General features: G+C 70.2%; 203 protein-coding genes, 2 tRNA genes and 1 pseudogene (1 of these 206 cut by a window edge). 134 read left to right on the top strand and 72 right to left on the bottom strand.

The window, feature by feature from the left end; translation table 11 throughout:
• Positions 1–2,179: S41 family peptidase (locus K7472_RS07330; protein ID WP_222975307.1), on the top strand; the 2,179-nt coding region annotated here is incomplete at its 5' end.
• Positions 2,180–2,241: 62 nt separating this feature from the next.
• Here K7472_RS07330 and K7472_RS07335 read toward each other — a convergent pair.
• The 5 genes from K7472_RS07335 to K7472_RS07355 all read right to left on the bottom strand — a co-directional run bounded on the left by K7472_RS07335 (position 2,242) and on the right by K7472_RS07355 (position 8,734).
• Positions 2,242–4,308 carry an AfsR/SARP family transcriptional regulator gene (locus tag K7472_RS07335; RefSeq protein ID WP_222975309.1) on the bottom strand — a complete coding sequence of 689 codons (2,067 nt, stop codon included), beginning with the start codon at positions 4,306–4,308 and terminating at the stop codon, positions 2,242–2,244.
• 546 nt (positions 4,309–4,854) lie between these two features.
• Positions 4,855–5,199, bottom strand: a complete 345-nt coding sequence (locus tag K7472_RS07340) for a hypothetical protein (protein ID WP_222975311.1) — start codon at positions 5,197–5,199, stop codon at positions 4,855–4,857.
• An 87-nt stretch (positions 5,200–5,286) separates the two neighbouring features.
• Positions 5,287–6,186 carry an SDR family oxidoreductase gene (locus K7472_RS07345; protein WP_222975313.1) on the bottom strand — a complete coding sequence of 300 codons (900 nt, stop codon included), beginning with the start codon at positions 6,184–6,186 and terminating at the stop codon, positions 5,287–5,289.
• Positions 6,183–7,223, bottom strand: a complete 1,041-nt coding sequence (locus K7472_RS07350) for an alpha/beta fold hydrolase (protein WP_222975315.1) — start codon at positions 7,221–7,223, stop codon at positions 6,183–6,185. Before K7472_RS07350 ends, K7472_RS07345 begins: the two co-directional genes overlap by 4 nt.
• A complete protein-coding gene (locus K7472_RS07355) occupies positions 7,220–8,734 on the bottom strand; it encodes a flavin-containing monooxygenase (protein WP_222975317.1) in 1,515 nt (504 codons plus the stop codon). The genes K7472_RS07350 and K7472_RS07355 overlap by 4 nt, the downstream gene beginning before the upstream one ends.
• A gap of 186 nt (positions 8,735–8,920) precedes the next feature.
• Between K7472_RS07355 and K7472_RS07360 the strand changes: the two genes are divergently transcribed.
• The 3 genes from K7472_RS07360 to K7472_RS07370 are packed head-to-tail and all read left to right on the top strand — an operon-like array spanning position 8,921 to position 10,372.
• Complete coding sequence (locus K7472_RS07360; RefSeq protein ID WP_222975319.1) at positions 8,921–9,154, top strand: type II toxin-antitoxin system VapB family antitoxin; 234 nt, start codon at positions 8,921–8,923, stop codon at positions 9,152–9,154.
• On the top strand, positions 9,151–9,567 hold the full coding sequence (locus K7472_RS07365; protein ID WP_222975322.1) for a PIN domain-containing protein: 417 nt from the start codon (positions 9,151–9,153) through the stop codon (positions 9,565–9,567). The genes K7472_RS07360 and K7472_RS07365 overlap by 4 nt, the downstream gene beginning before the upstream one ends.
• Positions 9,568–9,619: 52 nt before the next feature.
• Positions 9,620–10,372 carry a MerR family transcriptional regulator gene (locus K7472_RS07370; protein WP_222976067.1) on the top strand — a complete coding sequence of 251 codons (753 nt, stop codon included), beginning with the start codon at positions 9,620–9,622 and terminating at the stop codon, positions 10,370–10,372.
• On the opposite strand, the gene K7472_RS07375 is transcribed toward K7472_RS07370, so the two are convergent.
• From K7472_RS07375 to K7472_RS07385, 3 genes are all read right to left on the bottom strand, one after another.
• On the bottom strand, positions 10,369–11,574 hold the full coding sequence (locus K7472_RS07375) for a glycosyltransferase 87 family protein (RefSeq protein ID WP_308013801.1): 1,206 nt from the start codon (positions 11,572–11,574) through the stop codon (positions 10,369–10,371). The genes K7472_RS07370 and K7472_RS07375 overlap by 4 nt on opposite strands.
• A 259-nt stretch (positions 11,575–11,833) precedes the next feature.
• Positions 11,834–13,030, bottom strand: coding sequence for a MarP family serine protease (locus K7472_RS07380; protein WP_222975324.1), 1,197 nt, complete (start codon positions 13,028–13,030; stop codon positions 11,834–11,836).
• Positions 13,031–13,170: 140 nt separating this feature from the next.
• Positions 13,171–14,016 carry an isocitrate lyase/PEP mutase family protein gene (locus tag K7472_RS07385; protein ID WP_222975326.1) on the bottom strand — a complete coding sequence of 282 codons (846 nt, stop codon included), beginning with the start codon at positions 14,014–14,016 and terminating at the stop codon, positions 13,171–13,173.
• A 162-nt stretch (positions 14,017–14,178) separates the two neighbouring features.
• Here K7472_RS07385 and trxA point away from each other — a divergent pair, with 162 nt between their 5' ends.
• Positions 14,179–14,586, top strand: a complete 408-nt coding sequence (gene trxA / locus K7472_RS07390) for a thioredoxin (RefSeq protein WP_222975328.1) — start codon at positions 14,179–14,181, stop codon at positions 14,584–14,586.
• Positions 14,587–14,656: 70 nt separating this feature from the next.
• Here trxA and K7472_RS07395 read toward each other — a convergent pair whose 3' ends face one another.
• Both K7472_RS07395 and K7472_RS07400 read right to left on the bottom strand, forming a co-directional pair.
• Complete coding sequence (locus K7472_RS07395) at positions 14,657–15,247, bottom strand: NADPH-dependent FMN reductase (RefSeq protein ID WP_222975329.1); 591 nt, start codon at positions 15,245–15,247, stop codon at positions 14,657–14,659.
• An 84-nt stretch (positions 15,248–15,331) separates the two neighbouring features.
• Positions 15,332–15,910: a TetR/AcrR family transcriptional regulator gene (locus K7472_RS07400; RefSeq protein WP_222975330.1), complete on the bottom strand. Its 579-nt coding sequence runs from the start codon at positions 15,908–15,910 to the stop codon at positions 15,332–15,334.
• Between the two features lie 367 nt (positions 15,911–16,277).
• Between K7472_RS07400 and K7472_RS07405 the strand changes: the two genes are divergently transcribed.
• Positions 16,278–17,204, top strand: a complete 927-nt coding sequence (locus K7472_RS07405) for a TetR family transcriptional regulator (RefSeq protein WP_222975332.1) — start codon at positions 16,278–16,280, stop codon at positions 17,202–17,204.
• A gap of 30 nt (positions 17,205–17,234) precedes the next feature.
• Here K7472_RS07405 and K7472_RS07410 read toward each other — a convergent pair whose 3' ends face one another.
• Entirely contained in the window at positions 17,235–18,101 is an 867-nt protein-coding gene (locus tag K7472_RS07410; RefSeq protein WP_222975334.1) for a ScbR family autoregulator-binding transcription factor, read from the bottom strand.
• A gap of 138 nt (positions 18,102–18,239) precedes the next feature.
• Here K7472_RS07410 and K7472_RS07415 point away from each other — a divergent pair, with 138 nt between their 5' ends.
• Both K7472_RS07415 and K7472_RS07420 read left to right on the top strand, forming a co-directional pair.
• Positions 18,240–19,238 carry a ScbA/BarX family gamma-butyrolactone biosynthesis protein gene (locus K7472_RS07415; RefSeq protein WP_222975336.1) on the top strand — a complete coding sequence of 333 codons (999 nt, stop codon included), beginning with the start codon at positions 18,240–18,242 and terminating at the stop codon, positions 19,236–19,238.
• 109 nt (positions 19,239–19,347) lie between these two features.
• Positions 19,348–20,385, top strand: a complete 1,038-nt coding sequence (locus K7472_RS07420) for an NAD-dependent epimerase/dehydratase family protein (RefSeq protein WP_222975338.1) — start codon at positions 19,348–19,350, stop codon at positions 20,383–20,385.
• Between the two features lie 69 nt (positions 20,386–20,454).
• Here K7472_RS07420 and K7472_RS07425 read toward each other — a convergent pair whose 3' ends face one another.
• Positions 20,455–20,838, bottom strand: a complete 384-nt coding sequence (locus K7472_RS07425; RefSeq protein ID WP_222975340.1) for a VOC family protein — start codon at positions 20,836–20,838, stop codon at positions 20,455–20,457.
• 135 nt (positions 20,839–20,973) lie between these two features.
• Here K7472_RS07425 and K7472_RS07430 point away from each other — a divergent pair, with 135 nt between their 5' ends.
• Both K7472_RS07430 and K7472_RS07435 read left to right on the top strand, forming a co-directional pair.
• Positions 20,974–21,480, top strand: a complete 507-nt coding sequence (locus K7472_RS07430) for a CGNR zinc finger domain-containing protein (protein WP_222975342.1) — start codon at positions 20,974–20,976, stop codon at positions 21,478–21,480.
• Positions 21,481–21,868: 388 nt separating this feature from the next.
• The gene (locus tag K7472_RS07435) at positions 21,869–24,433 is read left to right on the top strand and encodes a transglycosylase domain-containing protein (protein ID WP_252395266.1); all 2,565 of its coding nucleotides are present in this window, start codon (positions 21,869–21,871) and stop codon (positions 24,431–24,433) included.
• 145 nt (positions 24,434–24,578) lie between these two features.
• On the opposite strand, the gene K7472_RS07440 is transcribed toward K7472_RS07435, so the two are convergent.
• The 12 genes from K7472_RS07440 to galU all read right to left on the bottom strand — a co-directional run bounded on the left by K7472_RS07440 (position 24,579) and on the right by galU (position 39,645).
• Positions 24,579–25,526, bottom strand: a complete 948-nt coding sequence (locus tag K7472_RS07440; RefSeq protein ID WP_222975344.1) for an epimerase — start codon at positions 25,524–25,526, stop codon at positions 24,579–24,581.
• Positions 25,527–26,236: 710 nt separating this feature from the next.
• Positions 26,237–30,298 (bottom strand): golvesin C-terminal-like domain-containing protein, encoded by a 4,062-nt coding sequence (locus tag K7472_RS07445; protein ID WP_222975346.1) that lies wholly within the window; start codon positions 30,296–30,298, stop codon positions 26,237–26,239.
• Positions 30,299–31,128: 830 nt separating this feature from the next.
• Positions 31,129–31,410 carry a hypothetical protein gene (locus K7472_RS07450; protein WP_222975348.1) on the bottom strand — a complete coding sequence of 94 codons (282 nt, stop codon included), beginning with the start codon at positions 31,408–31,410 and terminating at the stop codon, positions 31,129–31,131.
• A 906-nt stretch (positions 31,411–32,316) separates the two neighbouring features.
• Entirely contained in the window at positions 32,317–32,766 is a 450-nt protein-coding gene (locus K7472_RS07455) for a hypothetical protein (RefSeq protein ID WP_222975350.1), read from the bottom strand.
• Positions 32,767–32,938: 172 nt separating this feature from the next.
• Positions 32,939–33,676 (bottom strand): hypothetical protein, encoded by a 738-nt coding sequence (locus tag K7472_RS07460; protein WP_222975351.1) that lies wholly within the window; start codon positions 33,674–33,676, stop codon positions 32,939–32,941.
• An 822-nt stretch (positions 33,677–34,498) separates the two neighbouring features.
• Positions 34,499–34,572 (bottom strand) — tRNA-Ala (locus tag K7472_RS07465).
• Between the two features lie 49 nt (positions 34,573–34,621).
• Entirely contained in the window at positions 34,622–35,515 is an 894-nt protein-coding gene (sepX, locus tag K7472_RS07470; protein ID WP_222975353.1) for a divisome protein SepX/GlpR, read from the bottom strand.
• Between the two features lie 145 nt (positions 35,516–35,660).
• Positions 35,661–36,212 carry a GNAT family N-acetyltransferase gene (locus K7472_RS07475; protein ID WP_372457938.1) on the bottom strand — a complete coding sequence of 184 codons (552 nt, stop codon included), beginning with the start codon at positions 36,210–36,212 and terminating at the stop codon, positions 35,661–35,663.
• 56 nt (positions 36,213–36,268) lie between these two features.
• On the bottom strand, positions 36,269–36,745 hold the full coding sequence (locus K7472_RS07480) for a MogA/MoaB family molybdenum cofactor biosynthesis protein (protein WP_308013826.1): 477 nt from the start codon (positions 36,743–36,745) through the stop codon (positions 36,269–36,271).
• A 113-nt stretch (positions 36,746–36,858) separates the two neighbouring features.
• Positions 36,859–37,380: a cyclic pyranopterin monophosphate synthase MoaC gene (gene moaC, locus K7472_RS07485; protein ID WP_222975358.1), complete on the bottom strand. Its 522-nt coding sequence runs from the start codon at positions 37,378–37,380 to the stop codon at positions 36,859–36,861.
• A 52-nt stretch (positions 37,381–37,432) separates the two neighbouring features.
• Positions 37,433–38,737, bottom strand: a complete 1,305-nt coding sequence (glp, locus tag K7472_RS07490; protein WP_222975360.1) for a molybdotransferase-like divisome protein Glp — start codon at positions 38,735–38,737, stop codon at positions 37,433–37,435.
• Positions 38,734–39,645, bottom strand: coding sequence for a UTP--glucose-1-phosphate uridylyltransferase GalU (gene galU / locus K7472_RS07495; RefSeq protein ID WP_222975362.1), 912 nt, complete (start codon positions 39,643–39,645; stop codon positions 38,734–38,736). Before galU ends, glp begins: the two co-directional genes overlap by 4 nt.
• Before the next feature lie 154 nt (positions 39,646–39,799).
• Here galU and K7472_RS07500 point away from each other — a divergent pair, with 154 nt between their 5' ends.
• Positions 39,800–40,408 carry a 5-formyltetrahydrofolate cyclo-ligase gene (locus tag K7472_RS07500; RefSeq protein ID WP_222976076.1) on the top strand — a complete coding sequence of 203 codons (609 nt, stop codon included), beginning with the start codon at positions 39,800–39,802 and terminating at the stop codon, positions 40,406–40,408.
• Here K7472_RS07500 and K7472_RS07505 read toward each other — a convergent pair.
• Positions 40,398–43,187, bottom strand: a complete 2,790-nt coding sequence (locus K7472_RS07505; protein WP_222975364.1) for a penicillin acylase family protein — start codon at positions 43,185–43,187, stop codon at positions 40,398–40,400. The two genes, K7472_RS07500 and K7472_RS07505, sit on opposite strands and share 11 nt — an antisense overlap.
• Before the next feature lie 252 nt (positions 43,188–43,439).
• On the opposite strand from K7472_RS07505, the gene K7472_RS07510 reads away from it, so the two are divergent.
• The 5 genes and pseudogenes from K7472_RS07510 to mscL all read left to right on the top strand — a co-directional run bounded on the left by K7472_RS07510 (position 43,440) and on the right by mscL (position 48,567).
• On the top strand, positions 43,440–45,035 hold the full coding sequence (locus K7472_RS07510; protein WP_252395298.1) for a potassium/proton antiporter: 1,596 nt from the start codon (positions 43,440–43,442) through the stop codon (positions 45,033–45,035).
• Positions 45,036–45,302: 267 nt separating this feature from the next.
• A pseudogene (locus tag K7472_RS07515) lies at positions 45,303–46,651 on the top strand (MFS transporter).
• A 42-nt stretch (positions 46,652–46,693) separates the two neighbouring features.
• Positions 46,694–47,020, top strand: a complete 327-nt coding sequence (locus tag K7472_RS07520; RefSeq protein ID WP_222975366.1) for an FmdB family zinc ribbon protein — start codon at positions 46,694–46,696, stop codon at positions 47,018–47,020.
• 128 nt (positions 47,021–47,148) lie between these two features.
• Positions 47,149–48,006, top strand: coding sequence for an S-methyl-5'-thioadenosine phosphorylase (locus K7472_RS07525; RefSeq protein ID WP_222975368.1), 858 nt, complete (start codon positions 47,149–47,151; stop codon positions 48,004–48,006).
• 93 nt (positions 48,007–48,099) lie between these two features.
• A complete protein-coding gene (mscL, locus tag K7472_RS07530; RefSeq protein ID WP_222976082.1) occupies positions 48,100–48,567 on the top strand; it encodes a large conductance mechanosensitive channel protein MscL in 468 nt (155 codons plus the stop codon).
• 40 nt (positions 48,568–48,607) lie between these two features.
• Here mscL and K7472_RS07535 read toward each other — a convergent pair whose 3' ends face one another.
• A complete protein-coding gene (locus tag K7472_RS07535) occupies positions 48,608–48,796 on the bottom strand; it encodes a hypothetical protein (protein WP_222975370.1) in 189 nt (62 codons plus the stop codon).
• Between the two features lie 223 nt (positions 48,797–49,019).
• Between K7472_RS07535 and K7472_RS07540 the strand changes: the two genes are divergently transcribed.
• Genes K7472_RS07540 through K7472_RS07560 form a run of 5 tightly spaced genes read left to right on the top strand, consistent with a single transcriptional unit; the run spans position 49,020 to position 53,082 of the window.
• Positions 49,020–49,334 carry a hypothetical protein gene (locus K7472_RS07540; RefSeq protein ID WP_222975372.1) on the top strand — a complete coding sequence of 105 codons (315 nt, stop codon included), beginning with the start codon at positions 49,020–49,022 and terminating at the stop codon, positions 49,332–49,334.
• Positions 49,331–50,749, top strand: a complete 1,419-nt coding sequence (locus K7472_RS07545; protein WP_222975374.1) for a putative T7SS-secreted protein — start codon at positions 49,331–49,333, stop codon at positions 50,747–50,749. Before K7472_RS07540 ends, K7472_RS07545 begins: the two co-directional genes overlap by 4 nt.
• A gap of 55 nt (positions 50,750–50,804) precedes the next feature.
• Entirely contained in the window at positions 50,805–51,821 is a 1,017-nt protein-coding gene (locus K7472_RS07550) for a glycosyltransferase family protein (RefSeq protein ID WP_222975376.1), read from the top strand.
• Positions 51,818–52,420, top strand: a complete 603-nt coding sequence (locus K7472_RS07555; RefSeq protein ID WP_222975378.1) for a hypothetical protein — start codon at positions 51,818–51,820, stop codon at positions 52,418–52,420. The genes K7472_RS07550 and K7472_RS07555 overlap by 4 nt, the downstream gene beginning before the upstream one ends.
• A complete protein-coding gene (locus K7472_RS07560; RefSeq protein ID WP_222975379.1) occupies positions 52,420–53,082 on the top strand; it encodes a hypothetical protein in 663 nt (220 codons plus the stop codon). Before K7472_RS07555 ends, K7472_RS07560 begins: the two co-directional genes overlap by 1 nt.
• A gap of 102 nt (positions 53,083–53,184) precedes the next feature.
• On the opposite strand, the gene K7472_RS07565 is transcribed toward K7472_RS07560, so the two are convergent.
• The gene (locus K7472_RS07565) at positions 53,185–54,165 is read right to left on the bottom strand and encodes a sigma-70 family RNA polymerase sigma factor (protein WP_222975381.1); all 981 of its coding nucleotides are present in this window, start codon (positions 54,163–54,165) and stop codon (positions 53,185–53,187) included.
• Between the two features lie 177 nt (positions 54,166–54,342).
• On the opposite strand from K7472_RS07565, the gene K7472_RS07570 reads away from it, so the two are divergent.
• Entirely contained in the window at positions 54,343–54,882 is a 540-nt protein-coding gene (locus K7472_RS07570) for a GNAT family N-acetyltransferase (protein ID WP_222975383.1), read from the top strand.
• 128 nt (positions 54,883–55,010) lie between these two features.
• Here K7472_RS07570 and K7472_RS07575 read toward each other — a convergent pair whose 3' ends face one another.
• From K7472_RS07575 to K7472_RS07595, 5 genes are all read right to left on the bottom strand, one after another.
• Positions 55,011–55,502: a MarR family winged helix-turn-helix transcriptional regulator gene (locus K7472_RS07575; protein WP_222975385.1), complete on the bottom strand. Its 492-nt coding sequence runs from the start codon at positions 55,500–55,502 to the stop codon at positions 55,011–55,013.
• A 153-nt stretch (positions 55,503–55,655) separates the two neighbouring features.
• The gene (locus K7472_RS07580; RefSeq protein WP_222975387.1) at positions 55,656–57,182 is read right to left on the bottom strand and encodes an MFS transporter; all 1,527 of its coding nucleotides are present in this window, start codon (positions 57,180–57,182) and stop codon (positions 55,656–55,658) included.
• 240 nt (positions 57,183–57,422) lie between these two features.
• Positions 57,423–58,031 carry a TetR/AcrR family transcriptional regulator gene (locus K7472_RS07585; protein ID WP_252395300.1) on the bottom strand — a complete coding sequence of 203 codons (609 nt, stop codon included), beginning with the start codon at positions 58,029–58,031 and terminating at the stop codon, positions 57,423–57,425.
• A 160-nt stretch (positions 58,032–58,191) separates the two neighbouring features.
• Entirely contained in the window at positions 58,192–59,301 is a 1,110-nt protein-coding gene (locus K7472_RS07590) for a YhgE/Pip domain-containing protein (protein ID WP_222976084.1), read from the bottom strand.
• Between the two features lie 10 nt (positions 59,302–59,311).
• The gene (locus tag K7472_RS07595) at positions 59,312–59,875 is read right to left on the bottom strand and encodes a DoxX family protein (RefSeq protein WP_222975391.1); all 564 of its coding nucleotides are present in this window, start codon (positions 59,873–59,875) and stop codon (positions 59,312–59,314) included.
• Between the two features lie 87 nt (positions 59,876–59,962).
• Between K7472_RS07595 and K7472_RS07600 the strand changes: the two genes are divergently transcribed.
• From K7472_RS07600 to K7472_RS07610, 3 genes are all read left to right on the top strand, one after another.
• Positions 59,963–61,741 (top strand): acyclic terpene utilization AtuA family protein, encoded by a 1,779-nt coding sequence (locus tag K7472_RS07600; protein WP_222975393.1) that lies wholly within the window; start codon positions 59,963–59,965, stop codon positions 61,739–61,741.
• Between the two features lie 150 nt (positions 61,742–61,891).
• Positions 61,892–62,065 (top strand): hypothetical protein, encoded by a 174-nt coding sequence (locus K7472_RS07605; protein ID WP_199239201.1) that lies wholly within the window; start codon positions 61,892–61,894, stop codon positions 62,063–62,065.
• A 197-nt stretch (positions 62,066–62,262) separates the two neighbouring features.
• Positions 62,263–63,633: an NAD(P)/FAD-dependent oxidoreductase gene (locus K7472_RS07610; protein ID WP_222976085.1), complete on the top strand. Its 1,371-nt coding sequence runs from the start codon at positions 62,263–62,265 to the stop codon at positions 63,631–63,633.
• Between the two features lie 98 nt (positions 63,634–63,731).
• Here the strand turns inward: K7472_RS07610 and K7472_RS07615 are convergent, their stop codons facing one another.
• The 3 genes from K7472_RS07615 to K7472_RS07625 form a co-directional block, all read right to left on the bottom strand.
• Positions 63,732–64,106, bottom strand: coding sequence for a DoxX family protein (locus K7472_RS07615; RefSeq protein WP_222975395.1), 375 nt, complete (start codon positions 64,104–64,106; stop codon positions 63,732–63,734).
• Between the two features lie 502 nt (positions 64,107–64,608).
• The gene (locus tag K7472_RS07620) at positions 64,609–65,814 is read right to left on the bottom strand and encodes an MFS transporter (RefSeq protein ID WP_222975397.1); all 1,206 of its coding nucleotides are present in this window, start codon (positions 65,812–65,814) and stop codon (positions 64,609–64,611) included.
• A gap of 377 nt (positions 65,815–66,191) precedes the next feature.
• Positions 66,192–67,028: a hypothetical protein gene (locus K7472_RS07625; protein ID WP_222975399.1), complete on the bottom strand. Its 837-nt coding sequence runs from the start codon at positions 67,026–67,028 to the stop codon at positions 66,192–66,194.
• Between the two features lie 181 nt (positions 67,029–67,209).
• On the opposite strand from K7472_RS07625, the gene K7472_RS07630 reads away from it, so the two are divergent.
• A complete protein-coding gene (locus tag K7472_RS07630; RefSeq protein WP_222975401.1) occupies positions 67,210–67,866 on the top strand; it encodes a thioesterase II family protein in 657 nt (218 codons plus the stop codon).
• A 22-nt stretch (positions 67,867–67,888) separates the two neighbouring features.
• Here K7472_RS07630 and K7472_RS07635 read toward each other — a convergent pair whose 3' ends face one another.
• From K7472_RS07635 to K7472_RS07655, 5 genes are all read right to left on the bottom strand, one after another.
• The gene (locus K7472_RS07635) at positions 67,889–68,149 is read right to left on the bottom strand and encodes an acyl carrier protein (RefSeq protein WP_222975403.1); all 261 of its coding nucleotides are present in this window, start codon (positions 68,147–68,149) and stop codon (positions 67,889–67,891) included.
• Positions 68,142–69,053 (bottom strand): TIGR03560 family F420-dependent LLM class oxidoreductase, encoded by a 912-nt coding sequence (locus tag K7472_RS07640; protein ID WP_222975405.1) that lies wholly within the window; start codon positions 69,051–69,053, stop codon positions 68,142–68,144. Before K7472_RS07640 ends, K7472_RS07635 begins: the two co-directional genes overlap by 8 nt.
• Before the next feature lie 59 nt (positions 69,054–69,112).
• A complete protein-coding gene (locus K7472_RS07645; protein ID WP_222975407.1) occupies positions 69,113–69,463 on the bottom strand; it encodes a PqqD family protein in 351 nt (116 codons plus the stop codon).
• A complete protein-coding gene (locus tag K7472_RS07650) occupies positions 69,460–71,826 on the bottom strand; it encodes a type I polyketide synthase (protein WP_222975409.1) in 2,367 nt (788 codons plus the stop codon). The genes K7472_RS07645 and K7472_RS07650 overlap by 4 nt, the downstream gene beginning before the upstream one ends.
• 248 nt (positions 71,827–72,074) lie before the next feature.
• Positions 72,075–73,934: an amino acid adenylation domain-containing protein gene (locus K7472_RS07655; RefSeq protein ID WP_222975411.1), complete on the bottom strand. Its 1,860-nt coding sequence runs from the start codon at positions 73,932–73,934 to the stop codon at positions 72,075–72,077.
• A 1,000-nt stretch (positions 73,935–74,934) separates the two neighbouring features.
• On the opposite strand from K7472_RS07655, the gene K7472_RS07660 reads away from it, so the two are divergent.
• The 17 genes from K7472_RS07660 to K7472_RS07740 all read left to right on the top strand — a co-directional run bounded on the left by K7472_RS07660 (position 74,935) and on the right by K7472_RS07740 (position 101,034).
• Positions 74,935–77,169 (top strand): FAD/NAD(P)-binding protein, encoded by a 2,235-nt coding sequence (locus tag K7472_RS07660; protein ID WP_308013802.1) that lies wholly within the window; start codon positions 74,935–74,937, stop codon positions 77,167–77,169.
• A gap of 54 nt (positions 77,170–77,223) precedes the next feature.
• Positions 77,224–79,050 (top strand): non-ribosomal peptide synthetase, encoded by a 1,827-nt coding sequence (locus tag K7472_RS07665; RefSeq protein WP_222975413.1) that lies wholly within the window; start codon positions 77,224–77,226, stop codon positions 79,048–79,050.
• 11 nt (positions 79,051–79,061) lie between these two features.
• A complete protein-coding gene (locus K7472_RS07670) occupies positions 79,062–83,648 on the top strand; it encodes a non-ribosomal peptide synthetase (RefSeq protein ID WP_222975415.1) in 4,587 nt (1,528 codons plus the stop codon).
• Positions 83,645–83,965 (top strand): acyl carrier protein, encoded by a 321-nt coding sequence (locus K7472_RS07675; RefSeq protein ID WP_222975417.1) that lies wholly within the window; start codon positions 83,645–83,647, stop codon positions 83,963–83,965. The genes K7472_RS07670 and K7472_RS07675 overlap by 4 nt, the downstream gene beginning before the upstream one ends.
• A complete protein-coding gene (locus tag K7472_RS07680; RefSeq protein ID WP_222975419.1) occupies positions 83,962–87,438 on the top strand; it encodes a thioester reductase domain-containing protein in 3,477 nt (1,158 codons plus the stop codon). Before K7472_RS07675 ends, K7472_RS07680 begins: the two co-directional genes overlap by 4 nt.
• Complete coding sequence (locus tag K7472_RS07685) at positions 87,434–88,300, top strand: 3-hydroxyacyl-CoA dehydrogenase family protein (protein WP_372457946.1); 867 nt, start codon at positions 87,434–87,436, stop codon at positions 88,298–88,300. The genes K7472_RS07680 and K7472_RS07685 overlap by 5 nt, the downstream gene beginning before the upstream one ends.
• Before the next feature lie 52 nt (positions 88,301–88,352).
• Entirely contained in the window at positions 88,353–88,643 is a 291-nt protein-coding gene (locus tag K7472_RS07690) for an acyl carrier protein (protein WP_222975421.1), read from the top strand.
• Positions 88,636–89,745, top strand: a complete 1,110-nt coding sequence (locus K7472_RS07695; protein WP_222975423.1) for an acyl-CoA dehydrogenase family protein — start codon at positions 88,636–88,638, stop codon at positions 89,743–89,745. Before K7472_RS07690 ends, K7472_RS07695 begins: the two co-directional genes overlap by 8 nt.
• The gene (locus K7472_RS07700; protein WP_222975425.1) at positions 89,742–90,728 is read left to right on the top strand and encodes a 3-oxoacyl-[acyl-carrier-protein] synthase III C-terminal domain-containing protein; all 987 of its coding nucleotides are present in this window, start codon (positions 89,742–89,744) and stop codon (positions 90,726–90,728) included. Before K7472_RS07695 ends, K7472_RS07700 begins: the two co-directional genes overlap by 4 nt.
• Complete coding sequence (locus tag K7472_RS33650; protein WP_372457939.1) at positions 90,701–92,794, top strand: HAD-IIIC family phosphatase; 2,094 nt, start codon at positions 90,701–90,703, stop codon at positions 92,792–92,794. The genes K7472_RS07700 and K7472_RS33650 overlap by 28 nt, the downstream gene beginning before the upstream one ends.
• Before the next feature lie 45 nt (positions 92,795–92,839).
• Positions 92,840–94,393, top strand: a complete 1,554-nt coding sequence (locus tag K7472_RS07710; protein ID WP_222975427.1) for an amino acid adenylation domain-containing protein — start codon at positions 92,840–92,842, stop codon at positions 94,391–94,393.
• On the top strand, positions 94,390–94,905 hold the full coding sequence (locus K7472_RS07715; protein ID WP_222975428.1) for a CYTH domain-containing protein: 516 nt from the start codon (positions 94,390–94,392) through the stop codon (positions 94,903–94,905). Before K7472_RS07710 ends, K7472_RS07715 begins: the two co-directional genes overlap by 4 nt.
• Positions 94,889–95,626, top strand: coding sequence for a tyrosine-protein phosphatase (locus K7472_RS07720; protein WP_222975430.1), 738 nt, complete (start codon positions 94,889–94,891; stop codon positions 95,624–95,626). Before K7472_RS07715 ends, K7472_RS07720 begins: the two co-directional genes overlap by 17 nt.
• A 2-nt stretch (positions 95,627–95,628) precedes the next feature.
• On the top strand, positions 95,629–98,244 hold the full coding sequence (pepN, locus tag K7472_RS07725; protein ID WP_222975432.1) for an aminopeptidase N: 2,616 nt from the start codon (positions 95,629–95,631) through the stop codon (positions 98,242–98,244).
• A gap of 26 nt (positions 98,245–98,270) precedes the next feature.
• Positions 98,271–99,212: a phosphoenolpyruvate carboxykinase (ATP) gene (locus K7472_RS07730; RefSeq protein ID WP_222975434.1), complete on the top strand. Its 942-nt coding sequence runs from the start codon at positions 98,271–98,273 to the stop codon at positions 99,210–99,212.
• Positions 99,213–99,260: 48 nt separating this feature from the next.
• Positions 99,261–100,211, top strand: a complete 951-nt coding sequence (locus tag K7472_RS07735) for a nucleoside-diphosphate kinase (RefSeq protein ID WP_222975437.1) — start codon at positions 99,261–99,263, stop codon at positions 100,209–100,211.
• 85 nt (positions 100,212–100,296) lie between these two features.
• Positions 100,297–101,034, top strand: coding sequence for a thioesterase II family protein (locus K7472_RS07740; RefSeq protein WP_252395269.1), 738 nt, complete (start codon positions 100,297–100,299; stop codon positions 101,032–101,034).
• 74 nt (positions 101,035–101,108) lie between these two features.
• Here the strand turns inward: K7472_RS07740 and K7472_RS07745 are convergent, their stop codons facing one another.
• From K7472_RS07745 to K7472_RS07760, 4 genes are all read right to left on the bottom strand, one after another.
• Complete coding sequence (locus tag K7472_RS07745) at positions 101,109–104,144, bottom strand: non-ribosomal peptide synthetase (RefSeq protein WP_222975441.1); 3,036 nt, start codon at positions 104,142–104,144, stop codon at positions 101,109–101,111.
• Between the two features lie 89 nt (positions 104,145–104,233).
• Complete coding sequence (locus tag K7472_RS07750; protein ID WP_222975443.1) at positions 104,234–105,058, bottom strand: alpha/beta fold hydrolase; 825 nt, start codon at positions 105,056–105,058, stop codon at positions 104,234–104,236.
• Positions 105,059–105,743: 685 nt separating this feature from the next.
• Positions 105,744–106,511, bottom strand: coding sequence for a transposase (locus tag K7472_RS07755; protein WP_222976091.1), 768 nt, complete (start codon positions 106,509–106,511; stop codon positions 105,744–105,746).
• 44 nt (positions 106,512–106,555) lie between these two features.
• On the bottom strand, positions 106,556–107,113 hold the full coding sequence (locus K7472_RS07760) for a hypothetical protein (RefSeq protein ID WP_222975445.1): 558 nt from the start codon (positions 107,111–107,113) through the stop codon (positions 106,556–106,558).
• Between the two features lie 1,442 nt (positions 107,114–108,555).
• On the opposite strand from K7472_RS07760, the gene K7472_RS07765 reads away from it, so the two are divergent.
• Positions 108,556–108,951: a hypothetical protein gene (locus K7472_RS07765; RefSeq protein ID WP_222975447.1), complete on the top strand. Its 396-nt coding sequence runs from the start codon at positions 108,556–108,558 to the stop codon at positions 108,949–108,951.
• 285 nt (positions 108,952–109,236) lie between these two features.
• A complete protein-coding gene (locus K7472_RS07770; protein ID WP_222975449.1) occupies positions 109,237–109,671 on the top strand; it encodes a helix-turn-helix domain-containing protein in 435 nt (144 codons plus the stop codon).
• Positions 109,672–110,143: 472 nt separating this feature from the next.
• On the opposite strand, the gene K7472_RS07775 is transcribed toward K7472_RS07770, so the two are convergent.
• On the bottom strand, positions 110,144–110,275 hold the full coding sequence (locus K7472_RS07775; protein WP_222975452.1) for a DUF6126 family protein: 132 nt from the start codon (positions 110,273–110,275) through the stop codon (positions 110,144–110,146).
• A gap of 133 nt (positions 110,276–110,408) precedes the next feature.
• Here K7472_RS07775 and K7472_RS07780 point away from each other — a divergent pair, with 133 nt between their 5' ends.
• Together K7472_RS07780 and K7472_RS07785 are read left to right on the top strand one after the other, a co-directional pair.
• Positions 110,409–110,750, top strand: a complete 342-nt coding sequence (locus K7472_RS07780; protein WP_222976094.1) for an ArsR/SmtB family transcription factor — start codon at positions 110,409–110,411, stop codon at positions 110,748–110,750.
• Positions 110,751–111,151: 401 nt separating this feature from the next.
• Positions 111,152–111,676: a hypothetical protein gene (locus tag K7472_RS07785; protein WP_222975454.1), complete on the top strand. Its 525-nt coding sequence runs from the start codon at positions 111,152–111,154 to the stop codon at positions 111,674–111,676.
• Between the two features lie 151 nt (positions 111,677–111,827).
• Here the strand turns inward: K7472_RS07785 and K7472_RS07790 are convergent, their stop codons facing one another.
• Both K7472_RS07790 and K7472_RS07795 read right to left on the bottom strand, forming a co-directional pair.
• Positions 111,828–112,301, bottom strand: coding sequence for a flavodoxin family protein (locus K7472_RS07790; protein WP_222975456.1), 474 nt, complete (start codon positions 112,299–112,301; stop codon positions 111,828–111,830).
• Positions 112,302–112,470: 169 nt separating this feature from the next.
• On the bottom strand, positions 112,471–113,217 hold the full coding sequence (locus K7472_RS07795; RefSeq protein WP_222975457.1) for a class I SAM-dependent methyltransferase: 747 nt from the start codon (positions 113,215–113,217) through the stop codon (positions 112,471–112,473).
• 236 nt (positions 113,218–113,453) lie between these two features.
• On the opposite strand from K7472_RS07795, the gene K7472_RS07800 reads away from it, so the two are divergent.
• Positions 113,454–114,026 (top strand): hypothetical protein, encoded by a 573-nt coding sequence (locus tag K7472_RS07800; RefSeq protein ID WP_222975459.1) that lies wholly within the window; start codon positions 113,454–113,456, stop codon positions 114,024–114,026.
• Positions 114,027–114,257: 231 nt separating this feature from the next.
• Positions 114,258–114,330, top strand: a tRNA-Arg gene (locus tag K7472_RS07805).
• 104 nt (positions 114,331–114,434) lie between these two features.
• Here K7472_RS07805 and K7472_RS07810 read toward each other — a convergent pair.
• A complete protein-coding gene (locus tag K7472_RS07810; protein ID WP_222975461.1) occupies positions 114,435–116,063 on the bottom strand; it encodes a site-specific integrase in 1,629 nt (542 codons plus the stop codon).
• 659 nt (positions 116,064–116,722) lie between these two features.
• Between K7472_RS07810 and K7472_RS07815 the strand changes: the two genes are divergently transcribed.
• Positions 116,723–117,688, top strand: a complete 966-nt coding sequence (locus tag K7472_RS07815; RefSeq protein ID WP_222975464.1) for a recombinase family protein — start codon at positions 116,723–116,725, stop codon at positions 117,686–117,688.
• Here the strand turns inward: K7472_RS07815 and K7472_RS07820 are convergent.
• The gene (locus K7472_RS07820) at positions 117,685–118,449 is read right to left on the bottom strand and encodes a hypothetical protein (protein WP_222975465.1); all 765 of its coding nucleotides are present in this window, start codon (positions 118,447–118,449) and stop codon (positions 117,685–117,687) included. The two genes, K7472_RS07815 and K7472_RS07820, sit on opposite strands and share 4 nt — an antisense overlap.
• Positions 118,446–119,006, bottom strand: coding sequence for a hypothetical protein (locus tag K7472_RS07825; RefSeq protein ID WP_222975467.1), 561 nt, complete (start codon positions 119,004–119,006; stop codon positions 118,446–118,448). The genes K7472_RS07820 and K7472_RS07825 overlap by 4 nt, the downstream gene beginning before the upstream one ends.
• Positions 119,007–119,239: 233 nt before the next feature.
• Between K7472_RS07825 and K7472_RS07830 the strand changes: the two genes are divergently transcribed.
• The 7 genes from K7472_RS07830 (at position 119,240) to K7472_RS07860 (ending at position 126,048) form a co-directional block, all read left to right on the top strand.
• The gene (locus K7472_RS07830) at positions 119,240–119,410 is read left to right on the top strand and encodes a hypothetical protein (RefSeq protein WP_222975469.1); all 171 of its coding nucleotides are present in this window, start codon (positions 119,240–119,242) and stop codon (positions 119,408–119,410) included.
• A gap of 415 nt (positions 119,411–119,825) precedes the next feature.
• On the top strand, positions 119,826–120,986 hold the full coding sequence (locus K7472_RS07835; RefSeq protein WP_222975471.1) for a ParB/RepB/Spo0J family partition protein: 1,161 nt from the start codon (positions 119,826–119,828) through the stop codon (positions 120,984–120,986).
• A 222-nt stretch (positions 120,987–121,208) separates the two neighbouring features.
• Positions 121,209–121,619 (top strand): DUF488 family protein, encoded by a 411-nt coding sequence (locus tag K7472_RS07840; RefSeq protein ID WP_222975473.1) that lies wholly within the window; start codon positions 121,209–121,211, stop codon positions 121,617–121,619.
• Between the two features lie 137 nt (positions 121,620–121,756).
• Positions 121,757–123,094, top strand: coding sequence for a putative antirestriction adenine methyltransferase (locus K7472_RS07845; RefSeq protein WP_222975475.1), 1,338 nt, complete (start codon positions 121,757–121,759; stop codon positions 123,092–123,094).
• Positions 123,095–123,096: 2 nt separating this feature from the next.
• Entirely contained in the window at positions 123,097–123,999 is a 903-nt protein-coding gene (locus tag K7472_RS07850) for a ParB/Srx family N-terminal domain-containing protein (protein WP_222975477.1), read from the top strand.
• A 151-nt stretch (positions 124,000–124,150) separates the two neighbouring features.
• A complete protein-coding gene (locus K7472_RS07855; RefSeq protein ID WP_222975479.1) occupies positions 124,151–124,558 on the top strand; it encodes a hypothetical protein in 408 nt (135 codons plus the stop codon).
• Positions 124,555–126,048: a terminase large subunit domain-containing protein gene (locus tag K7472_RS07860; RefSeq protein WP_222975481.1), complete on the top strand. Its 1,494-nt coding sequence runs from the start codon at positions 124,555–124,557 to the stop codon at positions 126,046–126,048. The genes K7472_RS07855 and K7472_RS07860 overlap by 4 nt, the downstream gene beginning before the upstream one ends.
• A 295-nt stretch (positions 126,049–126,343) precedes the next feature.
• Here K7472_RS07860 and K7472_RS07865 read toward each other — a convergent pair whose 3' ends face one another.
• Together K7472_RS07865 and K7472_RS07870 are read right to left on the bottom strand one after the other, a co-directional pair.
• Positions 126,344–128,074: an aldehyde dehydrogenase family protein gene (locus K7472_RS07865; RefSeq protein WP_222975483.1), complete on the bottom strand. Its 1,731-nt coding sequence runs from the start codon at positions 128,072–128,074 to the stop codon at positions 126,344–126,346.
• 35 nt (positions 128,075–128,109) lie between these two features.
• A complete protein-coding gene (locus K7472_RS07870) occupies positions 128,110–129,477 on the bottom strand; it encodes a flavin monoamine oxidase family protein (RefSeq protein ID WP_222975485.1) in 1,368 nt (455 codons plus the stop codon).
• 62 nt (positions 129,478–129,539) lie between these two features.
• Between K7472_RS07870 and K7472_RS33175 the strand changes: the two genes are divergently transcribed.
• The 10 genes from K7472_RS33175 to aspS all read left to right on the top strand — a co-directional run bounded on the left by K7472_RS33175 (position 129,540) and on the right by aspS (position 141,147).
• Positions 129,540–130,151, top strand: coding sequence for a TetR/AcrR family transcriptional regulator (locus K7472_RS33175; protein ID WP_222975487.1), 612 nt, complete (start codon positions 129,540–129,542; stop codon positions 130,149–130,151).
• A gap of 378 nt (positions 130,152–130,529) precedes the next feature.
• On the top strand, positions 130,530–132,290 hold the full coding sequence (locus K7472_RS07880) for a phage portal protein (protein WP_222975489.1): 1,761 nt from the start codon (positions 130,530–130,532) through the stop codon (positions 132,288–132,290).
• Positions 132,291–132,330: 40 nt separating this feature from the next.
• On the top strand, positions 132,331–133,011 hold the full coding sequence (locus K7472_RS07885; protein ID WP_222975491.1) for an ATP synthase subunit B family protein: 681 nt from the start codon (positions 132,331–132,333) through the stop codon (positions 133,009–133,011).
• Positions 133,012–133,128: 117 nt separating this feature from the next.
• Positions 133,129–133,545, top strand: coding sequence for a head decoration protein (locus K7472_RS07890; RefSeq protein ID WP_222975493.1), 417 nt, complete (start codon positions 133,129–133,131; stop codon positions 133,543–133,545).
• A gap of 15 nt (positions 133,546–133,560) precedes the next feature.
• Entirely contained in the window at positions 133,561–134,610 is a 1,050-nt protein-coding gene (locus K7472_RS07895; protein WP_222975495.1) for a major capsid protein, read from the top strand.
• A complete protein-coding gene (locus tag K7472_RS07900) occupies positions 134,610–134,831 on the top strand; it encodes a hypothetical protein (protein WP_222975497.1) in 222 nt (73 codons plus the stop codon). The genes K7472_RS07895 and K7472_RS07900 overlap by 1 nt, the downstream gene beginning before the upstream one ends.
• 101 nt (positions 134,832–134,932) lie before the next feature.
• Entirely contained in the window at positions 134,933–135,262 is a 330-nt protein-coding gene (locus tag K7472_RS07905; RefSeq protein WP_222975499.1) for a hypothetical protein, read from the top strand.
• A 250-nt stretch (positions 135,263–135,512) separates the two neighbouring features.
• Positions 135,513–138,182 carry an AAA family ATPase gene (locus tag K7472_RS07910; protein ID WP_308013803.1) on the top strand — a complete coding sequence of 890 codons (2,670 nt, stop codon included), beginning with the start codon at positions 135,513–135,515 and terminating at the stop codon, positions 138,180–138,182.
• 46 nt (positions 138,183–138,228) lie between these two features.
• A complete protein-coding gene (locus tag K7472_RS07915; RefSeq protein ID WP_222976096.1) occupies positions 138,229–138,609 on the top strand; it encodes a 6-pyruvoyl trahydropterin synthase family protein in 381 nt (126 codons plus the stop codon).
• A 1,260-nt stretch (positions 138,610–139,869) separates the two neighbouring features.
• The gene (gene aspS / locus K7472_RS07920; protein ID WP_222975503.1) at positions 139,870–141,147 is read left to right on the top strand and encodes an aspartate--tRNA(Asn) ligase; all 1,278 of its coding nucleotides are present in this window, start codon (positions 139,870–139,872) and stop codon (positions 141,145–141,147) included.
• A gap of 56 nt (positions 141,148–141,203) precedes the next feature.
• On the opposite strand, the gene K7472_RS07925 is transcribed toward aspS, so the two are convergent.
• Entirely contained in the window at positions 141,204–142,385 is a 1,182-nt protein-coding gene (locus K7472_RS07925; RefSeq protein ID WP_222975505.1) for a damage-control phosphatase ARMT1 family protein, read from the bottom strand.
• A gap of 3 nt (positions 142,386–142,388) precedes the next feature.
• Positions 142,389–145,856, bottom strand: a complete 3,468-nt coding sequence (locus K7472_RS07930) for a WD40 domain-containing protein (RefSeq protein ID WP_252395272.1) — start codon at positions 145,854–145,856, stop codon at positions 142,389–142,391.
• Positions 145,857–146,228: 372 nt separating this feature from the next.
• Here K7472_RS07930 and K7472_RS07935 point away from each other — a divergent pair, with 372 nt between their 5' ends.
• The 6 genes from K7472_RS07935 to K7472_RS07960 all read left to right on the top strand — a co-directional run bounded on the left by K7472_RS07935 (position 146,229) and on the right by K7472_RS07960 (position 151,893).
• On the top strand, positions 146,229–146,585 hold the full coding sequence (locus K7472_RS07935) for a hypothetical protein (protein ID WP_222975509.1): 357 nt from the start codon (positions 146,229–146,231) through the stop codon (positions 146,583–146,585).
• A gap of 5 nt (positions 146,586–146,590) precedes the next feature.
• Positions 146,591–147,892: a radical SAM protein gene (locus K7472_RS07940; RefSeq protein ID WP_222975511.1), complete on the top strand. Its 1,302-nt coding sequence runs from the start codon at positions 146,591–146,593 to the stop codon at positions 147,890–147,892.
• Positions 147,889–148,761 (top strand): radical SAM protein, encoded by an 873-nt coding sequence (locus tag K7472_RS07945; RefSeq protein WP_222975513.1) that lies wholly within the window; start codon positions 147,889–147,891, stop codon positions 148,759–148,761. Before K7472_RS07940 ends, K7472_RS07945 begins: the two co-directional genes overlap by 4 nt.
• Before the next feature lie 19 nt (positions 148,762–148,780).
• Complete coding sequence (locus K7472_RS07950; RefSeq protein ID WP_222975515.1) at positions 148,781–149,566, top strand: hypothetical protein; 786 nt, start codon at positions 148,781–148,783, stop codon at positions 149,564–149,566.
• A gap of 432 nt (positions 149,567–149,998) precedes the next feature.
• Positions 149,999–150,475 carry a hypothetical protein gene (locus K7472_RS07955; RefSeq protein WP_222975517.1) on the top strand — a complete coding sequence of 159 codons (477 nt, stop codon included), beginning with the start codon at positions 149,999–150,001 and terminating at the stop codon, positions 150,473–150,475.
• 467 nt (positions 150,476–150,942) lie between these two features.
• Positions 150,943–151,893 carry a hypothetical protein gene (locus K7472_RS07960; RefSeq protein ID WP_222975519.1) on the top strand — a complete coding sequence of 317 codons (951 nt, stop codon included), beginning with the start codon at positions 150,943–150,945 and terminating at the stop codon, positions 151,891–151,893.
• Here K7472_RS07960 and K7472_RS07965 read toward each other — a convergent pair whose 3' ends face one another.
• Positions 151,894–155,103 carry a hypothetical protein gene (locus K7472_RS07965; protein ID WP_222975521.1) on the bottom strand — a complete coding sequence of 1,070 codons (3,210 nt, stop codon included), beginning with the start codon at positions 155,101–155,103 and terminating at the stop codon, positions 151,894–151,896.
• Between the two features lie 342 nt (positions 155,104–155,445).
• Between K7472_RS07965 and K7472_RS07970 the strand changes: the two genes are divergently transcribed.
• The 12 genes from K7472_RS07970 to K7472_RS08025 all read left to right on the top strand — a co-directional run bounded on the left by K7472_RS07970 (position 155,446) and on the right by K7472_RS08025 (position 166,435).
• Entirely contained in the window at positions 155,446–155,814 is a 369-nt protein-coding gene (locus K7472_RS07970; protein ID WP_222975523.1) for a hypothetical protein, read from the top strand.
• Positions 155,804–156,235, top strand: coding sequence for a DUF6093 family protein (locus tag K7472_RS07975; RefSeq protein WP_222975525.1), 432 nt, complete (start codon positions 155,804–155,806; stop codon positions 156,233–156,235). Before K7472_RS07970 ends, K7472_RS07975 begins: the two co-directional genes overlap by 11 nt.
• A complete protein-coding gene (locus K7472_RS07980) occupies positions 156,235–156,660 on the top strand; it encodes an HK97 gp10 family phage protein (RefSeq protein WP_222975527.1) in 426 nt (141 codons plus the stop codon). The genes K7472_RS07975 and K7472_RS07980 overlap by 1 nt, the downstream gene beginning before the upstream one ends.
• Positions 156,657–157,106, top strand: coding sequence for a hypothetical protein (locus K7472_RS07985; RefSeq protein ID WP_222975529.1), 450 nt, complete (start codon positions 156,657–156,659; stop codon positions 157,104–157,106). Before K7472_RS07980 ends, K7472_RS07985 begins: the two co-directional genes overlap by 4 nt.
• 122 nt (positions 157,107–157,228) lie before the next feature.
• The gene (locus tag K7472_RS07990; protein WP_222975531.1) at positions 157,229–157,822 is read left to right on the top strand and encodes a phage tail tube protein; all 594 of its coding nucleotides are present in this window, start codon (positions 157,229–157,231) and stop codon (positions 157,820–157,822) included.
• Positions 157,823–157,825: 3 nt separating this feature from the next.
• The gene (locus K7472_RS07995) at positions 157,826–158,386 is read left to right on the top strand and encodes a hypothetical protein (protein WP_222975533.1); all 561 of its coding nucleotides are present in this window, start codon (positions 157,826–157,828) and stop codon (positions 158,384–158,386) included.
• Positions 158,341–158,727, top strand: coding sequence for a hypothetical protein (locus tag K7472_RS08000; protein WP_308013804.1), 387 nt, complete (start codon positions 158,341–158,343; stop codon positions 158,725–158,727). The genes K7472_RS07995 and K7472_RS08000 overlap by 46 nt, the downstream gene beginning before the upstream one ends.
• Before the next feature lie 36 nt (positions 158,728–158,763).
• A complete protein-coding gene (locus K7472_RS08005) occupies positions 158,764–163,023 on the top strand; it encodes a phage tail tape measure protein (protein WP_222975537.1) in 4,260 nt (1,419 codons plus the stop codon).
• Entirely contained in the window at positions 163,023–163,934 is a 912-nt protein-coding gene (locus K7472_RS08010; protein WP_222975539.1) for a phage distal tail protein, read from the top strand. Before K7472_RS08005 ends, K7472_RS08010 begins: the two co-directional genes overlap by 1 nt.
• A 14-nt stretch (positions 163,935–163,948) precedes the next feature.
• Positions 163,949–164,881, top strand: coding sequence for a hypothetical protein (locus tag K7472_RS08015; RefSeq protein ID WP_222975540.1), 933 nt, complete (start codon positions 163,949–163,951; stop codon positions 164,879–164,881).
• Between the two features lie 3 nt (positions 164,882–164,884).
• A complete protein-coding gene (locus K7472_RS08020; RefSeq protein ID WP_222975542.1) occupies positions 164,885–165,997 on the top strand; it encodes a hypothetical protein in 1,113 nt (370 codons plus the stop codon).
• Positions 165,998–166,435, top strand: coding sequence for a hypothetical protein (locus K7472_RS08025; RefSeq protein ID WP_222975544.1), 438 nt, complete (start codon positions 165,998–166,000; stop codon positions 166,433–166,435).
• 6 nt (positions 166,436–166,441) lie between these two features.
• On the opposite strand, the gene K7472_RS08030 is transcribed toward K7472_RS08025, so the two are convergent.
• Complete coding sequence (locus K7472_RS08030) at positions 166,442–167,239, bottom strand: Scr1 family TA system antitoxin-like transcriptional regulator (protein WP_222975546.1); 798 nt, start codon at positions 167,237–167,239, stop codon at positions 166,442–166,444.
• Between the two features lie 711 nt (positions 167,240–167,950).
• On the opposite strand from K7472_RS08030, the gene K7472_RS08035 reads away from it, so the two are divergent.
• From K7472_RS08035 to K7472_RS08045, 3 genes are all read left to right on the top strand, one after another.
• Positions 167,951–168,217 carry a hypothetical protein gene (locus tag K7472_RS08035; RefSeq protein ID WP_222975548.1) on the top strand — a complete coding sequence of 89 codons (267 nt, stop codon included), beginning with the start codon at positions 167,951–167,953 and terminating at the stop codon, positions 168,215–168,217.
• A gap of 145 nt (positions 168,218–168,362) precedes the next feature.
• Positions 168,363–168,869, top strand: coding sequence for a hypothetical protein (locus K7472_RS08040; RefSeq protein ID WP_222975550.1), 507 nt, complete (start codon positions 168,363–168,365; stop codon positions 168,867–168,869).
• A 188-nt stretch (positions 168,870–169,057) separates the two neighbouring features.
• Complete coding sequence (locus K7472_RS08045) at positions 169,058–169,876, top strand: SAM-dependent methyltransferase (protein WP_308013828.1); 819 nt, start codon at positions 169,058–169,060, stop codon at positions 169,874–169,876.
• Here K7472_RS08045 and K7472_RS08050 read toward each other — a convergent pair.
• Both K7472_RS08050 and K7472_RS08055 read right to left on the bottom strand, forming a co-directional pair.
• On the bottom strand, positions 169,873–170,712 hold the full coding sequence (locus tag K7472_RS08050; RefSeq protein WP_222975554.1) for a DUF5753 domain-containing protein: 840 nt from the start codon (positions 170,710–170,712) through the stop codon (positions 169,873–169,875). The two genes, K7472_RS08045 and K7472_RS08050, sit on opposite strands and share 4 nt — an antisense overlap.
• A 181-nt stretch (positions 170,713–170,893) precedes the next feature.
• Positions 170,894–171,127 (bottom strand): DUF397 domain-containing protein, encoded by a 234-nt coding sequence (locus K7472_RS08055; protein WP_222976098.1) that lies wholly within the window; start codon positions 171,125–171,127, stop codon positions 170,894–170,896.
• A 525-nt stretch (positions 171,128–171,652) separates the two neighbouring features.
• On the opposite strand from K7472_RS08055, the gene K7472_RS08060 reads away from it, so the two are divergent.
• Complete coding sequence (locus K7472_RS08060) at positions 171,653–172,906, top strand: peptidoglycan-binding protein (RefSeq protein ID WP_308013805.1); 1,254 nt, start codon at positions 171,653–171,655, stop codon at positions 172,904–172,906.
• Between the two features lie 34 nt (positions 172,907–172,940).
• Positions 172,941–173,186, top strand: coding sequence for a hypothetical protein (locus K7472_RS08065; RefSeq protein WP_222975558.1), 246 nt, complete (start codon positions 172,941–172,943; stop codon positions 173,184–173,186).
• Between the two features lie 11 nt (positions 173,187–173,197).
• On the opposite strand, the gene K7472_RS08070 is transcribed toward K7472_RS08065, so the two are convergent.
• On the bottom strand, positions 173,198–173,458 hold the full coding sequence (locus K7472_RS08070) for a DUF6087 family protein (protein ID WP_222975560.1): 261 nt from the start codon (positions 173,456–173,458) through the stop codon (positions 173,198–173,200).
• 347 nt (positions 173,459–173,805) lie between these two features.
• On the opposite strand from K7472_RS08070, the gene K7472_RS08075 reads away from it, so the two are divergent.
• The 26 genes from K7472_RS08075 (at position 173,806) to K7472_RS08200 (ending at position 193,380) form a co-directional block, all read left to right on the top strand.
• The gene (locus tag K7472_RS08075; protein ID WP_222975562.1) at positions 173,806–174,366 is read left to right on the top strand and encodes a hypothetical protein; all 561 of its coding nucleotides are present in this window, start codon (positions 173,806–173,808) and stop codon (positions 174,364–174,366) included.
• A gap of 97 nt (positions 174,367–174,463) precedes the next feature.
• Positions 174,464–174,688, top strand: coding sequence for a hypothetical protein (locus K7472_RS08080; protein ID WP_222975564.1), 225 nt, complete (start codon positions 174,464–174,466; stop codon positions 174,686–174,688).
• Between the two features lie 102 nt (positions 174,689–174,790).
• Positions 174,791–175,135 (top strand): hypothetical protein, encoded by a 345-nt coding sequence (locus K7472_RS08085; RefSeq protein WP_308013806.1) that lies wholly within the window; start codon positions 174,791–174,793, stop codon positions 175,133–175,135.
• 21 nt (positions 175,136–175,156) lie between these two features.
• Positions 175,157–176,122, top strand: a complete 966-nt coding sequence (locus K7472_RS08090; protein ID WP_222975566.1) for a recombinase RecT — start codon at positions 175,157–175,159, stop codon at positions 176,120–176,122.
• Between the two features lie 14 nt (positions 176,123–176,136).
• Positions 176,137–176,718 carry a hypothetical protein gene (locus K7472_RS08095; protein WP_222975567.1) on the top strand — a complete coding sequence of 194 codons (582 nt, stop codon included), beginning with the start codon at positions 176,137–176,139 and terminating at the stop codon, positions 176,716–176,718.
• Between the two features lie 72 nt (positions 176,719–176,790).
• Complete coding sequence (locus tag K7472_RS08100; protein ID WP_252395273.1) at positions 176,791–177,921, top strand: PD-(D/E)XK nuclease family protein; 1,131 nt, start codon at positions 176,791–176,793, stop codon at positions 177,919–177,921.
• A gap of 93 nt (positions 177,922–178,014) precedes the next feature.
• Positions 178,015–178,908 carry a helix-turn-helix domain-containing protein gene (locus K7472_RS08105; RefSeq protein ID WP_222975569.1) on the top strand — a complete coding sequence of 298 codons (894 nt, stop codon included), beginning with the start codon at positions 178,015–178,017 and terminating at the stop codon, positions 178,906–178,908.
• Between the two features lie 99 nt (positions 178,909–179,007).
• A complete protein-coding gene (locus K7472_RS08110; protein WP_222975571.1) occupies positions 179,008–179,292 on the top strand; it encodes a hypothetical protein in 285 nt (94 codons plus the stop codon).
• Positions 179,293–179,363: 71 nt separating this feature from the next.
• Positions 179,364–179,996 (top strand): hypothetical protein, encoded by a 633-nt coding sequence (locus K7472_RS08115; protein ID WP_222975573.1) that lies wholly within the window; start codon positions 179,364–179,366, stop codon positions 179,994–179,996.
• 161 nt (positions 179,997–180,157) lie between these two features.
• Positions 180,158–181,657, top strand: coding sequence for a DNA cytosine methyltransferase (locus tag K7472_RS33365; RefSeq protein WP_222975575.1), 1,500 nt, complete (start codon positions 180,158–180,160; stop codon positions 181,655–181,657).
• A 31-nt stretch (positions 181,658–181,688) separates the two neighbouring features.
• Complete coding sequence (locus K7472_RS08125) at positions 181,689–182,408, top strand: hypothetical protein (RefSeq protein WP_222975577.1); 720 nt, start codon at positions 181,689–181,691, stop codon at positions 182,406–182,408.
• Between the two features lie 6 nt (positions 182,409–182,414).
• Positions 182,415–182,846 (top strand): hypothetical protein, encoded by a 432-nt coding sequence (locus tag K7472_RS08130; RefSeq protein WP_222975579.1) that lies wholly within the window; start codon positions 182,415–182,417, stop codon positions 182,844–182,846.
• A gap of 11 nt (positions 182,847–182,857) precedes the next feature.
• Positions 182,858–183,676: a hypothetical protein gene (locus K7472_RS08135; RefSeq protein ID WP_222975581.1), complete on the top strand. Its 819-nt coding sequence runs from the start codon at positions 182,858–182,860 to the stop codon at positions 183,674–183,676.
• Positions 183,677–183,685: 9 nt separating this feature from the next.
• A complete protein-coding gene (locus tag K7472_RS08140) occupies positions 183,686–183,865 on the top strand; it encodes a hypothetical protein (protein WP_222975582.1) in 180 nt (59 codons plus the stop codon).
• Between the two features lie 68 nt (positions 183,866–183,933).
• Positions 183,934–184,425: a hypothetical protein gene (locus K7472_RS08145; RefSeq protein ID WP_222975583.1), complete on the top strand. Its 492-nt coding sequence runs from the start codon at positions 183,934–183,936 to the stop codon at positions 184,423–184,425.
• Positions 184,422–185,252 (top strand): phosphoadenosine phosphosulfate reductase domain-containing protein, encoded by an 831-nt coding sequence (locus K7472_RS08150; RefSeq protein ID WP_222975584.1) that lies wholly within the window; start codon positions 184,422–184,424, stop codon positions 185,250–185,252. The genes K7472_RS08145 and K7472_RS08150 overlap by 4 nt, the downstream gene beginning before the upstream one ends.
• Complete coding sequence (locus tag K7472_RS08155; RefSeq protein WP_308013807.1) at positions 185,249–185,875, top strand: hypothetical protein; 627 nt, start codon at positions 185,249–185,251, stop codon at positions 185,873–185,875. The genes K7472_RS08150 and K7472_RS08155 overlap by 4 nt, the downstream gene beginning before the upstream one ends.
• A 302-nt stretch (positions 185,876–186,177) precedes the next feature.
• Positions 186,178–186,804, top strand: coding sequence for a hypothetical protein (locus K7472_RS08160; RefSeq protein WP_222975586.1), 627 nt, complete (start codon positions 186,178–186,180; stop codon positions 186,802–186,804).
• 62 nt (positions 186,805–186,866) lie between these two features.
• A complete protein-coding gene (locus tag K7472_RS08165; RefSeq protein ID WP_222975588.1) occupies positions 186,867–187,166 on the top strand; it encodes a hypothetical protein in 300 nt (99 codons plus the stop codon).
• An 88-nt stretch (positions 187,167–187,254) separates the two neighbouring features.
• Entirely contained in the window at positions 187,255–188,271 is a 1,017-nt protein-coding gene (locus K7472_RS08170; protein WP_222975590.1) for an N-6 DNA methylase, read from the top strand.
• Entirely contained in the window at positions 188,268–188,795 is a 528-nt protein-coding gene (locus K7472_RS08175) for a hypothetical protein (protein ID WP_222975592.1), read from the top strand. Before K7472_RS08170 ends, K7472_RS08175 begins: the two co-directional genes overlap by 4 nt.
• Positions 188,792–190,438 (top strand): DUF4192 domain-containing protein, encoded by a 1,647-nt coding sequence (locus tag K7472_RS08180; protein WP_222975594.1) that lies wholly within the window; start codon positions 188,792–188,794, stop codon positions 190,436–190,438. The genes K7472_RS08175 and K7472_RS08180 overlap by 4 nt, the downstream gene beginning before the upstream one ends.
• Before the next feature lie 68 nt (positions 190,439–190,506).
• On the top strand, positions 190,507–191,091 hold the full coding sequence (locus tag K7472_RS08185; RefSeq protein WP_222975596.1) for a DUF6349 family protein: 585 nt from the start codon (positions 190,507–190,509) through the stop codon (positions 191,089–191,091).
• 5 nt (positions 191,092–191,096) lie between these two features.
• Positions 191,097–191,519, top strand: a complete 423-nt coding sequence (locus K7472_RS08190; protein WP_222975598.1) for a hypothetical protein — start codon at positions 191,097–191,099, stop codon at positions 191,517–191,519.
• Between the two features lie 624 nt (positions 191,520–192,143).
• The gene (locus K7472_RS08195; RefSeq protein ID WP_222975600.1) at positions 192,144–192,653 is read left to right on the top strand and encodes a hypothetical protein; all 510 of its coding nucleotides are present in this window, start codon (positions 192,144–192,146) and stop codon (positions 192,651–192,653) included.
• A 376-nt stretch (positions 192,654–193,029) separates the two neighbouring features.
• Positions 193,030–193,380 carry a carbonic anhydrase gene (locus K7472_RS08200; protein WP_222975602.1) on the top strand — a complete coding sequence of 117 codons (351 nt, stop codon included), beginning with the start codon at positions 193,030–193,032 and terminating at the stop codon, positions 193,378–193,380.
• A gap of 97 nt (positions 193,381–193,477) precedes the next feature.
• On the opposite strand, the gene K7472_RS08205 is transcribed toward K7472_RS08200, so the two are convergent.
• Positions 193,478–195,454, bottom strand: a complete 1,977-nt coding sequence (locus K7472_RS08205; protein WP_222975604.1) for a S53 family peptidase — start codon at positions 195,452–195,454, stop codon at positions 193,478–193,480.
• A gap of 590 nt (positions 195,455–196,044) precedes the next feature.
• On the opposite strand from K7472_RS08205, the gene K7472_RS08210 reads away from it, so the two are divergent.
• Complete coding sequence (locus K7472_RS08210; protein WP_222975606.1) at positions 196,045–196,377, top strand: putative quinol monooxygenase; 333 nt, start codon at positions 196,045–196,047, stop codon at positions 196,375–196,377.
• A gap of 63 nt (positions 196,378–196,440) precedes the next feature.
• Here K7472_RS08210 and K7472_RS08215 read toward each other — a convergent pair whose 3' ends face one another.
• Together K7472_RS08215 and K7472_RS08220 are read right to left on the bottom strand one after the other, a co-directional pair.
• Positions 196,441–197,226, bottom strand: a complete 786-nt coding sequence (locus K7472_RS08215; RefSeq protein ID WP_222975608.1) for a ferritin-like domain-containing protein — start codon at positions 197,224–197,226, stop codon at positions 196,441–196,443.
• A 197-nt stretch (positions 197,227–197,423) separates the two neighbouring features.
• The gene (locus tag K7472_RS08220; RefSeq protein ID WP_222975610.1) at positions 197,424–197,996 is read right to left on the bottom strand and encodes a TetR/AcrR family transcriptional regulator; all 573 of its coding nucleotides are present in this window, start codon (positions 197,994–197,996) and stop codon (positions 197,424–197,426) included.
• A 266-nt stretch (positions 197,997–198,262) separates the two neighbouring features.
• On the opposite strand from K7472_RS08220, the gene K7472_RS08225 reads away from it, so the two are divergent.
• The 7 genes from K7472_RS08225 to K7472_RS08255 all read left to right on the top strand — a co-directional run bounded on the left by K7472_RS08225 (position 198,263) and on the right by K7472_RS08255 (position 207,903).
• Positions 198,263–199,246, top strand: a complete 984-nt coding sequence (locus K7472_RS08225; protein ID WP_222975612.1) for an alpha/beta hydrolase — start codon at positions 198,263–198,265, stop codon at positions 199,244–199,246.
• 111 nt (positions 199,247–199,357) lie between these two features.
• Entirely contained in the window at positions 199,358–199,822 is a 465-nt protein-coding gene (locus K7472_RS08230; RefSeq protein WP_222975614.1) for a nuclear transport factor 2 family protein, read from the top strand.
• 183 nt (positions 199,823–200,005) lie between these two features.
• The gene (recQ, locus tag K7472_RS08235) at positions 200,006–202,138 is read left to right on the top strand and encodes a DNA helicase RecQ (protein ID WP_252395274.1); all 2,133 of its coding nucleotides are present in this window, start codon (positions 200,006–200,008) and stop codon (positions 202,136–202,138) included.
• Entirely contained in the window at positions 202,135–202,716 is a 582-nt protein-coding gene (locus K7472_RS08240) for a DNA-3-methyladenine glycosylase I (RefSeq protein WP_222975616.1), read from the top strand. Before recQ ends, K7472_RS08240 begins: the two co-directional genes overlap by 4 nt.
• A 304-nt stretch (positions 202,717–203,020) precedes the next feature.
• Entirely contained in the window at positions 203,021–205,342 is a 2,322-nt protein-coding gene (locus tag K7472_RS08245) for a heavy metal translocating P-type ATPase (protein ID WP_222975618.1), read from the top strand.
• A 59-nt stretch (positions 205,343–205,401) separates the two neighbouring features.
• Positions 205,402–207,060, top strand: a complete 1,659-nt coding sequence (pgi, locus tag K7472_RS08250; protein WP_222975621.1) for a glucose-6-phosphate isomerase — start codon at positions 205,402–205,404, stop codon at positions 207,058–207,060.
• A 120-nt stretch (positions 207,061–207,180) separates the two neighbouring features.
• Positions 207,181–207,903, top strand: coding sequence for a rhomboid-like protein (locus K7472_RS08255; protein WP_222975623.1), 723 nt, complete (start codon positions 207,181–207,183; stop codon positions 207,901–207,903).
• A 33-nt stretch (positions 207,904–207,936) separates the two neighbouring features.
• Here K7472_RS08255 and K7472_RS08260 read toward each other — a convergent pair whose 3' ends face one another.
• Positions 207,937–209,898: a D-alanyl-D-alanine carboxypeptidase gene (locus K7472_RS08260; RefSeq protein ID WP_308013808.1), complete on the bottom strand. Its 1,962-nt coding sequence runs from the start codon at positions 209,896–209,898 to the stop codon at positions 207,937–207,939.
• Between the two features lie 506 nt (positions 209,899–210,404).
• On the opposite strand from K7472_RS08260, the gene K7472_RS08265 reads away from it, so the two are divergent.
• The 4 genes from K7472_RS08265 (at position 210,405) to K7472_RS08280 (ending at position 213,834) form a co-directional block, all read left to right on the top strand.
• Complete coding sequence (locus tag K7472_RS08265) at positions 210,405–211,115, top strand: GOLPH3/VPS74 family protein (RefSeq protein ID WP_222975626.1); 711 nt, start codon at positions 210,405–210,407, stop codon at positions 211,113–211,115.
• 371 nt (positions 211,116–211,486) lie between these two features.
• A complete protein-coding gene (locus K7472_RS08270; RefSeq protein ID WP_222975628.1) occupies positions 211,487–212,344 on the top strand; it encodes a helix-turn-helix domain-containing protein in 858 nt (285 codons plus the stop codon).
• A gap of 168 nt (positions 212,345–212,512) precedes the next feature.
• Positions 212,513–212,731, top strand: coding sequence for a DUF397 domain-containing protein (locus tag K7472_RS08275; protein ID WP_222975630.1), 219 nt, complete (start codon positions 212,513–212,515; stop codon positions 212,729–212,731).
• Between the two features lie 209 nt (positions 212,732–212,940).
• Positions 212,941–213,834 (top strand): DUF72 domain-containing protein, encoded by an 894-nt coding sequence (locus K7472_RS08280; RefSeq protein WP_222975632.1) that lies wholly within the window; start codon positions 212,941–212,943, stop codon positions 213,832–213,834.
• A gap of 63 nt (positions 213,835–213,897) precedes the next feature.
• On the opposite strand, the gene K7472_RS08285 is transcribed toward K7472_RS08280, so the two are convergent.
• The 5 genes from K7472_RS08285 to K7472_RS08305 all read right to left on the bottom strand — a co-directional run bounded on the left by K7472_RS08285 (position 213,898) and on the right by K7472_RS08305 (position 220,531).
• Complete coding sequence (locus tag K7472_RS08285; RefSeq protein ID WP_222975633.1) at positions 213,898–214,986, bottom strand: ADP-ribosylglycohydrolase family protein; 1,089 nt, start codon at positions 214,984–214,986, stop codon at positions 213,898–213,900.
• A gap of 124 nt (positions 214,987–215,110) precedes the next feature.
• Positions 215,111–217,723, bottom strand: a complete 2,613-nt coding sequence (locus K7472_RS08290; RefSeq protein WP_222975635.1) for a bifunctional FO biosynthesis protein CofGH — start codon at positions 217,721–217,723, stop codon at positions 215,111–215,113.
• A 149-nt stretch (positions 217,724–217,872) separates the two neighbouring features.
• Entirely contained in the window at positions 217,873–218,694 is an 822-nt protein-coding gene (locus K7472_RS08295) for a TIGR03619 family F420-dependent LLM class oxidoreductase (RefSeq protein WP_222975637.1), read from the bottom strand.
• A 149-nt stretch (positions 218,695–218,843) separates the two neighbouring features.
• Positions 218,844–219,380: a GntR family transcriptional regulator gene (locus tag K7472_RS08300; protein WP_222975639.1), complete on the bottom strand. Its 537-nt coding sequence runs from the start codon at positions 219,378–219,380 to the stop codon at positions 218,844–218,846.
• 95 nt (positions 219,381–219,475) lie between these two features.
• Positions 219,476–220,531 carry an endonuclease/exonuclease/phosphatase family protein gene (locus tag K7472_RS08305; protein ID WP_222976108.1) on the bottom strand — a complete coding sequence of 352 codons (1,056 nt, stop codon included), beginning with the start codon at positions 220,529–220,531 and terminating at the stop codon, positions 219,476–219,478.
• 114 nt (positions 220,532–220,645) lie between these two features.
• Here K7472_RS08305 and K7472_RS08310 point away from each other — a divergent pair, with 114 nt between their 5' ends.
• Positions 220,646–221,356 carry a response regulator transcription factor gene (locus tag K7472_RS08310; protein WP_222975641.1) on the top strand — a complete coding sequence of 237 codons (711 nt, stop codon included), beginning with the start codon at positions 220,646–220,648 and terminating at the stop codon, positions 221,354–221,356.
• Positions 221,349–222,476, top strand: coding sequence for a sensor histidine kinase (locus K7472_RS08315; RefSeq protein WP_222975643.1), 1,128 nt, complete (start codon positions 221,349–221,351; stop codon positions 222,474–222,476). The genes K7472_RS08310 and K7472_RS08315 overlap by 8 nt, the downstream gene beginning before the upstream one ends.
• A gap of 74 nt (positions 222,477–222,550) precedes the next feature.
• Here K7472_RS08315 and K7472_RS08320 read toward each other — a convergent pair whose 3' ends face one another.
• Positions 222,551–223,501, bottom strand: a complete 951-nt coding sequence (locus tag K7472_RS08320; protein ID WP_222975645.1) for an RNA polymerase sigma-70 factor — start codon at positions 223,499–223,501, stop codon at positions 222,551–222,553.
• A 91-nt stretch (positions 223,502–223,592) separates the two neighbouring features.
• Between K7472_RS08320 and K7472_RS08325 the strand changes: the two genes are divergently transcribed.
• The gene (locus K7472_RS08325; RefSeq protein ID WP_372457940.1) at positions 223,593–225,038 is read left to right on the top strand and encodes a CehA/McbA family metallohydrolase; all 1,446 of its coding nucleotides are present in this window, start codon (positions 223,593–223,595) and stop codon (positions 225,036–225,038) included.
• Positions 225,035–225,658, top strand: coding sequence for a hypothetical protein (locus K7472_RS08330; protein WP_222975647.1), 624 nt, complete (start codon positions 225,035–225,037; stop codon positions 225,656–225,658). The genes K7472_RS08325 and K7472_RS08330 overlap by 4 nt, the downstream gene beginning before the upstream one ends.
• Before the next feature lie 97 nt (positions 225,659–225,755).
• On the opposite strand, the gene K7472_RS08335 is transcribed toward K7472_RS08330, so the two are convergent.
• Together K7472_RS08335 and K7472_RS08340 are read right to left on the bottom strand one after the other, a co-directional pair.
• Entirely contained in the window at positions 225,756–226,883 is a 1,128-nt protein-coding gene (locus K7472_RS08335) for an LLM class flavin-dependent oxidoreductase (protein WP_222975649.1), read from the bottom strand.
• Positions 226,884–227,014: 131 nt separating this feature from the next.
• Entirely contained in the window at positions 227,015–227,830 is an 816-nt protein-coding gene (locus tag K7472_RS08340; RefSeq protein ID WP_308013810.1) for an AraC family transcriptional regulator, read from the bottom strand.
• Positions 227,831–227,910: 80 nt separating this feature from the next.
• On the opposite strand from K7472_RS08340, the gene K7472_RS08345 reads away from it, so the two are divergent.
• Positions 227,911–228,525 (top strand): TIGR03086 family metal-binding protein, encoded by a 615-nt coding sequence (locus tag K7472_RS08345; RefSeq protein WP_222975651.1) that lies wholly within the window; start codon positions 227,911–227,913, stop codon positions 228,523–228,525.
• 177 nt (positions 228,526–228,702) lie between these two features.
• Here the strand turns inward: K7472_RS08345 and K7472_RS08350 are convergent, their stop codons facing one another.
• Positions 228,703–229,431, bottom strand: a complete 729-nt coding sequence (locus K7472_RS08350) for an AMP-binding protein (protein WP_308013811.1) — start codon at positions 229,429–229,431, stop codon at positions 228,703–228,705.
• A gap of 328 nt (positions 229,432–229,759) precedes the next feature.
• Between K7472_RS08350 and K7472_RS08355 the strand changes: the two genes are divergently transcribed.
• A protein-coding gene (locus tag K7472_RS08355; protein WP_222975656.1) for an AfsR/SARP family transcriptional regulator crosses the window boundary here: on the top strand, positions 229,760–230,686 show its start. 2,067 nt of this gene lie beyond the right edge of the window; the window shows 927 of its 2,994 coding nt (coding positions 1–927); it begins with the start codon at positions 229,760–229,762; its stop codon lies beyond the right edge, outside the window.

Below are 230,686 nucleotides of genomic sequence, written 5' to 3' on the forward strand. Positions count from 1 at the left end.
CCTCGGCCGCGTCCTCCAGCTCGTCGCCTCCCCCGACGGCACCACCCTCGCCGTCGCCTCGCACGACGGCCGCCTGCTGCTGGTCTCCACCGGCGAGGGCGAGGAGGCGGTCCCCACCGACGTGGACGACGACCTGCCGGACGGCACGGGGACACAGCCGGGCACCGTCCGCGAACTGATCCGTTCCGTCAACGGTCCCGTGCGCGACCTGGCGTTCTCGCCGGACTCCGCGTGGCTGGCGTGGTCGCACCCGGGCATCGGGCGCTCGCTGCGCATGATCCGCATCGCCCGGCCGGCCGACGGCACGGTCGTGGACGTCACGAACGGGCGCTTCGAGGACGAGCAGCCGGTCTTCACCCGCGACGGCCGCTACCTGGCGTTCCTGTCGTGGCGCGGCTTCGACCCGGTCTACGACGTGCACACCGGCGACCTGTCGTTCCCGCTGGGCTGCCGTCCGTACCTGGTGCCGCTGAACTCGGCGACGCCCTCCCCGTTCGCGCTGCCCGTCGAGGGACGTCCGGCGAGCGGCGGCCTGGACCCGGTGGGCGGTGGCGGGGAGGGCGCCCCGGTCGTGGTGGAGGCCGAGGGGCTGCCCAACCGCGTCACGCCGTTCCCGGTGCCCGCCTCGAAGTACTCCTCCCTCGCCCCGGTGCGCGGCGGGCTGGTGTGGCTGCGCTGGCCGATCTCGGGCGCGCTGGGCGAGACGTTCGCCAACCCGGCCGACCCCTCGCCGCGCCCGACGCTGGAGTTCTACGACCTGGCGAAGTCGCGCCGCTCGGAGCTGCTGCGGCACATGGACTGGTACGCGGTGAGCGGCGACGGCAGCAGGCTGGTGGTCTACGACGACGGCGACCTGGCCGTCGTCCCGGCCTACGAGCGCGGGGACGACGACTCGACCGTGCTGCTGGACATGCGCCGCATCCTGCACGAGGTCGATCCGGCCGCCGAGTGGCGGCAGGCGTACGCGGAGGCCGGGCGGATCATCCGGGACTACTTCTGGTCGCCGGACATGTGCGGCATCGACTGGGACGCGGTGCTGGAGCAGTACCGGCCGCTGGTCGAACGGGTCGCCTCGCCCGAGGAGTTCGCGGACCTGATGCGGGAGCTGCTGGGTGAGCTGGGCACCTCGCACGCGTACTGCACGGCGGCCCGGCGCAGCGAGGGACCGCCGCACTACCAGCGGCCGATCGGGCTGCTGGGCGTCAACTTCCGCCGGGAGAAGGACGGTTCGTGGGCGGTGGGCCGGATCCTGCCCGGTGAGTCGTCGGACTCCAAGGCGCGTTCCCCGCTGGCCGGGGCGGGGGTGCGCGAGGGCGCGGTGCTCACCCATGTGGACGGGCGCGCGGTGGACCCGGTGGCGGGTCCTTCGCCGCTGCTGGCCGGGGCGGGCGGCACCACGGTGGAGCTGACGTTCGCGCCGCCGGGCGAGGCGTCCCGGGCCGACGGGCACGCGCGGCGGGTGGCGGTGGCCCCGCTGATCGACGAGCGGCCGCTGCGCTACCAGGACTGGGTGGCCAAACGGCGTGCGGTGGTGCGGGAGCTGAGCGACGGGCGGTGCGGCTACCTGCACATCCCGGACATGGGCGGCTCCGGCTGGGCGCAGTTCAACCGCGACCTTCGGCTCGAAGTCGCGCGGCCCGCCCTGATCGTGGACGTGCGTGGCAACGCGGGCGGGCACATCAGCGAGCTGGTCGTGGAGAAGCTGACCCGGACCATCCTGGGCTGGGACCTGACCCGCAACGCCGAGCCGGTGAGCTACGCGGGCAACGCGCCGCGCGGCCCGGTGGTGGCGCTGGCGGACGAGGCGACCGCGTCGGACGGCGACATGATCACGGCCGCGTTCCGGCTGCTGGGCCTGGGCCCGGTCGTCGGTACGCGGACGTGGGGCGGGGTGGTCGGCATGACCGGGCGGCACCGGCTGATCGACGGCACGGTGATCACGGTGCCGATGAACGCGGCGTGGTTCGACGCGTACGGGTGGAGCGTGGAGAACGAGGGCGTGGCGCCCGACATCGACGCGCTGCGCACCCCCGTGGACTGGGCGGAAGGCCGCAGCCTCCAGCTCGCGGTGGCGGTGCGCACCGCGCTCGACCTCCTCGAACGTCATCCGGCCGCGTCGCCACCGGACCTGTCGGGCCGCCCGGACCGCAGCCGTCCACCCCTCCCACCCAGAAGCTGACGTGCCGTCATAGGTGACGCACCCTCCCACCCAGAAGTTGACGCCCCGTCATAGGCGCCGCGTCACGCCACCCCCTCGGGGAACACCAGCAGCGTGTCCCGCTCCACCCCCCGCCCCCACCGGGTCAGCGCCGTGAGGTTGTCCGCCTCGGACTCCAGCCACGCGCGGGCCTTCGCGGGTGTGCCGAACTCCCGCCGGGCGCGCCCGGGTTGCGGCATGCAGGCCCGTACCGCGGTCGCGGCGCGGGCCGCGTACCAGCCCAGCAGCCGGGCCCGCGCGGCATGCAGCGCGGCGGGGTCGTCCTCGGCGCGGGCGCGTTCCGCCGCGTAGCCCGCGAGCAGGCCGGGCAGCCGCAGCCGTCCCGGCTCGGGTTCCTCGGCGAGGTGGGCGGCGACCAGGTGGCCGGCGAGCGGCGCGACGTCCTGCGCCTGCTGTCCGGTCAGCGCCGCCGCGGCGTCCGGCGTGGCGTGCGGCAGGCCCGCGTCGCCCAGCAGCCGGAAGAGCCTGCGGGCGGCCGGGGGCAGCGCGCGGTAGGAGCGGTCGAAGGCGTCGCGCACGGCGGAGCCGCTGCCGCAGCCGAGGGAGAGCAGGTCGAGCCGGTCGCCGGTGCGCAGCCGGTCGGCGTACGCCTGGAGCGAGACCACCCGTGGCCCGGTGAGGTTGCCCGCGGCGGCGCACAGGGCGAGCGGTAAGTGGCCGCAGTGCCGGGCGAGTTCGGCCGCCGCGTCCGGCTCGGCGGCGACCCGGTCGGGGCCGAGTATCTGGCCGAGGAGTTCGACGGCGGCGGGGGTGGGCAGCGAGCCGAGGGTGAGCGGGTGCGCGCCGTGGAAGGCGGTCAGCTCGGGCAGTTCGGTGCGCGCGGTCACCAGCACCGCGCAGCCCGGCTCGCCCGGCAGCAGTGGCATCACCTGCGCCGGTTCGGCCGCGTCGTCCAGCACCAGCAGCACCCTGCGCCCCGCCAGCCGGGCCCGCAGCAGCGCGGAGCGCGCCTCGGTGCCGGGCGGGATGGCGTCGCAGGCGGCGCCGGTGGCGTGCAGGGCGTCGTGCAGCAGGCTCGCGGTGTCGCGCGGGGCGCCGTCCGGCCGGGCCAGCGGCAGGAAGATCTGGCCGTCGGGGTAGCGGGCCGCCGAGCGGTGCGCCACCCGCACCGCGAGCGCGGTCTTGCCGCAGCCGGGGGCGCCGCTGAGCACGACGACGGGCACGGTGCCGGCCGCGGGCTGGGTGCCCAGCAGCCGCACCGCCTCCTCTTCCTCCCCTTCGCGGCCCGCCAGCTCAGGTGGTCCGCCGGGGAGTTGGCGGGGCTCGGCCCAGGTGGTGTGCGGGGCGGGGCGCGGTCCCGGGATGCGTTCGCGCGGCGGCGGCCAGGCCATGTCCACGTCGTCCAGCAGCGCCTGGTGCAGCGTCCGCAGGTCGGGGCCCGGTTCGACGCCGAGTTCGCTGTAGAGGAGCTGGGCGATCTCCTGGTACGCGGTGAGCGCCTCGGCGCGCCGCCCGCACCGGTACAGCGCGGTGATCAGCTGGCACCAGGGGCGCTCGCGCAGCGGCCGGTCGGCGATCACCGGGCGGAGCATGGCCAGCGCGGAGGCGGGGGCGCCCTGGATGAGGTCCAGGTCGCACAGCCGCTCCACGACGTGCAGCCGTTCGTCCTCCAGCGCCGGTGCCTCGTCGCGTTGCAGCGTGTCGCACGGCACGTCCTGGAACGCGGCGCCGCGCCACAGGGTGAGGGACTCGGCGAAGTCCCGTTGCGCGCAGCGCAGTTCGCCGCGCGAGAGATACCTTTCGCCTGCCGCGGCCAGCGCCCGGAAGCGGGTCAGGTCCAGCGCGTCGTCCGGCACGTTCAGCGCGTAGCCGCACGGCCCGGTGCGGATCAGGTGGTCGGATCCGCAGGCCTCGCGCAGGATCCTGCGGAGCCTGGCGACGTAGGCCTGCACGGTGTTGCGCGCTCCGCCGGGGGCTTCCCCGTCCCACAGCCGCTTGATTAAACTCTCAACGGTCAACTCCTGGTTCGTCTGCAGCAGCATCAGGGCGAGCACCGAGCGCTGACGTCCGGCCCCGAGCGGGATCTGCCGCGTGGCGTGCCGGATCTCCAGCGGCCCGAGCAGGCCGAAGGTCACGTCGTCCGTCGTCATGTGAGTTCCCCACCGGATGAAGTCGACATCCGGCTCCATCCTGCCTTGCGGGGATGCGGTGAAAACCGCGTGTTTTGCGCCATGCGTGGTCCAGGATGCGATCGGGACACCGCACAGGCTTCAACGAACCCTCCCCGGGCGGACGCCCGTTCACCCCCCCGCGGGGCCCGCGCCGCGGCGCCTCCCGGCGACTACGCACCGTGTCACAGTGGCGTCAGCGAGCAGTCAGCGGCACGTCATGGCCGTAGGGCAGAGTGCGTGTCGCCGGGATTCCGTAGGGGACGAAGCCTCCCAGTTCCTACGGAAGTTGACGGACCGCCGGGTAGGTGAGTGGGCGGTCGCGTCACGTATCACACGCTGGGCCGGGGGCTGCCGGCCCGGTGTTCCGGCTGATTCCGGCAGGGCGGAATCAGGGAGAAGGGCGCGCCCGTGGGGGGACGCGCCCTTTTCCGTATGTCCGGGTGCCCCGGATGTTCGCGGGAAGTTCACCCGCGCGGTGCCGTCTCCGGCGACCGGGGCGGTCGCCGTCGTCGCGAGCGGCGGTCGTCAGCGGCGGCCGTCGTCGTCCAGACGGCTCTGCTCCAACGTGTCCTGCATGTCGTCCGGTTCGGCGTCACGCGGACGCGACGAGCGCTGCCGGTCGTCGCCGGTGCCACGACCGCGCGCCTTCCGGTCGCCCATGCCGCGGTCGTTCATGTCACGGTCGCCCATTCCACGGTCGTCGCCACCCATGCCGCGGTCGCCCATGCCACGGTCGTCGCGGCCCATGTCCGGGTCGTCCATGCCGCGGCCGCCCCTGTCGTCCATGTCGTCCTTGCCGCGCGAACGGCTCCGGTCGTCACGGTCGCGGCGGCTGGGATCGTCGTCACCGAACTTGTCTCGGATGCCCATGATCACTCCTAGGGGGGTGTGGGGGGATGGGCCTCCCTCAGAGAAACACGCCCTCCCACCCCCCGCATCTTGGAGCGTAACCATTCGTTACGGAGCGGAGTTCCCGCTGCTCAGGTCCTTGCGAGCGGTCTCGTCCGCGGCTCCTCCGGCGCCCACGAGGCCGCGTCGCCGGTCCGCCGTCGCCCGCAGGCGCGGCTCCGCGCGGCGCATCTCGCGCTGTCCCACGGTGCCCACCAGCGAGGGCAGGTAGCCGCGCACCGCCTGCATGCCGCGCAGCCACCACTGCGCGTAGACGTGCGCGGAGCGCCGGGCGACGCCGTCCGCGATGCGTTCGACGGCCGGGTCCAGCGGATAGGTGCGGTTGGTCGGCCACGGCAGCCGGGCCCGCAACTCCCGCAGCACGTCGTCCTGGTCGGCGCCGCGCACCATGTCGGTGTCGGTCCAGCTGAGGTAGCCCACGCCCACCTTGACGCCCTGGTAGCCGACTTCGGCGCGCAGGCTGTGCGCGAACGCCTCGACGCCCGCCTTGCTGGCGCAGTACGCGGCCATCATCGGCGCCGGGGTCAGCGCGGCGAGCGAGGCGATCTGGAGGTAGTAGCCGCGCGAGGCGACCAGTGCGGGCAGGAACGCGCGGGCGGTCGCCACGCTGCCCAGCAGGTTGACCTCGATGACGCGGTCGAAGGTGCGCGCCTCGGAGGCCAGGAACGGGCCGCCGGTGGCGATGCCCGCGTTGGCGACCACCACGTCCACCCGCCCGTACGCGGCGACCACCTCGTCGGCGACCCGGGCCATGGCGTCCCGGTCGGTGACGTCCGCCTCCCAGGAGCGGCCGCCCAACTCGGCCGCCACCTGGGCGAGTTCGTCGGGCTCCAGGCCGACCAGCGCCAACTGGGCGCCGCGTGCGCTCAGCTTGCGGGCCAGCAGGGCGCCGACGCCGCGCGCGGCCCCGGTGATCACCACGACCTGGCCGTGCAGGGGCTTGCTCATACCGTCCCGCCTTCCCGTGCGCTCTGTTCGGCCTTCGCCGGTTCGCTCGTGCCGGTCCCGGCGGCGGGGTCGCCGCCGGACGCCGTGTGGTCTCCCGCCAGGTGGTCGCGGACCAGGTCGCGGATGACGCCCGCCACCGCGTCCGGCGCCTCGATGGGCGTCATGTGGCCCAGCCCCGGCAGTTCGGTCAGTCCCAGCGGGACACGCAGCCGCTCCAGCATGCGGTGCGCGTGCGGCGGAGGCGTCAGCTTGTCGTCGGTGCCCACCAGAACGGCGGTGGGCACGGCGAGTTCGGCGAGCCCGGCGTCCAGGTCGAGCGCGGCCAGCACCCGCCCCCAGGCCGCGCGGGGCCTGCGACCGCAGGCGGTGACGATGCGGGTGGTGAACGCGACCTGCTCGGGCGTCGAACCGGCGCCCAGCACCCCGTACTTGAGGGCGGCGCGCAGCAGCGGACCGTTGGGGCCGAGCGGCGCGGAGGAGATCAGCAGTTGCCGGTGGAAGCGGTCGCGCAGCCGCCGGTCGCGCACGCGCGGCGGCAGCACCCGGGTCTGCGGCAGCAGCCGTGCGCTGCCGGTGCTGGCCAGCAGGACAGCGGCGGCGCGGGCGCGCACGGCGGGCCGTCCCGCCGACGCCATCAGCGTCATCCCGCCCATCGAGTGCCCGGCGAGCACCGCCCTGCGGCCGTCCGGCAGGGCGTCCTCCAGGACGGCGGTCAGGTCGTCGGCGAGCGCGTCGGTGCTGTAACGGGCCCGGCCGCGGGGGATCTCGCTGCGGCCGTGACCGCGCTGGTCGTAGACGATCACCCGTAGATCGGGGGCGAGTTCACGGACGACGGCGGCCCAGAAGAGGGTCGAGCAGGTCCAGCCGTGCGCCAGTACGACGGCGGGCGCGTCGGCGTCGCCGTGCTCCTCGTAGTACACGCGCGTGCCGTCGGCGGAGGTGACGTACGCGGTGCGGCGCGGCGTCGGCGGCAGGTAGCGCTCGCCCTGGCGCGGGTGCGGGACGCGGGCGGTGCCCGCGGAGGCGGCGGTGGTCACGCGGCCACCTCCGCGGACGCCTCGGAGCTGCCGGTGCGCTCGGTGCGCCCGCGCAGGACCTCGTACTCCTGCGGCTTCAGGCGCTGGGTGGCGCGGCGGAACTCGGCGGTGGTGCCGGGCCACAGCGTGGTGTTGCGGCCGGAGGCGTCCAGATACCAGCTGACGCAGCCGCCGGTGTTCCACACGGTGCGCTCCATGCGCCGTTGCAGCTCGGCGTTCCACGAACGCACCGCCTCGGGGCGGGCGTTGAGCGCGGCGGCGCCGGTGCGCTCCAGGGTGGCGAGGTAGTCGGCCAGGTAGTTGAGGGAGGACTCGATCATCAGGATCATCGAGCTGTTGCCGAGGCCGGTGTTGGGGCCGATGATCATCACGAGGTTGGGGAAGCCGTCGATGGTGGACCCGCGCAACGCGGCCATCCCGTCCTTCCAGTGCTCGGCGAGGGTGCGGCCGCCGACGCCGTGGATGCGGTCGCCGATGGGCATGTCGGTGACGTGGAAGCCGGTGCCGAAGACGATGGCGTCGACCTCGCGCTCGGTGCCGTCGGCGGTGACGATCGTGGAGCCGCGCACCTCGGTGAGGCCGGCGTCGACGACCTCGGTGTTGGGGGCGGCGAGCGCCGGATAGTAGTCGTTGGACAGCAGGATGCGCTTGCAGCCGATGGTGTAGTCGGGGGTCACCTTCGCGCGCAGCGCAGGGTCCTTGATGCCGCGGCGGATGTGGGCGCGGGCGATCTGCTCGGTGGCCTTCATCAGCTGCGGGCGGCGCACGAACGCGCCGACCTGGAACTCCCGGATCAGCCACAGCAGTCCGCGGCGCGCCTTGTGGCTGGCGGGCACCTTGGCGTGCAGCCACTTCTCGGCGGCGTTGATGCCCCGGTCCATGCGGGGCATCACCCACGGCGGGGTGCGCTGCACGACGGTGAGGCGGTCGACCCGGGGCTGGATGGCGGGCACGATCTGGATGGCGGAGGCGCCGGTGCCGACCATGGCGACGCGCTTGCCCTCCAGGTCGTAGTCGTGGTCCCAGCGCGAGGAGTGGAAGACCTTGCCGGGGAAGGTCTCCAGGCCCTTGATGTCGGGGATCCTGGGGTCGGACAGCGGTCCGGTGGCGGACACCACGACGTCGGCGGTCAGTTCGCCGCGCGCGGTGCGCAGCCGCCAGTGGCGGGCCTCCTCGTCCCAACGAGCCTCTTCCACCTCGGAGTTGAAGCGGATGTGCGGGCGCAGGCCGAAGATGTCGGTAACCCGCTCCAGGTAGGCGCGGATGTGCGGCTGGCCGGAGAAGGCGCGCGGCCAGTCGGGGTTGGGCGCGAAGGAGAACGAGTACAGGTGGGAGGGGACGTCGCAGGCGCACCCCGGGTAGCTGTTGTCCCGCCAGGTCCCGCCGACGGAGTCGGCGCGTTCCAGGATCACGAAATCGGTGACCCCTTCCCGCCGCAGCCGCACCCCGGCCCCCAGCCCGCCGAATCCCGTACCGATCACCGCCACCCGAAAGTGCTCGCGCGTCGCCATACCGCCGCCTCCCAGCGCTCCACCGAACCATGCCAGCAATCACTGGCACGGTTCGGACTGTAGAACACACCGGTTACCAGCGGTAGGGGTCGGCCCCGAAATTTGCCCGAGGACCCGAGGAGAGGTAGCCCGCAGCATATAGAATGCATGAGACGCTTATATGTCACACACATCCGAGGAGTGCCCATGAGTGTCACCTCTCTCGACCTGGACGACGAGGCCCTCGCCGAGGCCATGCGGCTGTCCGGACTGAGGACCAAGAAGGACGTGGTCAACGCCGCGCTGCGCGAGTACAGCGCCCGGCACCGCAGGATCGAGGCCCTGGAACGCTACGCGCAGGCGGCCGAGGGCTGGGACCACGAGGACTGGGAGCGCAGGCACGCGGCCGGTAAGGGCCCGACCGGGAGCGACGGTTCGTGATCCGTTACGTCATCGACTCGTCCGGCCTGTGGCGCGTCCTGCGGGACAAGGAGCTGCGCGCGGCCTGGAGCGAGGTGGTGGCCGTCGGCGCCGTCGGCTCGTGCCACCCCCAGCGCACCGAGTTCAAGGCTTCCGCGCGCGACCGCGAGGAGTTCGACGCCATGACCGACATGTTCGGCGAGCTGTACCCGGACGTCCCCGTGCCGAAGTCGGCCTGGCAGTGGGCGGAGTCCACGCAGTACCGGCTCACGCGCTCCGGCGCCCACCGCGCGCTGTCCGTCGTCGACCTGCTCGTGGCGGCCACCGCGGTCCACCACGGCCTGACCGTCCTGCACGACGACCGCGACTTCGCGACGCTCGCCCGCGCCCTGCCCGAGGTGCTCCAGCGCAACGTTCACGACCAGCCCTGGTGAGACGGACCGTAAGCTGACCTGCGTGGAGGAATCACCGCGGCGTGAGTACCGGATGGCGGAGCTGGCCAAGGAGGCCGGGATCACCGTGCGGACGCTGCGGTTCTACCGGGAGCGCAAGCTGCTTCCGCCGCCGCGCCGGGAAGGGCGGATCGCCTGGTACGGGGACGCGCACCTCGCGCGGCTGCGGACCATCGCCGCGCTGCTGGAACGCGGCCACACCCTCGGCGGCATCGCCGAGCTGATCGGCGCCTGGGAGTCCGGCCGCGACGTCGGCGAGCTGCTCGGCCTGGAGAGCGCCATCGCCACGCCCTGGTCCGAGGAGACCCCGGTCCGCCTCGCCCCCGAGGAACTCGCCGACTCCTTCGGCGCGGACGTCACCGCCGAGAACCTCGCCGCCGCCCTCGACATCGGCTACATCGCGGTGGACGGCGAGCACCCCGAGACCGTCGTGCACGTCAGCAGGCGGCTGCTGGACGCCTCCGCCGCGCTGGTACGCGAGGGCGTGCCGCTGTCGGAGGTGCTGGCCGCCGGGCGGGCGGTGCGCACCCACGTGGACGCGCTCGCCGACCTGTTCACCGTGCTCATCCGCGCCCACGTCATCGACCCGCACGCCCACGACCTCACCCCCGGCGAGGCGGCCCGGATGGCCGAGGCCCTGGACCGGCTGCGCCCGCTGGCGAAGAACGTGGTGGACGCCGAGCTGTCGATGGCCATGGACCGCAGGGTCCGCGCCGAACTCGACGCCTGGCTGAAGGAACGCGCGGAGGCGGGCGCCGCCTCGGACCCCGGCGCGGACGACGCCTAGGCGCTGGCCGGCAGTGCGGGACGGTTGGTCAGCGTGGACGGGTCGGGGCTCGGCGTCGTACCGCGCCACACGCCCCGGCACGCGGCGACCGTCGCCACCAGCAGCAGCCCGTCGCGCCCCAGCAGCAGCGCCACCCCCGCCGTGGTGGAGCCGGTCACCGCGTGGAAGTCCACCGGGAACTCCAGCACCGTCAGCGCGCACGCCGCCAGCACCAGCAGCACCGGCCGCCGCTGCGTCGTCGAGCGGCAGGTCAGGCACAGCGCGCCCAGCCCGACCAGCCAGATCATGTACTGCGGGCTGATCACCCGGCTGGTCACCACGAACACCAGCACCGCCGCGAACGCCGCGTCGTAGACCAGCGCGTCGTTGAAGGTCCGCGCCCGTACCCGCCACCACAGCAGCCAGCCGAGCCCCACCGCGCTCGCCGCCAGCGCGACGAGTCCCGCCAGCCCGACGTGCGGGCCGAGGAACTCGTAGCTGCCGTAGTGGTAGCGCACCACGCCGTGCCACCACCCCAGCCGCCGGGCGACCTGGAACGGCAGCGCGGCCACCGACTCGACCTCCACCCCGCGCCTGCTCTGCGTGCTCAGGAACGCGAACGAGTCCCGCGTCAGCAGATGGAATCCCGCCGCCACCGTCACCGCCGTGCCCGCCGCGACAGCCCACGCCCGCCGCGTCCCGCGTCCCGGCGTGACCCCGGCCAGCACCAGCACCGGCCAGACCTTCACCAGCGCGCCGATCCCGGCCAGCGCGCCCGCCAGCCGGGGGTGCCGGGCCACCGCCACCAGCGCCGCCACCGCGAGGGCGGTCACCATCACGTCGTAGCGGGCCAGCACGGTCGGGCCGAGCACCGCGATCCCGACGACCCACAGCCAGGGCCCGGCCGTCCGCCCCGGCCCGCCCTCCCGCGCGGCGCGCACCAGCAGGCCCAGCACGACCGCGTCCGCGGCGCACGCCAGCAGGAAGAAGGCGTGGGCGTAGGACAGGCAGGGCAGCAGCGCGGGCGCGAGGAAGGCACCGGCGGAGCCCGGCGGGTACTGCCAGGTGACGTCGTGGACGGGGAACGCGCCGGTGCGCAGCCGCTCGAACCACTGGTGGTAGGCGACCACGACGTCGGGCGTGACGTTCTGGCCGGGGAAGCGCCACCAGCCGAGCACCGCCGTCAGCAGCGCCGCCCGGGTCAGCGCCCAGCCCAGCAGCACCAGCGCCTCGGGCCCTACCCGGCGCCCCGCACCCCGCGTCCGCCCGCGGCCAGGGCGACCCGGTCCACCTGTCGATCCCAGCCACCACACCGTTCGGGCCTCCGCCAGCCGCCGTCCGCCTCGCTGCCGAACGTCAGAGTGCCCCGGCGGGCGCGCGTCACGGTGACGACACGGTGACCCGGCGTCAAGACGCAGCCGAACAGACCTGGGAAAGCCCCCGGTCGGCGCCGGGGCGGGACCCGCGCGCCGTCGCGCGCGGCTACAGCGCCGCGCGGTTGCCCGTGGAGACCTGCGCCGTCGCGTCCGCGCCCCGCCGGGCGTCGGCGGCCACCTGTCCGGCGGTGAGCGCGTAGCCGGTGCTCGCGTCGGAGGTGGACTTGGCGAAGACGACCCCGTAGACCCGCCCGTCGGTGGTCAGCAGCGGGCCGCCGGAGTTGCCGTGCCGCACGTCGGAACGCAGCTGGTAGATGTCGCGGGTGGTGGAGGAGTCGCCGTAGATGTCCTGCCCGGTGGCCGTGATCCGCCCGGCGACGGTGGCGGCGCGCAGGTCGAGGCCGCCGTTCTCCGGGTATCCGGCGACCACCGCGGGCGTGCCGCGCGAGGCGCTGCCCGCGAAGCTCAGCGTGGGCGCCGACAGCCCGGGCACGTCCAGCACGGCGACGTCGGTGTGCGGGTCGAACAGCACGACCTTCGCCGGGTACGGCCACCCGGTCCCGTCGATCTGCACGGTGGGGTGGGCGACACCCGCGACCACGTGGGCGTTGGTCATGATGTGCTGCGGCGCGTAGACGAAGCCGCTGCCCTCCTGGCCGCGCTCTCCCCCGTTGACGTCGGCGATGCCCTCCACCTTGACCACGCTGCGCTTGGCGGCCGTGGTCGCGGCGGGCGTCACGTCGTCGCCCGAGGGCGCCGGCACCCCGGCCGTCGGCTCGTTCTCGAACGGGTTGAAGACCTGCGGGAAGCCCGCCCCCGACAGCGCGTTCGTGGCCTGGCTGAACCACTCCGGCGTCTGCGCGGGCATCGCCCCGTCCACCGCGCCCAGCACGGCCGACCCGCGGATCTCCCGGCTGAGCGCCGGCATCGGGGCGGTCACCAGCACGGAGGCCATCAGCCACGCCACCGCCAGCAGCGACAGCGCGCCGGCCGCGGCGCCGCCGATCCCGTCCACCCAGCGCACCGGGCCCCACTCCAGGCCCTCGCGGACCTTCCAGGCCAGGTGCCCGGCGAGCGCGTGCCCGATGCCGGCCGGGACCAGCACGACCGCGGCGGCCACGAGGCCCGCGGTCACCGTGCCCGCGCTGAACGGCCGCAGGGCGAACGGCAGCAGCCACACGCCCAGCACCGCGCCGCCGAGGAACCCGGCGAGCAGGATGACGCTCGCGACCAGGCCGCGGCGGTATCCGGAGACGGCGTAGCCGATCGCGGCCAGCACGAGCAGCAGGTCGAGCAGGTTCATACGCTTCAGAACGCGATGCGGCGCCCGCCGGTTCCACCGGAGGGCGCCGTCGGCGCGACTGTGACCGATCAGGTACGAATACGAGACGTTGGCCGTACAACGGGCAAGTCAGGTCATATGACGCAAGGACCCGGCGCCGGTCAGCCCCGGTGGAACAGCTCGTTGAACGTCCCGTAGCCGATCTGGTCCTCGATCGCGCCGTACGTGCCGGACGCCAGCAGTTCGCTCGCCGCGCGTCCGGCCAGCGCGTACGCGGCCGCCGCGACGCCTCCGCCGACGCTGATCCGGGCGGCTCCCGCGCGCGCCAGCTCGGCCACCGGCGGCGCGCCGGGACCGGCGAGCAGCGCCAGCGGCGCGTCGATCCCCTTGGCCAGCGCGGCCACCGTCTCCAGGTCGCAGGTGCCCGGCACGAAGACGCCGTCCGCCCCGGCGGCGACGTAGGCGGCGGCGCGTTCCAATGTCGCCTCCAGGCGCCCGGCGGCCGGGCCGACCGCGCGCAGATACGTGTCGACGCGGGCGTTGACGTAGAGCGGTACGCCCGCGTCGTCGGCGGCGGCCCGGGCGGCGGCGAGGCGTTCCGCCTGCTCGGCCACCGGGCGCAGCGGCTCGGGGCCCGGGCCGGAGTCCTCCAGGTTGACGCCCACCACTCCGGCGTCCAGCGCCCGCGCGACGGTCCGTCCGACGCCCGCCGGATCCTCGCCGTAGCCGGTGACGAGGTCCGCGCTGACCGGCACGTCCACGGCGGCCACCACCCGTTCGCACAGCGCGAGCAGGGTGTCGAGTGGGAGGTCCTCGCCGTCCGGGGCGCCCAGCCCCCAGGCGACGCCGGAGCTGGTGGTGGCGATCGCGGGGGCGCCGGCCCGTTCGATCACCCGGGCACTGGCCGCGTCCCAGGCGTTGGGCAGCACCAGGGGGCCACCGTCGGTGTGCAGCTCACGGAAGCGGCGGGCGCGCTCCACGACGCGTTGCGTCTCGGCGTTCGTCATACCGGCAGTCCACCATCCGGCTCCGGCGTCCGTCTCCCGATTTCCGACGGCCCTGCCGGTTTCCCGCTCCGGCGCCACCACGGGGGGGAACACCCGGGCCACCGAGATCGTTGTACCAGCCTGTACGCGCGTCACGGCCGAACGGAAAGCGGGTGGACCGGCATGAGCACGGTCGAGCTGACCAAGGAGAACTTCAACGAGGTCGTGTCCTCGAACGACTTCGTGCTGATCGACTTCTGGGCCGAGTGGTGCGGCCCGTGCCGCTCCTTCGCCCCGGTCTACGACAAGGCGTCCGAACGCCACGACGACCTGGTCTTCGGCAAGGTGGACACCGAGGCGCAGCCGGAGCTCGCGGCCGCGTTCGGCATCAGCTCGATCCCGACGCTGATGGTGATCCGGGAGCGGATCGCGGTGTTCGGCGAGCCCGGCGCCCTGCCCGCGCCGGCCCTGGAGGACGTGATCGAGCAGGCCAGGGGGCTGGACATGGAGCAGGTCAGGGCCTCGGTGGCGGAGCAGGCGGCGGCGCGGACCGAGCAGTCCTCCGACACCGGCGAGCAGCCCGAAGGCTGACCGGCCCCCGCCCGGCCCACTACCGCCCGCGCGCCGGGCGGACACGCGTCAGCCCAGATGCGGGCACGCGTCAGCCCAGATAGGGCCGCTTCTCACGTGCCTCGCGCAGCGCCGTACCCCACCACTCCAGCTGGTCGAGCATCCCCTTGGCCGCCGCCCGCGCGCCCGCCCCGTCGCGCGGCTCGCCGTCGTCGGTGAAGACCGACGAGCCGCCGTGGAAGCTCACCGTGTCGCGCACCGAGACCGCGTGCAGTTCGGAGAAGACCTGCCGCAGGTGCTCGACCGCGCGCAGGCCGCCCGAGCGGCCGCCGTACGAGACGTAGCCGACCGGCTTGGCCTGCCACTGCTCGAAGTGCCAGTCGATCAGGCTCTTGAGGGCCGCGGGGAAGCTGTGGTTGTACTCCGGGGTGACGACCACGAAGACGTCGGCGGCGGCCAGACGCGGCGTCACCTCGGCGAGCGCGGCGGCCACTTCGGCCGTCGGCTTCGCCACCGGCCCGGGCAGGGCGAGCAGCGGGTGGTCGCCCAGGTCGATGACGTCGACCTCGAAGCGGCCCGGTTCGGCGGCGGTACGCGCGAACCAGCGGGCGGCGGTGGGCCCGAACCGTCCTTCGCGGACACTCCCGACGATGACGGTACAGCGCAAGGTTAGGTTAGGCATACCTAAGAACCTAGCCTGCCCCCTGGGGCGCCGGTCAAGCCCGGGCGGCGAGCAAGCCGAGTCCCCGTCGAGCCCGCGCCGCGGTCAAGCCCGGGCGGCCCGCTCGACCAGTTCGGCCGCCACCTCCAGCAACGCCCGCCGCTTCGCCTCCGCCGTCCCCGCCGTCTCGCGCATCGCGAAACCGCCGAAGTGCACGGTGAACAGTGCCCCGACACTGCGCGCCTGCGCGGTCAGGTCGGCCTCCGGGTCGATCACCAGGCCCCACAGCGCCCGCAGTTGCTCACGCATCCCCTGCCCGACCTTCAGCTCGCGCAGCGCCGCCTGGTTCTCGTACATGAAGTGGAACAGCGGCTCGGCCGTCGCCAGCGCCGCGCTGTAGCGGTCGAGGAGTTCGAGCTTGGTGGCGAGGGTGCGCGGCTGCTCCCGGCCCCACGCGATGACCTCGTCCAGCGGGCGCGCGTAGGACTCGACCAGCCCGCGCAGGATGTCCTCCTTGGTCTTGAAGTGGTAGTACAGCGCGGCCTTGGTGACGTCGAGCCGCTCGGCGATCTCCCGCAGCGAGGTGCCCTCGTACCCGCGTTCCACGAACAGCTCCAGGGCGACGTCCTGGATGCGCTGCCGGGTGTCGCCCCGGCGCGCGGTTGATGTGCCCTGTGTGCTCACGGTCGCTCTCCCGCACTCGTCCCCACGATGCCTGTATCGACCACTCTACTCAGCTAGCCGTGCGGCAAGTAAGTACAGGTGGGAGGCCCTCCCGCCGAGAGCGATGTCCGGCAAACCGGTTTGCCTGTTTGCCGGTCCGCACTCGAACGCCGCCCGAGCCATATCGGCCAGCGACGCGGTCAAATCCCCCTTCCAGGCAGCAGTGTTGGCCGGATCGCGCCACGGAGTGACCAAACCAACCCGACAGCACTGTTTGTTTTGACGGGAATCGGTGGCAGGATGGCCACGGAAACCGCACTGCCCACCCGTTACGTGCGACGCAGACGGGACGTGGGTCACCGATACGAGAAGGGACAGGTACCGGCCGATGCAGGTGCGCGCCGCACGAACCCGTCAGGCCCTCATCCACGCTGCCGCCGAGCTGATCGACGACCGGGGGATGAAGGGCACAGGCCTCCTCGACATCAGCCGGTCCGCCGGAGTGAGCAAGGGGGCCCTGTACTTCCACTTCGCCTCGAAGGACGACCTGATCGCCGCCGTGCGCCAGGAGGCCCGCGGCTCCGTCATGGCCCTGGCCGACGAATGCCTCGACGGCCGCACCTCCACGCTCGCCGGAGCGGCGCTGTTCACCACCGCCATGTCCCGGCACATGCGGGAGGACCCGGTGCTGCGCGCCGGACTGCGCCTGGAGGCCGAGGGCGCGGTGGGCGAGCGCCTCGGCGGTGACTCGCTGCGTCAGGGCTGGCTGACGGCGCTGCGCGAGCGGCTGGCCGCCGACGCCGACGCGGGCCGGCTGCGCGACGACGCGTGCGCCCGCAACACCGCCAATCTGCTGGCCGCGGTCACCGTCGGCCTGGAGGCGCTGGGCCGCGAGGACGAGACCTGGTGGGACCCGGGTGTCACCACCGGCATATGGGAACTGCTGCTGCGCCTGGCCGGACCGGGAGAGGCCGCCGAGGAGGACATGGCCGGGATCCTGTCCGAACTGCGGGCCATGGCCCATGGCGAGCGCGGCGCGGTGGACCCTGAGGACGCGCGGGAAGAGGTTCGGGACGGCGCCGCCGAGGGTGAAAGCGGTTGCGACGCGGACGCGTCCGGCCCGGACCACCCGAGTGATACCGCGCCGGGTGACGTGCGCCACGAGACCCTGACGGCGCCCGGCCGACCGGCGCCCTCCGGTGACGAGGCCGGGCTGCGCATGCCGCCCGCGGCCCCGGTGCCCACGATGCCGGCCGGCGGCGAACGCGTCGCGGCCCTGGCGGGGGCGTCCTCGTCCTCGTACGGCCGGGACTGAGCGTCGTACGAGCGGGTGGAGCCGCCGGGGTCAGCGCATCCCGGCGGCGGGCGCCGCGAGCGCCCCGGCCCGCACGGTCCGGTGACCGGCGCGCCGCCTGACCTCGTGGTTCGTGGCGGCGCCCTCGACGCCCTGGATCTCGTCACCGGTGGCGGAGCCGGTGACCCCGCCGCCGTAGGCGCTGTGCTCCCGCGCCGCGGCGTCGTCCGGGACCCCGCCCTCGTCGGCGTCGTCCCCCTCGTCCGAGTCGTCCTCCGCGGCCCGGGTGGTCTGCCGTTCCAGCACCAGCCGCCCGCGGCCGGGGTCCGCCGACAGGTGCGGCAGCAGCCCCGGGATCGCCAGCGAGGGCAGCAGGTACTTCCACAGCGTCGCGATCCGCTCGGGCAGGTCGAGCCGGTCCGGGTCGTATACCTGGGACAGCAGTTGGGTGCCGATGAACGCGCCCTGTATGAGCTGGGTGACCTCCTGAGGCTCCACGCTGGGCAGTAGCTCACCCTCGTCCCGGGCCCGCAGCAGCAGGTTCTCGATGACGTCGGCCGGGCCCCGGTACGCGGCGGACGACGCCTTGTAGGAGACCTGCTCGACGCTGAGCCGCACGGCCGCGCGCACCACGACGTCGCTGCGCAGCCGTTCGGCGAAGGCCAGGGAGACGTCGATCAGCGACTGGAGTCTGACCTTGTTCTCCGGTGGCACCAGGGCCTCGTTCTGGAGCTCCACGACGGCGTCGGCGATGGCTTCCTTCGACGGGAAATGGAAGTAGAGCGCGCCACGGGTCAGCCCGCTGCGGGCCAGAATCTCGGTGGTACTCGCCCCCTCGTACCCCAGTTCGTCGAAGACGGCGGCCGCCGCCTCCAGGATCGTGCGCCGGGTCCTGACCGCCCGCGCCTGCCGCGCCATGTGAGCTCCTGAACCTTTGATAACAAAACTGGCTCGTCTGTATCTTAACGAGGGCATCCGTCGCTGATCAGTGAGGAAACGGCACGGTCAGCAACGTGCTGGTTGTTTCTCACCCCCGCAGAGACAGGTAATCCGAGCATGCAGCCATCGGGCGTTACCGCAGTCGAGATACCTTCGCCGCGCGAGCCGCACGCGGACGATGCCGAGCCCCCCGCCGGAGGGCCACCGTCCGCTTATGCGGGCCCGGTACGGCTGACGACCACCGTCCCCCGACAATACGTGCACCGCGCGGCGGTCAGTGAAGTCCTTCTCACCGGATGGGAAACCGACGGCGACGCCGGTTTCCTGGTCACCGCGCAATGGCCGCGAGGTCACGCTCTTTTTCGGCCAAGGTTCGGTCAGCAGGATCCCTTGCTCATCGCCGAAACGATCCGGCAGGGCGGAATGCTGCTGAATCACGTCGCATTCGGCGTACCCCTCGGATACCAGTTCCTTTTGCACGATTTGACATACGCCTCCATGCCTGGCGCGCTCGCCGTGGAACCGGTACCGAGCGAGCTCACCGTTCGTTTCACCTATCGGGATGTGGTGCGTCGCGGCAAACAGTTGTCCTCCATGCGGTATCACGCCGAGCTGTGGATGGGCCGACGCCGGGTGGCGACTGGTACCACCAGCTTCAAGAGCACCTCACCCGCCGTCTACCAGCGAATACGCGGCGACCGCCCGGTCACGACCAGCGAGCCGCCGCCGCCCGGGGTGGACCCCGCCGTCGTCGGCAGGGTGGACCCGGCCGATGTCGTGCTGTCCGCGCGGGACGCGGGCACGTCGCACCGCTGGCAGGTGCGCGCCGACACCGAGCACCCGGTCTTCTTCGACCACCCCACCGACCACATCCCCGGCATGGTGCTGCTGGAGGCGGCCCGGCAGGCGACCCAGGCCGCGCTGTGGCCCGCGCCGGTGCAGGCGGCCGAGCTGACCATCGACTTCGCGCGGTACGCGGAACTGAACGCCCCCTGCTGGGTGGAGGCCGAGCCGGCCGGGACCGCCGCCGACGGCTCCGTCCCGGTCCTGGTCACCGGGCACCAGGAGGGGCAGACCGTCTTCACCGCCCGCGTCACCGCCCAGCCGCTCACCTGATCCGCCGGACCCGGACGACGGAGGCCGTACGACCTGGAGGACAGGCAGGCGTACGGTCCACGGGACAGGACCGACCGGCACACTCGCACGCTCATCAGAACGGGGACCCATGCCCGGCAGGACCACCGGCGGCACCGCGGACGCCGCCCAGCACGGCATCCGGCAGGCCTCCCCCGACCACGACCTCGACCTCGACGACGTCGCGATCACCGTCACCGGAGCGGGCGGCTTCATCGGCCGCCACGTCGCCCGGCTCGCCGCAGCCGGCGCACCGCGCCGCCTGCGCCTGCTGGCCCACCGCGCGCCCGTGACCGCCCACCCCACCGCAACCGCCGCCTCCGGCGACCACGCGGTCGTGCGCGGCGACCTCACCGACCCCGGGTCGTTGCGCGGGCTGTGCGACGGCACCGACGTGCTGATCCACTGCGCCTCCCTGGTCGGCGGCACCGCCGAGGAGTGCGAGGCGGTCAACGCCGAGGGGACCCGCGCCCTGCTGGCCGAGGCCGCGCGGGCGGACGTCGCCCGCGTCGTCTACCTCAGCACCGCTTCCGTCCACGGCCGCGGCCCCTTCCGCGCCGCCCGCCCCGGCGACCTGCCGTACGCACCGCAGTCCCCCACCTCCCGCAGCCGGGCCGAGGCGGAGCGGGCGGTACTGGACGCGGGCGGCTTCGTGCTGCGCCCGCACCTGGTGCTCGGCACCGGCGACCGCTGGGTCGTGCCGGGCCTGGCGACGCTCTCCCGCGCGCTCGGCGCCACCGTGGACGGCTGGCAGGCGCGGCTGTCGCTGGTCGAGGCCGGGGACCTGGCCCGCGCCCTGCTCGCCGTCGCCACCGCACCGGCCGAACGCCTGACGTCCCGCGTCTACTACGCCAACCACCCCGAGCCGGTCACCGTGGACGCGTTGCTGCGCGAGGTGGTGGCGGTGGCCGGCCAGGAGTGGCCGACGACCGACTTGCCGTACGCGCGAGCGCTGGAACGGCTCCGGGCGCGCGGCGGGGGCGCGCACCACCTGGACATGGTCGCGGTGGACCACTGGTTCGACAGCGAGCCGCTGTGGCGGGACACCGGCTGCGCCCCCGGCCCCGCGTTCCCGCAGGTCCTCGCGCCGCACGCGCGGTGGTACGCCGAGGCGCTGCGCCGCGCCTGAGGCCCGCGCGCCCCGCCCGCGCCGAGGTCTGCACCCGCGGACACCCATGTGTGCCTCCACGGCCCCCGTTCAGCAGGCGCAGAGGCAGAAGGGATGGCCCGCGGGGTCCGCGTAGACGCGGTAGGTGCGGGTGCCGTCGCCGCGGTCGAGCGGCTCGGCCCCGAGGTCGAGCACGCGCCGTTCGGCGGCGTCGAGGTCGTCGACGGTCAGGTCGAGGTGGAACTGCTGGGACGCCTCGGCGCTGGGCCAGGCCGGCGCGACCCAGCCCGGCGCGGCCTGGAACGCCAAGGTCGTCGCGCCGGGCACCAGGACGTCCACCCAGTCCTCCTCGGCCTTGACCGTGCCGCCCAGCACGGCCGCGTAGAAGCCGGCGAGCGCGAGGGGGTCGGGGCAGTCCAGCACGACCGATCCCAGGGTGGCGAGGGGCCGTTCGGTGCTCACGTCGTCGCTCATGAGTCCTCCCTTGGTGCGGCTGACACGGCTGGTACGGCTGACACGGCTCCGGGCTCCAGGCTCCGGGTTACCGCCATTTGCCCGTAACCGGTAACTGTTACTCCATGCTGGCCCATAGGAGGTAACGTCGCAACCATGAATGACCCGGCGGCCGCCCCCGGAGACCTCGCGTTCGTCGAGGCGCTGGTGAACACCCTCGACATCGAGGAGGGCACCGACGCCCTGGACACCGCGGAGGGCCGCGAGCCGTTCGGCCTGGCGGAACGTGACGCGCCCGCGGCGCGCGAGCTGCGGGAGGCGCTGCGCGGCACGCTGCTCGCCCACGCGGGACACCGTGAGGCGGACGGCGACCGGCTGGGCCCGCTGCTGGCCGGGGCACCGCTGGTGGTCGTCGTGGACCCGGCCGACGGTTCGGCGTCGCTGCGCCCGGCGGACCCCGCGTCGCTCACCGGCCGGGTCGCCGCCGCGATCGCGTCCTGCGGCGGGTCCTGGACGCGCCTGAAGGCGTGCGAGGCGGCGGACTGCCGGTGGGCTTACTACGACCGCAGTCCGGCGGGGCGTCGCCGCTGGTGCTCGATGGCGGTCTGCGGCAGCCGGGCGAAGATGCGCGCGTACCGCGACCGCCGCGGCGCGGCGAGTTGAGCGCCCGCACCGCGAACCCGCCCGTACCGCAGGCCAGTTCAGCCATGTATGCGCGTTTTCGTACGGTCCGTGATGTATGGGTGGTAGCTGCTCGTTCGCTCCCACGCCGGACGCGGGTTCGGGTAGGTTCCGGACGTTCGGCGGGGCGGAGCGAGCAAGGGGCGCACGGACCGCGTACAGCATGCGGGGCTAGAGTCCCTCTGCGAAGACCCGGAGGGAGACCGACATGCCGCCACCGCAGCAGCGCATCGAGCAGGCCCGTAGCGGGCCTTCCTGAGCACGCCCCCGGTGACGAGTCGACGTCGCGTACGAGACAGCCGGGAGTCCGCGCTGGTGTTCAGGGTGAACACGGCCGGGGCTTCCCGCTCGACCGAAGGTAGTACAGAACATGAGTGAGCGCCGCAGAAACGCCCCCCGCGGCAACGACCCGCGCGGCCCCGAGGGCGGACGCCACGGCGGGTACGCGGGTGACGGGCGCAGCAGCATGGGAGCGGAAGGCCCGAGGCCGACCCGCGCGGAGATGCGCAAGGCCGCGCAGGCCGCCAGCCGGCGCGGTGGGCGCCGCAAGGCGGGCGGTGGCGGCGGCAACGGCGGGGCGACCGGTCCGGGCCGGACGCCGCCGGGCAAGAAGCGTTTCATCGACTATCCGCGCTGGGGCAAGCAGGGCTTCCGGCGCTGGGTGCCCTCGTGGAAGCAGATGCTCGGCATGACGGTCACGTTCTTCGGCTGCCTGCTGGGCGCGTTCGGTATCGCCTACGTGATGGTGACCATCCCGCCGGTGAACCCGAGCACGCAGTTGCAGAACAACATCTTCGAGTGGTCGGACACCTCGCAGATGGCGAGCGTCGGCCAGGTCAACCGGCAGAACGTGGATCTGTCGCGGGTGCCGCAGAAAGTGCAGTGGGACTTCCTCGCGGCCGAGAACTCCACGTTCTACACCGACTCCGGTGTGGACATGAAGGGCATGGCGCGCGCGATCGTCGACATGGCCAAGGGCGGCGACGTGCAGTCCGGCTCGACGATCACCCAGCAGTTCGTGAAGAACGCGTACCTGAACCAGAACCAGACGGCGACCCGCAAGCTCAAGGAGATCATGATCTCCCTGAAGATCGGCGTCAGCCACAAGCTGACGAAGGACGACATCCTCCAGGGCTATCTGAACTCCAACTACTACGGTCGCGGCGCCTACGGCATCCAGGCCGCGGCGCAGGCGTACTACCGCGAGGACGTCTCGAAGCTCACCGTGAGCCAGGGCGCGTTCCTGACCGCCACGGTCAACGAGCCCAGCGTGATGATGAACGCGGACTCCGACCCGGCCGCGAAGGCCGCGGCGACGGCCCGCTGGAAGTACGTGATCCAGCGGATGCAGGCGATCGGCAAGATCTCGCCCTCCGAGGAACAGCAGATCCTGGCAGCCGGGTTCCCGACGCCGAAGCCCGCGCCGGTGGCCAACGGCATGAGCGGGCAGGTCGGTTACCTGGTGCAGCTGGCCGAGAGTTACGTGGAGCAGCACGCCCACATCACCGACCAGCAGTTCAACCAGGGCGGCTACACGATCCGCACGACCTTCGACAAGAAGAAGGTCAACGAACTGAGCGCCGCGGTCGCCGCGATGGAGAAGAAGAACCTCAACCCCAAGGCCCGTTCCGCCGACAAGGACGTCCAGGTGGGCGCGGCCTCGGTCGATCCCACCACCGGCGCGATCGAGGCGATCTACGGCGGCGCGGGGTACGACAAGGGGTACTACGTCGACAACGCCAACAGCACGGGTGTGCCGGTCGGTTCGACGTTCAAGCCGTTCGACCTGGCGGCGGCCATCGACCACGGCGCGGTGCTCTCACCGGGCGCGGCGCCCTCGCCGATCAGCCCGGACAGCAAGTTCCTGGGCAACGACGGCATCGAGATCAAGAACCAGCAGGGCCAGTACATCCAGGACGGCACCGACCCGACCGGCATGCTGCACCAGCACAACGACGTGGACAAGGCGTGGGGTTACATCACGTTGCGGGAGGCGATGGAGCAGTCCGTCAACACCCCCTACGTGCAGCTGGGCGAGTACACCGGGTACAACAACGTCGAGAACGAGGCGCTGGCGGCGGGCCTGCTGCGCTCCAGCCTCCAGTACGACACGGCGGGCTTCTACATCGGCACCTCGACGCCGTCGCCGATCCGCATGGCGGACGCGTACGCCACGTTCGACGACAACGGCATGCACCACGAGCCGTACTCGGTGACGTCGGTGACCTCGGCCGGGCAGCCGCTGCCGGGCTTCACGCCTCCGGCGGGCACGCAGGCGATGCCCGCGTCGACCGCGAGCAACGTCAGCGACGTCCTGCAGGACGTGGTGAAGTACGGCACGGGCACCAACGCGAAGGCGATCGGGCGCCCGGCGGCGGGCAAGACCGGTACGACGGACGACTACAAGTCGGCCTGGTTCATCGGCTACACGCCGCAGCTGTCGACGTCGATCGCGATGTTCAAGGAGAACCCGACCAGCGGCACGCTGCTGTCGATGGAGGGCGTGGGCGGCTACAGCAAGGTGTTCGGTGCGGACATGCCGACGCAGGTGTGGACGGACTACATGGGCGCGGCGCTGGACGGACAGCCGGTGGTGAACTTCCCGCCGGCGGCCCAACTGCCCAAGGGCTCCGACGAGAACGGCGCCCCGCTGCCGACGCCGAGCACCTCGATCACCCCGAGCAACACGCCGTCGGACACCCCGAACCCGAGCCACAGCAACCCCTCGCCGTCCACGACCCCGTGCAGCCAGCGACCCGGCGGTTGCAGCAGCCCGCCGCCGTCACACACCCCCGGTGGTGACAACGGCGGCTGGGGCATCCTGGGCGGCCAGGACGGCGGCGGAGGCCCGACCCCGTCCGGGTCGCAGTCCCCGGGCGGCGGCGCGGGAGGCGGCAAGGGCAACGGCCCCGGAGCCGGAGGCGGCACCGACTGACGCCGCGAGCGGGCCCCGGCCCCCGATCCGAACGACGGATCGGGGGCCGGGGTTTGTGAGAGTCCACGCCCTCGGCTGACAGGTGAAGTTGCGGGGCGTCGCGTGAACTGGGCGGTCAGTCCCCGTCCGATTGGAGAGGGACCTCTCAGCTCCGCCGCTGCCGGACGCGCCCTACGAGGTCGTCGGCAGCCTGGGGCCACTGTGGGTAGTCGAACGTGAACCCGGCCTCAAGCAGGCGGCCTGGCACGACTCGGCGGCTCTTCATCAGAAGTTCGGTATCGGATCGCAAGACGAAGGCGCCGAGCTCGGCCATCGAGCGCGTTGCCGGCAAGCCTATGGGAATACCCCAGGCGGTTCGTAGGTCACGCATGAAGGTGCGCTGCGGCAGGGGGCCCGGCGCAGCGAGGTTCACGGGCCCGGTGAGACCGTCGTTGTCGAGGAGGAACTGGACCGCGCGCGTGAAGTCGTGGTCGTGGATCCAGGAGATGAATTGGGCTCCGCCAGCGACGGGTCCGCCGAGCCCGAGTCGGGTGAGCCACAGCAGGTAGTCGAAGACCCCGGCCCGGTCGGGGCTCATCACCATCGCGGAACGCAGGGCCACCTTGCGTGTGTGGGGGGTGTGGGTCTGTTCTTGTTCTCGTTCCCAGTTCTTGGCGATCTCGACGCTATAGGCCCAGTAGTCCGGGACTCCCGGCTCTCTTCCGCCCAACATCCCGGTCGCTTCGTCGTTGGGTGCATCGAAGCAATGGGCGTAGATCGTGGCAGTGCTCATCTGCAGCCATACCCGTGGAGGCTGGTCGGCAGCAGCGATGGCGCGCCCCACGACGCTGGCGGAGTCGACACGTGAGTCCATCATGGCCTGCAGGTTGGCAGAAGTGTAGCGGCAGCTGACGCTACGTCCGGCGAGATTGATCACGGCATCGCTGCCATCGATCACTTCTGTCCAGGGCCCCAGCGTTCGGCCGTCCCAACGGATCTGAGTGCTGTCGATCGGGTTTCTGGACAGGACGACGACACGGTGACCGGCGGCGGTAAGTGCGCGGTTCAAAATCCGGCCCACCTGTCCGGTGCCACCCGGGAGCACTACCTTCATTATGGCACCTCGAGTGCAGCAAATACTTTATCACTGGGATGTTTTACTTCCGCGACAGCGGAGGCTTGCGCGGTGATCAATCCAGATGCACACTGCGGCCACGGTGGAGACTGCCGTGAGGAGGGCCGCAAAAGAGGTGATCGAGGTGGCCGCAGTGCTTCGGGCCCCGGGGAGCAGGCACAGGCACGCAATGCCGGCTGCCGCGCCAGTTCCCACCAGGGCTACGCCGAGCACGCCGCCCTGCCTACTAACCGATACCCCCATGATTGCGAGAGCGGAAATAGTTCCAACAATCATCACCATTGCCAGCCCAAGCGCGATGAATACAGGATAGAAGCTGAAGATCATAACGAACCCGGCAATGGGGAACGGAAGTGTCCAGGTCGCAGCGACTGTAGCCAGCAATACTCCGGCGCGCGTACCGGGACGCAGCTGGACATTTCGGGCAGTACGACGATTGGCTTTCCATGCGTAGACAGCGGGAATCACACAGAGCCCTCCCGCTATACCAATGCCCGGCAGGCCGGAGTAGGTGCTGATCCACGTGCTGAGAATGGCGAAGAGAGCACTCACGTTCGCTGCCGTGAGGACCGCAACACGCGGCTTGCCGCCTGGGGATGCTCGCACGCCTGGACCCGTCTTCCTCGGAGCGGAGTGGATGGCCGAAGGTGGGGCCGCACGGCGGCCCCACCCCGTTTCGCGATGTGGCGCTAGGACACGGGCGGCGGCGGGTACGCGTCACAGAAGGCCGCGTTGTCGGGATTCACGCCTGCCGAACTGTCCATCGTGATGGCCCACGGGTTGCCGCCGTTGCCACGTCCGGCTGACTGACACAGACCATAGCCGCCCTCGGTGAAGTTAGCATAGTCGCCCTTTTGGACCGGTCCGTCCGTCGCCTTCCCGTTTTCATCGACCAGCCGGTTGTCGAGGTAGAGGTACTCATCCGGCATGTGGCTGGCGTAGACGATTCCGTATTCTGGGTTGTCGTCGGTGTCGGGCGCCGATTGCGTGTTGTGCACGCTGCCATCGCCACAGAATGCCATGCTCACGTTCTGCCAGATAGGCGGAGCGATATTGAACAGGGAACCGTTATCAATTCCGACGGCCCGGAAGAACATACTATAGATGTCCCCGGCCGCTGTGGCCACCGCTTGCGGGATCTTTCCTGCCGAGGCCAGCGAGCTCAGGTTGTTCTTCCACGCAGCTACGTTCTTATCAGTGGATGACTGGGCATCGAGCATGCGATACCCGATGACACCACCGGAAATTATCTTCGTGTCCACGCATTTACCGGTCGAGTCAATCGACGCCGGACTTTCCTTGGGGGCGTACTCCTCACCGGGGGTGAACCCCGTCTCAACCGGCTGGTTCACAAATTCGCTGTGCCCGTACGTGTTGGCGTTCGTGGCACTGAAAGCCAGGTCTGGAACGGTCACGCCAAGGCCCGCGTAATCGTTTTCCGTAGCATTCATGAACGCGGTGACGAACGTGGGGAGCGTTGTGGTGCCGGAGCGGGCCGTGTACTCGGCATGCTCCGTCCCCGGGACCACCGTGCCGTCGGACGCGGAGACCCACGAAGTGTCGATCACAGTCTTGATCTTGTAACTGTGATCGTCGTCGAACGTGTGCGCCGTAATGGTCTTCGGCGGTGTGGCGATCGAGAAGCCCATCCAGTCGGCCTCGGAGGGGCTGTTGTTCGGATTGGTCCCGGCCGTCTCGACGTCGGAGCTCCACTTTTTCATGGCCGTGGACATGTCGCTGCTGATGCAGTTCGACCCGGTGGTTCCGCCAGCGCACAAGGGGGTGGCTGCCAGCGTGGAGCTCAGTGAGTTGGCCCAGTCGTACAGCGCCTGCCGGCCCCTGAGCGGGGTGTTGACTGCCCAGCTCGGCAGTGACGAGAGGTCGGTGTCGAGGTTGATGTCGCTGGGGAAGATCGCCGCCGCGGTGAAGGTGTGGTGCTGCCAGGTGCCGGTGACCGGGGTGAGCGCCAGGGCGTCGTAGGCGACGGTGGTGTCTCCCGAGGTCGGATCGGTTGTGATGTTGGTCAGCTGCACCTTGGCGTTAGAGGAAAGGTTGAAGTAGCCGACCGTGATCCAACCGCCGGTGACGCTGCTCTGGTCGACGGTTCGGGTGTAGACCGTGCCGTCAGCCGTGGTGATCTTGTAAGCAGCCGTCTTCGTCTTTTCGCCCAGGTACGGCATGTACGCCCGGATCTGGTACAGGTGCGCGGGGAGACTGTTCGGGGTCCAGGTGCCCGTGGTCTCGAGCAGGTTGCCCCAGTTGCCGTCCTGTCGCCCGTGCGAGAACCAGTAGTGACCGTCGAAGCCGCCACCGATCTGCTGGAGATCCTCACGCGCCTCATAGTGGCCGTCGGAGTCCTGGGGGAAGGTGAAGGCAAAGCTCCCTTGAGACTTGAACGTGTTCATCGGGCAGCGCGGCGTCGCAGTACCCGTGGGGACGTCGTCGATGACGACACTCCCGCTGGACAGTCCGCTGGTATCGCATGGGGGTGGAGACGGGTCGGCGCTACTGGGTTCCATGCGCAAGGTCACATAGCGGATACTCGCGTTGCCGCACGACGAAGCGCAATCCGGTTTCCAGGTGGCCGACTTGTTCCACCAGTGGGGGGTGTCACAGGAGGGATCGCCGGAGTGACCGGTCTCGCAGGTTGGTGGGCTGCTGATATCGCAGGCGTTACTCGAGTCGCAGAAGGTGTTCAGCGGAGGCTTGATCGCGCTGCGCTGGGCGTCAGTGGTCCACCACGCGGCGGCGTATCCGGCGGAGTTGAAGCCGGGGTCGCCCTTCTGCTGCTCGTTGCCGTTGTCGTCATAAGAGCGGCCGGTGTCGATCGGCCAGGCCGCCCAGCCCATCACCTTCTCTTCGTACGGCCAGTCTTGCGGGTGGGCGGCGTCGGAGTAGGTGTTGCCGTCGAGGAAGGGGTGACGGCTCGCCGGGTACAAGGGGTTGGCAGGGTTGTTGTACCAGCCGAGTCCCCAGTTGCTCGCGGCGCCGGGAGGGTTGAAGCCGCTGTTGTAGTCCCAGGCGGCGGCGAACCAGTTCTCGATCTTCGACGGGTCATCGTTGTTGATCTTCAGTGAAACGGTGGAGCTGTGCAGCTCGTTCCATTTCTCGGCGAGAAGCTGCGCCGCGTACGCGATGTTGACCGTGTAGTCAAGAGCCAGGGCCCGCTGCTGATCGGGGGCGAGTGCCGTTTCACCCGCCTTGGTGTGGCCCGCCATACGCATACCGTCGGTGACCTGTCCGATGCCGTAGCCGCAGTCGGATTTATCCCAATCGATCTTCCAGATGGCATCCGGATCATACCCGGCGGTGCCGGGGTAGATATTGGTGCCGTAGAAGTTGCCGATCAGCGGGTTACCGAGTTCGCCTGGCTCGGCGTGAGACGTGGCCTGCCACAGGTTCGATTCCTGTGTCAGGATGCCCAGCAGCACCTGAGAGGGAATGTTTCCGCCGCCATTGAGCTTCGGCAGAGGGAACATGCCCTGAGGGTTGACGGTGCCGAGTCCCTCAGCGGCACGCCAGCCGCTCTGCTGGATCCAGTTGGAGGTCAGGTCCCCTCGTACAGCCATGTCAACCGCCCATTCCACCTGGTTGGGGGTGGGCTGCAGGGCCATGGTGTTCGGGTCGTTGCGTGTGATGGAACAGTAACGGTCCGCGTCTACAGTCGAGTTGGCGTCAGAGGCAGCGGTGGCCGACAGTTCCGTCTTGGCCGCCCGCGGGCTTCCCCTCTTCGATGGTGCCGGGGAAGCGGGCAGGGATGGCGAGAGTGCGGCGCCCTGCACGGTGTCGAGCTGGTGGTCGGGCGACGCGTCCGCAGAGAAGCCGACCGCCTTCCCGCTGCTGGTCAGGGTCGCTTGGATCTGCACCCGCCCGTTGGCGGTGGCGGGGTCACCGATGTCGGCCAGGGGGTTCTGTGCATGCGTGCGCAAAGCGGGCGATATGGCCGCGTTGACGGCCAGGGCACCGTCGGTGGAAACATTCGACTCTGGCGCCGCCTTGAGGCGTTTGACCGCCGTGGGGAGCGCGGCAGTGCGCTTGGGGTTGCCGAGGAGGAAGACCTGACCGCCCACACCGTCGGCGAGGCCGATCTGCCCGATGGCGCCGGTGGCCAGCGTCACGGTGGCGTTGCTCGCCACCCGCCTGGCCTCCTGGGTCGTCTTCGTCTGGTCGAGGAAGTCGATGCCGCCGGACGCGTCCTCGCGGATGCTGTAAGGGGTCCCGGTGGCGGTGGCGATTGCGCTGCTCCTGCCACTGCGATCGATACGCACCACCTTGTTGCCGAAGGCTCCGACGATTCCGCCCCCGGCTGGTGTCGCGGAAGTGATCTCGCCATTCGCAGTGATGGTCGAGAGAGTTTTCCCGCTCGCGTCGATCGTCGCCAGCCGGGTCTGGTCACCCTTGATCTGCGTAATCGCCGCGGTGTGCGTCCTTGTGTCGCACGATGGATCGAAGTACGCCAGAGAGGCGTTGACGGCGAGCTTCTTCACGGTGCCGGTGTCGAGGTCGACGACTGCGGCGAAAGCGCCACGCTCCATCAGTTCCTGGTTGTCGGCGAACTGCCGCGGGGCGTAGACGACGACCGCGTGCGAGCGGTCGGGCAAGCAGTAGTTCCCCGTCCACAAGTCGCTGGCGAAACCCGGTTCCGACAGCGTGGTGACGGTGTGCCACTTGTACGCCTTGCTGCTGTCGGCGGCGAGAACGTGCACCCCGTCGATGTCCGGCGCAAGGGTGACGGCCCGGTCGGCTGACACCGTCCAGCCCCTCGTGAGTTCCTTGCCGGGGTCGGTGAGATGGTCCGGTGCCGTCGAGGACTGCGGAGTAGTAGCGTGAGGTAGTCCGAGGGGGGGTGTGGCACTGGCAGCGGGGGCCGTCAGCAGCCCCGCTGCCAGTATCGCGGCACAGGCAGCGGACGTATGTCTCCACCACCTGTCTCGTCTGAGAGACAAAACTGTCTTCCTGTTCTCCCGTTGCCCGGCATCAGCCGGAGGCATCTGTGATCACCCATGAGGCGAATCGCACCGTGGACAGCCAGAGAAACAACGACAGGTGGTGACCGCCGTCCCGGCGCCCGCGAAGGCAGTTGAAAGCCAGCCGTTTCGACGGGCCTGACCTCGATTTGACGGCCTCACAGCACTCGGACGGCCTCATGGCACGCACGGTGATTTTTTGCAACGATGGCTCAGCGCAAGCTCGATTCCCCCATGGAGCGCGAATCGCCTGCACTTGGTCAGAGCGTCAGGCAGCGCAGGGTGACCTTATTCCATCAGTAATGGACATGGCAAGCAACGAAAGAGGGCCGGCCGGAGACTAAGTAGATTCCGGCCGGACGGTTTTCTGGGGCATTGATCCTGAAGCCGCCGCGCGACGGGTTCTCATTGCAGGGCAACGACGTCAGCCCGGGTTTCGGACAGTTCATGAGCTGGATTTCAGGAAGACTTCTGAGTGGCCGTTACGGCATGGCTGGTTTCGCACTCGATGGGCGAGGCATGTCCGATGTGGCCCTGCGGTGGTCACCGGCTGAACCAGTCGACGCACCCGGCAAGGGGCGATCTCGATGTGGTGCATGGGCCCATGCACCGGATCAGGTCGGCCTTGAGCAGGCTCTCGCACTCTTCGGCGAGGGCGTTGTCGTACGAGTCGTCGCGGGAGCCGACTGATGCGCGGCGGCCTCGTCAAGGAGATATTCAGTGTAGAGGTGGGTCGGTACCGCGCACAGCGACGGAGTGGTGGAGCGGTCCGGCAGACTCCGGGACATCGCGCCGGCGTCGCCATACGGCGCATCCAGGGCATCGAGAACGAGGTCGATGCAGAGGCTGGTGCGTCCCTGGCAGTCGACGACCAGACGGAAGAACGCGTCGATCATGTACGCTGCGTACACTAGGCTGAAGAATGTGCGGATATAGGTGTCCGCCACCCACAACTGGCTTGGCCCGGGCACTGAGTTCACGTTTGACCACGTCGACAGGGCATCCGGTTCTCGGGGTGGGCCCCGGCTCCGCTGACGCCGTCAAAGCCGAGGGCTCCACAGTGCATCGGGCACGGTGTGGCGGCCCGTGCCTGGCAACGCTGCGTTGACCTCCCTGACCCTGTGGACACCGTAGTTGCCGAACATGGATCACATGTATCTCCTCGGTGCGATGCTGATTGCGCAAGCTGCAGGCGAAGGGAGTCGGCCGACTTCGGCGTAGTAGGCGCTCTGCGCGATCTCGGCGCTGACGCCTTGGAAGAGTTCGCAGACCAGCTGGATGCCGAACTCCTCTGGTTGATGTAGAGGCCTTCGACGCGGTGCGCGGACCAGGTACGCCGCGAAGAGAGCCGAGGCTGACTTCAGAATGGTGTCCGCCCGGCCGCAGCCCTTCAGTCCCCGTGTCAGCTCGGCGATCCGAGTGGCGACATGATGTACTGCCCTCCCACAACCCTCGTCATCCTCGGCCCATTTCACTCAGGTCTGCAAGGCGCCGAGGCTCAGCAAGAGCACCCGCCCTCGGTCCGATCCCGCAAATGGTCGCCGTAACCATCGTGGTGACCATGATCGGCTTGTGGGCTGTCGTGACTCTTCGGGTGGATGGCTTGAGCGGCGTCGGCCTCCATGCCGGTACCCGGGTGCAAGTCGCTCTCCCTAAAACGCCGCTGGAGGGGCGGGGCTGGACAGTCCTGACCCCGGTTCGGTCGAAAGGAATCGGAGTTCCGGACGAACGCGCCGGAGCCCTTCCCGGCCCGCGGCAACGCCGTCGGCGAGCACGGGGAAGCGGGAAGGGCTTCCGGGAAATCAGTCGTTTCCGAGGTACTTCGCAGATGCGTCGTTGTTCTTCAACTGGCTGGCGAGGTCGACGGCGGGGTCGCCGTCGTAAGAGTGGATGGTCTGGTAAGGGCCGCCGTACCAGGAGTTGTAGTAGACGCGGTACTCGCTGGTCTCGTCGGTCACCTCCATGGCACTGGCGTTGTTCTTGACGCTCTTGCCCTCGCCGGCGGTCCCGTAGGCCGTGTTGTTGAAGGTGTAGCCGGCGAAGTTGGGGATGCTGCCGCAGAAATCGGCCTCGGCACCGTAGCCGTAGGCCTTCGAGTCGTAGAACATGCTGAACATGCCGGCGGGCGGGTTGTCGCCGCAGTTGTAGCGGCTGTCTGCGTTCGCCGCAGGGGCGGACAGAGCGAGACCGGTCACCGAACCGGCGATGACGGCGACCCCGGTGAGGGCCGCGCGGAAGCGCGTGACGCGCATGGTGGTTCCTTTCCTTCTCGGGTGGGGACTCACACCGCGCCCGCGCAGGGCTGGTCCCCGGGCCCTGCGCGGGTTTCGGAATGGCGGAGCGCGAAGTCCGCCATGACACGCCGTCCCGACGGCCGGGGGCGGAGTGACGTGGGGTGTCGTGAACGACGGGTAACGGGCGGCGCTAGCCGACGTCGTGCTTCAGAACGGCCTGGGCGCGCTGGAGCGAGGCCTGTTCCGCCGAGTGGAGCCGGGTTAGTCCAGCACGGTGGGAAGCGATCGCCGAGTCCTGGATGCCGGTCTCAGTACGGAGCCAGATCGGCACGACATCCGCGCTCTCCTTGCAGCGGGCGTCCGCCGTCGCGGTGCGCTTCTCCGCCGATGTCGGCATCGCGGTGGCCCAGCGCGGGTCGTTCCCGGACGCGATCGGGGTCGGGTAGTGCTGTCCAGTCGCGGCCATACACCGCGACCAGGATCCGAAGGCCGCTTCCAAGGGGGAGCTTTTGAGTGACTGGGTGTAGGAGAGGCTGTCCAATTGCTCGGCCTCCTGCTCATCGACGCCCGGGCCCAGCTTGCGGTCAGCCTCGCCCGAACACCCCTGCGTTGGTACAGACTTACCGTGAAACGTGTACACCTGGCCGAGGAGGACCGTCTTCTGGTCGTCGTCAAGGGCCGAGGCGGGCGGCGGCAAGGCCGTTCCGGACGCGGGGTGGTAACCATAGCGCGCGGCGACAACGGGATCGGTGACCCCATAGCGGCGTGCCATATCAGCAGCGTCACCGTCTGGCGAGTCGGTGGTGACCAAGTGGGCACTGGGGTAGCGCAGGCCGAATCGGCGCATGCACTGCTGGATCAGGACGTCGCGTGCCTTGCCCAGTGTCGACTGCTGCGCGTTGTCGAGCAGGTAGCGCTCGACCGGCAAACGCCCGACAGGGGCTTGCGGGTGCGGTGCGCCCCCTGCCTGGACGTGGCGGTCGGCGCACCCTGCAAGGGCGAGCAGCGGCAGAAGCACCAACATCCCGACCGCGCGAGACCCACACTGCCACGCTGCGCGCGTGGCCGACGAGCGTGCGATGGCCCTGTGCTCCTCGGGGGCAGATTCGCGCCGCCCGCACTTGTCTGCTAATGCCACCCCAAGCCCTCCCCCGGAGCCCCTCCCCAGCCTGAACCCCCTGTCCGGCTGGCTCAGAGAACGTTACACGTCGATCCGACGTTCACGAGACACCCGGAATCACCGATTCATAACGGCGCGCAGTGGGCCTGTCCAACCAGTGTTGCCACTCGTGTGGTTGGGGAACACGCGGACAGCGGAGAGCCGACTGCCGGAGGTCAGCCTGAAGGTATCAAGCGCGGCCCTGCAGCGCCCGGTGCGGTGTTTGAGCCCGGTGCCGGTCGAGACCAGGCCCCTGACGAAACCGATCACCGACTGCTGTCGAACGGCTCATGCCGACCCACGGACCTGCCGCGCCGTAGGTCCTGGTTGCCCTCTGAGGGAGGCTTGTGAGATCCGCACCGCGCCATCACCTGCAACGGCCTCCCCGCCGGGGGTCGGCCCCGGGCTGACAGACCTTGTCCCCCTGTGACGCAGGCCCCGGTCCGCTCCGGCCGACCCGAAAAGAGGTGCGCCGGCCGACGCGAAATGGGGGTGCGGGTGGCGAAGCCCCCGCTCGCGGCGAAGCCGCCAAAAACGACACAGGCGACGCGGCCCGCGCTTTCCGCGAGCACACGCCGCCTATCGGCTGTGTGGACCTGAGGGGATTTGAACCCCTGACCCCCTCGATGCGAACGAGGTGCGCTACCGGACTGCGCTACAGGCCCTTGCAACGAGGAAAACTCTACCAGCTTCGGGCCGGTGGTCGTGACCAGGTCACTCGTTGGCCGCTCGGGGGCGGTCCGCGTACTGGTCGAAGAGCGGGGTGCGGTCGCGGCCGGGCCGGGGGCGGGGGCGGGGCGCCGCCTCGGGGGCCGGGGTGCGCGGGGCCACCGGGGCCGTGACGTACGTGGGCAGCGGGACCGGGACCGGCTCCCAGCTGTCGTCGGGGGCCGCCTGGGCGTGCTGCTGGTCGACCCACTCCGCGTGGTCCGTCTGCTCGACGACCGCGCTGTGCGCGGGAGTGGGCTCCGGCTGCGGGGCGGGGGACGACGGCTGCCTGAGCGCGGCGGGCTGCGGGCGGTCGCGCAGGCGGCGGGCGGCCTCGGCGGCGCGGCGCTGGTCCATGGTGAACTCGAAGCGCCGCCGCTCCGCCCGGCGCAGGTGCGCGATGTAGAAGGTGAGCAGGACCCCCGGGGCGGCCGGTGCCCACAGCCAGCCCAGGCCGCCCACCCCGGCGGCGATCGCGCCCGCGGTGAAGGCCAGGAACAGCATGATGGTGGTACGGCGGCGGCGGGCCATCACCCGGGCCCGGGCCGCCGTCATCGGCAGCCTGCGCTCCTTGGCGTCGGCCAGGGACACCGGGCCGGCCTCGGTCAACGGGACCGCCTTCGCCCGCACGTCGACATCGACATCGATTTCGGCACCGGCACCGGCACCGGCACCGACGTCGACGGCTTCCGCGTCGGGTTCGGCGTCGTCCTGCGGGCCGCGCGCTCGCGCGTACCGGCGCTCCATCGCGGCGCGTCCGGACAGCAGCCGGATGGCCGTGGAGAAGCGTTCCGTCGGGCGCGCCTCGTTCAGTTCGTCCTGCCTACGGAGCCACATCGGCACCAAGTAGGCAGCCCAGGCCCCGACGATGACTGCGTAGATGAGGCCGCTGCTGCTCACGACAACACGGTAGGGGCCTTCCGCGTGACCCAACAGCAATTTCACGCGGTGTGTCGCACGATCTGGCTGATAAGTCGAGCATTTTTTGTGATTGTTGCCCGGCACCGGCGCCGAATGCGGCCATTCAGAGCAGCTATTCGAACGTTTATTTTATTTCCGCGGAACGGTGCCACCGCTCCAGCAGTCCCCCGGTCATCTCCTCGGCCGTGAGCGCGTAGACCAGGTGGTCCCGCCAGGCGCCGTCGATGTGCAGATAGCGCGGGCGCAGGCCCTCCTCGCGGAAACCGAGCTTCTCCACCACGCGACGGCTCGGGCGGTTCTCCGGGCGGATGCACACCTCGAGCCGGTGCAGGCCCACCCGGCGGAAGCAGTGGTCCACCGCGAGCGCGACCGCGGTCGGCATGACGCCGCGGCCCGCCACCGCCTGGTCCACCCAGTAGCCGACGTGACCCGAGCACATCGAGCCCCAGGTGATGCCCGCGACCGTCAACTGGCCCACCAGGCGGCCCTGGTACTCGATGACGAACGGCAGCATGCGGCCCCGGTTGGCCTCCCGCCGCAGATGTCTGACCATCTGCCGGTACGTGGGCCGCTGGACGAAGTGGCCGGGCGGGGCGGGCGGGACGGTGGCCTCCCACGGGCGCAGCCACTCGCGGTTGCGGCGGTTGACCTCACGCCAGACGCGCTGGTCGCGCATCCTTATCGGGCGCAGCCGGACGTCGCCGTCCGTCAGTTCGATGGGCCAGGATCCGTTCAGCTCGGTCTCCCGGGGGAGGGGTGGTCGCCGCCGCGGATCTGCTCTACGGCGTGGCACAGCAGCGGGGCCAGGACGGCCAGCCCGTCCTTCACGCCTCCGGTGGACCCGGGCAGGTTCACCACCAGGGTGCTCCCGGCGAGGCCCGCGAGGCCACGGGAGAGCGCCGCGGTCGGCACCTTCTCCCGGCCGGCCGCCCGGATCGCCTCGGCGATGCCGGGGACCTCGCGGTCGATGACGGCCCGGGTCGCCTCCGGGGTGCGGTCGGTGGGCGACAGGCCGGTGCCGCCGGTCGTCACGACGACGTCGTACCCGGCGGCGACCGCCGCGCGCAGTTCCCGTTCGACGGGCGGGCCGTCCGGCACGACCCGGGGGCCGTCGGCCGCGAAGCCCAGCTCGCCGAGGGCGGCGGCGATCAGCGGGCCGCCGCGGTCCGGGTAGACGCCCGCGGACGCCCGGTTGGAGGCGGTCACCACGAGAGCGCGGTACGGCGACGGCTCCGCGGCCCCGGGTTCGTGCGCGCCGTCGGCCCCCCGCGCGCCCGCGCTGTCAGCCCTTCGCGCACCCGCGCCGTCGGCCCGGTGCGCGCTCACCGCGTCTCCCCCGCGCTCCCCGCGCCCGCCTCCCGTGTCCAGTCGCCCGACTTGCCGCCGGTCTTCGACTCCACACGGACGTCCGTGACGGTCGCCTTCTTGTCGACCGCCTTGACCATGTCGATCACGGTGAGCGCGGCGACGCTGACCGCGGTGAGCGCCTCCATCTCGACGCCGGTGCGGTCGGCCGTGCGCACGGTCGCGGCGATCTCGACGGCGTCGTCGGCCACGGACAGCTCCAGCGTGACGCCGGACAGCGCGATGGGGTGGCACAGCGGCACCAGGTCGGGGGTGCGCTTGGCGCCCATGATCCCGGCGATCCGCGCGGTGGCCAGCGCGTCCCCCTTCGGCACGCCCTCCCCGCGCAGCAGTTCCACCACGCGGGGCGAGACCAGGACCCGCCCGGTGGCGGTGGCGGTGCGGGCGGTGACGTCCTTGGCGGTCACGTCGACCATGCGGGCGGCACCGGCCTCGTCGAGGTGGGTCAGGTGTTCAGGTGGCGTCTGGGGGCTGTTCATCGTTCTCCCGGTGCGGTCCTGTGACCGCCACCGTACCCTCGGCCATCCCGCGTCACGTGAGCAGGACCACGTCGACGTCCGCGTCCGCGGCGACGTCCGTGACGTCCTCCGGCACCACGATCAGCGCGTTGGCCCGCGCCAGGGCCGCGATCAGGTGCGACCCCGAGCCGCCGACCGGCCGGACGGTGCCCTCCCCCGCCTCGTACCAGCCGCGCAGGAACTGCCGCCGTCCCTTGGGCGATCCGTCGATCGCGGCGGTGCAGCGGGCGGTCACCGTCGCGCGGTGCACCGGCTCCAGCCCCATCAGGGTGCGGATCGCGGGGCGCACGAACAGCTCGAAGGAGACGTAGGCGCTCACCGGGTTGCCGGGCAGCGCGAGCAACGGCACGTGCTCGGCGCCGATCAGTCCGAAGCCCTGCGGTTTGCCGGGCTGCATGGCGAGCTTGCGGAACTCCACGCCCCGGCCGCCGAGTCCGGCGCCCTCGCCGAGGGTCTCCTTGACGACGTCGTACGCGCCGACGCTGACGCCGCCGCTGGTGACGATGACGTCGGCGCGCACCAACTGGTCCTCCAGCGCGTCCCGCAGCGAGTCCGCGTCGTCGGCGACCGCGCCGACCCGGTAGGCGATGGCGCCCGCGTCGCGCGCGGCGGCGGCCAGCGCGTAGCTGTTGGAGTCGTGGATCTGGCCGTGGCCGAGGCTCTCGCCGGGCGCGATCAGCTCGCTGCCGGTGGAGATCACCACGACCCGCGGCCGCGGCCGCACCCGCACCCGGGCCCGGCCCACGGCCGCCAGCAGCGCGATCTGCGAGGGCCCGAGCCGGGTCCCGGCGGTCAGCGCCAGCTCGCCCGCCGGGGCGTCGCTGCCGCGGGCGCGCACGTGGGCGCCGGGCCCGGCGGGCCGGTGGACGCGGACCTGGCCGGTGGCGCCGGCGGGGTCGGCGCTGTGCGCGCGCATCCCGGAGGCGGGGCCGCCGCCGGTGCCGCCGTCGGTCCACTCGACGGGCACCACGGCGTCGGCGCCGGGCGGCAGCGGGGCGCCGGTCATGATGCGGGCGGCCTGGCCGGGGTGGACGGTGGGCGGCGTGCCGTCGCCCGCGGCCACGTCGCCGATGACCTTCAGCACCCGGGGCGAGGCGTCGTCGGCGCGGGCGACGTCGGCGGAGCGGACCGCGTAGCCGTCCATCGAGCTGTTGTCGAAGGGCGGCAGGGCGACGGGGACGGTCACGTCGTCCACCAGGACACAGCCCTGCGCGTCCAGCAGGTGCAGTTCGATGGGTTCCAACGGCGTCAACTGCCGCAGGACGTCGGCCAGATGCTCGTCCACCGACCACACCCGGTCGGCGTTGCCACTGCTCACGCTTGCATGTCCTCCGAGACGAAACGGCGGAGCCAGGCACGGAAGTCCGGCCCCAGGTCCTCACGTTCGCACGCGAGCCTGACGATCGCACGAAGATAGTCGCCCCGGTCGCCGGTGTCGTAGCGCCGCCCGTCGAAGAGCACGCCGTGCACCGGGCCGCCCGGTGTGTCGGCGCGGGCGAGTTCGCGCAGCGCGTCGGTGAGCTGGATCTCGCCGGAGCGCCCCGGCGGGGTCTGCTTGAGCACGTCGAAGACGGCCGGGTCGAGCACGTAGCGGCCGATGACCGCGTACGCGGAGGGCGCCTCGGCGGCGGTCGGCTTCTCGACGAGATCGGTGACGCGCACGATGTCGGACTCGTCGCCGGTCTTCTCCACGGCCGCGCAGCCGTAGAGGTGGATCTGCTCCGGCGGCACCTCCATCAGTGCCACGACGCTGCCGCCGTACCGTTCGCTGGTCTCGATCATGCGGGTCAGCAGCGGGTCGCGCGGGTCGATCAGGTCGTCGCCGAGCAGCACGGCGAACGGCTGGTCGGCGACGTGCGGCTCGGCGCACAGCACCGCGTGGCCCAGGCCCCTGGGGTCGCCCTGGCGCACGTAGTGCATGGTGGCCAGGTCGCTGGACTCGCGGACCCGGGCCAGTCGGGAGGCGTCGCCCTTGCGGGTCAGCGCCTCCTCCAGCTCGTAGTTGCGGTCGAAGTGGTCCTCCAGCGGGCGCTTGTTGCGACCGGTGACCATCAGGACGTCCGAGAGCCCGGCGGCGACGGCCTCCTCCACCACGTACTGGATGGCGGGCTTGTCGACGACGGGCAGCATCTCCTTCGGCGTGGCCTTGGTCGCCGGCAGGAACCTGGTGCCGAGACCCGCCGCGGGGATGACGGCCTTGGTGATACGGGGACGTACCTGAGTCATGGGCCGACCATAACCGCTGGGGATGTGCCGCAGATGAACGCGCGGGTATGAATAGCCTGTGCGTATTCGCAGGTCACCGTCGGTTGGCGGAACGCACGGGTGGAACGGGTGACGGATCGTGAACGACATCGGCGGCAGCGGCGGTATCGGTGGCATGGGCGGCTTCGACGACGCGGGCGGCAAGGCGCCGCTGCGCGCACGCCTGCTCGCGGCGCGCCGCGCCATGACGGCCGGGGAACGCGAGCGGGCCGCGCGGGCGCTGGCCCGGCACGCGGGGACGCTGCCCGAGCTGGCCGGGGCCGCCACGATCGCCGGGTACGTGTCGGTCGGCGGTGAGCCGGGGACGCGCGAGCTGCTGGAGACGCTGCGCGAGCACGGGGTGCGGGTGCTGCTGCCGGTGCTGTGCGACGACAACGACCTGGACTGGGCGCGCTACGAGGGCCCGGGGAGCCTGGTGGCCGGGCCGCGCGGGCTGCTGGAGCCGTCCGGGCCCCGGCTGGGGCGGGACGCGGTGCTGGCGGCGGGCACGGTGCTGCTGCCAGGCCTGGCGGTCGACGCCTCCGGCACCCGGCTGGGCCGCGGCGGCGGCAGCTACGACCGGGTGCTGGAGCGGCTGACGCGGGCCGGGGCGCGCCCGGTGCTGATGGTGCTGCTGTACGCGCACGAGGTGGTCGCGGCGGTCCCGAGGGAACCGCACGACCACCCCGTGCACGCGGTGCTCACCCCCGAGGGGGTCAGGCGCTTCGCGGCGCCTACGGCTTGAGCGTCAGGGTGTCCTTGGTCGCCGAGCCGACCGCGCTGGGCGAGAACGCCCACGGCAGCAGCTTGCCCTCGGCCCACAGCTTGGTCTGGTCCGAGTAGTGGGCGTCGTAGGCGTGCCCCGAGGCGCCGGTGAGGTTGATCCAGCGTGACTTGTCGAAGTCGGCGAGGTTGACCACCATCCGCATCGACGGCACCCAGGTGACGTCGTAGCCGGACGCGGCGTTCCAGCCGGTGGCGTCGACCGCCTCCTCGCCGCCCGCCAGGTCCCAAGGCCCGCGGTCGAGCAGCCACTTGACGATGTCGGGGCCGTCGGTGCCCAGCGTCTGGTTGCGCAGCGTCATCTGGTGCAGGCGGCTCCAGCTCCAGGTGTCGATGTCCTTGCCCAGCTTGGAGGTCAGCTCGTAGCGGGCGTCGTGCATCGCCTGGAGCAGCAGCTTGTCGCGGTTGTTCGACGCCGTTCCGGTGGGGGTGGACGTGGTGCCGAGCGGGGTGGGCGTCGCGGTGTTGATGGTCGACATGTTCCACCACGCGTTGTTGGCGTCGGGGAGGATGTTCCGTACCACCTCGAACCACCGGTCGCCGCCGTCCGGCTGGGCGTCGGTCGGGTCGGCGGTGCCGCACTCGGTGACGAGGGCCTGGGTGCCGTTGAGGTTGTCGACCGGTCCTGAGTTGTTGGCCGGTGGCACCCTCAGGCACTGGCCCTGGGGCCGCAGTTCCTTCGGCATCTTGTTGCCGAACGCGAGCTTGAGCAGGTTGCGCCAGACCGCGTTGAAGTACGCGGCCGCGGCCGAGTCGCCGTCCTGGTTGTAGTCCCAGCCCTGGAGCAGCTGTTGGGCCTCGCGCACATAAGGGTCGGTGACGTTCGCCTTCAGCAGGTAGGGCACGAGCAGCTGGGCGATCTCGCTGCTGTCGTCCATCTGCATGGACTGCATGTCGTCCATGGAGATCTTGCCGCCGCCCTGGAGCTTGGAGGCGATCAGGTCGTTGATCCGCTGGCTGCGGGTGCCGTACTCCCAGTCGTTCGTGATCAGGTACGGGTAGTCCTTGCCGACCACGGGCTGGTTGGCGGTGACGATGTAGCCCTGCTTGGGGTCCTCCTCCCAGGGCATCGCGGAGAACGGGATGGAGCGGCCGGTCCAGGTGTAGGCGGGGTCCCAGCCGGGCGCCGGGTAGGTGCCGTCGTCGCCCTTGGGGCGGATCGGGATCTGCCCGGGCGCCTGGTAGCCGATGTGGCCCTTGGTGTCGGCGTAGATGAGGTTCTGCGACGGCACGTCGAAGTCCCGTGCCGCGTCCCGGAACTGCTGGAAGTCGGTGGCCCGGTCGATCTCGAAGACCGCGTCCATGGTCTTGCCCGGGGTCAGCGCGGTCCACTTCAGGGCGACCGCGTAGCCGCCGGCCCGGTCGGGCGCCGAGTCGCCCACCGGTGCGGTCTTGCCGACGTCGGCGAGCTGGTCGCTGTAGTCGGACACCAGCGGGCCGTTGTTGGTGGTGCGCACCGTGATGGTGCGCGGCTTGCCGCCCGCGACGTCGATGGTCTCCTCGCGGGTGGTGAACGGGATCTGCCTGCCGTCGTACAGGTACGTGGTCGGGGTGACCTTCTCCAGGTACAGGTCGGTCACGTCGGCGCCCAGGTTGGTCATGCCCCAGGAGATGTCCTGGTTGTGGCCGATGACGACGCCGGGCATGCCGGAGAAGGTGTAGCCGGTGACGTCGTAGGGGCAGGCGGCGCTGACCGTGCGGCAGTGCAGGCCCATCTGGTACCACAACGACGGCATCTGCGGGGCGAGATGGGGGTCGTTGGCCAGCAGCGGCTTGCCGGTGGTCGTATACCTGCCGGACACCACCCAGGAGTTGGAGCCGATGCCGCTGCCGGACGGGCCGAGCAGGGCGGGCAGCTTGTTGACGGTGTCGGCGAGCTGGGCGAGCTGACCGCTGGTCTGCTCCAGCGCGGTCTGCGTCCCGGCGGGCGGCGTCGAGTCGGTGCTCGTACCCCCGGATGAGCCGGTGCCGGACGGCGGCACGAACTTCTGGCCGTCGTCGGTGACCGAACCGCCCTGGATGATCGGGCTGTTGCGGTCGTAGGGGTAGGACGGGTAGAGCTGCTGGATCTGCGCGGTGGTCAGGCGCGAGGTCATCAGCGCCCGGTCGATCTCGTCCTGCATGTTGCCGCGCAGGTCCCAGGCCATCGCCTTGAGCCAGGCGATGGAGTCCACCGGTGTCCACGGCTGCGGCTGGTAGTTGTTCTTCAGCCCGAGCACCGCGTACTCCACCGACAGCGCGGAGCCGTGGTGGCCGGCGAGGTAGGCGTTGACGCCCGCGGTGTAGGCCAGCAGGTACGACTTGGTGGACGCCGACAGCTGGGTGTCCCACTCCTGCTGGGCGACCTGCTGCCAGCCGAGGGTGCGGATGAAGGCGTCGTTGCTCACCTGGCTCGCGCCGAACATCTCGGACAGCTTGCCCTCGGTGAAGTGCCGCCGCACGTCCATCTCGTAGAAGCGGTCCTGCGCCTGCACGTAGCCCTGGGCCCGGAAGAGGTCCTGCGGGGTGTCGGCGTAGATCTGCGGGACGCCCTGGGCGTCGCGCATCACCTGCACCGGGCCGGACAGGCCCTTGAGCTGGAGGGATCCGGTGGTCTGCGGGAAGGAGGCGCGGACCGTACTGACGCTCCAGTACGAGCCGTAGCCGATCCCGGCCACGAGCAGCAGCACCAGCACGAGCACGAGCAGACGTGCGCGGCGCCCCTTCTTCTTCACCGGCGGGGCGGAGGTGTTGGCGGGCATCGCTGTCCTTCGCGGGGCAGGGTGGACCGAAGTACTGGCAGCCACCATATGGGGCCCGGCTGGGAGCGGGAGAACTCGGTCCCGTCCCGAGTCCCGCCCCGCGCCCCTTCCCGCTTCCCGTCCGCGTCACGTCCCGAGGGACGGACGCCCGCGAGCCGAATTGCCAAGGACAGGTAAAATGTTGAGGTAGGCAATCAACTGGCCGCCCGGCCCGCCCTGTTACGGCCCGCCCTGTCGTGGAAGGACCGCACCCTGTCTGTCGAGCACCTCAACGAAGTCCTGCTGGTCTCCGCTCTCGTCCTGCTCGTCGCCGTGGCGGCGGTACGGGTCTCCTCCCGCAGCGGTCTGCCGAGCCTGCTCATCTACCTCGGCCTCGGCGTCGCGATCGGGCAGGACGGCATCGGCCTCAGGTTCGACGACGCCGCGTTGACGCAGGTGCTCGGCTACGCGGCGCTGGTCGTGATCCTCGCCGAGGGCGGTCTCGGCACGAAGTGGCGGGAGATCAAGCCCGCGGTGCCCGCGGCGGCCGTGCTGTCGACCGCGGGCGTCGCCATCAGCGTGGGCGTCACCGCGTGCGCCGCGCACTTCCTGGTCGGCCTGGACTGGCGGCAGGCGTTCATCATCGGCGCGGTGGTCTCCTCCACGGACGCCGCCGCGGTCTTCTCGGTGCTGCGCAGGGTGCCGCTGCCGGCCCGGCTGACCGGTGTGCTGGAGGCCGAGTCGGGCTTCAACGACGCGCCCGTGGTCATCCTGGTCGTCGCCTTCTGCACCGCCGGGCCGGTCGAGCACTGGTACGTGCTGGTGGGCGAGATCGCCGCGGAGCTGGCCATCGGCGCGGCGGTCGGCATCGCCATAGGCAAGCTGGGGGCGCTCGCGCTGCGCCAGGTCGCGCTGCCCGCCTCCGGCCTGTACCCGATCGCGGTGATGGCGCTGGCGGTGCTGGCGTACGCGGGCGGGGCCATCGCGCACGGCAGCGGCTTCCTCGCGGTCTACCTGGCGGCACTGGTGCTGGGCAACGCGGCGCTGCCGCACCGGCCGGCCACCCGCGGGTTCGCCGAGGGCGTGGCGTGGCTGGCGCAGATCGGGATGTTCGTGCTGCTGGGCCTGCTGGTCAACCCGCGCGAGCTGGGCGAGGACATCGTGCCCGCCCTGGTGATCGGCGCGGCGCTGACCGTGGTGGCCCGGCCGGTGTCGGTGGTGGCCACGCTGACGCCGTTCCGCACGCCGTGGCGCGAACAGGCGCTGCTGTCGTGGGCCGGGCTGCGCGGCGCGGTGCCCATCGTGCTGGCGACCATCCCGATGGTGCACGACGTGCCGCACTCCCGGCAGATCTTCAACATCGTCTTCGTCCTGGTGGTCATCTACACGCTCGTACAGGGCCCGACGCTGCCGTGGCTGGCCCGGCGGCTGCGGCTGGGCGAACCGCAGGCCGCCTCCGACCTGGGCATAGAGTCCGCCCCGCTGGAACGGCTGCGCGGCCACCTGCTGTCGGTGTCGATACCCGAGCGCTCCCGGATGCACGGCGTGGAGGTGGCCGAGCTGCGGCTGCCCGCCGGCGCCGCGGTCACCCTCGTCGTACGGGACGGCCGGAGCTTCGTACCGGAGCCGGCGACCGTCCTGCGGCGCGGCGACGAACTGCTGGTCGTGGCGACCGACCCGGTGCGCGACCACGCCGAGCGCCGCCTGCGGGCGGTCGGCGCGGGCGGCAAGCTGGCGGGCTGGCTGGGCGCCACAGGGGAACCGGACAGCCGGGCCGCGGGCGGGTCCTCGCCGCTGGGCCGGGCGGGACGCGGCCGGGCCGGGCGGTCACCGAGGTCACACCGCATATCGCCGGGCGGACGCCGCTGAGACCGATATCATGGCGGGGTTGTGTAAACCCACCAACTCTGCCTGACGCAGAGCTGGCGCGACCGCACGGCGGCCGGTCCCCGCATCGTCTCCCAGGACGTGGACCCGGTATCTACCGCGGACCATGCGCGAGAGGACAGCTCTCGGCGCTCCCGGACACCGCCGGGAGGCGCTACCAGGCGGCGGAAAGGCCCGGCCGTGGGATCCACGGTCACGACGAAGTACACCGACCGGAACGGCTCCGGCACGACCACGGGCGCGACGGCGCTGTCCGCGCGGCCCAACGGCCCCGGCGCCGACGAGAGCACCGCGGAAGCCGGATACGGGCGGCTGCTGCGCACCCCGCACGCCCTGAGCTTCCTGCTGCCCGGCTTCGCGGCCCGGCAGCCGTTCGCCATGCTGACCATCGGCATCGTGCTGCTGGTCCAGCACACCACCGGCTCCTACGGCTCGGCCGGCACCGTCTCCGCGGTCACCGGCGTCGCCATGGCGCTGTGCGCCCCGCAGAGCGGCAAGCTGGCCGACCGCTTCGGGCAGACCGCGGTGCTGGTGCCCGGCGTGATCACGCACGCCGCCTCGGTGACCCTGCTGACCGTGCTGGCGCTGGGGCACGCCCCGCTGTGGGCGCTGCTGCTGGCCGCCGTCCCGGCCGGCGCCTCGGTGCCGCAGGTCGGCCCGATGGTCAGGGCCCGCTGGGGCGCCAAGCTGGAGGGCTCGCCGCTGATGGCGACGGCCGCCGCGTTCGAGTCGGTCACCGACGAGTTCACCTTCGTGATCGGCCCGGTGCTGGCGACCGCGCTGTGCACCTCCGTCCACCCGGCCGCCGGACTGCTGGCGGAGGCGGCGCTGACGCTGATCGGCGGCCTGCTGTTCGCCGCGCAGCGCCGTACCGCGCCGGTCCCGCAGCGCTCCGCCGGGCAGACCGGCGCCTCCGCGCACGGCTCGGCGCTCGCGGTGCCGGGCGTGCGCGTGCTGATCGCGGTCTTCCTGGGCATCGGCGCGGTCTTCGGCGGCATGCAGGTCTCGCTGACCGCGTTCACCGAGTCCATCGGGCGCCCCGGCATCAACGGGGTGCTCTACGGGATCTTCGCCGCGGGCAACATGCTCTCCGGCGTGGCCTGCGGCGCGATCCGCTTCAGGACCGCGCCCCGCAAGCGGCTGCTGATCGCCTACCCGCTGCTGACGCTGGCCTGCTCGGGCCTGTGGGCGGCGCACGCCGTGCCGCTGCTGGGGGCGATCGGGCTGCTGGTCGGGCTGTGCATCGCGCCCTCCCTGATCACCGGCTACACGCTGGTGGAGTCGCTGGTGGCGCCCGCCGCGCGCACCGAGGCGTTCACCTGGCTGACCGGGGCGGTCGCGCTGGGCCAGGCCGCGGCGGCCACCGTCGCCGGGCGGCTGGCGGACGGCTTCGGGGCGAGCACCGGGTTCCTGGTGCCGCTGGCGGGCACCGCGCTGGCGCTGGCCGTGCTGGCGGCGCTGCGCGGCCGCCTGATGCCGCGCGCGGCCTGACGGTCCGCCGAGGCCCCGCGGCCCGGCCCGGCCGCCGACCCGACGGTGGTCTCGGTCACCGTCCGCCCTCGGCAGTGGACTGGCGGGCCGGAATGCTGCACTATTGAGCGTCGTTAGCACTCATTGAGTGAGAGTGCCAGGAGGAGCAAGTGCCGACCTACCAGTACCAGTGCACCGAGTGCGGCGAAGGCCTCGAGGCGGTGCAGAAGTTCACCGACGACGCACTGACCGTGTGCCCGAACTGCGACGGGCGCCTGCGCAAGGTGTTCTCCGCGGTGGGCGTCGTCTTCAAGGGCTCCGGCTTCTACCGGACCGACAGCCGCGGCTCGTCGTCCAGCGGCAGCAGCCCGGCGAAGTCCTCCGGCTCGGGCTCGTCGGAGGGCAAGTCCTCGGAGAGCAAGTCCTCGGACAGCTCCTCCGCCAAGAGCGAGTCGAAGCCGGCCGCCCCGGCCTCCTCCGGCAGCTCGGCGGCCTGAGTCGGCTGCTGACCGGCCGCGCCGGACCGCACGCACGCGCACCCCGGGCCTTACGGCCTGGTGACGGACCCCGTGGGGCAGCCCCCGCGGGGTCCTCGGCGTGCCCGGGCCGCCGTTAGGGTGACGGCATGACGTCACGCAGCAGCGCTCAGGCCCCGCTGGCCGAGATCGCGGTCATCGGGGGCTCCGGCTTCTACTCCTTCCTCGACGACGTGACCGAGGTCGTCGTCGAGACGCCCTACGGCCCGCCCAGCGACTCGGTGTTCGTCGGCGAGGTCGCCGGGCGCCAGGTGGCCTTCCTGCCCCGGCACGGCCGCAAGCACCACCTGCCGCCGCACCGCATCAACTACCGCGCCAACCTCTGGGCGCTGCGTTCGCTCGGCGTCACCCAGGTCCTCGGGCCGTGCGCGGTCGGCGGCCTGCGGCCGGAGTTCGGGCCCGGCACGCTGCTCGTCCCCGACCAGCTGGTGGACCGCACCAAGCGCCGCGAGCAGACCTACTACGACGGCGAGGCGCTGGCGGACGGCACGGTGCCAGGCGTCGTGCACGTGGCCTTCGCCGACCCGTACTGCCCGGTCGGGCGCGCGGTAGCGGTGCGCACCGCGCGGGAGGGCGGCTGGGACGCGGTGGACGGCGGGACGCTGGTAGTGGTCGAGGGGCCGCGCTTCTCGACCCGCGCCGAGTCGGTGTGGCACGCGTCACAGGGATGGTCGGTGGTGGGCATGACCGGGCATCCGGAGGCGGTGCTCGCCCGCGAACTCGGCCTGTGCTATACGACGTTGACGCTGGTCACCGACCTCGACGCGGGTGCGGAGACCGGCGACGGGGTGTCCCACGAGGAAGTCCTGCGGGTGTTCGCGGACAACGTGGGGAGGCTGCGGACCGTACTGTTCGATGTGGTGGGTGCGCTTCCGCTCGCCGCCGACCGCGACTGTTTGTGCGCTCACGCGTTGGACGGTCTTGACACCGGTCTGCCCGTGGCCTGAGCCGCCGGGCGGCCGGCACCGACGACACCAGCGGACACAAGGGATTTCTCAGCAGTGAGTACGGAGAACGGAAACGGCAGGCGGCCCGGGCTGATGGCCGGGTTCAAGACGTTCCTGATGCGGGGCAACGTCGTGGACCTGGCGGTCGCGGTGGTGATCGGCGCCGCGTTCACCGGGGTGGTGAACTCCGTCGTCAAGGGGATCATCAACCCGGTGGTGGGCGCGTTCGGCACCACCGACCTGGACAACTACAAGTCCTGCCTGAAGGGCCCGTGCACCGCGGGACACGGCGTCACCCTGGCGTGGGGCTCGGTGCTCGGGTCGGCGCTCAACTTCCTGATCACCGCGGGCGTCGTGTACTTCATGATGGTCGCGCCGATGGCCCGCTTCCTCGCCATGCGGGCGGCGCGCAACGCCAAGGCGGAGCAGGAGGCGCAGGACACCAAGGCGACGGCCGAGGCCGAAGAGGTGGCGCTGCTGCGGGAGATCCGGGACGCGCTGGTCCACCAGCGCACCGGCCGGGAGACCCTGGTGGAGCCGCGCGGCGGCAGGGACATCTAGCGCCCGGTACGACGGCCCCGTGGCGCAACGGCGCCGGGGCTCACAGGTGGTGCGGCGGCTTCTCGTCCAGGAAACGGGCGAGGTCGGCCGCCGCGTCGCCGCTCGGCCGGTCGCCCCACACCCGGTCCGTCTCGTCGGCGGCGGGGCGGTCCAGCGGATCGTCGAAGACCAGCCCGGCGGGCTCGCCGGACGGCGGCGGGGTCGGCCGGTTCGCAGGGGTCGCGCTCATGCCCTCCAGGGTACGCAACGCGCCCCGCGCACCACCGCGGGAGCCGGGGGCCGCGCACCACCGCGGGAGCCGGAGGCGGCCACGGAACCCCGGGGCCGCTAAAACTTCCGTAAAGACACATCATCCTCACACCCGGCCCCGCCCCCCAGGTTGCCCAGCCCGGCGTCCGCTTGCCAGGATCGGGGGGCTTCACACGCTCGGCCGGACGACACACGGGGGACGCATGAGCGGTCACATCGCGGTCAACACCAACGAACTGCGCACGATGGGCAGGACGATGGCGACGCTGCGCTCGGACTTCGAGCACGGCAGCGACCTGATGAACTCCTTCAGCGGTTACATAGGCTCCGGCGAGCTCGCCGGGGCCCTCGGCGACTTCAGCACCGACTGGTCCAAGAAGCGCGACGAGCTGTGCAAGGGCCTGCAAGACCTCGGCGACTGCGTGACGAAGGCGGCCGAGACCTACGACGGCGTCGACGGCCACCTGGCGAGCGCGCTGCTCAAGGCCGAGGCGGGCAAGGGCGGAGCCGCGAAGTGAGCCACCACGACTTCTCCGGCATCGACTGGGACACCGTTCGCTACGACGACCCGCGGCTGGTGCCCGGCGACCCCTACGAGGTGGCGGTCCTCGGCAAGAAGATGCAGGACATCGCCTCCATGATCGAGACGCAGGCGGGCAACCTGCGCAATCTGGTGGACGGCACCGGCTGGGACTCCGACGCCGGACGCGCCTTCCAGAAGAAGGTCGGCGGCACGGCCGACCTGCTGGCCAAGTCCCAGAAGCGGTACGCGGCCGCCGCCTCCGCCCTGGGCAGCTCGACCTCGGGCAAGGGCTGGGCCGGTGAGCTGGAGCAGCTCCAGGCCGACGCCAAGAACATCCTGGGCAAGCTCAAGACCGCGTACGACGAGGACAACGCCAACCAGAAGAAGATCAGCAACGCGCCGTCCAGCACCAGCGCCTCGGACCTGAAGCAGCTGCACAGCAACAAGCAGCAGACCGAGGGCGACCTGACCACCTGGCAGAACAAGCTCGGCGGCGTCCTCGACTCGCGCGACACCCAGGCGCACAACGCCGCCCAGGCGATCCGCGACGCCATCGACCACGACGGCCTGAAGAACCCGCCGCACCACTGGTGGGACGGCTGGGAGAACCTGGTCGCCGACATCGGCCACTGGGCAGGCGTGGCCGCCGCGTTCCTGGGCGTCGCCGCGCTGCTGCTGTCGTGGGTGCCGGTGCTGGGCGAGGTGCTGGGCGCGCTCGCCGCGATCGCCTCGGTGGTGGCCCTGGTCTGCGACACGATCTCCGCCATCGACGGCAAGGGCACCTGGCTGGACGTGGCGATCGACGTGGTCGGCGTGCTGTCGTTCGGCGCCGGACGGGTGCTGGGCGAGGGTGCCAAGGCGGCCGAGGTCGCGGCGAAGGGCGCCGACACGCTGGAGGAGGCCAGGGGCGCGGTCGCCTCGCTGCGTTCGCTCGGGGTGAGCAGCGACGAGGCGTGGGACGTGGTGCGTTCCGCGAAGGGCAGCGACATCGACGAGGCCCTGGACGCGATCAGCGAGTCCGGCAAGAACCCGGTCAAGATGCTGCCCAGCCTCAAGTCCGTGGTGGGCAAGTCGCTCAACCCGAAGGTCTACATCAACGCCATCAAGGCCTCCAGCAAGGAATCGGCCGACGCGGCCGAGTACTTCAAGGGGCTCAACCCGATGCGCAGCCTGCCGGAGATCGGCAACTCGTCGTTCAAGACGGCGGCGCTCAAGGGCGGGCGCCTGTACTTCGCCAGCCAGGCGGGACCGCTGGCCGCGGGCTGGGGCAACCTGGCCTCCACCGACGAGCCGTCCAACTGGCTCACCGGGCCCGACCTGTTCAACAAGCTCCACATCAAGACCACACCCGGTCTGGGGGCGAACGGCGTTCCCGGTATCAACGGCCACCTGACCCCCCAGGGCGGCTGACCGGATCGCGCGACGATCGTGACCCGGCCCCCGGCATCCGAAGTGGAGCGCCACCGTGCGTGAGAAGACCCCTCCCCCCGCGATCGACGACCTCCTGGCAGCCGCGTCCGAGGACCACCTCAGGCTGCTGGAGTCCGGCGGCTACCCGGCCGAGCGGCTGCGGGAGATGGGGACCACCGAGGAAGGCGCCCGGCAGGCCCGGGCGCTGCTGACGTCGGTGCCCCCGGCCGACGAGACGGCGGCCGACGGGACCACGCTCGCGATGCTGGACGCGTTGTCGGAAGAGAACCGCAGGCGGCTGGTGGACGCCTCCGGGTTCGGCATGGACGCGCTGCGCAAGCTGGCCGCGAGCGGCAGCGGCGCCCGGTACGTGCGCAAGCTGCTGGCCGAGCACACGGACGTGCTGGACGTGCCGGGTGAGTCGCGCGGAGCGCGCAAGGCCCGGCGGCTGCGCTTCCTCACCGAGGGCACCCCGGACGGCCCGGGCCCCGGCGACGTCGTGTCCGGCTGGCTGATCATGCTCGCGGCCGGACTGGTCGGGCTCGTGCTGTGCGCGGTACTGACCGCGTGGATCGGCGCGTTGACGATCCTCGTCGCGGTGCTCTACTTCGCCGTCGTCCTGTCGTGGGCGGGCGGGAAGGTCCGTTCCTCACGGGGTTCGGGACCCGCCCTGGCGATGTTCACCATCACGTTCCTGGCCGTCGTCGCGATGGTGCCGTTCCGCGCCCAGGACTGGTACCTCGCCGCTCGCGGCGTGCAGGCGCAGGCCACCGTGGTCGCACCGAGGGCGACCTGGTCGCACGGTCACAAGGAGGAGTTCTGCCAGGTGCGGCTGCCGGACGGCCGGGTGCGCCAGACCGAGGGCAACGACAGCACCTGCACGACCGCGGTGGGCAGCACCGCGACCGTCGTCTACGACCCGTCCGACTGGTACGGTCCCCGCTTCGGGCCGTCGTCCGGCAACAACGTCGACATCAGCGGCGGTGTCGCCGTCGCCGCACTCGTGGCGCTCCTGGCAGCCCCGGTGTGGGCCGTCTCCGCCGCGCGCAAGAGGAAGACCACGTCCCTGTGATCACGCACGACTCCGCTCGACCCCCCGCCCCGCCCACCGACTTCCGGCTCGCCGTGCCCGAGGGCTGGGAGCGGATCGCCCTGGACCCGCAGCGCTGGCCGCACCGGATCGACAAGCTGGTCAACCGCGGCTTCCGGGGCACCGCGGGCACCCCGCAGCTGCGGATGAACGTGGCCGAGCGGCTGTGCGAGCAGGCGAGGGCCGCGCACGCGCGCGGTGGTGTCGAGATGTACCTGTCGATGCTCTCGGTGGACGGCATCCCGCTGTCCGCCGGGCTCGTCGTCACCCTGCTGCCCGCCCCGGCCGGCAGCGCCGACCTGGAGCGGCTCGGCATCGCGAAGGGCGCGGCGGGCGAGGACGTGCGGATGGTCGAACTTCCGCTCGCCGGGCCCGCGTTGCGCACGCGCTACCGCCGGGTGCCGGAAGCGGACGACCCGGACGGCAACACGCTCCCCGTCACCCACGTCGACTTCCAGGTCGCGGTGCCGGACACCGAGGGGCATCTGCTGCTGTCCTTCTCCACCCCGATGGAGCCGCTGGCCGACGCGCTGGTGAAGCTCTTCGACTCGATAGCGATGACCTTGCAATGGACGGACTGATGCCCGGCTCTCTCACCGTCTCGGTCGGCGTCCCGGGCGGCGCGGTCGAACTGCCGCTGACGCTGCCGACGGACGGACTCGCGGCCTGGGCCGAGGAGACCGCCCGCGACCGCCTCGGCCCCGAGGGCGAGCCGCGGACCGTCGCCGACCTGGCGAACGCGCTGCGCGAGGCGACCCTGGACGCGCGCCGACGCGGCCCGGTGACGGCGCTCTCGTTCTGCCCTCACCCCGAACTGGGCGAGACCGCGCGCATCGAGGTCTCCCTGATCGCGCCGGACGCCGAGCGACCCGAACTGACCGTCAAGGCGCTCGCGGACTTCCTCGCGACGCCGACGGAACGCTCGATGCACCCGGCCACGGTCGACTACGGCGACCTGCCGATCGGCCCGGCGGTGCGGGTACGGCACCAGTACGTCGGGGAGCGGCCCGCCACGCGGTACGCGGGGGACGACGAGGGCGTGGACGCCGCGGTGGAACCGGACGACGGCGACCCGGGTGAGGGCGTCATCGTGCAGACCGTGGCCTACGCGGCGCTGCCGCCGGGCAGCCGCAAAGCGGTGCTGCTGTTCGCCAGCTGGCAGGCGCTCGCGCTGGACGAGCGCCTCAGCGAGCTGGTGGACCGGCTGGCGACGACGCTGCGCCTGGAGCCCGCCGACGGCTGACCGCCCGGCGGGCACCGGCGCGGCACGGCGGCGCGGGCCTCACCCCGCCTCACAGGCGTCACGCCATCTCATAGGCACAGGCGTCACGCCGCCTCGTGGGCCTTACGCCGCCTCGTAGGCGAAGCCGGTGTCCTCGGCCATGCGCTTGAGCTCCAGCAGCGCGTGCTTCTCGATCTGGCGGATGCGCTCGCGGGTCAGGCCGTGCTGCTTGCCGACCTCGGTCAGGGTGCGCTCCTTGCCGTCCTCCATGCCGTAGCGGGCACGGATGATCGACGCGGTGCGGCCGTCGAGGCGGCCGATCAGCTCCTCCAGCTCCTCGCGGCGCAGCATCACCAGCACGGAGTCCTCCGGCGAGGCGGCCGAGGTGTCCTCGACCAGGTCGCCGAACTGCGTCTCGCCCTCGTCGTCCACCGACATGTTGAGGCTGACCGGGTCGCGGGCCCAGTCCAGCACGTCGGCGACGCGCTCCGGGGAGGCGCCCAGCTCCGCGGCGATCTCCGCGGGCTCCGGCTCACGGCCGTGTTCGCGGTTGAACTCCCGCTGCACCCGGCGGATGCGGCCCAGCTCCTCGACCAGGTGGACCGGCAGCCGGATGGTGCGCGACTGGTCGGCGATCGAGCGGGTGATGGCCTGACGAATCCACCAGGTCGCGTACGTCGAGAACTTGAAGCCCTTGCTGTAGTCGAACTTCTCGACCGCGCGGACCAGGCCCGCGTTGCCCTCCTGGATCAGGTCGAGCAGCGGCAGGCCGCTGCGCGGGTAGCGGCGGGCGACGGCGACGACCAGCCGCAGGTTGGAGCGGATGAAGACGTCCTTGGCCCGCGCCCCTGCCTCGGCTATCGCGCGCAGCTCCTCCTCGCTCGCGTCGTCCGCCGACTCGCCCGCGTCGAGCAGCTGCTCGGCGAAGACACCGGCCTCGACGGCCCGGGAGAGTTCCACTTCCTGCGCCGCGTCCAGGAGCGGGGTCCGCGCGATCTCGTCGAGGTACATGCCGACCAGATCGCGGTCGGCCACCTCACCGCCGGTGGCGCGAACACTGCTGGGCCCGTCGTTGCGACGGCGGGCGACGGCACGGGTTGCCATGCGTGCTCCCTTGCGTGGTTCGGTCGCGTACATCCCTTGTGGGTCCTCGGATCTCGGGTGCCCACTCAGTTGGAAACAACGACTGGAATCAGGACAGAATTCCCAAGTCGAGACCTGATTTTCCGGATCTTGCAGTATCCTCCGGCACCCAGCCCCGACGCCGCTTCCGGAGAATCGATGCCCGGCACCACGAATCCCCAGCTCAGGCCCGGTACGCCGGACGACCTGCCGCAGCTGACCGCGCTCTACAACCACTACGTCACTCAGACGCCCGTCACCTTCGACACGGTTGCCTTCTCCCCCGAACAGCGGCAGACATGGCTGTCGCACTACGCGGATCACGGTCCGCACCGGCTGTTGGTCGCGGAGGAGACCGGAGGGGAGGACGGCGGCGAGGGAGGCGGGCGTCTGCTGGGGTACGCGACCTCCAGCCCGTTCCGGCCCAAGCCCGCGTACGCGACGTCGGTCGAGACCACGGTCTACGTCGCCCCCGGCGCGGGCGGCCGGGGTGTCGGGACGCTGCTGTACGAGGGGCTGTTCGCCGCGCTGGCCGGGGAGGACGTGCACCGCGCCTACGCGGGCGTCACGCTGCCGAACGAGGCGTCGGTGCGGCTGCACGAGCGCTTCGGCTTCCGGCGCTGCGGGGTCTTCGGACAGACGGGCCGCAAGTTCGGCCGCTACTGGGACGTGGCCTTCTACGAGAAGCCGCTCGGCTGACCCGAAGCACGCGGAGCACGCCGAGCACGCGGACCGGTCGACGCGAGGCGGGCGGACGGAAACTGACCGGAATCAGCCCCCGCGGCACTGACCGGAACCAGCCCCTGCGGCAGCCCTTGCGGCCGCCCTCAGCGACGCCAGGGCAGGTCCGCGCCGCCCCGGGGAGCCAGGTTCTCCGCGACCGTGCGCATGATCTCGCCGAGGACTGCCGTCTGTTCCGGGGTGAGGCGGTCGAAGAGCGCGCCGCGCACCGCCTCGACGTGTCCGGGGGCCGCCTTCTCCAGCGCGCGGAAGCCCTCCTCGGTGAGGACCGCGACCTGGCCCCTGCGGTCGGTGGCGCAGTCCTCGCGGCGCACCCAGCCGTCCTCTTCCAGCCGCGCGACGGCGTGCGACAGACGGCTCCGGGTGATCTTGGACCGTTCGGCCAGCTCGGTCATCCGCATCCGGCGGCCGGGCGACTCCGACAGCCATACCAGCAGGCTGTAGTAGGTGTGCGGCATGCCGGCGTCGCGCTGGAGCTGGCGGTCGACGTGGTCGGACAGCAGCTGTGTCGCGGCCATGTAGGCCCGCCAGGTCCGCTGCTGCTCCGTGTCCAGCCAGCGCGGTTCGGTGGTCGCCATGTCTCCAGCGTACGACCGCTTGAAGCTTCAAAGACGCAGGTGGGCCCCGCTTCCCCGGTGAATCGGGGAGGCGGGGCCCGGTGGTCCGTACCTGTCCCGCGCGACCGGCCCGCCCCGGCGGGGGCGGACCGGCGCGCGATGACCGGAAACGGATCAGTGCGCGATGACCGGGATCGGCAGCTCCTCAGCGGCCTTGAGCGCCTCGTCACCACCGGAGGCGACGGGCGTGCCGCCCTGGTGGCCGGTGTTGATGAAGGTGAAGGCGATCGTCGAGGAGACCAGCAGGATCGCCACCGCCCACCAGATCGCGGAGGAGTAGCCGTGCACCATGGCCTGCAGCTTGACCTGCTGGACGGCGGCGGCGCCGCGGGCGCCCGCCAGGTGCGAGGCGGCGTACGCGGTGGTGGCGCTGGCCGCGATGGTGTTGAGCAGCGCGGTGCCGATCGAGCCGCCCACCTGCTGCGAGGTGTTGACCATCGCGGAGGCGACACCCGCGTCACGCGGCTCGACCCCGTAGGTGGCCAGGCTCATCGCCGGCATGAACGCGGTGCCCATGCCCAGGCCCAGCAGGATCTGGCCGGGCAGCACCAGGCTCGCGTAGGAGCTGGTGACCGAGATCTGGGTGAGGATCAGCATGCCGCCCGCGGCGACCAGGAAGCCCGGGCCCATCAGCCAGCGCGGCGCGACCCGGGTCATCAGTCGGGCGCCGATCTGGGTGGAGCCGGTGATCATGCCCGCGATCATCGGCAGGAACGCGAGTCCGGTCTTGACCGGGTCGTAGCCCTTGACCACCTGGAGGTAGTAGGTGAGGAAGAGGAACAGGCCGAACATGCCGATCACGGCGAGGCCGAGCGAGAGGTAGACACCGCCGCGGTTGCGGTTGGTGACCACGCGCAGCGGCAGCAGCGGCGCGGCCGTGCGGCCCTCGACGAGGGCGAACGCGGCGAGCAGCACGACCGAGGCGACGAACAGCGCGATGGTCGAGCCCGCGCTCCAGCCGTTGGTCTCGGCGCGGGTGAACCCGTAGACCAGGGAGACCAGGCCCGCGGTGGCCAGCAGGACACCGGGGATGTCGAGGCGGTTGCGGTTGCGGGCGCCCTCGGGCTCCCGGATCACCACGAGCGCTCCGGCCACCGCGATGATGGCGAACGCGACGTTGACGAAGAGGGTCCAGCGCCAGTTGAGGTGCTCGGTGAGCAGGCCGCCCAGGATCAGGCCGACCGCGCCGCCGCCACCGGCGATGGCGCCGTAGATGCCGAACGCCTTGGCGCGTTCCCTGGCCTCGGTGAACATCACCGACAGCAGCGACAGGGCGGACGGCGCGAGCAGCGCGCCGAAGGCGCCCTGCAGGGCGCGGGCGCCCAGCAGCATGCCGGTATCGACCGCGGCGCCGCCCAGCGCGGACGCGCCGGCGAAGCCGAGCAGGCCGATGACGAAGGTGCGCTTGCGGCCGACGAGGTCGGCGATACGGCCGCCGAAGAGCAGCAGGCCGCCGAACGCGAGCGTGTAAGCGGTGATCACCCATTGCCGGTTGCCGTCGGAGATGCCGAGGGCCTTCTGCGCCGAGGGGAGCGCGATGTTCACGATGGTCGCGTCGAGGACCACCATCAGCTGGGCGAGGGCGATGAATATGAGCGCTTTCCAGCGCCGGGGGTCGGGCAGGGTCAGGGAGCCTGGCATGGGTGGAACCACCTAAGTGCGGAGAAGTCGGAAGCCGACGTACGACATACGAAAGGGGCTGCGGCAGCGCGCGTGCTGCGGCATGGGACTCATCAGGTGCTGCGTGAACAACAGGTCGTGCGGGAACGGCGGGTCGTGCGGGGACGAATCAGGGCGTACGGCATCCCGGGCCCGGCGTCTGTGGCGGGCCGGTCGCGTCAGTCGGAACCGGGCGCGTGCGGCGCCCGCGTCATCGGCGGGTCAGGACGGCCGTCGTAGGGCCTCCAGCGTCGCGGCGCTCCCCGGCAGCACGGACGCGGCGGGGGCCCGCAGTCCGTCGAGGAACACCTGAAGGTGGCGGTGGACGAAGTGGTCGATGTCGACGCAGGCCGTGCCCGGCAGGGGCCGGGTCAGCTGGGAGAGCGCCAGCATCAGATCACCGGCGCCGACGTCGGGACGGACCTGGCCCGCGGCCTGCGCCCGGTCCACCAGCGCCTCGACGGCACGGGTCAACCGGTCGCGCACGGCGAGCAGTTCGGGTTCGTCGCGGTCGAACGCGCCGGACAACAGGGAACACAGCGCGCCGACGCGTTCGTCGGCGGCCTGGTGGGTGAAGTGCCGCAGCGCCTCGAAGGCGTCCGGCTCCTCGTCGAGCAGGCCCTCGGCCCGCGCGGCGACGCGGTCCATCACCGACAGCGTGACGGTGCGGATCAGGTCACGGCGGTCCGCGAAGTTGCGGTAGAGGGTGGCGTTGCCCACCCCGGCGCGCCGGGCGATCTCGTCCAGCGGCATGTCGGGACCGTGCTCGACCAGCGCCTCGCGGGCGGCGGTGACGATCCGCTCGCGGTTGCGCGACGCGTCCGCCCGCATCCGCGACGGCCTGGCCTTGACGGCGACGCTGTCCACGATGGCGCTCCTCTCCCATGAACCGTATGCGGTGCGATCCGGGGAACGCATCCCCATTTCGCTTACGTACGGTGTAAACGGGGAAGGCATCCCCGGATATTTCACGGGAAGGATGTGTCCTGCGTCACATTCGAGTGGGAGCCGAGGGCGCCGCGAAGAGCGGGTGCTTGCGCGCCGCGGGCAGCGACGCGAGGTAGCTGACCAGCACGCCGCCCGCCGCCCAGGCGGACAGCACCCACCAGGCGGTCGAGGTGCCGTAGCCGCCGAAGTAGGCGTAGTCGCGCACCAGCGTGGTCGCGGCGCCGGACGGCAGCGCCTGCCCGATCGCCCGCCAGAACGGCGGCAGCAGCGTCGAGGGGTAGACGCCGCCGGAGCTGGGGTTGCCGAAGACCACGAAGACCAGCAGCGACAGCCCGATGCCCAGCTGCCCCAGCAGCACCTGGAAGGCCATGCCGGTGGCCGCCGCCGCGAACGTGGTGAGCACCCCGATCCACCACAGCGCCACGAAGTGGCCGGTCAGCGCGGAGAACAGCGGATCGACGACGATCGCCCCGCCGAGCCCGGACAGCACCGAGATCACCGCGAGCGAGCCCAGCCGGATGCCGACCCGGTGCACGTTGGACGGCCGGGCGCCGAAGGACATCGCGAGCGCGGCCGAGGCCAGGTACCCGCCGATGATCAGGCCGACGACCAGGTAGAACGAGCTGAGGCCGCGGCCGTCCGCCGCGTTCGGCGGACGGATGTCGGTGACCGCGACGGTGCGCCGGTTGGCCTGGTCGGTCTTCTGGAGGATCTGCGTGACGGTCTGCGCGACCGAGGGGCCACCGGCGGAGGCCAGCAGCACGCGGTCGGTGGTGGCGCGCGGGTCGATGACGAACGCGGCGTCCACGTTGCGGTGCAGGATCATCTGGCGCGCCGCCCGCACGTCCGCCGCAGCCGTCGCCCGCACCGGCTCGCCCTGGAGCCCGTTGAGCCCGTTCACCACCTTGGTCTCGGCCCGCGCGGGCGCGACGACGGCGACCGGGATGCGCTGCGGGCTGGGCGAGTGGAAGGCGCCCAGGTAGGAGACGATGAACGCCATCTCGATGACGAAGATGCCGATCAGCAGCAGCGCGGCCCGCCCGCTGACGGCGTCCTTCAGCTCCCCGAGGAAGCCCCGGGAGGAGCCCCCTGAGTCACCGGACGCGCGGTCCTCGCCGCCGTCCGTGCCTTCGCCGCCCGCGCCGTCCGCCATGTGCGCCACGTCAGGACTCCGCGGTGTCGTCGCCGGAGCCGCCGGAGCCGCCGCCCCGCGCGTCGTCGCCGCCCGCCGCCAGCGCGGCCTGCCGCCTGCCGATGACCACCGAGGCCGCCGCCGCGCTGGCCGCGAACGCCGCCGCCGCGACCCACGGCCGGTCCAGCACGTGGCAGGTGGCGTGGTCGAGGGAGTAGCGGCCGGGCCCCGCGATGCCGAGGCCGGCCGCCACCGCGCCCACCAGGCCCGCCGACTCGAAGCCGCCGTTGGCCGCGAAGAAGCCGTTGGGCAGGTGGAAGGAGACCGCGGAGGCCATCGTCCCGGCCGCCGCCGCGCCCGCCGCGGGCGTCGCCAGGCCCAGCGCCAGCAGGGTGCCGCCGCCCGTCTCGCCGAGTCCCGCGGCGAGCGCGCTGGGGCGGCCCGGCGTGAAGCCCATCTGCTCCATGCCCTGGGCGGTGCCCTCGATGCCAGGGCCGCCGAACCAGCCGAAGAGCTTCTGCGTGCCGTGCGCGAACAGCACGCCGCCCACGGCCAGGCGCAGGGCGAGCAGTCCGAGGTCCTTGCGGTGCGACATGGCGGGTCCTTCCCCGAGTGAGGTTCGAAAGGGGCCAGTTGTTCCACTGTGCGCCTGCCCGGGCCGCCGCGCTCCTAGTGTTACGCCATGCTGCGTATCGCCAACTGCTCAGGCTTCTACGGAGACCGGCTCTCCGCCGCCCGCGAAATGGTCGAAGGCGGCCCCGTCGACGTGCTCACCGGCGACTACCTCGCCGAACTCACCATGCTCCTGCTGTGGAAGGCCAGGCAGCGCGACCCGGACGCCGGGTACGCGCTCTCCTTCCTCGCCCAGATGCGCGACGTCCTCGGCACCTGCCTGGAGCGGGGCATCAAGGTGGTGGTCAACGCGGGCGGGCTCAATCCCGCCGGTCTCGCCCACAGCTTGCGCGAACTGGCCTCGGCCGCCGGTCTCGCTCCCCGCGTCGCCCACCTGGAGGGCGACGACCTGATGCCCCGTCTGGCCGAGCTGCGCGCGGCCGGTGAGGACCTCGCGCACCTGGGCACCGGCCGCCCGCTGGCCGGCGCGGGCGTCGAGCCGGTGACCGCCAACGCCTACCTGGGCGCCTGGGGCATCACGACCGCGCTGCGCGCCGGGGCGGACGTGGTGATCTGCGGCCGGGTCACCGACGCCTCGCTGGTCGTCGGCCCGGCCGCGTGGGCGTACGACTGGGCGCTCGACGACTGGGACCGGCTGGCCGGCGCGGTGGCCGCGGGTCACGTCATCGAGTGCGGCGCCCAGGCCACCGGCGGCAACTTCAGCTTCTTCACCGAGATACCCGACCCCGTCCGGCCCGGCTTCCCCATCGCCGAGCTGCACGAGGACGGGACCAGCGTCATCACCAAGCACCCCGGCACCGGCGGCGCCGTCACCACGGAGACCGTCACCGCCCAGCTGCTCTACGAGATCGAGGGCCCGCAGTACCTCGGCCCCGACGTCGTCACCCGCTTCGACACCGTGGCCCTCACCCAGGAGGGCCCCGACCGGGTGCGGATCGCGGGGGCGACCGGCGAGCCGGCCCCGGAGCGGCTGAAGGTCTGCGTCAACTACCGCGGCGGCTACCGCAACAGCGCCACGTTCGCGCTGGAGGGGCTTGAAACGCGGGCCAAGGCGCGGTTCGCCGAGGCGTCGCTGCTGGACGCGGTGGGCGGCCGGGAGCGGTTCGCGGACTTCGACGCGCGGCTGTCGCCCGCGGGCGACCGGCTGACGGTGACCGTGAAGGACGCGGACCGGGACGCCGTGGGCCGGGCCTTCTTCGCAGCGGTCGCCGGGACCGGTCTGTCCGGCTACCCGGGCCTGCACCTGGAGCACGCCTCGCCGCGCGCCACGGAGTACGGCGTCCACTGGCCCGCGCTGGTCGCGGCGTCCGCCGTGCGGCCCGAGGTGGTGCTGGACGACGGCACCCGGCTCGCGGTGCCCGAGCCGCCGCGCGAGCCGTTCCGGCGCGACGGGCGGGTGTACGGGAGCGTGACGGCGCACGACGATCCGCTGGTCCGCGTCCCGCTCGGCACCCTCGCCGGGGCCCGCTCCGGCGACAAGGGCGGCGACGCCAACCTCGGGGTATGGGCGCGGAACGAGAAGACGTGGCGGTGGCTGGGCTGGTACCTGACCGTCGACCGGCTGCGGGAGCTGCTGCCGGAGACCGCCGGGCTCGACGTCGAGCGTCACTGGCTGCCGAACCTGCGGGCGGTCAACTTCGTGGTGCGCGGGCTGCTGGGCGACGGGGTCGCCGCCTCCACCCTGGCCGACCCGCAGGCCAAGGCGCTCGGCGAACGCCTGCGCGCGGTCCAGGTGGAGGTACCCGCGGGGCTGCTGGGGGCGGGCGCGAAGGTGAAGGACCACGCTTTGCCCACGGAAGGGCAAAGCGCCGGACAAGACCGCGCCTGATCGCTGTGGAACGGCCCACACCGCCCGGTTTCCCGGCCGTCCCGGCGCCCCCGCCTGCTTAGGGTGAACCCGCCCCGCCCGCCGCGAGCGGCCGGGGCGCACCAGGCATCGAGCGGTACGCGAATGGACAGCACGAGGGGAACCCGGACCGTGGACAACACCATCCTGCACAAGGCGATCTTCCTGCTGCGCGACTGCCACGAGTCCGAGCAGCAGGTCGTGGCCCGCCTCAAGGACTACTTCCCCGAGATGTCGCTGGGCGAGCGCGAGCGGTACACCAGTGAGGCGTGGGACATGGTGCACGGCAAGCACGCCGAGATCTGACGGCCGTAAGCCGGCACGCGTAACGGAACCGGTGGCGGGGCATACGTGCCCCACCACCGGTTTCTCGTTCTTCGTCGCACGGCTCGCGGCGTTCGGCGGGCGGACCGCCGATCGGCGCACAAAGATGGGCGGTGACCACACCGACGCGGGGCAGGCGCAAGCGCGAGACCAGCCAGGCCCGAGAAGGGACGGACACCGTGGCACGACCCAGGATTCTGGTAGTGGGCGCCGGCTTCGCCGGAGTCGAGTGCGTACGCCGGCTGGAGCGCAGGCTCTCGCCGGGCGAGGCCGACCTGGTGCTCGTCACGCCGTTCTCCTACCAGCTGTATCTGCCCCTGCTGCCACAGGTGGCCTCCGGCGTGCTCTCTCCGCAGTCGGTCGCGGTCTCGTTGCGGCGGAGCGGGAAGTTCCGCACCCAGATCATCCCGGGCGGGGCGATCGGCGTGGACACCAAGGCCAAGGTCTGCGTCATCCGCAAGATCAGCGGTGAGATCCTCGACGAGCCGTACGACTACATCGTGCTGGCCCCCGGCAGCATCACCCGCACCTTCGACATCCCCGGCCTGATCGAGAACGCGCGCGGCATGAAGACGCTGGCCGAGGCCGCGTACATCCGCGACCACGTCATCGCGCAGCTGGACCTTGCCGACGCCAGCCAGGACGAGGCCGAGCGCGCCTCGCGGCTGCAGTTCGTGGTGGTCGGCGGCGGCTACGCGGGCACCGAGACGGCCGCCTGCCTGCAACGGCTGACCAACCACGCGATCAAGAAGTACCCGCGGCTCGACCCCCGGCTGATCAAGTGGCACCTGATCGACATCGCGCCGAAACTCATGCCGGAGCTGGGCGACAAGCTGGGCGCCAGCGCGCTGGAGATCCTGCGCGCCCGCGGCATCGAGGTCTCCCTCGGGGTGTCCATCGCGGAGGCGGGGCCGGACAAGGTGACGTTCACCGACGGCCGGGTGCTGCCGTGCCGCACCCTGATCTGGACCGCGGGCGTCGCCGCGAGCCCGCTGGTGGGCACCCTCGGCGCCGAGACGGTGCGCGGGCGGCTCGCGGTCACCCCGGAGATGACGGTGCCCGGCACGGGCTACGACGGCGTCTTCGCGCTGGGCGACGCGGCCGCCGTGCCGGATCTGGTCAAGGGCGACGGGTCGGTCTGCCCGCCCACCGCCCAGCACTCCATGCGCCAGGGCCGCCGGGCCGCCGAGAACGTCATCGCCTCGCTGCGCGGCCGCCCCCTCCAGCCGTACGTCCACAAGGACCTGGGCCTGGTGGTGGACCTCGGCGGGCGCGACGCGGTCTCCAAGCCGCTCGGCATCGAACTGCGCGGGGTGCCCGCGCAGGCGGTGGCCCGCGGCTACCACTGGTCGGCACTGCGCACCGGCCCCGCCAAGACCCGCGTGATGGTCAGCTGGCTGCTGAACGCGTTCGCGGGCGACGACTTCGTGCGCACCGGCTTCCAGGCGCAGAAGCGGGCCTCGCTGGTCGACTTCGAGTACACGGACGTCTACCTGTCGCCGGAGCAGGTACGCAAGCACACCGCGTCGGTCGTCGCCCGGCAGGGCTGAGGCACAGGGCTCTCGGATGGTCAGCGGCGGGCGTCCGCCGCGACCTTCAGCGGCGGGCGTCTGTCGCGACGTTCAGGGGCGGGCGTCCGCCGCGACGTTCAGGGGCGGGCGTCCGCCGCGACCTTCAGGGCCCAGCCGACCAGCGGCGCCTGGAGCGGAAGCCGGGCGTAGGCGACGGCTTTCAGCGGGGCGGGCCGCTCCTTCCAGTCACGCGCCATCTTGACGTTGGCCGGGAAGACGGCGGTGAAGAACGCGGCGGCGGCGAGCCCGCCCAGACGCCGGGTGGCGGGCAGCGCGACGGCGGCGGCGAGCCCGAGTTCGGCGGCGCCACTGACGTACGTCCAGGTCCGGGCGCTGCCCGGCAGCGAACGGGGCACGATCGCGTCGAACTGCCGCGGTGCCGCGAAGTGGGCCACGCCCGCCGTGGCGAACAGTCCGGCGAGCAGTCGTGCGGAACGCGGCGCACGCGCCATCGTGGACCTCCGGTGAGTGGGGTGAGTGCGGGCGGGGTGCCCGCGACTGTGCCATGTTACCGGCGGTAGCCCCAGCCTGTTGCGGATCTGGTCCCCGGCGGGACCGGCCGACCCCGCCGACCGATCCGCCGCTCTCGCCGGGCGGCCTCTCCGGCTCACGGCCGCCGAGATCGCCCGGTCCCCCGTGTCGCCGTCACACGCCGCGCCAGTCGGCATCATGCCCACTGGCGCAGACGATGTCGGGGCCGTAGTCGCCGTGCCGAGGGCCACCATGGCAGCCGGTTTGCCCCGCTTCGCGAGAGGGCCGTTCATATGACGCGAGACATGCCCCCGAACGAAGGCCCTCAGACCTCTCGGAGGCAGAGCCCTCGGCAGGAAACGTAACGTTGCGCGTGACCGTGGCCATGGTGTTCTCCCGGTTCTCGATGACGGTGCCCAAGCGTGCGGACTTCGCCGGAATTCCCTCTGCGGGCTTCCGCACGGCGGACGCTACGGACCCGTGTCACTCGTTCGGTACAGCCTCCGTCGTGGCCAGGGTCTGCGGGCGCGAGCCGACGCGCTCCATGACCGCGCACACGAAGCCGGCCACCGCGACGACGAGGGCGAGGACGATCCAGCCCGGTTTGCCCCAGTCGACGCACATGGCGATGACGACGATCGGCGCCACAGCTTCGGAGAAGCCGTGCCCGAGACCGATCACGCCTTGGTACTGCCCCTGAGCCTCCGGCTTCGCGAGCGCGAACGAGAGCTCGAACGTGCCGGCGGCCTGCCACACTTCGGCGAGTGAGTGAATGATCACTCCAGCCAGAAGCAGGGCGACCGCCACCCAGGCGGCAGGGCCGGCGGCCACGGCCATGAGGATCCACGCGACGACGAACAACGGACCCGACAGGGCGAGCAGCCGCGCCGCCGAGCGGGGCCCGTCGATGGACTTCGTCGCCGGGATCTGGGCGGCGGCGACGATCGCCGCCTCGAAGAAGAGGACAATCGGCGCCATCCACCGGGGTGCCGCCGTGTGCAGGACGATCCACACCGGAAGAGCCTGGATCAGAACGAAGTACTGCAGACTGGCGACCGAGGAGGCCGCGGTCAGTCCCAGGTACCGCAGGTCGCGCAGAGCCACCCACCGAGGTGCCTTCTCCTCGGAGTCATCCTGCTTGACAGGCCGCGTCGGCGGTATGTGCGGCAGTCGCGCCAGGATTCCGGCGGCGATGAGGAAGGTGACGGTGTCGATGAGGATCATCGTCACGTACGCGGGGCGGGTGTCGATCGCGAGGACGACCGCGGCTCCGAGGGTGCCGATGGCGAGTCCGACATTGGTGACGGCACGCAGATACGTCCTCAACTGCGCGCCCTTGCCCTCTTCCGCGAGGGCGCCGATCATCGCGCCTCGTGCGCTGACCGTGCCCGCACGACCGACCGCGGCCAGGGCGGCCACGATCAGCAGTGGCCACAGGCGGTGCACGAGCAGTAGGCCGACACTCGCCACGGCTTCCAGCAGCATGGAAGCGATGACGACCTCACGCGAGCCACGACGGTCAGCCTGATCGCCGATCAGCACACCGGCTCCGAAACCGGCCAGCGACCCGACCGTGAGTCCGAGACCGGTCGCGGTCGGACTCAGCCCGGCGGACCTGATCAGGAAGATCGTGCCAGTCGACAGGAACATGCCCATACCGACCGTGTTGACGATGGTCGACAGCGCCAACAACCGCTGGCGGGGTTCCTGCGGACCGCGGACCGCGGACCGCAGTCTGCTCAGAGGAGTCGCGGCGGTCATGCGACCACCCCGGCGAGGCGCACGGCGCGGGTCGGCGGCTCGCTGCCGACCTCGTGGAGCGGCTGGGCGGTCCGAGCGGCGCACCACTCGAAGCGTCGCCGAGAATTCACGGTGTCTCCCCTTCCTCGACCCGCGGGACGCGGGACGAGATCAGCTGATGTGTAAAGGCGCGAAGCGGATATGAGGCCCACGCTCCGCGTGAAGCCGATCCGGCCGGGCCCTCCTGCGGGGACCCGGCGGATCGGCGGGCCTCGTGCCGGGCCGGATCACGGAGGAAGGCCTGCCGCCCCGTTGGGACCCGGCGCTCAGGGAGTGCTCAGGAAAGCGTCTTCGAGCCGTACGATGTGGGCCTGTGCCCACCGGGCGACACGCCGGGCGCAGTCGGCGTCCGTCTCTCCCGGACGCAGGCCGCCCAGGACCACGGTGCGGTATTCGTCGACCGAGATACCACACTGCGGAGTGCTTTCCAGACGGCGCAGCAGCCACTTCTTGCGTCGGCACAGCTGCCCGGAAAGTACCAGAGCGGCATCCGCCACAAATCCTGCCGCCAGCCCGGCGGAGACTCGCGCCGTCATGTAGTCCTTGGAGTCGAGCTGCCCCGCGACATCGGTGAGGCAGTTCTCCGCGTCAGCCTTGAGGAAACGAGCGAGTGACCGCCGATAGGACGAACCGTCCAGCAGCGCCTTCATTTCCTGGAAGAATTTTTCGTTCTTCAGCGGGATTCCGATGGACAGACGGTAGACGAAGTCCTGAAGGAAGTCCCCCATGGAGCAGAACTCGATCTCGTCGTCGAGGTAGGCCTTCAGCGCCGTGCCCAGCGTGTCCGTCGGCCAGACCTTCAGGTCGATACGGGCGTTGCCGTACACACCCATCCAGTTGTGCCAGCGGACACCGCTCGGGTCGGACCCCGGCCAGGTCTCCATGGTCTCGTCGACCGGCAGGTCGAGCTCGCGGTCGGAGAACACGTACAGGTCGATGTCACTGAACGTATTACCCCAGCCGGCCGCCGTGGATCCGGTCATACAGACGGCCTCGGCTTCGGTCAAGCCGGGGAAGTGCTTGAGAAGCCCCTCGAAGGAAAGGTCCGGCCGGTCCAGAACCGGCGGCTGTGCGGCGATCACCTGGATAGTGGGATTGAACATGGAGATCCTCCCGGATGGGTATGTTCGAGTAGATTCCGAGAATTCTGTGCAGTCCTTACGGTCCGCACATCGCTACTTTTTCATGCTAGGATCCGAGCCCATGGGGAATTCCATGGATATATCGAAGCAGTCGTCCGCTCTCGTTCCCTGGAGCACGGAATCGGGAAATAGCACAGTGCTCGTGTGCATTCCGTGGGCAGGTGCAGGAGCCACTCCGTTCCACGCCTGGGGACCGGTGATCGGCGACGCGGCCGCCGTGTACGGCGTACGACTCGCGGGGCGTGAGAGCCGGCAGGTGGAGCCTCCCGCGACGAGCCTGGCCGACGTGGTGACGGAGCTGGTCGAGGAGCTGAGCGCGCTCGGGGCTTCCCGTGTCGCGCTGTTCGGACAGTGTTCCGGGGCGCTGACAGCGTTCGAGGTGGCCCGAGCGTTGACGTCCCTGGGCTCCGGCCCTGAACTCGTCCAGCTGTTCGTGGCATCCCAACTGCCGCCCCGCGTGCTGGCGGACAGACGCCTCGATCCGAGCCAGGACCCCGCCCGCTACGTTCCCGAGCATCTCCGCGGAGAGCCGGAGCTGATGGAGGTGCTGCTGCCCATCCTGACCGCCGACATGGAACTGGTCGCGAAGTACGCCTACATGCCCGGTGCCCCCCTCGGCGTTCCCCTGACGGCCGTGTACGGGGAACTCGACGACGATCTCGATCGGACGGTCGTCGACGGTTGGAGACATGAGACCACCGGCGAGACTGTCGTTCACGAGATCGCGGGAGCCGACCATCTCTTCGGCGGGGCCGCGTGGCTGGATCTCGCGCGGTCGGTCCGCTCCCTGCTGTCGTAGCCGCCCGACAGCCGAACGCCGCTCATCCATCGCCGAGGAACACCGCGAGCTGCGCGGGGGTCGAGTGGGAGAAGAGATCGACGACCCGGACCCTTGGCCACCTCTGCCGCAGGACCTTGGCCACGCTGACCACCGTGGCCGAGGTCGCACCAAGGTCGAAGAACCCCGTGTGGGGGTCGAGCGATTCCACACCGAGGGCCTCCGCCCACACTGCGGTGATCACCGTCTCCGGGTCGCCGTCCAGACTGCCGATCGTCCCGGAACTCGCGCTCTGTTCAGGCATCCATGGCCTCCTTCAGCGTCGCGCCGACCCGGCGGACATGTTCCAGGTCCGCCGGGTCGAGCACGGTGACGATCAGGCCCTCGACTCCGGCTTCGCGGTACTCCATGACCCGACGCCGGACTTCGTCACGCGTCCCGCACAGCGCGAATCCACGCACCGCACTGGGCGCGAGGCCGAGCAACGGCCCCAACCGTGCCAGGGCGTTCTGGAGTTCGGCCTCGGATTCGGTAATGATCGCATGCCCCAACCAGGTCTTCGTGATCTCACCCGGGTCTCGGCCGACGGCCGCACATGCCTTTTCCAGCACCTGGATCTTGTGTCGCACGGTGGCCGGTCCACCGAAGAAGTTGCAGGCGTCCCCGAGGCGCGCGACCGTCGGGATGAGCACGCGCTCGCCGCCTCCGCCGATGAGAATGGGCGGGCCACTGGGGCTGAGCGGGCCCGGCACGTTGAGGGGCTCGTCGATGCGGTGGTAGGAGCCGGAGAACCGGGCGGCCTGCTCGGTGAACATGGCGCGGCAGATCTGAACCGCCTCCGCCAGCCGTGCCAGACGCTCCTTGGTCGGCTGGAAGTCCAGGCCATAGGCGCGGCATTCCTCTTCGTGCCATCCGGCGCCAATGCCCAGGATCGCGCGGCCCCCGCTGATGATGTCGATGGTGGTGACCATCTTGGCCAGCAGCGCGGGGTTCCGGAAGCCGTTGCAGGAAACGAGGGCACCGAGCCGCACGCTCGACGTGACGGCCGCCAGGGCCGCCAGCGTCGTGTACGCCTCGAGGATCGGCTCGTCCCGTTCGCCGACCGAGGCGATCTGGTGCACGTGATCCATCGTCCACAGGCTGTCGAAGCCTGAGGCTTCGGCAGCCCGCGCGACCTCGACGACACGCTCGAAGAGCTTGTTGTCCATAGTCCCGGGAAAGGAGTAGCCCGCGAGCTGCAGTCCGACCCGGGTCACCAAGGCGCCGCTCATCCGGCGACTGCCGACTGCGTGAGTATCTCGGCCTCGAAGGACGACGGCGTCTCGACCAGGCCGAGTTCGAGGAGCCGGCCGCACAACGTGCGGACAACCTCACGGACTTCGGCGACCGGAAGGCCGAGCTTCTCGGCGACGGCGGTGACCACCTCGCCGACGGTGCGACGTCCGTCGATCAGCAGCCACACGGTACGCCCGTCGCTGTCGAGTACGTAGCGGCCGATCAGGGTCTCGAGCAGCACGCCTCCCTCGGCTCGCTCGCTCAGGTGCTCTACCTGACAGGTCAGGCGGGCGGTTACGTCCAGCCGGCGGACCAGGACGTCGTCGTCGTGGACAGTGCTCATGAAGTTGCCTCCGTGGCCAGGGCCTTCTCGATGAAGGCCGCAGTGTCTGAAATGGTGGGAGCGATGAACGGCAGGTCGACCGGAAACTCGGTGCCCAGCTCCTCGTTCAACCGTGCGCCGATCTCCACCGCGTGCAGGGAGTCGCCCCCGAGGGCGTCCATGAAGTTCGCGTCGTGGTCGATGTGCTCAATACCGAGGACCTCGCGCCAGACCTTCTCCACATGTCCGGTGATGCTCAGCGCTCGGGGCCGGTCGACCGGTCGCGGCAATGCCTGGCCGGACGACTCCGGTTCGGCCTCAGGGCGCTCCAGCCAGAACCTGCGACGGGTGAACGGGTAGGTGGGCAGTGACATACGGCGCCGTGTCTCGCCGCCGTAGTACGCGGCCCAGTTGACCGAGACTCCCGCGCGCCATGCCGCGGCGGCCACGTCGGCCAGGTCGAAGGACGGACCGACCGTGATCTGGCCGACTCCCTCCCGCACGGCCCCTCCTTCCCCGGCGGTGCAAGCGTCGAGGGCCGCGGGAAGCGATGCCGGGTCGCCGCCGGCGGCCAGCCAGTCGGCCGCGGGGCGCACCCAAGCCGGTGCATCGATCCTTGAGAACGTCAGACCAAGGCGCAGGAGCATCCCGGCCACACCAAGTGCGGCGAGAGCCCCGGCCTTCTCCGGCGGCAGGTCCCCGATCTCCGCACGTCCCGTGAGTTCGCTCAGTACGGAGGCCATCAACCGCTCTGTCGCGACGAGTCGGTGTCCCAGTTCGGACAGCTGGTCCGGAGTTCCCTGGATGGACAACGACCACCGCGCGATCGGCCGGTCGGGTTCGCTCCCCGCTCGCAGGCATGTGACGGCTTCGGAGACGTCGCCGACCACGGCCGCCCATCGTCGGGGGAATCTGGCGCGCCCCACAGCGAGCGTGTAGGCGGCATCGGCCAAGGCCCCCGAGTCGAGCCCGGTCATGGAGTCGAGACGGTCCGCCAGTCGATGCCGCATGCGGTCGACTTCCTCGTCACTGCGGGCGGACAAGGCGAGGACCTGGCGCGGGCGTCCTGGCGCCGACGGCCGGGTCCCAGACGCGGACTCGACCACCACGTGGGCGTTGGAGCCGCCGAGGCCGAAGGAGCTGACACCCGCGATGCGCGCTCCGTCCCCGGACCAGGGGACCGTGTCGGAGCTGATGACGAAGGGACTTGAGGCGAGGTCGATCTCGGGGTTGGGCGAGCGGAAGTGCAGTGTGCCGGGCACGGTGGCCCGCTCGACAGCGAGGGTCGCCTTGATGAGTCCTGCGACACCCGCTGCCGCGTCCGTGTGGCCGATATTGGGCTTCACAGCACCGAGTTTGAGCGACCGGGCCGGCCGCCCGGGGGTCGCGAAGACCCTCTGGAGGGCCTCGAACTCGACAGGATCGCCGATGGCTGTGCCCGTCCCGTGGGCCTCGATGTATCCGACCTCGTCGGGGGTTACACCGGCCCGCGCGAGCGCGCTGCGGATCACCTGTTCCTGGCCGCCGATGTTGGGGACGGTGAATCCTCCACGGGATCCGCCGTCGTTGTTGACCGCCCAGCCTCGTACGACAGCCCGGCGGTGGTCACCGTCGGCCCGCGCGTCGGCGTCCCGCTTCAGCACGACGATCCCCGCCCCGGAGCCGGGAACGGTACCCGAGGCCGCGGCGTCGAACGTACGGCACCGCCCGTCAGCCGACAAGATCCCGCCGTCCGTGTACGTGTAGCCGTCGTCGTCCGGCATGAGCAGGCTGACACCGCCTGCCAGAGCGATGTCGCAATCCCCCGCAGCCAGTGCCGAGCAGGCGAGCGCGACTGCGCTCAGAGCGGTCGCACAGCCGGTCTGCACGGTGATGGCCGGGCCGGTGAATCCCAACTTGAACGCGAGCCGAGGCGCCAGGAAGTCCTTCTCGTTGGCCAGTGTGACACGCACGTCTCCCGTGCGTGCCGCCACGGCTTCTGACGGAGCGACGTGTTCACGGCGGTAGTGGTTCTCGCCCGAGCCGACGAACACACCGACAACCGCGTCCCGGTCACCGGCATAGCCTGCGTCTTCCAGCGCCTCGGCTGCCACTTCCAGCAACACCCGTTGCTGGGGGTCCATGATGAGGGCCTCTGTCGGTGGCACACGGAAGTAGTCGGCATCGAACCACTCGATGTCCCTGACCTTTGCCATCGCGCGGATGTGAGTACCGTCCCGCCCTTCCCCGCCCGCCCCGGACTCAGGGCCGTCCGGTCGGCTCACCGACTCGACGCCCTCGACAAGGTTCGTCCAGTACTGCTCGACGTTGTCCGCGCCGGCAAACCGCGCCGCCATGCCGACCACCGCGACAGGAGACAGTATTTGAGGTGGCGCTTGCTGCATCTGGAGAACTCCTGGTGAATCATCGAGGCTGACTGGCACTCAGTCCGCAATGGTGTCCGCGAAGAATATGGGTGAGGCATGCACCGACCGCCGGTGCATGAATTCATTGGCGGCTCGCGTCACACGTCCACAGTTCTGATCGCGCATCTTCGAGATCACAACTAGACTTTTTCCACAAGGGATTCGCGAGTGACCGGCCCACTACCGGGGCTGTCGCCACCTGCCATGTCACTGGTTGTGCGCTGAATTCACTCGACCACCGCGCCTGCCTGGCTGGAGGACTTCCGCACTCTCTCGACGAAGTCCGCGAGCCGCGGGGCTTGGAACAACGCGCGCACGCTCACGTCCGTGCCGACTTCCCGGCGCGTGCGAGTGACTACCTTGATCACCATCAACGAGTGTCCGCCGAGGGTGAAGAAGTCGTCCGCGGGACCGACCCGGGCCACGCCGAGTTCATCGGCCCAGATGGCGGCCACGGCTGCCATCAGCGGATCATCCCCCGAGGCGCAGCGTTCCGTACCGGCCCTGGCTCGGTCGGCGAGTACACGGCGGGCCCGCTCCACCAGAGCTCGACGGTCGATCTTGCCGTTGGGAGTGAGCGGCATGGCGTCCAGGAGCGTCAGCTCACTCGGAATCATGTGCCCCGGCAGCCGGTCGGCCAGGAACGTCTTCAGCTCAGACGGATCCGGCCCGCCGCTGCGCGCTGTCGCCCAGGCGAGCAGCCGGGTACCGACGGACTCACCCGTGTCGGTGGCGACACACGCGTCGATGATGTCCGGATGAGCCTTCAGCGCTGCACCCACCTCACCGAGTTCGACGCGGTAGCCCCGTACCTTCACCTGTTCGTCACGTCGTCCCACGTACATCAGGCGCCCGTCGGAAGCCATTCGTGCCAGGTCGCCGCTGTGGTAAGTGAGTCGCTCGTCCTGGGGGCCCCAGACTTCGACACGGAATGCCCGCGCGGTGGCGTCGTCGTCGTCAAGGTACCCACGTGCCAGCCCGGGACCGGAGATCCACATCTCACCGGTCTCTCCCGTGGACGTGGGCGTTCCATCCTCGTTCCGCAACGACACCTCGAGATCGGGGAGCGGGACGCCAATGGGACTTCCCCCGCCCTCGACCGCGTCATTCGCAGTGATCGGGCAGTGCGTGACATGCACGGTGGTCTCGGTGATGCCGTACATGTTCACGATGCGCGGGCTTCGGTCGCCATGACGAGCGAACCACCCGCTCAACGAGGCAGGATCCAGCCTTTCACCACCGAGGACGACCAGCCGCAGATGGTCAAGGCGGGCAGGTCGCTGCTCGTCCGCACTGGCCAGCGCGACCAGAGCGGATGGGGTTTGGCTGAGCACCGTGACGGACTCGCGTTCGATCAGGCCCAGGAGTTCATCCGGCAGGCGCGCGTCGTCATCCTCCACGACCACGAGCCGACCACCGAACAACAAAGGCCCCCACATCTCCCACACCGAGAAGTCGAAGGCATAGGAGTGCAGCATCGTCCACACATCATCGGCGCCAAGGTCGTAGACCTGCGACGCGGCGGCCATAAGCCTGGTGACGTTGCGATGCGTCACCTTCACGCCCTTCGGCGCGCCCGTGGAGCCTGAGGTGAACATCACGTAGGCGAGGTCCTCGGCTGACACCGCGACGGCCGGGGGCAATTGCTCCGGGCCTTCGGTCACGCCGACCAGCACCGGTGTCCCGCGGTGCCATCCCTTGACCCGGACCGCGAGGTCGTCATCGGTCAGCACGACGTCCGCCCCGGCACGTTCCACCAAGCCGGCGAGGCGCGTGTCCGGATACCGGGGATCGAGCGGTACGTAAGCCGCCCCTGCCATGAGTACGCCGAGGATGGCAGGCACCACCCGGGGTCGCGTGACGCATACGGGCACCAGGTCGCCGGGACGGACCCCTGAGGCGACCAGCCGCCTGGCGATGCCACGGGCAAGGTCGTGAAGTTGTCCGTAGGTCATTGAGGCGCCGTCGGCGGTGAGGGCCAGGGCCTGGGGACTCTTTACGGCCTGGTGGGCGAACCACTCGTGCAGCGTCTCGGCTGGTCCCGTGGGCTGCGCCTTTTCGGCCGCGTTGCTGTCTGTCTCCGGCATCATTCCCCCATAGGTCACACCTGACCCGACGTTAAGTGGCGACGAAGCGGGTAAGGACCTCATCGCGCACCGGCGTGCACTGCCATGGTGGGCGAGCGTTGCGCCCCACTCCGCTCACGCATGAGCCGGACGTCAGCGAACGTCACATTCATGCAAAAAGGCCAGGGCAAGGCATCCGTCCCCCCGATCGACCGCGGCACACGAACGGAGACGCAGCCATTCCCGCCCTCGGTCGACGGTTCCGAAGCTTCACCAGCGGTGGAGCAGGAACCAGTGTCCAGCTTCGAAGAAGGTACACCTAGCCACCAGCCACGATGGTGGCAGGACTGCCGGCCGACCGAATCTCCCGTTGAGGATGCTTGATTCACGGCTCGGAGGTCAAGCATCTTCTGTTGCGGCCCGAGGCCACTTGGCCGAATGTTTACAGCGTCGGCGCGCCATCGCGCGCCGACACCGGTAACACTGGATTCTGGTCGCCAGGGCGCGCCTCGCACACTGGATCAAGGCACTCGGGCGATACCGCAGCAGGCCTGCTGACCTGCCGTTTCACGCTCGATTGCGGCAACGCTGGCGCTCGCCCTCGATGGAACCGGCGAACCGGTGCTGACGCCCAGCGAGGGGAAGGGGACCGGCTCCGAGTCGAGCGGGCGCCGGATAATTGCTGTGGTCAAAGATAATGCTGGGAGCTAGACTCCAGCGACCTCGAACACCTCTCCGCAGGCCACGTGCCGAACGCCGAGGGGTGCAACGGGACTTGGGGGGAGTGTTACATTTTGCGGCGCCATCACACGGTCCCGCCTGGAGCTGCCTCAGCAGCTCGGCGGGAGCTCTCGCGTGACACCTATTGCGGTCACGAAACGCGGGCCGGTAGCAGGAACCATCACTGATCCCTTCGCTTGAGCAGGAATCGAAGGGCAAGGATGCGTCCCACGGTAAGTCCGTACATTGGCAGCGATGTCCGGATTGACCTCTATAAGGAATTAACGGGGTAGAGATCGTCGTGAGCCTGATACGCCTGGCAATTGTCGGTGGTGGCCCGTACTGCACGTATGCGATGGAACGGCTGGCGGCTTCGGTGGCTTCACACGAAGGCGTCACTCTCGAGATCCACGTCTTCGACCGCACCGGCCAGTTCGGCGCAGGCGGGGTGCACAGCCCCCTTCAAGCCCCCACCAGCTTCCTCAACCGCATCGCCAAGCACGTGTCTTTCGGCGCGGACGACACCAACGAAGGTGCAGGGCCGGTCCTGCCGGCCGGGCGTCGTCCAAACCTGTACGAGTGGTGCCGACGCAAGTTCGCGCAGACCGGTGACCCCCGCTTCGACATCGAGGCCGACAGTTGGCCCAAGCGCTACCTGCACGGCATGGCTCTGCGTGAGCAGTTCGCCCGATACGTGGAATCGCTGCGCGCCCTGTCCCGGGTGACCGTGGAACTGCACCATCACGAAGTCATCGACATGGAAGACCTCGTCGGGCCCGCGGGAACAGCGAAGGCGCTGGTGATCACTTCGCTGCCGCTCGCCGAGGATGAGGAGAGCGCACCCCAGCGCACCACCGTCGACCAAGCACTGCTCCTCACCGGACACTCCTACAACGACCCCATGCGCTCCGAGCGGACCCGCCACTGGGCTGAGTGCGCGAACTCCACAGCGCGATCCACCTACCTGCCGAGTGCGTACCCGCTCCAGGAACGGCTGACCGCGGAGGCGGCGGGCCCCGGCCAGGTGGTCGGTTGCGCCGGCACCATGCTGACCGGCATCGACGTCGTCCTTCACCTCACGGAAGGACGCGGGGGCCGCTTCGAGCGGGACAGTGGCGGAAACCTGCGCTACCTGCCCTCCGGTCGGGAGCCCCGTTCCATCGTCGCCTTCAGCGAGTCCGGTCTGTTCGCGTTCGCGCGCTGCCCGGAGTCGAGCCGTCCCGGGGTGCCGCAAGCGAAGCACAGAGGCGTCTTCCTGACCATCGAGGCGGTCGACCGGCTTCGTCGCAACTTCGGCAGCCGCCCCGTCCGAATCGGAGAGAGGATGGTGCGTCAACTCGACTACGAACAGCACCTGTTCCCTCTCATGGTCGCTGAGATGTGGCTGCTGTACTACGCGACCCTGTTCGGTCCCGACTTCGGTCGGCACCTCGCGCAAGCGTCCCGGGCGGCACGCGAGGACTTCCTGGACCGCGCGGCAGGGTGCCTTTCGTCCGACGAGTCCGTCCGTATGCTGACGGCCCCCATGAGCGAGAGTGTGGCCGAGGCCGTGACCGCCTTGGAGTCCCTGCTAGGGGGACGCTCCCAGTATGCCGCCCTCTGTGCGGAAGAACGGGCCTGGTCCTTCGAGGCCCTGGTCGAGCGGTACGCGGAGGTGGTACTGGGCGAGGAGGGCCGCAAGGATCTCGAAGCGGCCCTGGACAGTCCGTCCGAAGTGGCTTCGGTAGTAGCCGGGTTGAAGTCACCAACCGGTCACGCCGTGCTTCCCTCCGGCAACTTGTTCTCCTGGGAACGGACTCTCCAGCCCATCGCGGACAGCGAGCAGACCTCAGCGGAGCGATACCGCGAGGCGATGGTGGACTTCATGGCCACCGACCACCTCTGGGCGCGTCAGGGCAACTTCATGAATCCCGCCAAGACCGCGGCGGACGGAGTCTGGCGCGGTCTGCGGCCTGTGATTGTGCACGCAGTCAACTTCGGTGGCCTGCACGCAGAATCACACCGCAAGTTCCTCGGTACCTGGCTGCGCCAGCACAACAGGCTGGCATACGGGCCGGTACCAGACGTGATGGAGAGGATCCGCGCACTGATCGAGCACGGCATCCTCGACGTCTCGCCGGGCCCAGGAGCCCGGGTGGCCACAGAAGGAGACGGCCTGGCCGTCGTCGGGCCGCGCACCGGTGTCGTTCGTCATGTCGACGTCCTGGTCGACGCTCGGGTCCCTGCTTTCGACGCATCCGCGGACATTGCTGACCTGTATCCGAACCTGCTGCGCCGTGGCATCGTCCGCAAGTGGTGCAACCCTCAGCCCGGCGGCCCTGGCTTCGAGCCCGGTGGGCTCGACCTCGCCGAGGACTTCCAGGTCGTCCGTCCTGACGGATCCGTGGACGGGCGGATCACCGTGCTCGGACCCGCCATCGAGGGACAACGGTTCTTCCAGGGTGGGGCCTTGAAGCCGGACGCGAATCACCACGCCATGCGGAACATCCTGTGCTGGCTGCACAACTTCTGGGGGGCGGCCGACGCCGGGGGCTAGAGCGGAAACCGAGCCGCACGACCCATATCCGCCCTCTCAAGAGACTCCACTTTCATGGACATTCAGCACGACGCCCGTACCGGGGCTGAACAGCCAGAGGCCGTGCACCACCTCGTAGGCGAACAGTCCCGGTGCCGCCCGGACGCTCTCGCCGTGGTCGACCTGGCCACCGACCGACACCTCACCTATCGAGAACTGTGGCACCGCGCGGGCGGGCTCGCCGCGCGACTGCAGGCCACCGGCGTGGGCCGCGGTGATGTCTGTGGCGTCGCTCTCAGTCGCTCGGCCGACCTGGTCGTCGCCATGCTCGCAGTGGCGAGGGCCGGAGGCTGCTACGTTCCTCTGGACACCGGAGCGCCAAGGCGCCGTTCCGCTGCCCAGTTGACCGACTCGATGGCCCGCTGCCTCATCGCGGCACCCGAGGACCGCGACCACGCTTCCGCCTTAGTCCCAGGACTGACCGTGGTCGACGTGGTGCGCGAATGCGATACCGCACCCCACGTTTCGGACCCCGAGATCTCCGGCGACGACCCGCTCTACGTGAACTTCACGTCCGGCACCAGCGGCCGTCCCAAAGCCGTCGTCGTGCCCCACCGCGCCGTGAGACATCTGGCCAACGACCCGACCTACTGCCACCTCGAACCGGGAGACCGGGTCGGCAACGCCGCCAATCCCGCGTTCGACGCCACGACCTTCGAGGTGTGGACGACCCTCGTGGCCGGTGGGACTGTGGTTGTCCTGCCGCCCGTGGCCACCGTAGGGCTGGAGCGCTGGACCAGCCTGCTGCGTACGGCCGGCATTGACGCGTTGTTCCTGACCACCTCCTTGTTCCATGTGATCGCCCAGGAGCAGCCCGAGGCACTGGGCACGCTGAAGACACTGCTTGTGGGCGGTGAGGCGCTGAACCCCGAAGCAGCCCGCCGGGTGCTGGCCTCGGCTCCGCCGGGACGGCTGGTGAACGTCTACGGGCCGACGGAGGCCACCACGTTCGCCACTTACTACGACCTCACTCCGGAGCGACTCGACCGGGTGGAAAGAGTGCCCATCGGACGCGCGATCCAGCACACCACGCTCCATGTCCTCGATCCGGACCTTCGGCCCGTCGCGGACGGAGAACGGGGCGAACTGTGCATCGGGGGGCCGGGAGTCGCGCTCGGCTACCTGGGCCGTCCCGGGCTGACCACCGAACGATTCGTCACTTTGCCCGGCGCCCCGGGCCTCGGGCCGGTGTATCGCACGGGAGACGTGGTACGGAAGTCCCCAGGAGGCCTCCTGGAGATTTTCGGGCGGTTCGACCGGCAGGTGAAGCTGCGGGGCTTCCGCGTCGAACTCGAAGAGATCGAACGGGCGGCGCTCGCCTCGAGTGTGGTCGTGGAGGCGGCCGTCGAGAAGGTGGGCGAAGGCGCTTCGGCCGCCCTGGTGGGCTTCGTTGTGCCCGTGGCTGACAGTGGCAGCGGCCCGGGCACCTTCGGGGAGAGGCTTCAGTCGGCTCTCGTCACGCTGCTGCCCGACTACATGCTTCCCGCACGCTGGATCGTCCTGGACCGATTGCCGCTCGGGCCCACCGGAAAGACGGACCGTGCCGCGCTGCTCCGGCAGATCGCAGCCGCCGGGCCTGAACCTGGTGAAGATGCCCCGTCCAGCCGCGAAGGGCTGTCCGACGAGGTCCGCCGTATCTGGTGCGATGTCCTGAGCGCGCCCAGTGCCCGCCTTGAGGACAACTTCATCGAGACAGGTGGCAACTCGATCCTGGCGATCCAGCTCGCCTCACGCATCAGCGAGGCCGTGTCCGCCGAGCTCGGGCCGACCGACGTTCTGCTGGCCACCGATCTCGCCGAGTTGATCGATGCGGTGCGGGCCTCGGTGTCCGCTCAGTCCTGACGGGGGTAACGATGAGTGATCACAGCCGGCCGGGTCCGCCTGGACGCGACACGGTCGAGTCCCCGCTGTCGTCGGCGCAGGAGAGCATGTGGTTCCTCGACCGGGCTCACCCTGGTGCGGCGGCCTGCAACGTGCCCCTCCTCATGCGGTGGAACGAGCCGGTGGATGTCGCCGCGCTACGTCAGGCTCTGCACCGGCTCACGACATGGCACGAGGCCCTTCGGACCACTTACCGGCTCCGCGGCGACCGGCCGGTGCAACAGGTGCGACCTCCGCGTGCGGTGGAAGTGTCCCTGCACCACAGTGCCGTCCGGCCGGACAGGGAGGACGTCCTGGCGCACGGCCGCACACCGTTCGACCTGACCGCCGGGCCGCTGCTGCGCTGCGACCTCTGGCATGGTGCGCCGGAAGGCGACACGCTCCTGCTGACGCTGCACCACATCGCCTTCGACGGATGGTCGCTGGCCGCCCTGTTCGACGACTTGCTCGCGGCCTACGACGCGGCCCTGGCCGACACCGGTCTGTCCGTACCGCGACAGCCGACGCGTTACACCGACTTCGCCACGTGGGAGCACGAGTCCTGGAGTCAGCGCGATGTGGAGGGCCGGTCCGCGAGACGGGCGGAGGAGCTGAGCGAGGCCACTGACTCACCGCTCTTCCCCGGCCGCGGCCCGCGCACCACGGACGTCCGCGCGGGCGGTCACCTGACGTTCCCCATACCGGGTGACGTCTGGCAGGCCACGGGGGTACTGGCCACCCGCCTGCGGGCGACGCCCTTCGTCGTCCTCCTGTCCGCGTTCCAGGAGGTGCTACGACGGTGGTCGGGCGCCGCGGACTTCATCGTCGGCACCGTGATGGCGAACCGTCCCAGACCGGCCCTGGAGGGTGTGGTCGGCTGTTTCGTGAACACCGTCCCGCTCCGATGTCGCCCCGCCCCGGAGATGTCCTTCGAGGAGCTGTGCCTCCAGTCGCGCACCGAGGCCTTCCGGGCACTGGCCCACCAGGATCTGCCCTTCGACCGGGTCACCGCCCTGACCGCGGTGAAACGGGGGGCCGGACGCGGACGCCTGGTGGAAGTCGCCTTCGGCGTGCAGAACATGCCGGCTCCGCGAACCACGGGCAATACTCGCTGGCAGCAGCCCGAACTGCTCCCGACCGGTACCGCCAGATACGACCTTCTCTTCCTGGTCGAAGAGCGGGCGGACGGAGCGGTCGGCACCATCGAATACGACCTGGCTCTGTGCTCCGGGGAGACGGCGGCGCGATTCCGCGACAGCTTCCTCGCGTTGCTGGCCGCAGCCGTCGAAGCACCGGCCAGTCCCTTGTCCGTTCTTCCTTTGTCACGTCGCACGCCGGGAATTCCCGTGCCAGGCACGCTGGTGGGACCGCGCCGTGATCTGGGGCAGACCTCTCCGCCTCTTGACCGGACCCTCCTTGACGCAATCTCCGCGCGACTGGGTGGGGAACCGGACGCCGTCGCCGTGAGCGCGGGCGGCGAACGCCTCACCCGAGGGCAGCTGGACGACTGGTCCTGGGCGATCGCCCAGCATGTGGGCCGCGCAGTCGGGGTCGTACCAGTCCTCGCCGCCCGCGGTCCGGCTCTGACCGCCGCCTGGCTCGGCACACTTCGGTCGGGTAACGCGTACGTGCCACTCGGTCTGGACACTCCGCCGGAACGGTTGGAGTACATCCTCGGGGACCTGGACGCACGGATCATGCTCGCCGACCGCGAGGGAGCCGAGGTGATCCGCCGGACGAACGCCGACATCCGCGTTCTCGATCTGCGGGCTCTGCGCCATGTCGGGCCCGTGGTGCGCTCGTCCCCCGACCTGTCGGGCGACGACACAGCCGTGGTCGTCTACACGTCGGGTACCACCGGCCGCCCCAAGGGCGTTCCCGTGTCCCACCGTGGACTCGCCAACACGGTGGCGTGGTGGGCCGAGGACGCACGGCTGAGTTCGGCCGACCGGCTGCTGTGCGTGGTGGGCACCTCCTTCGACCCGGCCACCTTCGAAGTCTTCCGCGCGCTGGTCTCGGGCGCGGAACTGCTCTTCGCCGACGACCTGGAGCGCAAGGACGGCAGAGCCCTGCGACGGCTGCTGGGCGCCGCGTCGGTGGTCTCCATGACACCCGGCCTGCTGCGCGCTGTGCTGGACTCCGAGGACGGGTCGACGGATCTGACAGCTCCTGCCCTCCGGCTTGTCTACCTCGGCGGTGAGAAGCTCACTCGCTCACTCGCCGCGGAGTGCGAGAAGCGCTGGAACGTCACGGTCCGGAACGTCTACGGTCCTACAGAGGTCTCCTGCACCAGTCTGTCGGCCGAGGTCGATCCTGCCGATCCGCAGGCGCCTCCCATCGGAACACCCATCTGGAACACCCGCGCCTACGTGCTCGGGCCCGCCGGGGAGGAGCTGCCGCCCGGCGTACCGGGCGAGCTCTACCTCGCGGGGGCCGGCGTTTCCAAAGGCTACGTGGGGCGCCCGGAACTCACCGCCCGAGCCTTCCTGCCCGATCCCTTCGCACCGCAGGACGCACCGTGCGCCCGGATGTACCGGACCGGGGACCGCGTGCTGCTCCGCCCCGACGGGTGCGTCGAGTACCTCGGCCGTGCCGACGACCAGACCAAGATCCTCGGGAATCGGATAGAACCCGCGGAAGTCGGCGCGTTGGTCGAAGAGGGGCACGACGCCGTCCTGTCCGCTGCCGTCGCCGCCGAAGGTGACCCGGCGCGGCTGGTCGCCTATGTCGTCCTCAGTGACATCGCGAATCCGCCGACGCACGACGATGTGGTCAGGCCGCTGCTGCGGTGGCTGCCGACGGCCGTGTTGCCCGGTGCCGTCTATCCGGTCGACGCGCTGCCCATGACCGCGAACGACAAGACCGACTTCCAGGCGCTCCGCCTGTTGCGTTCAGCGCCGCTCGCCAAGGGGGTGGGGCGCCGGGCCGGTCTGGGCACGACACAGCGGTGGGCGAGTGAGCAGTTCCTTGCCGCTCTGCGCACGGATGGACGTGACGCCCTGTCCCGGTCCGGCGATGAAGCGGTTCCGGGGCCCGATGACGACTTCTTCGCCCTCGGCGGTCACTCGCTGCTGGCTGTGCGCATGCTCGCTGCCATCGAACGGGAGCACGGTGTCTCGCTCTCTTTGGGGGCGTTCCTCAACGAGCCGACCGTGGCCGGCCTGGCCGAGCTGTTCGATACCGCTCCGAGCAGCCGGACGACCGGCGTGACGGATCCGGCGGAAGGCCGCCATCCCGCGACGGCGATACAGCAACGCATGGTCTTCATGGACCGGTTGGCCGGCCAGCGCGCGGCCTACCTGGCTCCCACCCTCATGGAGTTCTCCGGGTCCGTGAACGGCGGCACGCTCGCCCGGGCCCTCGACCACATCCTGGATCACCACCCGGCGCTGCGCTCCAGGTTCTTCCTCGATCGCAGCAGTCGGCAGGTCTTCTACACGACCGACGGCAGTCCGGCCGAAACCCGGATCAGGGAGTGGACCGAGGGAGAAGAACAGCTCAGGCGGTACCTGGACGAGTTCTGCTGGGCACCGTTCGACCTCGCCGACAAGCCGCCCGTACGGGCGGAGATCATCCGGATCAGCGACCGGCTGGTGCTGGCGTTGGTGATGCACCATCTCGTCACCGACGGCTGGGCTCAGCGGCTTCTCCTGCGTCAACTGGGCCAGGTCTACCGGTCCTTCGCGACAAGCGGGCTCCCCCGGCTTCCCCCAGCGATCCATCCCAGTGCTCTCGCAGACAGGCCGTCACCGGCCGACGTCCGGGCGGCAGACCGCACGGAGGTGTTGCTGGCGCGCCTGCGGGGAGCGCCCACCGACATCGCTCTCCCCCACGACCGGGAACGTCCGGCCGTACAGGACACCATGGGGGCCGTGCGCACCCGTCGGCTGGCCACCGAGACGAGCGCACGGCTGCGCGAAGTGCTGGCCGACCAGCGAGCCACTGTTTCCATGGCAGCCCCCGCCTTGATGGCCGTGGCGCTGGCGGGGACCACCGATCAACGTGACTTCGTCTTCGCCCTCCCCTGGGTCGGGCGCGACAGCGCCGCCGCCGCCGAGGCCGTGGCCATGCTGATCAAGACTCTGGCCCTGCGCGTCGATCTGCGTGCCACCTCCACGTGGCGGGACCTGCTGTCCGCGGTCAGAAACGAAAGTCTGGTCACGTACCAGTACGCGGACGTCCCGTTCGAGGCCCTGGTGGCGAAGCTGGATCCAGGGCGGGGCCTCAACCGCCCCCCTCTCACCCCTGTGCTCGTGACGGCGGTGACGGATCCGCCGACGGTGCCTGATCTCGGCAGGGACATATGGGCCCGGCACCTGCCCCTGCCCGGCCTGCGCGTCAAGTACGAGCTCGAGCTGACCTTGCGGGTCACGGACGATTCCTTCGACGTGGAACTGGCGTACGCGACGGCTCTGTTCGACGCTCCGTCCATCGACGCCCTGCTCGACGAAGTGGTGCGGGCCGTCGGCCGATTGGCCTCACAACCGGATCACCCGGTCCTCCCCCCACGCCCGGGCCCCGACAGCTCACACACCGACCGGCCCGGCAAGGGCCTGAAGACTGGAGATGCACGCCCATGACGGAGCCGGTGGAGGACGTACGCCGGATCTGGAGCACGGTGCTGGCCACCGAGGTCCAGGATGTGGATGTCAACTTCTTCGATGCCGGGGGCCATTCGCTCCTCGTGATGGTCCTCCAGGAACACCTGGAGGAGCTTTTCGGCCGGGAGATCTCCATCGAGGATCTCTTCGAGGCACCCACCATCCGGGCCCAGGCCCATCTGCTCACCGGCAGTTCAGACCCGAAGCAGGAGCGGGACAGCGGTTTCGGCGCCCATTCCCGTTCCCGGCTGATCGGGCGCGGCAACGGCCGCGCCGCAGCGGAGGACCGGACATGAGCAGGCCCACCGACATCGCAGTCATAGGTATCGGTTGTCGCTTTCCCGACGGGCCCGACGTGGCGACCTTCTGGGACAACCTGATGGCGGGCGTCGTCTCGACGCGCCAGCAGTCCGAGGAACGTCTGAGGGCCGCCGGTCTGTCCACGGCGCAGCTGACGCATCCGGCATTCGTGCCAGTCGCCGCCACGGTGCCGGACGTGGAGATGTTCGCCGCTGAGTTCTTCGGGTACTCGCCGGCCGAGGCGGAAAGCATCGACCCGAGCCAGCGGATCTTCCTCGAAGTGTGCTGGGAGGCCCTGGAGTCCTCCGGCCACGCGCCGACCGGATCCGGTGGACCCGTGGTGGGTGTGTTCGCCAGCGGAGGCCCCAGCCCGTACACCGTCGCGCTCCAGGCCGCGAAGCTGAGGGAGGGCGGCCTCGCCTCCGTCGTCGACGACCTGGATCTCACACTCGGTGGCACGGCCGACTTCATGGCCTCGCGCGTCGCCTACAAACTGGGGTTGCGCGGGCCTTCGGTGGGTGTGCAGACGGCTTGTTCGTCCTCCCTGACCGGCGTGCACTACGCGGTGCTGAGCCTGTTGTCCGGCGAGTGCGACCTCGCGGTTGCCGGCGGTGCGGCGGTCAGCGATCCCCTGGTCGGATACACCTACACGCCCGGCGGCGTGATGTCCGAGGACGGATACTGCCGCTCGTTCGAGGCACGTTCCACCGGCACCGCCGCGGGCGCAGGGGCTGGAGCCGTTGTGCTGCGTCGCCTCACCGATGCCCTGGCTGACGGTGACCCGGTCCTCGCCGTCGTGCGGGGCAGCGCGGTCGGTAATGACGGGGCCCTGCGAACGGGCTTCACCGCACCGAGTGCCAAGGGACTGGCGGGGGTGGTGGCCGGAGCGCTGACGGTGGCCGAAGCACCACCCCACACCGTGCGGTACGTCGAGGCCCATGGATCGGGTACTCAGCTGGGGGACAGCCTCGAACTCCGCGGCCTCACCGCCGGGTTTCGTATCGCCGGTGACGAACTGGGCACACCGCGGCGGGGCAGCGGCGACTGCGCTTTGGCCTCAGTGAAGGCCAACATCGGCCACGCCGGCTGGGCCGCCGGGATCGCCGGATTCATCAAGGCCGTGCACGTCGCGCACACGGGTACGGTGCCCCCGCACCCCTCCTTCGAACATCCTCGTGACCCCGGAGTGCTGGCGGACAGCCCCTTCTTCGTCCCCACCGAGCCGGTGAAGATGACGGAGACGGACGACTGGCACGTGGTGGTCAATTCCATGGGGCTCGGTGGCACAAACGCCACCGTGGTGCTCGCCCCACCGCCCGCTCCGACCCGGCCTTCCGCTGAACCGGTGGATGTGGTCCGGCTCGTTCTGTCGGCCCGCAACCGGACCGAGCTGGACGCCCTGTCCCGAGCCGTGGCAGAGCGCCTGGACGCCGGCGCGCCCGTGGGCGACGTGGCGCACACCCTACGGGTGGGGCGCCGCGCCTTCCCCGAAAGGCGCGTGGTGACTGCGGCTCCGAACCAGATGGCGGCGGCTCTTCGAATGCCGCGGCCACCGCACGTACGCACCGCCAGGATCGAACCGCGCCGGGTCCTTCTCGTCGCACCCGAACCCGGGGGGAGCATCCCCGCAGAGCTCCTGGACCACCTGGTACGGGCCTTCCGCGGGCGAGCCGAGGTCGTCGCGTCAGCACCCGGCCAGCCGCCGACGGACGCGTACTTGCTCCGGCTGACGCGCGGCACCGCAGGAGCCGGCCTTGTACCGCATTTCGAGGGCCGGGTCCCGTCGGTCCAGCAAGCCTGGGACGAGGCCTTCACCACCGCGTGGCTCAACGGCGCCGATGTCGACTGGGAATATCTCGCCCGAGACGGCCGCGGACGCCGACTGGCCCTGCCTACGTACCCCTATCAGCGGCGCCGGTACTGGGCACTCGACCATGTGTCCCTCCCGGAGACGGCCTCCGTCGACGGCCCGCTTCGCAAGACGTCCGCGACCAGCCGCCCCGAGGCGGGCGCTGACCCGGTGGAGGAAACCCTCCTCAACATCTGGGCGGAGTTGTTCGGCAGACCAGATGTCGGCCTCGACGACGAATTCGGCACGATGGGGGGAACCTCACTGCTGTCGGTGCGCATGGGGCTCGAGGTGCACGCTCGGCTGGGCGTGCTGGTCAACCTGCACCGTGCGGGCGGAAGCCGGGCCACGGTCCGCAGGCTCGCGGAGATCGTCCGGGCCGCGAACGCTGCGGAGCCGACGGCGGGCTCCGACGACGAGACCGCAGACGGGCAGGGGGCCATCGTCGACGCCGACCTCACCCTCCCGCTGGGTGAGACTTCGGCGCACAGCACGACGGGCTCTGGCGTTCTGCTCACCGGAGCCACCGGCTTCCTGGGGAGCTTCCTCCTGCACCAGTTGCTGACTCGGACCGACCGCAGGGTGTACTGCCTGGTCCGCGCCGACAGCGAAGAGGACGCCCTCCGGCGGCTCAGTGACGCCGCGGCGTTCTACGCACTGCCCGCTCCCGACCTGGGACGAGTACGTGTGGTGGTCGGTGACTTGCGCGATGTCGCGAACGTCTGTTCCGGCTATCGCGATGGTGAACTCGCCACTCAGGTAGGCCACTTGCTGCACTGCGCCGCCCGGGTCGTCTTCACCGAGCCGTACAGCGAGCTGCGCGACGACAACGTGCTGCCCACGGTGGGACTGGTGCGCTGGGCACGGGCGAATGGCATACGCGAGTTCGGGTTCGTCTCCTCCCTGGCGGCGACCGGCCCCGCGCTGGGAACGAACGGCCGGACCCTGGAAAGCCGGGAGCAACCGCTCGACCCCGCACAAGGCGGCTACGGAGTCGGCAAGTGGGTCTGCGAGCGCCTCCTGGCACGGGCCGAGTCCGAAGGGATGCGGGTGAGGATCTTCCGTCCCGGACTGATCCTCGGTTCCACCACCACGGGGGCCTGCAACCCCAAGGACATGATGTGGCGCATGCTGGCGGCCGGAACCGCGGTGGGCGCACACCCGTTGGACGACCGGCCCATGCCGATGGCTCCGGTGGATCTGGTGTCCCAGGCCGTCGTGGACCTTCTCTTCGCACCCGGAGCGGCCGGACGGGCCTTCCATCTGGTGGCACGCGAAGGGGTCGGCGCGCAGCGCCTGTTCGCCCTGCTCGCGGCGGCCGGACTTCCCACCGAGCCGTTGAGCCGGGAGGACTGGCTCAGTGCGGTGGCTGCCCGGGCCCGCACGGGCGACAACCACGTCCTGACGAGCATGGCCCTCTACGACCTCGCCGGACACGAGGGTGATGCCACTTCAGTCGAGGCCGAGGCGTGGGGCGCGTGGCTGGCCGAGGCCGGGCACGACGCCGCCCCGACCGGGGAGTCGCTCCGGGCGGCGCTCTGCCACCTCGCCGGCAAGGACCCGGCCTACCTGGAACTGCTCGGCGCCGACGCCACGTCCGGCACCGACCGAGACGATTGAGGGAACTGTGGAAGAACAGGACAAGAGCCTGGTCGCCGTGCTGGGAGCGGGAGTCATGGGTGTGGGCATAGCGGCCCTCGCCCTCGGTCACGGCGTTCCCGTGGTGCTCGTGGACGTCGACGATCGTGTTCTGGAGAAGGCCGCCCGGGACGTGCCACTTCGCATCCGCCAAGGGCAGTTGCTCGGCAAGCTCCCGCGGACCACGGATCTTCCGCCTCTGACAACCTCCACCTCACTGGAGGCTGCGGCTGCCGCAACCGTGGTGATCGAGGCGGTCGTGGAAATGCCGGAGGTGAAGGCGAAGGTCCTGCGCGCGGTGTCCGAATCCGTGGCCCCCGGGACTCCTTTGGTGAGCAACACGTCCGGCATCCCCATCGACGAGCTCGCCGGACACACCCTCCGTCCGTCGGACGTCCTCGGTGCCCACTTCATGAATCCGCCGTACCTGATCCGTACCGTCGAGGTGATCCGGGGACCGCGCACGACCGACGAGGCACTGGACCCGGCGCTTCGGCTCCTCACCTCCCTCGATCGCGAATCCATCGTGGTGGGCGACGGGGCGGGCTTCGTCATCAATCGTGTCCTCCAGCGGATGATCAACGAGTCGGCGCGAATAGTGCAGGAGGGGATCGCCACCCACGAAGAGGTGGACGCGCTCTTCCAGGGTTGCCTCGGCCACAGGACCGGACCGCTCGCCACAGCGGACCTGATCGGCCTGGACAACGTCGTCGACAGCCTGCGCGTGCTGCACACACGCACCGGAGACGCGGGCTTCGATCCTTGCGAACTGCTGCTCAGCAAGGTCGGTACCGGTGACTTCGGCCGCAAGACGGGCCGCGGTTTCTACGCCTACGAATCCTGACACCCACGAGACGCACACCATCCGACCCCGAACCGAGAGGCTCGATTCACCCATGACCCCTACCTCTTCCATCCAGCCGACGGCCACTGAGATCGAAACCGAACTCCTCGCCTTCCTACACGGCCGCGGGAAGGTAGAGGTGGCACCCGACACCGACCTGTTCGCCTCGGGCGCCGTCACGTCCCTGTTCTCCCTGGAGTTGGTAACGCATGTCGAGGCGGCGTACGGCGTCGCCGTGGTGGGCGACGAGCTCCGGATGGACAACTTCCGCAGTGTGCGGGCCATGGTGGGACTCATCGAACGGCTCCGCGCGACCTGTGAGACGGAACCGTCCCATGGGTGAATCCGTCGACCGGGCGGCCGCGCTGGTCACGGAACTGGCTGCCGGCCAAGCCGAGGAGTGGGACGAGCGCGCCGAGCTGCCGCGCGAACTCATCCGGGAGTTGGGCGCCAAAGGCGCGCTCTGTGCCGACGTCCCCGAGTCGTTCGGCGGACTCGGGCTCGACAGCCAGGACAACGGTCGTCTGATCGCTGCCACCGGAGAGACGTGCAGCTCGCTGCGGAGCGTGATGACGTCCCAGGGCATCGCTGCGTGGGCGGTCTCCCGCTTCGGCTCTGCCGCGCAAAAAGCCGAGTTCCTGCCGCGACTCACGTCCGGTGAGACGGCCGGGGTCGCGTTCAGCGAGCCCGCTGCGGGGAGCGACCTGGCGGCGATGTCCACCGAGATCGTCCAAGACGGTGACACGATCGTCGTCACCGGTTCGAAGTCCTGGGTGACCGGCGCCCATTACGCGTCACTGCTCGTGGTCTTCGGCAGGTTCGGCAACGGCGCCGCCATGGTCGTCGTCCCCACCGACGCCCCCGGGGTGAGCGTCGAACGCATTCCTTCTCCACTCGGATGCCGCGCAGCAGGACACGCCTCTGTCCGGATGGACCGGGTACGAGTGCCCGCCCACCACCTGCTCGGTGGGGCGGGTATGCCCATCATGATGCTGGTGTCGTCACCGCTGACGCACGGCCGGATCTCCGTGGCCTGGGGTTGCGTGGGCATCCTGCGCGCCTGCCTGCGAGAGGTCGTACGCCACAGTTCCCAGCGGGTCGCCTTCGGCAGTCCACTGTCGCAACATCAATTGGTCCAGCGACACATCGCGGAGCTCTACGCCGGCGAGCGCACGGCTACGTACGCGTGCGAGCACGCAAGCCTGGAGTGGGACACCAAGAAACCGCGGTACATGGCTACCGCCGTACTGGCCAAGCATGTGGCCGCCGAGCAGGCGGCGCGGGGCGCGGCGAGCGCCGTTCAGGTGCTGGCCTCCGCCGGCGCCCGCTCCTCCCACGTGGTGGCACGCGCCTACCGGGACGCGAAGTTGATGGAAATCATCGAAGGAAGCAGCGAGATCAGCCAGGTGCTGCTGGCAGACGAAGCGATGACGGTGTGGGCATGACGATCACGAACGGGGGCGGCGGGGAGATCGGCCTGGGCGCCATGTATTGCCTGCTGCCGGACGAACGCGTCAAGGTGGGGGATCTTCCCGAGTGGGGCCTGCTCAACCGGGAGGAGACCGGCTTCGCGCTCGGGTCGGGCATCGAGACCGTGAGTGTCTTCGACGACCGCGCCACCGCGGGCCTGGCCGCAGAGGCTGTCCAGGGGCTGGGGCAGGCTGTGCATCCTGCTCCCGACCTGCTCATACTGGTCGGCGCCCGTTCACCGGACGTGCTGCTCGGCTCCGATGTCGGCCAGGTACAGGCCGAGGCGGGGCTGACCGGTGCGTTCTCCTTCACCCTTGACGGACTGGGCTGCACCGGATCCAGCGCGGCGTGGGCCCTGGCCCGCGACCTGATCGTGGCCGATCCGGGACGCACCAGCGCGGTCATCGCCCATGCGAGTCGGCCGACCGGCGCCGACCGGGTGCGGTACCCCGTCACCGTGATCGGTGACGGGGCCTACGCCATGACGATGGTGCGCGGGGGACGGCCGGTCCTGCGAGCGCATCGGATGGAGAGTGACGGCACCTTCCATGATCTCTTCCGCGTCGACTACAAGTCCGCGCCGTGGTACGAGTGGCGCGAGGAATGCCAGTCCGCCGACCGCTACCGGTTCGACCTGGCCATGCACAGCAGGCAGCGTCTGTCCCGGTTGGTCGATGGCGTTCTGGCAGACGCAGGACTGGCCAAGTCTGATGTCGCCGCGACCTTGATGCAGAACGTCACCGCCGGCGCCTTCGACTTCTACGAGAGCCTGCTCGGCCTGCCCATCCACTCTGTCTGCCGACGTCACCTCGCCGAATACGGCCACCTGGGGGCCATGGACGTCGTGCTCAACCTTCAGCGCGTACTCGCCGAGGGCGGTCTGCAGCGCGGCGATCACGTCCTCGTCCTGAACAACAGTCCGGTTGCCGCTTGGGCGGCCACGCTCTGGGAGATCTGATCATGTCGCACAGCACAGCCGGGCAGAACGCCAACGGAGTCGGCCTCCCCCTGGTCAAGTGCCTGGTATGGGACCTGGACAACACGCTATGGCGCGGAACGCTGTTGGAGGACGAGGAAGTCCGGCTGCCGGACGAGATACGACGCACCGTGGAGGAGCTCGACGCCCGCGGCATCCTGCAGTCCGTCGCCAGCCGTAACGACCACGATCTCGCATGGGAGCGCCTGGAGAGACTCGGTATCGCGGAGTACTTCGTTCTGCCCCAGATCAACTGGGGCAGGAAGTCCGACTCCGTTCGCGCCATAGCGGAACAGCTCAAGTTCGCGACGTCCGCCCTTGCCTTCATCGACGACCAGCCCACAGAACGGGCCGAGGTCGAACACGTGCTGCCCGACGTGCGGACGTACGAAGCCGGGCGGGCCCCGCTGTTGACGGGGCTCCCCGAATTCAGCCCGGCCCGGGTGACACAGGACGCCGCCAACCGCCGTTCCATGTACCAGGCGGGATTCCGCCGCGAGCGAGCCGAGGCCGAACACGGAGGACTGGACGACGAGTTCCTCTGCTCCCTCGATCTGCGGCTGACCATCCAGCAGGCGAGCGAAGACCAACTGGCCCGGGTTGAGGAACTGACCCTGCGGACCAGCCAGATGAACGCCACGGGAGTCCACTACTCGGAAGGCGACCTGCGAGCGCTGCTCGACGACCCGGCCCACGACGTACTCGTGGCCGGCCTCACGGACCGCTTCGGGGACCACGGCGCGATTGGCGTGGTGCTCCTGGAGCGCCTGACCAGCCACTGGCACGTCAAGCTTCTGGCCACATCCTGCCGCGTCGTCTCTTTCGGCACGGGCGCCACCATCCTGCGCTGGCTCAAGGCACAGGCTCGCGCGGCCGGGGTACACCTGACGGCCGACTTCCGCCCCACGGACCGCAACCGGATCATGGAGGTGGCCTACCGGTTCGCCGGGTTCAGCCAACAGCCCTGCGTCGAGTGCGCGGACCTGGGTGAGGGGGGCCCGGGCGTCCAGCGACTGCACTGCGTCCCGGCAAGCGAGGGGATCTCAGAAACGATGCGGGTCATCGCGCCGACGCTGGGCGCCCCCGCCGCCGAGTCCGTGCACGAATGCTACGGGTACCGCGTGGAGTGCTCCTTCGACAGCGCCGCGCGACCTGTCGTGGAGGGGTTCTTCGGACCGGCAGTGGACCGGCAAGGAGCTGTCGGCGAACCAGTGCGGACGATACGTCTGAGCATCGCGATCCAAGACGGACCGATGGTGGTGCCGGTGAACCCGCCGCACAATCTGGAGGTCATGACGAGCGACCCCATCGTGATCGACACGGCGAGTTCGCGATGCGTCTTCGACCCGTCGGCGGGGGCGGGGACGATCACTCTGGCAAGGGCGGACATCGACGACTCCCAGGTGTGGGGCCGCTGGATGCTGGAACGCCTCTTTCTCTATCTCATCTGCCGCTCGCCGCGCAGTTACCCGTTGCATGCCGGAGCCATCGAGGTCGATGGCCGCGTGGCCGTGCTGACGGCCGCTGCCGGCGTCGGCAAGTCGACGTTCACCTACTGGGCCCTGCACCGTGGTGCCAAGCTGGTCGGGGAGGACATCCTCGCCAGGAACATGGACGAGCCGGGCGCGGTGGTGTGGGGCTATCCACGTGCCCTCTACGTCACGCCCGAGATGATCGCCCGAGCCGATCTCCTTCAGGACGCGCAGGCGACACCGATCGAGGGCGGAGCCAAGAGCCGTGTCACTGTGCCCCGTTCGCTGGAGGACCGGCTGCTGTCCCGGGCCCGTCCCTCCTGCATGGTCTTCCTGGTGCGCGGCGACGGTCGTCAGGAGGTCAGGGAGCTGAGCGCGAGCGAGGCTCTCGACCGATGCCGAGAGGACTACGCCACCGCGAAGAGCGAGGCTGACCTCAAGGCGGTGGAGGACGACCTGCGCGGTCTCCTCTCGGGAGCCCCCGTTTGGGAGTTCGAGGTCTCCGGTGACCTCGACGAAAGCTACGACAGGCTGCGCGCGGCACTGGCACGGCTTCCCGTGCCCTCCACCGACTGACCGGACGGTATCCCGTTCGCCCTTGAGGACCCATTGAGGAAGGTCATGCAACAGCTCAAGCACTCCACGTCGCTGTACGCGGTCTTCGCGGACCAGGTGACGCGACGCCCGGACGCCGTGGCCATCACGGACGGCCCGCTCGAGATCAGCTACCGGCAACTGGAGAACGCCGCCAGGGCGTACCGCCTCCGCCTTGCGGAGAACGGTGTTCGACCGGGCGACCTGGTGGGGATCAGCCTCGCAAAGGGCTGGGAAGTCGTCGCGGCGATCCTCGCCGTACTCAGCCAGGGCTGCGGATACGTCCCACTCGATCCGGCCTACCCCGCTGACCGGCTCTCCTTCATGGTGGAGAACAGCCGTGTCCGGGTGGTCATCGCCCACCCGGACAGCTCGTTCCTGCCGCAGGACACCGTTCTGGTCACACGCGCCGCGGATGACGAGATCGCCACCGAAGCTCCTCCGGAGCGGCCGCACGGCACGCCCGCGTACGTGATCTACACCTCGGGCTCGACCGGAGTGCCCAAGGGCGTGACGGTCGAGGAGGCCTCCGTACTGGAGCTCTTCCGATCCTGCTCCGGAGGACTGTTCACCTTCGGCCCGGAGGACGTCTGGACGCTGTACTTCAGCTACAGCTTCGATTTCTCCGTATGGGAGATCTGGGGGGCGCTGCTGTTCGGCGGGCGCCTCGTCGTCGTGCCGGCACACATCACGGCGCGCCCGGCGACGTTCCTGGACTTTCTCGCCCGCGAGCGGGTGACCGTGCTCAATACGGTGCCCAGTTTCTTCAAGTACCTTCCCAGGGCGTACGAACGCAAGCCCGTCCCGCTGGCCCTGCGCTACATCGTCTTCGGAGGCGAGCAGCTGGACCGGGTGTCCGTGCGCGACTGGATGCGGTTGCGACCCGGCGCCGAGACCCTCGTCAACATGTACGGGATCACCGAGACAACGGTACACACCACGTTCGGTGCCCTCACCGCGGAGCGCGTGGCGTCCGACAGCGGCGGCACGTGGATCGGCGAGCCACTACCGCACCAGCGTGTGGTGCTGCTCGCTCCGGACGGGACCGAAGTGCCGCACGGGGAACCGGGTGAGGCATACGTATCGGGGCTCGCTCTGGCCCGCGGCTACATGGGGAGACCGGGCCTGACGGCGGAGCGCTTCCTCGAGATGACGCTCGATGGCGACTCGACGCCGCGTGTGTGGTACCGCACCGGTGACTTGCTCCGTCGGCTGGACGACGGAACGTACGAATACCTGTGCCGCAACGATCGGCAGATCAGCCTTCGCGGCTTCCGGATCGAGCTCGGCGAGGTCGAAGCGGTCCTGCGTGAGGAGGTCTCCGTACTCGACGCGGTGGCCGTGACGGAGGAGACGGCGGGCGGTGAGTCCCTGCTCATCGTCTACGTGACCCTTGCCGACGACCGGACGCCGGCAGAGGAACACGCGGTACGACTGCGGGCAGCGTGTCAGGACCAGTTGCCCGCCCACATGGTGCCCAACCGTGTCGTCGTGGTCTCGAAGATGCCCCTCGCCCCCTCGGGAAAACTCGACCGGGCCCGGCTCTCCACCGATATGGACCTGCGGATGGTGCAGAGATGACAACGGAGATCGAACGCAAGTTCACCGTGGCCGAACACTGGCAGGTACCCGACGATGCCGTGGGCCTGCACTTGCGCCAGGCCTATCTGACGCCACCCGGTGCCCCCGTGGAATTCCGGGTGCGGGCCGCGGGCAACGCCCGGGCACTGACGGCGAAGAGCTTTGACAGCGCGTCCGGCGCGATGGTGCGCCAAGAGGTCGAGTTCGCCATCGACCCCGCTGTCTTCGAACAACTCTGGGAGTTGGCCAGACGTGACTCACTGAGCAAGTTCCGGTGGTCCGTTCCCCTGGGTGATGAACACCTGGCCTCGGTCGACGAGTACGACGGGCCGCTGTCGGGACTACGCGTGGTGGAGGTGGAGTTCGGCAGTGTCGAGGAGGCGAGAGACTTCCGTCCTCCGAGCTGGTTCGGCGAGGAAGTGACCGGAGACCCCGCGTGGAGCAATCGCGAACTGGCCGCGTCGGCACAGCAGTACGAGACGAAGGAGAGTGCCGATGAACCGGCACATTGAGTTCGACCGCCTGCACAACTTCCGTGACCTGGGCGGCTACCGCACCGTTGACGGGCGTGCGGTGGCCTGGCAGACCCTCTATCGCGCCGACTCGCTCGGCAAACTGCAGGGTGCCGACTGGGAGAGGTTCCTCGGGCTGGGCATCGGAACCGTCATCGATCTGCGGTACCCCTGGGAAATCGAGGTCAAGGGCCGCGTGCCCGAAGCGGAACGGTTCCACTACGTCAATCTGAGCATCGAGCACCGGCCTTACGACCAGGCATCGATCGATCCCGCCCTCGACCCGTGGCGCTACCTCGCCGATCGTTTCGCCGAGGTTACCGAGGACGGGGCCGACGAGATCCGCCAAGTACTTGAGCACATCGCCGAAGCACCCGGGCCGGTGGTCTACCACTGCACATCCGGCAAAGACCGGACAGGGCTGATCAGCGCGCTCGTGCTGACCCTGCTCGGCGTTTCCCGGCAGGACATCCTCGCCGACTTCGCCTTGACCGAACTGGCCACCGCGCGTCTCGTCGTCGATTGGCACACCGCCAACCCCGATCGTGAACTGAGGTGGCCCGGCTACGGGCGGGCGCCCGCAGTGATCATGGAGATGGTCCTGGAGGATCTGGAAACCCGGCACGGCTCCGTTCACGGCTACCTCAAGGACCGGGTCGGCCTGTCGGACACCACAGCCGACCGGCTGCGCGCCCGGCTGCTCACAGACGGAATCGGCTGAACATGCCCGGCTCCAACCTGACCACCGATGAAGCCCAGCGCCGTTCTGACGTGCTCACAGTGGACACCTACGACATCGCGCTGGATCTGACGGCCCCCGGCGCCGACACCTTCCGTTCTGTGACCGCCATCGGTTTCTCCTGCTCAGAGCCGACCGAAGCGGTCTTCCTGGACCTCTTGGCCGCCTCGGTCCACGAAGTCCGTCTCAACGGCCGGGCGCTTCCGCTGGACCTGGCCTTCCAGGACTCCCGGATCGCCCTGCCGGGACTCGTGGCCGGCCACAACGAGGTGACGGTGATCGCCGACTGCGCCTACTCGCGCACGGGCGAGGGACTGCACCGCTTCGTCGATCCTGTCGATGACAACACCTACCTGTACACCCAGTTCGAAGTCGCGGACGCTCGGCGGGTCTTCGCCTGCTTCGACCAGCCTGACCTGAAAGCACGGTTCCGCTTCACCGCGACCGTGCCTGACGCATGGACCGTGGTGTCCACCATGGCCCCCACCAGCACGCGAACGGTCGGCGGGTCGTCCACGGCCTGGTCATTCGACTGGACCCCGCGCCTGTCCACCTATGTCGTCTCCCTGGCAGCCGGCCCCTACCACGCGGTGCACAGCACGCACCGGGACGGCGAGCGGGCGATCCCGCTCGGCCTGTACTGCCGACAGAGCCTGGCTGCGCATCTCGACCCGGACGACATCTTCGAGGTGACCCGGCTGGGCCTCAACTGGTTCCCGGAGCGGTTCGATTGCCCATACCCGTTCGGGAAATACGACCAGCTCTTCGTACCGGGCTTCAACGCTGGAGCCATGGAGAACGCCGCGGCGGTCACGTTCAACGAGAAGTACGTCTTCCGTTCGAAAGCCACCGACGCCGCGTACCGCAAGCGGGCCGCGACGATCCTGCACGAACTGAGCCACATGTGGTTCGGCGACCTGGTCACGATGACCTGGTGGAACGACCTGTGGCTCAACGAGTCCTTCGCCACGTACTGCTCGTTCGCCTGTCAGGCCCTCGCCCCGCGATCGCGGTGGGCCGACTCGTGGACGACCTTTGCCAACCACCAGAAGGCCAAGGCGTACCGCCAGGACCAGCTCCCCTCCACGCATCCGGTCGTGGCGCGGATCCACGACCTGGAGGACGTGCTGGTCAACTTCGACGGCATCACCTACGCGAAGGGGGCTTCCGTCCTCAAGCAACTGGTGGCTTACGTGGGCACGGACGCCTTCTTCGGCGGCGTGCGCGACTATCTGACGACGCATGCCCACGAGAACACCCGGTTCCACGACTTGTTGGAAGCGCTGGAGAAGGCGTCCGGACGTGATCTGGGAACATGGTCGAAGCTGTGGCTGGAGACGGCGGGCGTCAACGTTCTGCGTCCGGAGACGGAGACGGACGAGGACGGAGTCATCACCTCGTTCCGCATCCGCCAGGAGGCACCGGCACTGCCGCCGGGAGCCGCGGGTGAGGCGGTGTTGCGTCCGCACCGAGTAGCGGTCGGCTTCTATTCGCTGGACGCGGGCACCCACCGTCTTGTCCGCGAGCTGCGCGCCGAGGTGGACATCGCCGCACAGGCCGACACGGACGTACCCGAACTCGTGGGATGCCGCCGACCCGACGTGATCCTGCTGAACGACGACGACCTCACCTACGCCAAACTCCGCTTCGACGAGAAGTCCATGCGAGGTGTCGTCGAGCATTTGGCGGATTTCACCGACCCGCTCCCGCGAGCCCTGTGCTGGGCGGCGGCCTGGGACATGACACGAGACGGAGAACTGGCCGCACGGGACTACGTGCGCCTGGTGCTCTCGGCCATTGATGCCGAGAGCGACATCGGAGTCGTGGAGAGCCTTCACCGCAACGTCCTGCACGCCCTGACGCACTATGTCGCCCCGGAAGCCCGTGCGGAGCTGACCGCCCTGTGGAGCCAGGCCGCGCTGGAGTATCTCCGTGGTACCCAGCCGGGCAGTGGTCATCAGCTCGCCTGGGCACGGGCGTTCGTCACGTCGGCCTGGAGCGGACCGCAGCTCGACATCTTGACCGGCCTTCGCGACGGCACGCTGCGACTGCCGGGCCTGGTTCTCGACTCGGAGCTGCGGTGGGCGATCCTCTTGCGACTGGCGGTCCACGGCCGGATCGACGAGGCGGAGATCTCGGCCGAGGAGCGCTACGACGCAACGCCGGCTGGCGCCTGTCATGCCGCGTCGGCACGTGCCGCACGCCCTGATCCCGCGGCGAAGTCGGCTGCCTGGACGGAGGTGGTGGAGCGCGGGGAGTTGTCCAACCAAATCCAGCGAGCCGTCATCGCGGGCTTCACCACGCACACGGACCCGGGCGTACTGGCGCCTTACACGCACCGGTACTTCGCGGCGATCCGTGGCATCTGGGAGTCCAGGAGCCATGAAATGGCCAAGCAGGTCGTCCTGGGGCTCTTTCCGGTCGCGCCTGACACTCGCAGCGTGCGAGACGCGGCGAAACACTGGCTGGAGTACTCCGACTCCGCTCCAGCGGCGCTGCGCCGACTCGTGCAGGAACAGTACGACGATGTCGAACGCGCGCTGCGTGCTCAGCGCACCGACGCTCTACGGCACAGCCGGAGCGGCGGGAACGGTCTCTGACGAGCCACGAACGAACAGGACACGACATGCGAGAGACGTTCCATGAGTTCTACGGATACCGAATCGCCTGCACGGCACCGGCAGACGCCGAGCCGGTCGTCCGGCGCCTCTTCGGCCCCCCCTCGGCACCGGCGCCGCATGCGCCGTGGTCGGGCGCGGACACGATCCGGTTGTCCTTCGAGATCACCGACGTGGACCACGATGCCGTGCCTCCGCCCTACTTCCCGCCCCATTGGGACACGCGTGACGAGATTGTCCTGGACACCCGCAGCTCCACCGCCACGGTCTCCCTCGCCGCGCGCGCGGTGCACGTGAGGCTCGCCCGCTCCGATCTGGGCAACCCCATCGTGTGGGGACGATGGCTGGTCGAGAAGGCGTTCCTCATAATGACATTGCGCTCCAATCGTCACTACGGCCTGCACGCGGGCGCGCTCGAGGTGGAGGGCCGGGGGGCGCTGGTCACCGCGGACAGCGGTGTCGGCAAGTCGACGTTCACTGCTTGGGGGCTCTTCCAGGGCGCCACCTTCATCGGCGAGGACGCCATGATGCGTCACATCGAAGACCCTGAAGACCGGTTCTGGGGATACCCCCGCTGCGGGTACCTCGACCCCGCCGTGGCCAAGACCCGGCCCGAGCTCGCGGACGCGCCGGCCGCCCCGGTGCCGGCCCGGGACAAGTGCCGCCTGGAGTGGCCCGCGTCCTTCGAGGAACGTCTGGTGACCGCTGTGCGGCCTCACGCGCTCTTGATTCTCACCCGCGACCACCAGGAAATCCGTCCGGTCGGCGTCGATGAGGTCGTCGAGCTGTGCCGGAGTGACTTCGAGGCGGGCAAGCTCCGCGCCGAAGACCGAGCCCTGGCTGAGGACGATCTGCGCGCCCGGCTCGCGAGTATGGCCTTGCTGGAGTTCGGCCTCTCCAGTGACCTGAAGGCCAACTACGCACGTTTGGCAACCACCCTGCAGGCCTGACCAGTGGGCCCGAAGACCCACTTCTGAGAACGAGAGAGCGAATACATCATGGGCGCCACGAACTGGAGCGCACTGACCCGTATGCCCGTCAAGGCGTACCACTACGAACTCGACACATGCTTCCGCGAGGGACAAGACGAGGTCCAGGAAGCTTTCGGTGACCGCCAAGAGGAGGTCCTGCACCGCTCCGCGCTGATGCTGGTCAAACCCGACGGCATGGCAACGGGCAAGTTGGGGGTCATCCGCGATTTTCTCGGCACCCACAACTTCTCAATCATCGGTGCGGAACTCTTCCGGTTCAACCGGCACACGGGGCGCGAACTGTGGCGACACCAGCACACGCTGGCCTCGCTGGACCGACTCGCCGTCAACGACATCGTGTTGCAGGCAGGCCCCACTCTGCTGCTGCTCCTGCGCAGATTCGGCGACCATCCTGAGCCCGCTACCGTGCACCTCAGCTCCCTCAAGGGCAAAGCAGACATGTCCCAGCAGACCCCCGACAGTCTGCGCGGCGTTCTCCAGCGGCCGAACCGGCTGTGCAGCATGATCCACTGCGCTGACGAACCAGCGGACCTGGTCCGCGAGTTGAACTTGCTGATGGATCCCGCACCGCGGCACCGCCTGCTCGGTCGCCTGCGGGAAGGAGTCTCCTCCCCGGCCGACGAGGACCTGCTCGACCATGTGCTCCACTCCGGCGAGTTCGGAAACGTGACCCTCGACCGGGACGGCGCCGTCCGGCGCATCCGCCACACGGTCCGGGAACGAGCGACCGAACACCCCGACCTGGCGGCCGCAGCTGGCCGGATAGAAGCGTGGCTGGAAGGGACGGAGCGGGGTGAACTGCTGCCTTGGCGGGAGTTCACCCGCGTACTGAAGTCTCTCGACATCAAGGTGGACGTCTGGGACATGGCCATCGTCGGCAGCAGCCACATCGTCGAGGACGAGCCCGGTGCCATCAAGGTGATCGGCAATCCGCGGTCCGGATCGTGGCTCGCGTGACACCGTCCAGACCCCGCAGCCCCGCCCCGCGCACCGTCTCCGCCGGTGCGGCGCGGTGCCCACGCGGCAGAAGGGGGGAGCGATGATGGACCAGCCGTCCTGGTGGTCCCACCTCCGACGGCGGTCGGCTCTCCCCCGGGCACGTCTCCTCGTTGTGCCGCACTCGGGAGGGGGGCCCAACCGCTATCTCCGGCTCGTCGGCAATGTCCCTGACGACGTGGAGGTACTGGGCTTCACCCTGCCCGGCCGTGAACGTCGGTTGGCCGAGCCTCCCGGTGCCACCCTCGACGAAGTGGTCACCAGCCTGTCGACGATTCCCGGGGCCGTGCCGCCCACCGTCCTTCTCGGGCACAGCCTGGGCGCCACCCTCGCCCTCCACCTCGCACACGCCCTCGGCGACCACTGTGCCGGTCTCGTCGTGTCGGGGCAGACGCCGCATCGCCAGGACTGGCTGTCCGAACGCTCCACCGACGAAGAGATCGTCCGTCTTCTCGAACGCGGCGGAGACCTGCCCTCCGAGTTCTTCAAGGAGGGAGCGTGGCGGACGGCCTTGTTGAACAACATGCGTGCCGACCTCGCACTGGGCGGCGAAGCCGTCGCCCGCGGCACGGCCATCCGCATCGACGCGCCCGTCACCGTACTGTGCGGCACGGAGGACCGCTTGATCGACATGGAGGCGCTGGCCGACTGGGGCGGGCACACCACGACGCGGTGCGAGGTGGAGCTCGTTCCCGGTGGTCATTTCGCCCTCTTCGATCCAGCGAACCGGCCGCGTTTCGAAGACGCGATCGGACGACACCTTGATCGGGTCCTGAGTTCGTGAACACGTGGAAGAACTGAGATCCGGCCCGGGGGCCGCTCCCGTGACAGGGGGCGGCCTCCGGGCCGTCCAGGCCTTCAGAGGGCGGAGACGAACGCGTCCAGTACCGATTCCACCTGCGCACAGAACCATGCCACGTCGTCACGCGGCACACTTGGCGGAAACTCGATCCGGCCCGACATCCCCCGGTCCCCCCGGTCGGTGAGCAGAACCGTCCACGGCCAGCGCGCTGCGAGGGGGCTCACCTCCAGCGAACGGGCCGCACGCCCGGGTGCCGACAACGCGGACGAGGGGTCGTGATTCCAGGCCACGACCAACGGAGCTATGGAGCCCGCGTCGCGGAGGCCGAGTTCGGCCATCAGTGAGGGGAAGGGCACGCGGGACATGGCGTGGGCTTCGGCGATGGCGTCCCGCGCGTGCCGCAGAGCCGCATGCGGGTCCGGGTCACCGGTGCCTTGATCGAAGGACGGGCCGAACGGCACCGTGGTGAGAAAGTATCCCGCAGCTCCGGCGTCGGCGACCTCGTCCCTGTCGGCGACGGCTAGAGCGAACCTGCCGCCCGTCAGCGCGAGTCGGCACAGCCCGTCGAGTACGGCCGCGAGCGTGACGGCGAACATCGTGGTACCGCCACGTCGTGCGCAGGCACGGGCCCGGGCCCACACCTCCGGACCGACCGACAATTCGGCTAGTTGGCAGCGCTCCTGGGCTTGTGCGGGAGGCCTCTCCACCTCTGCCGGGAACCAGGCACTCACCCGGCCGGCCGCCGTTTCCAAGGCTCGCTTGCCTTCTGCCGACTCCAGGAAGAGTCGCTGCCGGTGAGCGTAGTCGGCGTGACCTCGTTCAACGGGCAGGTCGGTCCCGGCGCCGTCCAGCGCGGCCGCCAACTCTTCCAGAACAATCCGGGCACTCCACGCGTCGACCACGATGTGATGCCAGACCAGCAGCAACCGCACCGCACGCGGTGCGGCCAGAACCGCGGCCCGTACGAGAGGCCCGCGGTGCAGGTCGAAGGCTGGACGTTGTAGCTGCGTCACCAACTCCTGCCAGGCGCCGTCCAGCGTCTCACCGGAAGCCACCTCCCGCACGGCCACCGACAAAGGGCAGCCATCTGACACGAACTGCATCGTGTCCTCGTCCACGTGTCCCCGAAAGATCGCGTGCCGGTCGAGCACGCGGGCGAGTTCGCGAGCGATCCTTCGCGGGTCGACGTCACCGGCCAGTTCCACCGCCAAGGCCTCGTGAAACGCACCGGGGGTCACGGCGGTCATCTCGGCGGCCCAGATACCGGCTTGTCCCTGTGTGAGCAGGACGGCGTCGTCGGTCCGCACACCGTCAGACTCGGCCACGGGGGGCAACCCCTGTGCTTGCCGAGCGAGTTCGGCGAGTGTTGGCGCGGCCAGAACATGGGCCGCCGTGACAGAGCGGCCCGTCCGCGTACGCAGTGCCGATGCCAACTGCGCCGCCTGGAGGGAATCGCCGCCAAGCTCGGTGAAACCGAGGTCGAGCACGGAGAGAGGTGTGTGCACGAGCACTGCCCGGCAGGCGTCCTCGACGACGCGCTCGCTCGCGTCCCGTGCCGGCCGTGACAGCCCCTCCCGCGGCTGCGGAAGCGCCTTGCGGTCGAGCTTGCCGTCGGCGGTCATCGGTATCCGTTCCAGGGCGAAGAAGCGCCGGGGCACGGCCTGCGCGGGGATCTCTTCGGCGAGGCGTACCCTGAACGTACTCCACAGGTCGCCATCCCTCTCAGCGGCCCCGCTCGACGGCACGATGAAGGCGGTCAGCACCGAGGGAGCGTCCGGACCCGTGGGCCAGGGCAGCACCGCGACATCCGAAACCTCGGGGAATCGCCGGAGCGCGGCCTCGGTCTCCGCCGGCTCGATGCGGACGCCATCGATCTTGAGCTGGTCGTCGGCTCTGCCCAGGAAGGTCAACTGGCCGTCCGGACCCGAGACGACGAGGTCGCCAGTCCGGTACATCAAGCCGACCCCGTCAGCGGCGGGCAGGAAGCGTTCAGCGGTGCGCTGCGTGTCGTGCAGATAGCCGACCGCCACACCACGGCCGGCGATGAACAACTCCCCGGAGTTCCCCGGTTCGACAGGGTTGAGCCGGTCGTCCAGTACGAATCCGCGATTGCCTTCGATGACCGTGCCGATCGGGGTGCGTCGCTCCGGCTCCGCACACTGGTCGGGAACCGTGTACAGGGTTGCGCAGACAGTGGTCTCCGTGGGCCCGTAGCCGTTGATCACCACCATCTCGGGCAGGTATGAACGCAGTTCGACCAGCAGCCCCACCGGGATCGGCTCGACTCCGGTCAACAGCCTCCGCAGCGTGGGGGCCACGGCACCCCGGCGCAGCCTGTCACGCAGAGCAGAGAGGAACTGAGGTGGTACGTAAGCCGAGTCGACACGCTGCTCGGCGAGGTGGTCGAGCGTGGCGTCGATGTCCCGGCGACACCGTTCCGGAACGGGGACGACGGTCCCGCCACTGCAAAGAGCACTCCACATCTCGTAGATGGAGACATCGAACCCGGGCGATGTCCACCAGCTGTGACGGGCACCGGGGCCGAGCGGCCCGCGTCTTTGGAAGGCGTCCAGCAGGTTGAGCACGCCGCGCGCCGGGACGATCACGCCCTTCGGTGTCCCGGTGGATCCCGAGGTGTAGATGACGTAGGCGGGATCGTTCTCGCCGGTCGCGGGAGACGGCCAGTCCCCTCCCGGAACGCAGACGGACGGGCCACCCGCGGGGGGCACGATCGCGTCGTGCACGTCTCCGGTCCGCAGTACGGCGGCAGGCCGGGCCTGTCGCAGGATGTGCTCCCGCCGCTTCGCCGGGCCGGTCACGTCGACGGGGAGATATGCAGCGCCCGCGGCGAGGGACCCCAGCGCGGCGACGACGAATTCCGGACCGACCGGCATCTCGACCGCGACCAGGTCTCCGGGTCCGACGTTCCACGCGGACAACCGGTGCGCCACTGTCGCCGCGGCGACGGCGAGCCGACCGTAGTCGACAGTTGCTTCCGGGCTGCCGAACGCCGGAACGTCGGGATGGACCCGGGCGACCTCCAGGAACGCCCGCCACAGGTTGCCGTGCTCCGAAATCAGATCCCCGTACACGCTGAATACCCCGCAAAATATGAGTTTGGCCCGATAACGACATACAAGTGAAGGAACCCAGGCTCTGAGAGGAGGAGTGGCCCGAGCGTCTAGCTGTGACGACTTCCTCCCTCCAGGAGCCCCGGCGCGCCCGCCCTGATCAGAGCGGCCACTCGTTCCGGCTGCTCGAGCCAGAACAGGTGCCCGGCGGCCAGGGACGTGAAGTCGGACCCGTGGATCCCGGCGGCCAACCGCCTGCCGGTTTCGATGGAGACGACGCGATCCCCGTCGCCATGCACCACATGTGTGGGCACGCAGATGTGGCGGAGCCGATCGGCCGTCGTGTGTGTGGCGCTCGCGCTGATCTGCAGCGTGGTCGTCCAGGGATCCACCGGCTGCGCGAGCGCCGCGCCTCGGTATTCTTCCCACGCACCCGGGCGTACCCTGACCGGGTCCTTCACCCCCAGGCGGAAGACGTTGCGCAGTGTCGCCGCCGGGTCTCCTTCGACGATGGCCGACGCCAACGCTTCCGGCACGACGGACTTCGAACCGGTGCCGCCCGTGTGTGTGCAGCCCAGGAACAGGCTCTCGACTCTGGCTGGGTGTCGCAGGACCAGTTCTTGGGCGACGAGGCCGCCCATCGACACGCCGACGACATGCACTTGGCGCCAGCCGAGTGCATCGAGCAGGCCCGCCGCGTCATCGGCCAGCTCGGGTACGGTGAACGGGCCGCTCACAGGTGCGGAATCCCCGACGCCTCGATGGTTGTAGGCCACGACGTCGAAGGACTCGGCGAGCGACGACAGCAGCCGCCGGCCCCAATGGAGATACGTCGCCGCCGTCCCCTGGACGAGCAGCAACGGCGGACCGGCGCCGAGGCGTATGTACCCGAGGCGGGCGGCGCCGCGCACATGGGCAGAGAACGTCGCGACCATGCTTCCCCCGTCGATCGATCTCACCCGGCACGAGAGGCTCCGGCGACTTCGGTATGCCTGCGACCCCGTACCGTCACATCAGTCCGGTCGGCGCGACCCGTGTTCCTGCGAGCCGCCGTTCCCGGCCTCACTCCAGCGTTTCACAGATGGACCGCATGCTGAACCGAGTTGACGCAAGGACGTTGGTTTTCGGCATGCCGCACGCGTGCACAACCAGCTTCGGAGGCAGCTTAGTACGCGAGCTCGCCATCAACGCATAGCTCCCGGCCCGCAGGGCTCCCGTATGCCGTAGGGCCCCACCGTCAGTGGCTTCTCGAGACGTCACCGAGGCGTACAGGACCGCCTGGTTCGGCGGTGGCAGCCTTACTGGTTCCAGCGACCCGGGAACCACCGGCGCGGAGCATGCGAACACTGGTTCCAGCGACTGGAAGGCCGGGGCGACGCTGGTCCTCGGAGGTACTCACACGCTGGCTTCTTCATCCATCGAAGGTTCCAGCGCCTCCGGACCCGCATCAGTGGCTTCACGAGTCGCCGCCCGACGGGCGTCTGAGGCGTCCCGGGCCGGAACGACTGCCTGAATCGACCGCATGCGCCCGCGTGACTGTCCGGCTTCGGCTGTCAGAAAGGGGCACGCAGGCGTGCGTTCCTCAGCGGTGGCTAGAGGTTGTCCCGTATGGGGTGTGAGTTATCCAGTGATGGCCAGGTTGTGGAGCCGGGCGATGCCGAGCATGGCCTGGTGAACGCCGTTGCCCTTGAGCCGGCAGTCCCGCAGGATCTTCCAACTCTTCAACCGCGACAGGGCATGTTCGCCCCTGGCCCGGGCCCGGCGGTGGACGGCATTCTCCGCTTCCTGCCGTGGGCTGAGGTGCGTCTGGCCTCGTCGTCTACGGTGCGGGATGAGCAGACCGGTTCCCTGGTGACCACCGTCAGCGATGGTCGGTGCGCCGCGGCAGACCCGGTCGACGCCGGACTCGGTGAAGGCCCGGCAGTCGTTACGGCTGCCGGGCAGCGGCAGGCCGATCGCCACCACCAGTCGGCTGTTGGCATCGATGACGACCTGCAGGTTGGTCGAGTAGCGATAGTTCTTGCTGGAGGCGGCGATGCTGCGGTCGCGGGTGGGCACCAGGGTGCCGTCGACGATGTAGACGGTGTCCTTGCGCGGCCGCCGGGCCGGCGAGATGGCCAGGAGAGGGGCAAGGTGATCGAGGATGCGGTCGGCCGCCGACTTCGAGATCCCGAACAACGGTGCCACCTGCCGCAACGTCAGGTTCGTGCGCCAGTACGTCGCCACCAGCAACACCCGGTCCTCCAGCGGCAGCCGCCAGCGACGACCGCGCTGGACGTCGCCACCGCGACGCCGCACCAACGCCACCAGCCTGGCGAACTGCGACTCGCTCAGCCCAGAGAACGGCTCGATCCACTTCGGATCATCCGCTGAGATCACCCCACCCATGCCCAGCCAACGCACCAACCACCCCACCAGTTACGGGACAACCTCTAGCCGCTGACCCATTGGTACAGGCCCCGCCCGACGATCGCGACCTTCCCGTCCTTGACCAGCCGCCCGAGATGGCCACGCAATCCCTCGAGCTGTCCCTTGTTCGGATCCAGCATGCCGATCGCCTCAGCCACCTGCCGGGCCCGCATGGGCTCGCCCGCTCCCCTCATGACAGCCATGATTCGTGCCCGCCTCGTGTTGTCCCGAGGCGTGGCCCGCGGCACCCTGGCCGCTGGGCGCTCCCCGTCGGCCTCTCGTGGACCCGGATCCGCGGAGGGAGCGGCGGCTGCGGCGCTCGCGAATCCGTTGACGGACACAGACGTCAACTTGCCCTCTTCTGCGTCGGCTTTGGCCGTTTGGACCCGCTGTCCGGTGGTGGCAGTAAGGCCGTTCACCGTCCGGCTGCTCAAGTCCTGAATAACATCACGGGAAAGAGTCAGGGCCTTCAACCGCTCCTGCGCCGCGGCCAACTGCTCTTGCAATGCCGCTATCTCGGCCCCCAGCCGCTCTTCCTCCTCTTTGAACAGTCGCGTCAAGTCCTCAATCGTCAGTGACACAACTGTCTTTCCTTTCGGCATGACCGCTTCCGACCGCATCCTGCCCTATTACCCGCACAGCCCGCCACTCCCACATCCGAACAGCTTCACACAATGTCAACGTTTGATGAACAGTGGCGGTCGAGGCTTGATGGTCAACTGTGCTTCCTCTACGGTGATCGCTTCCCAGTGACTCACGAACGGCCACCTCACGCATTAGAACCTGGCTGACCACAGCTGAGCGTGGGGTATTTCCAACAGCCCACCGCGGCGCCACGCACGGCCTCGTGTCCGCCCGGGGGGGCGCAACGCACACCTTGATTGGGCGTGCACTGTCGACCTTGGCTCCCTCACGTTCCGAACGTGCGACCGCGGAAGGGTCCGAGCAGTGTTTTGCACGACAAGGACATCCGGTACAGACAGACGGCAGCAAGGTCGTCGATCTTTCCACCACACGTCGAGCACCCGCGACGGGGTTCCGTCGCCACGACCAGGGAAGCGTACAGGCTAGCAGGCGATCTTGTGAGGAAGCGTCCGAACGGGGCACTCTCGCCTCATCCGCAGCCGCACGATGGAACCTGAATACACCAATCAAGTGATCTTGGAAAGGCTTTTTGGCCAGGAGAACACCCCTCGGCGGGAATGGGCCCGACGTCGTCACGCGGGCAGGCGGGACCCCGGCACCATGCTGCGACCGCCGTACCGGGTAAGGCCCCCTCCCGCCCACGCCGTCTCGCGGCCTCGTCGAAGCGTCGGCCTGGATGGTGGTGTTCTCGAACCGGTCCACCGCCGTCCGCCCTCCGCCGGCGGGGACACGCGGACTGAGTGGCACGACGACCGACAGGTGAGGTCTCACGCGTTCAGAGCGCCAGGTCGCTCGGTGGCTGTGACGGCGGAGGTCAGGACACCGCCGACGGGTGGGCGGTCGGTTGACCGGACCTCTGCGGCATCACGACGACCGTCCACTGGCGACCCACCCCGCGTTCCCGGTTCGGCGGCACCCGACGGGTTCGCAGTGTCCACCGACGCGGTGTGATTGGCCCGTCTCCATCGACACTCTATTCACCCCCGCGCACCCCCTCTCTTCTCGCGAAGACCTCACTCACGCTGGGTAACTGAGACCTCATCAAGAAAGTACAGGTCAGAGGCTCCTGAACGACAGTAGACGTCAATTGGCCACCACTGTCCACTCACCAAAAGGGTGGCGGGTTCGATTTATTTCCGATTCCTCGGACTGAGGCTTTCCTGAAGAGGAGTACCACGCTGTGGCGTCCATCGGTACTCTCGGCGAGGAATCCGGCAGTCGGATAGCAAGAGAGGAGGTTCTCTCATGCAGGCTGACGGGGCGTACGCCGTTCTCGACGAGCTGATGTCTCTCGCCCGGGACGACAGGAATGAGGTCTCCGCAGCGAAGGCCTGGTTCACCCGTGCGCGGGAGGAGTTGGCGAAGGCCCAATCGGCGTATGACTCGGCGAGCGCGCGCCGAAGTCTCGCAGCGGGTCGCCCAGGGGGCAGCAGAGCTGCTGTCGACCGACGCTGACAGCACCAGCGACCCCGCCACGGGCAAGGGCGGCGGGAACGCCGCTTCGTTGGGCAGGGGCAAGGACTCGGATCCGGGCCGGACGCGACCGACGCTCGCGGACGAGATCCACGCCTTCGTGCGCGCCCAAGGGCGCCCCGTGCGCCGGGTGGAGATCGCGGAGCACCTGCACCGCTCTCGCCCGGACCTCAAGCCCACTGGGCTCGGCCCCGAACTCACCCAGCGGGTGCGGGCGGGCACGCTGGTACGAGCGGGTCTGGGCCTCTACACCCTGCCGACGCGCGCCGACGAAGGAGGTGACGGGCAGCAAGCGCTTTAGAAAACCGCCAACCATACGCACGTGCCGCCGAGGCTGAAGACCCGTCGGCGGCACGTAGATGCGCACCCATCCGGGCACACGCATCGCCGTGATTCTAGACGTCTTGTGTCGCGCGTGCGAGAGCCCCCGTGAATTCAGGCCCCCTACGACTTGGGGGCGGGAAATGAGGCAACATGCGCTGTTCCCCATCCGATTCCTCCGGCTTTCCCAGCTCGGCGGGCGCCACATTCAGCTCGGCCGGCGCCGGATTCAGCGGGGGGGGCCGACAGGAGCGCAGGAACACATTTGTCGCTGGACAGGGCACTGCCCAGCGGTCGCTGCAACCCTGCTCAGCAGATCAAGGTCGTCATCGCCCTTACCGAGCTGCTTGAGGACGGTGGTGCGCGCGTCGACCGCGCGCTGTTGGCCGAGCGGGTCGGCAGGAGTTTCGCGACGGTCGGCGACTGTATGACGTTCCTGACGAACCTCGGCCTGGTGAAGACGGAGCGGGGCCGCTACGGGATCACCGAGGACGGACGTCGCTTCGCCCGGCTGTGGCCGCGGGACACCTCACAGGCGCGCTTGGTCCTGCGGCCCCTGGCCGCGGCGCACTGGTCGGCTGCCGCAGCCGCGCACCACCTGGCCGACGGGCCCATGCCCCAGGAGCAGCTGGGCGCGTTGTTGCGGTCTGGTCTGCCCGGCGTCCCGTTGCGGGGGTCTACCTCGTGGAGTGGCTGGTGATCGGCCTGGTCCTACAGCGTGACGAGCGGCTCTACGTCCACCTGGTGTCCGGATCGCCTGCCACACCGGAGACTGCCACGTCCCACACTCCGCCACCGCAGCAATCGCCCCCCCCCCCCGCAGGGAGCGGCGACAACGGCTCCCAGACACTCCTGCTGGGGCTGACTCGCCAGCAGATCCAGGCTCTGCCGGACTCACGCTACGCGGCCTTCCTCAACGGCGTTCTGCAGTCCCTGCAGGGGGCCCTGGCACCCACACAGTGAGGACCGCGCCGTAGTAAGGGGTGTCGGCTTGCCCGCCGGCACCCCGCCGGAGGCGGCTTACCCGTGGACGGCTCTTGAGTACGGTGCGCGCGGGCCGGGGCCCGCGGCTCTGCCATGTTACCGGCGGTAGCTTCGTGGCTCTGCGGCGCCGGGGGCGGGCTCGTTTCGTCCCGGGGCGGGCTCACATGGGGTGGCGCCTCGAGGCGGGCTCACATGTGCTGGCCGCCGGCCCAGAACAGCAGCCAGATGAATCCGGCGAACAGGTGGGTGGCGAAGACGTAGACGAGAACCCGCAGCGCGACCCCGCGAGCCTGGCGCTTCTCCTCCTCCGAGCCCGACATGACGACGCCCCTCCCGAGGTCCACCCGCGACACCGGCCGGATCCGGCGGCCACCGATCAATGAGTTGAAGAATTCTTCAACTGTAGGCTAGAGCATCGATTCACCGTGGGCGCGCGAGGAGAGCGGAGTGACGATGCCGGTTCCGCTATATCAGGCGAAGGCGGAGTTCTTCCGCATGCTGGGCCACCCGGTGCGCATCCGTGTGCTGGAGCTGCTCCAGGACGGCCCGAAGCCGGTGCGCGACCTGCTGGCGGAGCTGGAGATCGAGCCGTCGAGCCTCTCCCAGCAGCTGGCGGTCCTGCGCCGCTCCGGCATCGTGACGGCGACCCGCGACGGATCGACCGTCGTCTACGCCCTGGCCGGCGGCGACGTGGCGGACCTGATGCGAGCCGCCCGCCGCATCCTGACGGAACTGCTGGCGGGCCAGAACGAGCTGCTGGCCGAGCTGCGGCAGGCGGAGCAGTCGAGCCGCTGACAGGGCGGACGGGGGCACGGCGGGCGCGGGGCACGGCGGGCGGGAGGCACGGCGGGCGGGGGCGCGTCGCCTGTCGCGCGCATCGCCAAGTGCCCCTCCGCGCAGCCGCGTTCGCCATCCCGCACGCGGTCTTGCACCGGGCCTTGCACGTGGTCTTGCACCCGGCCTTCCACACGTGATCCCGCGCGGGCTCTCCGCTGCCCCCACGCGGGCCGGAGCCCGATCGCCCGGCCGTCTCTCCGCGGTCCCCGGATCCGACGCCTCGTCACCCCGAACGGCGCAGCCCCGATGGACAGCCCGATATCTGACCTTTTGTCTGGTAAACGGGTCGACCAACACCGGCCCGGTCAGACAGGCCCCGCGCGGGGCCGTACAGGCAGTGACAATCGAGGAGATCCTCCATGCAGGTCCGCCGTATATCCGTGGCCGCCGCCGCAGCGACCGCCGCCGTGCTGTTCTCCGCGCCGCTCGCTTCCGCCGTCGAGGGCGGCGTCGTCTCCGTCACCCCCAGCTCCGCCCGTCCGGGGCAGACCGTCACCATCTCGGCGACCGGCTGCATCACGGCCAGCGCCGACGCCATCGCCCGCGCCTACTCCGACGCCTTCCCGACCGCCACTCTCAACGCCTCCGCCGGGTCGGGCGGGAGCGTCACCGGGACCTCGACGGTCTTCAGCGGTGCCAAGCCGGGCACGTACACCGTCAATGTGGTGTGTGACATCAAGAACGGCAGCGGCGGCGGCAAGGGCACCCTGACCGTCCTCGGCAAGGGCAACACCATGCCGCACGGCGGCGCCCGTACCGGCCTGGGCGGCAGCATCACCAGCGGCAGCGCCGGAGAGACCGCGCTCGGCGCGACCCTGGTGGCCGCCGCAGTCGTCGCGGCCGGCGCGTACGGACGGCGCCGCCGCGCTTCCGGCACGCGCTGACCGTTTCGCGACGGTGTGGGCGGGCGAGCGGCAGTCACCCCCGCCCGCGCCGCGCCACCCCGGGGAGGCCGGACGCGATGGCGACCGGCTTCCCCCGGTCACGACGCCGCGCGGGTCACGACGCCGCACCAGTCAGGACGCGCCTTGCCGGTCAGGACGCCTTGCCGGCCCGGGTCAGCAGTCCCTCGGCGAAGGCGCGTGCCGCGCGCAGGTCGTCGGCGTCGGGCCGCGACTTGTTGATGCCGCCGACGAGCTTGAACGGGAGCCAGGTGTCGTACGCGCGGCAGCCGAAGGTGTCGGCGACCTGGAACCCCTTGCCCTCCAGGACGCGCACGAGCCCGCGGGTGTACGGCCGGAACCCCGGTTCGGGCAGTCCGCTGGAGGAGAAGACGAACGCCCCGCCGCGTTCGCCGCGCGGAAGCGACTGGACGAACCGGCGCAGGCGGGGGTGGAAGTTCATCGAGAAGATCCCCGAGCCGAATCCCACGAGGTCGTAGGCGGACAGTTCCGCCACGTCCACCTGCTCGGGTTCGACGACGCGGGCGTCGAGGACCCGGCCCATGACGTCGGCGATCCGCCTGGTGTTGCCATGCGACACGGAAGTGCACACGATGAGCGTCTTCACGATGATGCTCCTGCGGTTGTCCGGAGGGGAGTCCGTTCGGGCCCGGGTCGGGAGATCGGCCCGACACCGTGAGGACACCGCCCGACCGGCAACCGTGACACCCCCCGAATGTGGCGCCGGTCACACGGCGGGCCGGGGCGGAACGGGACCGTAGCCCTCCCGTCGGCCGTCAGGCACGGCAGCGCAGCATCACCAGTGGGGGGTTGGCGTGGGCGTCCGCCCAGAAGTCGGCGCCGAACGCGCGCGTCCCGGCGTCGGAGATCCCGATGGGGACCCAGGTCACGTCGCTGAATCCGGCCGCCCGCAGGCAGGTCTCGTAGACCTCGCGACGCGGCAGGGTGGCGGTGAACGCGATCGGCCGCGGTGCGAGCAGCGCCGTGATCCTGACGCCCGGCCCGGTCTCCGCCTGGGTGCCGGTCAGTTCGGCGCGGAAGCCGTACTTGTCCAGGCGCGGCCCGTCGAACCGGTAGTCGGGCCGCTGGTTGAACGCGAAGAACTCGGCGCCGGGCTTCAGACTCGCGTGGATGTTGCGGCACATGCGCTCGAAGGCGTCGACGGTGTCCGCGTAGCCGAACAGCTGGACCGCCGTGGCGACGTCGAACCGCCGCCCGAGAGGCGGTAGTTGGGCCACGTCGCCCACCTGGTAGTTCACACCCAGTGGCTCGCGCTCCTCCGACTCCCGTGCCACGGAGACCATTTCACCGGAGATGTCGATCCCGAGCACGTCCGCGGCGCCGCGCCACGCGAACTCCCGGCTGTAGAAGCCGGTGCCGGACGCGAGGTCGAGGACCGCCTTGCCGCGCACGTCCCCGACCATGGCCAGGAAGCCGGGCACTTCTCCGTACCGCGCCAGCGGCAGCGCCTTGAAGCCCTCGAACGCCTCACCGATCCCGTCGTACTGCTGCCGAACACCCATCGAGCCGTCCTTCCCCCTCCGCCCCGCTCCGGCGTGTGCGAGGAGTACACACTGAGCCTGGGAGAACCGGCCCGGGACGGAAGGCATGAAAACGTCCGCGGGCGAGGCCCGGTGCTTCATAGATCCCTACAACAGCCGGCACGGGGTTGAGACCGGACAGGGAGCCCGGAGAGAGGGAACCCTGATAGGGAGCCCGGACAGGGAACTCGAACGGGGAACTCGGACGGGGGGCGAGTATGGAGGCGGATCGATGGCCGGCGCTTCCGCATCTGGCCGGTGTGGTCGGGGCGGGGCTGGTGATGGTGATCGCGTGGCTGCTGATCGGGCCGACCTGGGACAGTCTGGTGTCGGCAGCGGACATCGGCGGGACGCCGGGCAGCTACACCGCCTCACGGTGCCGGACGGTGCAACTCGGCGCGGGCGAGGGCACCGTCGACGCGCGGCAGTGCGTGGGCACCTTCCGCTCCCGCGACGGCCGGACGGTACGCACCGACGTGGCCCTGTCCGACACCCGCGCCCGGGTGGGCGTCCCGACCCGCATGGTGGACACGCACGGCCGGCTCTCCCTGCCCAGCCACGGTTCCGTCTTCTGGCAGGCGCTCAAGCTGCTGTTCGTCGGGGTGCCCGCGGCCGGGCTGCTCACCGCGCTGGCCCTCGCCGGCGAGCACGACGCGGAAGACCGCCCCGGCCGGCTGTGGTCCCTGTGGTCCCTGCTGTGCGCCGGAGCCTGCCGTGCGCTGGCCGTCGTCGCCGGCGCGGGTTTCCTCCTGGGCCTGCCGGTGGCGATAGCGATGGCGATCGCACTGTGAGGCAGCCCGGACCTGCCCGTCCGGCGGGGCCGCCGTCCAGTCCGAGGTCGGCGGCGAAGCCCACCACCGGGTTCCCCGGAGGCCGCCGCCGCCTTCTCCACCCCTCGCCTCGCGCAACCCCCTCCCCGATCCGCTAACCTGTCCTCGGCCGCCCATGACGGTGGCCGAGGATCATGCCGCGTAACGAGACGATCACACCCGGTGCTGACGTCAGGAACGCGAGCAAGCCCCGCCTCCGTAGCTCAGGGGATAGAGCACCGCTCTCCTAAAGCGGGTGTCGCAGGTTCGAATCCTGCCGGGGGCACGAAGAAACACCAGGTCAGAGGCTTCTCTGATGCAACGAAGGCCCTCCGTGAAGATCACGGAGGGCTTTCTTACGTCTGATGGGAACGCGCTGGGAACATGCCGTCAGGCGGCTGTCTCTCCCGGCTCATTGCTGGGAACCTCGGGCTCTACGGACTCGCCGTCGGGAGGCTCCGGCTCCTCATGCGACTCCCGCTGGTTCCGGGCTCGCGGCACCAGGGCGACGGGAGCTTCGGCCTCGGCCTTCTCGAACTGCGGGAGCACCGAGGTGTAGGTGTCAGCGGTCAGGGAGTAGCTGCTGTGGCCGAGGAGAGCTTGGATCTTCTTCATGTGGATGCCCGCGGCGAGGGACAGCGTGGCCGCGCAGTGCCGCAGGTCGTGGAGGCGCACCGGCGGCAGGTGCAGCTTCTTGATCAGCCGTTCGAAGACCTGGGACAGGTATTCCGGGTGGTAGGCGCGGCCGTCCTCCCAGGTGAAGACGAGCCCGGTGTCACTCCACGGCTGGGTGACGGCCGTGTTGTCCGTCTCGGGTTGGGGGTGTTCACGTTGGCGCTGCCGCCATTCCTCGTACGCCCGGTCCCACTCCTCGCGCTCCGTCTGCTGGCGCTTGCGCCAGAGCCTGAGCAGGTCGTGGGTCTGCTCGTCCAAGGTGATGGTGCGTGCGCCGCTTTCGCTCTTGGGCGTGTCCTCCCAGACCTCGTAGGAGGCGGCGACGAGTTGTTCGCTGACGTGGACGGTGCCGATGGTGAGGTTGGTCTCGCTCCAGGGCAGGCCGGCGACTTCGCCTCGGCGCAGGCCGCGGAAGACCATGAGGTGGAACATCGGGTAGAGCCGGTGCTCGGCCACCGCGTCGAGGAACGCGCCGGTCTGTTCCGGGGTCCAGACCATGACCGGGCCGGGCTTCTCGCCGGTGACTTGCCAGCGGGCGACGCGCTCATCGGTCCACACCAGGGGCTTGGGGCGTACGTACTTGGGCAGCACGACGCTCTTCGCCCAGTTCTCGCTGATCAGCTTTTCGGTGACCGCGTCCTCGAGGGCGGCGCTGAGCGTGTCGTTCATTTTCTTCTGGGTGCCGGGACCGGTGATGTGGCGTGGCTTGGCGCGGGCTTGGCGCAGCTCGGCTCGGGCGGCGTTCCAGTTCTGGCGTAGCTCGGGCGGCCGGGGGCGGCCTTTGCAGTCGCGCCACGCCTTGTGGGCGGCGCGCTCGGCGGCCCGTGCGGCTTCGGCTGCTTCGCGGTGGTCCTGGTGGGTCTTGTTGTCCGCCCAGATCGCCTCGAACATGCCCTGGATGTGGCGGGTGCGCAGGTCGCGCATCTTCAGGTGGCCGAGGGCGGGTATGAAGACGCGCTCGATGTGGTCTTGGTAGCCCTTGCGGGTGGATCGCTTGAGGTCGACCCTCTTGGTGAACCAGCGCCGAAGGTACTCGGCGACGGTCTCCTTGGACTTGACCTGTACGCCGCCTTGGGCGAGATCCCAGACCTCCTTGCAGGCCGCGGCAGCGTCCTTCTGGGTGCGGAAGCCGCCCTTCTTGGGGTGTTGGCGCTTGCCGCCGGGCCCCGGTGGCAGTTCGATCGAGTAGTACCAGGAGCCGTGGTCGCGCCTTTTGAGGAGTGGGCATCGCTTCTCCAGGTAGCCGATCTTCGGTGTGCCGTCCTGGTTCAGTACCGGATCGCCCTTCTTGTCTACGAGTGGGCCCTTGCAAGCGCATCGTTTGTAGGTCTTGTCCTCGAACACGTGCCGTCCCCTGCCCTTGTCACCCGTGATCTGGGCGCTGCCTGTCGTGCTTGGTGATCACGTTTCGCGATCTTTCTTCATCCTCCGGGGGCTGTCGGACAGCTCGCCGCGTCCTCGTGAGGGCGCTGGCGTAGGGGCGAACGTGGCGGGGCTGGGATGAGGTGGTCGGCCCGGGCTGTGGGATATGCGGGTCAGGGGGTCTTGCCTCATCCTGCCGGGGCTGGGTGTTACTGCTGCTGTAAAGTCCGTTGATAGTTGGCGCGGGGGAGATTGCGACAACGGCATGACTGCTCAGGCACCTGACGGACAGGGTTCGGCTGGCGCCATGGGGTTGGAGGAGCTGCTGGCTCTTCCGGCGACTGTGAACGTGACAACGGCTGGGCGCGCGCTGGGAATCGGGCGGGACAAGGCGTACGAGCTGATCCGGTCGGGGAGCTTCCCGGTACGGGTTCTGCCCCTGGGGAGCACGATGCGTGTTCCGACGGCGGAACTGTGGCGAGTCCTTGGCGTCCGGGAAGTGGCTGGGGGCAGGGTGGCTGGGTGATGAAGCACGGGCCGTGTGTTCACAGCTGAAATGTTCACACTTTTTCCAAGATTGTGACCTATCTGAGGTAAATTAGTACGTGTCGGCAGGGGGTCGGCGATGGAGGCGAGGCGAGATGCCACGACTGTTCGGCTTTGAGGACGCCGCGCACCGCAAGGTGTGTGAAGCGGAGGCGGTGGGGGTTCGAAGCGTCGCGTCCCGGCGTCTCGCCCCACAGGCGTGGGAGCCGATCACCGAGTGGGCGAATGCCGAGGGATACCGCACGACGCTCGGAGGTCTGTGGAAGCCCGGCCCTCTTGCCACCATGATGAACCATCCGGCCATCGCCGGGCTGGAAGAGGGCGAGAACGGTGAGCTGGTCGAGTCCGGCGGGCCGGCGCTCATCCCGCCGGAGGACTTCCTGGCCATCCGTGCGATGCGCCAGACGAAGGGTGAGCCGGTCCCGGCGGGTGAGTACCTGATCCAGAGTTGGCTAGGCGTGTGCGGATTGTGCGGCTGCCCCCTGTCCGCCTCTCCTACCACTACCAGCGGAAGCCGCGGCTACCGGTGTGCCCCCAGCAGCGCGCAGCACCCGGGCGGTTGCGGCCGGGTGCGGATCAAGGCAGAGCCGTTCGAGGTGTACGTGGCCGAGCACGTGCTGGCCGAGACTGCGAAGCCCGAGGTGGCGGCGCTGCTGGGGCAGGCACGCGATGAACTGCTGGCCGAGGCGGCCGAGTTGCGCAAGCTTGCGGACAGCCTCCGGCGTCGCCAGGTGCGGCTGGGACAGAGCTACGCGCGCTCGCCGGACATGTCGGTGCAGGCGTTCCGGGCCGCCGACAAGGAGCTGAAGCAACAGGCTCGCGAGGCCCGGACGAAGGCGCGGTTCCTCGACCAGGCCAAGCACGTGCCGGTCGCCGATGTTCCGGATCTGGTGCGGTGGTGGACGCACGCTCCGATGTCGGCCAAGCGCGGCATGCTGGCACTGATGCTGGAACAGGTGGCGTTGTACCCGGCCGCGTCCAAGGGCTCGCGCAGGGTGGACGCGGACCGGGTGGGCCTGCGCTGGCGAACGTGGGGTACAGGCGCGAAAGGACGGGGCTAGCCGTTCTCAGGCTTCGGCCCGGCGTTGTACCCGATGGTGGCCACGGCGAGGCCGATGGCGACGCATCCGATGGCAAGTCCCGCCAGGGCGGGGCTGAGTGCGTCCTGTAGGCGCAGCGGCCAGGCGTGGCCGACCTGAGCGGCGATCAGGTACCCACAGCGGCTGAGGGCGTAGGCGACGGCGATCACGCCTCCGGCCCCGGCGATGGTCAGTCCGGTCGCGGCAGCCCGCCGCTGCCGCCGGGCGGCGAGTGCGAGGCGGAGGGAGTAGACGCTGATCTCCAGCCCGGCGATGGCGGAGTAGGCCAGGTAGGTCACCAGGTAGTGCGTCACCGCGCCGTTGTGGGCGTACTCCGATGTCAGGTCCACGTTGGTGGTGTCGGCGCGGTGGAACTCAAGGACCAGCAGGCCGATGACGACCGCCGCGAGCAGGAGGCGTACGGCGACTGCGGTGCGGACGTAGGGCCGTGTGCGTGTCCAGTCCACGATCATGATCTGGAGACTGGCGAAGAAGACCACCGCGCTCAGGTCGGACAGGTGGCAGGCTGTCTCGTTACATCCGGCGGCGTTGTCGATGGCGTCGGCGATCTGGGGTATCGCCAGGAGTGAGGCGACGCAGCAGGTGGCGGAGGCGGCGATCCGGGCCCTGCGGGCGAGGCGGAACTGCGGCCGGTGCCGGTGCGCGAACCGCAGGCATATCGCGGTGCTGAGCGCCGTGAGCAGGGCACACGTCCCGAAGATCAGGCCGGTCAAGAGGTTCAACGTCCTTCCAGGTCATCCGCTGCCCTCTCAGCGGCTTCGTCAAGGCTCAGATGCCGACGCGGGCGCCCGTCGCGGGGCTGGTCAACGCCGGGTGGAGGTGGGGGGATCGCGGGGACGTCCTGGGGTAGTCCGGCGCGACGGCGAAGCTCCCTGAGCTGCGTGATGGTGTCGAGAATGTCCGGCTCCGGGAGGTCCTGCATCAGGCGCAGGACCTCCCGGGCTTCAGGGCGCTCCTGATAGACGGTGAGCGCCGTCAGGTCGTCCCACTCCGGCCCTGGGAGCAGGAAGGCCGCCGGGGCGTCGAGGGCCCCGGAGAGGGCGGCGACAGTAGACATCGTGGGGTTGCTACTGGTGCCGTTCATCAGGCCGTTGACCTGGCCATGCGAGAGTTTGCGCCGGCCTGGCGAAGCGGTCGCTTCCGCCACCTCCCGTGCGCTGGGGATGAACCCGTCCTGATCGCGGTTCAGGCGCAGCAGGGCGGCCAGCTTCGCACTCAGGCTCAGCGGGTCGCGCCGCTCGCGGGTGTCTGTCACATCCATCCTCTTCGCGGTTGTCATATGCTCGCCAAACGTACGGACCAGTAACAACCGGCCCGTCGGCCGGTGCTCGCTGACCCGGATTCCACACTACCCCGCAGGTCGGAGGGGTTATAAGGTCTATCGGACAGTTTCCTCGGGCGTCCGTCGCGCGGGGTGGCGGCGCGCCGAGGCGCACGCTTGCGGCGGACGCGGTGGGAGTCACGGAGAGGGCGGGCGGTGGCGGCACGCTTGCCGGTCACGGGAGGTAGTGCATGTCCGAGATCGACGAGCGGCGGATCGCCGCACTGGCGAAGGAGCCGCCGCGTGTCCTTCGGGGCGGGGTGGACGAGGCGGCGCGCGGGGAGGCGCGCAAGCTCGTGGAGTGCCAGGCGTTATTGCCCCCGAAGGCGGCGGACAAGGGGCAGCGCGACGGCAGGCGTTGACATCCGGTCAGGACCTACAGCGGGCGGGATGAAGTAGGTGACAATCTTGAACCAGTCATGTACGTTTTCTCGTGCCGGTCGGGTACAGCAGCCGCAGGATTCCCGCATCCGGCAGGTGTCGCGAGGGCGGCACCGTCCCTGACTCCCCGCGGGCGGCCGATGGGGTGCGTGATGGAGCAGAGCCCGTCCCGGCGTCAGCCGTGGCGGGCTCGCTCGCATTGCGGGCCCGGCAGTCACGCCCGGCGACCCTCAGAGCCCGTGCGGGCGCGCCAGGCTCGCGGAATTCAAGCGAAATTACTGAATTCAAAAAGGGATCTGAACTTGAATTCGCGGTATTTGCGATTAAGATATAAGTGTAAGGAAAAAGGGAAAGCCAAAAAGGCCAGGCTTTCATAATCCGGAAAGGCGCGGGAAAATGTTCGCAGACCTCGCTATCGACCAGATCACCCCCAACCCCGACCAGCCCCGCAAGTTCTTCGATGAGGCCAAGCACAAGGAGCTGATCGGCAGCATCAAGGAGAACGGCCTCCTCCAGCCGGTCGTCGTCCGGCCGGTCGAAGGCGGGGAGACTCCGTACCAGCTGATCGCGGGCGAGCGGCGCTGGAGGGCGTGCAAGGCCGCGGGCATCACCACGGTCCCGGCGCACGTCATCAAGGGCGCCGACGATGAGAAGGCGTACGTCCTCGGCATCGCGGAGAACGTCGGCCGCGAGGACATGACCATCATGGAGGAGGCCGGCGCGTACGCCGACCTCGCCGCCGCCGGCTGGACACCGGAGAAGATCGCCAAGCAGTTCGGCAAGACCGAGACCCACATCAAGTGGCGCCTCGGCCTGCTCACCCTGCGTCCCGAGGTCGCCGAGATGGTCGACAAGGGCCAGATCAAGCCCAACCTCGCCTGGCACGTCGCCCAGCTGAACCCGGCCAACCAGATGGTGGCCGCCACCCGCTACCTGCGCGGCGACTTCGACTCCGAGGCCGAGGCCCAGCACTTCGCCAACGGCTTGAAGATGATGGAGGCTCAGACCAGCCTCACGAATGAGAAGGCGCCGGACGCCGAGGAGCAGGAGAAGCGCAAGAAGGCCAAGGCCAAGGCGAAGGATGGGCTCGGCAAGGCGGAGGAGATCCTGCTGCCGCTGCTGGAAGACCTGGCGGAGAAGAAGCCGGAGGACCTGGCGGTCATCCTCGGCGACGACCTGGAGCGCCACGTACGCGTGGTCGGCAGGATCTACAGCCAGGTGCAGATGGTGCGCAACCTGCTCAGCAAGGCGCAGGGCATCCAGCGGGCGATGTCCGCCGACTTCAACCGCAAGGCGCTCGAGGTCCAGCAGGAGGCCAAGGCCCAGAAGAAGGCGACCCCCGAGCCCGCTGCGAAGAATCCCGCGCCGAAGCCGGTGCCGGTGGCGCGCAAGGCAGCACCCAAGCCGCAGGCCAAGGAGGCCCCGGCCAGCCGGGCCCGTGCGGCGGCGAAGTCCACGAGCGCGCCCGTCAAGGTGCCTGCCCAGAAGCGGGCCGCGACGAAGGCGGCCGAGCCCGCGGCCGTCGCGAAGAGCGAGGCGACGGCCGCGGCCAAGTGAGCGAGCGGTGGGGGCGCGGCACCGCGCCCCCACCGCCGACCGGGAACAGCGAGAAGGACGCGGACGGCGCGGCCGGGGCAACCCGGCCGCGCTCTTGCGGTCTGTGGCCCCGCTGTCGCCCTGGTCGAGGACTCGCCCGCCGGGTTGGCGGGCGTGCGGCGCGGCCGGTCGCGGCAGCGCCGTGTTCCGCGAGGTATCTCGCGTGCGGAAAGGAAATCGGATTTGATCACGCTGTTCACCAACCGGTATCAGGAGTACCGGACGGAGCAAGGGGTGCCGGTGCGCATTACCGTCGGCGCGCCGCGATTCAAGCTCCCCTATCGGCTCACCCACTCGGTTCGGGAGCTGGCACCGCGACGGGAATACCTTTCCCACCCGCAGCCGCTCTTCACGACCGCCTACCGGGCCGACCTCGAGCGCGTCGGGCCGGCGCGGATCGCCGAGCGGTTGAGCCGGATCGCCGAGGCCGAGCAGGAGCACCGGTTGGTACTGCTGTGCTTCGAGGACCTGGCCGACCCGAACCTGTGGTGTCACCGCAGGATCTTCGCCGCCTGGTGGCGAGACGTCACCGGCGACACCGTGCGGGAACTGGGGCCGATGGCCGACCAGTACGAGCAGGGCACGTTGATGTGACGGGCCGTGAGGCGCACTCACAAGATAGGTTGCATTCTTGCAAGATGTAACGTCCTTTTGGGGTGCGCCCCTGGATGGCGTCCGGCCAGGTACCTGGTGTCCGGCCGGACGCCGCCGTCACGACGTGGAGGAAGAGCGTGTTCCAGGGCACCATCCCCGGACCGATGCGCGCCATCGTCCGGGAGACCGCCGGGAGTTGGCCGCGTGGACAGGTCTACGTCCCGTGCTGCGGGAACTTCACCATCGAGCGCAGCCTGATCGGCATGGGCTTCGCCCTCCACTCCTCGGACGTGTCCATCTACACCACCGCCATCGGCCGCTGGCTCACCGGCCAGCCGGCCGGCATCCGTCTGCGCGAGGAGAGCATGAACCAACTCGGCTGGCTGGCTGACTCGTTGGACGACGACGTAGGCACGGTCGCCGCGCTGATGCTCGGCACCCGCTTCCTGGCCAGCGTCGGCCGCGACGGGCTGTGGCACGAGAGGGTGGTGCGCTCCTACCGCGAGCAGTGGGCCGTCAAGCACGCCGAGACCGTCGAGCGGCTGTCGGCCTCCGACGTGGCGCTCGCCTCCTACACCGTGGAAGACGTGCGCACCTGGCTCCAGACCGTGCCCGGCGACGCCCCGGTGTGCTCGTTCCCCCCGTTCTACGGCGGCGGCTACGAGAAGCTGTACGAGCCGCTGAACATCCACTTCACCTGGGACGCCCCCGAGTACGAGCCGCTGTCGGACGCCGACGTGGTCGACGTTCTCGGCGCGATCACCGACCGTCCCTACTGGCTGACGGCCTCCAACCACGACGTGCCGGAACTGCGCCAGCACCTGCGCGGTGTCATCAAGCCCACCCCGAGGGCGGCCCCGTTCTACGTCTACGCCTCGCAAGCCCCCACCCGGATCGTCGCGCCGCGCCAGCCCATCGAGCCGGTCACCGCCCCGCGGCTCGGCCGCGGCGACGAGCTGGTCGGCCCGCTGTCGCTGGCCTTGTTGAAGCCGGGCCAGTTCAACGCGCTGCGCTCCCGGTACCTCAACCCGCGCATCGCGCCGGGCTCCGCGAACCTCGCGGTCGCGGTCAAGGACGGCACGGGCAAGGTCCTCGGGGTCTTCGCGATGGCGCCGTCCAGCTACACGCCGGACGAGGCGTACCTGCTGTCCGACTTCGCGGTCGCGCCGACCGACTACCCGCGCTTGTCGAAGCTGATCGTGCTGGCGGCCACCAGCTCGGAGGCCCGGTTGCTGTGCCAGCGGGCGTTCTCCCGCCGCGTCCGGGCGGTGTCCACGACGGCGTTCAGCAACAACGCGGTGTCGATGAAGTACCGCGGGCTGCTCAAGCTGACCAAGCGCGGCCCGTCGAACGAGGACGGCTGGAAATACCAGCTCCAGTACCAGGGGGCCATGGGCCAGCACACGCTGGCCGGGGCCCTGGAGACGTGGGCGAAGCGGTGGGGCGCTCCGACAACGAGGCAGACGGGAGCCTGACCATGGAGGACTCGACACAGCTCGCCCCGCCGCGGATGGTGCAGGGCGACCCCCGCACGCTGACCCTGCTGGACGTCAACGCGCGGTTCCTGCCGCACGAGCAGTTCCGGCAGCTGGTCGCCAACGTCCGGCGTGACGGGTGCCTGACCTCGACTCCGCTGGTATGGAACGACACCGAAAGCGGACGGCTCGTCGTACTGTCCGGCAACCACCGCACGCTCGCCGCGATCGAAGCCGGCCTGACGGAGATCTGGTGGATGCAGATCGACCAGCCGCTGGCCCGGCAGCGGCAGATCGCACTCCAGCTGTCCCACAACGCCATCGCGGGACAGGACGATCCGGCGATCCTCAAGGAGCTGTACGACGAGCTGGAGTCGGTGGAGTGGCGGCAGTACACCGGCCTGGACGACAAGGCCCTCGACCTGCTGGAGAAGGTCGACGTCAGCTCCCTGGGCGAGGCGAACCTCGACTTCGCCAGCGTGCAGTTCATGTTCCTGCCCGCCGAGCTGGAGCGCGCCGAAGCGGCGTTCGACGCCGCGCGGTCCACCGCGGCGGCGGACCAGCGGTGGATCGCGGGCCTGGAGCAGTACGAGCCGATGCTCGACGCTCTGGAGACCTCCCGGGCCGCCTACACGATCGGCAACTCCGCGACCGCGCTCGGCGTGATCCTCACCGTGTTCGAGCGGCACCTGGGTGAGCTGGCGGACGGCTGGTACGACCCGGCGACCGCAGAAGCGCACCGCGGTGGCACGGCACCGCTGGAGAGCGTGTTCGGCGTACGCGAGATACCGGTGGAGACCGCTGCCGTCGTGCGGGCCGTGATCGACCGTCTGGTCGAGGACGGCAGCGTGCCGCGGGCGGAGCCGTGGCGGGCGCTGGACATCCTGGCCGCGCGGGGGCACTAGACGGCCGTCGTCGGCCAGGAGGTGAGCGGTGGCTGAGAGCCCTGTGGAGCCGTGGGAGCGGCAAAACGGTGAGTCGTCCCAGGCATTCGAGGCATTCGCCGCGTACCGGGATCTCGGACCCGCCCGCAGCGTCACGAAGGTCGCACAGCAGGTGGACAAATCGCGAACGCTGCTGGGGCGTTGGTCGCGCCAGTACGCGTGGGTGATGCGGGCGACCGCGTACGACCGCGAACAGGACCGGCTGTTCCTCGCCGAGCAGCACCAGGCGCGCCGCGACATCGCCCGCAGGCACGCGAAGCTGGCTCAGGCGTTCCTGGGCAAGGCTGTCGCGCGCCTCCAGTCGCTGGATGCCCGGGAGCTGTCCCCGTCCGAGCTTCTGCGCTTCTTCCAGGTCGCGGCGGAAGTCGAACGCCGGGCTGTCGGTGAGGAGCCAGTCACCGCGGCGGGGGCGCAGACCGCGCCTGGTGGAGACGTGGCGGCGCTGACCGACGAGGAACGGCACGCCAGGATGGACCAGTTGCGGCGTGAGCTGGAGCGGCGGCTGGCGGAGGAGCGGTGAGCCGGGGCTGGGCGAAGCGCCAGATGATCGAGGACCTGCCTGATCCGGCGATGATGAGCCTGGAGCAGATGAAGGCCGAGGTCGCCGCCCTGGCGCGTGCCGACGAGATCTCGGCGCGCCGGTGGTTGTGCGACCGGCCGGACTGCGACGGGCTGCCGCACCAGGGGTGGCTGCACCGGCACGCCCGTTCCTCGCAGCGCCCGCCCACGTGGCTGTGGACGGTGTGGCTGCTGCTGACGGGCCGCGGCTGGGGCAAGTCGCGGACGGCGGCGGAGGAGGTGCGCGAGTGGGCGCGCGCACCGGGGTTGCAGCTCGCGGTGATCGCCAAGAACGCCACGCTGGTGCGCGACATCTGCTTCGAGTCCCCGAAGTCCGGCCTGCTGTCGGTGTTTCCGCCCGAGGAGGTGGCGAAGTACAACTCCAGCCTGGGCGCGACGGTGCTGGAGCTGACGAACGGCACGGTGATCCGCGGGTTCGGCGCGGAGGCGCCGGACAATTTGCGTGGCTGGGCTTTCGACAAGGCGTGGCTGGACGAGTACGCGGCCTGGTCTCGGCACACCGCGCAAGAGGTCTACGACATGCTGTGGTTCTGCCTGCGCGAGGCGGAGGCCCCGCAGGTCGTCATCTCCACGACGCCCAAGCCACTGCCGCACGTCAAGAAGCTCGTCGAGCGCGGACAGGCACAGGAGCAGCGGTACCGCGAGGGCGGGCCGCCACCGCGGGTCGTGCTCACCCGCGGGCACATGCGCGAGAACGACGCCAACCTCAGCCCCGCTGCCCGGGAGGAACTGGAGGAGGAGTACGCCGGCACCCGCCTCGGCCGCCAGGAGCTGTCCGGTGAACTCCTGGAAGACGTCGAGGGCGCGCTGTGGAAGGGCTGGATGCTGGAGGTCGAGGGCTTCCGGCCCCGGCGCGAGCACCTGCCGGACCTCCAACGCGTCGTGGTCTCCGTCGACCCGGCGACCAAGTCGCACGAGAACGCGGACATGACGGCCTTCACCGTCGCGGGCCGCGGCTGGCCGGTCGAGACGATGTTCGGCGACGACCGCCCACGCGGCTACCTGCTCCACTGCGAACAGGACCGCTACACCCCGACCCAGGCGATGAAGCGCGCCGCCGCGCTCTACCACGAGCACCAGGCCGACTGCGTGGTCATCGAGGCCAACAACGGCGGCGACTACCTGCCCGCCCTCCTGGAACAGGTGGACCCGACCGTCAACTGGAGAATCGTTCACGCGACTCGCGGGAAGCGCGCACGCGCCGCCCCGACCGCGCAGCTGTACGAGCAGGCGCGCATCGCGCACGTCGGCCCGCCGCGGGTGTTCGCCGAACTGGAGGCACAGATGACGACGTTCGTCGGGCTGGGCGAGACGGAGGACTCGCCGGACCAGCTTGACTCGGCGGTATGGGCGCTGTGGGACCTATTTCTGGATCCGACGATGCCACCTCCGCGGGCAGGAGACGACCAAAGACTCCGTGGCCGTCGCTAGCGGGTGTCCCGTAATTGATCTTCGGCGTGCCCGTGTGCTGGTCAGTCGTTGTGCGTCAGCCGGTGTGGGCGTGGTCGCGCGGCGGGCGTGCCGGAACATCGCGTGGTGGACGCCGCCGCTCTTGAGGTGGAAGTCGCAAAGGATCTTCCAGCTTCCTTATGGGGGGCGAAGACGTGCTCGACGCGGGCGCGGGCGGGGAGGGATGGCCTGGTTTCGGGAGACGTCGGCTCGTTCGGTGCGAAGATTCGATGGCGGCGGAGAAGCGGGGGATGTGGCCCTGCGCTGAGCCGGGGTGTCAGCCGCGCAGGGCACAGGTGATAAGGGCGGGCAGCGCCCTCCAGCGTGGTTGTGCGGCGAAGCGGGTGAGGAGTTGGCCGGTGCGGGCGGCGGTGGTGTTTCCGACGAACCACGGTGGCTTCGGGGAGATGGAGGTCGTCCCGTGCATCAGCGATCGCGGGGCCGGGCGGAAGGGGCCGGTGACGACGGTGCGTTCGGTGTGGTCGAGCAGGAGGGCGTTATGGACGATGCCGATTCCGCTTTGCACGTCGTTGAGGGTGTGTCCGGGGAAGGCGCCCCAGGTGGCGCGGGGGGTGGCGTAGCCGACGCCGGTCCAGGCGTTGATGGCGATGGTGCCGTAGTGCAGGTCGGCGATCGCTGCGCGTAGCCGGTCACCGAGTTCCTGGAGGGTCTTGGGGTGGGCGATGAGGTTGGCGCCGAGGGTTCCTCGCAGACGCCGGTTGGCGGCGGTGACGGCGGCGTCGAGGAATGCGGTGCCGGTGCCGGGGAGTTCGGCGACGCCGAGGACGGGGCCGAAGTACTCGGTGGTGAAGGCGGTTTCGTTCGGGTCGGTGAGGTCGAGACCGGCGAAGAGGGTGCGCTCGGGGGTGCCGCCGGGCTTCTCGGCGGTCGGGTGGAGGGTGCACGCCGCGTTGACGCGGGCAGTGCAGCCGGGGTACCAGGCGGGGCGGGCGGGTGCGGCTTTCAGGGCCTGGCGTACGGCGGTCAGGAAGGCGTCCCTTTGGTCCCAGTCGGAGCTGAGGATGAGGATCTGGCCGGCGATGCAGTTGCAGCCGCTGTTGTGCAGCCGCATGGTGGCGATGTGCTCGGCCTGGTAACGCAGGTCGGCTGCGGTCCACGGCCCGGGCAGGACGATGATCGGGGAGACGCCGCCGAGTTCGCTGGTCATCGGCTTGTCCAGCGTCGGCTTGCCCGTCGATTTGGCGGCGATTGCCTGGTGGCCGGTTCCCCAGACGATGGCGTCGTGGGTGGCTTCGCTGCCGGTCATGTGGACGGCGCGGATGCTGCGATGGTGGGCGAGTGCTTGTCCGGTCTCGGGTCCGCCGGTGACGATCTCGACCAGGTCCCGGTCGGCGAGCGGTTTGAAGACGGTGCGGTAGATATCGGCCAGAGGGTCGCTGGTGGGGTTCAGCTTGAGGACGGCGGTGCGGTTGGCGGCGTAGAGCTGGTACAGCACGTCGAGTGGGGGGATGGAGAAGATGTTCCCCGCTCCCAGGACCAGGGCCACGCCGCCTGTCTGCCCGGGCGTGCGCTGCCCCAGACCCGCCGCGGCCCGCAGCTGCGGCTCGGTGATACCGGGGGTCGTCCAGACCTCGGCGTGGAAGCCGCCCAGGAGTAGCTTGTCGTATCGGTCGTGCGGAAGGACCTGGACGGCGAGGCGGCCGCCTGGGGCTGCGGTGATGCGGGTGCCGGCCAGGACGTCGGCGCCTGTCTCCAGGCGTCGCAGGGTTGCCTGGAGCGCCTGGCAGTAGGTGATCAGGGCGTACGGGCCGCTCAGCCACTCCTCGCCGACCAGCGGTGAGGAGTCGTCCAGTTGCTTGATTCGGGCGGCGGTGGCCACCCACCGGTCGGCGATGTCGCCGGCGGCGGCACACACCGCGCGCAGCAGGTCGCATCGCTCGGAGATGGTGGTGCGGGCCCAGCCGCGTTCGCCTCGGGTGAGCCGCGTTACGAGGGCGTCGAGGCCGGGGCCGGGGTCGGGGTGGCGGGTGGCCGGGGTGGTCGTCATAAGGGGTCTCCTCACCGGCGGGTCGAGTTCGAGTGTCAGGCCAGCGCGGGGAGGACCGCGGGGAGGATTTCGTGCGCGACGCGGTGCCCGGACTCGGCGGCCCCGTCGATGTAGCCGGCCCACTTGGTCGCGGTCTCGGTGCCCGCCCAGTGCACGGGACCGACGGGGGTACGCAGGGCGCAGCCGAAGCGGGTCAAAGTGCTGGGCGCGGTGAACGCCCCGTAACAACCTCGGCTGTACTCCTCGTCGGCCCAGTCTCGTTCGATATAAGCGATGGGATTGCGGGCTCTCGGGCCGAAGTAGCCGACAAGGTCGTCGATCACCAGCTCGCGCCGCGCGCCCGTGTCCAGGCGCGCGGCGACGTCGGCGTGCCGGCCTTCGAGGAAGCCGACGAGCACAGCGGGCGAGCCTCCGAACGGGGTGTTGTCGAAGACGGTACCCAATGCGCGGTGGGTGCTGTTCGCCTGACCGCTCAGGCCCTCGTGACGCCAGAACGGCTCGTCGTAGGCGACGTTGACCTTGATGACCCGGCCCATGGGCATCCGCTGAACGAGGTGATCGCGGTCACCGGGAAGGCCCGGGGTGAAGCGGATCCGCGCGGTGAGCGGGGGCGGCACGGCGATCACGGCCCGGCGGGCGCGCACCGTCAGGCCTCGGCGGGTGACGACGCGGACCCCCGAAGCCTCCCAGTCAACGTCGGCGACCGGCGCCTCGAGGGCGACACGGTCCCCCAGTTCCTGCGCCAAGGCGAGTGCGATGCGCTGCGTCCCCCCGACCACGCGGTCCTGCTGGGCTCCGCCCTCGGTGTTGATCAGCGGGTCGAGACCGCCTGCGGCGCCCACGTAGAAGGCTGCCCACAGTGCGGACATGTCCTCCGGCTCGGCGGAGAACACCGCCTCGGTCACCAGCCGGAAGAAGGCACGGCCCGCCGTGGTACGCGCCGTCTTGCGGAGCCAGGTGTCGAACGTCTGGGCGTCCAGCTTCTCGGCGTCGTGAGCCTGCCATGGACCGGCAGCCGCGACTCGGCGGGCGAGCCGGTCCAGACGGTACTGCGCCTGCCCAATGTCAGCCAGCACGAGCGGGTTCACCCGGGGGATCCGCCCCGTGTAGCGCGAGCGTGACGACCCGATCTCGGCGATGTGCCGCCCCTCGCCGTAGGTGGGATAGGTGCGCAGGCCCAGCGCCTCGATCAGTCCCAGCGCCCGGTCCTGGCCAGGCCCGACCCATTGCCCGCCCACCTCGATCGGCACCCCGCCGGGCAGTTCTGCGTTCAGCAGCCGACCTCCAACCCGGTCCCGGGCCTCCAGGACCAGCACATCAGCCCCGCCGCGGACCAGGTCACGCGCGGCCACCAGGCCCGCCACCCCAGCTCCGACAACCACCACGTCCACCGACCTGTCCATCTTCGGCCACCTTCCATACATGACGTATCTGGGATTCTTAGCGTATGTGATAACCCTGTCGTATGGAATCGCTGCGCGAGAAGTACGTGGAGAACACGCGCCGGGCCCTGCTCGAAACCGGGACACACCTGTTCATCGAGCGCGAGTACGCGGACATCACAGCCGAAGAGCTGGCCCGGGCCGCCGGCCTGACCCGCGGCGCGCTCTACCACCACTTCGACGGCAAACGCGGACTATTCGAAGCTGTGTTTGAAGACCTTGAAAACCAAGCCGCTCACCGCATCCGGACCGCGATCGACTCCGCCGCAGACCCCCTCGAACGCGCCAACCGTGGCATCGAAGCGTTCCTCGACGTCTGCTCCGACGACGCCTACCGGCACGTTGTCCTCCTCCAAGGACCTCTTGCCTTGGGCTGGCAGCGATGGCGCGAGCTGGACCACCTCCACCTCGGCGGACTCGTCCTCGACGCGGTCCAGGCACTCCTCGACACCGCCGTCATCCAGCCCCGCCCGGCCGAACTGATCGCCAGGGCGTTCTACGGCGCCCTCACCGAATTGTCACTGGCGATCGCCGAGACCGAGAACCACGAACACGGCCGCCACCAGGCAGCGAGCCTCATGCACGACCTCGTCGGCGGGCTGGTGATCAACACCGAGTCGCGACCCGGCTCCTGACCAGGGCGTCGACTGAATGGTCAAACGGCCAGCGGCGAACTCTGGTTTCAAGATGCCTTCGAGGTCAGCGAGTCAATCCAGCCGACGGCGATGTCGCGCGCGTCGGTGGCGAGGATCGGCTGCAGTGGCTACGCGACGTCGCACGGCAAGGCGTTGAGGCCGGTGCGGCGGTCGCGCACATGGGTATCGGCGTCGGCGAGGACGTCGAAGACCACGTAAGGCGAGGTAGGGCAAGCCAGCGGGTCGGCCCGAACGTCGTCCCGCGCTGAGCCCTTGCGGCCGTGTGCACACAGCGGTTGCCAGCTGGCGAAGCGCGGGCACTGAGCGCGCGCGGTTAGGCTGGAGCCGGCGCGGGGCCGATCTTGGGAGGACATCCCGATGGGCCTGCGCCAGCTCGTCATCGACGCGTGGTCGTGGCTGAACTACAAGCCCTTGATGGCGAACGCTGAACAGCCGGGGAACCAGGCGTTCCCGGAGCTGGCGTCATCGTGGTTGCCGCCGCGGGATTTGCGCCGCCTGGCCGCGTACAAGATCCTCACGGCCTATGACAACAACCAGGTGGGTCAGATCACCGCGGCATCGGGCGACGCCGCGGCGGCGGAGCGCCGCGAGTTGGGCGACGCGGCGAAGCTGGTGGACACGGCGCTGGGCTACCTGCTGGGCTCGGAGCAGCAGATCACCGTGGACGGGGCCGAGCACGCTGACGGGCAGGCTCCTCCGATCGGCTCGGGTGATGCGGCGGCGATGCAGAAGCTGCTGCGGCTGTGGGCGGAGAAGGAGCTGCTGCCGCTGCGGATGCAGCAAGTTGAGCGTAACGCGGTCCTGCTGGGCGACGGGGTTTACGTGCTGGCCTGGGATCCGGCGAAGCAGCGGCCGAGGTGCCGGACCTACGACCCGGGCTTCTACTTCCCGCAGTGGGATGACGACGAGGACGAGGACTTTCCCACGCGCGTGCACCTGGCCTGGGAGCTGCCGGAAGATCCGGGCGCCGGGCTCAAGGCGCGGGTGCGGCGGGTGACGTACGAGCTGGGACCGATCGCCGGCGGCGAAGCTGGCCAAGGGCGTCAGTACCCGTGGGAGCCCGGGCGGTATTCGCCGACGACCTGCTTCCTGACGGACGCCGAGTGGCTGCTGGAAGACATCAATCGCGGGCAGACTTTGGACCAGCTGCCGTTGAACAAGGCGACGTTCCGCGTGCGTTCGGACGGCACGGAGCTGAACCGGCTGGACCTGATGATCGATTTCATCCCGGTAGTGCACATCACGAATTCGATTCCCGAAGGGAACGAGCACTGGGGCCGGTCGGCGCTGGCCAGAGTGCTCCAAGCCCTGGATGAGCTTGCGGCCACCGACTCGGACGCGTCGGCGGCCTCGGCGACGACGGGTACGCCGATCATCGGGCTCGCGGGTGCCCGGCTGCCGGTTGACCGGGCCACGGGCCGCCCCGAGCAGCTGACCGTACAGGCGGGCGCGGTCTGGCAGCTCGGGGACAGCGGCCGGATGGACGCGCTCGACACCTCGCCTCAGCTGGCGGAGCTGCGGGCCCGCGTCGAGCACCTGCTGGACCGGATCGCGTCGAACTCGCGGATCACCCCGGCTGGGCTGGGCACCCTCGACGCCACGGAGGTGCCCTCCGGGTACGCGTTGCAGCTGGCCCTCGGGCCGCTCGACGCGCTGGTGGCCTCGATGAGGCTGGCGCGGGCGTTCAAGTACCGCCTCTTGTTGAAGTTCGTCCAGCGGCTGTACCAGGCCGGGCGGGCGCCCGGCTGGCCGGCGGGGGATTCGCTGCCCGCCGGTGTCCGGTGGGCACCGCACACCCCGACCGACCGGGCGGCGGTGCTTGAGGAAGTGGTCCAGGCGTACGGGGCTGAGCTGATCTCCCTGGAGACCGCGATACGGATGCTGGTCGAGGTCGGATACCCGATCGATGACGTGGCGCAGGAAGTCGCCCGCATCCGCGAGCAGGCCGGTCAGGAAGCGGCTCGCGCGCCCGGGGCGGCAGCGACTCGCGGCGGACCCGATGGCGGCGACGGCAGTGAGCAGGCCGAGGACGGCGATGGTGGCAGCGCGGGCGAGAGGGCGGATCGGGCGAAGCTGCCCGCTGGCGGACGTGATCGACTTGTCGGAGCCGGTGGTTAGACTGAGCGACGGCGCGGGGGCGCGCACCAGAAGGAGTCGTATGGTCCGGCCCCTGCCGTCCCACAGCCCTGTCGGGTACCGCCGCGATGGACGGCCCGTCTACCCGATCTGCGGGGCGTCACCGGAAGACGAGTCGAACGAGCAGCTCGACGACGAAGGCACCAGCGAACCGCAGCAGATCACCGTGACGCAGGACCGGCTGGGCAAACTGCTCACCCGGGAGAAGGCGCAGGGCGAGCGCGCGGCGATACGCCGGTTGCTGGGCACGCTGGGCTTCGACTCCTCCAAGGAGCTGGTCGAGTTCGTCACGGCGCAGCGCGAGGCGGAACGGTCGGCCCTGTCGGAGGTTGAGCGGCGCGAACAAGCCATCGCTGAGCGCGAGGTGAAGGCGGCCCGGCGCGAGCAGATCGCAGCGGAACGGGAACGCGCCGCACTGCGGCGAGCGGTGTTGGTGTCGCTCGGCGCCGCGGGTGAAGATCTCGCCGACGCCGAGCGGCTGCTGGCCACCGACGACGACGCGGACGAGGCGCAGGTCGCGGCCGCGGCCGAGGCGCTGCGGTCGCGCCGCCCGGAGCTGTTCGGCCAGACACGCACCCCGGTGACGGCGGCACCCGGTGGCGCTCCGGCGGGGCGTGCCCCGACGCGTACGGCTCCGGCCCAGCGGCCGGGGGCGGCGGGGCTGGAGATGGCCCGCCGACGCGGCCTCGTTCCCGTCACGTAGTCAACCAGTCCTGCGCGAACTGGTGTTGGGGACCACGCCCTTCGATCTCGTGGACGGCACCGCCCCGGCGGGTGGTGCGCGGAAGCCAACCGCTACCCGTCCATGGAGACACAGAGCATGTCCATTCAGCCCGTCACCACCACCGAGCACCTGACCGCCAACCGCGAGTGGCTGGCGTCGCTGCACGGCACGGACTCGACCGACACGATCACGCTCGACCTGAACCTGTTCACCGACGGCGTGCACTACCAGTGCGGCGACGCCTGCGACCCGTACGGACGGGTGTTCTCCGGCATCCCGGTCGGCAAGGTCGCCGAGTCCAAGCTGTACGGCCCCTACGACCCCGAGGCCGTGTGCGGCCGGCAGGTACTGCGCGGGTTCGTGTTCACCGAGGTGCCCTTCGCGCCGGGCCAGACCCGTATCCCGGCGGCGCTGCTGTGGCACGGTGCGGTCAAGGCGTCGAAGGTCCCCGGTGGCATCGACCTGTCGCAGTTGTCGTGGCACCCGCGCGGTGCGCAGATCCGGTTCGTGTGAGCGGCGGGCTGATCTGTGACGATTCAAGACCTGCTGACGGACGTCCAGGTCGCTGACCTGACGACGTTCGCCCGCGCCATCCCATCCCCCGCGGACTTCCTGCTCACCCAGACGATCTTCCCCACGCTGGAGATCAACGAGGTCAAGTGGCGCGTGCGGGACTCCGGCCGCTACGTCAACGTGGCCAAGTACCGGGCCTTCGACGCCTCCGTGCCGTTCGCCACCCGCGAGGCGTGGCAGACCGCCCGCGAGGGCGCGCTGCCTCCGCTCGGGCAGAAGCTCGTCGTCGGCGAGCAGGAGCAGATCCTGCTGGAGGCCTCGCGCGGCGCGGACCAGGACCGGCTGATCGAGTTGCTGTACGACGACGTCGAGCGGCACGTCGAGGCGATCCGCTCCCGTCTGGAGCTGGCCGCCGGCAACGTGCTCGCCACCGGCAAGTTCAGCCTGCTCCAGGAGAACGGGCTGACGCTGGAGGTCGACTGGAGCGTCCCTGCGGTAAACATGCCGGTCGCCCGGGTGCCGTGGTCCGATCCCACCTCCGACCCGATCACCGACGAACTGCGGTGGATCCAGCACCTGGACGTTGTCGGGGCGCCGGAGCCGGAGATGGTGATCACCTCCCGCAAGGCGTTCTCCTACCTGGCGGCGAACATCGCATACCGCGCGGCGTACTACGGGTCGGTGAACCCCTCGACCACGCCGACCGCCTCGCTCACCCCGCAGCAGATCAACGTGGTGCGTGGAAACTACGACCTGCCGCCGGTCACCTTCTACAAGGCCCAGGTACGGGTGGACGGCACGGCCCGCAAGGTACTGCCGGAAAACCTGTGGTGCCTGCTGCCGCCGAACCGGGAGAAGTGGGGCCAGACGATGTTCGGCGTGACCGCTGAGGGCCTTGTGCTCTCCCGCGGGTCGAACCCGCAGATCGTGCGGGAGGACGCGCCAGGGATCATCATCACCCGAGGTGTCCAGGACGACCCGGTGCAGATCTGGACCAAGGGCGCCGCGGTCGGGATGCCCGTGCTGCACACGCCGGACGCCCACATCGTGGCCAAGGTGCTGTGATGCCGCACCTGATCGCCGCCGTGTACGTGCAGGACCCGGACACCCACGAAGACCTCGTGCTCACCCCCGGCGACGAGCCGCCACCGCAGATCGCGGTGCTGATCACCAACCGGGAGGCGTGGGACACCCCGCCTGAGGTGGTCGGGGTCATGGTAGAGGAGGAAGTGGACGTCGTCGTGGAGCAGGAGGCACCGACGGGCGAGAAGAAGCCGCCAGCATGACGCTCACGGTCCTCGGCCTCGTCTGAGTGACCGGTCAACGCGGCCCGGTACCAGGAGGAGTCCTGGTACTGGGCCGCGCGCGAGTGAAAGGGAGAACGGGCGTGGATGAGTTCCAGAGGTCCTGGCTGCGGGCGCAACTCGGCGACGGCAGCGATGACGCCGACTTGGAACGGCGCTTCTTCCGGCTCGGCTCGGTCCGGGCCGTGGCACTGGAGGTCCTGGGCGAGCGTCGCGCGAAGCTCCTCAGTGACCCGCTGCGGGTCACCGTCGACGGCGTGGTGACCATGGACCTCCAGGAGAACCTGCACGGCATCGAACGACAGATTCAAGCCGTGCAACAAGGGCCCTCGCCTGACGACTCTGCTGACGACGACGCAGATGGCGACGACCTGATGACGACCTGGATGCTGCCGACCCGTGGCTACCGTTGACGGTCTCCGCTGGGCCCATGCGGCAGTGGGCGGATCGGATCGCCGGATGCGGGGCGCCCCGCCGATTCCCCTCATAGTCGACAGGTCTCGGAGCGCCAACGGCCTTCTGCGGTAAGGGATGCCGTGTTCGCACCGTAACTGCCGGTGTTCTAATGTGGCTGTTCGCGCGTTCCGAGTGATGGAGGACGCTTGTGACCCAGTTAGCTCGAAGCTAGCCGAACAGGCGGGGATGGCTGTGCAGAGTGTCTTTGTGGACCGTGTCGACTCCATGGAAGAGCTTCGGTCCCTGGTACTGGCTCTCATGGAGGGGAACGGCGGAGGACTGCTTGTCGAGGGTGTCTCGGGCATGGGAAAGACCTCCCTTCTCGGTGAGTTCTGCCGACGTGTATCCAACCCACAGGGCACAGAACCGGTCTGTCGGGTTGTCACGACACACTGCCAGCCCGGCATCGGCCCTGGCTTGTTGTACGGCCCGGTCATCGACATCTTGATGAAACTGGATGCGCAGGCACAGCGGTCCGGGCGGGTGAGGCGCTTCTTCGCCGGTGCCGGGCGAAGCGCGGCGCGCTCGCTGCCGGAGCTGTTGTCGTCGCTGGTGCCTGGGCTCGGCACGGTGCTGACCGTCGGAAGTGAGGCGACAAAGGCGGCCTTGGAGTCCGGGTCGATGCCGTTTGATTCGCTGTTGCCCTTCCAGCAAGGAGTCGCGGCCCAGATCGTTGAGGCGCTGCTGGACCTGGCCGGCTCCGGGGCGCCGGTGGTCGTCGCAATCGACGACGTGCAGAACATCGATCCGAGCAGCCTGCTCGTTCTCGACCGGCTGCTGAGGGAGCTGCCGGGTTCACCGATGTCCGTCGTCCTGAGCCACGCTGTCGGCGAGGCGCCGGATCTCGCGTCCGAAACCGCGGCTCAGCTGTTGCGGCGGTGGGAGGGCGAGGGGCTGATCCGCGCGCACGCGCTGGGCGGTCTTCCGGACGACGCGGTCGCCGAACTCGTCCGGGGCCGGTGCCCGGCGGCCCCGGACTCGCTGTCCGCGAGCCTGAGTCGGCTCACTGCCGGGCACCCGATCTTCGTGCAGCTGTGCCTGGATGAGTGGCAGCCGGACCATGGCGATCGCATCACTCTGCCGGAGAACCTGTCTCGGGTGGTCGAGGACCGTCTGCTGCGGCTGTCCGACCAGGACCAGAACCTGCTGTGCACCGCCGCGACGCAAGGCACCACGTTCCTGTCCAGCACGGTGGCCGCGGTCCTGGACCTGCCCCACGAGGACGTCATGGAACGCCTGCGGCGTCTCGCGGGCCCGCACAAGATGATCGCCAAGGCCGATCCTCCGACATGGGCGATGTACGACGCCGCGGACTGCTACCAGTTCCAGCACCGTGCTCTTTGGGAGGTGCTGTACCGGCGGCAGAGTGATCAGCAGCGCCGCTCGCGTCATGCCCGCACCGCGCGGGCGCTGGCCGCGACATGCAGCACCGCGCGCTCGCCGCTGGAGCGTCGGCTGGAGATCGCCCGGCATCTTGACCTGGGCGGGCCCGAGTGCCTGGCGGACTCGGCCGCAGCCCACTATGCCCTGGCCCGGTCCGCCGCGATCGACGGCCTGTCCTTCGCCGAGGCGGAGCGGCACTGTGAGAAGGCCATCCACGCGGCGCGCGCCCTGCCCGCCGGAGAACCGGGACGTGACTGCCAGCTTGCCGAGGGCATCGAGCTGCTCCTGTCGCTGACGGAGGTCAGGTGGCGGGGTGAGTCGGAGTCCGGCGGCGGACCGCGCATCGACACCCTTGCCGCGGAAGCGGAGGAAGCCGCCGCGCGCTGCGCGGCCCCCGGGCTCGTTGCCCGTACCACGCTCTTGCGGGGGAAGACCCTCATGGCCACGCGCGGGCTCGTGCCCGGCCTGGACAAGCTTCGGGAAGCGGTCGAGATCGCCCGTCGCCAAGACGACCCGGTTGCTTTGTTCGTCGCGAAGGTCGAGTTCGGCCGTCAGGCGTCCAAGCGGAACCTGTCTCATGGACTGGAGCAGCTACGGGAGGCCGAGGAACTGTATGCTTCGGAGCCCCGGCTCGGTGGCGCTGGCGACCCCGTTCTTCAGCACGCCCGTAACCTGAACGAGATGCAACTGGGCATCACCCTCTTCGACCACGGTCAGATCGGCGACGCCCTCACCCGTCTCCTGCGCTGCACCGCCCGGTTGAGAGACGAGGCGCTCAACGCTGAACTACCCATCGCGCTGAACTACTTGGCCCAGGTGCAGGCGGGCATCGGACAGTTCAGCGAGGCTGAGGCGGTCTTGCGGGAGGCTCGAAGGGTCGAGGCCGCCCGCGGTGGTGAGAGCGGCTGGCACGCTTACAACACAGCCCTCCTGGCTCAGCTCCTCGCTTCCGATCAACGGCGACGGGGGGAATGCCTCACCTTGATCGAAGAAGCGTGGCAGGAAACGGAAGCCACCTGGCTGATCAACCTCGTCCCGATCGTCCGGAACCTCGCCGCGCAAGTGCTCCTCGATACGGCAGACGGCGATGTACGGTCCCTGGAGAGGGCACACCGGTTGGCATCCGACACCGTACGGGAGACACGCCGGACCGGCATGGTGCGCAGCGAGATCGCCGGCCTGTGCCTGTCCGGCCAGGTCCGCGCGGCGCAGGGCGACATACCGGCCGCCGCGCGCTACGCACGTGACTCAGTCGCGCTGTTGGACCAGACCGGCGACATGCCCGCCCTCCGCAGCGAGGAAGTGCTGTATCACGCCGCGCGCGCCCTGCATGCTGACGGCAGCAGGGCCGAGGCGCGCGAGCTCATCCGGCGAGCCCGCCTGAAGGTGACCGGCAAAGCCGACAGCATCGACGACCCAGCCCTACGCCGCAGCTTCCTCGAAGAAATCCCGCTCAACCGGGCCATCATGCTCGGCGAACAGGAGGGTGAGTAACGTGCCCCACGAGAACAGAAGGCCGCTCGCCGATCTAAAGCCCGGCATGGCGGGCGCCCTCACCATCACCAAGGAATTCCACTTCTCCGCCAGCCACCTGCTGGACAAGCTCCCCGCGTGGCATCAATGCGCCCGCCCGCACGGCCACAACTACATCGTGGTCATGGAACTGTCCGCAGCACCGGACGCTCTGTCGGAGGCCGGGTTCGTCCGTGACTACGGGGAACTCGATACGTTTAAGAAATGGGTTGACGAAACCCTCGACCATCGTCACCTGAATGACATCGTCGCGTTCTCCCCCTCGGCGGAGCTCCTCGCACTGTGGATCTACAGCCAATGGGCTGAAGAGTACCCAGACCTCGTAGCGGTCTGGATCTCTGAGACGCCTAAGACGTGGGCCATTTATCGGGGAACTGGACCCTTCTGAACGTGTCCGCTCTTGGGATGCACCTTGATCGGACAAAACCTGGCCGACGCGAGTGGCGATAATGGATGGGTGCACTTCGTAGCCCTAGAAGCTATATTGACTGGTTTATGGCGGCGCCCTGAACCTCGACGGTCAGGTTCGGGGCGGTGCCTCATAGATGAGGCGTCGATTCATGGGCTGGCCAGGCGTGCTTGAAGACAGAAAATTCGTGACACTTCGCGATATCGACTAGGATTGGTCCTCCTGCGCGCCGAACGGAGAAGATGAGCGCCTCGCGCGCCGGGAAGTCGGCGCGGACCATCAGCGTGGTTGATTCTTGATCTCACTTGCAACGATTTCCGGATCGCTGCTTTGTGGTCAAAGCGCATACCCGTGGAAAGTTCTGAGTCGCAGGCACGCTCCAGGTGTGAGGTTGACGGGTTCGACGTATGTGAGACGTTCATCCGGGAGTAAGACCTTGAAGTAGAACGTAGGTCAGCTTCGTCCTACGAACAAGGCTGAACGCGACCACTGTTCGCGCCCACAGGCTCACGCAGAATGGACGCAGAGTCGACGTTGGCGTGGGAACGCTTTGGTCGAAGCGCCCAACGCCCTCGTGATCACGACCATGCACCCTCTACCCGCCAACAGATCGGCCAGAGCGGGCGCCAGCGCGGAGAAACAAGGATGGGGGCAGCTAAGGCGCGGCGGCCATTGCCATTTGGTGCTTGGCGCTCTCAACGACTACACGGAGCGTATGTTCCGCATCCAGAGGACGCCTGGGGCTCAGTGTTGGCCTGTGCGCCCTGCCCGGCGGCCCGCTCATGGGACAGCCGCCCCGATCATCCGGTGCCGTTCGAGGGCGCACAGGGACCAACCGGCGAGCGTCACGGTCCGGGCTTCTGACCGCGGTGGTCGGGCGCACGAGCGCGGTCGATACCCCGCAGCCCGACATCTGATGATCGGGATGTCGTTGGCATAGGGCTACGGCAGCCCTTACTCTGGCACGTAACGCGTTGATGGAGACGAGTAGTCGCGGGCTCACGTGAGCAGAGAGAGCTGCCGGAAGCTGTGAAGGCAGTCTCGCGTCCCGTGGTGAAGACCCTCCTGAGCGCGGGGAGGAACGACCAGGGATGGTCCAATGCCCCGCCGGCCAGCCCCCGTCATCGGGCCTGAACGAGGCCGTCGCCTAGTCGCGGTGGCGAAGGTGCGGTGGCACAGCGAGTTGCCCTTCTCGCCCGCACCCCCAAGGGATCACCACGACGCCCTTGGAGGGCCGCGATGATCCACCCTACGACCCGCGTGCTGGCGGCTGAGCTGCCAGACCACGTCGGTGAGACCCTTGAGATCTCCGGTTGGCTGCACCGCCGCCGCGAACTGAAATCGGTCACCTTCTTGATCCTTCGTGACCGCTCTGGACTGGCCCAGATCGTCCTGGCCGAGCCGGGCGGGGACTTCCCTGAGGAGACCGTGCTGCGTGTGCGCGGCACCGTGACGGCCAACGCTCAGGCTCCGGGCGGAGTCGAGCTGACCTCTCCCGAGATCGAGCCGCTGTCGAGCCTGGCTGAGACCCCGCCGTTCGACCTGTACCGGCCAACCGTGCCCGCGGTCCTGCCGACGATCCTGGACCACGCGCCGGTCACGCTGCGGCACCCGCGGCTGCGCGCGCCGCACCAGATCTCAGCCGCTTCCGTCGCCGGCTTCCGCGCGACCCTCGACGCGCTGTCCTTCACCGAGATCCACACTCCGAAGGTGGTCTCCTCGGCCACCGAGTCCGGGGCGAACGTCTTCGCTCTCGACTGGTTCGGACGCCAGGCGTATCTCGCTCAGTCGCCGCAGTTCTTCAAGCAGGCGATGGTCGGAGTCTTCGAGCGGGTCTACGAGACCGGCCCGGTCTTTCGAGCCGAACCCCACGACACCGCCCGGCACTTGGCTCAGTACACCAGCCTCGACGCCGAGATGGGCTTCATCGCCGACCACCGCGACGTGATGGCGGTGGTGCGTGAGGCCGTCGCCGGTATGGTCGAGCAGGTCGCTTCCCGCGCAGGTGAGGCTGTCCAACTCCTGGGGGTGAAGCTGCCGGAGGTGCCGGCGGAGATCCCTCACATCCATTTTGCGGACGCCATGGCCATGCTGGGTACGGACGAGCCTGACCTCGCCCCGGCGCACGAGCGGTACCTGAGTGAATGGGCGCTGCGCGAGCACGGCAGTGAGTTCCTGTTCGTGACCGGCTACCCGATGACCAAGCGCCCGTTCTACACCCGGCCGGAACCCGGTCGCCCGAGGTACTCGAACAGCTTCGACCTGCTCTTCCGCGGGTTGGAGCTGGTCACCGGTGGGCAGCGGCTGCATCGGTACGAGGACTACGTGGCCGCGCTTGACGCACGCGGAGAGTCCACGGCCCCGTACGAGAGCTACCTGTCGGCCTTCGCGCACGGGATGCCGCCGCACGGCGGCTTCGCGCTTGGCCTGGAACGCTGGACCGCCCGCCTCACCGGGGTGGACAACATCCGCCGCACCACGCTCTTCCCTCGCGACCTCCATCGGCTCACTCCCTGACACGCCGACAACGCCGTTGTCCGGGCGGCTGACCGCCGCCCGGACACGCGTCGTGGCTACAACCCGCCCTGGATGACGGCGTGCGTGCCGCTCGTGCGCCACGCCTCCCCGGTCGTCTCCAGCGCCGCGAGGGTCTCGGCGTCGAGTCCGACGATGACATCGGACTTCAGTGTGCGCAGGGCGACGACTGGTCCGGGGAAGTAGCTGGTGCGGTCGGCGAACGAGGCGGTCGCCGGCAGCAGCTGGTCGCCGACCAGGCGGCGATAGTTCAGGTCGCCCTTGAAGATGGTGAGCGTGGCCCGCGCGAAGTCGTCGCGCAGGTCCTCGGGCATGTCGGCGTAGGGCAGCGGGGCGCAGGAGAAGGAGTGGGCCCGGACGGCGAGCCGACCACTTCCCATGGCGTCCCATAGCCGGTCTCCGATCTCACCCGCGCGCCCCGGAGCCTCGGCGACGCGGCGCAGGTTGTCGATGACGTCGTTCATCGTGGCGTCGGAGACGTAGTACGGGTAGGGCTTGACGTGCAGTACGACGGCGGAGGCGCGGCCGGTGTGCAGGAGATGGTCGATGAGGACCAGGTCGGGGATCAGCTCGCGCCCGGCGTTGTCCGCCACGAGGTAGACCGTGGCGTTGGGCGAGGCACCCAGGTGTCGCCAGAGCAGGGCACTGTTGTCCACGATGAGGTTGCCCGCGCCCTCCCTAGCCTCGCCTGAGGAGATGCGGAAGCCGAGGTCCGCTCGGTTTCCCCAGAGGGCGCCGTGTAGCAAGGCCCGGTCTCGCCCTTCGAGTGGCAGATCGGCGACCTCATCGAGGGCCGCGAGTTCCTCCGCGACGGCGGACCCCCGTAGCTCGGCGCGTTTGAACGGGGCGAAGGGATCGATCCCTTGCCACGGGCCCCGCTCGAAGTATCCGACCGCTCCGAGAAGCCTGCGGTAGAAGTAGCTTTCCGCCCACAGGAACGGCACCTCGAACCAGGACCGCCCGAAGTACCCCTGTCCCCACCGAGCCCACGCGCTCTCATCGCGGGTGCCAGCGGGGAGCGGGGCGATGGCGCCTCCGGTGATCTCCTGGAGCAGGGAGTCGAGCGCCTGGTGTTGCTCCGGGCCGTACGGGAAGGCATCACGGACCTGCTGGATCAAGGCCGGGTGTCGCTTGTCCAGAACTCCGCGAGCGAAGGATCCTGGCGTCTCACTCGTGATCACGGGCGCGCTGAGCGGCGGCGTGTTGGCTGCTTCGGGCATCGTCTACCGACTTCCTCCGTCTGTCGCCGCTTGGGCGTTGATGGTCAGAGCGACGACGCCGGCCGAACTGCCGACGAGGACTTGTCCCGTCGCGTTGTCGAAGCCCGCGCAGTGGATCGAGGCGTCGACGCGTACCTCGGCGATTTGCCGCTGCTCGCTGAGGGACCACAAACGGACCGTTCCGTCAGCGGCCGCGGATACCAGTCCATCACCGTCATCGGTGAAGCCCAGCATGAGGACACGCCCGGTGTGCCCCGCCAAATGCGCGGTGAACCTGTCACCGGCGATGTCACGGACGGAGATCTCACCGGTCCCGAATCCCGCCGCCGCCCGATCGCCCGCCGCGTCGAGGGCGACGGTGCGGGCCCATCCGTTGGTGTAGGCGAAACGGCTGACGTGTTCACCGGTCTCCGCCCGCCAGACGCGCACCGAACCGTCGCCGCCGCAGGCGGCCACGACATCACCGTCACCGTCGAACGCGATCGAGCGCAGCCGCCCCGCGTGGACGTCCCGCGTCCAGACGAGTTCGCCGGAGGGCAGGTCGAAGCAACGGATGTGACCGTCACCGGTGCTCGCGGCCAGCCACGGTGCGGCACTCCCTAGGGCGACGGCCCAAGTGCGCGCCACGTCCTCGTTCAGGACCCGGTGCCACTGGGCATCGCGCCATGACCACGCTCGTACACTCCCGTCCCCGCACGCCGCGGCCACGTACTCGCCGCCGGTCGCCACGGACCAGACCCGCCCCTGGCCCGCCCGCAGCCGCCGGGTGGATTCCCGTGGCGAGACTCTGATCAGCTCGACGGTCCCCGAGCCGTCGCCGACGACGGCGAGGCGGCCGGCGTCCGCCAGTTGCGTGGACCACACGGCGTCCGAGCCCTCGGTGAGGGTTTCCATCCGCCCGCGCCCGGCCGGGTCCCACAGGCGGATCGCGCCGTCCTCACATCCGAGGACGACGGATCCATCTCCCGTGCGAGACACGGACCTTACCCAGTCGACACCGGATGGCATCCGTGCCTCCCCGACTAGCCCGTCGACGCCGAAGGCATGCACTCTCGGCTCCTCCGTCGCGGCGATGATCACGTCCGAGCGTTCGAGCGCGGTGACGGCGCGGACGCGGGTCTTGAAGTCCTCGATCCGCCGCACGGGGACGAGGCGGCGGCCAGCGGTGTTCCAAACGATGACGGAGCGGTCACCTGATCCAGTGACCAGGGTGGATGAATCGGGGGCGAACGCCGTAGCGCGCACCCAGTCGCGGTGCGCCGCTCGTTCGGCGAGCAACTGGCCGGTACGCAGGTCGAAGAGGCGGACGAACTCGTCTTCGCCGACCGCGGCGACCACCGTGTCGTCGCGTCCGACCGACACCGACCAGACCGGGGTTCCGGCCGTTCTCATCGAGCCGGCGAGCACCATGCGCTGGATGTCCCAGACGCACACGTGTCCGTCCTCGGCTCCTGAGACCAGGAAGGCACCGGAATCGGAGAACGCCAGCCCCCGAACCCGCCGACTGTGTCCATTCAGGACTCCGAGGACCGCGCCGGTGTCAGCGCGCCACATCCGGATCGTCCCGTCGTCACCGGCGGAGGCGACGAGATGCCCGTCCCGCGACAGCGCGACCGCGAAGATCCACCCGGTGTGTGCCCGGTGGGTACGGACAAGGCGGCGCGTCGTGGGTTCCCAGAGTCGGAGCGCGCCGTCCTCCCCGCCCGAGGCGATCAAAGCTCCCGCGGAGGCGACGCTGACGACGGCTCCAACGTGACCATGGGAAGGATGGCTGTCCGCTGGTCGCACTACGCGCGACCGGAACCCTACGGATTCGTCCAGAGCGGCCGCGGTGTCCGCGTCGCCCGCCCGCCTCAAGGCGACAGCGAGTGTGCTCGCGACATCGGCTGAGTGCTGAAGTCCGCTCAGCAGGTATCCGGCGCCGACCATGCTCCGCGCCGTCGCCCAGGAGCGCCGCCGGGGAGGGTCCGCCGACTGCCACTCGGTCAATGAGTCGAGGACGTTCGCGTCCGACACCAGCGCCTGATGCCCAACGAGACTGACCTTGCGGACGACATACGAGGGGAAGGCGAGCATCTCGACCAACTCGTCGTCGAGAGCGGCCTCGTGGAGGTGATAGGGCAGGTTCTGCCACAGATAGGTGTGCGTCTTGTCCAGGGCCTCCCATCGTCCGCCCGTCGTCTCGCGATACGACTCGATCAGCGACCGGTGGTGCGTCGTCCAATCGCTTCCGACCATGTGCCTCATGTAGGCACGGAACACATCGTGCACGGCGATCGCTCCGGGATCGGCGAGGTAGCCGCTGATCAGGGACCGATCCGCGAGGAGCCGGCAGAACTGCCGCACGGCGGTCGGGGTCCAGCCGTATGCCGTCTGCCACCAGCGCGTCACGACGCTCAGGGGGATGGGCACGGCGGCCGGGAACACCGAGAGGGAAAGGAATCGCTCGCGAAGCCCGGAAGCCCCGTTGATCACGACGCTGCTGTCGAGATTGCTCAGGCTCGACGCGATGGCTTGGCCGATCGTCTTCTTTCGCTGGTCGGCGTCCCACACGTCGAACGCTTGCGGGCCTTCCGCTCGCAGCGCGTCGCCCGCTTGGAGCACGGCGAGCTCGGGGAGGGCGCCGGCCTCCACGTCCTGCGAAACGGTGGAGCCCACAAGGGTGGCCAGCAGCGGCCAGCCGCCACACATGCCAGCCAGCTTCGCTGCGGTTGGCGGTTCGAGGGCCGTGACGTTCCGGGTCAGCATCTCGCTGATCTCGCCCGCCGACATCGGCCCGAGCCGCACGATACGCGTCGCTGACGGGCAGACGCGGACGTTCCTCGTCGTAACAACTCTCACGCAGTCGTTTCCGCCCAGCAGGAACGGCGCGAGGTCGGTCGCGGACCACACGTTGTCGATGACGAGCAGGGCGCGACGGTCTTGGAGCAGGCGCGCGAGGTGGAAGCCCGCCTGCTCCGGATCGGTGAGCGCCGGCCGGGTGCCGCTGAGGTGAACGCAGAGATCGGAGATCAACTGGACGGTGCGGGCGGCCGTGCATTCCTCGCCGGTCTCGACCCACAGGATCTCGGGGAAGAGTTCGCGAACCCGCGGGTCGTCGCAGACCTGAGTCACCAGCGTCGTCTTGCCGAAGCCGCCGGGCCCGCAGACGGCCACCGGTACGGTTCCCGTGGTGGCCGACGCCTCCCCAATGACGGAGACGAGGTTCTCGAAATCGTCTGACCTGTGAACCAAGGCGGGCTCCGGTGACGGTGCGAGTATGAAGCTGCCCAGCGCGGGTGACGTCGCCGCGGCCGACGCTCCCAGGATCTCCCGAAACCGCTGCCGGGCGGCCGAGTCGGCCCGTTCCAGGACCGTGTCCAGCAGCGCCTGTGATTCCGGTACGGGCTCGATCTCCTCGCCCCCGGCCTCCCAGTTGGACACCGTGCGATCGCTGACGCCGAGGTGAGCCGCGAAGCGTCGCAAGCTCATCCGCGTCGCCAAACGTAACGCGCGCGCTTCCCGCCCGGTCCACCGTTGCACCGCGCTCACCGAAGCCCCTCCGACCGACTCCCCAACGCTAAACAGCGTAGGGCCCCTTGACCAGCGGCGGAGTCGCTTCGCTGCGACGGCGATTCAGCACCGCTGCAGCAGCCCGACTCTGCAGGGTCGACCACTCGCCACCTCGTCGCTCCGTCACCGTGGCAGCGCCAGTGCGGCGGCGGTGCGGCACGCCGACATCCCCGCCAACCTCCCGCGACCGGCAGCCTTTGGCGGGTGACCGCGGCGGGGGACGGTTCTCCCCCTGCCGGGCCCGCCGCGGTCCGCCCGAGCTCCATAGGCCGAAGGTTAGGAGAAAGGCACATGCCCACACCTCGCCGTACCAAGACCGACCACTTGATCCACGCGGACGTCGTGGACTCCAAGAGCAAGGCTGGCGTCTGGATGGGAGAGCGCGCCTCCTTCCAGGACAAGCAGCGCCAGATCCTCGAAGGGCTCAAGGACGCCCTGAACTGGGTACCGCTGGAGGGCGCCATCATGGCGATCAGCACCAACCCGGCAGGCATCACGGTCATCGCCCCGAACCCGACTCTCCCGGGCCTGATCGTCCTCGCGGACGGCGGCTCTCCCGCGGCCTCCGCCCATCTCCAGACCAACGGCGAGGACCTCGTCCGCCAGGTGATGAGCGGCCTCGGGATCGCCGAGGAAGCCGCCGCCTGACGATCATGGCAGCTACCCGCCTCCTGTGGGGGAAGTACTTTCAGTACGACCGGGACGGCGAGGCCGTCCTCCTCGACCCGGTCACGCTGAACAGCTGCTACCTCGACCGCGGGGAGGTCACCGACCTCTCCGCGGTCCCCCCGACCGCGACCCATGACGCTCTCTCCGAGCTCGGCTTCACTCCGGACGGCCCCGCCACCGACCGACGCGAAGCACTCCGTCGTCAACTCCGCGACCTGGCACTCGACCCGACACCGAACCGCGTCAGCGGCCTGCGAATCGTGCTCACCGACCGGTGCAACATGGCTTGCACGTACTGCTTCGTCGACACGAACACCGGCAAGCCGGACATGACCGAGGACGAACTCGCCGAAGGTCTGCGCTACCTCTTCGAGGAGAACGCCGACCGCGACGAGGTCTCCATCCAGTGGTTCGGTGGCGAGCCCACCATCCGATTCGACCTGATGCGGTACGGCGACGAGCTCGCCGACCGCCTCGCCGCCCAGCACAAGGTCAAGCGTGTCCGGCGTACCGTCGTCACCAATGGCGCCCGCCTGACCGACGAAGCACTCAACCACCTCGTTCGTCATGAGTACGGCGTCGGGATCTCGATCGACGGCCCGCCCGACATCAACTCCGCCAACCGCCTGCTCCTGGGCGGCCGGCCCGCGGACGACCGCATCCGCCGCAACGTGCGGCGCCTGGTCGAGGCGGAGGAGCTTCACGTCGGCTGCAACCTCACGCCCACCGCGGCCAATATCGGGCGCCTCGCCGAGACCGTCGCCTGGATCATCGACACGCTCGGACTGAAGTTCATCTACGTCAACACGCCCATCCCCACCGGCGGGCGCTGGCGTGTGAACGGCCAGGATCTCGCACACGAGCTGTACGAAGCACGCCTGGTGGCCCTCAGCAAGGGCGGTCTCCTCTTCTCCGTCCTCGACCGCGCGTTCCAGGCCCTCGACACACGACGCCCCATGCTCTTCGACCACATGCAGGGCGACGGAACGCTCAACGCCGCTTACCTGCCGGGCAAACGGGTCAGCCTGTGCGACATCAACTTCACCGAGCCGAACTTCCTCTTCACCCTCGACGAACTGCGCTACCACCCCGAGGTACTCGGCACCGTCACCAAGCGGGTCGCCCCCGTCCCCGCCTGCGGTGACTGCCCCGCCCTCGCCATCTGCGGCGGCCCATCCCGGAATGAACAGCTCCTCATCGGAGGAGATACCCCCGACCCCGAGATGTGCGCCTTCTACACCGAGACCGTCGACATCGCCCTCTGGGACAACACGGGGGTCCAATGACCGAGCCCACGCGCGGGCATCGCTACCGCTCCGCTCTCATCAGCACGGCCGGCCACTGCGCGATCGCCTGCGGTTTCTGCTTCCGCGCCGACCGCGCCCACGGCCTCCTCAACGTCGACACATACAGCCGAGCACTCTCCCGCCTGAAGGAGCACGGGGTAACGGGTGTCTGCCTGACGGGGGGAGAGCCTACCCACCACCCCGAACTGCGCCAACTCGTGCGACTGGCCCACCAGTTCGGCATGCCGGTCTCCATAGTCACCTCGGCCCGAGCGGAACCGGAGGTGCGGTGCCTGGAACAGGTGGCCCACCTCTTGGAGAACGCCACCGTCTCCGCGGACTCGCGCGGGGCGATGCGGCTCGGCCGGACTCTCCGCTCGGTCCGCTCCGCCGCGCACACCCTGCGACGAATCGGCGTTCCGAGCGCGGTCCTGCACCTCACCTATTGGAACCTGACCGGCCACGAGTGCCGTGAGATCGCCGATGCCGTTGACAAGACGGGAGCGTCGCTCCAGCTCAGCCCCATCACCCTGGACACGACCGGGTTGCGTCGAGCCGGCCTCACCCCGAACTCCTACGCGGAGCAGCAACAACGTGACGCCAAGTTCCTCAGCCAGCACTTCGAACTCGGAACCTGCTTTCAGCGGCACCTGGACGCCCTCAACGAGCTGAACTCCACCGCCGAGCGGCCCTACTGCCGCTCGCCAACGCTCTACCTGTCCGCGACCGGCGAACTGCGGCGCTGCCCGTATGGAACCGAAGGCGTCAGCGTGTCAGCCCCGCGTTCCGACATCGCTCGGTTCCTCGCCGGTCCGCCGACCGAACAAGCTACCGCGGACTGCCTCGCGCTCTGCCGGGCAGCCGCATGACCTACCGCGAGGCCACACGATGGACAACACCGTAGAGACCGCTCGCGACTTCACCTCGCGCTGGCACACACCGCCCAACTTCCGTGTAGCCGCGGGGCTCGTCCCGTTCAAACGCGCCTTCCCCGACACCATCCACGTGCTTGACGTCGCCCGCCGCGATCCAGAGACCCGGGTCACCATCCTCGGGGGCGGAGACCCCGCCGTCCGCACAGCTCAATCGGCGGCCTTCCGCACCGCCCCCCTGGACGAGATCACCACCTGGCCATTCCGACTGGCCCACTTCAACCTCGAACGCTTCTACGACGGACTGCTGCGGGATTTCCAGGAGCGGGTCATGATCCCCTGGCGCACGTTCATCGCTTCCCAGGGCTTCACCTGGCTGCGTTGCGCCCCGGCTCTCTTCATCTCCAGTCAGGGCAGTAGCTCCACGTACCACGCCGACAACTCCCACGGCCTCGTCTGGCAGATCGCGGGCACCAAGAGCTTCCACAGCTACAGGGATCCTGACCGCATCACCCCTGTCGAGGCCGCCATCTCCGGCGAGATCACCGCCGAACAGCCGCCCCCGCACAGCGCGACTGACCGCCACTCCATCAGAATGCGGCCCGGAGACTTGGCATGGAGCCACGTCCTCACCCCGCACTGGGTTACCAGCGAATCGCCTCTCGCGATGAGCGTCACCATCTCCCACGGGGGCCTCTGCCATCAGGGGTGTTATGCGCACCGGGGGGCCGCCCTCCGGCGACACTGGGATGCGAACCCCAACGAGGTATGGCTTACTGACCTGCGCAACACACGCTACTGACCGCTGTCCGTGCTGGCTTCACGCGTGGGGAGGGTCATCCATGCGTGTGCCCAAGCTCGGTGGCCCCATCGTGCTGGTCTGGGCACGATACAGCGTGCGTCCTCGCCTCTCGGCCCGCTACCGAGTTCATCGCCAGAGAACGCCGACCGGTTCAGAGTCTTCCAACTGTCCACCTGTGTACACCGGACTGGACCCGCAATAGGCAACCCGAACCTGGCCGGCATCTGTCTCAACGGGGACCGGTTGATCACGAACGACTTGCCGATACCCCCATTCCAGTTGCATGCCAGCCGGGCTCTCACCTGCCAGACGCACGACCGCCTTCGCTCAAGTCAAGTTGAGTAGCCCGGCCCCAGAGTCATACCCGCGTGGATAATGGGCAGAGCGGCCGCATCTCCTCGTGGTGTGGCGCTTTGAAGGAGGGCGCCGATCATGACGGGGCTGGAGATCGTAGTTGGGGAGTTCCTGGTGGCTTGGGCAGCCCGGAAGGCGCGCAGGGTTGGTAAGCGGGTTGACACCGAGATCGACCAGGCCCTGGACCTCGGGCTCGACCGCCTGCACGAATTGGTCGCTGGCAAACTCGGTGGGGACCCAGCCCTGGCCAAGCTGGCCGCAGAGATTGAGCAGTCCGGCGAGGCGTCCTCCCGTACGCAGGAGCGTGTGCGGCTGGCGTTGGAGGACGCAGCGGAGACGGACCCCGGCTTCGCCTCCGACCTGAGGGCTGTAGTCCAGGAGCTGCAGGGCATGCAGCGCCAGGCTGGCGTCGCTGTAGCTGGACAGCAAGGCGTCGTCGTGTCGGGCAACGTCCAGGCCGACCGTGGCGCGGTGGCGATCGGCGGTGTTTCTGGCAGCACTGTGTCGATCGGACTCCCGCCGGGCCCTTCCGCGCCGGGCGGGAACAAGGGCTGACCGCACCCGGCGAGCACTCGCCCACCGCGCTGATTGACACGACAAGTGCGCCGGCGTCTGGCATTCAGGCACAGCACAACAGCACGGCCGTCGGCGTCGTTCACGGGCCTTTGACGATCTGTTCCAGGGCTCATCCTGCCACCGACACGGCCACGCGTCCGATCGAGGTCGGAGAGGGCGCTGATCCGCAGACCCGGAGCGAGTTCGAGCGGGCGTTTCATCGCGCGGGCGGCGAGGCCCGATTGGGCCATCCGACTGCTCGCGTCGCCGAGGATGCGCTGGGCTATGCCCAGCACTTCGCCAGATCCGGCGGCCACTGGTCCGTGATTTGTGCTTTGGCAGGTGAGGATGCCGTTGCCGTCGCTGGATCCGTGTGGGAGGACGTCACAAACCCGCCAGGGCTGCCAGGCCAGGGTGTTGCCGCTATCGGCTACCCGCTCGCGCGGACTGGAGCACCCGATTCGGCAATGAGTAACTACATCACCACTGACGCCGACATAGTCGAAGTGGGCGGCGGATCATGGGGCCGGGGTGTGCTGCTGCGTCCTCCGGACGGGAGCCGGGCGCGATGGCAGCCGCACCCGCGAATGACCCTGGACGCGCGAGAGGCGCTCCGGATGCCAGCGGCGGGGGAGGCCGACCTCACGGTACGCGCAATCGCGACACTTCCCTGGCAACTCGACGAGGAAGCACTGGAGATCACGCGGCTGACACGCCAGCGGCTCGGAATGCTCCTTCCGCGCGCAGAGATCAGCAATGCGATCGCGCTCTTGTCTCAATGGCGAGGGGCCGCGGTCACATCACCGGAGTGGGACCGCGCGACCGGACCAGGCATACTTCAATCGGGAACGGCCGCCCAGTACGACAGTGTCCTGAAGACTCCCGACGGCGGAGTCGCCGTACGGATCTCCGCTCGCTTGTTCTTGCCGATCGGCCAGCCACGAGCCGTAAGAGTTCTCATCGAGTTTCAGGCGAACCTCACGGCGTGGCGGTCGACCCTTCTGCGGACGGCCGACGGCGTAGTGACTGAGGATTTCAGGGTTACGGCCAACGAGGTCGTGGAGTTGTGGATGGCTGCGTGGGATGCGGCGGCCATGGTGGTACCGCGGGCCCTGGTGAATGATCCGCAGCTTGTGCCCTTGCTGGCTCCCTCCGAGGTTGAACTGCAGGTCAAGGCGAATGACCGCGTAGTCCAGGCTGCCGCTGGTAGTCAGCGGCTGGTGGACGTGTTCGATCTGTCGGTGTTCGGCGAACCGGACGGTGACCCGAGGCCGGATGGGGCGGCCACAGTGATCGCGCCATTGGGATTCGGTCGCGATGACCGGCGGCGATGGGCAGGCAAGGCTCTGACCCGGTTGGCTCGTGCCTGGACGTTCGTGGAGGCGGACGAGTCTGATCTCGACCGGGTCGTCCGGTAGTCACGGCACGTCGTCGTGACTGTGGATGTCTCGCAGGTCCAACCCTGAGCGGAGAAGGCGACTGACGATTGTCCGGGTCCGCCCGCAGGCCAGGCGGTCGGTGCTGAGGTGGCGGCTGGCGAGGAGCACTTCCCGAATGCTGTCTTCGTCGCGGGTGAGAAACCAAAGCGACGGTTCGGTGCGTGCCCACGCTTCGAGGGCGGCGAGGCTGTCGGCTGGAAACCGCGGAGCGATCGACGCGAGGCGGGTTAGGACGCGGTCGTCGGTGCCCCGCAGCGCCGTGTGGGTCAGAACGTCCCGCAGTCGGCGCACAGCCCAGCCGTCCTCGAAAGCGCCGGAGGAGAACCACCACCCGAACCCGCGCAGTTCTGTCGCGTCTCCGCCTCCCTGCACCGCGACAAGACGCTGATCGAGCAACCCGGCCAGCCGGTCTGCGGTGGCCTTCGAGATGTCAACCAGGCCGTACCCCATACGTTCGAGGAGGTGCGCTCGCACGCTGACGGGCGCGCGGTCGTAGTAGCGGTGCAGGAGCGAGTCTGGACCGGCGAGGTCGATAGAGCCGACGCAATACCGGTGCACCAGATGCCAGCCCAGGTGAGTCGCGAGGTAGAGCGATTCGTCGTCGGTCGCGTCCGGGTCGAGGCGCTGGAGAGCGACTTCATACTGGCTGTGCAACGCCGACCACACGTCGGGGTCAAGGGTGACTCGGCCGAGGTAGCCGTTCCACGCTGCTGCCCAGAAAGCGCGGCTGTGGACGTCGAGCGGGAACAGACGGGCGGCGCGGGCGGCTGCCTGCTCGCGATCAAGCCGAATCAGCTCTGCGAATCGCGCACCCAAGACCCACCTCACCGATCTTGAAGGATCAGCCCAGACCTCCAGGTGTTCATCGACCACCGTGAACAACCTGGACAAGTCCGCATTCGGGTCGTCGCTCTGTTCCCAGGTACCCCAGTCGATCGCTGCGTTGATCGCCACGGGGCGAACGGTATTCATGGAGACAAATTCGGGGTGGGTACCTCCACTGACCTGCTGTTCCTCGTCGGCGGGGGTGGGATCGGGGTCTGCAATAGCATGCTGGATGAGCGTCCACAATGTGTCTTGTACGTCCCGAAGGGAACTAGCGGGCTCGGCCATGCCGAGGCGAACCAACCTCATCACCGATTTGCGAGCCTCTTTCCAGAGTCGAGATCCCGCGATCGGGTCATCGAGTTCCGCAACCGCTTGTTCATCCGCCCACGCCAACAACGGAACGATGCCTGGCCAATCCAGATCCGTATCCTGCCGGGCCGCGTTCTCCAGACCGCCCAGGACGGCTGTCACGTAGTGCGCCGGAAGGCCGATGAATGCCGCGGCCTCGGCGGAGCGGCGGCGGGCGTCTTGTTCGATCGCCGTCCGCAGCGGCTCGTCCAGGGATTCGCCGTCCCATCTGACAGGACCACCAGTCGGTGGCTGCCAGGTCCGCAGATACTCGACGAGTTCGTTAGTTGGCCGGGCTGCGAGGTCGCCAGCTACGACTGGGGCCGGCGGCACAGAAGCAAACGTCCACACCAGGTTCTGCGGGCGCGGAAGGAGGGGTTCACCGAACTGGGAGACCAGCGTTTCATAACGCCGTACCCAGGGGGCGGGCAACACCTCACGGAGCAGCGCGAGACGGTCACGCTGCCAGGTTCCTAGCCAGCTATCACGTTCCGCTTGGGACGGCGGTATGCCTGTATTGCTGGTGTACCTGGCCAGTTGGTCGTCGAGATCTGGCCCACTGTCGATGAGCGCAAGCAGTTCAGCCAGCTCTGGCCTGCTCAGCAAGTTGGCTCGACGCTGGGCGAGGTCGTTGTACTCGGCATCGTGCGCGCGGTTGCGCAGCAGTTTCGGATTGAGTAGCCGATCAGCGACAAGATCGCGTGCCTCATCTCCACGCTCGGCCAGCACGTGCAGGGCAATGCGCTGGAAGATCACGCTATCTCCAGCATCCAGCACGCCCAGTACCGTGCCGGAGCTGGCAGGTTCGTGTTCAACGAGGGCGATGGCGACGTCTCGGACGGCGCTAAACAAGGCATCGGTCGGATCGTGATTCTCGTGCTCCGAGGTGCCCGCGACGCTGGGACGCCATGTTGTCGAATACCGCGTCCAACGTCCGTCATCCTCTGTGACGACCTGACGGAGACGATCACGCAGGACGGCCAGCAGCTCTGTCCCGACCGTTTCCACCATCGCCGGGACGTGCTTGCGGAGGAGTTCCGCGTAGTACCAGGCCTGCATCGCAGCCGCACGACCGCCTGATGGCACCTTCTCAAGCAGGGCACCGAGTAGGTCCAGAGCCTTCCGCGAGTAGCCAGCGCCCGCCAACTGAGTCGCTAGTTCGCCGACGGCCAAAGGATTCGTCACGCCGGCACCGGTTCGGATATCGGTCACCACACGGTCGACCAATTGCTGGCCGTACTCGGCGGGTACCGCAAGCCCTACCGACACGATGTCACCGTTCACACGGGCGTTCTTCGAATGGGGAATGTTCATCGCAGCAGTTACCGCTGCCTGTGGCTGATTCGCCGCGATCCGGGCGATGTAAGAGGATTCCGGCCACATGTCCAGCCGCATCAAGCCCCCGTCGCCGTACGGTTGCGGTGGCAATGGCGCCAGGAAGAACCCGGCTGATACCAGCGGCTCCAGCCACTGCGGGCCGATGCCTCCGAAAAACCGGGATTGGGTGGCTGGATCCTGGGGCAGGCTCTGGCGGACTTGGCGGGCGTGGGCGACCGTGGGTTGTTCCAGCGCGATGAGCGCATCCACTTGTTGCACGACCTCGTCGTACCGCGACTCGAATTCCTCCAGCACGCGGTCCAGCAGGATCTCGAAGGCGTTGAAGAAGGACCGGAACTCGTCATCGATTGCATGTGGCGCGCCCAGGCCGTCGCGATGCGCCCTGCGCGCCAAGTTGTAACGGCTGTTGGCCCCGGCCATCTCCAGCCACGTCGTGGCAATCGGATCCATGTGATCGATGTCCAGAGCTTGCAGGACAGCCAGGATGCTCGCCTCATGCCCTGCCACGCCTGGCGCGCGAAACGCGCTGATCACGGCGCGAAGACCGCTCTCGACCTCTCGCAGCAAGTGGCTGACCAGATGCGTGACGGTCACCCGCGTCGGCCGCTCGACCATCAGTTCGCAGGCATCCCGGAAGAACCAGGCAGGGCCAGGGCCAAGTTGGGTCAGCCGCATGGCTATGCGTTCCTGCCGTTCAGACAGCACCGTTCTACGACCCGACCTGGGATCTGGGGCGTTCGTCACGACGAATCCTTACGCCGACGGAGTGCAGGCATTCTATCCGCCAATCCGATGTAACGACCGTTGCCGAGCTGGTATTTGCAACAACAGATGGTCTCACTGTCGGTCACGTCGGATGCGGTCGTGGGCCGACCGGGAGTTGGTGCTTCTCGGCTCAGCAGGGGGCGCTCTCGCAGTCCGTTGATGACAGCGTCACAACAGCTTCTGGCTGGGCGGCGACTCGCTGCTCACTGCACTTGATCTCGGCTGTCCGACCGTCGGCTTAGCGTCGGTTGTATGGACGACAACCCTGAGTCGCTGCACCAGGTGCGGATCGCAGCGAGGCGCGACGCGACCGTGATCGAGATCGATGGTCGGCGCGTAGACCCGGATGCCCTGCGCGCCTACAGCGTCAGCCACGTCTTCGGAGAGGACGCGCACGTCGTGCTGCACCCCGCCGATTGGGGCCATACCGGCTTCGAGGGGCTGGCGCGGGTGTCTGTCGACATGCCGGCCCCGGGGCCTGCGGCTGAGGAATTCTTGGAGGCGATCGACGCGGAGGAACTGGAGCGGGCCGCGCTGGCCCGGGCGGATCTCGGATCTGAGCCGGGAAGCTTGACGCGGGCGATGTTGGCCCAGCTCGGGGAGTGGGCGCGTGGCCTTTGACGTGGAAGGAGTGAGGCGGGTTGTCGGTCGCATTCTGGATGACGAGTTGGAGGTGTGGCGGGACAGCGGCGGGCACGCGGACGACGTTCTTGACGAGATCACGGGCCGGTTGGTGCCGTCTGCGCCGGATGAGGTTCTGGTGTGGAACGGGCTCGGCGCAGTGATGCCTCTGGGGCGTCCGGCGATCACGAAGCCGTTGGACGGGGCGGTCGCGCAGTCACCGCCGACGGCGGACTACCAGGCGGTGCTGCCGGTCGGCGCTGCGCGTCTGCGGCCCGATGACGTCATTCGCGTTGCTGGGTCCGTACGTCCGGGTGGGCCGCGCGATCCCCAGTTGGTCGGACGGCGTTTTCGGGTCTCGGACGGGGCGGTCGGCACGTACAGCGTGGTGCGGATCGTGCGAGTGCAGGTGATCGCCTGATGGCGGCGAACGGTCACCCGAACGCGCACCCGGACGCGGCCGAGTTCCGTGACCCGATCGCGCTGGCCGCCGCGATCGCCGGGCTCGGACCGGCGGTTCGGGCCCGTACGGCGACGATTACCCGGCACTACGCGATGCTGATGCGGGTGCGGATCCAGAGGAACGCCTCGGGCCGGCCGGGTCCGAACGTGATCACGGGCCAGTACCGGGCGTCATGGGATGTGCGGATGGCCCCCGGCGGTGGGCAGGTGGTGGCTGAGGTGTTCTCCGATGCTCCGCAGGCGCGAAGGCTGGAGTACGGCTTCGTCGGCGTCGACGCGATCGGCCGCCATTACCGGCAGCCGCCGTTCCCGCACGTGGAACCGGCGTTCCGCCGGACTGAGCCGGAGTTTCTGCGGGCGCTCGCGGACGGGATGTTGCCGTGACCGCCGCGCGCCTGCCGGTGACCCGCGCGCTGGCCGCGCTCATCGCCGAGACGACCGGACGCCCCTGCGGAACCGGTGAACTGCCCCGTGTGCGCCGCGCGTCGGAGGAGTGGGTGGCGGCACCGGTGCCCTACACGATCCTGGACTCGCTGCCCGGGGAGTTCAGCGGCCCGCCGCTGTGGGACTGGCAGGCGGACGCCGCGTGGTCGTACCAGGTGACGTCGGTCGCCGAGCGCGACGACCAGGCTCAGTGGCTCGCCGACCGCGTCCGTCACGCCGTTGTCGGGCGCGTCGGCGACCGTTGGGCCCATGACCTGCCTGTTTCCCAAGCCCGTGTGATCGACCGGGAGTTGGCGTACGACGCCGGTGGGGACACGTCGGTGTCGGCGGCAGGCGCTATCGTGTCCTACGTGCAGCGGTTCACGATCACCGTGACCCCTGCCTGAACGACTTTCCTCACCGCGGAGGCCCGCGCGGACGCTCGGCCCAAGGCCAGGCGAACCCCCTTTGAGTTTCAAGGGGCAGGGCCTCGGCACGGGACGCTGCCCCAGAAGTGGGAGCGGACCCGTTGTCCAAGCCGACGCAGCACCGATTCCTCCGCCGCGGCATTTCCAAGATCTACTGGCTGAAGTCCGTCGCCGACCGGGACCGGCTGGAGCGCAAGGAACTCGCGCCGCCGAACGCCTTCGAGCTGACCGACGCCGTCAGTGACATCGACGGCTGGGCGCTGGAGAACGACCCGATCGAGACCCCGGACATGGGCTCGACGTTCAACTCCTCGATCCCCGGCAACGACAAGGCCGACAGCAGCTCGCTGACGTTCTACGAGGACCAGCTGTCCGACGAGATCGAGCAGCACCAGCCCAAGGGAGCCAAGGGCTTCGTCGTCTTCCTGCGTAAGGGGGACATCCCCGGTTCGAAGTCGGTCGACCTCTTCCCCGTCCAGATCGCCACCCGCGCCGCGACCTACTCGACCGGCAACGAGGCGGCGAAGACCAAGGTCACCTACACCATCCTCGACGAGCCGTCGCTGGACCTGCCGGTGCCGGAGGCGCGTATCCGCCCGCTGCCGAAGCCCTCTCGGGGTGTGGAGGAGGACGAGGTGGACATCACCGTGGTCAGCGCGGCCACGGCCTCGGTCATCGAGCGGGACGAGGACTGATCCGTGTCCCGCCCGTCTGCCAAGAGCCCGTCCCCTCCGCACGGTGACACCACGTCGGCGGAGGGGGCGTGGGCGGCGAAGATGGAGCGCCTGCGCCGCCGCCCGCGTTCGCGGAAGAAGCTGCGGGTCTGCGACGACGACTCGCTTCGTCGGCGGCTCGAAGAGGCCGAACAGGCCGCGCGGCGTGCCCGATTCCTCGCCGAGACGTCTCCCGATGACGGGGCGGCAGCAGGGCAGGCCGAGGAGGCTGACGCCGCTGTGGAAGCCGCTCGCGCCGCGCTGGACGACGCCTCCGACTTCCTGACCTTCCTCGCTCTGCCGCGCCCGGTCCTGGAGGACCTGATCGCCGAGCATCCGCCGACCGAGCAACAGGCGTCTGGCGGTGCGGGGTTCAACCCGGACACCTTTCCCGCGGCGCTGATCGCGGCGGCGTCCCTCGACGGGATGAGCGAGGCCGAGGCGGCCGAGCTGCTGGCCACGTGGTCAGCGCCGGACGCCAACGCGCTGTGGGAAGCGGCGTGGCAGGTTCAGCAGGAGAGCCGGGTCGAGCTGGGAAAAGACTGAGCGCGGACCCGCGGCTGCGGGCCGAGCTGGAGCTGTGCGAGACGTTCCGCATCCCGCACTCCCGGTTCCTCGGCGGGGACGGCCGCTGGACAGAGCTGGACCGGGCCAAGGCGCTGGCCTGGGCCCGGTGGCAGCGGTCGGTGTGCTCCGGGTGCCATACGCGGCTGGAGGAGTGGGACCGCGAGCGCGGTGGTGATCCGCACGCGTACGTCACCGGCACGCTGCGCTGTCCCGGCTGCGAGCTGATCGAGCAGGAGCGCGACCGCGTTCCCCAGGACCGCTCCGGATACGGCGTGAAGATCCAGCTGCTGCCGCGCGACCAGCACCCCGACCACACCTGATCCACCCCGCACCCACGATGGAAGGAGGCCTGTGCGGTGGCCGGGTTCACCCTGACCGTGGCGATGCGCGCCCAGGTCACCAACCTGATCGCGGGCACGCGCGACGCCGCGGCACAGATGCGGACCTTCGCCGACCGCACCGAGCAGGCGAATCGCTCCCTGGCGCAGCTCGACGCCAACAGTGCCCGCACAGCAGCCCAGTTCGCCGCGATCGACCGCAGCGCCCGCGCCGCGGTCACCGGGCTGAACCGGATCTCCGCCAGCGCGGGCCTGGTACGCGGCGGGCTGCGTGCCGCGGGCGAGGACGGGGAGCGGTCGGTCTCCCGTCTCCAGCGGACGCTCGCCGGGGCCGGCCGATACGGGTCCTCGATGACCGGTCTGCTGGCCGGCGGCGCGTTGTTCCTCGGCGGCGAGGAGATGGTCAAGGAGGGCAACCGCTACCAGCAGGAGATGAATACCTTCCGCGCGGCGACGGGGGCCACCGCCGAGCAGATGAAGACCGCCTCTTCTGTCTCCCAGCAGCTCGGCAACGACTTGAAGCTGCCCGGGGTGACCGCGGCCGACAGCGCGGAGGCTCTGGTCGACCTGAGCCGGGCGGGGTTCACCGCCGACCAGTCGCTGGCCGCCGTCCGCGCCTCGGTCCAGCTATCGGCCGCGACGAACGTGAACGCGGCGACGAGCGCGAAGATCCTCGGCGACACCATGGACCAGTTCGGCCTCGGCGCCGACCAGGCGTCGAAGGCCGCCGACACGCTCGCCGCCACCTCCACCAAGGCGTCGGGGAACATCACCGACATCTACTACGCGATGCGGTACGCCGGCCCCGTCGCGCACGGCCTCGGCGTTTCGCTGCAAGACACCGCCGCGGGGATCGCGATGCTCGGCAAGTCCGGCATCCTCGGATCCACGGCAGGAACGTCACTGCGCGGCATGTTCGCCGCGCTGGCGGCCCCGACCCCGCAGTCCGGGCAGGCGCTGAAGGAACTGGGCATCGACGCCTACGACGCGCAGGGCCGGTTCCTGGGGCTGCGCAACGTCATCGACGGCTTGTCGAAGGCCCAGCGCACCATGTCGGAAGGCGACTTCACGGCAGCGGTCACCAAGGCGTTCGGCCGCCCGGCGTTGAGCGGCGTGGTCGCGCTGGCCCATCAGGGGGTCCAGTCCTTCGACGCGCTGTCGATGGCGGTCGACCAGACCGGCACCGCCGCCACGCTGACCGCCGCGCGCGGCCAGGGCCTCAACGGCGCGATGACCCAGCTGCGCACCCAGGCCCAGCAGACCGGGCTCGCGCTCTACAACGGCATGGCACCCGGCCTGGAGTACGTCGCGCGGCTGCTGACGCGCGGGATGTCCGGCGCGACGCCGTATCTGACGAGCGCGTTGCAGTACGGCCGGGAGCTGGCGCAGCTGTACGGGCCGGAGCTGAAGGCCAAGGCGGGCTCGGGGATGGGCGAGTTGATCAACGATGCCCGTCAGCTACTCGGCCCGCTCAAGGCGATCGGCGAGAACACCCTGGCCGCGGGATTGAACCTGCTGATCAACGCCGCCCGCGCGCTCGGCACCGTGGGGCACAACCTGGAGGCGGCCCTGGCGCCGGTCGCCTCCTCGCTGGCGGGGGTCGGCAAGGAGTCGGGCGGTGCCGCGAGCGAGCTGGACATCGTGGTCCTGGCGGTCAACGGCGCTCTGCACGCGGTGGCCGGGCTGTCCGCCGTCCTGGTGCCGGTCGGCCACGTCGTCGGGGCGCTGGTGAGCGACTTCTCCGAGTTGCCCGCCCCCATCCAGTCGTCGGTTCTCGCGCTGCTGCTGTTCCGCCGCGCCCAGCCGGCACTCAGCGGCTTCGCCTCCACGGTCTCGGGCCCAGTGCTCGGCGCGGTGCGGGGCTTCAACGAGGAGATGCAGCTCCAGCGGTCGCTGGCGGAGTCCTCCGGCGTCTCGCTCACCCGCTACGGCGCGGCGTGGGCCGCGATCCAGGCCCGGGTCGGGTTCCTGGGCAACATGACCAGCGCGTTCCGCAGCGCGGACGGCGCGGGCCGCACGTTCGTGGGCACGCTCGGCGGGGTGACGCGCGCGGCCGGTTCGGGGCTGAAGTCGGCGATGAGCGGGCTGTCCGGTGCGATGGGCGGCCCGTGGGGTGTCGCTCTGGCCGGGGTGACGGTCGGGCTCGGCCTGCTCGCCGAGCACCAGCAGAAGGCGGCTGAGGCGGCGGCCGAACACCAGCAGCGGATCTCCACGCTCACCTCCGCGCTGAAGGAATCCGGAGGGGTGATCGACGCCAACGTCCGCGCGCAGGCCGCGCAGACCCTGATGGACACCAAGGTGCGCGACGGCAAGGACAAGCTCGTCGACGTCATGGAGAAGGCCGGTGTGCCGATGGCGCGGCTCACCGACGCCTACCTCGGCCAGGGCACGTCGCTGGACGCGCTGCAGAAGCAGCTGAACGCGACCGCGGAGGCGAACACCACGTTCATCGCCACCCAGGGCGGGGCGGCGAAGGCGTACAACGACACCGGCCTGAAGGCCGCGGTGGCGGCCGACGCCCTCGGCTCCGTCAAGGGCGAGATGGCCCAGTCGATGAAGAACGCCCGCGACCTGGCCGACGCCGAACGCGGTGCCGGGGACGGCACGTCCGCCTACGACAAGCTCAAGGCCGCGGTCGGCGGACTCGCGGACGAGACGGCGGACGCCGACCAGCGCACGCGCTCCCTCAAGGACGCCCTCGACCTGCTGTCCGGCGGCCAGATCTCCCTCCAGGCCGCCCGCGCGAAGGTCAACTCCGCGGTGCTGGACCTGAAGGACAGCGACACCAACGTCGACCGCTCCCAGGGCTACGGCGCCCCTCAGCTGGTCAACTCCGACGACACCCTCAACACCACGACGCGGAACGGGCAGCAGCTGTACACCCAGCTCACCGCGCTGTCCGACGCCGCGGCGGACGCCTCGGTGGCCACCTACTCCCTGGCGCAGCAGAATGGGGAGACGCTGCCGGCCGCGCTGGCCAAGGCTCGGGACCAGATGAGCCAGGCCCGGGACGCGGCGATCAAGGCCGCCCAAGGCTACGGCCTGACCCGCGAGCAGGCGGAGAAGGTTGCTGACAGCCTCGGCCTGCTGCCGGACAAGGTCTCGCTCCTGCTCCAGACCAAGGGCATGGACAGCACCCTGGCCGACCTGCTCGCGGTCCAGGCACAGATCGCCCGGGTGCCGAACGGCAAGACCATCAAGGTCGATAGCCTTTCGGACGGCGCGCAGCAGAAGCTGCGGCAGCTCGGCTTCACGGTCAAGACGGTGCCCGGCACCCGGCAGATCACCATCACCGCGCCAACTGACCGGGCGCGCAAGGGTCTCGACGCGCTGATCACCAAGATGGGGCAGACGCCCGGTTCCAAGCACGTTGCGGTCTCGGCACCCACAGCCGCCGCGATCGCGAGCCTCCAGGCCGTCCAGGCGCAGATCCGCGCGACGCCAGGAGCCAAGAGGGTCACCGTCTCGGCGCCGACTGCCGCCGCGATCAAGGACCTCCAGGCGCTGGGCTTCCAGGTCACCCGAGTACCCGGCTCCAAGAACGTCACCATCACCATCCCCACCGGCGGGCCGTCGAAGGCGGTCAGCGCCATCCAGGGGCGTATCAACTCGCTCCAGGGCAAGACGATCTCGATCTTCACCACCTTCGCCCGCAAGCCCACCTCGTGGGACCAGGACGCCAACGGCATCCCGGACGCCATCCAGAACCCCAACTACAAAGGACTGCCGAAGGCGAACGGCGGCATCGTCACCTACTACGCCAACGGCGGCACGACACCACACCGAGAGCAACACGTCGCACAGATCGCCCCGGCGGGATCGTGGCGGATCTTCGCCGAGCCGGAGACCGGGGGCGAGGCGTACATCCCGCTCGCCGCGTCAAAGCGCGTGCGTAGCAAGGCCGTTGTCGAAGACGTCGTCGGCCGCTTCGGCGGCAAGGTGCAGTGGTTCGCGGACGGCGGCCGGACCGGCGCCGGAGCCCGCGGCGGGCGACAGGCCAGCTCGGTGATGGCCGGGGCCTTCCTGCGCTCGCAGAGCGTGGCGGCCATGGCCGACGTGGTCCGCCGCTTCGACGTCGCCTCCGGCACCAACCCGGCCCGCACCCGCGTGGTCGACGCCCGTTCCGGCGGCCGGGTCCAAGTCGTCGTCGTACGGGAGCAGCAGCCGCTGATCGGCACCATGCCGGTCACCGTCTCCGACAGCTCCGCAACTCCTAACCAGATCGGTGCCGAGATGATGCGCAACCTTCGCAACGCCCAACGCGGCGGGAGGATTTGATGACCACACCCACCCCCATCGAGCTGGCTCCCTGGCAGTTCGAGATCGGCGGCGTCGTCCTCGGCAAGGACACCTCCGCCCCCGTCGGCGACATCGAAGGGCTCGGCTCGCCCAGCATTCGCGCCCAGGACGAGGACAACCCAGTCGGCGACGGCACCTACCCGGGCCAGGACCTCTTCGGCCCGCGCACCGTACGCATCGAAGCCGGCATCAAGACCCCCGGCGATCCGACCGCGGCGGCCGACCTGCTTGCGCGCCTGGAGCGCGCCGTCGACAACCCGTCCATCCGCACCGAGCCCAACGGCATGGCCGTCCTGCGCGGACGCTGGCCCGGCCACGACACCCGCCGCCTGTACGGGCGGCTGCGTCGGATGGAGGCCACCAGCACCGCCAACGCGGTCAACGGGTGGATCCCGCTGGACATCGAGTTCGACGCCCTCGACCCGTACTGGCACGCCGACATCGCGTCGCACCTGTCCCTCGCCCTCGACCAGGCCGCCCGGCCCCGCAACCACGCGGAGAGCGCCCCGGCGCGTGGTCGCGGGGCGTTCGCCGACGCCGGCGGGAGGCCCGGCTGGATCACCAACGCCGGTGACGCTCACGCCTGGCCCCGCGTGCGCATCACCGGACCCGTAGCCCGGCCCCGGCTGTGGAACACGGTCACGGGCCGAGCTCTCGAACTGGACGTCCAGCTGCGGGCTGGGGAGTGGGTCGAGATCGAGACCCGGCCCGGAACCCGGTGGGTCCTGCGCAACGGGACGACGAACGAGGCCAACAGCCTCACGCCCGATTCCCGTCTCGACCACTTCAGCGTTCCGCCCGGCAGGTCCGAGATCGCGTGGACCGCGGAAGACGCCACCGGCACCTGCCGACTCGATCTGTCCTGGCGGTCGGCGTACACCGCCTTGTGAACTGGAGCACCAGCATGACCCTCGTCCAACCCCCGCTGATGGTGACCGGCGCGGCGCCCGCAGCCCGCGCCGTGCGGCTGATGATCAGCGACCTGGCCCGCGGCGGCCAGGGCATCGCCGCACCAGGCGACCTCAAGGTCAGCCCGCTGGACACCCCCGGGCCGGGGGTCCGCGTCGGCGACGGATCGGCCGTCATCCACGGCGCCCGGCCCTGGCAGGGCGCCTACACGCAGAGCAACGTCGGCGACGCCCGGGTCGACGTTCCCGGGACCGGCCCCACGGCCCGCACCGACCTGCTGATCCTCCGGGTCGAGGACCCCGACTACGAGGGCTCGCGCGACCCGCGGCGCGACGACGTCGGCTACTTCCACCTCCTCCAGGGCGTCGCCGCCGACACCGTCAGCGTGCCGCCCGGAGTGACCGGGATACCCCTGGCCCGCATCACCCAGCCCCGCAACACCGCGGCGATCACCAGCGGCATGATCACCGACCTGAGGCAGCTGGCGAATCCGCGCACCCAGCGCACCGTCCGGACCATCCGCCCGGCCGCCGCCGAGCTGCCGCCCGGCGATCACGGCCGCTGGACCACCTGGCCCAAGGACGCCTCATGGGACATCGGCATACCGGCCTGGGCGACGAAGGCCGCCGTCCTGATCACCATGGGGGGCCTGCGCCTCGACGGCGGCGGCGTCTACGCCGAGCTACGCACCACCCTGGGCGAACTCCACGGCGGGCCGGCCGTCATCGATGACGACCAGGGCAAGACCGCCCGCCGCACCGTCACCGTGCTCGCCGACGCCTTCGACGTGCCCGCCCACTACCGCGGCACCCGGCAGCACCTCGGCGTGCAGACCAACCAGAACACCGCCTACGGTCCCGGGCACCTGGCGACGGCTACCGGCACGACGATCACCTTCGATGTCCAGTTCTCCGAAAGCCCGGTGTGAGCGATGCCCGACTACCGCTACATCGCCGCGCACGCCCTGACGGGCGAGATCCTGCACTGGGACATGCCCCTGTCCGACGTCGAGTTCGGCCCTGAACTGTGCGGCCCCGGCTCGCTCAACGCCACCTTGAATCCGACGTTCGGCTGGCCCCTGGACACCATGCTCGACGCCGGCGACACCCTCGTGTTCGCCGAGCGGAACTCCGAACTGCTGTGGGGCGGCATCCTGTGGCGCGGTGAGCCGCAGGGCGCGAAACTGCCCATCGAGGCGTCGGGATTCACCAGCTACCTACACCGCCGCTTCGACCTGCACGGCAACCTCGCAGGCCGCGGCCCCTACATCGGTGCCGACCCCTGCCAGGTCATCCGGGACGTGTGGGCCTACGCCCAAGACCAGCCGGACGGCGACCTGAACGTCACCGTGGACGACACCCGCTCCAAGGCCAAGGTCGGCACCGCGAAAGCCCCGTACGCCATCAACCGGTGGGAGGCCCGCAACCTCGGCGAGATCGTCGACGACATGGCCCACCAGGACAACGCCCTGGAGTGGAGCGAAGCCGTCGCCTGGCGCCACAGCCGCGCTGAGCGCCGGATTCTCCTCGGCGCCCCGAAACTCGGCCGACGCCGCGAGGACCTGACATTCACCACCGGTGCCAACGTCCGGGGCGAGCCCGAGGTGGTGCAGAACGCGGACGAGTACGCCCAGTGGGTCGTCGGCCTCGGCGCGGGCGACGGCCGCAACCGCAAGATCGCCATCGACGGCCAGCGCAACGGCCGCCTGCGCCTGGAAAGCCGGCTGGAGACCAGCGAGAAGGACGAGAACACACTGCGCCAGCGCACCCGGCGCGAGCGGCAGGCCCGACAGGTCATGGCCACCCTCACCGAGCTGGAGATCGCCGACCACCCGGCGGCCCCGTTCGGCTCGCTGCGCGTCGGCGACGAAGTGCGCATCCAACTGCACGAGCCGCACACCGAGTTCGACGGATGGCTGCGGATCACCGGCTGGACCCTGAAACCCGGGCAGGACCAGACCGCAGAGCGCATGACGCTGAAGCTGGAACGCCCGAACAAGCCCGCCGACAGCGCCGACGACCCGGAACCGGAGGAAGACGAGTAGATGCCGGACACCATCACCACCGTCACAAACCGCCTCGCTCGCCTCGAACGCAGAGTCAGCAACCTGGAACGCGCCCAGCGCGCCCCCAGGCCACCGTGGCGCGACGTACCACTGACCGGCAGCACGTCCATCCCCGATCCCAAACGAGCTCCCCAGGTGCGGGAGAACCCGTGGGCCATGCTGGAGTTCAGCGGACGGATCGGACTTCCCGAAGGCCGCGCCGCCGACGGCACGGTGATCGCCCTGCTGCCGGAGGACTACTGGCCCGCCGTGCCCCGGACCGTACCGGTCGCCTCTGACGCGCGCCGTGAGCTGTACTTGGAGATCGACACGACCGGGCGCGTCACGCTGGCTGTGCAGAACGGCGGCTCGGTGAAGGCGAGCTGGATCAGCCTGGACAGCGCCTCGTGCCGGACCGAAGACGAGGATGACGAGTGAAGAGGATCAGCTAAGGAAGCGCGCGGCGGCCACCGGGCGGCCGTAGCCGTCCCACGAGTACTCAGCCACCGCAGCGTACTCGTTGAACAGCGCCTCATACGCCGCGATACCCGTGGTGCTCCTGACGACCTCCGGGCCGGGGGTCAGTACCAGATGGACTTGCTCGTCATCGATGATGGTGAACGGCTCGGTCCGCCACCGTGTGGTCCGGTCCGTCTCCCTGGGGATCACCCCCAGCCGGATACGGTGCGACGCGGCGAGCGACAGCAGGTGCTCCACCTGACCGGCGAGCACCGCGGCGTCACCGATCCTCCGGGTGATCGAGTCCTCCTCCACAATCACATGGATGTCAGCGTGGTCGGGGAGAGCCTGTGGGACTACCGATGCGTCGGCGGATGAGAGCGAGGGTAGAACGGCCCTGTGGTAGGCGGCGGTTCGCAGGCATTCCGGCACGATCGATGGAGCGTACAGCCGCAGTGAACGTGCCTTCTGCCAACGAGCGTTACCCGCCCCGGGGCGGGCCCAGCGGTGCCTGGCCTGGTCACGCTCGATCGCCCGAGCCTTTCCCAGCAGCTCGTCGGCGCGGTCTTCGGCCCCGCATAGCAAGATCCAGGCCCGTATGTCGGCGGGCTGTGGCAAGCTACGCCCGTTCTCGAGGCGGCTGACCTTGGACTCGTGCCAGCTGGCCGCGGAGGCCAGCGACCGGCCCGTCATTCCAGAGTTCTTCTGCACTTCCCGCAGGTCCTGACCGAGCATCCGCAGAGCCTCCGCAGCCTGAAGGGCGAGGTTGAAGGAGCCGGACATTGGGGCGTACCTCCGTAACGGGTCGGGGTTGGTCCTCCGTACGGTTGCCGCTTCGGCCTCTCGTGGGAATGACCTTGCGCGAACTTGCGTCGGGGCCCCCGGAAGTGCACGGTTCTCCTGTCTTGATGAGCACAACGGACTTACCAAGCGGTGTGCTTGGGTGACACAGCGGTGCTACGAACGTGCCATGATGTGCGGTTCCGGTCGGGTCACACGCGCCAGTCGTCAGATCACCCCCTCCCCACGCCAGGCGCAACGAGCCGACAGCCACAAGATCCCGGACCCTGCGTAGCAGGGGTTCCCCGGGGGTACAAGGTGTCTAGCTGTTGCCGAATGGCAGCTCTTACCAGCCGCACGGCTCAATCATCAAGCCCACCAGCCGGATTCCGCCCTAACGAGTGACACTCTTAGTGGTGACGCGTAGTCACTTTCAGGATGACGCGCAGATTTTCAGACCACAGGTGATCGAGTTCTTTCGCCTGTGCACGATTACTTTGGCTCGCTGGTAGAGGTGCGACATTGAGCCGGTCAAAACGGACCCGATTTGCGGAGCGGCTTGTTCCGCTTTCACGCCAGAGGCTCGTTCTGTCGGATCTCATCGCGGCTAGTGTCCAGGGGAAGGCGCGGAAAAGAGGCCCCGATTTTGGTTGGCGTCAGCATCGAGGCCTCTTGTACCCGCGCCGGACCAGCACTCGACCTGAGGAGAAGCGAATGATCCAGCACGTCCGCCGAAAGCTCGCGAGCGCCCTTCCGGCGGTGCCCGAGGTTACCATTCCGATTTCATACGCCCTGCAAACCGCTGTGAAGAGTGTTCTTCTGCTGCGGATTCGCCTCAGTGGGGTGCTCTCCGCCGGGGTGACCGCCGTGTCCCTGGTCAGGTCCGAGTCACTCGCCACACACATCCTGCTCGCCGTCTCGATCGCTCTCTGCTCTGACAGCAGTGGCCTGGTGTTCTGCAAGATCAGCCGTTACCGCTGACCCGAGACTCGTGCCGGCCACCGCACCCGTTGGCGCGGTGGCCGGCAGGCAACTCCCTTGTGCAACAGCACGGTTGCTCTCTGCCCGCCCCGAACACGCTGCCCGGGAGTCGCTTTGACGCCGACCGGGGAGCGAGGTGACGACGATGCAGTACCAGACCATCCGGCCACGGCCGAGCCCAGAAGATGAGCACGAGTACTGGCTGTGCGAGCTCACCGGCCAACACCCCGGTCGTCGCTGCGCCGAGGCCGCCTACTCGGCCTTCTGTCGTGAACGCCTCCCGCTTTACTCGCAGTTCGCGTCGGCCGCCACCGGCAGCGCACTGGCCGGGCAACATCTGGCACGTGCCGTCCTGGAGGGGCTGGCGGCCCAGTGGCTTGTCGCGCTGCGCAGCGCGTCGCCTGCGGCCTTCGCGTGGGCCCTGCTGACGCAAGCCATCACTCCGTATCGAACAGACAGTGTTCGAACGCTGTACCGCGGGCTACGCGCGGGAGAAGCGGACGCGCTGCTTCTGCGCCACCGGCTCGGGTGCTCGGTGGCGGCGGGTGGCCGGGTCATGGGGATGTCACCGGACGCGTTCGAGCTGTTGCGTCGCCAGGCCCTGGCCAACATCGCCAGTGTTCGGCATATGCCTGTGGCCGATGCGATCTGACGTGAATTGGTGTGCGCCGGAGCACATCGCCTCATGTCGATGACAGATCTGCTCCCAAGCGGGTTTCGCCCGTTGGTGGCTTTGGGTAGCCCTGGAGGAGAGCTTCCTCCTAGCATGTGATCTCTACCTTTCGAAGAGCCGCCGTACTCCCAGGGGAGACGTGCGGCCGGGAGCGTGGGGAGCCTCTCATCCTTGACTTCAGCAAACCCAGCGTCGCGAGAATGTACGACTATCTGCTCGGTGGGACTGACAACTACAAGGTAGATCGAGAAGCCTGCGCGGAACTGCTGAGAATGGCACCGAGTACCCGCGAACTTGCTCTGGTTAACAGGGCATTTCTCGTCCGGGCTGTCCGATATCTCGCGCAGGAACGCGGGGTACGCCGGTTCCTCGACCACGGCTCGGGGCTGCCCACCAGCCCGAACGTCCACGAGGTCACCCAGGCGGTGGACCCGTCGTGCGAGGTCGTCTACATCGACAACGACCCTGTCGTGGCCGCGCACGGGAGGATGGGTCTGGCCGAGGACCCATCGACAACCGCCGTCCTGGAGATGGACATGCGGGAAACGGACAAGATCTTCGAGTCCCCCCGGGTGAAGCATCTGCTGCGGGATGATCAGCCGGTGGCGGCGCTCTTCATTTCCGTGCTGCACTGCATCCGGAACGACGATGACCCGTGGGATCTGGTCCGCCGGGTTGCTGCCCGGCTGCCCGCGGGCAGCTACATGGTGGTCTCCCAGCTCGCCAGCGACGACCCCGATCTCCGCAACGAGATCACCGAGTTCATGGACACGGTCACCGGCGGCAACTGGGGGGAAGTCCGCTCCCTGGACGAGGTGAACCGCTTCTTCGCGAGGCTTGAGCTGCTGGAGGTCAAGGAGCAGAAGCCGGTCGAGGTGTCCCTCTGGCATCCTGACAGCGACCTGGCCCCCCGTCAGAGAAGCAAGGAGTGGATCGAGTACGGGGGCGTCGCACTCGTGAAACCGGCTGCGGAGTCGTCGGCTTAATCGCTCAGCTGGTCGATGTAGTGCTGGAGCACCTTCATGGTCTCCACCTTGTCGCAGGCTTCGAGCCAGAGGTTGTTCAGCGATTTCATGTAGGCCTCGATCTCGTCCTCATCGGTGATCAGCTCGCCGCCACGGTTGCGGTTCTCCAGGTAGACCAGTCGGCCCTTCTCCTCGTCGAACGGCTTGATCAGGGTCATCGCGTTGTGAAGGGCCGACCCCGCGCTGGGGGCCGAAAAACGCAACACACGAAGACGGACCCTGGGCTTGTTCTCCGCCACGTTGTACAGGTGACGTAGCTGCTCGCGATGGACACGCCTGCCGCCGCGTTGCAGCTGCAGAACCGACTCAGCGATCACTGCCTCGTACAACGGGGCTTTGTCCCCGTCAAGCAGAGTCTGACGCCGCATCCGGAACTCCAGGCGCTCATCCACCTCCTCCTGGCGCTTCCCCTGCTGACCGCCGAGGGGCGTCTGGCTGAAGTCCCGCATGAGCGCCTTGGCGTAGGCCCGGGTCTGGAGCATGCCGGGAACGTTGGACTCCTGGTAGACCCTGATCATCTTGGCGCGCGACTCCACCGCGAACAGCGCCCTGAACGCCTCGGAGGAGTCGGCTGGCGGCGTCCACCCCGGCGACTGCTTCGCCCGGCTCAGGCACTCCACGGCCTCGTCGATATCCTTCTGCGGGGCACCGTAAGAGCGAAGCAGCGCCACGACCTTCTCGGGCTTCATCTCGACGCCTGCGTTCTCGTAGCGACTGAGCGTCGGCACGGAGCCGATCTCCGGAACCGCGGCGACGACCTCGGCCTGCGGCGTGCCGGCGCGGAACTGCTGGAGCATGTCAGCGACGGCCCGCTCCAGAGGATGAGCGGACCGTCGCGGCCTCTTCCCTTCCGGGCTCGGCAACGGGCTGAGATGACGAGGCAAGTCCAACTCCCTGAGCACGCGAGGCGTTTTACAGCCCATGTAATCAGAGGATGGACAGCCCGATGTCACGTCCGCAACCCGTGGCCGAGTTTTTTCAGACAGTCATGGAGTCGAACTCCCCGTCCTTGGACCCGGCTACGAACGCGGCCAGCTCGGATCGTGTGAAGATCAAAGCCGGGCCCAGGGGGTCGCGTGAATTGCGCATCGCCACGTTCTCACCGAGGTCCGCAAGTTCGACGCAGTCATCCCTGCCGTCACTCGCAGACGCCTTCACCCACCGCGCACCGACCAGAGACCCCGCGGCCACCCCGTTGTGGACACTCTGCATTCTCGATCCCCTCTTTCCCTGCCTGACCAGCACCAACAGTCTGGCCGTACGTACCGGCGCCCAGATAGGGCGCCCCACTTTCACCTCACCGTGAAAATTTCACCGACCGGCGAGAATGAAAGGAATGCTAGACCGACGAGGGCGGGTACCGCCGTCCCTCGAAAGGGTGTTCTCGGTGAGATTGAAAGCCTAAGTATGATGAACGTATTTCAAGACTTTGACGTGACGAAGGATGACCGGAGATGTTCTACAGCCAGGACTGATTTCTGAGAACAACCTCGCGCCCCGGCAGGTCAAAATACAATCCCCGGCCTGCTCGACCTCGGCCGCCCGCCCTGCTCGCGGGCAACCGTCAGCTCCAAAGGCTCTCGGGGCATCGGTCTGGGATCAACGGAGTCGATACGCAGATGACCAGCGCGTGATCACCAGGCTCGGTACCATGAGCATCGGGTGACCCTCCGCCCTCGCGCTCTACCCCCGAGGGACCAGCCGGCGAACGTCCGGCGCGGCCGTCTGCCGAAAGGCATGGGGAGAAAGCGCACCTCTGTGGCGACACCACTCAGTGCGGACCAGTTCCTTGGCGCGTTGAAGCACGCCGGGCTCGGCGTGGTCGAGGTTGGCAACTGGCGTACGCACAACCGCGATACGCACGGCCCGTGGGGGCCCGTGCACGGCGTCGTGATCCATCACACGGGCCCGTACTCCTCCGAGTCGGACATGGTGGAGCTCTGCCGCACGGGCTACAGCGAGCTGCCGGGCCCGCTCTGTCACGGCGTTATCGACCGCTCGGGCACCGTCCATCTGGTCGGATACGGGCGCACCAACCACGCCGGCCTCGGTGATGCGCGGGTGCTGGCCGCGGTCACCGCGGAGCGGCACATCCCGCACGACCAAGTGGCTGACACCGACGGCAACAAGGTCTTCTACGGGTTCGAGTGCATCAACAACGGCACCAGCCAGGACTGGCCGACCGCCCAGCTCAACGCGATGGCCGAGGCGGCGGCTGCGGTGTGCCGGGCACACGGCTGGAGCGAGCGGTCGGTGATCGGCCACAAGGAGTGGCAGCCGGGCAAGCCGGACCCCGACTTCGACATGGACGCCTTCCGCGCCCGTGTGGCCACGCATCTGAAGGACGGCACCAAGCCGCCTGCCAAGCCGAAACCCAGTCCGAAGCCCGCCCCGGTGCCGCGCCCGGAACCCGGGCCGAAGCCGTCCCCGACGCCGGAGCCCGTATCTGCGCCGTACCCAGGCAAGGACTTCTTCCACGACGGCCGGTCCTCGCCGGTGATCGAGGCGATGGCGGTCCGGCTGGTCGCGGAGGGCTGCGACTCCTACGACACGCGCCCGGGGCCCGTGTGGTCCGACGCACACCGCCGTTCGTACGCCGCCTGGCAGATGAAATGCGGCTACCACGGAGCCGATGCCGACGGCATCCCCGGACCGCAGAGCTGGGCCAAGCTCCGCGTCCCCCATCAACAGGGCACTGACCCTTCGCCCGTTGAGAACTCACCCGTACAGGAGAAGCCCGACACCATGCCGCAGGCCCTCGCTGACGTCGCCGAACGCACCCTTGCCACCTACCTCCAGGCCCTGCTCGGCCTGGTGATCGCCTCGGGCACCACCCACCTGGTGTCCCTGTCGACCTGGCAAGCAGCCGCAGTGGCGGCGATGCCCGCAGGGCTGTCTGCCCTGAAGTCGGCTGTCGGCACGATCGTTGGGCGGCGCGGCACCGCCTCCTGGCTGCCGGCCAAGCGCGATCCGGCCACCCCCCGCTACTGACCCGCCATGCTCCGCTTCCGGAAGGAGGAGCCCTGTGCCTGACGGAGAGATCGCCCTCGCGCTCGCCGAGCTGCGTAAAGCTCTCGAAGTCGGCCTGGCGCGCATCGACGGGCAGCTCGCGCTCCTGGTACAGCGCAGCGACCAGACCGACAAGGCGGTCGAGGAACTGGAACAGCGAGTTGGCGCGCTGGAGCGGGCACGCTGGCCGCTTCCGACGATCGCGGTGCTCGCCAGCGTGACCGCGGTGGTGCTGACGCTGCTGTCCTTGACCCGGAGATGAGGCGGGCCGTGTCAGTCGGAGTCGGGCGAGTTCTCCCTCACCCACTCCTGCGCGGCCTTGAGGTTGTCCGCGATCCCGGCGGGAACGTAGGCGAAGCCGTCCCAACGCTTCAGCCACCTGCGCTCGCCGGGACGAACGTGGCGGGCACCGCCGCCGACGGGTTCGTGGATACGGACTCGGCCATCGGGCGGCTGCCGACGTGCCAGGTAGGGCGCCAGCGGGTCGGCGGGGTCGACGCCTGGCGTGACTCGGGGGCGATTGTGCTTACCCATGGTCGCGATCGTCTCAGAATCCCCTGCGGGAGAGTGGCGGTATCCGGGCAGTCGCGAGCCTCGAACTTCGCCGATCAACCCTGCCAGAGCGGGGTGGAGCCGTGGTGTGAGGCCCGCGATCCGCGTGCGGGCGTGGTCAACGCGCGGTTCCGCCAACGCATGTCCGGCGTGAGCGGACTACCGATCATATGAGGGATGCCGGACGAGAACAGCCCCCGCCGAGGCGGGGGCTGTTGAGGTCTTGGAGACCGCGTTCATCGTACCAGCGGCAGACTGCGGGCGGGCGCGGGCGCTCACGCCGCTACTGTTCGCACTGCACCCGCACGCGATGTACCGGAGGACGGGGAATGGTCCGCAGGCCGTACTTGGTCGGACACCAGGAGTTCGCCGCGCTGTACGACGTCAGGGCTCAGATGGTGCAGCAGTGGCTGAACCGCGGTGTCCTCGATCCCGGCACCGCCGTGGTCGTCTCCGGCGTACGGTACTGGCCGCTCGGGTTCGCGTGCCGGTTCGGCGAGACGACGCCGCGGCCCAAGGCGCTGAACGCGGCGGTGAAGCAGCGCCTCATGGAGGCGCAGGGCGAGGGCTGGCTCGCCGAATCTCCGGGCGAGCTGCCCGCGATCGTCGGCCAGCAGGAGATCGTCGCGCTCTTTCACCTGCCGGCTCAGGGCAACGTGGCGACCACGATCGCCACCGGTCGTTTTCCCGCGAGCGACTGGGTGTTGTCAGGGTCGGGGTTGTGGCTGCTCGATACGGTGCTCGGCGCCGTGGACGACCTGCGCAAGAGCGCGCGCAGTCTGGCCTGGGAGGCGGACGAACAGGTCGCCGCCGCGCTCCGCGACGGTACGTACGACGGTCCCGGCTCTGCCGTGCTGACCCGTGGCCGCTACGCCCGAAAGGCGCTCTGACCTGCGCTTATTCCTGGACGCCGCGCCCTTTTGCGATTAAGATATACGTATACCCCTTCGGGGGTGGGCATCTTTCATCGCGCAAACAGGAGGCGGAATGCGGATCACGAACACCCCCAGTGGCGACGTTGTCGCCGTCATGGAGGGCAAGGAGCTGGTACTGACCGAGAGCGCGCTCATGCACTACCTGGCCGGGCCCGGCGTCGACTCCAACCTGGCGGCGCGCATGATGACCGCGGTCAGCGCGGCGAACGAGGACCGCCAGCGTCGCGAGGAGGCCGAAGCGGCGGACCGCGAGGCGGATTCGGGCACCGTGGCCTGATCTACGCGGCTCGAAATCACCCCCGTGGAGACGGGTTGATCATCTGCCGCTCACACTCCAAGATAGGTTGCAATCTTGGAGTGTGAGCGGGGGTGGTTGGCTGTGGCGGCTGTCCAGGAGGAGATACCGGGCCTGCTCGTCCAGCTGGTACGGCAGCCCGACGAGCAAGGCGTGTCGATCCAGCAGCAGTTCGAGGAGTTCCACCGGCTCAACCCGTGGGTGCTGCGGGCGCTGGAGAGCCTGACGGCCGACTACCTCGACCGTGGTGCCCGGCGCGTCGGCATCGGAATGCTCTTCGAGGTCCTGCGCTGGCGCTACGCCGCCGCCACCGAAGGAGACGATTTCCGCCTCAACAACAACTTCCGCAGCCGGTACGTGCGGCTGCTCATCCAGCGGCACCCGACGTGGGCCGCTGTCTTCGAGGTGCGCACGCTGCGCACCGACTGAACCACCGTCTTGGAGATCACCATGACCGAACCGACCGAACCGGAGCCGACACCGCCGACCGCTGTGGTCGATGACGCACCGGCGGACAAGGCCGTCCCGGCCGCCGCGGGCAGCGTGATCGCGCTGCGGGCGGACCAAGAGGAGTTCGACCACAAGCAGTTGAGCACGCTCGCGCTGATCAGCCCCGGCCTGGCGAAGGCGCCGCGCGGGCACCTGGCGATGTACTTCCACTACTGCGTCAAGACCGGGCTCGACCCGTTCGCGCGCCAGATCTACCTGATCGGTCGCAAGAACTGGAAGGCCGAGAACGACCCGGACGAGCCGGAGATGACGTGGACGATCCAGACCGGTATCGACGGGTTCCGCGCGACCGCCCACCGCGCTGCCGCGCGAACGGGCGAGAGCATCTCGTATGAGGACACGCTCTATTTCGACGCAGAGGGCAAGGAGTACAAGGTCTGGGTCCAGCCCGGCCCACCGGCCGCGGTCCAGGTCACCGTTCTGCGCGGGCAGAGCCGGTTTCCCTTCATCGCCCGCTGGGCGGAGTTCGCCCCCGTGTACTGGGACAAGAAGCGCAACGAATACGTCCTGGCTTCGATGTGGCGGCAGATGGGATCGCACATGCTGCGCAAGTGCGCGGAGGCCGGGTCGCTGAGGATGGCGGCGCCGCACGATCTGTCCGGCATGTATGTGGACGAGGAGATGGCGCAGGCGGACGCCGAGGCTGTCGCCGGTGTCGCTGAGGACCACGCCCGACGCCTGCGCGCCGCCGCTGGCCTTGAGGCAGATGAGCAGCAGGGTGAGGAGCCGACTGGCGTGGGTGAGCAACCCGCGAAGGCGACGGCACCGCCTCGGCGGCGGAAGAAGGCGGCCTCGTCCGAGGAGCCGCGGCCAGCTGCGGCAGAAGAGGTGCCGAAGCGGCCCCGCAAGCGTGCCGCCAGCAAGAAGGCGGCTGCTGCGGACCGTTCGCCCACCAGCAAGTCCTGAGCGGCGGGACAGACATGAACAGCAACACGGACACGCAGACCGTGGTCAGGAACATGTTCATCGGCTGCCTCGACAGGCGTACCCAGTGGGACGAGCCGCCTGAGATCCTGATCGTCACCCAGGCCCCCGGTGGCAACCTGATCATGGGGCAACTGCCGCTTCCCGCAGGGCTGTGGGAAGTCGCACCCCCACCGTTCGTGCTCGCCAACTACGCCCATCTGGCCCACGCCACCCGCGTGCGCCCGGTTCGGGGGCTGGTGGCGGTGGCCTTCCGCTGCGAGGCGTTCGCCATCTCGCCCGACGTCAGCCCTGAGGCAGCCGAGGCGCTGCGGCGCAGGAACGCGGGCGGCTCGGCGCCGCCCAATAAGGACATTCCCGGGCGCGTTGAGCAGCGCGTCATCTCCGCCGTCGACATCGAGGGCCACGACTACATGATCACGGCCGACCGCCGTGACGACGGCACGGCGACGGCCGCGGTCTGCACCATGCACCGCCACGGTGCACGGCACACCGGGCGCGTCCCCGACGCGGTGAACAGCCTCCTCGCCGCTCTGCGACCGCGCCCGGCCTCCGGCCAGGACCGCCTGTACTACTGACGACCCGCTACTGATCCGGGTGTCGCCCGACGCCGTGGTGTCGGGCGACACCCGGTCTTCTTGGAGACCGAAATGACCATGACGGCCGAACGCCCCGTCAGCCTGTGGCCCGCGGCCCACGCGGCCGACGCGCGGCGGCCCCGCTCGCTGCAAACGAAGATCGGTGCCAGCGACACCGTGTGTGCCCGCCGCGCCGGATATCTGCTGCACGGGCGCACCCCCACCGACGGAGGGGAGAAGCGCAAGGCGATCCTCGGCACGTGGCTGCACGCCGGTGTTCTCGCCGCCGCCCGCGAGGAGTTCGGGTGGATCATCGAACGCCGCGTCGAGGACGAGACCCTGCGCGGCCACATCGACGCCGTCCAGCTCGACCGCGACACCGCGGCGCGCCTGCCACGTCGGCTGCGACCGAGCCTCCCGGCCGAGGAGACGACCGTCGAGGACGTGAAGACGAAGTCGACGTACCAGTGGGACAGCGTCCTGCGGTACGGCGCCAGCGAGGCGGAGATACGCCAGGTGCTGCTGTACGCGGACTTGCTGCGCACCGGCGGGTTCGCCGACATCAAGGGACAGCGGCAGCTCGCCCGCCTCGGGCCGCTGCGCGTCGGACGGGTCCGTTTCCGGTTCATCAACCGGGACGCGGGCGACGAGCACGTCCAGGAACTGTCCTTCGACGCGCGGCGGGCGAAGCCGGCGCGCTGGTGGGTGCGCCAGGTGCGCAAGGCCGCCTCGCCCGAGGAACTCCCGCGCACCTTCGAGGGCCCGGGACTGTCCGCGATCTGCGACAACTGCCCTTTCAGGACCGCCTGCTGGGGATCTGTCGCGGCGGGGCGCCGCCCGCAGAGCGTCCTGATCCACGACGACGCCCAGCGCGCTGAGGTGCTGGCGGAGTACGCGGAGGTCACCGCGAGGATCAAGCCGCTGCGGGAGCGGCAGAAGTTCCTTCGGGCCCAGCTCGACGGCTCCGAGCCGGGCGTGTACGGCGACAACGCGCTGTCGTGGAGCGGCGGCAATCCCACGAAGGTCGACGACGTCGAGACCATGGCGGCGCTGTACCGGAAGGCCGGTGTGGAGGTGCCGATGGCGCCGGACGCGGCGGCTATGAAGGCCCAGCTGAGCGCCCAGGGCATTCCGGTGCCGGTGCGGCTGGACTTCGAGCGGTGCACCCCGGTGAGCATCAACGTCACCCCGCGCAAGCCCTGATCCGGAACGGCAGCGGGTGCGGGGCCGCGCGTCGGCCCCGCACCCGCCCCAGTGTGCCCCGGACCGGACGGCGATGCGGAGAGGTGCTGGCTGGTGAGCATCCAGCTGATGGTGGTGGCGGCGTACCTGCCGAAGGAGATGATCAACCAGACACAGAAGCTCGTCTTGATGAAACTCGCGGACAGCGCGGACGACCAGTCGCGCGTCGCCCGGCCGGGGCTGGAGCGGATGATGGCCTGGGCCGGTGTGGGCGAGAAGCAGGTCGTCACGGTCGTCACGCAGCTCGTCGGCCTCGGCCTGGTCGAGCGGGTCGAGGTGGGGCGGGCCGGCAGCCGGGCGGAGTACCGCGTGTTCCCGTACGGCGTGCCGCCGATCCCATCGAGCGAGGAACTGGCCGAGCGGCGGCGCACCGCGCGAGGTGCCCCGCGCAATCCTCGCCTGGCGAGACCGGAGACAACGCGCCGCAGACCGGCCGCGCCGGCGCGAACCCAGCAGGACGTGACAGCGCGTGAGGACGCCCGCCTTGCCCGGGGTGGGTTGCCCGAGGGAAACCCACCTCGGCAGGCGTCGAGGGTTGCCCCAGGGGAACCCAGCGGGTTTCCGTGGGGCGACCCTAAGGGTTCCCCCAGGGGAACCCCTTCTCTTCCTGCTTCTTCCTCTCCCCTTCCTTACCCCCCTACCCCCCGGGACGGGAACCCGGCGGAGGCGGACGCGAAGCCACCGCGGCGGCCGGGCTGCTTTCGGCATAAGCGTCCGGTGGCGAACTGCCGGGCGTGCGGCACCAATCCTCGCTCCGGTCGGCAGGAGGCCCGGCGCGAGGTGGAGGAGGCCGCCCGCCAGTCCCAGCGCGAGTGGCTGGCGGAGTTCCTCGCCGAGCAGCGGCGCAGGGTCGCCCAGGCGGACCCCGAGGCAGTGGCCAGAGCCCGCCAGCAGGCCCTTGAAGCGGCGCGTCGACCCGCCCGGCGCTCCAACTCGGCTCCTCCGTAGGGCTGTTCTGGAGCCGCCGACATTGACGCCCCACCGCATGCGACTAAGATATAAGTAAGAAATTCGGAAGCCCCGACCCAGACCCCAGGAGAGAGACCCGTGACCCACACGCACCCCGAACCGGCCGGATACCTCGTCGTCGCCGAACCTGTCTTCGGCGGCCCGTCGGCCCCGGTCCGCGGCCGGCTGCTGCACGCCAGCGCCGACTGCGCGCAAGGTGAACTGCGCGAGCTGACCATCGACCTGGCCCGAGGCGGCGGTTACGTCCTCCTCGGCCGCCACCTGGACATGCCCGTCGGCGTGGCGATCACCCGCGACGGCGTCATGTGGGCCGCCGAAATCCACCCCGCCACAGAGGTCCACCTCGAATTCAGCCACCCCTAAAAGTAGGTGGCAATTTTGAAAAATGACTGCTCGTAATGGGCCGTCGCCTGTAGCACCCCTTGGAGACCGCAATGCCCTTCGCACCTCTGCCCGACCACAACCGCACCGATGATCCGCTATGGAGGCGGCTCTTCCACGGCTACCGCCACGTCGTCACCCCGCTGCGTGCCAACGGCTGGACCACCGACATCGAGCTGTGCGGCGGCGAGCACCACATCCGCGCCGACCTCGGCGACGGCACCGAACTGGTCATCGCCTCCGTGCACCCGCTCTCGGCCGACCTGAACGAGGTCGACGGCTGGAAAGCGGTGCGTCAGGAGACCGGCGGCTCGGGGACGCACACCTGCGTGTACGACTCCACCCCGGGCGGTGCCCAGCGCCACCACGGCACGGGGCTGGTCCCACTGTTCGCACGTCTGGCGGAGCTGGAGGTGCGCAGGACCACGGCGCGGCTGATCGTCTCGGCGACCCACACCAACTCGTTCGGCGCCAACCACAACCAGACCGCCGGCATCGAGGCGGCCGGTGTCGCGCTCGCCCGCTACTTCGACTGGTGCCAGCTCCTGGTGACCGAGGCGTACCGCCCGGTGTGGGAGCGCCCCGAGTACGAGGGGTACCCGCTGGCGCTGTTCGAGAAGGCCGGGGGCATCAGCACGGTCCGCGTGACGCCCTGGCACGGCGACGGACCGCGCCGCTGGCCGTGATCTGGCTGGTCGGCGTCTGCGTCCTCGGCCTGTTGGCGTTCATCGCCCTCGGCGTCGAGGACAGCCGCCACCACCGCGCCCGTCGCGAGCGCGACGAGATGCCCTGACCATCGGCTGCCCGGCCCCGCGCGGGCCGGGCAGCCTCCCCTTGGAGACAACCCGTGCCCCGATCCATCCACCTCCTCTGCGGAGCAGGCGGGGATGCCACCGGCCTGCTCGAAGCAGGATTCGATCCCATCCTCGGCATCAACCACTGGCAGACCGCCGTCGACACCTTCGCCGCCAACCACCCGGCCGCGGCGGCGCGCTGCGCTGACATCCAGAACTACCCCATGCGCTGGCTCCCGAAGGCCCTCGTGCTGTGGGGCTCGATCATCTGCACCGAGGTCAGCCCCGCCGGTGGGCGAAAGCGCCCCGACCCCGCGCAGGACGCCCTGTTCGAGGAAGAGGAGCAGTGGCGCGAACTGCCCCCGGAGGCGTTCGAGATGACCCGGGTGACCGCCTGGTGCGTGCTGCGTGCCGCTGAGGCGAAACGGTTCCCCTGCGTCGTCGTGGAGAACGTCACGGAGTTCGTGACCGACTGGCTGCTGTTCCCCGAGTGGATCCGCGCGATGAAGAAGCTGGGCTACCGGGTCCAGATCGTCTCGGTGTCCTCCGCGCACATCGGCTCGGAGACCAACCCCTACGCACCGCAGTGGCGCGACCGGATCTACCTGGTCTTCACCCTGACCGGGATACGCCGCCCCGACCTCGCGCCGCGCCCGCTGGCGTACTGCGTGGTATGCGGCCGGGACGTCAACGCCCGGCAGAGCTGGCGCAATCCGAAGGTCCGCGTCGGCAAGTACCAGGCCCAGTACGACTACCGGTGCCCGAACAGCCGCTGTGGTCACGCGCTGGTCGAGCCGTACGTGCGGCCCGCGGCCGACGTGATCTTGTGGGACGACATCGGTCAGCGCATCGGTGACCGCCCCCGGCCGCTGGTGCCGAACACCATGCGACGGATCGAGGCCGGGCTGGCCAAGTTCCCGTACGAGCCCAGCGTCATCACGCTGACGCATGGCAAGGACGGAACGGACCGCGCCTTCGATCCGTACGACCGCCCGCTGCCCACACGCACCGCGAAGCTGGGCGAGGCGCTGCTGGTGCCGGTCGGCGGCTCGTGGAACGACACCGCGACGTCGGTCGCTGAGCCGATGCGCACCCGGATGACCCGCGAGAGCGAGGCCCTGGTCACCGTCGACCCGGCGCCGTTCATCGTGGAGTTCCGCAACCATTGCGACGCCGCGCCGGTCGGCAACCCGCTCAGCACGATCAGCACCGCCAGGCACCACGGGCTCGTGGTCCCGGACGGCACCGTGCGCGACCGCGCTCGCAACACCCTGGTCATCCCGTACCGCCGCGGCGGCGCGCCCAAGACGGCGACTGACCCTCTGCACACGCTCAGCACCAGGGATTCGGCGGCCGTCGTGCACACCGCTCCGCGCGTCGAGGACTGCTACTTCCGCATGTTGCAGCCGCGCGAGCAGCTGGCCGCGCAGCGGTTCCCCGAGGACTACCAGGTCATCGGCTCCAAGGCCGCCCAGACCATGCAAGCCGGAAACGCGGTGTCGGTGAACGTCGCCCGCTGGATCGGCGAACGCCTCAAGCCCGTCCTGGCCTGACCCCACCCCCATGAAGATGAAGGAGAAGTCCATGTCCACGATGCTTACGCACCTGGCCGAGATGGGCCGCCGCCGTCAACAACTCGCCGCCGAGCGGCGCCAGGCGGAGAAGGCGCACGCCCTGGCCGTTCTCGATCACCTCGCCGCCTACGTCCGCGACACCTGCCCGCAGGCCGCGTACGTCGCGTTCGCCTACCACGGCAGCACCCGCACGCTGGACCTGCAAGGAGTGCTCGGAGCACAGCCCGCTCCGCTCAGCGCGCTGCCGTGGCTGTGGGACACCAACGACGCCGAGCACCCGCTGGCCATGTGCGGCGAAGCCCTGGAACAGGACCTCCAGACCGCGCTGGAGCCCTGCTACTCCCCGGCCTGGGCAACGGTCAGCGTCAACAAGGCCAGCGACGGCAACAGCTGGCTGCTGGAGCTGCCCCCGCCCGACCGGCACGCCCGCGTGTCCGAGCTGGTTCGCCACCACCACCCGGCCGCGACCGCGGTGGTGGTCGACGGGCGCAGCGCCGGGGGCCGGGTGATCGAGGTCATCGAACCCGCCGCCGACAGCGGTGAGACGCGCGCGAAGCCCCGCTGGTCGCCCGAGTGCGACGAGACCGTAGCGCGCCTGGTGGCCCAAATGACCGTGCTGCCCGCCCTGCGAGAGCAGCACCTAAGGCCGGTCGGCGCCGACTACGCCCATCCGCACGGCGTCAGCACCAGCGATCTCATACGCGTGATGCCGTTGCGCCCCGCGCAGTAGCCGGCGGTGGATGGCGCCTGGTGGACGGACGCGCCCTGCGCAGGCGACCTGCGGTTCGCGCCTCCCGAGGCGGAACAGGCCGCGGCCTTCCTCCGGTCGCCGCTGGCCCGGCAGCTCCTGGCCACCTGCCAGGACTGCCCATTCCGCTCGGCCTGCATCTCACGCGTTCTGCCGCGCAAGTCGGGGTTCGACGGCATCTGCGGCGGACGGCTGTGGATCGACGGCCAAGTCCAGGCCGAGTGCGCGGACGCCGACCCGGGCGAACTCGCCGAGCACGGTTCGTACATCCCGCACGGCACCGAGTCCGGCGCTCGCGCGCACAACCGCCGGGGAGAGCCCGCTTGCGCATGGTGCCGCGAGGCCGGACGGCGCGCCCAGGCCGACCGCCGAGCGCGCAGGCGAGCCGCCCGGCCCGATCCCAGCTCACCAACTCACTGAAGGAGAAGACGTTGTTCACCCTCGACGCGGACGACCTGTCCGCCATCATCGACAAGGTCGCCTGGCACTGCCCCGAACGACCTGGCCTCGATGTCATCCTGCTGGATTGCACGCCGACCTTCCTGCACGCCGTGGCCGGTGGCGGACGGACTCTCGCGGTCGCCCGTACCCGGGTGAGCGAGGGACGGCGCTGGACTGCTCCGCTGAGCAGGCCCGACGCCGCGGCGCTGTCGTGGTGGCTGGACGCCGCCGAGCACGTCAGCGTTGAACACGCCCTGGCCGGTGGCCGCGCGCTGCTGCGGTTCGCCGAAGGGGCGGCACAGCTGACCGTGCCGATCGCCACCCAGGCGCCCATCCTGCCTTGGCGGAAGCTGCTGCGGTCCGCCGCCCAGGAGCAGGGCGACGGCGAGAACCGCTCCGGCGGGCCGCTCAGCCTGACCAGGGACGAGCTCGCGTTGTGGGCGCACGCGGGTGACCGGATCGCGTTCAGCCCGCCGCTGCGGAACGGACCGGTGCTCGTCAGGGCCGGGGCGGACTTCATCGGCCTGCACATGCCCGGCACCCCGCGTCCCTTCCTCCCCGCGAGGACTGAGGGGTGGAAGGACTCGGCGCGCTCCTGGCGGTTCGTCTACGCGGGCGAAGTCTACGAGATGGGCCGCCTGTACTGGGATGAGGCGGGAACACCGTGGCGGGTGCTGGCCGCGCCCGAGCCCGGCGAGGAGCCCACACTGGTGCTGGCCAACGGCTCCGGAGTCGCCCTGCCGCTGTCCACCGTGCAGCTGGCCGGAGGCCGCCCCCGCAGCCGCAGGCCCGACCACCGCAAAAAGTAGGTGGCAATGATGGAAGCTACCTCTGCCGTACCGGCCTCGGTCCCCGCTGAACAGGACGACGACAGCCAGTTCCTGGGCCTGGTTCCGCTGCCCGCCGCGTGGCAGGCCCGGCCCGCCTCCAGCGCCGCGACGCGGGGCGGGACCGCGCCCCGCCCGGGGGCGCGGCCTGAGGTACGGCCGAGCGCATGAATCCCCCCGCACGCCGGTGCCGCTCCGACGCAGAGTCGGGGCGGCACCTCTTCCGAAGGAATCCGATGATGAGTACCCCGCTGGGGACGGAAGTAGAGTCCACCGCCGCGTGGCTGGAAGAACGCTCGGCGCATGGCGCCGCCGCGCTGCTGCGCCGGATCGCGGCTCAACGTGACCGCGCGCTGCGGACGTTGGCCGCCGCGACCGCGGGCGACGCCTCCGGTGACGCGACGCACGCGGACGGCGGCGAGGCCGCCCGGGCCACCACGGCGGTTCTCCGCACTGAGCTGGCACGCTTGCAGGCTCACGCCGAACGGGCCGGCTGGGTGGCCGATGGCGACGGGCGCCGCCTGTGGCGCTGGCGGGGCGGCTGGTGGGAGCTGAGCCACCTCAAGAGGAATCCGAAAGACGGCTACCACGACACCGGCTGGTACCTGTGGGGCCCGGCCAGCGCCGGGCACTTCGGCACCTGGACCGCCCGGCGCAGAAACGAGGCGACGGTTGAGGCCGACCGGCTGATCACCAAGCACCTCACCCTCATACGGGAGGCGCGGGGATGAACCGGCAACTCCACTTGCTGTCCGCCCGTGATCTGCTGACCGCCGAGCCCGTGCCCGACCTCGCCGCCGCTGATGTGATCGTGGCGAGCCACAGCGGCGGCAAGGACAGCATGGCCGCCCTCGACGAGACCGTGCGCCGCGCCGAGGCGGCGGGCGTGCGCGACCGCGTTGTGGTTCTCCACTGCGATCTAGGCGTCACGCCGCGCGGCCACACCGTCGAGTGGCCCGGCGCCGTCGACCTCGCCCGCCGCCACGCCGACTTCTACGGGCTGCCCTTCGAGGTCCGCCGGTCGGCCAGGTGGCCGTCGCTGGTGCACCGCATCCGAGACCGCGGCCAGTTCCCGGGGCTCTTCACGCGCTACTGCACTTCCGAGATGAAGTACGCCGTGGCGCGGAAGTTCATCACCGAACAGGTCGCCACGCTCGGCGTCACCGGTCGCCCGGCCCGCGTCGTGCTGGTCCTGGGACTGCGCGCCGAGGAATCCCGCGACCGCGCGGCCAAGCCCACCGTCGAGCTCGACCGCCGCTCCAGCAGCGGGCGTCGCACCATCACACTGTGGTACCCGGTGCTGCGCTGGAGCACGGCCGAGGTGTGGGACCGCGTCCGGGCCACCGGCCTGCCGCACCACCCCGCCTATGACCAGGGCATGTCCCGGCTCTCGTGCAGCTTCTGCGTCCTGGCGTCCATCCCGGACCTGATCTGCGCCGCTCGCCTGCGCCCCGAACTCGCCGACGAGTACACGCGGTTGGAGGCGGACATGGGATCGCCGTTCCGTCGCGAGCTGCCGATGTCCGAGGTCATCCGGCGCGCGGGGAGGGCGGCGTGACCGGGCGGCAGCAGAGCGCGCCGGTGACCCTGCCGAGTGTCCAGCGCGCGGGGGAATGGCAACCGCGCGTCATCGGCCTCGACCTCTCGCTCACCTCGACCGGCGTCGCGGGGGCGGACTGGGCGCGGGCGTTCCGGCCCGGCCGGCGCCGCGGCCACGAGCGGATGGAGTGGCTGTGCGGGCACGTCGCCACCGCGGTGGAGGACGCTGATCTCGTGATGGTCGAAGGCGCCGCCTACGCCCAGGGCGGTCAGGCCGGTCACCACGAACTCGCCGGGCTGTGGTGGCTGATCACCCAGCACCTGTGGCGCCGCCGTGTCCCGTACGCGGTCGCGAACCCGCATCACCGCACGATCTACGCCACCGGACGCGCGAACCCGGCCCAGGAGTGGCCGCAGGCGCAGCGATCGCGGGTCGCCAAGGGGATGGTCCGCTCGGTCGTCGTCGAGCGGTACGGCGTCGAGTGCGAGGGGCCCGGCCGCTACGACCAGGCCGACGCCACGGTGCTCGCCGCGATGGGGCTCGACTGGCTGGGCTACCCGACGGTGCCGGTGCCCGACACCCACCGGCGGGCGCTGGAGGCGGTGCGTTGGCCCGACCTCATCCCGCCGGTGGCGAATTAGGGAAAGGAATTCCATGGAGTAAATCAGGCTCCAAGTCGGGCGTAACTTGCATTTGAGGTATTTGCAATTAAGATATAAGTAAGGAATTCGGGAAATTCCCGCCTTGAAAGGAGGAGGAAATGGATACGGGAAACGGCGCTCCGCGATGTCCGTGTGAGTGCAACCGAACAGGGTTCTGCGGCGGCTGCGGACACGCCGGATGCGGCGGACGCCGCCGCTGAGCAGCACCTCACACCACCGCGCCCCCGGCTCGCGCCGGGGGCGCACCCATACGCGACAGCGCCATCTTGGAGACCAACCCCATGACCCACTCTCGCGGAGTTCAGCACCTCGCGGACGAACTCGGCGTGGAGGCCGAGCACGTCGCCCGCGCTTTCCGCACCGCATCCCACGCCCACGCGGCCATACGCGCGGTGAAATACACGCACCTGACCGATGAGCAGTTCCGCCGGCTCATCGACAACGACCGCTACACCATCGCCGTCGTCGCCAACCTGGCCATGCGCTTCGCCGGACGCACCGAGGACGCACGCCTGCTGACGGACATCTACAAGGCCGCCTCAGGCAAGACCGCCCACCGCCCCGTCATCCGCCGCGGCGTCGGCACCCTGCGCGACCACCACGACCACGACGTGGTCCAGCAGGCCATCCGCATCCTGCAGGCGGCCGGTCTGCCGCCCATCGAGACCGACGGCACCCGGGCCCTGCGCGACGGATTCCAGGTCCTGCCCGGCTGCGACGAACTCCCCGGCTGGGTGTTCATCGCCCCCGACCCCGACTGCGCGCACCGCGGTGGCTTCGCCGGAGGCCGCGACGGCTATCCGACCGTCATGAAGTGGGCCGGATGGGGCGTCATCCCCGAACCGCTCGCCGAGGGACTGTTCGCCGCCGTTCACCCCGACCACCGGGACCAGCCCTTCCCCTCCTGACCCACCTCGCGGTCGGCGCGCTCACCGGCGCGCCGGCCGCCCTCCCGAAAGGCTCTCCGCACGTGAAGTTCCCGGTCGACGACACCATGCTCACCGCCTGGTCCACCCTCCTCGGCCTGACCGACCAGCAGCGCGACGACGTACTCGGCGAGATCGAAGCCACCCTGCGCCGCGGCTACACCCTGCGCCCACTCGCGATACGCCACCTCTCCTTCGAGCAGGCGACCGCCGACATGGACCCCGACGAACTCGCCCTGATCTTCCTGGAGACCGGCCTGCGCCGCGCCGGGCACCCGGACGCGGCCGACGCCGTACTCCGCCGCGGCCTCCTCGCACAACTCCACGCCGCACACGCCGACTGACCTGCACCCCACTTCCCATCACTCCGCCGCCCCGGCCGCGCACCGCGCACCGGGGCGGCCCCATGCGCGCAGAAAGGTACGCAGACCGATGTCCACCGACGACGTGCCATTCCTCCCACGGGCGGCCACCGTCACCACCTCGCGCACGGCGCCATCCTGGGCCAAGAAGACCCCGCCCGCGCCGAAGGCGTCCGCACGGCCAAGGGTCACCGCACGGAAGTTCAACGCGCCGCGCGATCCCCACGAGCACGCCCGCAAGATCGCGGAGAATGTCCTCGACGCCTGGTACCGGTCCTTCGGCGGCAGCAGCATCGACATCCCTCTCGGCACCGTCGCCGGGCTCTCCCTGCTGCGCAACGTCCCCGGCCTGGCGGACTGGGTGCTCAACCTCCAGCCCGAAGAACTCCCTCAGCTGCTCAAGGAGATCTACCTCGGACACTGGATCAACCGCCCCGATCTCATTAACCGAGCGATACGCCTGCACGACTGGGCCTGGAACCCCGCCCCGGACAAGCAGCAGCTCCGCGCAGTCCACGCCGTCGCCTGCGCGGCCATCGACACCGGCTTGCTCGACCTCACCGGCCATGACGACCCAGGGCAACGCTCCGAGGCCGACGTGCTCAGCCCGCTGCTCACCGGCCTGCGTCACAAGAGCGACAAGAAGTGGCGGGGCGAGTACCACACGCCGGCGTCCGTCACCGACCTGATGGCCAACGTGACGGTGGACAAGGAAGTCGTCAAGCCCGGGATGGCCTTTCGCGAACCCGCCGTCGGCTCCGGCGGCATGTTCCGCTCCGTAGCCCAGCGCCTGCGCGAACTCGGCCTCAGCCCGCACGACTTCCACTGGTACGGCAACGACATCGACTCGCTGTCCGCTGGGTGCGCCGCCGTCAACACGATCATCTGGGACCTCGGACCGCGCTGCCTCATCGGCTGCGCCGACTCCCTCGCACCGGAAGACGACTACGCCAAGACCCGCGCCGAAGCAAGGGACGCGTTCGACCAGCGCGACCGGTACATGGACACGGCCCGCACGATCATCGCCCACCGCCGCGCCCTCAGACTCCTCGACGACCTCATGCCGAGCAAGGAGCCGGTCGCGTGACCCCGCCCGAGGCCTTCGACCGGCCCGGCACCACCCCCGCGATCCGCCGCCGACGCCCGGCCTTCGTCAGGCGGAGCGACGAGATCGAGGTGCCGCCCCTCGATGAGATCGCGCCCGCTCTCGAACCCCCCTGGCACAAGGAGGGCACCGACACCCCCGACCGCACCGTGGTCTATCGCCATCCCGACGGCCACCGTATCGGCCTGCGTCTCCAGGCCCGCGGCCTCGCCATCCAGGCCTGGATCACCGCGGGCCCCGACCTGCCGCCCATCTCCGGCGGCACCGCCGCAGAGTGCGCCGAAGCACAGGCCGCCAACGACGCCCGGCTCCAGCCCGGCCGCACCTGGCACGCCGTACTGATCACGCGCACCAGCAACAGCCTGGTCGCCGACCTCGCCGCGCTCGTCCGCGAACGGCTGCTCCCCGCCCTCACGAACAAGCCACGCGGCATACCCGCCCCGCCTCCACCCGCCCGCATCGGGCAGCCCGAGATCACCTCGCAGAAGAAGGAAACCCAGAAGTGAGCACGTCCAAGAGCACCGTCCAGGTCACCAGCCTGGCCCATCTCGCCGAGATCCTGCCGTACCTCCTCGGCCACTACCCCGACGACAGCATCACCCTCCATACCCCCGGCCCGAACTTCCTCGACGGCGTGACCATGACGTTCCCGCTGCCCGAGGACCCTACCGAATGGCGGGCCACAACCGAGATCGCTGCCCGCCAGTTCGCGGCCTACGCCCACGACGAAGGATGCCGCCCCGACGAAGACGTCATCGTCTACCTCTGCCGCGAACCGCGCCCCGGCCAGACCCCATGGGACACCGCCGCGCTCCTCGCCCCGCTCACCGACTGGCTCACGCCTGTGCTCGCGGAGCATCGCACCACCGTTCTCCAGACGATCGGGCTCGTGGCGAACCGGTGGTGGGCGTACGAGTGCCACATCGAAGGCTGCTGCGAGGGCGAGCCGCTGCCATCCCCCGACGATCCCACCAGCATCACCGCTCAGATGGTTCGCCTCGGCCGCACCCTCGGCCCCCGTACCCGCGACATCGTCAAGGAGTTCCGGGCCACAGCCGACTCCGACTTCCTCAAGGAACTGCACACCGCCGTCGGCCACTTCAACGCGCGGTGCGCGACCAGCGCCGGACGCGACGCGACCCTCGCGCAGACGCTGAACCAGATCGGCTCCGCCATAGGCAGGTTCCGCGACGGGGACAGCGTCCTCAGCCGGGCGCTCACCACGCAGCTCATCGTCGGCTTGCGGGACGACGCCGCGGCGGAGGCCGGAATAGCCCACGCGGAGGACGACGACCTTCCCCACGCCCGACGCCTGTGGGCCTACCTCGCCCGCCACTGCGCCGCACCATTCACGCGGGAGGCCGTTCCCATCCTGACGCTGTACGCCTTCGTCGCCTGGCGCCAGGGCGACCTCATCGCGGCCCGGCTCGCCCTGCGCGACGCCATCACCACCGACCCGGACTACGAACTGGCCACCGGCATCCACCTCGCCACCCTCGACGGCGAAGACCCCCGTACGTACCTTGCCTCCGCGCGTGAGGACCTCGCCCACCGCCTGACGTACCTCCAGCACGCTGTTGAAGCCGCCAGCGAGTACCGCCCTATCGCCGACGCCACTGCCGCACGCCACAGCGAAGCCCTCGACGCGGCCACCGCCGACTACTTCGTTCAAGCCCTTACCGAACGCGGACGAGTCCTCGCCTCCCACGGCACCATCGACATCATCGACGAAGCCCTGGCCGACTTCCGCAACGGGCGACCTCAGCTCGTAGACGAGGTCGCTGCCCGCATCACCCTCGGCCTGCAAGACTGCGAGACCCGGGACGCCGCGCTGTCCACCTGCGAGGAGAGCGAACTTCCTTACGAACGGCAGCTGTGGGGCTACCTCGCCCGGCGCTGCGTACCGCCCCACACCGACAAAGCCCCGCCGCTCCTCACCCTCCTCGGCTGGGTCGCCTGGCGGCAGAACGACACCGTCACCGCCAGCCATGCCCTGGCCGACGCACTCGGCATCGATCCCGACTACAGGATGGCCAAGGTACTGCTGCACGCCATCCGCGCCGAGTGCGATCCGGCGCGGTTCCTGGCGATATGCCGCGAGGAGGCGGACCGATTCGCCGCGAGCCGCGCGGATCTCGACACCCTCTGACAGCACCACGGTGGCCCCGGCAGTCCGTCATCTCGCCGGGGCCACCCCGACCCGAAAAGCGCCACATCATGACCACCCCATCTCGCGAACCTCGCGGTGCCGTCGCCCGCCACACCGCCTACCTGACCCAGTTCTGGGACAAGACCAAGGACTCCCGCCCCACCTGGCACATCGACTGGGGCCACGCCGGCTTCGACATCCACACCCCGCCCGAGCCCACCTCCGGCCACCGGCCCACACTCCTCGCCCGCTCCTGGGAGCGACCGGCCCCCGACGGCTCCGGCGAGACCTGGTCCTACCTCCACCGCGGGGCCTGCCTCGGCTGCACGTGGGAAGGCCCCAACCGGCGCGGTACGGACGAAGCCATCGAAGACGCCCACGACCACAGCCACCCCGGCTGGCGCGCGCTCCCCGCCGTCCTCGAACGCCGAAGCCGGCACTGGTTCACCCATGTCCAACGCCTCTACCCGGCGGGCTGGTTCGACCGAGGCGGTCCCATCCGAACCGTCCGCACCGGAATCGAGAAGCAGCACAAGCCCGGAGCAGCACCTGGCGGCGGCTACGACCTCGCCACGCAGGCCCCGGAGCGACAGCGGCGCACGGCCATCGCCGAACCTCTTCCCCTGGACGCCAACGAACCCGAGGCAGCGTGAACTGCATGGACTCGATCTCCTGGCTTCGCCCCGAATACAAGGGCCGCGAAGACGAACTGATCAACCTCGCAGCCGGAGCGGACCTCGTAGGCGTCACCCGATCCGCCGTCAGCAACTGGACCAAGCGTCACGCTCACTTCCCGAAGGTCGCTCTGCTGACCGGCATCGGCGACCGGCGCAACAAGTACGTCCCCCGTGACGAGTTCCTCGCCTTCGCCCACGCACAACTGACCAAGAAGCGCACCTCTACCGGCAGATCGACACCTCGTCGGCCCACCACAGCCATACGCGCCGCCGAAGTCGCCCACTCCGAACGGCAGATAGTCCGCCTCACTGAACTGGAGACGCGCCAGGCAGCGGCCCTCGCGAGCACCCGTCGTGTGCTGAGAGAGCATCGCAAGACCCTCAAGCGTGCCCGCCAGGGCTGAACGCCGAGATCGCAGAAGTCCGCCGTCTCGAAGACACCGAAGGCACGTGCGCGGGCTCTACCCCGCCACTCGACGGAGCGGGGGGGTACGCTATGAGGACGCGGCAGACCTGCGAAATCGGTCAGTGGCTCGGCCCCGGGCACAGGGGCTTCTGAGCCCCCGCTTCCCCAAAGGGACTTCGGTGCTCACAGGAACGCGCAGGCCGTCTGAGCTTCGGCGACTTCCAGCACACCCCATCCTCCGGCCTGGCGCGGCCTGCTCTGGGAACGTGGTGGGAACAGAAGGACGGAGAAAGGCCGGGAAGGATCTGGACAGACCGGGCCTTCGCTGCACCCAAATACCTCACTGACCTGCGAAAACAGGGAATGGTCGGGCCGTGGCAGGATAGATCAGTGAGCTTATGATCATGCTCCTAAAGCGGGTGTCGCAGGTTCGAATCCTGCCGGGGGCACCAGGCGAAAGGCCCCGGACCGATCGTGGTCCGGGGCCTTTGACATCCAGGTCTGACATCAACGCGGGCAGGTCTGACGTCAACGTGGGCGGCCTACGACGACTACACCGGGACTTTGTCGGTTGAGCGGCGCCGCCAGGCTGGGGAAAGATGCCCGGCAGGGGGTGAGCCGTGTGGGTGACGCAACCAGGGACGAGACGATCCAGCGGCTCCGGGTACTGGGGCACTGGCGCGCGTTCGGTCGGCATGTCCCCTCGAACGAACTCATCCAGGCAGGTCTGGACGCGCTCCTGGCCGGCGTCGACTCCCCTTCGCTGCTCCTGCTGGCCGGCCTTGGACGTCGGGAAGAGCACGAGGCGCAGGATCTCTTCGATCGCGCGTTGGAGGAGCTGGACTTCACCTTCGAGGTACCGGCCGACCCAACCGCCGCGAAGCTGGCCATGGCTTACTGGTTGGCCGAACAGATCGCGAGCGGAACCATGGACCCGGCGAAGGGCGCAGACCTCATCTGGAGGGAGGTGGCCTGGGATCTCGGGTACCCGGATGAACTCCAGCCGATCGTTCAATGCGCCATCCTGATCGACGACTGGGACGAGCACTGGGGCGTACCACTCGAAGAATTGCGGAGCAAAGCCCTGAACGCGGCCCGACAGCTTGCCACCCGGAACGGCCGCGCCACCTGACGCCCCCCGCTCTGTACTTGCGAACGGAGCGAGGCACCGGATCGACCATGACCCGGTGCCTCGCTCACCGTTGACGTCCTCAGGCTTCAACCGCGGCCGGTTCGCTTCCTGAGCAGGCGGTCCAGGTGGCTGACCTCGCACTGTGTGTCCTGGACGATGTGCGTGTACACGTCCATCGTGATGCTGATCCGGCTCCTGTTTCGGCGCGTTCGCATGCCCGCGTCACCCGTTCCGCCGGATATGGAGGAGCGGTGCCGACACCCGCCACAGTAATTCGCACTGAAAGTACGGTATGGCACTTCAGGCACTAGACCGCACTTCCTGTGCTCCCAACACAGATACCAGCAAACGGAGATGACCGGCCGGTGGCTGACTCATGGTCAGCAGGTCGGCCAACAGCTACTTGACCATCGGCATCGCGCAGACCATCTCGGGCGAAAGCCGACGTGCCTTCAGGAGTGCGTTGAGGGCCTCGTTCGTCTGGCGGTGCTGGGCATGTGCGCGGGCGACGTCGAGGTGGAAGCTGGTCTGCCGCTCGGAGGGCAGTGGCGAAGCCGCCAGGTCACTGCCCGGCGACCAGGTGGACAACACCGTCCGCGCCCAGATCCGGTTGACCGTCCGGCAACTGCGGTGCGATCCGCTCCTGGCCCCCTTGGAGGCGCAGGGCCGCATGCACGTCGTCGGTGCCTACTACAGCCTCGACTGCGGGACCGTGGACTTCCTGTGACGTGCCACGCACCGGGGCCCGCCCACGCCGACGCGTGGACGGGCCCCTCAGGAGCGCCGCAGAAGACGACGGCCGAAGGCCGCCCTCGTCGGTGCGACTACCAGCCGAACGACCTCAAGTACGCGCCCGTCGGCGAGCCCACGCCCGTGGCGTCGTCGTAGCCGCGGACCGCGTTGAGGGTGGTGTCCTGGCCGAAGGCGACCAGGCGGACGGCCAGGGTGCCGTTGACGACGCCGAAGTCGGCGACGTTGCTCAGCGGGGCCTGGTGGTGGGCGGCCTGCTGGTCGATCACGTCGCGGAAGAGGCCGAGGTGGTCGCGCAGGTAGATCTCCGGGTCGGCGAAGCCGATCGCGTGGTGCTGGGCCTGGATCGCGTCGGCCTGGACCGCGGCGAACTCGGGCGACGCGACGCTCGTGCCGCCATAACCGCCCTCGCTGTAGACGCCGTTGACCGTCTGGCCCACCAGGACCGAGGTGTACAGGTCACCGTTCATCGCCACGTCCGGCGTGACGCGCTGCGCGGTCTTGCTCTTCGCGCCCGTCATCAGGGTGTGCGACAGCGAGTTCGGCACGGTGCCGACCTGGTACCACGGCTGCGTGAAGTCCTCGCTGGTGCCGCCACCGCCGCCGAAGTAGAAGTTGCCCGGCAACGGGTTCCAGCTCTTGCCGTCCGCGGACAGCGAGGAGCGCAGCGTGCCCATGTCGGTCTCGAAGCCGTACGAGCCGCTCTTGTCGGCCAGCCCCAGCGCGGTACCGCCGACCGAGGTGACCCACGGGTCGCTGGACGGGTACTGGTCCTGCGCACGCGAGGTGTCCGCCTGGCAGTTGACGCCGGTGGCGGCGGCGGTCGGCGAGTCGTCGCCGCAGTCGCCCGCGGAGAAGTTGAAGCCGATGCCCTCGGCCGCGCCCTGCTCGAAGACCTGCTCGTACGCCTGGATCTGAGCCTGCGTCATGTCACCGGCGTCCGTGGTGTGCATGACCTCGCCCCACGAGTCGGTGACGACGTCGGCGAGGTGCTTGTCCACGATGGTGGTCAACGCGCCCAGCAGGTCGGGGTCGTTGCAGGAGTTGGCGCCGACGTAGACGACATCGGCGTCCGGGGCGAGCCCGTGCACCATGTCGACGTCGAGCGACTCCTCGCTGCTCCAGTCGCCGCACGCGGACTGCGAGTTCCACTGGCTCGGCGTGACGACCTCGGTGTACTGGCCGGAGCGGAACGCCTTGTCGCCGTGGTTGGTGGCGAACTTGTTGGCGTCCGCCAGCATCGTCGGCGACGCGTAGGCGTCCACGATCGCGACCTTGACGCCCTTGCCGGTCAGGCCCGTGCCGCTGATGCCGTACGCCTTGCGCAGCTGCGACGGCACGAACGAGCACTGGTCGAACGGGACGGCCTTGTTGACGTAGCCGTTGGGCGCGCCGGTGGCGGTCTTCTGGCCCCAGTAGTCGGAGCAGGTCGCCGTGGTGGGCAGGCCGTCGGCCGGCTTGGCGGCACCGCCCGCGGTGGCCGGGGTGACCGGGACGGAGTCCGGGGTGGCGTGCGAGGCGGCCGGCGAGGCGAGGCCGACGACGCCGAGGACCGCTGAGGAGACGGCGGCCGGCACGGTCACGTCACGCGTCGGGGCGTGCAGCAGCGCGCCCTTGACCCGGTACTGGTCGATGCCCGCGCCGAACGCCTTCTTCAGCGCGGAGTTGGTGCCCTTGACCGTGAGGGCGTGGTCGGTTGCCTGGGTGATGCTCAGGCCCGCGCCGGTCAGCCACTGGCGCACCGCGGCGACCTGCGCCTTGGTCGCGCCGTAACGGGCCTGGTACTGCGCCGGGGTGAGGAACTTGCCGTAACTGGCGCTGCCCGGCTGGGAGACCGCCTTCGCGTACGCGGCGAGCCCCGAGGGGTTCTGCCCGGCGAGGTAGACGGTGCCGGTGTACTGCGTGGCGGCGGAGGCGGCGCCCGCGTCGGCGGCGGGCGTGGCCCACGAGGGGTGGCTGCCGGTGACGGTCTTGGCACCGGAGACGGGAGTGGCGGCCTGCGAGGGGACCGCGAGCATCAGGGAACCGGTGGCCAGGGTCAGCGAGGTCACCGCGACCGTGGCTATGCGGGCCCGCTTGGCGAGGGTGTGATGTCTGCCGGAAATGACGACTCCAACTGGCGATGCGTATACGGGATACGCGGGATGTACGGAGGAACTGATCGGCCGTGCGCACAGAGGTTCGTCCGCGGCGGACGGCGGACCGTCCCACGCGGGCATCGCGCTGTAGTGTGCACGTCACTCGGGGCCCCTGTGAATAGTGGGAACCTCCGTGCCCCACCAGGTGCCACCCCGACTCGGGGTGCTACGCGCGTTCCTGGGGGGTCGAACGGGTGAACGTGACGCGAATCACAGTCGCACGGCGGCGGGTCGACGGCTCGGGCGCGGTGTTACGCGGCAGTACGCGGCGAGCGGTCGCGTGCCGCTGACACGCGCGAGGCGGGCCGGGTCGCGGGCGGTGCGGGGTGTGCCGACCTAGCATGGCCGGGCGGCGCGGCGAGATCCTCTCAGGCCGCGGCCACCCCCGCGCGGAGCCGGCCACCGGTCCTCCGGCCTCCGGCCCGTAGGCAACCGGCCCGCCGACAACCGGCCGCCCGACGACCGGCCGTCCGGTCACCGACCCGCCACGATCTGGGAGCGTCATGATCTTCATCACCGCCAAGTTCCGCGTGCTGCCGCAGGATGCGGACCGCTGGCCCGAGATCGCCCGCGACTTCACCCGGGCCACCCGTGCCGAACCGGGCTGCCTGTGGTTCGAGTGGTCCCGCAGCATCGAGGAGCCCACCGAGTACGTGCTGGTGGAGGCGTTCCGCGACGAGCAGGCGGGCGGCGAGCACGTACGCTCGGCGCACTTCCAGGAGGCGACCCGCACGCTGCCCGCGCACCTCGCGGAGACCCCGCGCATCGTCAACACCACGCTGGACCAGGACGACTGGTCGGAGCTGGGCGAGATGGCGGTCCGGGAGCGGGGCTGACGCGCAACGTGTATGGCTCGCGCCTGAGTTGACGTCGTTGACGTTGACGTCACTGACGTCGCGTCAGGCGAATTCCGGGTCGACCGCGGGGGACGGTCCGCCCAGGGCGTTGCGCCGGACGGGCATGCGCAGCGTCGTCATCCGCCGCCGTCCGCCCGCGAGTTCGTACGCGTACGTGGCGCGGATGGCGGCCACGAGCATCGTGGCCTTCGGCTCGCCCCAGCCGAGGATGCGGCCCATGTGCGCCATGACGGCGAGGCTGACGTCGCGGTAGACGACGATCTCCGCGCGGGCCGTGCGCCGCAGCGTGGCCAGGATCTCCCGGCCGTGTCCGCGCGAGGCGAGCCGCAGCAACTCCTCGTGGCAGAAGGCGAGATGGTTGTCCTCGTCGTTGGAGATCATCTTGACCGCGCGGCCCACCTCGGGGTGGTCGCCGAAGACCCGCCGCAGCAGGCGCATCTCCTCCGACGCGCGCTGCTCGGTGACCCTGCTGTGGGCGAGGTAGTGCAGGACGTCGCGGTCGGTCAGCGGCTCGTCGCGGCGCAGGCGGGCGTGGGCGAGACCGATGCCCTGGCGTTCCAGCCGCATCGTGTAGTCGGTGTCGTCGGGCACCTCGACCGGGCGCAGTCCCCGTTTGCGCAGCAACGCGTTGAAGATGCGGCCGTGCTTGTCCTCGTCGGCGCCGTGCCGGGCGATCTTGGGGGCGAGTTCGGCGTCGGCGACGAGCGCGGAGATCCGGCCGTTCTCCCAGCCGCCCTGGGACTCGCCCTTGGCGGCGATGCTGCAGAAGAGCGCGAACGACTCGTCGTTGTCGTGGATCTCCCGGAACAGGCTTCCCGGCGACAGCATTGCGTGACCACCTCTCCGAACCGTCCCGCCCGGGACCGGGGGCCGCACGCGGGCGGGCCGGACGCGGACGTTGCCATCAGCCAGTCAAGGCGCCCCGCCCCACCCCCGCCAACGGGCCGCACCCAGCCGGGTGAACGCCCCCGCCCACGCACTCCGCCCACCCCGCAGCCGCCCCACCCCGGAGCAGTCCGAAGGCCTCACCCCTTTACCGGCGCCCCCCGTGCCGCCAGCAACCGCGCCGCCGCGCCGCGGGCCCGCTCCCCCGCGTCCGCGTCGTCCAGCAGGCCCGCGGTGACGATGGCGCCCTCCGCCAGCAGGTGCAGTTCCTCCGCGAGCGGGTCCACCGGCAGCCCGGTCGCCTCCACCAGGCGCCGCAGATCGCTCCGGAAGCCCTCCTTGTGGCGCCGGGCCTGCTCGGCGACGCCGGGCGAGACCGCGCCCAGCTCCCCGTAGCAGTTGATCCACGCGCACCCCCGGAAGCCGGGGTCGGCGAACCACGTGCCGAGCCAGTCGAAGACGGCGAGCACGCGCTCGTACGGATCGGAGCGCTCGGCGACGTACTCGGCGAGCGCGATCCGCCAGCGCTCGTCACGGCGTTCCAGATACGCCTCGACCAGCTGCTCCTTGGCCGGGAAGAGCTGGTAGAGCCGCTTGAGCGAGACACCGGACGCACTGCGTATGTCGTCCATGCCGACCGCCTGGACGCCGCGCCCGTAGAACAGCTCCTCCGCCGCGTCCAGCAGCGCGGTCCGCGCGGCCCGTTGATCCATCGTGCCCACTCCTGGCCCCTTCCTGCCCGGCCGGCGTCATCCGGTCGCTCCCGGTTCCCCGGCCCGCGCGGCGGGTCCCGCTTGACGAGAGAACCAACGTTCTCTACGTTAGCAAACACGAGGGAGAACGATCGTTCTCCACAGCGTGGCCGTCGCCCGCCGCAGCGTGGGAGCGCCACGCGCCGCGGCGTGGAGACGCGCACGCACCCGACGCCGTCCGGCGGCACGCGACGACACCGGACGGCCTTCGACGACAGGGGATCGCCATGTCCGACCACACCTCCGCGGCCGCGGGAGCCCAGCCCGTCCCGGTCCTGGAGCCCGCCGCCCGGGCCTTCGCCGAGGCCACCGCCAAGCCGCCGTTCCTCTTCGAACTCCCGCCCGCCGAGGGCCGCGTGGCCGTCGACGACGTGCAGTCGGGACTGACCGTCAAGCCCGAGGTGGACGAGGAGTGGGTGACCGTCGAGGGCGGGCCCACCGGTTCGGTCGACGTCAGGATCGTCAAGCCGCTCGGCGCCACGGGCCCGCTGCCCGTCGTGCTGTACGTGCACGGCGCGGGCTGGGTCTTCGGCAACGCCGGCACCCACGACCGCCTGGTGCGCGAACTGGCCACCGGCACCGGGGCGGCCGTGGTCTTCCCCGAGTACGCCCTGTCGCCCGAGGCCCGCTACCCCGTCGCGCTGGAGCAGAACTACGCGGTCGCCCGCTGGATCACCACCGACGGCGGCACCAAGGGACTCGACGGCACCCGGCTCGCGGTCGCGGGCGACTCGGTCGGCGGCAACATGGCGACCGCGCTCACCCTGCTGGCCAAGGACCGCGGTGACGTGGCGTTCCGGCAGCAGGTGCTCTTCTACCCGGTCACCGACGCGTCGTTCGACACCGGCTCGTACCGGCAGTTCGCCACCGGGTACTTCCTGCGGCGCGACGGCATGCGGTGGTTCTGGGACCAGTACACGACCGACCCCGCGCAGCGCGCCGAGATCACCGCCTCGCCGCTGCGGGCCACCACCGGGCAACTGGCCGGGCTGCCGCCGGCGCTGGTGATCACCGCCGAGGCGGACGTCCTGCGCGACGAGGGCGAGGCGTACGCGGCCAAGCTGCGCGCGGCGGGGGTCGCCGTGACGTCGGCGCGGTACGGGGGCGTCATCCACGATTTCGTGATGCTGGACGCGCTGCGCGAGACGCACGCGGCGGGCGCCGCGATCGCCCAGGCCGTCGCCACGTTGAGGACCGCGCTGTCGGCGTGAGGGGTCCCTCCGGGGGCTTGAAAGGGGCGGGCGTCCGGGGCCGCGTGCCCCGGACGCCCGCGCTCCGTCCGCCCCACTTCCCATCCGTAAAAGACAGAAGGCAGCACGCTCATGACCTCCCCCGTCCGCCCTCCCGTTCCGCCGTTCACGCGCGAGACCGCGCTCGTGAAGGTCCAGGCCGCCGAGGACGCCTGGAACACCCGCGATCCGCAGAAGGTCGCGCTCGCATACACACCCGACTCGGTCTGGCGCAATCGCGACACCTTCGTCACCGGCCGCGCCGCCATCGTCGAGCTGCTGACCGCCAAGTGGGAACGGGAGCTGGACTACGCGCTGCGCAAGGAGCTGTGGGCGTTCGACGGCGACCGGATCGCCGTCCGCTTCCAGTACGAGTGCCGGGACCGCGACGGCCAGTGGTGGCGCAGCCACGGCAACGAGCTGTGGGAGTTCACCGCGGACGGCCTGATGTCGCGCCGTGAGGCGAGCATCGACGACGTCCGCATCGCGGAGTCCGACCGCCGCGTCCACGGGCCCCGGCCGGAGTCGGAGCGCGGGGTGACGTTTCCGTTGAGGTGACGGTTCCGTTGTGGTGACGTTCGCCGTGGCGGACGTCGTCGTTGAGGTGAAGTCTGCGGTGGGCCCTCGCGTCAGCGTGACTCCCTCACTCCGGAGGGTGACCGAGTTGTCCACGGACCCGGTCCTGTCCCCAGAAATCCGGCGCCCGTCTCGCGCCGCTCGCGGGTCTCCTAGAGTGGCGGCATGACCTCCCCGGAACCGTACGAGAAGTACGAGACGTACCCGACGTACGAGCCCTCCGAGCCGGCCGAGCCGTACGAGCCGTTCGATCACTTCGACGGTGCCGACGCGTACGAGCCGCCGGACGAGGAGGGGCCGTACGGGGACGAGCCGCGCGTGTGGCCGGGGGCGGACCACGAGGCGCCGGCCGCCTCGCGGCCCGCCTACGGCGACGCCTCCGACGTGCTGCGCCGCGTCTTCGGCTACGACTCGTTCCGGGGCGAGCAGCAAGCGATCATCGACCACGTGGTCGGCGGCGGCGACGCGCTCGTGCTGATGCCGACCGGCGGCGGCAAGTCGTTGTGCTACCAGATCCCCGCCCTGGTGCGCGACGGCGTGGGCGTCGTCATCTCGCCGCTGATCGCGCTGATGCAGGACCAGGTGGACGCCCTGCGCGCGCTCGGCGTGCGCGCCGGGTTCCTCAACTCGACGCAGGACATGGACGAACGGCGGCTGGTGGAGGCCGAGTTCCTCGCCGGGGAGCTGGACCTGCTCTACCTCGCGCCGGAGCGCCTGCGGGTGGACGCCACCCTGCGGCTGCTGGAGCGCGGCAGGATCTCGCTGTTCGCGATCGACGAGGCGCACTGCGTCGCCCAGTGGGGCCACGACTTCCGGCCCGACTACCTCGCGCTGTCGCAGCTGCACGAACGCTGGCCGACGGTGCCCCGGATCGCGCTGACCGCGACCGCCACCGAGGCCACCCACGCCGAGATCGCGCAACGGCTGAAGCTCGGCGACGCGCGGCACTTCGTGGCCAGCTTCGACCGGCCCAACATCCAGTACCGCATCGCGCCCAAGAACGAGCCGAAGAAGCAGCTGCTGGACCTGCTGCGCACCGAGCACCCGGGCGACGCGGGCATCGTCTACTGCCTCTCGCGCGCCTCGGTGGAGAAGACCGCCGCGTTCCTGGTGGAGAACGGCATCGACGCGCTGCCGTACCACGCGGGTCTCGACGCGTCGGTCCGCGCCAGGCACCAGGCGAGGTTCCTGCGCGAGGACGGCATGGTCATGGTCGCCACCATCGCGTTCGGCATGGGCATCGACAAGCCGGACGTGCGCTTCGTCGCCCACCTCGACCTGCCCAAGTCCATCGAGGGCTACTACCAGGAGACCGGCCGCGCCGGGCGCGACGGCCTGCCGTCCACGGCCTGGCTCGCCTACGGGCTCCAGGACGTCGTGCAGCAGCGCAAGATGATCGACACCTCGGAGGGGGACGACGCCCACCGCCGCAGGCTCGCCGCCCATCTGGACGCGATGCTGGCGCTGTGCGAGACGGTGGAGTGCCGCCGGGGGCGGCTGCTCGCGTACTTCGGGCAGAAGGCCGAGGCCGCCTCGTGCGGCAACTGCGACACCTGCCTGACTCCGCCGCAGTCGTGGGACGGCACGGTCGCGGCGCAGAAGCTGCTGTCGGCGGTGGTGCGGCTCAAGCGGGAGCGCAACCAGAAGTTCGGCGCGGGCCAGATCATCGACATCCTGCTGGGCAAGAAGACGGCCAAGGTCATCCAGTTCGACCACGACGCGCTCAGCGTCTTCGGCATCGGCACGGAGCTGCGCGAGGCCGAATGGCGCGGCGCCATACGGCAGTTGCTCGCGCAGGGCCTGCTGGCGGTGGAGGGCGACTACGGCACGCTGGTGCTGACCGATGCCAGCGCCGAGGTGCTGGGCGGGCGCCGTGAGGTGCCGCTGCGCCGGGAGCCGGAGAAGGCGGCGCGCGCGTCGAGGTCCTCCGGCGGTGGCACGAAGGCCAAGCGGGCCCCGGTCGACCTGCCGCAGGAGGCGGTCGGCATCTTCGAGCACCTGCGCGCGTGGCGGGCGGCGACCGCCAGGGAGCAGGGCGTTCCGGCCTACGTGATCTTCCACGACGCGACGCTGCGGGAGATCGCGGTGAGCGGCCCGACGACGCCGGCCGAGCTGGGCGGCATCAGCGGCGTCGGCGAGAACAAGCTCGCCAAGTACGGGCAGGCGATCCTGGACGCCCTGTCCGAACTGGCCGCACCGGCCGATCCCGCAGACGCCCCGGCCGACACCGACGCCCCGGCCCACGCCCACGCCGACGCCGACGACCTCGCCGAGTCGACCGCCGAGGAGACCTCATGACCGCCGACGACCGCTGTCCCTGGGCTTCCGGCGGCTCCGAGTTGATGACCGCGTACCACGACACCGAGTGGGGCGTGCCGTCCCACGACGAGGGCTACCTCTTCGAACTGCTGCTGCTCGAAGGGGCGCAGGCGGGACTGTCGTGGAACACGGTGCTCAACAAGCGGGAGAACTACCGTGCCGCGCTGGACGGTTTCGACCCGCGGCGGATCGTGGAGTACGGGCCGGAGAAGCTGGAGGCGCTGCTCGCCGACCCGGGCATCGTGCGCAACCGGCTGAAGGTGGCGTCCGTGGTCAAGAACGCGCGGGCCTTCCTCGCCGTGCAGCGCGAGTACGGCTCGTTCGACGCGTACCTGTGGGGCTGGGTGGACGGCGAGCCGGTCGCGGACCGCCCGAAGCCCGGGCAGGCGCCGCCCGCGAGCACGCCGTTGTCGGACCGGATCGCGAAGGACCTCAAGAAGCGCGGCTTCACCTTCGTCGGCACCACGATCGTCTACGCCTACCTCCAGGCGGTCGGCGTCGTCAACGGCCACACGACCACCTGTCCGGCGGGCGAACGGGTCCGGCAGGCGGCGTAGCGGGGGCGCGCCACGCCTCGCCGCGCCCTGCCGCGCCCTCGTCACCGGGGCGGTCCACGGCGCGGCGCCCCTGTCGGCGCCGGGGCGGCCCCCGGCGCCGCGTGCCCCGCCCGGCTCCCCGCTCCCGCCGCGTCCGGCTCCCCGCTGCCCGCCCTGCCGCCCGCTCGCTCCCGCGGCGCTCCCCCGGCCCCTCCACGCGCGCCCCCTCGCAGGCGCCGAGCGCTCTCTCGGGAATACCCCAGGGGGGTATAGGGTTGTTCCTGGCACGGACAGCGGACGGCAGCGTGGACGGGAGTGAGCGGGGATGAGTACGGCGACCACCGCGCAGGGCGGCGCGACCGAGCTGGAGATCGGCGGGATGACCTGCGCGTCCTGCGCGGCCCGGATCGAGAAGAAGCTCAACCGGATGGACGGCGTCAGCGCCAGCGTCAACTACGCCACCGAGCGCGCCCGCGTCGAGCACTCCGCCGAGGTCGCCGTCGCCGACCTGATCGCCACCGTCGAGGCCACCGGCTACACCGCCGCCCTGCCCGCGCCGCCGCGCCCGGCCCCCGGCAGCGGGACCGCGCCGGACAGCGAGGATGAGCCGGGGGCCGCCGACCCCGAGCTGACCGCGTTGCGCCAGCGCCTGGTGACCGCCGTCGTGCTCGCCGTGCCGGTGATCGCGATGGCCATGGTCCCGGCGTTCCAGTTCCGCAACTGGCAGTGGCTCTCGCTGGCGCTGGCCGGGCCGGTCGTGGCCTACGCGGCGTGGCCGTTCCACCGCGCCGCCTGGACCAACCTGCGGCACGGCGCGGCCACCATGGACACCCTGGTCTCGGTCGGCACGCTGGCCGCGTTCGGCTGGTCGGTGTGGGCGCTGTTCTTCGGCGACGCGGGCATGCCCGGGATGAAGCACGCCTTCGCGCTGTCGGTCTCGCGCGGTGATCCGGGCCGCGACATCTACCTGGAGGCCGCCGCGGGCGTGACCGCGTTCCTCCTCGCCGGGCGGTACTTCGAGGCGCGGGCCAAGCGGCGGGCGGGCGCCGCGCTGCGCGCTCTGCTGCACCTGGGCGCCAAGGACGTGGCCGTGCTGCGCGACGGCGCCGAAGTGCGGCTCGCGGTCGCGGAGTTGGCGGTCGGCGACCGGTTCGTGGTGCGGCCCGGGGAGAAGATCGCGACGGACGGCGTGGTGCGCGAGGGCACTTCGGCGGTGGACGCCTCGATGCTCACCGGCGAGTCCGTGCCCGCCGAGGTGGGCCCCGGCGACGCGGTGACCGGCGCGACCGTCAACGCGGGCGGCAGGCTGGTCGTCGAGGCCACCCGGGTCGGCGCCGACACCCAACTCGCCCGGATGGCCCGCCTGGTGGAGGACGCGCAGAACGGCAAGGCGGCGGCGCAGCGGCTCGCGGACCGGGTCTCGGCGGTCTTCGTGCCGGTCGTCATCGCGCTGTCGCTGGCGACGCTCGCCGGATGGCTGGTGTTCGGCGGGGGCGGCGCGGCCCAGGCGTTCACCGCCGCTGTCGCCGTGCTGATCATCGCCTGCCCGTGCGCGCTGGGGCTGGCCACGCCGACCGCGCTGATGGTGGGCACCGGTCGCGGGGCCCAGTTGGGCATCCTGATCAAGGGCCCCGAGGTGTTGGAGACCACCCGTGGCGTGGACACGATCGTCCTGGACAAGACCGGCACCGTGACCACCGGCACGATGACGCTGACCGGCGTGCACGTCGCCGAGGGCGAGTCGGCCGAGACCGTGCTGCGGCTCGCCGGGGCACTGGAACACGCCTCGGAGCACCCCATCGCCCGCGCGATCGCCGCCGCCGCGGCCGAACGCACCGGCACACTGCCCCCGGTGAAGGACTTCGCCTCCGTGCCCGGTCTCGGCGTACGCGGCGAGGCCGACGGACACGCGGTCCTGGCGGGGCGCGAGCGGCTGTTCACCGGCGAGCGGGTCGCCCCGGAAGCCGCCGCCCCCGACGCCTTCCCCGACGCGAGCCCGCTGCCCGAAGACCTCCGAGCCGCCAAGGCCGACGCCGAGGCGCGCGGCGCCACCGCCGTGGTCGTCGGCTGGGACGGCCGGGCCCGCGCGGTACTCGCCGTCGCCGACGCGGTGCGCCCGACCAGCGCGGAGGCCGTCCGCAAGCTGCACGCCCTGGGCCTGACCCCGGTCCTGCTCACCGGTGACAACGCCGCCGTCGCCCACGCGGTCGCCGCCGAGGTCGGCATCGACGAGGTGATCGCCGAGGTGCTGCCCGAGCAGAAGGCCGCCGTCGTCGCCCGCCTCCAGGACGAGGGCCGCTCGGTCGCCATGGTCGGCGACGGCGTCAACGACGCGGCCGCGCTGGCCCGCGCCGATCTGGGCCTGGCGATGGGCACCGGCACCGACGCCGCCATCGAGGCCGGCGACCTCACCCTGGTCCGCGGCGACCTGCGGGTGGCCGCCGACGCCATCCGGCTGGCCCGGCGCACCCTGCGCACCATCAAGGGCAACCTGTGGTGGGCCTTCGGCTACAACGTCGCCGCGCTGCCGCTGGCCGCCGCCGGGCTGCTCAACCCGATGATCGCGGGCGCGGCGATGGCGTTCTCGTCGGTGTTCGTGGTCGGCAACAGCCTGCGGCTGCGCGGGTTCCGCTCCGACGTAGGGTGAACGAGGACGGTTCCGTACCGGACACGTACCACGACGTAACCCGTCATGAGGAGCGAACGATGCCCGAGTCCGCCGCAGACCACTCCGTACGGCTCGACCGGCTGCCGCAGTGGGAGGCGCTGGCCAAGCACCGCGAGCAGTGGGGGGAGGTGGGACTGCGCGAGCTGTTCGCCGACGACCCCGGGCGCGCCGAGCGCTACACCCTGACCGTCGGCGATCTGCACATCGACTACTCCAAGCACCTGGTCACCGACGAGACGCTGGCCCTGCTGCGCGAGCTGGCCGAGGTACGCCGGGTGGCCGAACTGCGCGAGGCGATGTTCCGCGGCGAGAAGATCAACGTCACCGAGGACCGCGCCGTCCTGCACACCGCGCTGCGCGCGCCGCTCGACACGGTGGTCGAGGTCGACGGCGAGAACGTGGTGCCCAAGGTGCACGCCGTCCTCAACAAGATGTCCGTCTTCGCCGACCGCGTCCGCTCCGGCGCCTGGACCGGCCACACGGGCAAGCGCATCCGCACGGTGGTCAACATCGGCATCGGCGGCTCGGACCTCGGTCCCGCGATGGCGTACGAGGTGCTGCGGCCTTACACCGCACGGGAGTTGACGTTCCGCTTCGTCTCCAACGTGGACGGCGCCGACCTGCACGAGGCGGTGCGCGACCTCGACCCGGCCGAGACGCTGTTCATCATCGCGTCGAAGACCTTCACCACCATCGAGACCATCACCAACGCCACGTCCGCCCGCACCTGGCTGCTGGACGGCCTCGGCGGCGACACGGCCGCGGTCGCCAAGCACTTCGTGGCGCTGTCCACCAACGCGGAGAAGGTCGCCGACTTCGGCATCGACACCGCCAACATGTTCGAGTTCTGGGACTGGGTCGGCGGTCGCTACTCGTACGACTCGGCGATCGGCCTGTCGCTGATGCTCGCCATCGGCCCGGACCACTTCCGCGAGATGCTGGCCGGATTCCACCTGGTCGACGAGCACTTCCGCACCGCGCCGCCCGAGCAGAACGCGCCGCTGCTGCTCGGCCTGCTGGGCGTGTGGTACGGCAACTTCCACGACGCGCAGTCGCACGCCGTACTCCCCTACAGCCACTACCTGTCCCGTTTCACCGCCTACCTCCAGCAGCTCGACATGGAGTCCAACGGCAAGTCGGTGGACCGCGGGGGCGAGCGGGTGCGCTGGCAGACCGGGCCGGTGGTGTGGGGCACGCCGGGCACCAACGGGCAGCACGCGTACTACCAGTTGATCCACCAGGGCACCAAGCTGATCCCGGCCGACTTCATCGGCTTCGCCAACCCGCTCGCGGAGCTGGGCGAGTTCGCCGGTCAGCACGACCTGCTGATGGCCAACTTCTTCGCGCAGACGCAGGCGTTGGCGTTCGGCAAGACCCCTGAGGAGGTGCGGGCCGAGGGCGTTCCGGAGGAGCTGGTCGCGCACAAGACCTTCCGCGGCAACCACCCGACCACCACCGTCCTGGCCAAGGAGCTGACCCCCTCGGTCCTCGGCCAGCTGGTCGCCCTCTACGAGCACAAGGTCTTCACCCAGGGCGCGATCTGGAACATCGACTCCTTCGACCAGTGGGGCGTCGAGCTGGGCAAGGTGCTGGCCAAGCGCGTCGAGCCCGCGCTGACCGAGGGCGCCGAGGTCCCGGGCCTGGACGCCTCCACGCGGGCGCTGGTCAAGCGCTACCGCGCGCTGCGCGGGCGCTGAGCCCCGCACGGTGACGCCGGGCGGCCCGGCGGTGCGTCAGCGCACCGCCGGGCCGTTCCCGTTCGCGTCGCGAGTTCGCGTTGCGGGTTCGCGTTGCGGGCGCTCGCCCATAATCGCCGCATGGGCATCCTGCGCGCGACGCCGCGAGCGGTGGCGCACTACGTCCGGCGCGCCCCGGGCACCTTCGTGTGGCTGACGATCCTGCTGATCACCACCTACGTGGTCCGCCATCTGTCGCCCGGCTTCGAGAACCACTTCCTGGAGCGCCGGTCCACCAACATCCACAACCTGTGGAAAGACCCGGTCCGGGTCCTGATCGGCAGCGCGATGTACCTCGACGGCGGCACCTGGCTGTTCTACTTCGTGCTCTACAACCTCTTCCACGTGCCCGCGGAACGCTGGCTGGGCACCGGCCGCTGGCTCGCGGTCTGCGCGGTCGCGCACGTGGGGGCCACGTACCTCAGCGAGGGCGTGCTGCTGCTGGCCATCCACTACGGCCACGCGCCGCACCACGACGTCTTCGTACGCGACATCGGCGTCTCGTACGCGCTGGCGGGCGTGCAGGGGGTGCTGACCTTCCGGCTGCCGTGGCGGTGGGCGCGCTGGGCGTACGGCTTCTGCGTGCTCGCGTTCTACGGCGCGGCGCTCGTCCAGGGCCGGACCTTCACCGACGTCGGCCACTTCACGTCCGTGCTGATCGGGATGGCCTGCTGGCCGGTGGGGCGGTGGTGGGCGGCCCGGCACAGCGGTCCGCGGGCCCCGGCGCGCTGGAGCGACGGGAGCGCGGGAGGGGACGCGGGCGGCGGGAACGACGGGAGCGGCGGCCCACCCCCCTCGGGGTGAACCGCCGCTCCCGGTCCCTGACGGCGCCTCGGCTCAGCCGAGCCGGGTCAGCTTGTCGCCGAAGCCCGGCGCCGACATCGCCGACTGCAACGCCACCGGCACCTGCGTCTTCGCGGTCCCGCTGCCGAAGCTGAGGGTGCCGACGTCGGTGCCCGCGGCGGCCTGGTGCGGCATCTTCCTGCCGTCCACCGACAGTGCCAGCTGCGTCCGCATGCCCGGCCAGCCGATCGCCTGGAGATCGGCGGTCGCCACCACCGGGTCCTTGCCGCCGAGGCCGTTGTCGACGTAGCCGACGACCTCGCCCTTCTTGACGACGGTGGCCGACTCCAGGGTCGACTGCATGGTCGTGATCAGCTTGTTGCTGGCATCGAGTGCCTTTTGCAGGCTGGCGTTGGGCGTGGTGCCGCTCTGCTGGCCCATGACGACGCCCAGGATCAGCTGGTTCTTGCCGTCGACGTTCTTCTGCGCCGCCCACAGCAGGTTGCCGCCGGCCGGGGTGGACGAGCCGGTCTTGATGCCGACGACACCCTGGTTCACCAGCAGGTTGTTGTTGTTGTAGATCTTGCCGACGTTGGGGATCTGGATGTTCGGGATGGACACCACGTCACGGAAGGCCGAGATCTTCATGGCCGCCGCGGCCAGCTTCAGCTGGTCGGTCGCCGTGCTCTTGGTGGTCGCCTCCAGACCGCTGGGGTCGGTGTACGTGGTGCGGGTCATCCCGAGCTGCTGGGCGGCCGCGTTCATCTTCTTGACGAAGGCGTCGTCGGTGCTCGCGTCCCAACGGCCCAGCAGACGGGCGATGTTGTTGCCCGAGGGGATCATCAGCATCTCGAGCATCTGGCGCTCGGTGTAGGTCTGGCCCTTCTGCACCGGCACCGTCGACTCGTCGACGTTCTTGGCCTGGTTCGCGGCCTCCTCGTCGATGGGGATCGTCGGTCCGTTGGCGCCCTTGGCCAGCGGGTGGTCGCGCAGCACCAGGTACGCGGTCATGGTCTTGGCCATGCTCGCGGTCGGCGCGGGCGTCTGGTCGCCGTACGTGCCGACCGCGCCGAGGCCCTCGACCTCGACGGCGGCCTGCCCCTGGCCCGGCCACGGCGGGGTCAGCGTGCCGCCGCTGAAGGTGTACGACGGGGCGGCGGTCAGCGACAGCGTCGGCGTGGGCAGCGGACGCACCGCCTGCACCACGCAGAAGACGATCGCGAGCAGCACGACAAGCGGCGTCCAGATCTTCACCCGGCGCACGAGTGTGCGCACCAGGGTCGGCGGAGGCGGCGGCGTGTTCGTCAGCTCGGCCAGCAGCTTCAGCGGCGCCTCCGGGTCCGGGGGCAGCGGCTGCTGCTTGGTCCGCTCGACGCGAGGCGGCTCGACGGGCGCGGCGGCGGAGGGCTTCGCCTGGGCGACGGGCGCGGGGGCACGCTCGGACTCGGCGTCGGCCTTGGCGGCGGAGTCAGCCTTGGCGGCGGGCTCCGGCTTGGCTTCCGGCTCGGGCTTCGCCTTGGTAACGGGCTCGGGCGCGGGCTTCGCCTTGGCTTCAGCAGCGGGCTCGGCCTCGGCCTCGGGGTCGGCCTCAGGGTCGGCCTTGGACTTGGCCTCAGCCTCGGACTTCGGCTCGGACTTGGCTTCCGGTTCGCTCTCCGGCTCCGGCTTCGCGTCAGGCTCAGCCTCGGCTTCCGGCTCGGCCTCGGCTTCCGGCTCGGCCTGCGCCTTCGGTTCCGGCTTGGCCTCGGCGTCCGCCTTCGGCTTCGACTCGGCGGCGACAGCCGCCGCTACGGGCGCGGCCTCCGCGGAAGCCTCGCCCGCATCGTCCTCGCCGCTCCCGCCCTCATCGCCGGAGGCGTCGCCCTCGCCGGAGGCGTCGTCCTGCGCCGGGGCGGGCTCCCCCGCCTCACCGCCGTCAGCGTCCTCACCGGAGGCGTCCTCCGCAGCGGACTCGCCGTCCCCCGTGTCCGCCGCCTCGTCGTCTTCCGCCGTATCGGCGTTCGACGCGTCGTCCACCTCGGTGACGTCTCGCGCCGCAGCGCTTTCCGCGGAATCGTCCGCATCGTCGTCACCGTGAGACGAAGATGCGCTACGCTTCGTGTCCGGATCCGCAGCCGGTTCGCGGTCGTGACCGCGTTCCTCGTCGGGTGCGGGAGCAGCGGGGGGCACCGTCTCCCCGTCCACCCGTACCGCCAGCCGCGGATCCGCGGTGGCCGTCGCCTTCGCCGTCTCCCCCGACGACTGCCGCTCTTCCGCCCTGCCGGGGGACTCGCCCGCCACTCAAACCTCCCGTTGACATCGCACGGGACGCCGCCGCGGCGCCCCGCTACCCGTGTTCAAGCCAGTGTCCAGTGCTTCCCTGTGCCCCGGTCCACCGACCCGCCGGTACGCCCCACCAGGCACCACCCTCCCGGTAGACGAGAACGACATACCTACCGGTTCCCGCAGATAAGGAAGAGGCGCTCTCGACACATCGGTGTGAGAGGCGTCACCCTGTCATTCATCCACGCGGGGAGGCATGGATGGGCAGGAGCCGCAGAACAATTCCGGAGGAGCTACTGCTGCTCGCCCTGGACCCGGCCACCGGGACCACGGCGCAGCCACAGTCGCTCGACCTAGGTCTGGCCGGGGCTCAGCTAGTGGAGCTGGCCCTGGCGGGACGGATAGCCCCTGACGGGGATCGTATCGCCGTGGTGCACCCACGGCCGACAGGTGATCCGACTCTGGACACCGCGCTCGAACTGCTGCGCAGGCGTGGCAGTCCGGTGCGCGCGGTCCACTGGATCGGCGGGCCCCGGCTGGGGCTGCGCCAGACGTATCTCGCGCACTTGGAACGGTGCGACATGGTGCACGCCGTGCCGGGCCAGATGTGCGGGGTGCTGCCGACCACCCGCTACCAGGCGACCGACAGCGAGGTCAGCCGGGAGATACGCGCCCGGCTGGACAACGCGATCCGCACCGGCGTGCCGCCGGACCCGCGGACCGCGGCGCTGGCCGCGCTGGCCCACGCGGTCGGCCTCGGCAAGCATCTCTACCCCGGTAACGAGGGCCGGTCCTCGCGATCGCGCCTGCGTGACCTGATCAGGTACGACCCCATGGGCGGCCTGGTGGCGCACGCCGTGATGGACGTCCAGAACGGTGTCGCCGTCCAGCCCCGCCGGCCCGCCGCCCAGGGGCCCGCGGCCGCGCCGCGCGGTGCCGGGCGCGGCATGGTCCGGGCCGGAGCGCGCTGACCCGGGACACCGGAAGACAGGAACCGCCGGGACGCGCGGCGTGCCGGGACCCCTCGCGGGGGTGCCCGGCGCGCCGCGCGTTCCGGCGTACGCCCCCTCCGGAGCCGGGACGGCCGGCAGGCGGTCGGCCCGTCGGCAGGCACCGGCGGGCACCAGCAAGCACCGGCAGGCACCAGCAGGCACCAGCAGGCACCCGAGCAGGCGCCGGAAGGCAAAGGTCCGGCCAAACCGTTGCGCCCGTTTGCCAGCGCGGGCCACACCATTGGTGGCAGGCTGCTGACCGGTAGTACACCCGTAGTACAAAGCGCCGGTGCGCGAGCCCGGGCGTGGCTGGTCGTACGCGGGTCGGTCGTAGGCGAAAGGTGCGGGTCGTGGCGTCCAGCGTCAATCCAACTGTCAGGCGGCGTCGGCTGGGCTCGGAGCTGCGCAAGCTGCGTGAGCAGAAGGGCATGACGGCCGAGGAGGTCGCCGCGCGCCTGCTGGTGTCGCAGTCGAAGATCAGCCGCCTGGAGAACGGCCGCCGCAGCATCAGCCAGCGCGACGTGCGCGACCTGTGCGGGGTCTACGGGGTCGAGGACCACCGGGTCGTCGACTCGTTGATGCAGATGGCCAAGGAGTCGCGGCAGCAGGGCTGGTGGCACGCGTTCGGCGACGTCCCGTACAGCGTCTACATCGGCCTGGAGACCGACGCCGCCTCACTGCGCGTCTACGAGTCGCTGGTGGTGCCGGGGCTGCTCCAGACGCCGGAGTACGCGCGGGCGGTCATCGAGGGCATGTGGCCGGAGAACACCACCGCCGAGATCGAGAAGCGCACCAAGGTGCGGCTCAAGCGGCAGGACCGGATCACCGACCCGGTCAACCCGATGCGGTACTGGGCGGTGGTCGACGAGGCCGCGCTGCGCCGGGTGACCGGCGACGAGCGGATCATGAGCGACCAGATGCAGCACCTGGTCAAGTGCAGCACGATGGCGCACGTCACGCTCCAGGTGCTGCCGTACAGCGTGGGCGCGCACCCGGGGATGTACGGGAAGTTCGCGATCCTGGAGTTCGAGGACGCGTCCGACGCGACGGTGGTCTACCTGGAGGGCGTCACCAGCGACCTGTACCTGGAGAAGCCCAACGACGTGCAGGACTACAGCATGATGTACGAGCACCTGAGGGCGCTGGCGCTCGGGCCCGACCAGTCCCGGCAGTTCATCATCGAACTCGCCGAAGAATACGCCCAGTAGCGCGAAGGCCGCAGGTTACACCGTGCAAGCGACCTTCGGTGGCCCGTCGTGGAATATGCCATCCGGTCGAGTGAACAGCCCCTCCGGAGACTGATGTTGGCCGGTAGCGTCGTTCGCGTCACGAGGGAGTCAACCGCCCCTCAGGCCACTCACACACCCGGAGCTGAAATGATCAAGCAGCCCAGCCGGCACGGTGTCACCGCGGCGTGGAAGAAGTCGTCGTACTCGGGTGCGCACGGCGACTGCGTGGAGGTCCGCGCCCCGGGCCCGCAGGCGATCGCGGTGCGCGACTCCAAGAACCCGCAGGGCCCCGCGCTCTCCTTCTCCTCGCAGGCGTGGGCGGCGTTCGTGGCCGACGTCGAGGCAGGCGCGTTCGACCGCGGCTGACGCCGCGCCCAGTAGTACCCCCGAGCCCTCTCGTCTGGCCGCCGTCCTGGTCGAGGGGGCTCACCCACGCCCGAACGCGCCCACGCCGACCGCCCGATGGAGCCGAGGGCCGTTCCGCCCGTTCACGACGACTACCTGACAGGCCCGTACACGACGACCGCCTGACAGGCCGGTACATTCCGCGCGATCGCCCGGGTAGGCGCCGGGTCATGGACCGGATACTCGTCGGCACCTGCTCGTGGACCGACCGCGCCCTGCTGGACAGCGGCTGGTACCCGCCTGCCGCCCGCGACGCCGGGACCCGGCTGCGGTACTACGCGAGCCGCTTCCCGGTGGTCGAGGTCGACGCCACCTACTACGGCCTGCCGAACGCCCGCAACAGCGCGCTGTGGGCCGAACGGACGCCGGACGGCTTCGTCTTCGACGTCAAGGCGTTCTCCCTGATGACGGGCCACCCGACCCGGATCGCCGCGCTGCCTGCGGCGCTGCGGCCGTCCGGGCGCCCGCAGCGGATGCTGCGCCCCGGTGACGTGCCGCGGGGTGTGGTGGACGAGGTGTGGCGCAGGTTCCTCGACGGGGTGGAGCCGCTGCGGAGGGCCGGGCGGCTGGGCACGCTGCTCTTCCAGTTTCCGCCCTGGTTCGCCCCGGGCCCGCGCGCCCTGGCCCACCTCGCCCTGTGCCGCGAACGCCTCGGGGACCGGCCGATGGCGGTGGAGTTCCGGCACCCCGACTGGTGGCGGCCCGACCGCCGCGAGCACACCGCCCGTACGCTGGCGGACCTGCGCTGCGACGCCGTCTCCACCGACACGGTCGAGGGCCCGGTCACGCCGCCGTGGGCCACCGGTCCTGGCCCGGCCGTGGTCCGCTTCCACGGCCGCAGTCCTTCCTGGGGCACGGGCAGCAAGGAGGACCGCTTCCGCTACGCGTACACCGCCGGGGAGTTGGAGTCCTGGCTGCCGCGGATCGACGCACTGGCCCGGCGGGCGGACAGCGTGCACGTGCTCTTCAACAACTGCTGCGGCACGGCGGCCGTCCGGGCGGCGGAGACGATGCGCGAGCTGACGGCGTGTGCCACGGCGACGGGTTTCCCGGCTTCGGGCTGAGCGGTGGTGCGCGGCCTCAGGCGTTCGGGGCCCGCCGCCTCACGCCTTCACACGAGAGCCCTCTCACGCGTTCGGGTAGCGGCGCAGCCATCCGTCGCCGTGCAGGCCCGCCGACTGCGTCATCTCCATGGCGAAGTCGTCCGCCAGCGTCAACAGCGCCCCCCGGCCCTCCAGTTCGACCACCCACGCGGGCGGTAGCGCCGTCTCGCCGTGCTGGACGCCCAGGAGGTTGCCGCAGATCGAGCCGGTCGAGTCGCTGTCGCCGGAGTGGTTGACGGCCAGCAGCAGCCCGTGGCGCACGTCCTCGGCGACCAGCGCGCAGTACACGCCGATCGCCAGCGCCTCCTCCGCCGTCCAGCCCTCCCCCAGCGACTGCACGCGTTCCGGCGTGGGCAGCCCCTGCCGCACCGCGCCGAGCGCCGCCCGTAGCGCCTCCGTGGTCTCCTCGTGGCCGGACTGCGGCGCGAGGTGGGCCAGCGCCCGCTGCACGGCGGCGTCCAGCGGCTCGCCGTGCGCCAGCGCGTGCACGATGACCGCGAACGCGCCCGCCGACAGATAGCCGGTGGGATGCCCGTGGGTCTGCGCGGCGCACTCCACCGCGAGCTGGAAGACCAGGCCCGGTTCCCAGCCGACCAGCAGGCCGAAAGGCGCCGAGCGCATCACCGTTCCGCACCCCTTGGACCGCGGGTTCTTCGGCGCGGCCGGTGTGCCCATCCGCTCGTCGCCCAGCCCGCTCAGGCAGGCCTGCCCGGGCGCCCTGCGGGAGTAGAGCCACTCCTCGCGGGCCAGCCAGCCCTGGTCCTTCTTGCGCTCGTCCGGCCCCCAGTCGGCCTGGGTGGTCGCCCAGCGCAGGTAGGCGCGGTGCACGTCGGTCGGCGGGTGCCACACCCCGGCGTCCCGGCGTACGTGCGCCCGGATCAGGCCCTCCATCGTGAACATCGTCATCTGGGTGTCGTCGGTGATCGCCCCGCGCCTGCCGAACGCCGGCACGTAGTCGGTGACACCCGCCTCGCCGTGGGTGCGGCGGATGGCGTCCAGCGAGTCGAACTCGATCCCCGCGCCCAGCGCGTCGCCGATCGCCCCGCCCAGCAGGCATCCGCGCACCCGGCTGCGGAAGTCCTGTTGCTGTGCCCGTCCCCAGATCTCGTTCACGGTGGTGCTCCCCTCCCCAATCCGGCGCGCAGCACTGTAATGGAACGGTGTAATGCACAGGTCAGACCGAGCCAGACGCACAGCGGCCGGACCGGGCCGGGCGGACGGCGCCCGGCCGCGGGCTCTAGTCCCCCACGACCGGCAGCAGTTGCGGCAGGTGGCCGTCGGAGGCCAGCCCGGCGGCCTGCCGTTCCCCGGAGACCTCGCCGTACGTCGTGGTGCGCTGCCGCGCCGGGCGCCCGGCCGCCTCGGCTATGGCGACCAGGTCGCGGATCGAGCGGTACGAGCCGTAACTCGACCCGGCCATCCGGGAGATGGTTTCCTCCATCAGCGTGCCGCCCAGGTCGTTGGCGCCGGAGCGCAGCATCTCGGCGGCGCCCTCGGTGCCGAGCTTGACCCAGCTGGTCTGGATGTTGGGGATGTGCGGGTGCAGCAGCAGCCGGGCCATCGCGGTCACCGCGCGGTTGTCGCGGGTGGTCGGGCCGGGCCGGGCGATGCCGGCCAGGTAGACGGGTGCGTTGGTGTGGATGAACGGCAGGGTCACGAACTCGGTGAATCCGCCGGTCTGTTGCTGGATGCGGGCGAGCAGCCGCAGGTGGCCCAGCCAGTGCCGCGGCTGGTCCACGTGGCCGTACATCATCGTGGACGAGGAGCGGATGCCGAGTTCGTGCGCGGTGGTGACGACCTCGACCCAGGTGGCGGCGGGCAGCTTGCCCTTGGTGAGGACCCAGCGCACCTCGTCGTCGAGGATCTCGGCGGCGGTGCCCGGGATGGAGTCGAGGCCCGCCTCCTTGGCGGCGGTCAGCCAGTCGCGGACCGACATGCCGGTGCGCGTCGCTCCGTTGACGACCTCCATCGGCGAGAACGCGTGCACGTGCATGCCGGGGACGCGTTCCTTGACGGCGCGGGCGATGTCGAAGTACGCGGTGCCGGGCAGGTCGGGGTGGATGCCGCCCTGCATGCACACCTCCGTCGCGCCGACCTCCCAGGCCTGCGCGGCGCGGTCGGCGACCTGGCCGATGGACAGGGTGTAGGCGTCGGCGTCGGTGCGGCGCTGGGCGAAGGCGCAGAAACGGCAGCCGGTGTAGCAGACGTTGGTGAAGTTGATGTTCCGCGTGACGATGTACGTCACGTCGTCGCCGACGGTGTCGCGGCGCACGTCGTCCGCGATGCGGCACAACGCGTCCAGCGCGGGCCCGTCGGCGTGCAGCAGGGCGAGCGCCTCGGCGTCGGTCAGCCGCGTCGGGTCGTCGGCGGCGGTGGCGAGCGCGGCGCGCACGTCCGCCTCGATGCGGTCGGGCGCGGCGGAACCGGCCTGTTCGCGCAAGGCTTCCCAGTCGCCGTAGACCTCGTCGAAGTCCTCGCGGCGGTCGCTGGAGCGGCCCTCGGTGTCGATGGCGGTGTGCAGGTCGGTGCGGCCGCTGCCGCGCGCACTCACGCTGAAGGTGTCCTCGGGCTCCTGCCAGGGCAGGCCGCGCGGCACGGTGTCCTCCCGGGCCAGCCCGGTGCCCGGTTCGGCCAGCGCGTTCACGTGCGGCAGCACGCGCGGGTCGAGCCAGGGCTCGCCGCGGCGGACGAACTCCGGGTAGACGGTGAGCCGTTCGCGCATCGTGAAGCCCGACTCGGCGGTGCGGGCGCGCAGTTCCTCGATGTGCGGCCAGGGGTGCTCGGGGCTCACGTGGTCCGGGGTGACCGGTGAGACGCCGCCCCAGTCGTCGATGCCCGCCGCGATCATGCGCGCGTACTCGCCCGCGACGAGGTTGGGCGGGGCCTGGATGCGGGCGGAGGGGCCCAGGACGATCCGGGCGACGGCGATCGCGGCGACCAGGTCGTCCAGTTCCGCGTCCGGCATGCCGCGCATCGCGGTGTCCGGCTTGGCGCGGAAGTTCTGGACGATGACCTCCTGCACGCCGTGGTACTGCCGGGCGACCGAGCGGATGGCGAAGACCGACTCGGCGCGCTCGGCGTACGTCTCGCCGATGCCGATGAGGATGCCGGTGGTGAACGGCACGTTGGTGCGCCCGGCGTCCTGGAGCACGCGCAGCCGGACCGCGGGCTCCTTGTCGGGCGAGCCGTGGTGGGGGCCGCCCGGCTCGGACCACAGCCGGGTCGCCGTGGTCTCCAGCATCATGCCCATCGAACCGGCGACGGGCTTGAGGCGCTGGAAGTCGGTCCACGACATCACGCCCGGGTTGAGGTGCGGCAGCAGCCCGGTCTCCTCCAGCACGCGGATCGCCATGGCGCGCACGTACGCGACGGTGTCGTCGTAGCCGTGCGCGTCGAGCCACTCGCGGGCCTCGGGCCAGCGGTCCTCCGGTTTGTCGCCGAGGGTGAACAGCGCCTCCTTGCAGCCCGCTTCGGCGCCGCGCCGGGCGATGTCCAGCACCTCGTCCGGCGAAAGGAACATCCCGTGCCCGGCCCTGCGCAGCTTGCCGGGGACGGTCACGAAGGTGCAGTAGTGGCACTTGTCGCGGCACAGGCGGGTGAGCGGGATGAAGACGTTGCGCGCGTACGTGATGACGCCGGGGCGGCCGGCGTCGTCCAGCCCCGCGTCCCGCACGCGCGCGGCGGCCCGCGTCAGCGCGTCGAGGTCCTCGCCGCGCGCCCGCAGCAGCACGGCGGCCTCGGAGACGTCCAGCGCGACCCCGGAGCGCACCCGGCCCAGCGCGCGGCGCATCGCGTTGGCGGTCGGCGTCGGCTCCTCGGGCGGACGTCCCGGCAGGCTGCTGCTGTTCATGATCCGAGCATAGAAGCGACCACCGACAGCGGCGGAGGGGCCGCGCTGCGCGCTTCGTCACAGGTGGAGAAGGAATAATGGCGCGGTGGGGGCGCGCCGAGGCGAGGCGGAGCCGGGGGCGCCGGAGCCGGGGGCCGCCGGGGCGGCGTCTACAGGAACTGGGCGTACTCGTCCAGTGTCCGCAGGACGTCCTCCGTACCGGCGGGCGGCAGTTGTGCGACGGCTTCCGTGATCCCCAGGTCACGCAGGCGGGCGAGTCGGTCGTGGGTGGGGCGCAGGCCGTAGGGGACGACGCGGGGTTCGCCGGTGCGTCCGGCGGCGTTCCAGGCGTGGCGCAGGCGGGCGACGGACTCGTCGAGGCCGCGCCCGCCGATGGGCAGCCAGCCGTCGGCGTAGGCGGCGATGTCGGCGAAGAGGCGGGGTCCGACGGCGCCGCCGAGCAGCACGGGGACGGGGCGGTGCGGCTTGGGGTGGGCGTCGCTGGCGCTGACGGAGGCGAACTCGCCCTCGTACGGCGTGGGTTCGGCGGCCCACAGGGCGCGCATGACGGCGACCTTGTCCCGGACGGCGGTGCGCCTGCGGGGCCAGTCGACGCCGTGGTCGCGTGCTTCCTCCTCGTTCCACCCGAGGCCGACGCCGAGGGTGAAGCGGCCGTCGGAGAGCAGGTCGAGCGTGGCGATCTCCTTCGCGAGCACGATGGGGTCGCGCTGCGCGACGAGGGCGACGCCGGTGCCGAGCCCGATGCGGGTGGTCACGACGGCGGCAGCGGCCAGCGCGACGAAGGGGTCGAGGGTGCGCCCGTACTCCCGCGGCAGCGGCTCGCCCATCGGCGCGGGGGTGTCACGGCTGACGGGGATGTGGGTGTGCTCGGGCAGGTAGAGCCCGCCGAACCCGCGTTCCTCCAACTCCCGCGCGAGCCGCACGGGACGAATGGTCTCGTCGGTCAGAAACGCGCCGACAGCGATCCGCACGAGCACCTCCGAACGGCCTCCGAAAGGCCTCCGTTGGACGACGACGGCTCCATCATCCCGGCGAAACCACCGCAACGCACGCAGGGCGCGGGCACACCTCGACCAGAGAGGCGGGGCGCACCGTCACGCTGGAGGTTGGAGGTCGTCGGTCACGCGAGGGTCATTTCGTAGCGCAGCCGTTGGCGGTGGGCGGGGAAGACCATCAGGTCGACCTGAAGAGGGCGCCCATCCGCGTCCAGGGTGCGGCGGGTCAGGGTCAGTACGGGCTGCGTGTCGGCCAGGCCGAGCGCGTCGCGTTCTTCCGCGGTCGGCATGCGCGCGCTCACCTCTTCCTCGACGCGCCGCCCCACGTGGCCGAGTTGGCGCAGGAGGATGACCGCGCCACCGCGGATCTTCCCCGTACGGGCCAGCGCGGTGCCCGAGGCGATCCGGGTCGGGTAGTAGGTGTCGGTGAGTTCGGTGGGCACGTCATCGAGATACATCACCCTGCGCCGCACGACCACGGCGCCGTCCTCGCCCAGCAGCCGCGCCACGACAGCCGGTGCGGACACCTCGCCCGCGAACGTGATCCGCTGCGTGCCCTTCCCGCCCGACGCGGCGGCCTCCTCGGCCCACGGCTCGGCTTCGCCGTCCGCACGCGGCCGCACGTAGGGCGTCGAACTCCCCACCCACACAACTTCGCCCACGCGTGCCCTCCCTGCATCCCGGTCCTGTCCGTCTTCACGCTAGGCGGCCGGGCGCCATCACGCCGTGCTTCACGGAGTGCCAACGGGCCGGATGTTCACCAGCTGAGCGTGGCCGTCACCGGCAAGTGGTCGCTGCCGTCGGCCGGCAGGACGCGTGAGCTGTCCGGCCGTACGCCGCGGACCAGGATCTGGTCGATCCTCGCCACCGGGAACGCCGCCGGCCACGTGAAGCCGAAGCCGTTCCCTGCCACCTCCTGGGCCGAGCGCAGCCGTGAGGTGATCCCGGTCAGCGCGCGGTCGTCCGTGGTGCCGTTCAGGTCGCCGAGCAGCACGACCCGCCTGCCCGGATCGGCCGCGACCGCCGTGCCGAGCGTCCGCGCGCCGATGTTCCGCGAGGCCGTCCAGAAGCCCGCCCGGGGGTTCACCCGTACCGACCCCAGGTGGGCGACGTACACCGTCAGCGCGCCGTGGCGCGTGGTCACCGTCGTGCGCAGCGCCCGGTTCGCGGCCGACTTCTCGGCGGCCGGCTTGGTGGCCGCCAGCGGGCCGTAGTCCATGATGTCGATCGGCCGGGTGTCCGACAGCGGCAGCTTGCTCCAGAGGCCGACCGTGCCCATCACCGTGCGGTACGGGTACGCGTCGGCCAGCTGCTTCTCGTACGTGCTGGTGGCCTGCGGGGTCAGCTCGACCAGGGCCAGCAGGTCCGCGCCGGAGGCGACCAGGGCGCGGGCGGTGCGGGCCGGGTCGTGGTTGCCCGCGTCGACGTTCTGCTCGGCCACGGTGAGGTCGCCGCCCGGGTGGGACTTGTCGACGAGCAGCCCGCCGAAGAGGTTCAGCCACGCCACGACCGGCAACAGCAGAGCGAGCGTCGCGGAGGCGGAGCGGCGCCACAGCGCCCCGGCCAGCAGCAGCGGGACGAACACGCCGGACCACGGCAGGAAGGTCTCCACCAGGCTTCCGACGTTCCCGAACCCGTTCGGGATCTCGGCGTGCAGCAGCATGAGCAGCCCGAGCAGCAGTGCCGCCGCCGTCAGCACCGGTCCGCGCCTCCACGGTCCCCGGCGGACGCCCGGTGCCGGCCGGGCCCCACGCCGACCGGTACCGGTCTCGCGGCGGAGAGCGGTACCGCTCCCGCCGCGGCCTTCGTCCATCGTCGTTTCCGGGCTCGGTTCGTTCATGCCGCCAGACAACGCGGCGTGGTGTTGTCGGCGCGTATGGGAATTTCGATACGCGGACGATATGCGCCCACTCGTACCATCAGGGGCATGCGCGTCTTGCTCGTCGAGGACGAACCCTTTCTGGCGGAAGCCGTCCGCGACGGGTTGCGCCTGGAGGCGATCGCGGCCGACATCGCGGCCGACGGTGACAGGGCGCTGGAGCTGCTGAGCGTCAATTCCTACGACATCGCCGTCCTCGACCGTGACATTCCCGGGCCGTCCGGTGACGAGATCGCCGCGCGCATCGTGGCCTCCGGCAGCGGCATGCCGATCCTCATGCTCACCGCCGCCGACCGTCTCGACGACAAGGCGTCCGGTTTCGCCCTCGGTGCCGACGACTACCTCACGAAGCCCTTCGCACTCCAGGAACTCGCGCTCCGGCTGCGGGCACTCGACCGCAGGCGGGCCCACAGCAGGCCACCCGTGCGGGAGATCGCGGGCCTGCGGCTGGACCCGTTCCGGCGCGAGGTCCACCGGGACGGCCGTTACATCGCGCTCACCCGCAAGCAGTTCGCCGTGCTCGAAGTCCTCGTCGCGGCCGAAGGCGGTGTCGTCAGCGCCGAGGAGCTCCTGGAGCGCGCGTGGGACGCGAACGCCGACCCCTTCACCAACGCGGTGCGCATCACCGTGTCCGCGCTGCGCAAGCGGCTCGGCGAACCCTGGATCATCGCCACGGTGCCGGGCGTCGGCTACCGCATCGACCACCGCGCCGGCACGCCGCCCGAGGGGAGCGACCGCAAGGGAGGCGGCCGTGGATAGGGCACCGGGGACGAGCGTTCGTCTCAAACTGACGCTCAGCTACGCCGGGTTCCTCATGGTGGCCGGGGTGCTGCTGCTCGCGGCGGTGTGGGCGTTCCTGCTGCGTTACGTCCCCGACCGCGCGCTCATCATCCCCGGCTCCACCGGCACCTCCCTCCACGGTGTCTTCCCCGTGCGCTCCAGCCTCCTGCACGTCTTCGCCCCGAGGGCCGCCGCGGTGCTGGCGCTCCTGCTGGCGTTCGGCCTGGCGGGAGGGTGGATCCTCGCCGGGCGCATGCTCGCCCCGCTGACCGCCGTCACGGACGCCACCCGCCTGGCCACCGCCGGTTCGCTCTCGCACCGGATCCGGCTGCCGGGCCGCAGGGACGAGTTCCGCGAACTCGCCGACGCCTTCGACACGATGCTGGCGCGGCTCGAAGCCCACGTCGCCGAGGAACGGAGGTTCGCGGCCAACGCCTCCCACGAGCTGCGCACGCCGCTGGCGATCTCGAAGGCACTGCTCGACGTGGCCCGCGCCGATCCCGAGCGGGACACCGGCGAAGTCCTCGACCGCCTCCACGCCGTCAACGCCCGGGCGATCGGCCTCACCGAGGCGCTGCTCCTGCTCAGCCGCGCCGAGCAGCGGTCCTTCACGCGGGAGCGGGTCGACCTGTCGCTCGTGGTGGAGGAGGCCACCGAGACGCTCCTGCCTCTCGCGGAGGAACACGGCGTCACCGTCGAGATCCGCGCCGACCTCACGCCCGCGTCCGGATCGCCCGCGCTGCTGCTGCAACTGACCACGAATCTCGTGCAGAACGCGATCGTCCACAACCTGCCGAGGAACGGCACCGTGTGGGTGAGCACCGGCCCTGCCCCCACCGGTGTGGTGCTGACGGTGGAGAACACCGGCGAGCCGGTTCCCCCGCGGTTGCTCGCCACGCTCACCGAACCCTTCCAGCGCGGTTCCGAACGCGTCCGCACCCACCACGCGGGCGTCGGCCTCGGGCTGGCGATCGTCGAGACCATCACCCGCGCGCACGACGGAACGCTCACCCTCACCGAGCGCCCCGCCGGCGGGCTGCGCGTCACCGTGGAACTTCCCGCGGCGGACCCGCCCCCCGACCGCCGCCGAACGGGCTGACCGACCTGACCGGTCCGACCGACTGACCGGCCTGACCGGGCCCGACCGGTCTGACCGACCTGACCAGGCCTTGCTCAGCCGATCGTCCGCGGCCGGTCCGTCCGGGGCTCCTCCGTCCTGGCCAGCGGGCGGGAGACCAGTGCCCCGCCGAGCTTCTCCGGGTTGCGGACCGCGTACATGCCGTGGATCAGGCCCTCGTCGATCTCGAAGACCAGGACCGAGTCGAGGCCGTCCGGTGTGCGCAGCAGCAGCGCGGGCATGGCGTTGCAGCTCGTCCACTCGGCGTCCGCGCCCAGCCCGGTGGTCCGTGCGATCCCGGCGATGAAGCGCGCGACCTGCGTCCGGCCGCTGACCGGCTGCAACGCGGCGGCCGCGCGGCCCCCGCCGTCCGAGATGTGCACCACGTCGGGGGCCATCAGGCTCATCAAGGCCTCGACGTCCCCCGTTCCGGCCGCGCGCAGGAAGCGGTCGACGACCTCCCGTGCCGTTCCCGGATCGGGCCGGAAGCGCCTGCGCCGGGCGCGGACGTGTTCGCGGGCGCGGTGCGCGATCTGCCGTACCGCCGCCTCCGACTTGCCGACCGCCTCGGCGACCTCGGCGTGCGGGTAACCGAACACCTCCCGCATCACGAACACCACGCGCTCGTCGGGGCCCAGCGTCTCCAGCACCAGCAGCATCGCCATCGACACCGACTCCGCGAGGGCGACGTCCTCGCCGACGTCCGGCGCGGTGCGGACCGGCTCGGGCAGCCACTGCCCCACGTAGTCCTCGCGCCGCCGCCGCGCCGCGCGCAGGTGGTTGAGCGCCTGGCGGGTGACCGTACGCACCAGATAGGCGCGCGGGTGCTCGACCTGCTCCCGGCGCACCGCGTGCCACCGCAGGTAGCTGTCCTGCACGACGTCCTCGGCGTCCACCGCGCTGCCGAGGATCTCGTACGCGATCGTGAACAGCAGCGGCCGGCACTCGGCGAACTCGCGGGCGGCCCCGTCGCCGCCTCCGGCTGTCCCCCGGTCGTCCTCGCTCACCGCTCACCCCGCATGGCTCGTCGTCGTCCTCACGCGCGTCCCAACGCGACGTGTGGACATCGCGCCCACGGAGAGTGTGACACCGGGGCGGGTGACACCGGTCACGCCGCATGCCGGCTCATGCCCGCGCCGCGCCGCCTCGCCTACGCTGGGAAGCGTGACGCAGCAGCCGAGCGGCGACGACGACACCCTGGTCCTGCGCGGGCAACTGCCGCCCGGCGCACGGGACTTCGTGGAGGTGCCGTTCGCCGTGCCGGACGGCGTGCGGGAGATCGCCGTGTCGTACGCGTACGCGCGGCCCGACGTGCCGGACGGGACGCTGGGGAACGCCTGCGACATCGGCCTGCTCGACGCGGACGGGCGCTTGAGGGGGTGGTCGGGCGGCGCCCGCGACTCCTTCCGGGTGGGCGAGCGCGACGCCACGCCCGGCTACCTCCCCGGCCCGATCGCCCCGGGGACGTGGCGCGTCCTGCTCGGCCCCTACACCGTCGCCCCGCAGGGCCTCCCGTACGAGATCCACGTCACCCTGCACCACGCCCCCGCGATCGGACCTCCGGCGCCCGCCCCCGCCTATCCCCCGTCCCGCGCTCCCGGCCGCGGCCGTTCCTGGTACCGCGGCGACTGCCACCTGCACACCGTGCACTCCGACGGCTCCCGCACCCCCGCCGAACTGGCCGCCGCCGCCCGGGCCGCCCGCCTGGACTTCATCGTCAGCACCGAGCACAACACCACGTCCGCGCACGCCGCGTTCGCCGCCGAGGCCGGGGACGACCTGCTGATCCTCACCGGCGAGGAGATCACCACCCGCAACGGCCACCTGCTCGCCCTCGGCACCGACCCGGGCACGTGGTTCGACTGGCGCTTCCGGGCCCGCGACGAGGACGCCTTCGCCCGCACCGCGCGGGCGATCCGCCGCGCGGGCGGCCTCGTCGTCCCGGCGCACCCGTACGGCCTGCACCTGGGCAGCCAGTGGAAGTTCGGCTACGAGCACGCCGACGCCGTGGAGGTCTGGAACGGCACCTGGACGCTGGACGACGAGGCGGCGCTCGCCACGTGGGACAACCTGCTGGGCCACCGCGTGCTGCCCGCGATGGGCAACTCCGACGCGCACCGCGAACCGCAGGTGGTCGGCCTCCCACAGACGGTCGTGCGCGCCGACGCGCTGGAGCGCGGCGCGATCCTGGACGGGCTGCGGGCGGGCCGCAGCTGGATCGCCGAATCGGCCGACCTCGACGTGGAGTTCGAGGCGGTCGCGGAGGGTGGTGCCCGGGCGGGCGTCGGCGACACGCTGCCGGTACGCGCCGACGAGCCCGTCGCCGTCACCCTGACCGTCACCGGCGTGCCCGACCCCGTCGTGCGGCTGGTCACCGACGAGGGCCAGACGCACCTGGCGTTCGCCGAGCGCGTCGAGTGGCGCACGACGTCCGCCGCGACCGCGTACGTCCGCGCGGAGGTACGGCACGCGGGCAACGGAACGATGGCGGCGCTGACCAACCCGATCCGGCTGCTCGACACGCCCACGGAAGGCGGACGATGAACCCGACGACGACCGTACGCGCCCCGCGTGGGCGGGAGTTGATCGTCACGGCGTCGCGCGATCTGACCGCGTGGCTGGCCCGGCGCCCCCTGGACGCGGTCCGCCGCGGGCACACCGTCATCGGCCATTCCGGCCCCCTGCGCACGACCGTCGGCCTGGTCCTGGCCACGGAACTGCTGGCGGAGGGTCTGATGGACGTCTCGATGCTGCCGCCTTCGTGGCGCGCGTTCCACCTGCTGTGGATGGCGCTGCTCGCGGACTGCTTCCTCGCGTTCGTCGCCACCACCAAGCGCCGCCCGCACGTGCTGACGGCGACGACGCTGCGGCTCAGCGCGGGGCCGCTGGGCGAGGTGGAGGTGCCGCTGTCCGCGATCGCCTCCGTACGGCGGGAGTTGACGTCGGCGAGCGGTCTGGGCGTCCGCGGGATCCCGGACCGCCCCGGCTCGCTCCTGTGCACGGTCAGCGGCACCGCCGACGTCACCGTGGAGCTGCGGGAGCCGCACACCGTCCGCCTCGCGAACGGCACGACGCACCACGCCACCCGCCTCCACTTCGCCGCGAACACCCCGGCGACGGCACACCAGTTGATCGGGACGGCGGTGCGGTCGGCGGGACGGTGAGGGTCGCCGGTCGACGGGGCGGTGAGGACGCCGGCCGGCGGGGCGGCGAGGGTCGCCGGTCGGCGGGGCGGTGAGGGGCGCCGGTCGCCCTCGCGCGTCAGGGCGTCGCCGTGCCGCGCAGGCGGGTCGTGCGGTGGATCGGGTCCGTGTCCAGGGCGGGAATGACGTGTTCGCCCATGAGCCGGATCGTCGTCAGCGCCTCCTCGCGCGGCAGCCCCACGGGCAGGCAGAACGCCAGCTGGTCGGCGCCCGCCGCCTCCCAGCGCTTGCACTGCGCCAGCACCTCCCCCGGGTCGCCGCAGATCAGCAGTTCCTCCGCGATCAGCAGGTCGATGATCTCCGGCGTGTACTCCGGCAGCCGTTCGGGCCAGCGCGGGACGCCCTCGGGACGCGGGAAGGTGTCGTGGTAGCGGAAGAGCAACGAGTGCAGGTAGCCGAGGTCGGCGCGCACGGCCGCCTCGCGGGCCTCGGCGGAGGTCTCCGCGCAGATGGCCGTCGTGGTCACCATCACGTTGTCGTTGACGAACGCGCCGACCGGCTCCGCGTCACGGACCGCGGTCCGGTAGGAGTCGACGACCCACTCCATGTCGGAGACGCTCTGCACGCTGAAGCCCAGCACGCCCAGGCCCTTGCGGGCGGCCATCGCGTACGACGACGGCGACCCGGCCGCGTACCACATCGCGGGATGCGCGGGCCCGTACGGCTTGGGCAGCACCTTGCGCGGCGGCAGGGACCAGTGCGCGCCCTCGAAACCCGGGTAGGTGTCGTTCAGCCACATCCGGGGGAACTGCGCGATCGTCTCCTCCCAGATCTCCCGGGTGACGTCCAGGTCCGTGACGCCGGGCAGGAAGCCGAGGACCTCGTGGCTGCCCGCGCCGCGCCCGGAGCCGAACTCGAAGCGCCCGCGCGTGAGGTGGTCGAGCATGGCCACGCGTTCCGCGACCTTGACGGGGTGGTTGACCTGCGGCAACGGGTTGAAGATGGCGGAGCCGAGGTGAATGCGCTCGGTGGCGTGCGCGAGGTAGCCGAGGAAGACGTCGTTGGCCGACAGGTGGGAGTACTCCTCCAGGAAGTGGTGTTCGCTGGCCCACGCGTACTTGAAGCCCGCGCGGTCGGCCGCGACGACGTAGTCCACCTCTTCCAGCAGCGCGTGGTGCTCGGCCTCCGGGTCGGTCCTCGACCGCCCGGCGGGCACGTACCCCTGAACGAAGATCCCGAACTCCACTGCTCCGCCTCCCCCTTGGCGACGCCCGGACGACACCCGGGCGCGCTCAGGTCGGTCCTACCCGATGACGGGACGCGGCGCACCGGGAACGGGCAGGCCGGTTCCTGCCAACCGCGCCTCGGGAACGCCCGCTACGTGCCGGAGGCGTCGCCGCCCGCCGCGTACCGGGCCGGAGGCGCCCCGACGACCGCGGTGAAGTCCCGTACCAGGTGGGCCTGGTCGGCGTAGCCGAGGTCCGCGGCGAGCGCGGCCCAGTCCACCGCCGCGCCGCTGTCCGCCCTTGCCGCCGCCTCGTGCAGCCGGGCCCTGCGCAGCACCCACTTCGGGGGCACGCCGACGTACTCCGCGAAGAGCCGTTGCAGGGTCCGTACGGAGTGCCCTGATTCGGTAGCGAGTTGGCCGACGCGGAGCAAGGCCGGGGCGCCCGCGATCCGGTCCACGAGGGCGGCGGCCTCACGCGCCGCCGGATCCGGCACGGCACCGTCCAGCACGCCGCGCAGGAAGTCCTGCGCCGCCCGCTTCATCACGGCGACGTCGCGGGCGCCGAGCACCACGCGTTCGGTGCGCGTGACCGCCTCGCCGAACAGGTCCGCCGCGGGCACCCTGCGGTCCGTGAGCGCGGCCACCGGCCCGTCGAACAGGGCCCGGAAGGCCCCGGGGCGGAACTTCACGCCGAAGACGTGCCCGGCGCCGGTGAGGTGGTGGGCGTAGACACCGCGGTTGACGCCGTACACGGCGGCCTGGGGGCGCTCGAAGACCAGGTGGACGTTGGGGTGGGACAGCACGCGCTGGTCGTGCGCCGGGCGCCCGCGCAGGTCCCAGCGCACGACCCAGTGGAACTCGACGTACGGCGCCAGGTCGTCGTCCGGCTCCTCGCGCAGCAGCTCGAAGTGCCGCGCCGCCAGGTCCGGCCGCAGCACCCCGCGCCCGATGCCGGGGGTGGTCACCCTGGCAGCGTAATCCGGTCGGCGGCCGTTGTCGCGTTTGTTCAATACCGCCGCTGACCTGCCGCGTTAGCGTCGTGACCATGAACGAGACGCTCTATGGGCAGATGGTCGCGGCCGCGGAACTCGCCGTTCGCACGGCGCGCGGGGTGCGCCGCGAGCAGTTGGACGACGCGACGCCGTGCGCGAAGTTCGACGTGCGCGCGCTGGTCGACCACTGGGTCCTGTACACCTCGCACGGCCTTGAGCACCGCGCTCGCCGCGAGCCGCTGCCGCCCGCGCTGACCGAACGCGACTTCACCGCCGACCCGGAGTGGGCGCAGGCCTACGCGGAGCAGTTGGAGCGCGCGGTGGCGGCGTGGGCGGAGCCGGAGGCGTGGCGTGGGGAGGTAGACCTCGGCGGCGGGACGACGATGCCGGCCGAGGCGATCTTCTCCATGATCCTCAAGGAGATGGTCGTCCACGGCTGGGACGTGGCCCGCGCGACCGGGCAGGACTTCCCCTGCCCGCCGTCCACGGCGACGACGGTGCTCGCGGTGGTCGAGGAGTACGCGCCGGTCTACCGGCAGTACGACGGCTTCGCGGATCCGGTGGCCGTCCCGGAAGGGGCGTCCGCGTTCGACCGGGCGCTCGGGCTCTCGGGCCGCGACCCGGGCTGGGCGCCGCCGCGGGCCGAGGGCATGACGTACCTGGCGTAACGGTTCTGCTGCTCCCGTACGGCTGATACCTGCCCCCGTGCGCCCCCGGCGTGCGCCCGCTTCGGCGCCTGATTCAAGCCAAATGCGAGTCGGCGTTGAGCCGTTACGGGCCGGCGTCGAGCCGTTACGGGCCGGCCGTGGGCCGAACCGGGTGCCGCGGAGCCGCGCACCGGGCCCTCACCCGTCCCCGCGCGGCCCCTGCGTCTCCCACACGACGCGGCCCTCGTGGACCGGGAGCAGCAGCCGCCAGACCGCGTCGTCCACGCCGTGGACCGACGCGATCCAGCCCAACTCCTCGTCCTTGACGCCGATCCGGCAGGCGTCCTGGAGTTCGCCGAGCACGTGCAGCAGGTCGCCGTGGCTGAACGCGGGCTCCATGCGGCCCGCGAAGGCCTCGCCGGGCGCGCCGGGCACGTAGCGCCGGTAGGCGTCCGCGCCGCGCAGTATCCCCACCGGCCGCCAGCGGTCGGCGAGTTGAAGCACGGGACGGCCGCCGACCATCGTGCCGTCGGCCTCCAGCACCGGCACCCGGTCCCGGTTCACCGGCAGCGCCGACCAGCCGTCGGAGGCGGTCAACACGGCTGCCGGGGAGACGAGTTCGACCGCCGCCGCGAGCCCCTCGGCGCAGCGTCCCTCCCCCAGCGCGTACGGCACCGCGACCATTCCCGCGTACAGGCACCCGTAGAAGGCGCCCGCGAAGTCCGGTCCCGGCGGGTAGGCCAGCAGCACCCGGCTGCCCGGCGGCAGCGCGCCGCCGAGCCGGGCGGCCACCGCGCGGGCGCGGCGGTCGAGTTCGGCATAGCTGCACGCGGCGGTCGCCGCGAACGGGGCGCCCGGCAGCGCCCCGTAGGGCACCGCGAAAGGCGCCTCCGCGGCGCGCCTGCGCAGCATCCTGCCCGGGGTCACGACCGCTCGCATCCTCGCCGGGTCCGGCACCTGGACGCTGTCCCACGCCGTCGGCACCGACCTCTCCGGCGGTGTACACCAAGAGCACATGACAGGTCCGACACTCCTTTCCCCCACTGGCCTCACACACGGAACGTGGCATTCCGATCAATTCGCGCTGATTGGCGTACAACCGCCCGCCAGGAGGTGACCGCGCCCGGTACGACAGGGCAAACTGGCCGTCACGCGGCTGCGCTCATCACACCTGTCAGATGGTCCCGGCTCGCGATGAACGATCGATATACACGGTCGGCAGCGCGCGACCGGCCGGTGGGAAACGGAGTTCGTCATGGATGGCGGAACGGCGCCGGGACTGCGCTTCGCGCTCCTCGGCCCGGTACGGGCATGGCGGGGCGAGGAGACGCTGCCCGCGGGCTCGCCGCAGCAGCGTGCCCTGCTCGCCGCACTCCTGCTGCGCGGTGGCCGCACCGCGACCGCCGACGAGCTCATCGACGCGCTGTGGGGCGAGGCGCCCCCGGACAGCGCGCTGGCGGCGCTGCGCACCTACGCGTTCCGGCTGCGCAAGGTGCTCGGTGCGGACGCGCTCACCTCCGAGTCCGGCGGCTACGCGCTGCGCACCGGCGCGGACACCCTCGACGTCACGCGCGCCGAGGAGTACGCCGTCGAGGCGGAGAAGGCCCGGGCCGGCGGGGAGACCGCGCGCGCCCGCGAACTGCTGGCCCACGCACTGGACTTGTGGGACGGCGAACCGCTGGCCGGGCTGCCCGGGCCGTACGCGGAGGCGTACCGCACCCGGCTGTCGGAACGGCGGCTGGCGCTGCTGGAGACCCGCCTCGAACTCGACCTGGAACTCGGCGGTCACACCGACGCGGTCTCGGTGCTGACCACGCTGTCCGCGGAACACCCCTTGCGGGAGCGGCTGCGCGCCCTGCTGATGCTCGCCCTCTACCGCAGCGGCCGGCAGGCGGAGGCGCTCGGCGTCTACGCCGACACCCGGCGGCTGCTCGCGGAGGAGCTGGGCGTCGACCCGTGCGCCGAGCTGAACGAGCTGTACCAGCGCATCCTGCGCGCCGACCCCGATCTGGCGGCGCAGCCCACCGGCGCCGAGGACGCCCCGGCCGCGGGTTCGGCCGTGCGTCCCGCCCAACTCCCTGCGGCGGTAGTGGACTTCACCGGCCGGACCGCTTTCGTCGACGAGCTGGTGGAGGAGTTGTCCACGGCGGATTCGGGTGTCATGGCCCTGTCCGCGGTGGCG

The organism is Streptantibioticus parmotrematis (genome assembly GCF_019890615.1).
Lineage (GTDB): Bacteria > Actinomycetota > Actinomycetes > Streptomycetales > Streptomycetaceae > Streptantibioticus_D > Streptantibioticus_D parmotrematis.

What these genes read in the sequence shown, in the direction of transcription:
- K7472_RS07335 (WP_222975309.1), bottom strand. Translation starts at nt 4,308, where the DNA reads ATGACGACGGACGACGTGACCTTCGGCCTGCTCGGGCCGCTGGAGATC.
- K7472_RS07340 (WP_222975311.1), bottom strand. Translation starts at nt 5,199, where the DNA reads ATGGGCATCCGAGACAAGTTCGGTGACGACGATCCCAGCCGCCGCGAC.
- K7472_RS07345 (WP_222975313.1), bottom strand. Translation starts at nt 6,186, where the DNA reads ATGAGCAAGCCCCTGCACGGCCAGGTCGTGGTGATCACCGGGGCCGCG.
- K7472_RS07355 (WP_222975317.1), bottom strand. Translation starts at nt 8,734, where the DNA reads ATGGCGACGCGCGAGCACTTTCGGGTGGCGGTGATCGGTACGGGATTC.
- K7472_RS07360 (WP_222975319.1), top strand. Translation starts at nt 8,921, where the DNA reads ATGAGTGTCACCTCTCTCGACCTGGACGACGAGGCCCTCGCCGAGGCC.
- K7472_RS07370 (WP_222976067.1), top strand. Translation starts at nt 9,620, where the DNA reads ATGGCGGAGCTGGCCAAGGAGGCCGGGATCACCGTGCGGACGCTGCGG.
- K7472_RS07380 (WP_222975324.1), bottom strand. Translation starts at nt 13,030, where the DNA reads ATGAACCTGCTCGACCTGCTGCTCGTGCTGGCCGCGATCGGCTACGCC.
- K7472_RS07385 (WP_222975326.1), bottom strand. Translation starts at nt 14,016, where the DNA reads ATGACGAACGCCGAGACGCAACGCGTCGTGGAGCGCGCCCGCCGCTTC.
- trxA (WP_222975328.1), top strand. Translation starts at nt 14,179, where the DNA reads ATGAGCACGGTCGAGCTGACCAAGGAGAACTTCAACGAGGTCGTGTCC.
- K7472_RS07395 (WP_222975329.1), bottom strand. Translation starts at nt 15,247, where the DNA reads ATGCCTAACCTAACCTTGCGCTGTACCGTCATCGTCGGGAGTGTCCGC.
- K7472_RS07405 (WP_222975332.1), top strand. Translation starts at nt 16,278, where the DNA reads ATGCAGGTGCGCGCCGCACGAACCCGTCAGGCCCTCATCCACGCTGCC.
- K7472_RS07410 (WP_222975334.1), bottom strand. Translation starts at nt 18,101, where the DNA reads ATGGCGCGGCAGGCGCGGGCGGTCAGGACCCGGCGCACGATCCTGGAG.
- K7472_RS07415 (WP_222975336.1), top strand. Translation starts at nt 18,240, where the DNA reads ATGCAGCCATCGGGCGTTACCGCAGTCGAGATACCTTCGCCGCGCGAG.
- K7472_RS07420 (WP_222975338.1), top strand. Translation starts at nt 19,348, where the DNA reads ATGCCCGGCAGGACCACCGGCGGCACCGCGGACGCCGCCCAGCACGGC.
- K7472_RS07425 (WP_222975340.1), bottom strand. Translation starts at nt 20,838, where the DNA reads ATGAGCGACGACGTGAGCACCGAACGGCCCCTCGCCACCCTGGGATCG.
- K7472_RS07430 (WP_222975342.1), top strand. Translation starts at nt 20,974, where the DNA reads ATGAATGACCCGGCGGCCGCCCCCGGAGACCTCGCGTTCGTCGAGGCG.
- K7472_RS07435 (WP_252395266.1), top strand. Translation starts at nt 21,869, where the DNA reads ATGAGTGAGCGCCGCAGAAACGCCCCCCGCGGCAACGACCCGCGCGGC.
- K7472_RS07440 (WP_222975344.1), bottom strand. Translation starts at nt 25,526, where the DNA reads ATGAAGGTAGTGCTCCCGGGTGGCACCGGACAGGTGGGCCGGATTTTG.
- K7472_RS07450 (WP_222975348.1), bottom strand. Translation starts at nt 31,410, where the DNA reads ATGATCGACGCGTTCTTCCGTCTGGTCGTCGACTGCCAGGGACGCACC.
- K7472_RS07455 (WP_222975350.1), bottom strand. Translation starts at nt 32,766, where the DNA reads ATGCGCGTCACGCGCTTCCGCGCGGCCCTCACCGGGGTCGCCGTCATC.
- K7472_RS07475 (WP_372457938.1), bottom strand. Translation starts at nt 36,212, where the DNA reads ATGCGCGACCAGCGCGTCTGGCGTGAGGTCAACCGCCGCAACCGCGAG.
- moaC (WP_222975358.1), bottom strand. Translation starts at nt 37,380, where the DNA reads ATGAACAGCCCCCAGACGCCACCTGAACACCTGACCCACCTCGACGAG.
- galU (WP_222975362.1), bottom strand. Translation starts at nt 39,645, where the DNA reads ATGACTCAGGTACGTCCCCGTATCACCAAGGCCGTCATCCCCGCGGCG.
- K7472_RS07500 (WP_222976076.1), top strand. Translation starts at nt 39,800, where the DNA reads ATGGGCGGCTTCGACGACGCGGGCGGCAAGGCGCCGCTGCGCGCACGC.
- K7472_RS07505 (WP_222975364.1), bottom strand. Translation starts at nt 43,187, where the DNA reads ATGCCCGCCAACACCTCCGCCCCGCCGGTGAAGAAGAAGGGGCGCCGC.
- K7472_RS07525 (WP_222975368.1), top strand. Translation starts at nt 47,149, where the DNA reads ATGACGTCACGCAGCAGCGCTCAGGCCCCGCTGGCCGAGATCGCGGTC.
- mscL (WP_222976082.1), top strand. Translation starts at nt 48,100, where the DNA reads ATGGCCGGGTTCAAGACGTTCCTGATGCGGGGCAACGTCGTGGACCTG.
- K7472_RS07535 (WP_222975370.1), bottom strand. Translation starts at nt 48,796, where the DNA reads ATGAGCGCGACCCCTGCGAACCGGCCGACCCCGCCGCCGTCCGGCGAG.
- K7472_RS07540 (WP_222975372.1), top strand. Translation starts at nt 49,020, where the DNA reads ATGAGCGGTCACATCGCGGTCAACACCAACGAACTGCGCACGATGGGC.
- K7472_RS07560 (WP_222975379.1), top strand. Translation starts at nt 52,420, where the DNA reads ATGCCCGGCTCTCTCACCGTCTCGGTCGGCGTCCCGGGCGGCGCGGTC.
- K7472_RS07565 (WP_222975381.1), bottom strand. Translation starts at nt 54,165, where the DNA reads ATGGCAACCCGTGCCGTCGCCCGCCGTCGCAACGACGGGCCCAGCAGT.
- K7472_RS07570 (WP_222975383.1), top strand. Translation starts at nt 54,343, where the DNA reads ATGCCCGGCACCACGAATCCCCAGCTCAGGCCCGGTACGCCGGACGAC.
- K7472_RS07575 (WP_222975385.1), bottom strand. Translation starts at nt 55,502, where the DNA reads ATGGCGACCACCGAACCGCGCTGGCTGGACACGGAGCAGCAGCGGACC.
- K7472_RS07580 (WP_222975387.1), bottom strand. Translation starts at nt 57,182, where the DNA reads ATGCCAGGCTCCCTGACCCTGCCCGACCCCCGGCGCTGGAAAGCGCTC.
- K7472_RS07585 (WP_252395300.1), bottom strand. Translation starts at nt 58,031, where the DNA reads ATGCGGGCGGACGCGTCGCGCAACCGCGAGCGGATCGTCACCGCCGCC.
- K7472_RS07590 (WP_222976084.1), bottom strand. Translation starts at nt 59,301, where the DNA reads ATGGCGGACGGCGCGGGCGGCGAAGGCACGGACGGCGGCGAGGACCGC.
- K7472_RS07595 (WP_222975391.1), bottom strand. Translation starts at nt 59,875, where the DNA reads ATGTCGCACCGCAAGGACCTCGGACTGCTCGCCCTGCGCCTGGCCGTG.
- K7472_RS07600 (WP_222975393.1), top strand. Translation starts at nt 59,963, where the DNA reads ATGCTGCGTATCGCCAACTGCTCAGGCTTCTACGGAGACCGGCTCTCC.
- K7472_RS07615 (WP_222975395.1), bottom strand. Translation starts at nt 64,106, where the DNA reads ATGGCGCGTGCGCCGCGTTCCGCACGACTGCTCGCCGGACTGTTCGCC.
- K7472_RS07625 (WP_222975399.1), bottom strand. Translation starts at nt 67,028, where the DNA reads ATGTTCAATCCCACTATCCAGGTGATCGCCGCACAGCCGCCGGTTCTG.
- K7472_RS07635 (WP_222975403.1), bottom strand. Translation starts at nt 68,149, where the DNA reads ATGCCTGAACAGAGCGCGAGTTCCGGGACGATCGGCAGTCTGGACGGC.
- K7472_RS07640 (WP_222975405.1), bottom strand. Translation starts at nt 69,053, where the DNA reads ATGGACAACAAGCTCTTCGAGCGTGTCGTCGAGGTCGCGCGGGCTGCC.
- K7472_RS07645 (WP_222975407.1), bottom strand. Translation starts at nt 69,463, where the DNA reads ATGAGCACTGTCCACGACGACGACGTCCTGGTCCGCCGGCTGGACGTA.
- K7472_RS07650 (WP_222975409.1), bottom strand. Translation starts at nt 71,826, where the DNA reads ATGCAGCAAGCGCCACCTCAAATACTGTCTCCTGTCGCGGTGGTCGGC.
- K7472_RS07655 (WP_222975411.1), bottom strand. Translation starts at nt 73,934, where the DNA reads ATGCCGGAGACAGACAGCAACGCGGCCGAAAAGGCGCAGCCCACGGGA.
- K7472_RS07665 (WP_222975413.1), top strand. Translation starts at nt 77,224, where the DNA reads ATGGACATTCAGCACGACGCCCGTACCGGGGCTGAACAGCCAGAGGCC.
- K7472_RS07670 (WP_222975415.1), top strand. Translation starts at nt 79,062, where the DNA reads ATGAGTGATCACAGCCGGCCGGGTCCGCCTGGACGCGACACGGTCGAG.
- K7472_RS07675 (WP_222975417.1), top strand. Translation starts at nt 83,645, where the DNA reads ATGACGGAGCCGGTGGAGGACGTACGCCGGATCTGGAGCACGGTGCTG.
- K7472_RS07680 (WP_222975419.1), top strand. Translation starts at nt 83,962, where the DNA reads ATGAGCAGGCCCACCGACATCGCAGTCATAGGTATCGGTTGTCGCTTT.
- K7472_RS07690 (WP_222975421.1), top strand. Translation starts at nt 88,353, where the DNA reads ATGACCCCTACCTCTTCCATCCAGCCGACGGCCACTGAGATCGAAACC.
- K7472_RS07695 (WP_222975423.1), top strand. Translation starts at nt 88,636, where the DNA reads ATGGGTGAATCCGTCGACCGGGCGGCCGCGCTGGTCACGGAACTGGCT.
- K7472_RS07700 (WP_222975425.1), top strand. Translation starts at nt 89,742, where the DNA reads ATGACGATCACGAACGGGGGCGGCGGGGAGATCGGCCTGGGCGCCATG.
- K7472_RS07710 (WP_222975427.1), top strand. Translation starts at nt 92,840, where the DNA reads ATGCAACAGCTCAAGCACTCCACGTCGCTGTACGCGGTCTTCGCGGAC.
- K7472_RS07715 (WP_222975428.1), top strand. Translation starts at nt 94,390, where the DNA reads ATGACAACGGAGATCGAACGCAAGTTCACCGTGGCCGAACACTGGCAG.
- K7472_RS07720 (WP_222975430.1), top strand. Translation starts at nt 94,889, where the DNA reads ATGAACCGGCACATTGAGTTCGACCGCCTGCACAACTTCCGTGACCTG.
- pepN (WP_222975432.1), top strand. Translation starts at nt 95,629, where the DNA reads ATGCCCGGCTCCAACCTGACCACCGATGAAGCCCAGCGCCGTTCTGAC.
- K7472_RS07730 (WP_222975434.1), top strand. Translation starts at nt 98,271, where the DNA reads ATGCGAGAGACGTTCCATGAGTTCTACGGATACCGAATCGCCTGCACG.
- K7472_RS07735 (WP_222975437.1), top strand. Translation starts at nt 99,261, where the DNA reads ATGGGCGCCACGAACTGGAGCGCACTGACCCGTATGCCCGTCAAGGCG.
- K7472_RS07740 (WP_252395269.1), top strand. Translation starts at nt 100,297, where the DNA reads ATGGACCAGCCGTCCTGGTGGTCCCACCTCCGACGGCGGTCGGCTCTC.
- K7472_RS07750 (WP_222975443.1), bottom strand. Translation starts at nt 105,058, where the DNA reads ATGGTCGCGACGTTCTCTGCCCATGTGCGCGGCGCCGCCCGCCTCGGG.
- K7472_RS07755 (WP_222976091.1), bottom strand. Translation starts at nt 106,511, where the DNA reads ATGGGTGGGGTGATCTCAGCGGATGATCCGAAGTGGATCGAGCCGTTC.
- K7472_RS07765 (WP_222975447.1), top strand. Translation starts at nt 108,556, where the DNA reads ATGACTCGGCGAGCGCGCGCCGAAGTCTCGCAGCGGGTCGCCCAGGGG.
- K7472_RS07775 (WP_222975452.1), bottom strand. Translation starts at nt 110,275, where the DNA reads ATGTCGGGCTCGGAGGAGGAGAAGCGCCAGGCTCGCGGGGTCGCGCTG.
- K7472_RS07780 (WP_222976094.1), top strand. Translation starts at nt 110,409, where the DNA reads ATGCCGGTTCCGCTATATCAGGCGAAGGCGGAGTTCTTCCGCATGCTG.
- K7472_RS07785 (WP_222975454.1), top strand. Translation starts at nt 111,152, where the DNA reads ATGCAGGTCCGCCGTATATCCGTGGCCGCCGCCGCAGCGACCGCCGCC.
- K7472_RS07795 (WP_222975457.1), bottom strand. Translation starts at nt 113,217, where the DNA reads ATGGGTGTTCGGCAGCAGTACGACGGGATCGGTGAGGCGTTCGAGGGC.
- K7472_RS07800 (WP_222975459.1), top strand. Translation starts at nt 113,454, where the DNA reads ATGGAGGCGGATCGATGGCCGGCGCTTCCGCATCTGGCCGGTGTGGTC.
- K7472_RS07815 (WP_222975464.1), top strand. Translation starts at nt 116,723, where the DNA reads ATGCCACGACTGTTCGGCTTTGAGGACGCCGCGCACCGCAAGGTGTGT.
- K7472_RS07825 (WP_222975467.1), bottom strand. Translation starts at nt 119,006, where the DNA reads ATGACAACCGCGAAGAGGATGGATGTGACAGACACCCGCGAGCGGCGC.
- K7472_RS07830 (WP_222975469.1), top strand. Translation starts at nt 119,240, where the DNA reads ATGTCCGAGATCGACGAGCGGCGGATCGCCGCACTGGCGAAGGAGCCG.
- K7472_RS07835 (WP_222975471.1), top strand. Translation starts at nt 119,826, where the DNA reads ATGTTCGCAGACCTCGCTATCGACCAGATCACCCCCAACCCCGACCAG.
- K7472_RS07850 (WP_222975477.1), top strand. Translation starts at nt 123,097, where the DNA reads ATGGAGGACTCGACACAGCTCGCCCCGCCGCGGATGGTGCAGGGCGAC.
- K7472_RS07865 (WP_222975483.1), bottom strand. Translation starts at nt 128,074, where the DNA reads ATGACGACCACCCCGGCCACCCGCCACCCCGACCCCGGCCCCGGCCTC.
- K7472_RS07870 (WP_222975485.1), bottom strand. Translation starts at nt 129,477, where the DNA reads ATGGACAGGTCGGTGGACGTGGTGGTTGTCGGAGCTGGGGTGGCGGGC.
- K7472_RS33175 (WP_222975487.1), top strand. Translation starts at nt 129,540, where the DNA reads ATGGAATCGCTGCGCGAGAAGTACGTGGAGAACACGCGCCGGGCCCTG.
- K7472_RS07880 (WP_222975489.1), top strand. Translation starts at nt 130,530, where the DNA reads ATGGGCCTGCGCCAGCTCGTCATCGACGCGTGGTCGTGGCTGAACTAC.
- K7472_RS07885 (WP_222975491.1), top strand. Translation starts at nt 132,331, where the DNA reads ATGGTCCGGCCCCTGCCGTCCCACAGCCCTGTCGGGTACCGCCGCGAT.
- K7472_RS07890 (WP_222975493.1), top strand. Translation starts at nt 133,129, where the DNA reads ATGTCCATTCAGCCCGTCACCACCACCGAGCACCTGACCGCCAACCGC.
- K7472_RS07900 (WP_222975497.1), top strand. Translation starts at nt 134,610, where the DNA reads ATGCCGCACCTGATCGCCGCCGTGTACGTGCAGGACCCGGACACCCAC.
- K7472_RS07915 (WP_222976096.1), top strand. Translation starts at nt 138,229, where the DNA reads ATGGCGGGCGCCCTCACCATCACCAAGGAATTCCACTTCTCCGCCAGC.
- aspS (WP_222975503.1), top strand. Translation starts at nt 139,870, where the DNA reads ATGATCCACCCTACGACCCGCGTGCTGGCGGCTGAGCTGCCAGACCAC.
- K7472_RS07925 (WP_222975505.1), bottom strand. Translation starts at nt 142,385, where the DNA reads ATGCCCGAAGCAGCCAACACGCCGCCGCTCAGCGCGCCCGTGATCACG.
- K7472_RS07930 (WP_252395272.1), bottom strand. Translation starts at nt 145,856, where the DNA reads ATGAGCTTGCGACGCTTCGCGGCTCACCTCGGCGTCAGCGATCGCACG.
- K7472_RS07935 (WP_222975509.1), top strand. Translation starts at nt 146,229, where the DNA reads ATGCCCACACCTCGCCGTACCAAGACCGACCACTTGATCCACGCGGAC.
- K7472_RS07940 (WP_222975511.1), top strand. Translation starts at nt 146,591, where the DNA reads ATGGCAGCTACCCGCCTCCTGTGGGGGAAGTACTTTCAGTACGACCGG.
- K7472_RS07945 (WP_222975513.1), top strand. Translation starts at nt 147,889, where the DNA reads ATGACCGAGCCCACGCGCGGGCATCGCTACCGCTCCGCTCTCATCAGC.
- K7472_RS07950 (WP_222975515.1), top strand. Translation starts at nt 148,781, where the DNA reads ATGGACAACACCGTAGAGACCGCTCGCGACTTCACCTCGCGCTGGCAC.
- K7472_RS07955 (WP_222975517.1), top strand. Translation starts at nt 149,999, where the DNA reads ATGACGGGGCTGGAGATCGTAGTTGGGGAGTTCCTGGTGGCTTGGGCA.
- K7472_RS07960 (WP_222975519.1), top strand. Translation starts at nt 150,943, where the DNA reads ATGAGTAACTACATCACCACTGACGCCGACATAGTCGAAGTGGGCGGC.
- K7472_RS07965 (WP_222975521.1), bottom strand. Translation starts at nt 155,103, where the DNA reads ATGCGGCTGACCCAACTTGGCCCTGGCCCTGCCTGGTTCTTCCGGGAT.
- K7472_RS07970 (WP_222975523.1), top strand. Translation starts at nt 155,446, where the DNA reads ATGGACGACAACCCTGAGTCGCTGCACCAGGTGCGGATCGCAGCGAGG.
- K7472_RS07980 (WP_222975527.1), top strand. Translation starts at nt 156,235, where the DNA reads ATGGCGGCGAACGGTCACCCGAACGCGCACCCGGACGCGGCCGAGTTC.
- K7472_RS08010 (WP_222975539.1), top strand. Translation starts at nt 163,023, where the DNA reads ATGACCACACCCACCCCCATCGAGCTGGCTCCCTGGCAGTTCGAGATC.
- K7472_RS08015 (WP_222975540.1), top strand. Translation starts at nt 163,949, where the DNA reads ATGACCCTCGTCCAACCCCCGCTGATGGTGACCGGCGCGGCGCCCGCA.
- K7472_RS08020 (WP_222975542.1), top strand. Translation starts at nt 164,885, where the DNA reads ATGCCCGACTACCGCTACATCGCCGCGCACGCCCTGACGGGCGAGATC.
- K7472_RS08025 (WP_222975544.1), top strand. Translation starts at nt 165,998, where the DNA reads ATGCCGGACACCATCACCACCGTCACAAACCGCCTCGCTCGCCTCGAA.
- K7472_RS08030 (WP_222975546.1), bottom strand. Translation starts at nt 167,239, where the DNA reads ATGTCCGGCTCCTTCAACCTCGCCCTTCAGGCTGCGGAGGCTCTGCGG.
- K7472_RS08035 (WP_222975548.1), top strand. Translation starts at nt 167,951, where the DNA reads ATGATCCAGCACGTCCGCCGAAAGCTCGCGAGCGCCCTTCCGGCGGTG.
- K7472_RS08040 (WP_222975550.1), top strand. Translation starts at nt 168,363, where the DNA reads ATGCAGTACCAGACCATCCGGCCACGGCCGAGCCCAGAAGATGAGCAC.
- K7472_RS08050 (WP_222975554.1), bottom strand. Translation starts at nt 170,712, where the DNA reads ATGCTCCAGCAGTTCCGCGCCGGCACGCCGCAGGCCGAGGTCGTCGCC.
- K7472_RS08055 (WP_222976098.1), bottom strand. Translation starts at nt 171,127, where the DNA reads ATGCAGAGTGTCCACAACGGGGTGGCCGCGGGGTCTCTGGTCGGTGCG.
- K7472_RS08060 (WP_308013805.1), top strand. Translation starts at nt 171,653, where the DNA reads ATGGGGAGAAAGCGCACCTCTGTGGCGACACCACTCAGTGCGGACCAG.
- K7472_RS08070 (WP_222975560.1), bottom strand. Translation starts at nt 173,458, where the DNA reads ATGGGTAAGCACAATCGCCCCCGAGTCACGCCAGGCGTCGACCCCGCC.
- K7472_RS08075 (WP_222975562.1), top strand. Translation starts at nt 173,806, where the DNA reads ATGGTCCGCAGGCCGTACTTGGTCGGACACCAGGAGTTCGCCGCGCTG.
- K7472_RS08080 (WP_222975564.1), top strand. Translation starts at nt 174,464, where the DNA reads ATGCGGATCACGAACACCCCCAGTGGCGACGTTGTCGCCGTCATGGAG.
- K7472_RS08090 (WP_222975566.1), top strand. Translation starts at nt 175,157, where the DNA reads ATGACCGAACCGACCGAACCGGAGCCGACACCGCCGACCGCTGTGGTC.
- K7472_RS08095 (WP_222975567.1), top strand. Translation starts at nt 176,137, where the DNA reads ATGAACAGCAACACGGACACGCAGACCGTGGTCAGGAACATGTTCATC.
- K7472_RS08100 (WP_252395273.1), top strand. Translation starts at nt 176,791, where the DNA reads ATGACCATGACGGCCGAACGCCCCGTCAGCCTGTGGCCCGCGGCCCAC.
- K7472_RS08115 (WP_222975573.1), top strand. Translation starts at nt 179,364, where the DNA reads ATGCCCTTCGCACCTCTGCCCGACCACAACCGCACCGATGATCCGCTA.
- K7472_RS08125 (WP_222975577.1), top strand. Translation starts at nt 181,689, where the DNA reads ATGTCCACGATGCTTACGCACCTGGCCGAGATGGGCCGCCGCCGTCAA.
- K7472_RS08140 (WP_222975582.1), top strand. Translation starts at nt 183,686, where the DNA reads ATGGAAGCTACCTCTGCCGTACCGGCCTCGGTCCCCGCTGAACAGGAC.
- K7472_RS08145 (WP_222975583.1), top strand. Translation starts at nt 183,934, where the DNA reads ATGAGTACCCCGCTGGGGACGGAAGTAGAGTCCACCGCCGCGTGGCTG.
- K7472_RS08150 (WP_222975584.1), top strand. Translation starts at nt 184,422, where the DNA reads ATGAACCGGCAACTCCACTTGCTGTCCGCCCGTGATCTGCTGACCGCC.
- K7472_RS08160 (WP_222975586.1), top strand. Translation starts at nt 186,178, where the DNA reads ATGACCCACTCTCGCGGAGTTCAGCACCTCGCGGACGAACTCGGCGTG.
- K7472_RS08170 (WP_222975590.1), top strand. Translation starts at nt 187,255, where the DNA reads ATGTCCACCGACGACGTGCCATTCCTCCCACGGGCGGCCACCGTCACC.
- K7472_RS08185 (WP_222975596.1), top strand. Translation starts at nt 190,507, where the DNA reads ATGACCACCCCATCTCGCGAACCTCGCGGTGCCGTCGCCCGCCACACC.
- K7472_RS08190 (WP_222975598.1), top strand. Translation starts at nt 191,097, where the DNA reads ATGGACTCGATCTCCTGGCTTCGCCCCGAATACAAGGGCCGCGAAGAC.
- K7472_RS08200 (WP_222975602.1), top strand. Translation starts at nt 193,030, where the DNA reads ATGGTCAGCAGGTCGGCCAACAGCTACTTGACCATCGGCATCGCGCAG.
- K7472_RS08210 (WP_222975606.1), top strand. Translation starts at nt 196,045, where the DNA reads ATGATCTTCATCACCGCCAAGTTCCGCGTGCTGCCGCAGGATGCGGAC.
- K7472_RS08215 (WP_222975608.1), bottom strand. Translation starts at nt 197,226, where the DNA reads ATGCTGTCGCCGGGAAGCCTGTTCCGGGAGATCCACGACAACGACGAG.
- K7472_RS08220 (WP_222975610.1), bottom strand. Translation starts at nt 197,996, where the DNA reads ATGGATCAACGGGCCGCGCGGACCGCGCTGCTGGACGCGGCGGAGGAG.
- K7472_RS08225 (WP_222975612.1), top strand. Translation starts at nt 198,263, where the DNA reads ATGTCCGACCACACCTCCGCGGCCGCGGGAGCCCAGCCCGTCCCGGTC.
- K7472_RS08230 (WP_222975614.1), top strand. Translation starts at nt 199,358, where the DNA reads ATGACCTCCCCCGTCCGCCCTCCCGTTCCGCCGTTCACGCGCGAGACC.
- recQ (WP_252395274.1), top strand. Translation starts at nt 200,006, where the DNA reads ATGACCTCCCCGGAACCGTACGAGAAGTACGAGACGTACCCGACGTAC.
- K7472_RS08240 (WP_222975616.1), top strand. Translation starts at nt 202,135, where the DNA reads ATGACCGCCGACGACCGCTGTCCCTGGGCTTCCGGCGGCTCCGAGTTG.
- K7472_RS08245 (WP_222975618.1), top strand. Translation starts at nt 203,021, where the DNA reads ATGAGTACGGCGACCACCGCGCAGGGCGGCGCGACCGAGCTGGAGATC.
- pgi (WP_222975621.1), top strand. Translation starts at nt 205,402, where the DNA reads ATGCCCGAGTCCGCCGCAGACCACTCCGTACGGCTCGACCGGCTGCCG.
- K7472_RS08255 (WP_222975623.1), top strand. Translation starts at nt 207,181, where the DNA reads ATGGGCATCCTGCGCGCGACGCCGCGAGCGGTGGCGCACTACGTCCGG.
- K7472_RS08265 (WP_222975626.1), top strand. Translation starts at nt 210,405, where the DNA reads ATGGGCAGGAGCCGCAGAACAATTCCGGAGGAGCTACTGCTGCTCGCC.
- K7472_RS08275 (WP_222975630.1), top strand. Translation starts at nt 212,513, where the DNA reads ATGATCAAGCAGCCCAGCCGGCACGGTGTCACCGCGGCGTGGAAGAAG.
- K7472_RS08280 (WP_222975632.1), top strand. Translation starts at nt 212,941, where the DNA reads ATGGACCGGATACTCGTCGGCACCTGCTCGTGGACCGACCGCGCCCTG.
- K7472_RS08290 (WP_222975635.1), bottom strand. Translation starts at nt 217,723, where the DNA reads ATGAACAGCAGCAGCCTGCCGGGACGTCCGCCCGAGGAGCCGACGCCG.
- K7472_RS08305 (WP_222976108.1), bottom strand. Translation starts at nt 220,531, where the DNA reads ATGGACGAAGGCCGCGGCGGGAGCGGTACCGCTCTCCGCCGCGAGACC.
- K7472_RS08310 (WP_222975641.1), top strand. Translation starts at nt 220,646, where the DNA reads ATGCGCGTCTTGCTCGTCGAGGACGAACCCTTTCTGGCGGAAGCCGTC.
- K7472_RS08330 (WP_222975647.1), top strand. Translation starts at nt 225,035, where the DNA reads ATGAACCCGACGACGACCGTACGCGCCCCGCGTGGGCGGGAGTTGATC.
- K7472_RS08345 (WP_222975651.1), top strand. Translation starts at nt 227,911, where the DNA reads ATGAACGAGACGCTCTATGGGCAGATGGTCGCGGCCGCGGAACTCGCC.